Below are 225,675 nucleotides of genomic sequence, written 5' to 3' on the forward strand. Positions count from 1 at the left end.
GATGCGCTTTGCGCATCAAAGCCGCCAGGGTCAATGCGCTGTCGCTGTGGTGACAGCACGCGTGCGCGGAAACCCGTGCGCGCAGGCCTTCCAGGCCAGCCACAGCGCGGGCACCAGCAGCACGATCAGCGACCAGGGCAGCGCGCCCGCGCCCCGGCTCTGCAGCAGCAGGCCGCCGATCAGCCCGCCGCCCGCAATGGCGATGTTCCATGCCGTCACCACCATCGACTGCGCCACGTCCGCCGCGTCGCCCGCGGCCTGCGCCGAGGCCGTCTGGAACAGCGTGGCTGCCCCGCCGAACGCCACGCCCCACACGGCCACCGCCACGAACACCACCGGCTGCGAACCCGTGAGCGCGCCCAGCAGCAGCGCGGCCACGGCAAAGGCCGCGGTGCCGGCCAGCACCAGCTCGCGCAGCCAACGGTCGATCAGCACGCCCGTCACCCAGATGCCCGCCAGCGAGGCCCCGCCGAACACCAGCAGCACCAGGTCGACCCGCGCGCCGAGCCCGGCGTGCGCGAGAAACGGCGCGATGTAGGTGTAGAGGATGTTGTGCGCCAGCACGAAGGCCAGCATCACCGCCAGCACCGGCCGCACGCCCGGCAGCAGGAAAACGCGCCGCACGCCCTGCTGGCGGCCCGCCGCCTGGCCGGGGAAGTCGGGCACCTGCCAGCGCACCCAGCCCAGCAGCAGCACCGAGAGCGCCGACATGATCAGGAACGCCGGGCGCCAGCCCACGCCGTTGCCCAGCAGCGTGCCGGCCGGAATGCCCAGCGACAGCGCCAGCGGCGCGCCCAGCATCGCCACGGCGATCGCGCGGCCCTGCATCGACGGCGCCACCATGCGCGCCGCCTGCCCGGCCAGCAGCGCCCACAGCAGCCCGGCGAACACGCCCGCGAAGAAGCGCGCGACCAGCGTCAGCGCGTAGCCGTGCGACAGCGCGGTGACCGTGTTGACGATCGCGAAGCCGCCGATGGCCAGCAGCAGCAAGGGCCGGCGGCGCCAGCTGCGCGTGAAGGCCACCAGCGGAATGGCCGCCACCAGCGAGCCGATGGCGTACACCGTCACCAGCTGGCCGACCAGTGCGGGCGTGACGCCCAGGCTCGCGCCGATCTGCGGCAGCAGGCCGGCGGGCATGGCCTCGGTCAGCACCGTGATGAAGCCGGCGGCGGCCAGCGCGAGCAGGCCCAGCAGCGGCAGCCCGGCCTCCGGGCGATGGGGTGTGTTCTTTTCATGCATGGACGGCGTCCCGCAGGTCGGCCACGAAGCGGCCCGACATGCCTTCGTAGAGCGTGTTGGTGAAGGCCACCACGCTGAGTTCGCGGGCGCGGTCGACGAACCACGCATGCCCGTAGGCGCCGCCCCATCGCCACGTGCCCACCGATTCCGGCGACGCCGCGGCCCCCGGGTCGTGCAGCACCGAGAAGCCCAGCCCGAAGCCATAACCCGGTGCGTCCGCCGGTCCCCAGGCGCCCGTGTGGTTGCGGCCCATGTCGTCCACCAGCGCTGGCGGCAGCAGCGGTGCACCACCGCCGCGCAGGGTTTCGAGCAGGCGCATGAAGTCGCCCGCGCTGCCGACCATGCCGGCGCCGCCCGAAGGAAACGCCGTGGCGTCGACGGCCCGCGCCGGGTCGAAGCGGATGCCGACGGTGCCCTCGAAAGACGCGGCGACGGTGGGCCCGCTCATGCGCCGCGGCGCCGTGCCCGGGGTGTTCACATAGGGCGTGGCCAGCCGGTCGTCGTGCGGCGCGGCGAAGAAGCCGGTGTCGTGCATGGCCAGCGGGCCCGTCACCAGGGTGCGCACCGCGTCGGGCAAGGGCGCACCGCTGGCCGCCTCGACCACGCCGCCCAGTACATCGGTGGCCAGCGAATAGAGCCACGCCGTGCCCGGCGCGTAGAGCAGGGGCACCTGCGCGATGCGCCGCAGGTTCTCGGCCAGCGTGAGGCCGCTACCGTCCATGCCGTCGGACACGCCGGCCTGCGCATGGGGGCCGTCGTCCGTGGGTTCGAAGAAGCGGTAGCCCAGGCCGGCCGTGTGCGTCAGCAGCTGCCGCAGCGTGAGGGTGGGAGCGCTGCCGTCCGGCAGGCGCGGGCGAAAGTCCGGCAGCCAGCGCGTGACCGGGTCGTCCAGGCCGAGCCGGCCCTGGGCCGCCAGCACCATCGCGGCGGTCGACACGATCGGCTTGGACACCGAGGCCAGCCTGAACAGCGCGTCCTCGCGCATCGGCCGGCCGGCCTCGCGGTCCGCCAGTCCGGCCGCGCGGCGGTGCACCAGGCGCCCGCCGTGGGCCACCAGCACCACCGCGCCGACCAGCCGCTGGTCGGCCAGTGCCTGGTCGAGCACCGCGTCGATGCGCGACGGGTCCGGGCCACGCCAGCCGGCGGCTGTCGTGGAAGAACAAGAAGGGGAAGAAGGGGGAATTTCGTTGGCGAATGACATGCCGCCAACGATAGGAAGAAGCCGACTCCGGAAAAAGGGGGATACAGTTCCGCTCAATACGGACACCGATGTCCGCAATGGAGCGCCCGCATGGACAGCCTCAGCGGCTTCACCGTCTTCATCCAGGTGGCCGAAACCCGCAGCTTCGTCACCGCCGGCCGCGCGCTCGGCGTGTCGGCGTCCGCCGTGGGCAAGCGCGTGGCGCGGCTCGAAGAGCGGCTGGGCGTGCGGCTGTTCCACCGCAGCACGCGCAGCATCACGCTCACCGCCGAGGGCACGCTGTTCCTCGCGCGCAGCCGCCGCGTGCTGGCCGAGATCGAGGCCGCGGAGCAGGAGCTGTCGCACTCGGCCGGCGCGCCGCGCGGCAAGCTGCGGGTCAGCCTGCCGCTGGTCAGCTCGCTGGTGCTGCCGGTGCTGGCCGACTTCATGCGCGACCACCCGGCCATCGAGCTCGACCTCGACTTCAGCGACCGGCTGGTCGACGTCATCGAGGAGGGCTTCGACGCCGTGGTGCGCACCGGCGAGCCGGCCGATTCGCGGCTCTCGGCGCGCCGGCTCGGCGTTTTCTCGCAGCTGCTGGTGGCCTCGCCCGACTACCTCGCGCGCCACGGCACGCCGCAGACGCTGGCCGACCTCGCCGGCCACGCCTGCCTGCATTACCGCTATCCCGCCACGGGCAAGGTCGAGGTCTGGCCGATGCGGCCCATGCCCGACGGCAGCGAGTGCCGACCGCCCGTCTCCATGATCTGCAACAACATGGAAACCCGCCTGTGCTTCGCCGAGCGCGGGCGCGGCATCGCCTGCCTGCCCGACTTCAGCGTGCGCGCCGCGCTGGCCGCGGGCCGGCTGCGCAGCGTGCTGCCGGGGCTGGTGCGGCCACACACCATCGGCCTGGGCGTGCTGTGGCCTTCGGGGCGGCATCCGTCGCCCAAGCTGCGGGCCTTCGTCGACTTCCTGGGCGCCCATCTGTTCGCGCCGCAGGACGAAGCCTGTATGGGTATCCAGTTGTTTGGCGGCGACTGACTACAATCCGCCCCCATGGCGACTCCCCCCAAGACTCCCCCCAGTTCATCGTCCGCGTCCTCCGGCTATTCCGAGGGCTCCATCCGCGTGCTCAAGGGCCTCGAGCCCGTCAAGCAGCGCCCGGGCATGTACACCCGCACCGACAACCCGCTGCACATCATCCAGGAAGTGCTCGACAACGCCGCCGACGAGGCGCTGGCGGGCTACGGCAAGAAGATCAAGGTCACGCTGCACGCCGACGGATCGGTCAGCATCGAAGACGACGGCCGCGGCATTCCGTTCGGCATGCACCCTGAAGAACATGCGCCCGTGGTCGAACTGGTGTTCACCCGGCTGCACGCCGGCGGCAAGTTCGACAAGGGCTCGGGCGGCGCCTACAGCTTCTCGGGCGGCCTGCACGGCGTGGGCGTGTCGGTGACCAACGCGCTGTCCAAGCGGCTCGAGGTCACCTCGCACCGCGAAGGCTCCATCGCCAGGCTGGCCTTCAGCGCCGGCGACGTGATCGAGCAGCTCGAAATCCGCAAGCTCGAGGCCGGCGAACGCAAGCAGGGCACCACCGTGCGTGCCTGGCCCGACGCCAAGTACTTCGAGACCGCCGCGCTGCCCATGGGCGAGCTCACGCACCTGCTGCGCAGCAAGGCCGTGCTGATGCCCGGCGTGAGCGTCACGCTGGTGAACGAGAAGACCAAGGAAAGCCAGCAGTGGCTCTACAAGGGCGGCCTGAGCGACTACCTCATGCAGACGCTCAACGGCGACCCGGTCATTCCGCTGTTCGAAGGCAGCGGCCATGCCGACAAGAACGCCGACAACTTCGCCGAAGGCGAGGGCGCCGACTGGTGCGTGGCCTTCACAGAAGACGGCCAGTCGGTGCGCGAGAGCTACGTCAACCTGATTCCCACCAGCGCCGGCGGCACGCACGAAAGCGGCCTGCGCGACGGCCTGTTCACCGCGGTGAAGGGCTTCATCGAGCTGCACTCGCTGCTGCCCAAGGGCGTGAAGCTGCTGCCGGAAGACGTGTTCGCGCGCGCCTCCTACGTGCTCAGCGCCAAGGTGCTCGACCCGCAGTTCCAGGGCCAGATCAAGGAACGCCTGAACTCGCGCGACGCCGTGCGCCTGGTGTCCAGCTTCGTGCGCCCCGCGCTGGAGCTGTGGCTCAACCAGCACGTCGACTACGGCAAGAAGCTCGCCGAACTCGCCATCAAGGCCGCGCAGACGCGCCAGCGCGCCGGCCAGAAGGTCGAGAAGCGCAAGGGCTCCGGCGTGGCCGTGCTGCCCGGCAAGCTGACCGACTGCGAGAGCAAGGACATCAGCCACAACGAGGTGTTCCTGGTCGAGGGCGACTCCGCCGGCGGCAGCGCCAAGATGGGCCGCGACAAGGAAAGCCAGGCCATCCTGCCGCTGCGCGGCAAGGTGCTCAACACCTGGGAGGTGGAGCGCGACCGGCTGTTCGCCAACACCGAAATCCACGACATCTCGGTGGCCATCGGCGTCGACCCGCACGGCCCCACCGACTCGCCCGACATGAGCGGCCTGCGCTACGGCAAGGTCTGCATCCTGAGCGACGCCGACGTGGACGGCTCGCACATCCAGGTGCTGCTGCTCACGCTGTTCTTCCGCCACTTTCCCAAACTCATCGAAACCGGCCACGTGTATGTCGCGAAGCCGCCGCTGTTCCGTGTCGACGCGCCTGCGCGCGGCAAGAAGCCGGCCTCCAAGGTCTATGCGCTGGACGAGGGCGAACTGACCGCCACGCTCGACAAATTGCGCAAGGACGGCGTGCGCGAAGGCGCCTGGAGCATCAGCCGCTTCAAGGGCCTGGGCGAAATGAGCGCGGAACAATTGTGGGAAACCACGCTCAATCCAGACACCCGGCGCCTGATGCAGGTCCAATTGGGGCGGTTCGACTTCACGTCCACCCAGGGCGAGATCACCAAGCTCATGGGCAAGGGCGAAGCGGCGGCGCGCCGCGAGCTGATGGAGCTTCGCGCCGACGACGTCGACATCGACGTCTGATTCCGACCGGAATATTCCTCACGACAGGACATGAACGGGCACAAGATCATTTGCGGTTCGCTGGCAGGGGGCTGCGCTGCAGGCGCCATCGGCATGCTCGTCGCAGAGGGCGACCCGGTGCGCGAGGTCGCGAACAGGTTCTTTGCCGGCGTCGGCGTGCTGCTGGCGCTCGTGTTCGTCTGGGCGGGCTGGTGGGACGACGCGGCCGACGACAACAAAGCCGCGGCCGGCCGGGCGGAGCGCACGGCGGCCACCGGTTGGCTGTGGTTGCGCCGGCTCGCCTGCTGGGGCGCCGCGTGCGTCGCCTGGCTGATGGCCGCGACCCTGCTCGCCGACGGCCTCCAGCCCGGGCAGGTGCCCGGCTTTCTCATGGCCGTGGCGCTCGGCGCCATGCTGATCCGGGCCGGCCTCAAGGGCTTCGGCCGCAAGCGAGGCATGGGCGACGATGCCGCGGTCCACGCCGAGCGCCGCAAGCGCTACGGCTGGTGGTTCTGAGGCCCGGGCCCGCACCGTCATGACCCGCTGGCTCCGTCCGTTCGCGCTGTGTGCGGCACTCGTGCTGTCGCAGCAGGGCGCACACGCGGCCGACATCTACGGCTACATCGACAGCAAGGGCGTGGCGCACTTCGCTTCCGAGAAGATCGACGAGCGCTACCAGATCTTCTTTCGCGGCGGCCAGAGCTTCGACACGGCGCAGGGCCTGTCGCCGCTGGGCCGGGGCGGGCGCAAGCTCGACGGCAAGGTGCCGCCGGCCTCGCAGACGCTCCTGGCCATGTTCGAGGCCTCGCCCAGCTACAAGACCGCCAAGGCGGCGCTGCGCGATGCGTCGAGCAAGCATGCGATCGACTACGAGCTGCTGCAGGCGCTGATCGCCACCGAGTCGGGCTTCGACGCGCAGGCCGTCTCGCCCAAGGGCGCCATGGGCCTGATGCAGCTCATGCCCGCCACCGCGCAGCGCTACGGCGTCGCGGCGGACAAGCGCAGCACCATCGAGAAGAAGCTGTTCGACCCGCGCATCAACATCGCCGCCGGCTCGCGCTACCTGCGCGACCTGATCGCCATGTTCCCGGGCCAGATCGAACTGGCACTCGCCGCCTACAACGCGGGCGAGGGCGCGGTGCAGCGCGCGGGCAACAAGATCCCGAACTACAAGGAAACGCAGAACTACGTGCAGACCGTGCTGCAGCTCTATGCGTACCTGAAGCCGTCGGTCGCGGCCACGGGCGGGCGCGGCAGCATGGGCGGCATGAGCGGAGCCGGTGGCGCGGCCCGCGGCGGCAAGGCGCCCGGGCGCATCCGCATGGAGCTGACGGTGCCGCAGGGCGGCGCCATCGGCCGCGGCAACATGCCCTCGGACGCCCCGCGCAGCCTGCCCGCCATGCCAGACGTTCCCGACATTCCCGACATTCCCGGAGCGCCCGCCGGGCCCACCGGCGCCGCCGAAGCGCCGGGCGCGCCCCTGTCCTGATGGAGGCCGCCGCCATGCACCGCCGAAGCTTCGTCCTTGCGACAGCCGCCTGCGCCATGACGGGTGCCGTCACGCGTGCCGCGCACGCGCAGCACGCGGCCACGCACGACACCCTGCCGGGCGTGCCGTCGTCGGCCGAGCCCTACGCGCGCCTGCAGGGCGGCGTGCCGCACCACATGACGCCCGAGCAGGAGTCGCAGCGCTTCACCGACAGCCCCGCGCCGGCCGGCCCGCAAGGCCGCTGGACGCCGCGCGCGGCGCTGCCGATCCCGCGCAGCGAGATGGCCTGGGCCACCGCCGCGCAAGGGCGCATGCACGTGGTCGGCGGCTACGGCGAAGGCAAGGTCAACCGCGACTACCACCACATTTACGACCCCCAGGCCGACCGCTGGCTCGACGGCGCGCCGCTGCCGCGCGGCGCCAACCACGTGGCGGTGACGGCCGAAGGCGGCCGCGTGTATGCGCTCGGCGGCTTCGTGGAGCAGAACCGGCGCTCCGACACCCACGCCTACGTCTACGACATCGCGGCCAACCGCTGGAGCGCCATCGCGCCGCTGCCGCGCCCGCGCGGCGCCGCCGCGGCGGTGATGCTCGACGGCGCGCTGCACCTGATCGGCGGCGCGTCCGAGCCCGCGGCGGAGCGCGCCAGCGTCGGCTGGCACGAGGTCTACGACCCCAAGGCCGACCGCTGGACGTCGGCCAAGCCGCTGCCCGGCGCGCGCGACCATGTGGGCTGCGTGGCGCACGGCGGCCGGATCCACGTGGTCGGCGGGCGCTTCAACACCTTCGAATACAACACCGACCTGCACCACGTCTACCTGCCCGCGCGCGACACCTGGGAGCTGCGTTCGCCGCTGCCCACCGCGCGCTCGGGCCACGGCCTCGTGGTGTACCGCGGCCGCTTCTTCGCCATGGGCGGGGAAGGCGGCACTCTCGTGGGCGGCGTGCCGCGCCAGGCCCGGGTGTTCGGCCAGATGGAAAGCTACGATCCCGTGGACGACACCTGGCAGCGCCATGCACCCATGACCACGCCGCGCCACGCCGTGGGCGCGGCCGTCATCGGCGACTGGATCTACGTCGCGGGCGGCGGCGCGGTGCTCGGCGGCGCCGTGCAGTCCGCGGTGCACGAGGCCTTCACACTGGGCTGAGCGCGAGCTTCGCGCCCAGCCTGCAGCAACTGTTTTTCTCACCAGCTCTTTCATGGACTCTCAACCTCCGCTCGACCTCCAGGGGCCCACCGATGGCGACACCACCCTGACGCTTGCCGACTACGCGCAGACCGCCTACCTCGAATACGCGCTCAGCGTGGTCAAGGGCCGCGCGCTGCCCGATGTGTCCGACGGCCAGAAGCCGGTGCAGCGCCGCATCCTGTACTCGATGTCGCGCATGGGCCTGGGCTTCGGCGGCACCAACGGCACCGTGGGCGCCAAGCCCGTGAAGAGCGCGCGCGTGGTCGGCGACGTGCTCGGCCGCTTCCACCCGCACAGCGACCAGGCCGCGTACGACGCGCTGGTGCGCATGGCGCAGGACTTCTCGCAGCGCTATCCGCTGGTTGACGGCCAGGGCAACTTCGGCAGCCGCGACGGCGACGGCGCCGCGGCCATGCGCTACACCGAGGCGCGCCTGGCGCGCATCACCAGCCTGCTGCTCGACGAGATCGACGAAGGCACGGTCGACTTCATTCCCAACTACGACGGCAGCACCGAGGAGCCGCGCCTGCTGCCCGCGCGGCTGCCCTTCACGCTGCTGAACGGCGCGAGCGGCATCGCCGTGGGCCTGGCCACCGAAATTCCGAGCCACAACCTGCGCGAGATCGCCGACGCCTGCGTGGCGCTGATCAAGTCGAACGGCAAGCTCAGCGAAGAAGAGCTGCTGGCCATCGTGCCCGGCCCCGACTATCCGGGCGGCGCGCAGATCATCAGCAACGCCACCGACATCGCCGATGCCTACCGCACCGGCCGCGGCTCGCTCAAGGTGCGCGCGCGCTGGAAGATCGAAGAGCTCGCGCGCGGCCAGTGGCAGCTGGTGGTCAACGAGCTGCCGCCGGGCGTCAGCACGCAGAAGGTGCTCGAGGAAATCGAGGAAATCACCAACCCCAAGGTCAAGGCCGGCAAGAAGGCGCTCTCCGCCGACCAGACCCAGCTGAAGGCCGCGATGCTGTCGGTGCTCGACGTGGTGCGTGACGAGTCCAGCAAGGACGCCGCCGTGCGCCTGGTGTTCGAGCCCAAGACCTCGCGCATCAGCCAGGAAGAGTTCATCACCACGCTGCTGGCGCAGACCTCGCTGGAGACTTCGTCGTCGATCAACCTGACGATGGTCGGCATCGACGGCAAGCCCACGCAGAAGTCGCTGCGCCAGATCCTGAACGAGTGGATCGCGTTCCGCGAAGTCACCGTCGAGAAGCGTTCGCGCCACCGCCTGAACAAGGTGCTCGAGCGCATCCACATCCTCGAAGGCCGGCAGCTGGTGCTGCTGAACATCGACGAGGTGATCGCGATCATCCGCGCGGCGGAAGACCCGAAGGCGGCGCTCATCGCGCGCTTCAACCTCAGCGAACGCCAGGCCGAAGACATCCTTGAAATCCGCCTGCGCCAATTGGCGCGGCTGGAGGCCATCAAGATCGAGCAGGAACTGAAGGGCCTGCGCGAAGAACAGAAGAAGCTCGAGGACATCCTCTCCAGCCCGGCCACCTTGCGCCGCCTGCTGGTCAAGGAAATCGAGAGCGACGCCAAGACCTTCGAGGACCCGCGCCGCACGCTCATCCAGGCCGAGAAGCGCGCCGTGGCCGAAGTGAAGGTGGTCGACGAGCCCGTCACGGTCATCGTGTCGCAGAAGGGCTGGGTCCGCGCGCAGAAGGGCTGGGCCAGCGAGAAGGCCGCAGCCAACGGCGCGAACGGAGAGAAGGCCGCCGCGCCCGAGTACAGCTTCAAGTCGGGCGACGCGCTCTACGGCGCCTTCGAATGCCGCAGCGTCGACACGCTGCTGGTGTTCGGCTCCGCCAAGGACAAGAGCGTGCGCGTGTACACCGTGCCCGTGGCCTCGCTGCCCGGCGCGCGCGGCGACGGCCAGCCCGTCACCACGCTCATCGAGCTGGATGCCGGCACGCACGTCACGCATTTCTTCGCCGGCCCGGTGGGCGCCAGCGTGCTGCTGGCCAACACCGGCGGCTACGGCTTCATTGCCACGGTCGAGAACATGATGTCGCGCCAGCGCGGCGGCAAGGCCTTCATCGACGTGGGCGAGGGCGAGCAGATCTGCCGGCCTTCGCTGGTGGGCGGCGCCAGCGGCGCCGAGCCGATGCCCGCGGCCACGCACGTGGCCTGCGCCTCGACGGGCGGGCGCATCCTGACCTTCGACATCGCCGAGCTCAAGAGCCTGCCCAAGGGCGGGCGCGGCCTCACGCTGATCGACCTGGAACCCAAGGACACGCTGGCCGGTGCCGCGGCCTACACGCGCAGCGTGCGCATCGAAGGCATCGGCCGCGGTGCCAAGGAGCGCGAGGAGACGCTGGAAATCCGCACGCTCAACAACGCCCGCGGCAGCCGCGCGCGCAAGGGCAAGGCGGCCGACCTGGGCTTCAAGCCGTCGAGCGTGGTGCGGGTGCTGTGATGGGCGGCATCGACGTCAGCGTCATCGGCATCTTCATCGCCGTGGTCACGGGCCTCGGCAGCTACGTGGTGGGCCGGCACTTCCGCCAGAAGCGCGCGGCCAAGAAACGCGAGAAGGACCGCGTCGCCTCGCAGGCGGGCGAGACGCGCCAGGTTCGCCGGGCGCGCGAGCGCAAGGAGCGCGGCTAGGCGGCAGTGGGCTGCAGGCAGTGGGCAGGGGGCAGGGTTGGCAGTTGGGAGCGATGGCGTCCCCGCTGCCTTGTGAATCCTGCGCGCTCTCGCTCTATTGCCGCGACAGGCCCAGCGCGTCGAGGATCTCCTTCTCGTGCTTCATCGCGTCCACCGCAAAGGCGCGATAGTCCTTCGCGCTCCTGTAGTCCGGCTCCATCTCGTAGCGGGCCAGCACGTCCTTGAACTCCTTCGTCGCCATGGCCTGCTTGAAGGCATCGTGCAGGCGCGCGGCAATCGCGGGGTCGAGGCCCCGCGGTCCCACCAGGCCCCAGGGCGAGGTCTGGACGATGTCCACGCCGCTCTCCTTGAGCGTGGGCACGCCGGGGTAGCGCGCCATGCGCCGGTCGCCCCACACCGCGATGAGGCGCAGCTTGCCGGAGTCCACGTAGGGAACGAACGCCGAGGTCTCGGCGGCCAGGTCTCGGCGGCCGAGTCGACCTGCCCGGCCACGATGGCCTGCAGCGATTCGGCGCTGCCCTTGTACGGGATGTGATTGAGCTGGATCCTGAAGTGCCGCGAGATCTGCTCCATCGTCAGGTGGTTCGTGGTGGCGATGCCCGGCGTGCCGTAGGTCAGCTTGCCGGGGTTGGCGCGGGCCTGCGCCACGTAGTCCTGCAGCGTCTTGATGGGCGAGCTCGCGGGCACCACGATGCCGAAGGCATAGCCGGTCAGGCCGATGACGTAGCTCAGGTCCTTGGACGGATGATGAGTTCCTTGGTGCGCCCCGAGATGAACAGCGCGCCGTCGCTGTCCTGGCGCGCGAGATCGCCGGTGTTGAACCAGCCCTCGCCGTCGATCGCCGCGGCCGTGAGCTCGGGGCTGCGGTAGTAGCCCTTCATCACGCCGGGGCCGCGCACCCACAACTCGCCCGTGCCGCCGGCGTTCACGTCGTGCCCGTCGGCGGCGCGCACGCGCAACTCGACCCGCCCGATCGGCGGCCCCACGGAGCAATCGCCGCGCGGCGACGCCAGCCGCGTCTGCGAGATGGTGGGGCCGGTTTCGGTCAGGCCGTAGCCGTTGTGCAGCGTCTGGCCGAAGGCGCGCTCCACCTCGGCCTTGAGGCTGGGCGTCAGCGGCGAGCCGGCCACGCTGATGAGCCGCAGGCGCGGCGCGTCGATCGCCTGGATGGCCTCCATCGCCGCGTTGTTCTTGCGCGCCCATTCCAGCAGCCGCGCGAACAGCGCCGGCACGCCGGTGAAGATGGTGACGCCGTCGTGCCGCAGCGCGCGGGCCGTGGCCTCCACGGCTGCTGCAGTTCCTTCGGCGACTGGCGCGGCGAGGTGAACGCCATCGCCTCGCCGCTGCGCGTGGGCAAGGGCATGCCGCTGATGGTGTTGAGCGCGGCCGGCCCGCGCTCGATGCCGCCGGAGGTCTTCATGCAGGAGGTGCGCCCGCAGCTGCTCGAGACGGTGCATGCGATCGAGCGGCATTTCCGCAAGACGAGCTGATGTGCTGTCCCGCCGATACGTGAGCAAAGTCGATGGAGCTTCTCGACAATCGAATCGACGGTGGCAGTTCAGCGGAGCAGGGCACTAGTTCGGCTCGTCGTCCATGCGCGGCTGTGATTCGCGCGTGAGCGTCTTGGCCAGCAATCGCAAGGTACTCGCGCAGGCTGCAGTGGCCTCGGAAAGAACGGCACCGCGCCGATAGGCCAACCCCAGGTCCATCGAGGGCACCGCGCTCGACACCACCGTTCTGCGAATGCGCCCGCCGTCGTGCGACCAAGGGCGAAACACCAGGTCCGACAGGATGGTCACGCCCACGTTCTGTGCCACGAGGCTGCGCACGGCCTCGATCGATTTGGTGCGGAACACGACCTTGGGCTTGAGCTTCATTGCGCCCCAGTAACGGCCCACGGTACTCACGTGCTCGTCCATGTCCAGCAGCACGAAAGGCAGCTCCGCGATCTCGCGCAGCGACACCGACTTCTGCGTCACCAGCGGATGGTCGAACGACGTCCACAACCGGCGCTCCGACTTCAGCAGGTTCTCGCGTCGAATGTCCGGCGCGCGCGAGAGATTCGACACCAGCACGACGGCCAGGTCGAACTCGCCGCCGCGCAGGCCATCCTCGATCTCGAGCCGGTTGCGCTCCACGGGTTCGAACTCGACCAGTGGCAATTGCCGGCGCATCGCGCCGATGATTTTCGGCAGCATGTACTCCGACACGGTGTCGGTGATGGCGATCTGCACCCGCCCCTCGACCGAAGACACGGAATTGCGCGTTTCCTCCACTGCCGCCTCGAGCGTGCGCAGCATGTGTTCGGCATGCCGTAGAAAACCCTCGCCCTGCACCGTGAGCCGCAACCCTTCGGAGTGACGTGTGAAGAGCTGCACCTTCAGCGTGGACTCGAGGTTCTTGAGCGACGTGGTCAACGAGGGCTGGCTTACATAGCAGCGCTGGGCCGCGCGAGACACCTGCCCCGTGTGCGCGGCGGCAGTGAAGTGCTGCAGTTGCTTGATGGTGATCGACATAGGTCCATCCTATATCTCTCTATTGAAAATAGAAATTATGAATTCTCGGCGGCAGTTCCTAACATCTGCGCAGCACGTCATTTCAGGCGTGTGACGAGGACGCCCACCGTTCCAGCAGCAGGAAAAATCCCATGCCATCGACATTGCAGACTTCCGCCGGCCCCGGCGCTCGCCCCCCTCGACCTGAAGAAGCCAAGGCCGACGCCGGGCTGCTGAGCCGCCTGGGACTGCGCTTCACGGCTTGGGCCGAGCGCTGGTTCCCCGACGCCTTCGTGTTCGCGGCCATCGCCGTGGTGGTGGTGGCGGGCGCCGCCATGCTCAACGGGTCCAGCCCGCAGGCGGTGGCCAGATCCTTCGGCGACGGCTTCTGGAGCCTGATCGTCTTCACGATGCAGATGGCGCTGGTGGCCATCGGTGGCTACGTGGTGGCAACCTCGCCGCCGGCAGCGCGGCTCATCCGCAAGCTGGCCGCAGTGCCCGTGTCGGGCAGGCAGGCCATCGCCTACGTGGCCGCCATCAGCATGATCCTGTCGCTCTTCAACTGGGGCATTTCGCTGATCTTCAGCGCGCTCTACGTGCGCGCGCTGGCCGGCCGCCTCGACCTGCGCATGGACTACCGGGCCGCCGGCGCCGCGGCCTATCTCGGCATGGGCGCGACATGGGCGCTCGGGCTCAGCTCGTCGGCGGCGCAGCTGCAGGCCAACGCCAGCAGCCTGCCCAAGAGCATCCTCGACATCACCGGCGTGATCCCGTTCAGCCAGACCATCTTCCTGTGGCAATCGGCCGTCATGGCGCTGGTGCTGATCGTGGCGTCGGTGGCCGTCGCGCTGTGGTCCGCGCCCGGCGCCGCGCACGCGGTCACGGCACAGGACCTGGGCGTGGACCTCGGCGAAGCGAAGCCGGCAACGGCGGAGCCCGCCGAGCGCCGACCCGGTGAATGGTTCGAGCGCAGCCCGCTGCTCACGCTGCTGCTGTGCGCGCTGGGCTTCGGCTGGCTCGCGCAGGAGTTCATGGCCAAGAGCCCGTTGATCGCGATTTCCGGCCTGAACACCTACAACCTGTTGTTCCTCATGATCGGACTGCTGCTGCACTGGCGCCCGCGCAGCTTTCTTGACGCGGTGTCACGCTCGGTGCCGTCCACGGCTGGCGTGATCATCCAGTTTCCGCTGTACGGCGCCATCGCGGCCATGCTGACCGGCGCCAAGGGCGACGGCGGCATCACGCTGTCGGACCGCATCGCACACCTGTTCGTCAGCATCTCCAACGTCGACAGCTTCGCGGTGGTGATGGGCGCGTATTCCGCGGTGCTGGGCTTCTTCATTCCCTCGGGAGGCGGGAAGTGGATCATCGAGGCGCCCTACGTCATGCAGGCGGCCAACGACCTGAAAGTGCACCTGGGCTGGGCCGTGCAGGTCTACAACGCGGCCGAGGCGCTGCCCAACCTGATCAATCCGTTCTGGATGCTGCCATTGCTGGGCGTGCTTTCGCTGAAGGCACGCGACATCGTGGGCTTCACTTTCCTTCAGTTGCTGGTGCATGCGCCGCTGGTGCTCTTCATGCTCTGGTTCTTCGGCCGAACGCTGAGCTATGTCGCACCGGCGATCCCTTGATGCGCGGCGTGGGGCAGGGGAACGATCGACAACAACGATGACCACTCCAACGGAGATCAAACAGGGCTACTGCACGCTTTGCCGCTCGCGCTGCGGCACGCTCAACGAGGTGCGCGGCGACATGCTGGTGGCGGTGCGGCCCGATGCCTCGCACCCTACCGGCCAGGCGATGTGCATGAAGGGAAAGGCCGCCCCCGAGCTGGTGCACAGTCCACATCGTCTGCGTTATCCGATGCGCCGCACGAACCCCAAGACCGACCCGAATCCAGGCTGGGTGCGCATCGGCTGGGAAGAAGCGTTGGCCGAGACCGCGCAGCGCCTGAACGCCATCAAGGCCGAGAGCGGGGCCGAGTCGGTCGTGTTCGCCGTCACCACGCCGAGCGGCACGCCGCTGACCGACAGCATCGACTGGATCGAGCGCTTCGTGCGTCTTTTCGGCAGCCCGAACATCTGCTACGCGACGGAGGTCTGCAACTGGCACAAGGATTTCGCGCACGCCTTCACCTTCGGCTGCGGCATGCCTGCGGCCGACTACGCGCAGGCCGAGCTGATCGTGCTGTGGGGCCACAACCCCGCGAACACCTGGCTGGCGCAGGCCAACGCCATCGGCCGGGGGCGCGCGAACGGCGCGAAGATGGTGGTGATCGATCCGCGCCCCACGGCACTCGCGCGGCAGGCCGATGCATGGCTGCCCGTGCGGCCCGGCACCGACGCGGCACTGGCGTTGGGGCTGGTTCACTTGCTGATTGCAGACGCGCGCTTCGACGAAGGCTTCGTGCGCGAGTGGACCAATGCGCCGCTGCTGGTGCGGGGCGACAACGGACGCTTCCTGCGTGAGCAGGACCTGTGGCCCGATGCCGAAGACAACCGATTCGTGGCGTGGAACGACGCGCTGAACTGCGCGGTGCCTTATGACACCGGGCAGATGGCCAAAGCCCAGGGCGCGGCTCACTTCCGTCTGCGCGGCGCGGTCAAGGTCGACGCGTGCACACAGCGCCTGTCATGCTCCCCGGCGTTCGAGCTTCTGGCCCAGGGCTGCGCTGCCTACACACCGACGGATGTCGAGCGCATCACCGGCGTTCCCGAGGCCTCGCTGCGCGTCGTCGCCGACCTCTTCGGCAGCTGCCGCCGCGTGGCCTATCACGCCTGGACCGGCATCGGACAGCACACCAATGCGACGCAAGCCGAGCGTGCGGTCGCCACGCTGTATGCGCTGTGCGGCAGCTTCGACCGCATCGGCGCGAACCGTGTTCGCGTCGGCCCGCGTGTCAATGCCGTCAACGCGCTCTCGCTGCTGCCCGATGCGCAGCGCGCCAAGGCGCTCGGCCTGCAGGAGCGCCCCATCGGCCCACCCGCGCACGGCTGGGTGACAGCGCGCGACACCTATAGGGCGATTCTCGAAGGAGAGCCCTACAAGGTGCGCGCGATGATGGCCTTCGGCACCAACTTGCCCGTGTCGCAGGCCGACACCGCGCTCGCGCATCGGGCGCTGTCGCAGCTCGAATTCCACGTGCACTGCGACCTGTTCGAAACACCCGCAGCCAGATATGCCGACATCCTGCTGCCGGTCAACACGCCATGGGAGCGTGAAGGCCTGCGCATCGGCTTCGAAATCGACGACCGCGCGGCCAGCTGGGTGCAGTTGCGCCAGCGCATGGTCGCGCCGCGCGGTGAATCGCGTTCCGACAACGAGATACTGTTCGAGCTGGCCGGCCGGCTCGGCATGGGCGACGACTTCTTTCGCGGCAGCCTCGACGCCGGCTGGAACCACATGCTCGCGCCGCTCGGCCTTACGGTCGACCAGTTGCGCTCCCGGCCCGAGGGCATCGCTTGCCCCATCGACGCGGGGGAGCAAAAGTACGCCCGCGCCACCGTCGACGGCGTGCGCGGCTTCGACACCCCGACACGCCGCGTCGAGCTCTATTCCGAAACCCTGCTGCACCACGGCCAGCCGCCCATCGCCAGCTTCGTCGAACCCGCAGACACGCCGCGCGATGCGCAGGCCACGCGGCAAGGCCGCTTCCCCTATGTGCTGAGCTCGGCCAAGAACGGCTTCTACTGCCACAGCCAGCACCGCAGCCTGCCGTCGCTGCGCAAGCGCGCGCCCGAGCCGGTGGCCGAGCTGAGCCCCGCGCTGGCGCTGGCCAAGGGCATCGCGGACGGCGACTGGATGCGCATCCGCACACGCGTGGGCCAAGCCCGTTTTGTCGCGCGCATCACGCCGCAACTGGCGCACGACGTCATCGTGGCCGAGTTCGGCTGGTGGCAGGGCTGCACCGAACTCGACCGCGGTGGCTTGCCGGTCGAAGGTGCATTGAGCAGCAACTTCAACACCCTGATCTCCGCCGACAGTTGCGACCCGGTGAGCGGCTCGGTGCCGCACCGCTCCTTTCTTTGCGACATCGAACGCGACCCCGCCACCGAGACACGGCAGCGCAAGTGGCAGGGCTTTCGTTCGTTCCGCGTCAGCGAACTGCGGCCCGAGGCGCAGGGCGTGTTGGGCATTCACTTCGAGCCGGTCGACGACGGCGAGTTGCCCGACTACCGTCCCGGCCAGCACGTTGAGGTGCAGCTGCATCTGCATGACGGCACGCAGATCACGCGCGCCTATTCGCTCACGGGCGCGGCCGAGATGCACGGCCGGCGTGGCTACAGCGTGGCCGTGCGCCATCAGCGTGGCCGCTCGGCCGATGGCATGCCGTTCGAAGGGCGTGTGTCCAGCCACCTGCACCGTGCGCTGAAGGTCGGCGACATCATCGGCCTGCGCGCGCCGTCGGGCGGCTTCGTGCTGCCGCGCCAATCGCCGCAGCCGTTGGTCTTCTTCGCGGGCGGCATCGGCATCACGCCCTTCATCAGCCTGCTCGAATCGCTGCCCGATGGCGCGACCGATCCGGCTGTCTGGCTCTACTACGCCAACCTGAACAGCGAGACCCACGCGTTCAGGAAGCGCATCGCGCAGCACCTCGCGCGGCTGCCGCAACTGCGGGTCATCGATCATTACAACGCACCGCTGCCGACGGATCGCCAAGGCATCGACTACCAGTCGGACCGCTATATCGACGCGAGCGTGGTGGACGACGCGCTGATCGCCCGGCGCGCCCGCTTCTACATGTGCGGACCGCCCGCCATGATGGACGCCGTGACCGCCGGGCTGGAGGCGAGAGGTGTTCCGCGCTTCGACATCTTCAGCGAGGTGTTCCGCTCGCCTGCCGCTGTGCCCACCGATGGCGACCAGCACTTTGCTGTCGGCTTCGCGCGCTCGGGCCGCGACCCCGTGACGTGGACACCCGCGCAAGGCACCTTGCTGACGTTCGCCGAATCGCTCGGCCTGCAGATGGCCAGCGGCTGTCGTGTGGGGCAATGCGAGAGTTGCGCCGTGCGCCTGCTGGCGGGCAAGGTCCGCCACCTGCACGGCAGCGAGCCTGAAGACCCGGCCATGTGCCTGACCTGCCAGGCCGTGCCGCTGGAAGACGTCGTGCTCGATGCATGACGGCTCTTGCGCACTTCATTCATTTCACTTTCTCGATCCGCACGCACATGAAATTCATCGACACCGAAAGCACCCGCCGGGCGCTGCCCTTCGACCGCCTGATTCCGGCATTGCGCGAGATGTTCGTCGAGGGCTGCGAAGTGCCCTTGCGGCACACGCATTCGCTCCAGGCTGCGACGGACGGCCCACCCCAGACCGTGCTGATCATGCCGGCGTGGCAGCACGATCGCTACCTGGGCATCAAGACCGTCGCCATCTTCCCGGGAAATTCGGAACGGGGCCTGCCGGGCCTCTTCTCGACCTATGTGTTGTACGACGCGCGCACGGGTGAGCCGCTGGCGCAGATCGACGGCAACGAGATCACGTCACGCCGCACGGCGGCCGCATCGGCGCTGGCCGCGTCCTACCTCGCGCCGCCGGATGCGCGCAGCCTGCTGGTCGTCGGCTGCGGCCGTGTCGGCAGCCTCGTTCCCGAGGCTTTGCGCGTCGTGCGTCCCATCGAACGCGTGATGGTGTGGGACCGTGACGAATCGGCGGCGTCGGTGCTCGCCGCGCGCTTGCGCGCACAGGACATCGACGCGACCGTCGCATCCGACCTTGGCAGAGCGGCCGGCAACGCCGACATCGTGAGCTGCGCCACGCTTGCCACTCAGCCGGTGATCCAGGGTGCGTGGTTGCGCGCGAGCAACCATCTGGACCTGATTGGCAGCTTCACGCCGCAGATGCGCGAAGCCGACGACGCCTGCTTTGTGGGCGCGCGCCTGTTCGTCGATACGCCGGAGGCGCTGCAAAAAAGCGGTGACCTGCTTGGGCCGATGTCGCGTGGCGTCTTGGCTGCCGGCGATGTGGCCGGAACGCTGTCCGAACTGACGGGCGGCAAGGTGCAGGGGCGAACCGAAGCCCATGGACGGACTGTCTTCAAGGCGGTCGGTACCGCGCTCGAGGATCTTGCCGCCGCGATGCTGGTATTCAGGAGTTGTTCCTAGGCAGAGACGCTCCCGTGGGTCGTACCGGCTTGGGCACAGGCCGTGCCCGTCGACGTTGCTCGCACATCACTGAGACAGGACACTTGCCCCCCGGCCTGGCTACTTCAGCCCCACCCACCATCGCGTGTTGGTGCGCGCCTGCCCCACGGTCACCACCTCGCCGATCACCGGCGTCGCCAGCTCGATCTTCTTCGCCTCGGTGAGGTCCGCGATGCGGTCCAGCGGGTCGTGCCAGGTGTGGAAGGCGAGGTCGAAGGTGCTGTTGTGCACCGAGAAGAACACCTTGCCGCGCAGGTCCTCGAAGGCCTGCACGCTCTGCTCGGGCGTCATGTGCACGGCGGGCCACATGGCGTCGTAGGCGCCGTTTTCCATCAGCGCGATGTCGAAGCCGCCGAAGCGATCGCCGATCTGCTTGAAGCCGGGGAAGTAGCCCGAGTCGCCGCTGTAGAAGATGCGCTGGTCGCCGCTTTGCACCACCCACGAGGCCCACAGCGTGCGGTCGCGGTCGCCCAGCGTGCGGCCCGAGAAGTGCTGCGCGGGCGTGGCGGTGAGCTTCACGCCGTCGTGCTCGCCGCCTTGCCACCAGTCGAGCTCGGTCACGCGTTCGGCCGGCACGCCCATGACCACCAGCCGCGTGCGCACGCCCAGCGGCACGAAGTAGCGCTTCACGGTCTTCGAGAGGTACTCGATGGTGGCCACGTCGAGGTGGTCGTAGTGGTCGTGCGAGAGGATCACGCCCTCGATGGGCGGCAGCTGCTCGAGCGTCATGGGCGGCTGGTGGAAGCGCTTGGGCCCGGCCCATTGCACCGGCGACACGCGCTCGCTGAACACCGGGTCGATCAGCCAGTACTTGCCGCGCAGCTTGAGCAGGTGCGACGAATGGCCCAGGCGCGCCACGTGGTTGGTGTTGGCGTCGAGCGCGTCGAGCGTGGCCCTGTCGAGCGGTTTCACCGGAATGGGGTCGACCGGCACGCTGTCGACTTTGCTGCCGACGATGAAGCGCGACCAAATGCGCCAGGCGCTGGCCTGCGCGGGCAGGTCGGGGTTGGCCATGTTGTGGAAGCCGCCGTCCTTGAATTGGGGCGAGCTGTCGTAGCGGGCTTCGCCACCGGCGGCGCCGCAACCGGCGACGAAGGCGCAGCCGGCTGCTGCCAATGCGGTACTGCGGCGCAGGAGTTGCGGCAGGTAGGAGCCCTGCGAGCCTGATTCATCAGCCATGGGAGAGCCTTCTTGCTTGTGTTTGTCGAATGGCTGGAGATTAGCCATGGCGGGTGTTTCAATGGTTTCAGCCGTAGAAACATTCGGGGCGCAGGGGCATATCTCTCTTGATGCTCTTGGCCGTGGGGTGCGTGCGAAGAGCACCCGGTCGGCGTGGGCGCACCCCGCACCACGCGAGGCGTTCGAACCCGGTCCTACGCCATGCGCTGTATGGCAGGCAGCAACAAACCGATTCACACTGAAAAGCTTCATCGGCTTTTCGAAGAGACGGGCACGTTCATGAGCAGCAATCGCTATCCCATCATCTACGTGCGCGGCTACGCCATGACCGAGGCCGAACGCGACGACACCGCGGCCGACCCGTTCTGCGGCTTCAACCTGGGCTCCACGGTGTACCGCGCCACGGTGAAGAAGGAAGCGCCCGCGCAGAAGTTCGTCTTCGAGTCGCCCGTGGTGCGCCTGCTGGCCGACTACCAGTACCAGAGCGTCTACCAGAACGGCCTGGACATCCTCGACCCCGACTGGAAACCCTCGCCCGACGAAACCGGCAAGGACGTGGACGGCCTGCCGTCGGCCTCGATCATCATCTACCGCTACTACGACGCGGGCTCCGAGCTGCTCGGCGACGGCCAGTCGAAGGACGTGAAGGTGTACGCGCAGGGCCTGAGCCAGCTGATCCTGCGCGTGCGCGAGCTGGTGGTGCAGCGCGAAGGGCCGGGCTATTCGGCCGGCGACTTCCGCTGCTACCTTGTCGCGCATTCGATGGGCGGGCTGGTGGTGCGCGCCTTCCTGCAGAACACCTCGCTCGGCGACGCGGCGGCGCGCCAGTGCGTCGACAAGGTGTTCACCTATGCCACGCCGCACAACGGCATCGACATGGGCGGCATCAACGTGCCGCCCTGGCTCACGGCGGCCGAGATGAACACCTTCAACCGCGAGAAGATGTCGGAGTTCCTGGACACCGCGCCGGTCAACGGCCGCATGGACTACCTGCCGGCCAGCGCGTTCCCGGCCGAGCGCGTGTTCTGCATGGTCGGCTCCAACCGCGGCGACTACGAAAGCGCCAAGGGCCTGGCGCGCATGTTCGCGGGCCACGGCAGCGACGGGCTGGTGCGCATCGAGAACGCCTCGCTCTGGACCAGCGACGCCGCGGGCAAGACACAGCCGGTGGCCACCGCCTACACCTACCGCTCGCACTCGGGCTTCTTCGGCATCGTCAATTCCGAGGAGGCGTACCAGAACCTGGTGCGCTTCCTGTTCGGCGACGTGCGGGTGGACCTGTGGTTCGACGTCGACGGCGTCACCTTGCCGCCCGACCTGCCCGCCGGCGCCGACGTCGATGCGCTCTACCAGGTCGAGCTGCTGGCCGCGCCGCGCGGCAAGCGCTGGTACCTGAGCCGGCGCGTGGCGGAAGAAGACTCGCCCGCCTGCCGCACGCACAAGGAGCTGACCAACCCTGCCACGGCGGACCGGCGCGCCATCTACCTGTCGACCGTGTTCCTGGCGAACAGGGCGCGCGTGAAGCAGGACCGCCCCACGCTGGCCTACGCCATGACGCTGGGCGTGCGCGTGCCCGACTACCAGGTCAACAACAAGTTCTGGCTCGACGGCCACTACGAGGGCAGCTCGCTGTTCCGCGACACGCTGGTCATCGAGATCGCGCCGCCCGCGGCGGACGACCCGGCGCAGGACTGGAACGTCAAGTACGGCTGGCAGACCGACACGGCGGGGCAAGCCTCGCTGCCCATCAGCCCCAAGCAGCTGGCCGGGGGCAAGCTGCAGTTCGTGGTGCCGTTGTCGAGCCTGGGCGCCGCGCCGTCGGCGCCGGGCATCAGCGGCAAGGTCAGGCTGGAGGTCAGCGCCTGGGAGTAGGGCCTGGGAGTAGGGCCTGGAGTAGCGCCGAGAGGAGGACCTGGGGACAGCGCCAAGGGGAGGGTTCCGGTAAGCCCGGGGTCAGGCCGGAGCGGTCACAATCGCGCCGACCATGCATTACCTCCTCTTCATCGGCGCCCTGTTGTTCTTCGCCTTCATGACGCCGGTCAAGCTGGCGGTGGCCGTCGGCGCGCTGGTGCTGTTCGTGACCGTGGTGGTCAAGGTGTCGGCCCAGGTCGTGGCGGGTGTGTCGCCGACGCTGGGCGAATCGTTCCGCTCGGTGTTCTATGCCTCGCTGCTGGTGGCGCTGGCGCTGCTGGCGTTCCTGAGCTTCACCGGCGGCGTGGCGGTGCACCACGTCGAGGGCTGGCCCGCGGTGGCCGTGCTGGCGGGGCTGTTCGTGGCCTACACGCTGGGCTTCCAGCTGGGCATCGGCACCTCGTTCGGCGCCAGCGCGATGGTGGCGCTGATCTCGACGCTGCTGTCGGGCGCCATCCTCTGGTCTGTCAGGAACCTGGCGTTCTGACGCCGTCCCTTTCATCTTCTCTCCTCCTCATTCCCTCGCACTCGCCCATGAAAACTGCCGTCCTCGTGATCGATGTCCAGCGTGGCCTTTGCGACGATCCGCCGCGCCCCCACGAGTCCGAGGCCGTGATGCAGCGCATCAACGCGCTCACCGAACGTGCCCGCGCGGCCGGCGTGCCGGTGGCCTTCATCCAGCACGAGAACGCGGTCGACCTCGAGTTCGACTCCGAGCGCTGGCAACTGGCCGGCGCGCTGCGGACCGACGCGCGCGACGCGAAGATCCGCAAGACCACGCCCGACTCGTTCCTGCGCACGCCGCTGGACGCGTGGCTGTCGGAGCATGGCGTGCGGCGGGTGGTGGTCTGCGGCTACTCGTCGGAGTTCTGCGTGGACACCACCACGCGCCGCGCCGCCGCGCTGGGCTACGAGGTGGTGCTGGCGGCCGACGCGCACACCTCGCACGACAAGGCGCATGCCACGGGCGCGCAGATCCGCGCGCACCACAACGCCACGCTGTCGGACATCACGAGCTTCGGCGTGCCGATTCGCGCGGTGCCCGCCGCCGACATCGCGCTGGCGGGCTGAGCGCCCCCGGCTTCTAGCTGGCGATGCCGGCCGCGTGTTGGCGCCAGAAGGCCGCATCGCCGCAGGTGCCCGCACCGGCGGCCGCGTTGTCGGCCATGTGCTCGGCGCGGCCGGTGCCCGGAATCGCGCAGGTCACGCCGGGGTGGGCCAGCACGAACTTCAGCAGCACCTGCGCCCAGCTTGTGCAGCCGATCTCGCCGGCCCACGCGGGCAGCGGCTTGTCGCGCAGGCGGCGCAGCAGGCCGCCGCCGCCGAAAGGCATGTTCACGATCACCGCCACGCCGCGCTCGGCCGCCAGCGGCAGCAGGCGCTGCTCGGCCTCGCGGGCGTCAGCCGAATAGTTGATCTGCAGGAAGTCGAGCTTCTCGGCGCGCAGCACGGCCTCGACATCGGCGTAGGCCGAGGCGGTGTAGTGCGTGATGCCGATGTAGCGCACGCGGCCCTGGTCCTTCCAGCCGCGCAGCGTGGCGAGGTGGGTGCGCCAGTCGAGCAGGTTGTGCACCTGCATCAGGTCCATGCGCCGGGTGCGCAGCCGCGTGAACGACTGCTCCATCTGCGCGATGCCGGCCTCGCGGCCCGAGGTCCAGACCTTGGTGGCGAGGAAGGCCCTGTTCTCCGGTAATGGTTGCGGCGGTTGCTGCGGGTGATGGGTCGCGGCCAGCAGCTCGCCGGTGGTCTCCTCGGAGCGGCCGTACATGGGCGAGCTGTCGATCAGCGTGCCGCCGGCGGCGAACAGGGCGTCGAGCACGCCGGGCAGGCGCCGGTATTCGTCGGTGCCGGGGCGCTGGTCGAAGCCGATCCAGGTGCCGCAGCCGATGACGGGCAGGGCTTCCTGCGTGGAAGGGATGGGGCGCGTGTTCATCTTCGTCGTCGTCATCTTCGGCCTCGGCTGGGTCGGCTGCTGCTGCGCGAACGAAGGAAGCACGGCGCCCGCCGGCAGCGCCGCGAGGAGCCGCAGGAACCGGGCGCGGGTGAGGTGCGCGGAGAGCAGGCCGTGTGTCATGGAACGGCTGCCACCTTAGCACCGCGGGGCCGCAAACGCCGCACCGGGCGTTCGGCCCGTGGGGTCAGTTGCCGCTGGCCGTGGTGGCCGTGGTGGCCGCAGCGGCCGCGGTGGTCGCAGGCTTGTTCATGTACGCCAGCGTGCTGCCCACCAGCGCCCGCACGCCCACCTTCAGGGCCGACTCGTCGATGACGAACTCCGACGAGTGGTTGGGCGCGCCGTGCCTGTCGCCGAAGGGCGAGGCGTTCAGGTGCCAGAACACGATGGGAATGTTCTTGCCGAACGAGCCGAAGTCTTCCGAGCCCATGCTGGGCTGCGACTCGCGCGCCTTGCCCGCGCCGGCCGCGGTTTCCAGTGCCTGCGCCACGGCCTGCGTGGCGGCGGGGTCGCTCACCAGCACTTCGTAGCCGGTGTCGATGGTCACCTCGGCGGTGAGGCCGTGGCTCTCGGCGATTTTCTGCGCCTTCAGGCGGATGTTGTCGTGCGCCACCTTCTGGTTCTTGGCCGACAGCGAGCGCACGGTGCCGGCAATCTCTGCCGTGTCGGGCAGGATGTTCACGCGGTTGCCGCTTTGCAGCAGGCCCACGGTCACCACGGTGGGGCCGTCGAGCGGATCGATCTGGTGGCTCACGATGTTCTGCAGCGCCAGCACGATCTCGGCCGCCGCGATGGTGGGTTCCTTGGCGGTCCATGGCGACGAGCCGTGGCCGCCCTTGCCCTTGAGCGAGATCTTGAAGGCGTCGCCGCTGGCCATGAAGCCGCCGCGGCGGTAGCTGATGGTGCCCGAGGGGCCGCGCGCATTGATGTGCTGGCCCATCACCACGTCGACCTTCGGGTTGTCGAGCACGCCGGCCTTCACCATGGCCGGTGCGCCGCTGAGCACGGGGCCGGGGCCTTGCTCTTCGGCCGGCTGGAACAGGAACACCACCGTGCCGGGCAGCTCCGCGCGCATCTTCGAGAAGGCCTGCGCGGCGCCCAGCAGCATGGCAACGTGCGTGTCGTGGCCGCAGGCGTGCGACACCGGCACCTCGCCGTTGAGCCAGGGCGCCTTGTCGGTCGACCTGAAGGGCAGGTCGTTGCGTTCGAGCACGGGCAGGGCGTCCATGTCGGCGCGCAGGGCCACCACCGGGCCGGGCTTGCCGCCGCGCAGCACGGCCTTGATGCCGGTCTTGGCCACGCCGGGCTGCACCTCGATGCCGGGCATCTTCGCGAGCGCGGCGGCAATGTAGGCGGCGGTCTGCACCTCCTGGTAGGAGAGCTCGGGGTGCTGGTGGATGTGGCGGCGCCACTCGATGACCTGCGCCTCGGACGCATCCGCCAGGGCCAGCGCGCGCGTGGCAAGGGCGGCATTGTTGTCTTGCGTTGTCTGTGCCGAAGCACCGGCGTGCAGGAAGCTGCCGGACAACATCAGCAGGGCGAGGCGGGTGCGGATTTTCATGAGGGCGTCGTGTGAATGTGCGAGGAGGTGTGCAAGGAAGTGTGCGCAGGAGTTGCCGAACTTAGCGAAAGAAGGCACAAAGGAAAAGACACGAAAAAGTCGAGAGCGATAAGAATGCCTGATCACCCCGTCGTTGCCCCTTCATGAACCTGCGCCACCTGAAGATCTTCGAGGCCGTGGCCTCGGCCGGCAGCATTCGCGCCGCCGCGCGCGGCGCAAAGCTCACGCAGCCCGCCATGACCTACGCCATTCGCGAGCTGGAACACAGCGTGGGCGCGCAGCTGCTGGTGCGCAGCGCCAAGGGCGTGGTGCTCACGCCCATCGGCGAGGCGTTGCTGCGGCGCGCACGGCTGCTGGCCAACGAGGTGCGCCGCGCCGAGGAAGAAATCGCCCAGCTGCGCGACGGCGCGGGCGGCTCGCTGCGCGTGGCCTTCAGCTCGTTCGCGGTCGAGCGGCTGCTGCCCAACGCGCTGCTCGACTTCCGCGCGAGGTGGCCCGGCGTGGCGCTCGAATTGCAGGAGCTCAGCGGCACCGACGTGAACGGCCTGTGGAACCGCAGCGACTTCGACTTCGCCATCCTCGGCGAACTGGAGCCCGTGCCCGATGACGGCTTGCAGCGGGAACTGCTGCTCGACTTTCCGCTGGCCGTGGTCGCCAAGGCGGGGCATCCGCTGGCGCGCGTGCGCTCGATGGCGCGGCTGCGCGAGGCGATGTGGGTCGTGCCGACCTACGGGGCGGAACTGCTGCGCGGGCACTTCGCCGAGGCCGGCGAGCCGCCGCCGCGCGACATCGTGGTGTGCCATTCGTGGCAGCTGGGCATGACGCTGGTGAAGCGGGCCAACGCGCTGACGCTGGCCTCGTCGTCGCTGTTCACGCGGGCGGCGGCGTCCAGGGGGCTGGTGGCGCTGCGGCTGGCCGACAAGCTGCCGCACGTGCGCGTGTCGCTGCTGATGCGCGACCGCGAGGCGCTCACGCCCGCGGCGCAGGCCTTCGCGCAGGCGCTGCTGGCCGTGGCGCGCACGGTGCAGGCCTGATCAGCGCAGGTAGCGCCCGTCCGCCTTGAGCATCGACAGTTCGGAGAAGGTCAGCCCGCGGTGCTCGCCGGGCCGGTAGGCTACCGCGATGCCGCCGAGGTCGAGCGTCTTGAACGACTCCAGGCCCTTCTGCAGCGAGTCGGCCGTGGGGTTGGCGCCCGCGCGCTTCAGCCCTTCGACCATCACCTTGGCCGTGACGTAGCCCTCGAGGCTGGCGTAGCTGAACTCGGTGGCGCCGATCTTCTTCATGGCGGCCTGGTACTCGGCAATCACCGGCATGGCGCTGTTCCACGGGTAGGGCACCACCTGCGAGATGACCACGCCGGCGGCGTCCTTCTTGATGTCCTGGAACAGCTTCTGCCCGTTGAGGAAGGAGAACGAATAGAAGGCCGTCTCGCCGCCGGCCGCACGGTAGGCCGTGATGAACTTGGCCGCCACGTCGTTGGTGGCCGACAGCACCACCGCCTTGGGCTTGAGCTTGGCCAGCTCGGCGGCGCGTTCGCCTGCGTCGGAGCCGTCGTTCTTGATGGCCACGCTGCCGACCATCTTGTCGCCGCGCTCGGCAATGAACTTCTGCGTGCTCTCCATCGCCGAGCGCGCGCCCGGGTTGTCGTTGTGCGCGAAGGCGATGCGCGACAGGCCGATCGTGAAGAGGTGGTTCACGATGCGGCTGTATTCCTCGTCGAAGCTGATGCGCACCGGAAAACCGTAGTCCGTGAACTTCACCACCGGGCCTGCACCGGTGTACGGGCCGACCACGGGAATCTTCAGTTCGTTGGCCGCCTTCAGCGCGCCCACCGACGACGAGGTGCCGATGGGCATCAGGATGCCGACCGCGCCTTCGCCCACGAAGGTCTTCACGTTCTCCGCGCCCTTGGCGGGGTCGTAGGCATCGTCGAGCTGGCGCAGCTCGACCGGCCGCCCGTTGATGCCGCCGCTGGCGTTCAGCGCCGTGAACATGGCGCGGATGCCGACCAGCGGCTCGGTCGACAGCGAGGCCAGCGGCCCGGTCTTCACGTAGGTCTGGCCGATGACGATGGGCCGGGCCTGCGCTTGCGCCTGCGCGGGGAGCGAAGGGCCCAGTGCCAGGGTGAAAGCGGACACGACGGAAAAGGCGGCGGCGATCAGGCGAATCATTTTGTGTAAAAAAGTCACAAAGTGTTAACTGGCCGATCTTAAGGCGGTGGTCCTTGCGGGTAAATCGATCTTTGTCTCTGGTGCTGCCAACGGGAAGCGGCGAGGGTGGAGAGGGCGGGGGCGCGGCACGCACCTTAGATGAAAGTCATTCTCATTTGCTGATTAGAATGGCGCCCCCATGCCCGCCTCACATTCCGCGCACGACCCGCTGCACCCCGCGCAGCAGTTCTTCTCCGGCCACCATGCCTGGCTCACGGGCCGCCTGCAGGCACGCCTGGGCAACATGGCCGATGCGCAGGACCTGGCCTCCGAGACCTTCGTGCGCGTGCTGGGCCAGCGCGACCTCGAGGCGGTCAAGGAGCCGCGGGCCTTCCTGACCACCATCGCCAAGCGCCTGCTGTTCACGCTCTGGCGCCGCCGCGAGCTGGAGCGCGCCTACCTCGACACACTGGCCCTGCGGCCCGACGAGCTGGCGCCTTCGCCCGAGGAGCGCGCCGTGCTGCTGGAGACGCTGGAGCACATCGCCAGCGCGCTCGAAGGCCTGCCGCTCAAGGCGCGCCAGGCCTTCCTGCTGTCCCAGCTCGATGGGCTGGGCTACCACGCGATCGCGGCCGAGCTCGGCATTTCGCACAGCACGGTGCGCCGCCACATGGCCGATGCCTTCGGCCGCATCGCACTGGCCATGGCGCGCCAGCAGGCCGGCATCGGCGGGCCTCTGCAGGGCGCACCCCACGCACTGCTCGCATCCCCCGTGCAAGCCGCGCAGCCATGACCGCCATGGAACTGGACACCGCCACCCAGGCGGCGGTGGGCTGGCTGGTGGTGCTGCATTCGGGCAGCATCGGCGGCGCCGAGCGCCGCGACTTCGACGCCTGGCTCGCCGCCAGCCCGGCGCACAGCGCGGCGTGGCAGCGGCTGGCGGGCACGCTGGACGCCACGCTGGCGCCCGCGCGCCAGGCGGGCACGGCGCAAGAGGGGCGCCCGGGAGGCCTTCCGGGTTCTGGCGCTCCGTTGGGCGCTCTGCTGGGCGAGGTGCTGGCGCGGCAGGCGTCGCGCGAACGCCAGCGCCGCCGCCTGTTGCGCGGCGCGCTCGGCATTGGCGGGGTCTCAGCGGGGGCGGCGCTGCTGGCCGAGCGCCACCTGCCGCTGTCCCAGCTGAGTGCCGACCTGCGCACCGGCACCGGCGAGCGGCGCGACTTCACGTTGGCCGACGGCAGCCGGCTCACGCTGGATGCGCGCTCGGCCGCCGACGTCGACTTTCGCGCCGGGCACCGCACCGTCACGCTGCGCCAGGGCGCCCTCGTGGCGCAGGCCGCGCCCATGCGGAGCACGGGCAACGCGAGCGGCGTGCCCTTCATCGTGCGCACCGCGCACGGCACGCTGCGCGCGCTGGGCACCCGCTTCGTGGTGCGCCAGGGCGAGGCGCGCAGCCATGTCGGCATGCTGGAGCACAGCGTCGAGATCCGCACGGCGCAGGGGCAGACGCAGACGCTGCCCGAAGGCTTCAGCGCCAGCTTCGGCCCGGAAGGCATCGTGCGGTCCGACGAATCGCCCGCGGCCACCGCGGCCTGGCAGCACGGCATGCTGGAGGCGCATGACCAGACGCTGGGCGAGGTGGTGCAGGCACTGCGGGCCTACCGCGCGGGCTTCATCCGCGTGAGCCCCGAAGCCGCGGCGCTGCGTGTGTACGGCTCCTATGCGCTGGACGACACGCACCGTGCGCTGACCGCGCTGGGCGAGACGCTGCCCATCAGCGTGCGCACCTTCCAGGGCCACTGGCTGGTGGTCATCGAGCGCCTGTAGGGCGGCGCAGCGAGAGACGCGGCAGCGGCCGCGCGCAACGAAGCCGAAAAAAGTTGAACACTTTTCTCAGCTCGAACGACAAGTCTCGGGACCCCTTCGACATTCCGCCTTTTCCCGAGGACTTCATGCCCGCACTTTTCCCTTCGCGCCCCTGCCTGATGGCGCTGGCCGTGGCCGCCCTGGCGTGCCACCTGCATGCCCACGCCCAGGCGCCGGCACCCGTGGCCGCCGCCGACGGCACGGCCCACGTGTACGACCTGCCTGCCCAGCCGCTGGGCAGTGCGCTCGCGCGCATCGCGGGCACCAGCAACCAGCAGATCAGCATCGACGCCAACCTGGTGCGCGGGTTGAGCGCGCCGGCCGTGCGCGGCAGCCTGACGGCGGCGCAGGCCACGCGCGCCGCGCTCGCGGGCAGCGGGCTGGAGCTGGTGCGCACGGACAGCGGCAACTGGTCGGTGCGCCGCGCCGCCGAGGCGCGCCCGGCATCCGAACCCGCACCTGCCGCCGCCGTTCCCCTGGCGGAAGTGCTGGTGACGGCCCAGGCCGAGCCCAGCGCCGTGTCCGAAGGCACGGGCTCCTATGCGGCCCATGCCACCACCCTGGGCAAGCAGGAGCAGCGCCTGCGCGACATTGCGCAGTCGATGTCGGTGCTGACCCGCCAGCAACTGGACGACCGCAACATCACCAGCCTGAACGACGCCATGCGCACCGTCACCGGCATCTCGGTGGAGACTTCGAGCACCGGCGGCAACCATGGCAACTTCTATTCGCGCGGCTACGCGATGGACACGGTGCAGATCGACGGCGTGTCCACGCCCGCGAGCACCGGCAACGACCTGTCGACCGGCTTCGGCCTGGCGGTCTACGACCGCGTCGAGGTGCTGCGCGGACCCGCCGGCCTGTTCCAGGGCGCGGGCGATCCGGGCGGCACCATCAACCTGGTGCGCAAGCGCGCGCAGAAGGACTTTGCGGCGCGCTACGAACTCTCGGCCGGCTCGTGGGACCAGTACGAGGCGCAGGTCGACGTCACCGGGCCGCTCAGCGAATCGGGCAGGGTGCGCGGGCGCATCGTGGCGGCCTACCAGGACAAGCACTCCTTCGTCGACTACGTGAACTCGCGCAAGCCGCTGCTGTACGCCACGGTGGATGTCGACGTCGGCCCCGACACCACGCTCACGGGCGGCATCACCTACCAGCAGTACAAGGGGCGCCCGGCCTTCGGCCTGCCGGCGTACACCGACGGTACCTTCCTGGATGTGCGGCGCTCGACCAACCTCGACCCCGCCTGGAACCACATCACAGAGGAGGTGAAGGAGTACTTCGGCGAGGTCGACCACCGCCTGGCCAACGGCGGGCGCGCCAAGCTGAGCCTGGTGTACCGCGAGCAGGACGAGCCGGCGCGCAAGTTCGGCTGGTCGGACTGCTCGGTCGATCCGCTCACGGGCGACAGCTGCCTGGTCAGCTGGGCCTACCGCAGCCACTGGAAGACCTACGGCGCCGACGCGTTCGTCACCACGCCCTTCGAGGCCTTCGGTCGCACGCACCAGCTCACCGTGGGCGGCGACTACCGCAACATCCGCAAGGTGTTCCAGTACGGCGGTGGCGACGGCGCGTACATCAACGCCTACCAGCCCGACAACAACGTGCCCGAGCCCGGCTACACCTTCGCCAACGGCAACGACAGCCGCACCATCCAGTACGGCGCCTATGCCCGCGCCAACCTGAAGGCGAGCGACCGCCTAGCGGTGGTGCTCGGCGGGCGCCTGAGCTGGTGGGAGAACACGGCGCACAACCGCAACGCCTACTTCAACCAGTTCACCGACACCCGCTCGAAGGTGGACCACAAGTTCACGCCGTTCGCGGGCCTGGTGTACGAGCTGACGGACGCCGTGTCGGCCTATGCCAGCTACTCGAGCATCTTCTCGCCGCAGACCGCGACCGACGTGGCCGGCCAAACGCTGCGCCCGCGCACCGGCAAGCAGGCCGAGGTGGGCCTGAAGGCCGAGCTGTTCGACAAGCAGGCCAACGCCCACGTGGCGCTGTTCCGCATGGAGGACGTGAACCGCGCCATGACCGACCCCGACAACCTGCTGTTCTCCATCGCGGCCGGCAAGATGCGCACCGAGGGCCTGGAGGCGGAGATCACCGGGCGCATCAGGCCCGGCTGGGACCTGAGCGCGGGCTATGCCTACACGCGCACGAAGACGCTGGAAGGCACCGACGAGCAGAAGCAGCAGCTCTACACCTACATCGCGCCGCGCTACACGCTGAACCTGTGGACCCGGTACCGCTTTGCCGCCGGTTCGCCGCTGGAAGGCTTCAGCGTGGGCGGGGGCCTGCGCAGCGTGAGCAGCACCTACCGGCTGACGGGCGACGTGAAGTTCGAGCAGAAGCCCTACACCGTGGCCGCGCTGCAGGTGGGCTACCGCTTCAACCCGAAGCTGGAGGCCACGCTGACCGTGAACAACCTGTTCGACAAGGTCTACTACCAGCGGGTCTGGGCGGCCTTCGGCTCGAACTTCTACGGCGAACCCCGCAGCGTGATGCTGACCCTGCGCGGAAAGTTCTGAGGGTCTCACCGGCCCGGCGCCCGTCGCCGGGCCGATTCGAAGGCGTTGGGGGGCTTGGGTTGCGCTGCTGAAAATACTGTATAAAAATACAGTTAACAGTTGCACCATGGGCCTCCCTTTCCTCGACTCCTTTTCCGCTGCCGCGGGCCGCGGCGTCTGGCATGCCGACGAGCTCGGCCTGGCCGACGCGCAGGTCGTCGCCACCGGCCACGCCGCGCTCGACGCGCAGCTGCCGGGCGGCGGCTGGCCGGTGGGCGCCATGACCGAGCTGCTGCAGGCTGCGCCCGAAGCCCATGTCTGGCGGCTTTTGCTGCCCGGGCTGGCGCAGGCGGTGCAGGCGCGCGGCGGGCCGGTGGTGCTGGTCGGCGCGCCTTACGAGCCTTGCGGCGCGTCGCTGGCGGCGCAGGGGCTGCCGGTGGATTCGCTGATGTGGGTCAAGAGCGAGGCGCCGGCCGCGCGCCTGTGGGCCTGCGAGCAGGCGCTGCGCTGCGCGGACGTGGCCGCCGTCGTGGCCTGGCTGCCGCAGGCGAGGGTGGCCGAGCTGCGGCGGCTGCAGCTGGCGGCCGCGCAGCACGAGCTGATGCTGTTCGTGTGCCGGCCCGCCTCGGTGTCGCTGTCGGCGTCGCCCGCGCGCTTGCGCCTGCGCGCCGAGCGCTGCGAGGCCGACGCGTCGCAGATCGAGCTGCACATCCTCAAGCGCCGCGGGCCGCCGCTGGCCGCGCCGGTGATGCTGCCGGCGCGCAACGAGCGCATGGCCGCGCTGCTGGCCGCCGCCCGGCTGCGCCGCAAGCTGCGCCTGCAGCAGCAGGGCACGGTGCTCGAAAGCGAGACCACGCACGCTGCCAAGGTGGTGCGCATCGATGCGTGGAAAGGAGGGAGCCAGGATGCACTGGATCGCTTTGCGGTGGTTGCTTGACGCCGACACGCCCACGACGGAAGACAGCCTGACCTTGCCCACGCCGGAAGCGCTGGGCTGGTGGGCGCTGCACTACACGCCCCACGTCGCCTGGCAGGACGAGGCGCTGATGCTCGAGGTCTCGGCCTGCGAGCGCCTGTGGGGCGGGCGGCTGCAGCTTATGCGCCAGCTGCTGGCCGACAACCCCGCGAGCGACGTGCGCATGGTGGGCGCGCAAGGCGCCACCAGCCTGATCGCGCTGGCGCGGCTGCGCCTGTTCGTGCGCCAGGAGCAGCGCCCGAAGGACCTGCCCGCCGGCCTGCCGCTGGACACGCTGAGCGCCGCGCGCACGCACCTCGATCTGCTCGCGCGGCTGGGCTGCCGCACCTGGGGCGACGTGGCGGCGCTGCCGCGCGGCGGCCTCACGCGGCGCTTTGGCGCGGAATTGCGCGCGGCGCTCGACGCCGCCTGGGGCCTGCGCCCCGAAAGCCACGCCTGGCTCACGCTGCCCGACGTGTTCGAGCAGAAGCTCGAACTGCCCGCGCTGGCCGAGACCGGGCCCGAGCTCATGTGGTCGGCCAACCGGCTGCTGTCGGCCCTGCAGATCTGGCTGCGCGGGCGGCAGCGCGGCGCGCGCGCGCTCGAGTTGCAATGGACGCTCGACCTCAAGCGCTTCAACGGCGTGAACCTGCCGCCGCACCAGCAGGTCACCGTGCGCACGGCCGAGCCCACGCAGGACATGGCGCACCTGCGCCGCCTGCTGTCCGAAAAGCTCGCCCTCGCCACGCTGGCCGCGCCCGCCAGCTGGCTGAAGCTGCGCACGCTCGAAACCGACCCGTGGGCCGGCGCCAGCACCAGCTTCCTGCCCGAAGACAACCGCAAAGGCGACAAGCTGCACGAGATGGTCGAGCGGCTCAGCGTGCGGCTCGGCGCGCAGCAGGTGCTGGTGCCGTCGGCGCAGGCCGACCACCGGCCGGAGCGCAAGCAGGCGTGGCGGCCCGCGCTGCACAAGGAGACGGTGCCCGACAAGGCCCGCAAGGAGGCGCAGGCTGTGGCCTCGCAACCCGACGCCATCTACCCGCCGTGGCTGCTGCCCGAGCCGCTGCTGCTCGAGATGGACGGCGAGCGCCCCTGCCACCGCGGCCCGCTGAGCAGGCTGATCGGGCCGCAGCGCGTCGAGGCCGGCTGGTGGGGCGACAAGGAAGAGGGCGGCCAGCCCGCCATGCGCGACTACTACGTGGCCGAAAGCCCCGAGGCCGGGCTGGTGTGGATCTTTCGCGAGCGGCCTTCGGCGCGCTTTTCTTCGGGCGAGGTGCGCTGGTACCTGCAGGGGTTCTATGCCTGAGCTCAGCGACAAGCAGGAACGCAAGCGCCAGCTCGCCAAGGTGCATGCGTTGCCGTTGCCGATGCGCAAGAAGCTCGCGCGCATGTTGCCGGACTATGCGGAGCTGCACTGCCTCACCAACTTCAGTTTCCAGCGCGGCGCGTCGACGCCGGAAGAAATGGTCGAGCGTGCCTACCAGCTCGGCTACGAGGCGCTGGCCATCACCGACGAATGCTCGGTGGCGGGCATCGTGCGGGCGCATGTGGCCCTGCGCGACCTGCCCGCGAAGATGGACGAATACGAGCGCGAGCACCCCGAGGAGCCGAAGATTCCTCGGAACCCCGACTTCCGCCTGCTGTTCGGCAGCGAATTCCATTTCGAGCGCTTCAAGCTCGTGGTGATCGCGAACGACACCGAAGGCTGGGGCAACCTGTGCGAGTTCATCACCGCCGCGCGCACCACCGAGCTGCCCAAGGGCGAATACCGCGTGAGCTGGGAGGGCAGCGGCGTGGCCTCGCTGCAGCGTTGCCAGGTGCTTTTCGTGCCGAACCGCAACCCGGGCGGCGCGGTGGACACGGCCACGCTGCACGAAGACCTGGCCGCCGCCAAGGCGCTGTATGCGGACAACCTGTGGCTCGCGGTGGAGCTGTTCAACGAGCTCGACGACGACCTCTGGTTCGTCACATTGATGCAGGCCGGCGAGCAGGCCGGCGTTGCGCTGGTGGCGGGCGGCGACGTGCGCATGCACGCGCGCTCGTGCAAGCCGCTGCACGACGTGCTCACGGCCGTTCGCGAAGGCAAGACGGTGGCCGACTGCGGCTTCGCGCTGCAGTCGAATGCCGAGCGGCACCTGCGCCCGCGCATGCGGCTGGCCGAGCTGTACCTGGCCGACATGCTGATCAACACGCTGGTCGTGGCCGAGCGGTGCAGGTTCGACCCCGGGGTGATCCGCGAGAACTACAAGTACCCGCTCGAGACCGTGGGCAATCACGAGACGCCGGCGCAGACACTGGCGCGCAAGACGTGGGAAGGCGCGCAGGGCCGATACCCGCAGGGTGTTCCCGGCAAGGTGCGCGAGCAAGTCCAGAAAGAACTCAACCTGATCGTCGAACTCGAATACGAGATGTTCTTCCTCACGGTGGAGAACATCGTCGCCTTCGCCAAGTCGCAAGATATTCTTTGCCAGGGGCGCGGCTCGTCGGCCAATTCGGCGGTCTGCTATTGCCTGGGCATCACCGCCATCGACCCCGAGAAGGGCACGCTGCTGTTCGAGCGCTTCCTGAGCCGTTACCGCAAGGAGCCGCCCGACATCGACGTCGACTTCGAGCACCAGCGGCGCGAAGTGGTCATCCAGTACATCTACGAAAGATACGGCCGCGAGCGCGCGGCCATCGCGGCCGTCGTCATCTGCTACCGCTCGCGCAGCGCGTTGCGCGACGTGGGCAAGGCCATTGGCATCGACGAGCGGCTGATCGACGAATTCGCGAAAGACCATTACTGGTTCGACGACACCTTGCTCGGCGAGCAGCTGAACGCCGCGTGCGAGCGCGCCGGCGTGCAGGAAGACGAACTCAAGCTCGTGCAGTGGATCGAGATGACGCAGCGGCTCAAGGGCTTCCCGCGCCACCTGAGCCAGCACGTGGGCGGCTTCGTGCTCACGCACACCAGGCTCACGCGGCTGGTGCCGGTCGAGAAGGCGTCGATGAAAGACCGCTCCGTCATCCAATGGGAGAAGGACGACCTCGAGGCCATGGGCATGCTCAAGGTCGACGTGCTCGCGCTCGGCATGCTCAGCGCGATCCGCCGCGGGCTCGACCACATGAACCGCTGGCGGGGCTCGATGGTGCGGATGCACCAGGTGCCCAGCAACGACCCGAAGGTGTTCGACATGATCTGCGACGCCGACACCGTCGGCGTGTTCCAGATCGAGAGCCGGGCGCAGATGTCGATGCTGCCGCGCCTGAAGCCGCGCACGTACGAGGACCTGGTGATCGAGGTGGCGATCGTGCGGCCGGGGCCGATCCAGGGCGGCATGGTGCATCCGTACCTCAAGCAGCGCGAGCGGGTGCGCAAGAAGCTGCCGATCCACTACGAGAAAGAAGAGCTGCGCCCCGCGCTGGAGCGCACGCTGGGCATTCCGATCTTCCAGGAGCAGGTGATGCAGATCGCGATGATCGCGGCCAGGTTCTCGGCCGACGAGGCCGATCAGCTGCGCCGCGCCATGGCTGCGTGGAAGCGCAAGGGCGGCCTCGAGAAGTTCCAAAAGAAGCTCGTCGATGGCATGACCGACAACGGCTACAAGGCCAGCTTCGCCGAAGCCATCTTCAAGCAGATCCTCGGCTTCGGCGACTACGGCTTCCCCGAGAGCCATGCCGCGAGCTTCGCGCTGCTGGTCACGGTGAGCAGCTGGCTCAAGAACTACGAGCCCGCCTGCTTTCTCGCGGCGCTGCTCGATTCCCAGCCGATGGGCTTCTACAGCCCTTCGCAGCTGGTGCAGGACGCGCGCCGCCACGGCGTGGAGGTGCGCCCTGTCGATGTCATGTGCAGCGAGATCGACACCACGCTCGAAGCCCGCGCCTCCGATGCGCCGCGCATGCCCGGCGGCACCGATGCCCGCTATGCCGAGCGCCTGGGCAACGGGAACCAGCCCGCGGTGCGGCTCGGGTTCAACCGCATCCAGAGCCTCAGCGCGGCCGGCGCCAAGCGCTTGCTGGCCGCCCGCGCGCAAGCCCCGTTCACCAGCACCGAAGACCTGGCCCTGCGCGCCGAACTCGACGGCAAGGACATGGCGGCACTGGCCGCGGCCGATGCGCTGATGTCGCTGTCGGGCCACCGGCGCCAGCAGATGTGGGACGCCACCGCCCAGCGCCGCGCGCCCGGGCTGCTCAAGGGGGTGCCGATCAACGAGCAGGCGCTGCTGCTGCCGGCCGCGCCCGAGGGCGAGGAGATCGTGGGCGACTACGCGGCGCTGCGCCTCACGCTGCGCCGCCATCCGCTCGCGCTGCTGCGCCCGCGCCTGGCGCGCATGCACCTGCTGAGCGCGGCCGAGCTGCGGGAAGCGAAGACGGGTCAGACTGTGCGCGCCTGCGGCATCGTCAAAGGACGACAACGGCCGCAGACCGCCAACGGCACCATCTTCGTGACGCTGGAAGATGAAACCGGCAACGTCAACGTGATCGTGTGGAACCATGTCATCGACGCCTGGCGCGAGCCGTTGCTCAAGTCGCACCTGCTGGCGGTGCAAGGCACATGGCAGCGCGACGACGACAGCGGCGGCAAGGTGCAGCACCTGGTCGCCACCGGCTTCAAGGACCTGACGCCACTCATGGGCCGGCTTGCGCAGAGCAACACGAGCCGGGACTTTCATTGATGCAACCGATCGTTCCATGCCTCGCGCCCAGAACGACTTTTCGCTAACCTGCCTGAGCCATGACCGAACTTGTCCTCGATCCCATCCAGACCGCCGATCCCCTTGTCGCCATGCCCATCGGGCCGCCGCCGCCCGCGCCCGATGTGCCCATGCCCCCGCCCCATATGCCGCCGAACATGCCGTCGCCCGAGGGCGACCCGCCGCCTGTGCTGCCGCCCGTGACCGACCCCGGCTTTCCGCCGCCGGTGGTCGAGCCGCCGCCGCTGCAGCACGCGGCCCCCGAGGTGCCGTTCGGCAAGCTGCATGCACGGCGCCTGCGCGAGATCTACCGCTCCGCCGGCTGGCCTTGTTGCGACAGCATCGAGGTCGAGCTGCTCGCGGGCGGGTTCCTCGAGCGCGTGCGTACCGCGCACGGCCACGAGACGCTGCGCGTGACCGACGCCGGCATTGCGCGCATTGCGACCACGCTCACCATCAACCGCGCCGCGCTGTCGCCGCACGAGGCGCTGGTGGAGCGCGTGGCGCGCGAGATGACGCGCGGCGGCCGCGTCGCATGGCGCGGCCTCGGCCTGCGCGCGCGCCTGCCGCCGCTGGAAGAGGGCGGCAAGCCGCGCTGGTGCGTGGCGCGTCCCGACGTGTTCTCGATCCGCAATACCAGCGTGGAGGCCTATGCCCACCCCATCGTGCACGAGGTGAAGGTGAGCCGCGCCGACCTGCTGGGCGACCTGCGCAAGCCCGACAAGCGCGCGGCCTACCTCGACCTGGGCGGCGAGTGCTGGTACGTGCTGGGCAACGACGCCAAGGGCCGCTGCATCGCCACGCCCGAAGAGGTGCCGGCGGAGTGCGGGGTGATGGTGCTGGAGGGCGATCGGCTCGTGGTGGCGCGCGCGGCGGTGCACCGCGCGTTCGAGCGCATTCCGTTCGCCGTGTGGCTCGCGCTGGCCAAGGCGCAGCCCATCGCCGGTTTCGAGGACGACGCGCAGGACATGCTGATCTGATCCGACGCGCCAACGTCAGCGCTTGATCGCGCCGGTTGGTTGCGTTGCGGGGTCAGGTGACCGCGTCGTAGCTCTGGTGCGCGATGGCGACGACGTCGTCCGGCTCGAACTGGCTCTTCATCTGGCGCAAGGCTTCTTCGCGGTCTTGCGGGCTGGCCTTGGCGTCGAACATCTGGTCGCAGATCTCGAGGATGTCTTTGGCGATGCGTTCGTAGCGGTAGTAGGCGAGCGCCACCGCGTCGATCTCCGCCGGGCCGTAGCCTTCGTGGAACCATGCCGCTTCTTCCGGGCGGTTCCACGTGTGGCCGACGCCGCCGCCGATGAACATCAGGTCGCGCTCCTTCGGCGCGAGGATGGGCGTGTCCCAGTCGACGATGCACAGCCGGTCGCCGTCGCCCACGAGCACATTGCCCGCGTGCAGGTCGGCGTGGCACGGCACCAGCTGCGGCGGCCGCTCCAGCAGGATGGACGCGAGCTGCTCGCTGCGGTAGACGACCGTGTCGATCTCTTCCGCGCGGTCTTCCCAGAAGGCGAAGAAGCGCATGACAATGTCGTCGCCGGTCACGCCGTTGATGAAGCGCCGCTGGTAGCGCCGGACGCCTTCGCGCCAGCGGTGCGAATAGTGTTCCCTGGGCAGGCTTGCCGTCAGCGCTTCGGGCAGCTGCGTGCGATGGATGGCGCCCACGGCCTTGCCGAGCGCAACCCACTGGGGCCGGGTCAATGCGCGCTCGAAGCCGTCGGGGCCGTCGAAGAAGGGGTAGAGCGCCCAGTCGAAACCGTCGCCTTGCACGCTCAGTTGATGGTTCTTTGTCGGCAAGGGCGCCAGCACGGACTCGATGCCCCGGTCGTGATGGAGAAAGGCCGGGACCGCAACCGCGGATTGCTTGGCGCTGCTTTTGCGCAGCTTGAGGAAGTACGTGGCGCCGTCGCTCGCATGGATGCGGAAGGCGGCGGAATCGACGTCTGCGCCAAGGGGCAGGAATTCGATGCGTGCGCCTTCCAGTCCGTAGGCCTGGGACAGGCGTTGCTGGATGGATTCGTGGGCGATATCGGGTGGGGTGAGCATGCGGTCGAACCCTGCGCTGGGCCGGGCAATGAAGGACCCCCGACGATATCGCCTGTCGTCACCCGGCCCTGTAAGACGTCAGCACCTCATGCCATGCGGGCGGCGAGGGATGCGTGCGAACCAGCGTGAAATTTGTCGAAGTCCAGCGAATGGGCGCCAGGTGCTGCGGGCGTGCCGCCTGGGCGGTCTTGCGCGCGATGGTGATGTGCGGCGTCCATTTCTTGCGGTCTGTTTCAAAGCCCACGCGTCGCAGGGCGCCAGCGATGTCGCTGCGCAGCGTGCGCAGCTTTTCATGCTCGGCGGGCAGGACGACGGAGATGTCGTTCCTCCACGTGCATGAACTGTCCAGCACCAGGTCCAGAGGTTCCATCCGGACCTTGGAGAGCGCGGTGCGCAGGTGCATCGTGTCATCGGCCGACAGGTCAGGCAGGCTGTGCAAGGTCAGGTGCAGGTGCGCGCCTGGGGGAAAGCGGCGCCCGGCCGGCCAGAGCCAATCTTCGCGATGCTTTTCGATGGCACGCCGCGTGTCGCCATCCGGAAACAGGGCGATGAGCAGGTGCGGCCGATCCTGCGGCGGTGTGCAGTCCCATTCGTCCCCGGTTGAGCCGGGCCGGCCATTGTCGAAGGTGAAATCGTCCATGCTGTTCTCCTGGTGAGGGTGAAGCTGAAGGCGGTTCAGGCGCCGGACGGCCACCAGTGCTCGGTGGTCGTCCGGATGACGCGCGCCGCCTGTACGCGAACGTCGTTCCTTTCGTCGTTTCTTTCATCGTTGTCGACGAGGTTCCGGGGGCCCTTCTCGCGGGCCACCTTGAAGGGCCAGGACGAGAGGCGCCCCGTGCGGGTGCGGGTCTGCAGCTGCTGCAGACTGGAGAAAAAAAGCGCCTGCGCCGGGGCGGACGCAGGCGGGTTGGCGGTGGTCATGGTGTCGCCTCGGTGGTGTTCTTGGAGACGGCCAATTTTAGAGAAATACTGTATGCATGTACAGTATTTTCGAACTGTCAAACCTTGGTTCACAAGCCCGCGGACCGGGCCCGTTGCCGGCCTTTTTCAGGGCTGCACGGGCTTGCCGAGCAGCGCGTCCAGGTCGATGGCCGCGGCCATCGCCTTGTAGCCCGCATCGCCCGGATGCAGGTGGTCGCCCGAGTCCATCGCGGCCTTCAGGCGCGAGGGGTGCGCGGGGTCGCGCAGCAGGGCGTCGAAGTCGACCACGGCGTCGAACGCGCCGCTCTCGCGGATCCAGCGGTTCACGGCCTGGCGCACCTGGTCCTTCGCGGGCGAGTAGTGGCCTTCGAGCGGCGTGCCTTCCAGTGCGCGCTCGGTCGGCGCGATGGTGCCGGCCATGATGCGCACGTTGTGGGCGTGGGCCATCTCGATCAGCTGGCGCAATCCCTGGATCAGCTGTTCGGCGCGCACCGCGGGCTCGGCCGGCGCGAACGGGCCGCCGGGCCAGCCGATGTCGTTGGTGCCCAGCAGCACGACCATGGCGCGCACGCCCGGCTGCGCGAACACGTCGCGGCCCGCGCGCTCGAGGCCGGCGCGGCCCATGCCGTCCGTCAGCAGCCGGCCGCCGGAGATGCCGGCGTTCAGCACGGCCACATGTCGCCCGGCGAGCCGCTCGGCCAGGGCGTCGGGCCAGCGGGTGTTGGCGCCGGGCGTCGAGCCGTTGCCGTCGGTCAATGAATCGCCGAAGGCGACGACCGTGGCGGGCGGCGCCGGCGTTTCGACGATCAGCCCGCTGACGTAGACACGGGTGCTCCATGGCGTGGCGGCCGCGGGCATGCGTGGCGAGGCCGTGAGGTCGCCGTCGGCCACGTAGGCCACCTGGCGCGCGTCGAAGTGAAAGCCCGCGGGCTGGTTGGGCTGCGGCAGGTAGAGCGACACGGCGATTTCGCCGAGCGCGGGCAGGGCGATGTCCACCGGGTCGCTGACCAGCCGCGCGCCGGGCGGCAGCGTGACCTCGGCCTGTCCGCCGAAGCGCAACGGCCGGTCGCTGCCTGCGACAACGGCCGAGCCTTCGGCGTGGCGTGCCACGCGGGCCGCGCCGATGCGCAACGGCGCGGAGCCGCCCTCGTTGCTGATCACCACGCGCAGCCGCGTGCCGCCGATGCTCAGGCGCGCCACCTGGCGGATCGTCTGCCGGTTGAACTGGAAAGGCACGCCCGAGGGCAGCACGAAGTCGCCACCCCAGAGCGGTTGCGTGCTGGCCATCCAGCTGGGGCTCCAGTAGGTGGTGGCAGGGGCGGATTGGGCCTGGGGCGCGGCGGCGGTGCCGGCCAGGGTGAGCGCGAGGGCGCCGTGGCGCAGGAGCGATGCGAATGTCGATGCGGTCATGGGAAGGTCCTTCGAAACGGGTGACGGGTGAAATCAGGCCTCGACTTTCTTGCATTCGCATTCGAGTGGGTAGAAGGCAGAATGGCATCCAGCCCATTCCATATTCGAATACACCCGCGAACCCCCCGATGGACACCTTGCGCGCCCTTGAAGCCTTCGTGCACAGCGTGGAGCTGGGCAGCCTGTCGGGCGCCGCCCGCGCGCTCGACACCACGCAGCCCACCGTCAGCAAGCTGGTCGCGGGGCTGGAGCGCTCGCTCGGGGTGCGGCTGCTGCGGCGCACCGCGGCCGGCCTGAGCCTCACGGAGGAGGGCCAGCGCTTTCACGAGCGCGCGCGGCGCGTGCTCGAGGACTACGGCGACGCCGTGTCCGATGCGCGCGAAGGCATCCAGCAGCCGCGCGGCCTGCTGCGCATGAGCGCGCCGGTCACGCTGGGCCAGCGGCACCTCAATGCCATGGCGCTGGAGTTCCTGGCGCTGTACCCCGACATCGAGCTCGAACTGGTGCTGGACGACCGCTTCGTCGATCCGCTGGAAGAACGCATCGACGTCTCGCTGCGCGTGGGCGGCCCGCTGCCGCCCGACCTGGTCGCGCGCCGCCTGGGCACATGGCCGCGCGTGCTCGTCGCGTCGCCGGCCTACGTGGCCGCGCGCGGCAAGCCGCGCAAGCCGCAGGACCTGCTGGCGCACGACTACCTGCGCTATGCGCCGGGCGACGACGGCGTGCTGCTGCAGGGCCCTGAAGGCACGGAGGTCACGGTGCCGGTGCGCAGCCGCTACCGCGTGAACAACGCGGTGGCCATGCTCGACGGCGTGCTCGGCGGCGCGGGCATTTCATTGCAGCCCACGTGGATGGTGGCCGGCCTGCTGGCGCAGGGCCGCCTGGTGCGCGTGCTGCCGCGCCACACCGGGCCGGCGCAGGAGGCGCACCTGCTGTACGCCCCGCGCCGGCAGTTGCCGCTGCGGGTGCGCGTGCTGGTGGACTTCCTGGCGGACCGGGTGGCGAAACTGCCGGGGGCCGTGCGCAAGTAGTGGCGGGCCACTGGGCAACTCGGCTGCTGGGCGGCCGGGCCGCTCAGGTGTTGCGCAACTCGCGTGTACCGACCGGCGTGTCGGGGCCGGTGCGCAAGCTGCGCTCGATGAACTCACGCGCAATGGCTTGCGCATTGGCCGGCGCGGGCGCGTTGAAGGACATGCGGTACTTCAGCAGCCGCCCGCCGCGTGCCGTGAGGTAGGTGTACGAGTCGTAGGCTTTGCCGTCGCGGGCGTTCACCAGCCGAAAGGAGATCGAGCGGAACGTCAGCCCTTCGATGCGCACGTCGCGCGTGGGACCCGTCCTGGCGCTGGCGTAGAGGCCTTGCGCGGTGGCGCGCTGCACCTCGGCGATGGTGCTCTTGAACTGCTCGTCGAACTGCGGATCGTCCACGCCGGGGCGCCAGTCGGTGCGCTTCATGTCGTAGATGTAGACATCGATCCAGCCGACGCTGCTCTCGAAGCGATGGCTGCGCCCGAGCCCGGCATTCATCGCCTCGTAGGAGCGGGTGTTGATGTAGCGCCACTGGACGCCCGTGGGCCTGGGTGCTGCTGGCGGCTCCTCGGCTGCGGCGCTGTCGGGCGCTCCAGGCGAAGTGGCCGGCGAAGTGCCCGGCGAGGTGCCAGGTGCCGTCGCGCATGCGCAAAGCAGGGTGGAGAGAAGCAGGGCGGACAGCAGTTTCATGGCCGGCTCCGTGGGGCGAAAAGGGGTGACGCGCAACAGATCATGCGCCACGCGACCGCCTATACTCGCGGCTGTCGCTTTTCGCAGCTGCGTTCGGCGGCCACGAGATGCGGGTGTAGTTCAATGGCAGAACGGCAGCTTCCCAAGCTTCATACGAGGGTTCGATTCCCTTCACCCGCTCCAGCAAAGCCCCGCGCCCGAGAGCGCCGCGGCATCCGGCGGCGAGGCAGTGGCCTCTCGCCTTCACCCGTGCGAATCGTCCTCCGGAAGCACGTACATCCCGACGCGCGACGCGCGCCCCGGTTTCTTCTTCGACAAGTCCAGCCAGGCCAGCCCGACCTCGATCTTCACATCGGGCAGTGCCGCGTCTTCCGGCCCGTCGTCGACCACGACGGCGAAGCCTCGCTCGCGCAACCGTTCGATCACGGACAGGTCCAGCCCCGCACCGTTGTAGATGTTGCGGCTTGCCAGCCGGTGTGCATGAAAGAACGCTTCATAGCCGATGCCCGGAAGCGTCTTGGCCACCTCGTTCCATCTCAGAATCAGCCGTGCGCCTTCAGGCCACGGCTGGACCGCGAGCGTCTTCAACGCTGCCACGACCCGCTCCATCTCGCTTGCGCCGGACATCTCCGCCTCATGTAGTTTCGCGGGATGGTATCTCGCCGCCGAGCGGCTACGGCACAAATTCACTGTGCGTTCACGATTGCAAATCGATTGTTAATACTTGTGAATTAATTCCTGGGAGAGTGTGGTTTCGGCGCCTATGCTCATTGGCATGCGAGCGCCTTCCTCCCTCCTCGAACTTCCCGACGGCTGGTCCGCGGATTTCGAAATCATGAGGACGGTCCACGGCTCCTACGCGGGCATCGCCAAGCTGAGCCTGCAGGGCGTACAGAAATGCGCGCTCGTGATCACGCAGCAACTGACCTGGGACGGCGCCTTCGAGCGCGCCTGCGTTCGCGCCGCCCATTTCGTCAAGGAATGGGTCGCCAGCCCGCGCGATTGACAGCCTGCGCCCGGGTGACGCGGCGCGCGCCGTGACATCTGGGAACGTTCTTCACAGAAGCGATGTGCGCGGGCACGCGGCGCGGGCCGTTGTCTTCCCATCGGGATCTTTCCCGCACTTCTGGAGACGACGTGAGCTTTCATCGAAACATTCTCAAGATCGCCGCACTGGGCGTGGCCGCCGCGGGCGCGCTGTTCGCGGCCACTTCTGCCAATGCCGCGACGAGCTGGTCCATCGGCGTGAACCTTCCGGGCGTCGTGGTGAGCGAGCCCGCGCCGGTGTACTACGAGCCGGCCCCCGTGTATTCGCCGCCGGCGCCGGTCTACTACCAGCCGCCGCCGGTGCGCTATCGCCCGCCCGCCGTCTACGAGCCGGCACCCGTCTACTACGAGCCCGGCCCGCGCTGGGGCCATGAAGAGCGTCGCGAATGGCGCCGCCGCGAGTGGGAGCGCCGCGAGCACTATCGCCGCTACCACGAAGACCGCGACTGAGCGCTGACCCGTTTTTCGGAGCCCTCGCAAAATAATTTCGTGCACTGCCTCTTTCGTGGGCACCGTGTTGCAGGCCACGCCAGGCAACGGTTTGGCGCGCTTCGCACACGGTTTTCCACAACGTTGTCCCCATCGGAAAGGGACAACGCGTCATTGCCATGTGGTAGGCGGATCAAAGGAGGTAGCCCGAAGGTAGGCGCCTGCCGATAGACGCCGCGGGCCGAGCGGGAGGAACATGCAGGCGTGCGCGCAGTCGCGCAAAAAAGGAGCGTGAAATGACGTTCGACTTCCTGTTTCGCCCGACCCACACCGCCTATCTCCGGCGTGCCGCGGCACTGCTGGAAGAGGCGCAGATGGCGCGCATCGAGCACCAGGCCGCAGCGGAGCATCACAGCGCGCTGGCGCGGATGTATGCCGAGCGTGTCAGGCGCCTGGAGAACGAGCTCTACCGCCAGCCGCGCAACCCCGAGACGCACGCTCCGGCGGATGCCGCCACCGACGACCGGCCGCAGCTGTATTCGCTGGACGCGAACCGCAAGCCGGGCCTGACCTCGGCAACCTAGAACGGCGCGGGCAAAAAAATACCCGCCGAAGCGGGTGTCGAGGAGCCCTCGCGGGCGCTCTAAGAAAACAGAGAGCTCTTCTTTTGTACGGCCCTGTTGCGTGACAGCGTCGGTATCGTCGGTGGGTATCCGGGGAGCGCCTGTCAGTCAGAGACAGTCAGCCGCCGTAGGACACTCATCGAAACGTGAACTAATTGGCAATTTCCAAAGGCTCGCCTGAAGGGGTTCCGGTGCGGCGCCCACACGCAATCCGGAAGTGTCGGTCCCGTCCGACACGCTCTTGTCGCTTGAAGCCCTAGATTTTGCGGACTCGCTCTACGTGCGAGTTCTCTGTGTGTGACAGCACTCAAGAGGTTCACAACCCAGCCCTGTGCTGGGTTTTTTTTGTTCTTTTCCAGCCCTGTGCTGGGTTTTTTTGTTCTTTTCCAGCCCTGTGAGCCGGGTTTTTTTGATGTTTGTCTATCTGAAAAGCTCGAACTGAAACGCCGTCGTGTGCGGGTTGCTCAGCAGCGGGCCGGCCATTTCGCTCGCGTGGTCCCAGGCGTCGCGCCATGCACGCGCCAGGGTGATCTGCGCGTCGGTGAGCGCGTCCGACCCCGACTCGAGCTGGCTCGCCCACGCCCGGTAGCACTTCACCACGCGGGTGGGGGCGCCGATGCGTTGTTCGAGCAGTCGCAGGAAGGTGAAGCGGACTTCCATCAGGTCGCGAATGGAGAGGTTGTTGCCTTCCAGTCGCACTGTGTAGGGTTGCTCGCGGGGTGCTGTGTTTTCGAACATCGGGCTCGCATGCAAAAAGTTGCGAGCCAACTTGCCAGAGCGCAATACCGCTCTTCCGAAGGTCTCAGGCCTCGCCTCTAGAAAGGTGTGAGCGGCGGATGGTAGCGAGGCGTGTGTTGCAGAAACCGGGACGGCGGTTCCGGTTTGTTGCTTTAGCCGTGTGCATTTGCGCGGCCTTCGCAGACGCGGTAGGCAATATCCGGGCGAAGCGCTCAGCGCAGGAACACGTGCTGCATGAACTGGCGAATCGGGTATTGGATCACCGTCTGCAGCTTCGCCGGCAGCTCCAGCGGCCGCATCAGCATCTTCAGCGTGGTGCCCGCGCTGAGGTTGGTGCGGATGGTGCTGTTCATGCGCGCGCTCAACTCCTGCACGTAGGCCGTGTCGCTGGCCCGCGCCGGCGATCGGGTCTGCACCACGTGGCGGATCGCGCAGTCGGCGTCCTCGCTCTTGAGCTCGAGCGTGCGCTGCCCGATGGTGCGGAACACGCGCAGGCGGCTGAGTTTTTCTTCCGTCCGGTAGCGCCGGTAGAAGCGGTAGAAGTGCTTGTAGTGATTGACCTCGTCGGTCGCGATGCGGGTGGCGAGGTCGCGCAGCACCGGCTCGTCGGTGCCGCGCGCCATGGCGCGGTAGTAGGTGGCGGTGCCGGTCTCGACCACGCAGCGCGCGGTCATTTCAAGGGCGCGCGTCGGGGCCAGCAGCTCGACCTTGCAGTAGGTCGCGTATTCCTCGAGAAAGCCCCGGTAGGCGGTCTCCCAGTCGAACTCGGGCCACACGTGTTCCACGTAGGCGCGAAGCGCCTTGCCGTGCTGCAGTTCCTCGAGTTCCCAATGGTTGGAGAGCCAGTCGGTGACTTCGTCGTCGCCCTTGAAGAAGTCGACCAGGTTCTGCGTGTAGAGGTCGGAGCCGCTTTCGATGAAGGAGGCGCACGTCACCAGGTAGAAAAGGTTTTCGTCGGGGCGGACCTCGTCTAGCGCGATGCGCGCAAAGTCCAGGTCTTCGATCTTCCAGTGCTGTTCCGCCTCTTGGCTTGCCATGCAAACTCCTTGATCTTTTGTGTCCGTACAAGTACGGATGGCGCAGACCGTGTTTGGTTCTCGTTTTTTGCGCCAGGACACATATTAGCCGTGGCGCCCCGATCACGCAGTTTCCCGCAGGGCGGCGCGGGCGCCATAGGCAAACCTATAATTGTTTGTTCAAGCAAATCAAGCAGTTAGGCCGGTTCGCCGCAGTGGGTTCGACACGAGGTCGCCATCGCCGCGCCGCCTCGACAGAAGACGAATCCAAAGATGAGCCAGCCCACATTCACGGTCGCGGACATCCGCAAGACCTTTCTCGATTTCTTCGCGTCCAATGGCCACACGGTGGTGCCCTCGAGTTCGCTGGTGCCGGGCAACGACCCGACGCTGATGTTCACCAACTCGGGCATGGTCCAGTTCAAGGACGTGTTCCTCGGTGAAGACAAGCGCAACTACGTGCGCGCCGCCTCGGTGCAGGCCTGCTTGCGCGCCGGCGGCAAGCACAACGACCTCGAGAACGTGGGCTACACCGCGCGCCACCACACCTTCTTCGAGATGCTGGGCAACTGGAGCTTCGGCGACTACTTCAAGCGCGAGTCGCTGAAGTGGGCCTTCGAGCTGCTGACCGAGGTCTACAAGCTGCCGGCCGAGAAGCTCTGGGCCACCGTCTACATCGAGGACGACGAGGCCTACGACATCTGGACCAAGGAAATCGGCCTGCCGCCCGAGCGCGTCGTGCGCATCGGCGACAACAAGGGCGGGCGCTACATGTCCGACAACTTCTGGATGATGGCCGACACCGGCCCGTGCGGCCCGTGCTCCGAGATCTTCTTCGACCACGGCCCCGAGATCCCCGGCGGCCCGCCCGGTTCGCCCGACGAAGACGGCGACCGCTACATCGAGATCTGGAACAACGTGTTCATGCAGTTCGACATGCAGCCCGACGGCTCGGTCAAGAAACTGCCCGCACCCTGCGTCGATACCGGCATGGGCCTGGAGCGCCTGGCCGCGATCCTGCAGCACGTGCACAGCAACTACGAGATCGACATCTTCGACGCGCTCATCAAGGCCGCGGCCCGCGAGACCGGCGAGAAGGACCTGTCGAACAACTCGCTGCGCGTGATCGCCGATCACATCCGCGCCACCTCGTTCCTGGTGGCCGACGGCGTGATCCCGTCGAATGAAGGCCGCGGCTACGTGCAGCGCCGCATCATCCGCCGCGCCATTCGCCACGGCTACAAGCTGGGCCAGAAGAAGCCGTTCTTCCACAAGCTGGTGCCCGACCTCGTGAAGCTCATGGGCGACGCGTACCCCAAGCTGGTGGCCGACGAGAAGCGCATCACCGACACGCTGAAGGCCGAGGAAGAACGCTTCTTCGAAACGCTGGCCAACGGCATGGAAATCCTCGACGCGGCACTGGCCGGCGGCGTGAAGACCTTGCCGGGCGACGTCGCCTTCAAGCTGCACGACACCTACGGCTTCCCGCTGGACCTGTCGGCCGACGTCTGCCGCGAGCGCGATGTGCAGGTCGACGAGGCCGGCTTCAACGAAGCCATGCAGCGGCAGAAGGAAGCGGGCCGCAAGGCCGGCAAGTTCAAGATGGACCGCAACGTCGAATACGCCGGCGCGGGCAACACCTTCACCGGCTACGAACACCTCGAGGAAGCCGCCAAGGTCGTGGCGCTGTACTTCGACGGCGTGGCCGTCGACGAACTGAAGGAAGGCCAGCCCGGCATCGTCGTGCTCGACACCACGCCTTTCTATTCGGAAAGCGGCGGCCAGGTCGGCGACCAGGGCGTGCTCGTTGCCGAAGGCGTGCAGTTCGGCGTGGAAGACACGCAGAAGATCAAGGCCGACGTGTTCGGCCACCACGGCACGCAGACGCAGGGCACGCTGAAGGTGGGCGACGCGGTCAAGGCCGCGGTCGACATCGCGCGCCGCAACGCCACCATGCGCAACCACTCGGTCACCCACCTGATGCACAAGGCCCTGCGCGAAGTGCTGGGCGACCACGTGCAGCAGAAGGGCTCGCTGGTCGATGCCGACAAGACCCGCTTCGACTTCGCGCACAACGCACCCGTCACGCGCGAGCAGATCCTGGAGATCGAGAAGCGCGTGAACGCCGAAGTGCTGGCCAACGCACCCACCCAGGCCCGCGTGATGGACATGGAGTCGGCCCAGAAGACCGGCGCCATGATGCTGTTCGGCGAGAAGTACGGCGAGACCGTGCGCGTGCTCGACATCGGCTCCAGCCGCGAGCTGTGCGGCGGCACCCACGTGGGCCGCACCGGCGACATCGGCCTCTTCAAGATCGTCAGCGAAGGCGGCGTGGCCGCGGGCGTGCGCCGCATCGAGGCCGTCACCGGCGCCAATGCGCTCGCCTACCTGCAGGACCTCGAGTCGACCGTGCAGAGCGTGGCCGCCACGCTCAAGTCGCCGGCCGCCGAGCTGCAGGGCCGGCTCACGCAGGTGCTCGAACAGGTGAGGGCGCTCGAGCGCGAAGTGGGTGCGCTCAAGGGCAAGCTCGCATCGTCCAAGGGCGACGAACTGCTGGCGCAGGCCGTGGACATCAAGGGCCTCAAGGTGCTGGCCGCCAAGCTCGACGGCGCCGACGCCAAGACGCTGCGCGACACCATGGACAAGCTGAAGGACAAGCTCAAGACCGCCGTCATCGTGCTGGCCGCCGCGGATGGCGACAAGGTGCAGATCGCGGCCGGCGTCACCGCCGACAGCGTGGGCAAGGTCAAGGCCGGCGAGCTGGTCAACTTCGTGGCCCAGCAGGTCGGCGGCAAGGGCGGCGGCAAGGCCGACATGGCCATGGCCGGCGGCACCGATGCGGCAGGCCTTGCGGCCGCGCTGCAGTCGGTGCAGGCCTGGGTCGCCGAACGCGCCTGACGCGTCCCACGCGTCTGACGAACCCCGCCGGCCCCAAAGGACACACGCACTTCATGCCAGAAGACATTCCCGGTGAAGTGCTCGTGATGGGGGCCGGCACCATCGGGTGCTTCATCGGCGGCCGCCTCGCGGCGGCCGGTGTGCCCGTGACCTTCGTCGGCCGTCCGCGCGTGCTCGAGAAGCTCGCCGTGAACGGCCTCACGCTCACCGACATCGACGGCGCGAAGCACAAGCTCCCCGCCGAGTCGTTGCAGCTGAGCGAACAGGTGCCCTCGGGCGCACGGCCCGCGCTGGTGCTGCTGTGCGTGAAGAGCGGCGCCACCGCCGAGGCGGCCGGCGAGCTGGCGTTTTCGCTGCCCGCGGGCACCACCGTGGTCTCGCTGCAGAACGGCATTTCCAATTGCGCCGCGGCCTCGCAGACCGGGCCGTCGCTCAATGTGCGCGCCGGCATGGTGCCGTACAACGTGGCAGAGATCGGCCCCGGCGCCTTCCACCGCGGCACGCCCGGCCGGCTGGCCGCCGAAGACGACGAGACGCTGCGCCCGTGGCTGCCCGTGTTCGAGCGCGCCGGCGTGCCGCTCGACCTGCATGCCGACCTGCTGCCCGTGCAGTGGGGCAAGCTCATGCTCAACCTCAACAACCCCGTCAACGCGCTCTCGGGCCTGCCGCTGCGCGAAGAGCTGATGCTGCGCGGCTACCGCCGCTGCTTCGCCTCGCTGATCGACGAGGCGCTGAGCATCCTCAACGTGGCGGGCATCGCTCCGGCGCAGGTCGCGGCCGTGCCGGCGCGCCGGCTGCCGGGCCTGCTGCGCTTGCCCGACTGGCTGTTTCGCATCGTCGCGGCGCGCATGCTGCGCGTCGACGCCAAGGCGCGCTCCAGCATGGCCGACGACCTGGCCCTGGGCCGCCGCACCGAGATCGACGCGCTCAGCGGCGAGGTGGTGCGCCTCGCGCAGGAGCACGGCCTGAGCGCGCCGCGCAACGCGCGCATGGTCGCGCTGCTCGAAGCATGGCCGCAGAACCCCAGGCGCTGGACGGCACGCCAATTGCAGGACGCGCTGGGCCTCTAGGCTTCTGGTGATCCGGCGTCCGGCGTCCGGCCCTGTACCCTCGGCCCCATCGCGCTGGATGGCGGCTTCGAAAGGGTTGTTCTCATGCAGGTCCTGATTCTCGGCAGCGGTGTCATCGGCACCTCGGTGGCGTACTACCTGGCGCGCGCCGGGCACGAGGTGACGGTGCTGGAGCGCCAGCCGGCGCCCGCGCTCGAAACCAGCTTCGGCAATGCGGGCGAGGTGTCGCCGGGCTACTCGGCGCCGTGGGCCGGGCCGGGCGTGCCGGTCAAGGCCATCAAGTGGATGCTGATGCGGCACAGCCCACTGGTCATCAAGCCCATGCTCGACCCCGCCATGTGGCTCTGGGGCCTCGCGATGCTGCGCAACTGCACGCAGGCGCGCTACGAGATCAACAAGGGCCGCATGGTGCGGCTGGCCGAATACAGCCGCGACTGCCTGAAGGCGCTGCGTGCCGACACCGGCATTGCCTACGACGAGCGCATGCAGGGCACGCTGCAGCTCTTTCGCACGCAGCAGCAGCTCGACGGCACCTCGAAAGACGTCGAGGTGCTCCAGGCCTCCGGCGTGCCGTACCAGCTGCTCGACCGCGAAGGCTGCGTGCAGTACGAGCCCGCGCTCGCGGCGGTCAAGCAGAAGTTCGTCGGCGGCCTGCGCCTGCCGGGCGACGAGACCGGTGACTGTTTCAAGTTCACGCAGGCGCTGGCCAGGCTGGCGCAGGCCGAGGGCGTGCGCTTCAGGTTCGGCGTGAACATCCAGGCCATCGAACACGACGCGGGCAAGGGCGTGACGGCCGTGCGCACCGACGCCGGCAACTTCACGGCCGACCGCTACGTGGTCGCGCTCGGCAGCTACTCGCCCGCGCTGGTCAAGCCGCTGGGCATCGCGCTGCCGGTGTACCCGGTCAAGGGCTTCTCGATCACCGTGCCCATCACCGATGCCGGCGGCGCGCCTGAATCGACCGTGATGGACGAGACCTTCAAGGTGGCCGTCACGCGGCTCGGCGACCGCATCCGCGTGGGCGGCACCGCGCAGCTGTCGGGCTTCGACCTGCGGCTCGACGCCAGCCGCCGCGACACGCTGGAGCACGTGGTGACCGACCTGTTCCCGCGCGGCGGCAACGTGCGCGACGCCTCCTTCTGGACCGGCCTGCGCCCCATGACGCCCGACGGCACGCCGGTGATCGGCGCCACCCGCATTCCCAACCTGATGCTGAGCACCGGCCACGGCACGCTGGGCTGGACCATGGCCGCCGGCACCGGCCGCGTGATGGCCGACCTGATCGCGGGCAGGGCGCCCGGGATCGACATGGACGGCCTCACTGTCGCGCGCTACGGCGGCTGAGCCCCCCACGCGCCCGAGCTCCCAGGCTCACGACCCCCGGAACAGGGCGGCACCGACAGGTGCCGCCCTGTTTTCGTTGCGTTACTTCTTCGTTCCCGGTAGCTAGGGTTTCTACTTAGTCACGAAGTTGTCTTCGTCGGTATTCTTCGTGGCGTTCCATTAATAAATCGTTGTTTCATTAGAGAAGCAGTCAAGCGCAAGCCACCGACCCCACGGACACGATGCAACACACACGCCGCCACGCCACTGCCGCCATCGCCGCTGCCATTTCCCTGGCCGCCGCTTGCGCCTCCGGACTCGCCTGGGCAGACAGCTACCCGAGCAAGCCGATCACGTTGGTCGTTGCCTATCCGGCCGGTGGCGACACCGACGCGCTGGCGCGGCTGTTCGCCGAAAAGCTGGCGACGCGCGTCGGCCAGCCCGTGGTGGTCGACAACCGCCCCGGCGCCAGCGGCATCATCGGCAGCGCCTTTGTCTCCAAGGCCGCGCCCGACGGCTACACGCTGCTGCTCGCGCCCAGCACCTTCTCGATCGCGCAGCTGGTGCTCAAGACCAACGGCTCGTCGAGCTACGACGTGCTCAACGGCTTCACGCCCATCGTGCAGACCGGCAGCCAGCCGCTGTTCCTGGTGGCCAGCGGCGGCAGCGGCTTCGCCAGCCTGAAGGACGCCGTGGCGGCCGCCAAGGGCGGCAAGTCGCTGAGCTACGCGAGTCCGGGCAGCGGCTCGCCGATGCACATCCTCGGCGAGATGTTCGCCCGTGCCTCGGGCACCAGCCTGGCGCACGTGCCGTACAAGGGCGTCGCGCCGGCCGTCAACGACGTGCTGGGCGGCCATGTGCCCGTCACCTTCATCACGCTCGGTCCCGTGGCGCCGTACTTCGCCAACGGCAAGATGCGCCCGCTGGCCGTGGCCTCGGCCCAGCGCTCGCCACTCGCGCCCAATGTGCCGACGCTGGCCGAGCAGGGCTACAAGGACGTCGAGGTGACCGCCTGGAACGGCCTCTGGGGCCCGCGCAACCTGCCGCCCGAGACCGTGAAGACGCTCAACGGCCACTTCAACGAAATCCTCAAGATGCCCGACATCGTCGCGCGCATGGCGGTGCTCGGCACCACGCCCGTGGGCGGCGACGCCGGCGTGCTCGGCAAGACCAACGCCGCCGACTACGCGCGCTTCGGCGCCGTCATCAAGGAGCTCGGCATCCAGGCCGACTGACCCGAACCGCACTGCACCGCACCGCACCACGCCGCACCCCCGCATCCCGCACATCCGCCATGACCGACCTCAAAGCCATTCCCGACCCGTCGAGCCTGCAGGCGCTGCTGGCCGAACTGCCCGCCAACCTGCTGGCCGGCCGCCGCGTCCTCGTGACCGGCGGTGCGCGCGGCCTGGGGCTGGCCTTCGCGCAGTGCATCGCGGCGGCGGGCGCCAGCGTGGTGCTGGCCGACATCCTCGGCGAGCTGGCCGACACCGAGGCCCGCGCATTGCGCGACCAGGGCCACACGGCCCACGCGCTGCCCGTCGACCTGTCGAACCCCGACGCCATCGTGGCCTGCGCCGGCGAAGCCATCCGCCTGCTCGGCGGCCTCGACGGGCTGGTCAACAACGCCGCCATCACCAACTCGGGCGGGCGCGACGCGCACCAGCTCGAGGTCGACATGTGGGACCGCGTGATGAACGTCAACGTGCGCGGCAGCTGGCTCATGGGCCGCGCTTGCCGCGGCGCGCTGGCCGAGAGCGGCCGCGGCGCCGTGGTCAACCTCGCGTCCGACACCGCGCTGTGGGGCGCGCCCAACCTGCTGGCCTATGCGTCGAGCAAGGGCGCCGTCATTTCCCTGACGCGCTCGCTGGCGCGCGAATGGGGCGGCGACAACATCACCGTCAACGCCGTGGCGCCGGGCCTCACGCTGGTCGAGGCCACCGAGTACGTGCCGATGGCGCGCCACCAGAAATACCTCGAAGGCCGCGCCATCCCGCGCGAGCAGCAGGCCGCCGACGTGTGCGGCGCCACCCTGTTCCTGCTGTCCGGCCTCGCGCGCTTCGTGACGGGCCAGCTGCTGGCCGTCAACGGCGGCTTCGCGATGCACTGACCCTGCCGACAACCACTTTCCGACCAAGGAGTTTCCCGATGAGCGATCTGTCCGAACAGCAAAAGATCACCGATGCGCCCGCCACCACGCTGGCGCAGCCCGAAGGTTCGAGCCTCGCGGAGTGGATGAACACCCGCATCGCGCGCTACGAAACCCGCAAGTACGACTGGGACGCGCTGAAGTTCCAGTCCGACTTCGACCCCAAGTTCCGCCGCGCGCAGATGCGCTACGTGGGCACCGGCGGCACCGGCGTCGCGAAGGACGTCAACACGGTTGCCGCCGAGCACTTCACCTTCTCCACCATGGTGATTCCCGCCGGCCATGAAGGCCCGCCGCACCTGCACACCGACGTGGAAGAAGTGTTCTTCCTGATCCGCGGCAAGCTCAAGGTGGTGATCGAGAAGGACGGCGAGCGCTTCGAGACCATCATGACCGACCGCGACCTGATCTCGGTGCCGCCCGGCGTGTACCGCGAAGAGATCAACATCGGCGACGAAGACGCGCTGATGTGCGTGATGCTCGGCGCGAAGAAGCCGGTGACGCCGACGTACCCGGCCGATCACCCGCTGGCCAGGATCAAGCGCTGAGCGGCCACGCCATGAGCACCCTCGACACCCAGGCACCGACGCTGTCGGCCTCCGAGCTGGCACGGCTCGACGCCCGCTTTCCGGCCCGCAATGTGGCCGTGGGCGGTGGTGCCGTGGTGTCGGTGCGCGAATGCGGCCAGGGCCCGGTGGTCGTGTGCCTGCACGGCATCGGCTCGGGCGCGGCGTCGTGGCTCGACACCGCCGCGCTGCTGGCGTCGCAGGCTCGCCTGATCGCATGGGACGCGCCGGGCTACGGCGAATCGACGCCGCTCGACAGTGCAGCGCCTTCCGCAGCTGACTATGCGAAGCGCCTGGGCGCCTTGCTCGACGCGCTCGGCATCGACTCGTGCGTGCTCGTCGGCCACTCGCTCGGCGCGATCACGGCCGCATCGGCCGCATCGGCCACATCAGCCGCGCGCACCGACAAGCGCATCCGCCGCCTCGTGCTCGTGAGCCCGGCCGTCGGCTACGGCGCGCCCGAGCGTGCCGAGGCCCGCGCCAAGGTCCGCACCGAACGCCTGGCCACGCTCGACGAACTCGGCATCGCCGGCATGGCCGCGAAGCGCGCGGGCCGGCTGGTGTCCGACAAGGCCAGCGACCATGCCCGCCAGTGGGTGCGCTGGAACATGGCGCGCCTGAACGACCACGGCTACCGCCAGGCCGTCGAGCTGCTGTGCAACGCCGACCTGCTGGCCGACCTGCCACCGCCCATGCCGGTGCGCGTGGCCTGCGGCGCGCTCGACGTGGTCACGCCGCCGGCGGCGTGCGCGGAGGTCGCGCGCCGGTGCGGCGTGCCGCTCGAATTGTTGGACGATGCGGGGCACGCCGGCTATGTGGAGCAACCGCAGGCCGTCGCCACGCTGCTGCGCGAATCGCTCGCCGGCTGACCTCGCAAACGAATACAGAGATCCAAGGAAACAACAGGCATGGCCACCAACGACAACGAAGTGATGGAAGAGGGCGCCGACCGCTACAACGTGCCCGCGCTGGAGCGCGGCCTGCGCGTGCTGTGCGAGTTCAGCCGCGAGAACCGCACGCTCTCCGCGCCCGAGCTGGCGCGCCGCTTCGACCTGCCGCGCTCCACCGTGTTTCGCCTGCTCACCACGCTGGAGAACATGGGCTTCCTGGAGCGCACCGAGGGCGGGCGCGACTACCGCCTGGGCATGGCCGTGCTGCGCCTGGGCTTCGAGTACCTCGCGTCGCTGGAGCTCACGCAGCTCGGCACGCCGCTGCTCAACCGCCTGTGCGAAGAGCTGCGCACGCCCTGCAACCTGGTGGTGCGCGACGGCCGCTCCATCGTCTACGTGGCCAAGGTGGCACCGCCCACGCCTTTCGCCAGCTCGGTCAGCGTGGGCACGCGCCTGCCGGCCCACGCCACGGTGCTGGGCCGCATCCTGCTCGAGGACCTCACGCTGCCGCAGCTGCGCGCGCTCTACCCCGAGGACAAGCTAGAGACCTTCTCGCCGAGCACGCCCAAGACCGTGAACGAGCTCTTCGACATGGTGCAGGCCGACCGCCAGCGCGGCTATGTGCTGGGCGAGGGCTTCTTCGAATCGAACATCTCCAGCATCGCCGCGCCGGTGCGCGACCACAGCGGCCACATCGTGGCGGCGCTGGGCGCCACCGTCACCGCCGGCCACATCGAGGAGAGCCGCATGGACGAGATGGTGCAGCGCGTGCGCGGCACCGCCGACGAGATCTCGGGCCTGCTGAACTACTCGCCCGCGCGCACCGCCAAGGTGGTGCCGCTGCGCAGCGCCTGACATCGACGACACACGACACCGACGACACCCACCACACCGATGACTCCGACGACACCGGCAACCGACATGACCAGGCGCACCCCCACCACCTTCTTCGCCGCGGACGCCCTCGCGGGCCGCGTGGCCGTGGTCACCGGCGGCTCGTCGGGCATCGGCCTGGCCACCGTCGAGCTGCTGCTGGGTTGCGGCGCCTCGGTGGCGCTGTGCGGGCGCAACGCCGAGCGGCTCGACGCGGCCGTGGCCGGCCTGCGCAAGCATCAGCCCAACGCCAGGCTCTTCGCGCAGCCCTGCGACGTGCTCGACGCCGGCTCGGTGCGCGCCTTCGCCGCCGCCAGCGAAGCGGCGCTCGGCCCGGCCTCGATGCTCATCAACAACGCCGGGCAGGGCCGTGTCTCCACCTTCGCCGATACCGACGACGCGGCCTGGACCGAAGAGCTCAACCTGAAGTTCTTCTCGGTGATCAACCCCACGCGCGCCTTCCTGCCGCAACTGGCGGCGCAGCGCACGGCGCTGGGCGACGCGTCCATCGTCTGCGCCAACTCGCTGCTGGCACGCCAGCCCGAGCCGCACATGGTCGCCACCTCGGCCGCGCGCGCCGGCTTGCTGAACCTGGTGCGCTCCATGGCCACCGAGTTCGCGCCGCAGGGCGTGCGCGTCAACGGCATCCTGATCGGGCTGGTCGAGTCGGGCCAGTGGCGCCGCCGCTTCGAGGCGCGCGAGGACAAGTCGCTCGACTGGGCCGCCTGGAGCGGCCAGCTCGCGAAGAACAAACACATTCCGCTGGCGCGCCTGGGGCTTCCGAGCGAAGCCGCGCGCGCCGTCCTTTTTCTTGCTTCACCGCTCGCGTCCTATACGACGGGCTCCCACATCGACATTTCCGGAGGCCTCTCGCGCCATGCATAACCCCACCCACACCGTCACCGTCGGCGCCGTCGTCGCCGCCTTCCTCGAGCAGTGCGGCGTCAAGGCAGCCTTCGGCGTGATCTCGATCCACAACATGCCCATCCTCGATGCCTTCGCGCAGCGCGGCACGGTGCGCTTCATCTCGGCGCGGGGCGAGGCCGGCGCGGGCAACATGGCCGACGCCTACGCACGCTCCACCGCCAGCCTGGGCGTGTGCATCACCAGCACCGGCCCGGCCGCCGGCAACATCGCGGGCAGCATGGTCGAGGCCCTGACGGCCGGCGCGCCGCTGCTGCACATCACCGGGCAGATCGAGACGCCGTACCTCGACAAGGGCATGTCGTACATCCACGAGGCGCCCGACCAGCTCACCATGCTCAAGGCCGTGTCGAAGGCCGCGCTGCGCGTGCGCAGCGTCGAGACGGTGCTCGGCACGCTCAAGCGCGCGGTACAACTTGCCCTCACGGCGCCGACCGGCCCGGTCAGCGTGGAGATTCCGATCGACATCCAGTCGGCGCTGACGACGATGCCGGCCGACCTGTCGCCGCTGCCCATCGAACGCCCCGTGCCGTCGGCCGCCGCGCTCGACGCGCTGGCCGCGCGCCTGGCCGCTGCCCGGCGCCCGATGCTGTGGGTCGGCGGCGGTGCCCGCCATGCGCGCGGCGCCATCCAGCGCCTGCAGAAGCTCGGCTTCGGTGTCGTCACCACCACGCAGGGCCGCGGCACGGTGCCCGAGGACGACGCGGGCTCGCTCGGCGCCTACAACATCCAGAAGCCGGTCGAGGCCCTGTACCAGACCTGCGACGCGATGCTCGTGGTCGGCTCGCGCCTGCGCGGCAACGAAACGCTCAAGTACGAACTGAAGCTGCCCCGCACGCTGTACCGCATCGATGCCGACGCCGCCGCCGAAGGCCGCTGCTACGCCTCAGAAGTCTTCGTCTGCGGCGATTCCGCGCTGGCCCTCGACGGCCTGGCCGACCGCCTCGAAGCCGCGAAGTACAAGGCCGACCCGCAACTGCTGGTCGATCTGCGCGCCGCGCACGACCAGGCGGTCGCGGGGCTGCGTGACGGCCTCGGCCCGTATGCCGAACTCGTGCGCCAGCTCCAGTCGGTGGCCGGACGCAACTTCAACTGGGTGCGCGACGTCACTGTCTCCAACAGCACCTGGGGCAACCGCGAGCTGCGCGTGTTCGAGCCGAGCGCCGGCGTGCACGCCACCGGCGGCGGCATCGGCCAGGGCATGCCCATGGCCATCGGCGCGGCCATCGGCGCGGCGGTGACCGGCTCGGGCCGCAAGACCTTCTGCCTGGCTGGCGACGGTGGCTTCATCCTGAACCTGGGCGAGCTGGCCTGCATGGTGCAGGAGAAGGCGCCCATGGTGATCGTGCTCATGAACGACAAGAGCTACGGCGTCATCAAGAACATCCAGGACGCGCAGTACGGCGGCCGCCAGTGCTATGCCGAGCTGCACACGCCCGACTACGACCTGCTGTGCAAGTCGCTCGCGCTGCCGCACGCCCGCGTGCAGGACCTGGCCGACCTGCCGCGGCGCCTGGGCGAAGCGCTGGCGGCCGAAGGCCCGTTCCTGCTGGAGATCGACATGCTGTCGATCGGCAGCTTCAAGACCACCTTTGCCGGCCCGCCGACCAACACGGTCACGCAGATTCCGGCGCTCGGCACGGCGAAGTAAGTGAGCGAAGCCCGTTCCATGACCGCACTCACGCGCATCGCACTCGTCGGCTGCGGAGCCATCGGCACCTCGGTGCTCGAACTGCTCCGCGGCGATGCCGCCCTGAAGGTGGTGGCCGTCGTCGTGCCCGCCGAAGCCATCGCCGCCGCGCAGCAGGCCGTGCGGGAGGCCGCACCCGACGCGCACGTGGGCAGCGCCGTGCCCGCCGACGGCATCGACCTCGTGGTGGAGACCGCGGGCCATGCCGCCATCGAGCAGCACGTGCTGCCCGCGCTGGCACGCGGCACGCCCTGCGTGGTCGCCTCGGTCGGCGCGCTGTCGGCCGCCGGCTTCGCGGAGAAGCTCGAGGCCGCCGCCGTGGCCGGCCGCACGCAGGTGCAGCTGATTCCAGGCGCCATCGGTGCCATCGACGCACTCGCCGCGGCCCGCATCGGCGGCCTCGACAGCGTGCGCTACACCGGCCGCAAGCCGCCGCAGGCCTGGAAGGGCACGCCGGCCGAGCAGGGCCGCGACCTCGACGCGCTGTCGAAGGAAACCGTGATCTTCGAAGGCAGCGCGCGCGAGGCGGCCTTGCTGTACCCGAAGAACGCCAACGTCGCGGCCACCGTGTCGCTCGCGGGCCTGGGGCTCGACAAGACCCTGGTGCGCCTCATTGCCGACCCCGCCACCGCCGAGAACGTGCACACCGTCGAAGCCGAGGGCGCCTTCGGCAGCTTCGAGCTGACGATGCGCAACAAGCCGCTCGCGGCCAACCCCAAGACCTCCGCGCTGACCGTGTACAGCGCCGTGCGTGCGCTGCGCAACCGCGTGGCCGCGCTCGCCATCTGAGCGTTCGAACCTGAGCTTTCGAGTCACCCCATGATGATTTCTTCCGAACTCCTTCCGATCTGCATTGCCGGCGAATGGCGCCTGGGCGGCGGCGACGTCTACGAAAGCCTGTACCCCGCCACGGGCGAGCCCATCGCGCGCCTGAAGGCCGCGAGCCTCGCCGACGTGGAAGAGGCCATCACCCGCGCCGACCACGCCTTCCGCACCAGCGGCTGGGCCCAGCGCCTGCCGCACGAGCGCGCCGCCGTGCTGCACCGCGTGGCGCAGCTGATCCGCGAAGAGGGCGAGCCGCTCGCGCAGAAGCAGCGCCTGGACAACGGCAAGCCCATCACCGAAACGCGCAACCTCGTGGCCAGCGCCGCGGCCACCTTCCAGTTCTTTGCCGCCGCGCTCGAGACGCTCGAGGAAACCATCACGCCGTCGCGCGGCGCGTTCGTCACGATGAGCGTGCACGAGCCCATGGGCGTGGTCGCGGCCATCACGCCGTGGAACTCGCCCATTGCCAGCGAGGCGCAGAAGCTGGCGCCCGCGCTGGCCGCGGGCAACGCGGTGGTCGTGAAGCCCGCCGAAGTCACGCCGCTGATGGCGCTGGAACTGGCCCGCATCTGCGAGCTGGCCGGCGTGCCCAAGGGCATCGTGAGCGTGCTGCCGGGCAAGGGCTCGGTCATCGGCGACGCCATCACCAAGCACCCGCTGGTCAAGCGCGTGTCGTTCACCGGCGGCACCACCACCGGCAGGCACATCGCGCACATCGCGGCCGACAAGATGATGCCGGTGTCGCTGGAGCTGGGCGGCAAGTCGCCCACCATGGTGCTGGACGACGCCGACCTCGACCATGCGGTGAACGGCGTGCTGTACGGCATCTTCAGTTCGTCGGGCGAGTCGTGCATTGCGGGCTCGCGCCTGTTCGTGGCGCGCGGCATCTACGACGAGTTCCTCACGCGGCTGGCCGAAGGCGCCAACGCACTGCGCGTGGGCGACCCGGCTTCGGAGCGCACGCAGATGGGCCCGCTCATCACGGCGAAGCACCGCGAAGGCATCGAGCGCTACGTGGACCTCGGCGTGTCCGAAGGCGGCAGGATTCGCACGGGCGGCGTGCGCCCGCACGGCGCGGGCTACGACAACGGCTATTTCTACAAGCCGACCATCATCGAAGGCCTGACCAACAGCGCGCGCACCAGCCAGGAAGAAATCTTCGGCCCGGTGCTGGTCGCGATGCCCTTCGACAACGAGGAAGAACTCATCGCGCAGGCCAACGACAGCGTCTATGCATTGGCCGCCGGTGTGTGGAGCCGAGACTTCAAGCGCGCCTGGAAGCTGGGCCGCGCGGTGCAGGCCGGCACGGTCTGGGTCAACACCTACAAGCAGTTCTCCGTGTCCACGCCGTTCGGCGGCTGGCGCGACAGCGGCCTGGGCCGCGAGAAGGGCCGCGAAGGCATCTTCCAGTACATGGAGCAGAAGAGCATGTACTGGGGCACCAACGAACAACCGCTCCCGTGGGCGAACTGAAGAGGAGCGCACCATGAGCGTACTTGGCATCGACCAGATCACCTACGGCGCGGACGACCTGCCCGCCTGCCGCCAGTTCTTCGAGGACTGGGGCCTCGCGTTGAAGTCGCAGGCCGCCGACGAACTCGTCTTCGAATGCCTCAACGGCTGCAAGGTGGTCGTTGCGGCGTTGGACAAGCCGGGCCTGCCGCCCGCGATGGAAGAGGGCCCGACGCTGCGCGAAGTGGTGTGGGGCGTGGAGAGCGAGGCCGACCTCGAACGCTACGCCGCGGCCATCGCGCAAGACCCGGCCTTCTTCGACGCCACCGTCGACGGCGCGCGCCGCATCGGCTGCACCGACCCCAACGGCCTGGCCGTGCGCCTGCAGGTGAGCCGCAAGCACGCGGTGCAGGTCGACTGCGGCGCCATGAACACCTGGAACGCCAAGCCGCGCGTGAACCAGGCCGCGCCCATCTACGAGCGCGCCACGCCCATCGAGGTGGGCCACGTGGTGTTCTTCGTGAACGACGTGAAGACCACCAGCGCGTTCTACGCGCAGCGCTTCGGCTTCGTCGCGTCCGACAGCTACCCCAACCGGGGCGCCTTCATGCGCTGCGCGGCCGAGGGCGGCCACCACGACCTGTTCCTGCTGCAGATTCCTTCGGGCAAGCGCGGGCTCAACCACGTGGCCTTCACCGTGCGCGACATCCACGAGGTGTTCGGCGGCGGGCTGCACTTCTCGCGGCGCGGCTGGGAAACCCAATTGGGCCCGGGCCGCCACCCGGTGTCGTCCGCGTACTTCTGGTACTTCAAGAACCCGGCCGGCGGCCTCATCGAGTACTACGCCGACGAAGACCAGCTCACCGCCGACTGGCAGCCGCGCGAGTTCGAGCCCGGCCCCACGGTGTTCGCCGAATGGGCGGTCGACGGCGGCCTCGACGGCCACACGCGCCGCCAGAAGAACGCCGAAGGCCCGAAAGGTGCTTTCCTGACCGAGAAGAAATGAAGTTCACGACGACCACCACCATGCAAAGACGTTTCTCTTTTTCCGTTCTGTTCGCCGCCCTCACGGCCTTCACCCTGGCCGCGCCGGTGCACGCGCAGCAGATCGATGCGCAGAAGCAGCTCGCCAGCGAGCGCTTCACCATCATCTCGCCGTTCCCGCCCGGCGGCCCGGTCGACACGCTGGCCCGCGTGCTGTCCGAAGGCCTGACCAAGCGCTACGGCCAGGCGGCCGTGGTCGACAACCAGGTGGGCGCGGCCGGCAACATCGGCATGGACAAGGTCAAGCGCGCCAAGGGCGACGGCCACACGCTGCTGGTGATTCCCGCGGGCAACGTCACCATCAACCCGACGCTGATGCCCAACTTCCCGTTCGACATGGCGAAGGACTTCGTGCCCATCACCATGCTGGCCAAGGCGCCCAACGTGCTGGTGGCCTCGCCGGCCTCGGGCATCAAGAACGCCAAGGAACTTGTGGCGCAGGCCAAGGCCAAGCCCAACACGCTGTCGTACGCCTCGCCGGGCGTGGGCAGCGGCCTGCACCTGGCGGGCGAGCTGTTCAAGCAGCAGGCCGGCATCGACATGCTGCACGTGCCCTACAAGGGCACGGCGCCCGCGCTCAACGACGTGCTGGGCGGCTCGGTGCCGCTGATGTTCAGCAACCTGCCCGCGACGCTGCCGTTCCTGAAGCAAGGCAAGCTGGTGGCCATCGGCGTGACCGAAGCCAAGCGCAGCGCCGCCGCACCCGACATTCCGACGCTGGCGGAGCAGGGCATCCAGGGCGTGACCGTCACCTCGTGGTACGGCCTGATGGCGCCCAGGGGCACGCCGCCCGCGGTGGTCGAGCAACTGGCCAAGGACGCGGCCGAGATGCTCTCGCAGCCCGACGTGCGCGAGCGCCTGAAGGTGCAGGGCATGGCCGACGCCGCCATGAAGCCGGCCGAGTTCGCCGCCTACATCCGCGATGAAACGGCCGTGTGGGCCAGGATCATCAAGGCCCGCAACATCGTGGCCGAGTAAGCCGGCCCAACGCGCAAGGAAAGCCTCTCCATGAAGACAAGCGAATCCACCATCGGCATCGTGGGCGCCGGCATCGGCGGCCTGGTGGCAGCCATTGCGCTGCGCCGCGCCGGCCACGACGTGATCGTGTTCGAACAGGCGAAGCAGTTCGCCCGCGTCGGCGCCGACATCAACCTCACGCCCAACGCGGTGCGCGCCCTCGACGGCCTCGGCGTAGGCGAGGCCGCCCGCGTGACCGCGGCGCGCCCGTCGCACCGCATCAGCCGCACCTACGACACCGGCGAGGAAACCTCGCGCCTGGAAATGGCCGATTCGGCCGAGCAGCGCTACGGTGCGCCGCAGCTCACCATCCACCGCGCCGACCTGCTGGCCGCACTGGCCGAGATGTTCCCGGCGGAGCAGGTGGCGCTGGGCAAGCGCGCCGAGACCATCGCGCCCGACGAAAAGGGCGTGACCATCGCCTTCACCGACGGCACCAGCGCCCGCGTGGGCGCGCTCATCGGCGCCGACGGCATTCATTCGTGCGTGCGCACGGCCATGTTCGGCGCCGAGAGCCCGCGCTTCACCGGCATCGTGGCCTACCGTGCCGTGGTGCCCGCCGAGCGCGTGGCCGGCGTGCCCAACCTGGGCGCCTTCACCAAGTGGTGGGGCCCGAACCCGCAGAGCCAGATCGTCACCTTCCCGCTGAACCGCGGCAAGGACATCTTCATTTTCGCCACCACGCCGCAGGACACCTGGCACCTGGAGTCGTGGACCGCGCCGGGCAGCGTGGACGAACTGCGCGAGCAGTACGTGGCCTACCACCCCGAGGCGCGCGCCTTGCTCGACGCCTGCGACACGGTGCTGAAGACCGCGCTGTACGAGCGCGACCCGATGCCCGCCTGGGCACAAGGCCGCATGGCGCTGCTGGGCGACGCCGCGCACCCGATGCTGCCCTTCATGGCGCAGGGCGCGGGCATGGCCATCGAAGACGCGGTGGTGCTGTCGCGCCATCTCGACGGCGTGGCCATGGCCGATGTGCCGGCCGCGCTGAAGGACTTCGAGCGGGCACGCATCGAGCGCGCCAGCCAGGTGCAGCTCGGCTCGCGCGGCAACAACTGGCTGCGCGAAGGCGGCAACGCCGACTGGGTCTACGCCTACGACGCCTGGGCCGCGCCGCTGGGCGCACCGGCCTTGGCCGCCGAAGCGGCTGCCTGATCCCTTTCACCTCACCCCACGGAGGCACACGATGCAACAAGACCGCTACCTGCAACCGCACCAGGCGCGCCAGCGCCCCGCGACCACCTACGAAGACCTGCTGGGCGACGTGATCGAGCGCGCCTTTGGCGACGGCATCCACGACCTGCCGGGCCTGGTGCAGCGCCTGAACGACAGCGGCCTGGCCACCCCCGGCGGCCAGCCGTGGACCGAGGCGCTGTACCGCAAGGAAATGGCCACGCTGGCCGGCTGAGAGGAACCCCCATGACCATCGCCATTCACCCCGCCGCGGCCGACCCGGTCGACCATCTGCTCGAGATCGGCCTGAAGGACCTCTGGTACCCGATCTGCCCCTCGCACTTCATCAAGGAGAACCCCATCTCCCTGCGCCGCCTCGGCCGCAAGCTCGCGCTGTGGCGCGACGGCGAAGGCGTGCTGCATGCGCTGGAAGACCGTTGCCCGCACCGCGGCGCGCCGCTGTCGCAGGGCGTGGTGCTCGGCGACCGGCTCTCGTGCCCGTACCACGGCGTGGAAGTGCGCCACGACGGCGTGGTCACGCGCGTGCCCGGCAGCCCCGGCTGCAAGCTCGAGGGCTCGCAGGCCACGCGGCACTTTCATGTGCAGGAGCGCGCGGGCGCCGTGTTCCTCTACAACTCGAAGGAATCGGTCGACGTGCCGCCGCCGCTTGTGCTGCCCGAGCAGCTCACAGACGACGCCGAGTACGCGTCCTTCCTCTGCTACACCGAGTGGAAGGGCGACTACCGCTACGTGCTGGACAACGTGATGGACCCGATGCACGGCACCTACCTGCACAAGCAGTCGCACTCGATGGCCGAGGGCGACTCCAGCGCCAAGTTCGGCATTCGCCAGACCGACATCGGCTTCGTGTTCGAGAAGGAAGGCCAGCGCAACGTCAACTTCGACTGGACCGAGTGGGCCGACACCGGCATGCACTGGATGCGCCTGGAAATCCCGTACCCCAAGACGGGCGGCCCCGGCGGCAACTTCATCATCATCGGCGCCTTCTCGCCCATGGTGAAGGGCATGACGGCCACCTTCTTCTGGCGCGTGCGCAAGCTGCCCAAGGACTGGCAGCGCGACACCTGGCGCTTCCTGTACAGGAACCGCCTCGAGGCGCGCCACTGGCATGTGCTGGAGCAGGACCGCGTGATGCTCGAGGAGATGGAGGCCGACGCCAACCAGCACGAGAACCTGTACCAGCACGACCTGGGCATCGTTCGGCTGCGCCGCCACATGCGCAACCTGGCGGTGGCGCAGCTGGCTGAAGAGAGCAAGACGGCCGAGGCCGCCACGGCCTGAGCGGGAGCGAGCGCAGCCATGTCTTCCCCCACGCTGAACGCCCTCGTGCACACCATGCGCTACGAGGCCGACGGCATCGTGAGCGTCGAGTTCCGACCGGCCACGCCGGCCGTGGACTTCCCCGCCTTCGAGGCCGGCTCCCACATCGACCTGCACCTGCCCAACGGCCTGGTGCGCAGCTACTCGCTGTGCAACCCTTCGAGCGAGCGCCAGCGCTACGTGGTGGGCGTGCTCAACGACCGCAAGAGCCGCGGCGGCTCGCGCTACGTGCACCAGCAGCTGCGCGTGGGCATGACGCTGCCCATCTCGGCGCCGCGCAACAACTTCAAGCTGGAAGAGGGCGCCGCGCGCTCGGTGCTGGTGGCCGGCGGCATCGGCGTGACGCCCATCTGGTGCATGCTGCAGCGGCTGGTGGCGCTGGGCAAGCCGGTCGAAATCCTCTATTGCGCACGCACGCGCAAAGAGGCGGCCTTCTGCGAAGCCATCGACGCGCTGGCCAAGGAAAAGTCGGTGCAGCTCACCTGGCACTTCAACGAAGAGAAGGGCGCGCCGCCCGACCTGGCCGGCCTGCTCGCGGGCAAGGGCGCCGACAGCCACTACTACTGCTGCGGCCCCACGCCGATGCTCGACGCCTTCGAGAAGAGCTGCGAGCAGCTCGGCTATGCCAACGCGCACATCGAGCGCTTTGCCGCGGTGCACGTGGAGGCGCCGAGCGCCACGCAGAGCTGCGTGGTCGAGTGCGCCAAGAGCGGCAAGAGCGTCGAGGTGCCCGCGGGCAAGTCGATCCTCGACAGCCTGATCGACGCCGGCCTCAACCCCGACCACAGCTGCAAGGAAGGCGTGTGCGGTGCCTGCGAGACCTCTGTGCTCGAAGGCGAGATCGACCACCATGACGGCATCCTCACCAAGATCGAGCGTGCGTCCAACAAGACCATGATGATCTGCGTCTCGCGCTGCAAGGGCGCGCGGCTGGTGCTCGACATCTGAACCCAAGGCCTCCGGCCAGAAGAAGAACCCCCCGAGACATTCCATGAAAAAGTACTTGCTCACGCTGGTTTCGATCAGCGCGGCTGGCGGAGCGCTGGCCCAATCTTCCCTCACGCTGTTCGGCGTGGTCGACGCCGCCGTCACCTACACCAAGGGCAGCGGCGACGGTTCGGCCCACAAGACGCAGCTGACCAACAGCGGCAACATGTTCAGCCGCCTGGGCTTTCGCGGCACCGAGGACCTGGGCGGCGGCTACTCCGCCAACTTCTGGCTCGAGATGGGCCTGCAGAACGACAACGCCACCGGCTTTCCCTCGAACTCGAACAACCAGGCCAGCGGCAACGGCACCGCGGGCGTGCTGAGCTTCAACCGCCGCTCCACCGTGAGCCTGGCGGGCGCCTTCGGCGAAGTGCGGCTGGGCCGCGACTACGTGCCGGCCTTCTGGAACACGGCCATCTTCGACCCCTTCGGCACGGGCAGCGGCATCGGCGCCAACCAGATCTATTTCTCGGGCCTGGGCGGGCTGGTCGCGCCCACCGGCACGCGCGCCTCGAACAGCATCGGCTACCTGCTGCCGGCCAGCCTCGGCGGCTTCTACGGGCAGGTGATGTACGCCATGGGCGAGAACGACTCCAACTCGGTGCTGCCCAACACGCTGGTGCCGAACCGGCACGACGGCGACCACACCGGCGCGCGCTTCGGCTACCAGAGCGGCGGGCTCAACATCGCGCTGGCCACCGGCCGCACGCGCTACGCGAGCGGCGACCTGCGCGTGACCAACCTGGGCGCGGCCTACACCTTCGACGCATCGCTCATGAACCTCAAGCTCACGAGCGAGCTGTACAAGGAGTCGAAGGGCAGCACCGACGCCAAGGGCGCGCTCATCGGCTTCCAGCTGCCCGTCGGACCCGGCGAGATCAAGGCCTCGTATGCGCGCTACCGGGTCGAGCCGGCCGGCGCGCTGCTCAAGCCCACGTCGTCGAAGCTGGCCATCGGCTACGTGCACAACCTCTCCAGGCGCACCGCGCTGTACGCCACCATCGCGCGCATCACCAACAGCAACGGCGCGTCGGCGAGCCTGTCGGGCGCGATCACCGCGGCGAACCACGCCTCCAGCGGCGCCGAGTTCGGCATGCGCCACGCGTTCTAGGACGCCCGGCGCCCATCACCCCACACCCGCAGGACACGCCATGCAGAGCAGCAAGAACTTTCGTTGGTACGGCGTCATCACGCTGTTCGTGATCGTCGCGATCTCCTACGTGGACCGCATCAACATCGCGGTGCTCATCACCGACAAGGCGTTCCTGGCGCACGTGGGCCTCGCGGCGGACGACCGCGTGGGCCAGGGCTTCCTGGCCACGGCCTTCATGCTGGGCTACGGCGTGTCGGCCTTCGTGCTCACGCCGTTCTGCTCGGCGCTGTTCGGCGTGCGGCGCAGCCTGGTGTACGGGCTCGTCCTGTGGGGCGTGGTGACCTGGGCCTCGCCCATGTTCCACAGCTACGGCATGCTGCTGGCCTCGCGCATCCTGCTGGGCGTGTCCGAAGGGCCGCTGTTCTCGCTGGCCTCGGCCTACATCAAGGCGCATTTCCGCAGCGACGAGAACGGCAAGCCCAACGCCTTCGTGAACATGGGCACCGGGCTGGGCCTGGCGGTGGGCTATCCGCTGGTGGGCTACCTGCTCACGCAGTTCGCCTGGGACACCTCGTTCCACGTGCTCGGCGTCATGAACATCGCGCTGGGCATTCCGTTGGTGCTGGCCTTCGTGCGCATGCCGCCCACGCAGGCCGACGGCGTGAAGCCCTCGTCGTTCGGCGAAGCGATGGCGCGCGTGGGCGGCATCGTGCGCGGCGCGCTGCACACGCGGCACCTGTTCCTCATCACGCTGCTGACCTCGGCCGCGCTGGCCTACCTCTGGGGCAGCAGCAACTGGCTGCCGACCTACCTGCGCGAGGCGCGCGGCTTCTCGCTGCGCGAGATGGGCTGGCTGGCCTCGCTGCCGCAGTACGCCACGGTGCTCGCGGTGTTCGTGGGCGGCGTGCTGATCGACAAGGTCGGGCGCGAGCGCGTGCCTTTCATCTTCATGGGCGCGAGCGTGGGCGTGGCGCTGTCGGTGCTGATGGCCATCAACGCACGCGACCCGTACGCGGCGGCGTGCTGCCTGGTGGCGGCCAACTTCTTCTGGGGGCTGCAGAGCCCGGCCATCCCGAGCACGGTGCAGTACTGCTCGCGGCCCGAGCACACGGCCAGCGCGTTCGGCGTGACCAACGGCGCGGGAAGCCTGGTGGCGGGCTTCATGCCGGCGCTGATGGGCGGCGTGATCGCGGCGGTGTCGCATGGCTCCGGCGCTGCGGGTGCTGCAGGTGGCGCAGTGACTTCGGCCGCTTCCGCATCGGGTTTCTTCGCGGGCTTCGCGTTGCTCATCGGCACGCAGGTGGTGGTGTTCTTCTGCGGTCTCATGCTGTGGTTGCGCGACCGCTCGCGCGGTGCCGCCGCGGTCTCTGGTTCACAGCTTTCATAGCCATCCGAAGGGCTTGTACCTTCGTACTGCACGGGGACTGTGGCCGCCCGGTCACAGTGCGTGCAGCCGATTTTCATCACCTGCGTGAGCAGGTGTTTCGGCGGCAGAACCATCTTCGTAAGGCATGGCATGCGCTGCATCGCATGACGCCATTCGGGCTATGGCACGCGAACATTTTGAGAGAGAAAAGTTCCGCGATTCGTTGAGCTGACGCAATCGTTCAGCTAAAACTGGCGCACTTCAATGGACGAGGGAATGCGCGTGAAACCAACGACAAGAGCCGCAGAAATTCTTGCCATGGCCGCGATGAAACACATCGGGCCCCGCACCGTTTCCACCACTGCCCGCATGCCGCCGCGGCAACGCCGTGCGCCCCTGCGCGGGCGCTGAGCCAGCACCCCCGCTCCCCGCTCTCCGCTTGTTCGAGACCCCGCATGACGACGGGCATGGCGCCGCTCGCGCCGCGCATCCTGGGACCGCCTGAATTGCAGCGGTGACACCCGGGCGACCGTGTCGTCCTGACGAACCGATGGGTTCGCCGGGAGGGCGCTGTGCTGCCTGCTTCCTGTCGGTTGTTCTTCACCCCACGCGCGCGTCACGCGCATCGCCGACTATCCGCCGGCGCATGCGGTACGGCGCATGTTCTTACCAAGAGTACCCAGAGGCGATCATGAAAAAATTCAGTGCACCCGTGGCCTTCAATCATCTTGCCATCACCGCGGTGACCCTTGCCGTGCTGACGGCTTGCGGCGGCGGTGGAGACAGCGGCGGCGGCGCGTCGCTCGGCGGCGGTGGCGTCGCGCTCGGCGCGCCGTCGGACACGGTGGCCTTCGCGCCGTCGTCGGACGTCACCAAGAAGTCGCCCGACGACGGCGTGCCCTCGGCGGCCGGCTCGGCAGTGGCCGCGGTCGACCGCTCGGCCAGGCCGATGGAGCTGCCCGACACCGTCTGGCCCAGCAACTACAAGCTGTGGTTCCGCCCCGATGCGGCGCTCAAGACCTTCACGGGCCGCGGCGACGTGGAGATCGAAGTGCTCAAGCCGGTCGACGCCATCGTGGTGGCCGCGCACAACCTGAACTTCGCCAAGGGCCGCACCACGCTGCGCAAGGTGTCGAACCCCGGCGAGGCGATCGCTCTCATTCCCACGCCGCAGACGCTGGGCGACTTCGTGCAGCTGCGGCTGAGCGACGGCCAGATCGCCAAGGGCAAGTACCTGCTGCACATGGAGTGGGACGGCAAGATCCAGTTCTCCGACGCGGAGTACTGCCCGCCGGCCGAAGTGGCGCGCAACCCGTTCTGCTCGGCCGCCACCGGCATCTTCAAGGTGGGCCTGTCCACGCCCGAAGGCGTGAGCAGCGACGCCATCGTGACGCAGGGCGAAACCAACTACGCGCGGCAATGGTTTCCGGGCTGGGACGAGCCGGCGTTTCGCCACACCTTCGAGATCTCGGCCGAGGTGCCGGGCGACTGGAAGACCGTGTCCAACGGCGCGCAGACCGAGGCGGTGAAGCTGCCCGACGGCTACCAGCGCGTGGCGTTCGAGAAGACGCCGTCGATGCCGATGTACCTCACCTTCTTCGGCGGCGGCAAGTTCGACGTGCTGGCCGACACCTTCAAGAACCCGCTGGACGGCAGCGACATGCCGCTGCGCTGGTTCACGCCGCCGGGGCGCTCCGACTGGGCCAAGTTCGCGATGGAGTGGACCAAGGTGTCGATGGACTACTACTACAAGTACACCGGCATCCCGCTGCCGTTCAAGAAGTTCGACACCGTGGCGGCCAACGACAGCTACGACAACAAGCCCAACACCGGCTTCGGCGGCATGGAGAACTGGGGCTCGATCTTCGAGTTCGCCGACGCGGTGCTCACCAAGCCGGGCGACACGCCCACGCTGTACTCGGTGACGGTGGTCACGCACGAGGTGGCGCACCAGTGGTTCGGCGACCTGGTCACGCTCGACTGGTGGGACAACGTGTGGCTCAACGAGTCGTTCGCGCGCTGGTTCGAACGGCGCACCACGATCAAGTTCCACCCCGAGTACTACAGCTTCTCCGACTACGTGCTCGACAAGCACAACGTGATCGTGGCCGACCTGAAGAGCACGGCCGTGCCGGTGCAGCGCAACCTCAACGACGCGGGCGCGTTCGGCTTCATCAGCCCGTCGATCTTCGTCTACAACAAGGGCAGCCACGTGCTGGAGACCATCCAGAACTACATCGGCGAGGAGGCGATGCAGAAGGGCCTGCAGATCTACCTGAAGGACTACGCGTTCGGCAACGTCACGCCGTCGCGCCTGTGGAGCTCGCTGGAGAAGGCCAGCGGCGGCAAGAAGGTCAGCGACATCGGCGACAGCCTGATCCGCCAGACCGGCATTGCGCTGCTCACGGTGGACGCGCAATGCGCCGGCGACCGCACCTACGTGAACATCACCCAAGAGTCGTTCCCCAACCAGAACCAGTTCCCGGCCTCGACGTGGACCCTTCCGGTCACGCTGGCCTACGGCGACGCGCTGGCGCAGCGCACCACCTTCGTGATGTCGAACAACAGCACGCAGGTGGAGCTGCCGGGCTGCACCGCGGTGCTGGCCGGGCCGACCGGGCAGGACTACTACGTGACCAACTACAGCGCGCCGTCATGGAGCGCGCTGCTGGCCAACGCGACCAGCCTGGCGGGCAACAAGCCGCTGCTGCTGAACATCGAGCGCGACGCGTTCCGGCTGCTGGGCGTGGGCCGCATCACGCAGGCGCAGTACGACCAGATCAAGGGCGTGGTGAACCTGCCGGCGCCGCTGCTGGCCAAGACGCAGGTGAGCGAGCAGAAGATGGCCGCGGTGGCCACCGGCGCCGAGAAGGACGCGTACCCGCATGCGCTGCGCTTCCAGGGCAGCATGAAGCTGCGCGACAACGAGAAGCGTTGAGTCTCGAATGAGCGGGCGCGCGCCGCTGCGTCAGGGGCGGTGCGCGCCTCGTCCTTCCACGATCACCGGATTCATCACCATGAAAACTTCCATCCAATGGCTGGCGGCGACGGCCCTTGCCGCCGCGCTCGCCGCCGCGCTCGCCGGCTGCGGCGCGCGCGGCGAGCCCGAGGCCGACCTGGTCGGCGTCTACGCCGTGAAGCAGAACGGCGCGCTCAAGGAGCTCATCAAGATCGAGCGGCAGGGCGGCCGCTACGTGATGCGCGACAAGGTGCGCACCGCCGACTGGAGCGAACCCAAGATGCAGATGCAGCCCGTGACGCGCGAGCGCTGGAGCCGCATCACCACCGACAAGGAGAACACCGCGTTCGTCGGCGTGGCGAGCGAGCAGCTCGGCATCTTCAAGGTGCCGGCGGGCTGGCGCAAGAACGGCTTCCAGACCTCGACCGGCTACTTCCTGTTCTATTCGCAGGGGCCGGTGGAGGCGTACAAGCTCTGAGCTCCCGCTGGCGCTTCAGGCCGCGGGCGCCACGCCCGCGCCCTCGATGCGGTGGCGCTTCAGCGCGTCGGCCACGAAGCCGCTGGCCTTCATCTCCTCGACGAACGCCGCCAGCAGCGCCTGCGCTTCGGCGCCGCGGCTGGCCGGCGTGCCCATGGCCTGCTGGATCACCATGAAGCGCCCCGGCAGCACGCGCACGCCGGGCGCGCGCCGCGCTTCGCCCTCGAGCATCTGGCGGATGCCCGCCGCCACCTCGACCTCGCCCGAGCGCAGGGCCGCCAGCGCCGGGCCGGCGCCCTGCAGCCGGACGATCTCGGCGGCCTTGATCTCGCGCGTGAGGAACAGGTCGTAGGCGCTGCCCGAGCCGACCGAGATGCGGTGGCCCTGCGCGTCGATCTGTGCGTTGTCCGTGAGCGCCGACGACTCGGGCACCAGGTAGCTGCCCTCGATCAGCACGTAGGGCGCCGTGAACAGCAGGCCCTCGCTGCGCGCCGGGTCGATGGCGAAGAAGCCGATGTCGGCCTTCTCGTTCTTCACGGCATCGACCGAGGCGGCCGCCTTCTCGAACTGCACCAGCACGAGGCCCACGCCGAGCCGCCGTGCGAACTCGCGGGCCAGGTCGATCGACACGCCCACCGGTTCGCCGGTGGCGGCGTCCTTGTTGGCGAGGATCGGGTTGCCGAGGTTGATCGAGGCGCGCAGCGTGCCGGAGGGGGCGAGGGCGGCGACGAGGGCAGGGGAGACGGGAGTCGAAGGCTGTGTCATGGCGTTCATTCGTCGGTGTTCGTCGGTGTTCGTCGTTGAAAGGCGGGGGAAGACCGGAATTGGGAGGAGGCCGGAGCCCCGGGAGGGCAGGCCGGCGCCAGTTTAAGTCGCCGGCTTGCCGTAATTCCTACCGGATGTAGGGAATCGCGCCCACCGGCCGCGCGCGCTGCCGTCGCGTAGGCTTGGATCATCCGCAGACCGTATCCGACCGACCCGACCGACCCGACCACTCGCAGCCGTGCCGCTTTCCACTTTCCTCGTCGAAGACAACACCCTCATCCGTCACCACCTGATCGCCGCCATGGAGGACGAAGCCGACATTCGCCTCATCGGCACCGCCACCACCGAGGCCGAGGCCGTCGCCTGGCTCGAGGAGAACCCCGCCGCCTGGGACCTGCTGGTCGTCGACCTGTTCCTGCAGGAAGGCTCGGGCCTGGGCATCGTGAAGCGCTGCGGCAAGTCCCGCCCGGGCCAGCGCGTGGTGGTGCTGACCAACTACGCCACCGGCGAGATCGCCGACTGGGCGCGCGAACTGGGCGCCGACGCCGTGTTCGACAAGGCGGCCGACCTCGAGGCCTTCTTCGCGCTGTGCGCCGGCCTCGACGCGCAGGCGCGCGAGCGCGGCGGCGAACCGCTGGCGGCGATCGAACCATGAGCGCCGTGGCCGCTCCTTCCATTGCCGACGTGCTGCGTGCGTTGCGCACCGCGACCCACGCGCTGCACGAAGCGCTCGACAGCCAATTGCCGATCGCCCGCGAGGATGCTTCGTTGGCCGACTACGCCGCGCACCTGCGCGCGCTGCGGCCGTGGCTGGAGTCGGTGCGGCAGGCGCTGGCCGGCGCCGGTGACCCGGGCCTGGACCGCGTGGCGCGCCGCACCGAGCGGCGGCTGGCCGCGCTCATGCTCGACCTGGAAGACGCCAGCGTTGCGTCGGCTGCACCGAGCTTTGCGCCACTCGACGCCCATTGCCTGGTGGACGGCGCGCGCGACCCCGCTTTCGCCTGGGGCCTGGCCTATGTACTCGAAGGCTCGCAGCTCGGCGGCGCGGCCATGCACAAGCGCCTGGGCCCGCGCCTGGCGCCGCATCCGATGCGCTATTTCCAGCCGGTCGATGCGCCCGAAGGCCTGGCCGCGCAATGGAAGGACTTCGTCGCCCAGCTGGCCGCGGCGCTGCGTGACCCGGCCGCGGTGGACGCGGCCCGGCGCGGCGCGGTGGCCGGCTTCGAAACCCTGATGCCGCGCTTCGGCGTGCGCGCCTGAGGCCCACCATGCCCACCATGGCTGGCCCGATCGTTTCGCCCCACCTTCCGATGAACCCGCGCGGGCACCGCCGCGCAGATTGACCGTGTCCATGCCCACCGTGTCCACCGCGCCCACCGCTTCCGTCGCCCCCGTCGCCCCCGTCGCCGCATTCCGGCCCATCGAGCCGCCGCAGGTCGACCTGTCCTCCTGCGACCTCGAGCCGATCCGCGTGCCCGGTTCGATCCAGCCGCACGGCCGCCTGCTGGTGCTGCAGCCCGATTCGCTCGCCCTCGTGGCCTGGAGCGAGAACTGGCCTGCCGCGCAGCTCGCCGCCGCGCAGGACATGCTCGGCCAGCTGCGGCTGCCCGCGCTGCAGCCGGGCGCCTCGCCGGTGTCGCTGGGTGCGGTGCAGGTGGGCGCCGAGGTGTTCGACGCCGCCGCGCACCGCAACGAGCGCCACCTGATCGTCGAGTTCGAGACCGCCTCGCCGCCCGCCGGCAACGAGGCGCCCATCTATTCGCTGGGCCGCGTCTTCCTGCCGCACCTGCAGCAGGCCGACACCGTGGCCCGCCTCGCCGCACTGGCCGCGCGCGAGATGAAGCGCCTGACCGGGTTCGGGCGTTGCCTGGTCTACCGCTTCGACGAGGCCGGCCACGGCGAGGTGCTGGCCGAGGAGGTCGAGCCGGGCTACGACAGCTACACCGGCCATCACTTTCCGGCGTCCGACATTCCGCAGCAGGCGCGCGCGCTGTACCTGGTGAACCACTTCCGGCTGATTGCCGACGCCAACTACCGGCCGGTGCGCCTGCTGGCCAACGACGCGTCGCTCACGGCTGCGGACATCGACCTGTCGCAGGCGCAGCTGCGCAGCGTCTCGCCGATCCACCTGGAGTACATGCGCAACATGGGCACGCTGGCGTCCATGTCGGTGTCGATCGTGATCGACGGCAGGCTGTGGGGCCTCATCTCGTGCCACGACCATGCGCCGCGCTTCCTCGACCCCGGCACGCGGCTGGCCTGCGAGCACCTGGGCCAGCTGCTGTCGCTGCAGCTGCAGTCGAAGGAGAGCAACGGCCAGGTCGCCGAGCGGCTCGAGCTGCGCCAGCTCACGCTGCAGATCGTCTCGCACCTGGCCGAGAGCGACGCCACCCTGCAGCACCTGGTCTCCGAGGCCTCGCTGATGCTGCGCGTGATGCGCGCCACCGGCGCCGCCGTGGTGCTCGACGACGAGGTCTGGTGCGTGGGCGACGTGCCCGAGCGCGCGCAGGTGCAGGAGCTCGCGGGCTGGATCGCGGGGCTGGGCGTGGAGGTGTACGACAGCGACGCGCTGGCCGCGCACTTCACGCCCGCCGAGGCCTTCGCCGGCACGGCGGCCGGCGTGCTGGCCATTTCCATTTCGCAGGTGCACCGGCACCTGATCCTGTGGTTCCGCCCCGAGCTCGTGCGCACCGTGCGCTGGGCGGGCGACCCGCACAAGCCCATGAGTGCCGACGGCGGGCGCATGCACCCGCGCCTGAGCTTCGAGAGCTGGGTCGAGCACATCCGCGGGCGCTGCACGCCGTGGTCGGCGGCCGAGGTCGGCGCCGCGGGCGAGCTGCGGCAGGCGCTCATCGGCGTGGTGCTGCGCCGGGCCGAAGAGCTGGCTGCCGTGGCCACCGAGCTGGGCCGCGTCAACAAGGAGCTGGAGGCGTTCTCGTACACCGTGTCGCACGACCTGCGCGCGCCGATGCGCCACATTGCGGGCTATGTCGACCTGGTGGCGCAGACCGAGGGCAAGCAGCTCAGCGAGCGCGCCCACCGCTACCTTGCGCACGTGAAGGACGCCGCGGCCTTCGCGGGCCAGATGGTCGATGCGCTGCTCGACTTCTCGCGCATGGGCCGCGCCGCGCTCAAGCAGCGCCCGGTCGACACCGCCTCGCTGGTCGACGGCCTGGTGCGCGAGCTCACGCGGCTGGAGCCGCAGCGCGCCATCGAGTGGGAGATCGACGCGTCGCTGCCCACGCTGTACGCCGACCCGCTGCTGCTGCAGGTGGCGGTGCGCAACCTGCTGGCCAACGCCGTGAAGTACTCGCGCACGCGCACCCCGGCGCGCATCTCGGTGCGCGCGGTGCACGACGAAGCGCTCGGCGACGGGCTCGAGGTGCATGACAACGGCGTGGGCTTCCAGATGAAGTACGCCGACAAGCTGTTCGGCGTGTTCCAGCGCCTGCACCAGGCGGAAGATTTCGAGGGCACGGGCATCGGCCTGGCCAATGTGAAGCGGATCGTGGAGCGCCATGGCGGCACGGTACGGGCCAACGGAGCGGTGGATGCCGGCGCGAGCTTCGGCTTCATCCTCCCGCGGTGGGACCCTGAGAAGACAGCGGCGGCGAGCGCGCCGGCTGCAAACGGAGAAGGACATGCTTAAACCGATCCTGCTGGTCGAAGACGACAAGCGCGACCTGGAACTCACCCTGATTGCGCTGGAGCGCAGCCAGCTCGCCAACGACGTGGTGGTGCTGCGCGACGGCGCGCAGGCACTCGAATACCTGCACCGCGAGGGCGATCACGCCGGGCGCGCCGAGGGCAACCCGGCCGTGATCCTGCTCGACCTGAAGCTGCCCAAGGTCACCGGCCTTGAGGTGCTGAAGGACGTGCGCGGCGACCCGGTGCTGCGCAGCATCCCGGTGGTGATGCTCACCTCGTCGCAGGAAGAGTCGGACGTGCTGCGCAGCTACGAGCTCGGCGTCAACGCGTACGTGGTCAAGCCCGTGGCGTTCGACCGCTTCGTCTCGGCCATTGCCGAGCTGGGCGTGTTCTGGGCGGTGCTCAACGAACCGCCGCCGGGCTCCCTGAAGACGGCGCGCAGACATGAATAACCCGGGCGCGGCGGTCGTCGCGGTGGTCGAGGCGGCCGCCGAGACCGCCGAGGCCGTAGCCAACGCGCCGCCGCTGAACGTTCTGATCCTCGAGGACTCGCGCTTCGACGTGGAGCTGCTGACCGAAGAACTGGCGCGCGCCTTTCCGCAGGCCCGCACGCGGGTGGTGCGCGACGAGCCGGGCTTTGCCGGCGCGCTGGCCGAGCAGAGCTACGCGCTGATCCTGTCCGACTACGAGCTGCCCGGCTTCTCGGGCGCGCACGCGCTCGAGCTGGCGCGCGGCACGGTGCCCGAGACGCCTTTCATCTTCGTGTCCGGCGTGATCGGCGAGGACAACGCGGTCGAGCTGCTGAAAAGCGGCGCCACCGACTACGTGAGCAAGGGCCGCCTCGAGCGGCTGCCGGTGGTGGTGGCACGCGCGCTCAACGAGGCCGCCGACCGCCGCGCCAAGCGCCTGGCCGAGCAGCGTCTGCACGCGGCGAACAAGGCCATCCTGCAGGCCGAGACGCGCCGCCTCGCGCTCATGGAGCTGGGCGACCGCATCCGCGACATGGACGAGCCGGGTGACATCGCCTATGCGGCCTCCGAGATGCTGGGGCAGCAGCTGGGCGTGGACCGCGCCGGCTACGGCCTGGTGGACACGGCGGCCGAGACCATTGCCATCGAGCGCGACTGGACCGGGCCGGGCGTCTCGAGCCTGGCGGGCATGCTGCACTTTCGCGACTACGGCTCCTACATCGAGGACCTGCGCCGCGGCGTGACCGTGGCCTTTGCCGATGCGCGGCTCGACCCGCGCACGCGCGACAACGCCGACGCGCTCGACGCCATCACGGCGCGCGCCGTGGTCAACATGCCGCTCACCGAGCGCGGCGGGCTGGTCGGGCTGCTCTACCTGAACCACGGCGAGGCGCGGCCCTGGCCGCGCGACGAGATCGACTTCGTGCGCGAGGTGGGCGACCGCGTGCGCTCGGCCATCGCGCGGCGCGAGGCGCAGACCGAGCTGGTGGCCTTCGCCGAATCGCTGGAGCAACAGGTGCGCGCGCGCACGCAGGAGCGCGACCGCACCTGGGCGCTGAGCCAGGACCTGCTGGGCGTGGCCATGCCCGACGGCCACTTCCTCAGCGTGAACCCCGCGTGGGAAACCGTGCTGGGCTGGAGCGCCGACGAGATCTGCGCGATACCGTTTCGCGAGCTGCTGCATCCCGACGACCGCCGCGGCACCGAGGCCGAACTGGTCCGGCTCTCGGGCGGCGCGCGCACCACCGGCTTCGAGAACCGCTACCGCACCAAGGCCGGCGAGTACCGCTGGCTCTCTTGGACGGCGGTGCCCGACAACGGGCTGCTCTATGCGGCCGCGCGCGACATCACCGAACAGAAGGAGCGCGCCGCCGAACTCGACGCCGCGCGCGAGCAGCTGCGCCAGAGCCAGAAGCTCGAAGCCGTGGGCCAGCTCACGGGCGGCCTGGCGCACGACTTCAACAACCTGCTGGCCGCCATCAGCGGCAGCCTCGAGCTCATGCGCCGGCGCGGCCTGGAAGGCAAGCCGGCCGACATGGAGCGCTATGTGGGCGTGGCGCAGGGCGCGGTCAAGCGCGCCGCGGCGCTCACGCACCGGCTGCTGGCCTTCTCGCGGCGCCAGACGCTGGAGCCCAAGCCGATCAACGCCAACCGGCTCGTCACCGACATGGAAGAGCTGCTGCGCCGCACGCTGGGGCCGCACGTCGCACTGGAGACGGTGGCAGCCGTGGGCCTGTGGAACGTGCATGCCGACCCCGGCCAGCTGGAGAACGCACTGCTCAACCTGTGCATCAACGCGCGCGACGCCATGCCCGAGGGCGGCAAGCTGGTCGTGGAGACCGCCAACCGCTGGATCGACGCGCGCACCGCGCGTGAGCGCGACCTGCCGATGGGGCAGTACGTGTCGCTCACCGTCAGCGACAACGGCGTGGGCATGCCGCCGGAAGTGGTGGCGCGCGCCTTCGATCCGTTCTTCACCACCAAGCCGATCGGCATGGGCACCGGCCTGGGCCTGTCGATGATCTACGGCTTCGCCAAGCAGTCCGGCGGGCAGGTGCGCATCTATTCGGAGGTGGGCAGGGGCACCTCGGTGAGCATCTACCTGCCGCGCCACGACATGCAGGAAGAAGCCGCCAGCGCGCCGGCCGAGGCCCCGATGGCGCCGCGCGCCGACCAGGGCGACACGGTGCTGGTGGTCGACGACGAGCCCGCGCTGCGCATGATCATCGTGGAGGTGATGCAGGGGCTGGGCTACGCCACGCTGGAGGCCGGCGACGGCGCCGAGGCGCTGCGCATCCTGCAGTCGCCGCGCCAGCGCATCGACTTGCTGGTGAGCGACGTGGGCCTGCCCGGCGGCATGAACGGCCGCCAGGTGGCCGACGCCGCGCGCACCGCCCGGCCCGAGCTCAAGGTGCTGTTCATCACCGGCTATGCCGAGAACGCGGTGCTCAGCCACGGCCACCTCGACCCCGGCATGCACGTGATGACCAAGCCCTTCGAGATGGACGTGCTGGCGCGCCGCGTGAAGCAGCTCATCGAGAGCCGGTAGCCGCCGTCTTCAGGCCTCAGGCTGGCGGCGTCAGCGGCAGCCGCACCGTCACCAGCAACCCCGGCCCCAGGCCGGTGTCGCCCAGCACGATGCTGCCGCCGTGCGCCTCCACCACCGCGCGCACGATCGCCAGCCCGAGGCCGCTGCCGGTCTGCGTCTGGTCGGGGTCGCGAAAGAAGCGGTCGAACACGCGCTCGCGCAGCGCCGGCATGATGCCCGGGCCCTGGTCGGCCACGGTGACCACGGCCATGCCGTCGTCGCGCCGCACGCCCACGCTCACCACCGAGCCCACGGGGCTGTACTTGGTGGCGTTGTCGATCAGGTTGTCGATCATCGACAGCAGGCTGTCGCGGTCGGCCGCGATCGCTACCGGCTCGTCGGACACCAGTTCGAGCTCGACCTCGCGCACGTGCGCCAGCGCCGACAGCGCGGCCAGCCGCTCCTGCAGCAGGTCGTCCAGCCGCAGCGGATGCGCCGCGGCGGCATGCGCGTTGCTGCGCATCAGGCGCAGCAGCTGGCCCACCAGCCGCTCGGCGCGCGCGTTGCTGCTGAGCACCCGCGCGAACAGCTCGTGCTGGCGCTCGGTGGGAATGCGCTCGGTCAGCAGCGACTGCAGCGCCTCCACGTTCACGCGCATCGCGGCGATGGGCGTGCGCAACTCGTGCGCCGCGTCGGCAATGAAGCTCTGCTCGCGCGCGATGCTCGCGCGCAGCCGCTCCATCAGCGCGTTGAAGTTGTGCACCAGCGGCAGCAGCTCGTCGTGGCGCGGCTGCTCCGACACCGGCGCCAGGTCGTGCGGGCCGCGCGACGCGATCTCGCGCGCCACCCTGCGCCAGGGCCGCAGCGCCAGCCGGATCGACAGCCACGCCGGAAACAGCAGGAAGGGCACGCTGATCACCAGCGGCAGGATGTAGTAGCCGCGCGTCTGGAAGGTCAGCCACAGCTGCATGCCGCCGGGCGTGACCAGCGTCACGTGCGTCTTGCCCGAGGGCGACTCGATGGTGCGCGCGCGCCAGGTCTTGCCGTCGGCCTGCACTGTCTCGCCGATGTCGGGGCGCGTGTTGGCGATGCCGGGCGGCACGCCGTCGGAGTGGTAGATGCGCTTGCCGTTCTGCCACACGATCACGCTCGGCGACAGGGTGGCGTCGTTGCCGTTGCCCAGTGCGTTGCGCAGCGCGAGGTCCATGGCGCGCAGGCTTTCCTGCTGCCTGGCCGGCTGGTCGGTGAGGTTGCGCGCCACCACCAGCATGCTGCGCTGCGAGGCGTCGAGCGTGGAGAGGTCGTCGGTCATGGCCGAGCCCAGCAGCAGCACCACGGCGATGCTCCACAGCAGCGTCATCACCGCGATCTGCGCGAACATGAGCCGGCGCATCAGCGAGGGCCGCCGCACGCGCTGCCAGGCGTTGTGCAGCAGCCGCCGCAACCCGCGGGGGGACCGGGTGGGTTGCACCGCCGGTGTCGCGGGCCCCGGCGGTGCGGCTTCGGCGGTCATGCGCTCTCCTGGGGTTGTTGCGCCGCGAGGTAGATCACATAGCCGATGCCGCGCACGGTGCGGATGTAGCCGTCGCCGATCTTGCGGCGCAGGTTGGAGATGTGCACGTCGAGCACGTTGCTGGTGTTGCTCTGCGGCTGGTCCGGCCCGATCGACAGGGCGGTCTGCTCTAGCGTGCGGCGCGCCACCACGCGGTCGGCGCGCTTCACCAGCAGGCTCAGCAGCTTGAACTCGCTGCGCGACAGCGACACCGGCTCGCCGTTCACGCGCACGCGCTGCGTGGGTTCATGCAGCCAGAGGCCGCGCAGCTCGAAGGTGGCGCCGTCGCCGCCGTAGCTGCGCCGCGCGAGGGCGCGCACGCGCGAAATGAGCTCCGCCAGCACGAAGGGCTTGACCATGTAGTCGTCGGCGCCGTTGTCCAGGCCCTGCAGCCGGTCGTTCAGGCCGTCGCGCGCGCTCAGGATCAGCACCGGCAGGCGCGCGCCGCTGCGGCGCAGGCGCTCGAGCACGGCCAGGCCGTCGCCGTCGGGCAGGCCGAGGTCGAGCAGCAGCAGGTCGCAGCCTTGCGTCTCGAGAATGCGCAGCGCCTCCTCGACGCGGCGCACCCACACCACGTCCAGCCCCTGGGACTGCAGGGCGACGCGGATGCCGGTGGCCAGGTCGAAATCGTCTTCGGCCAGGAGGATCTTCATGGGCGGGAATCTAACCGCTGAAGCTGAAGGAATTCCTAAGAAAAGGCGCTCGGTGCGGCATCGCAAGCTGCGAAATTTTCAGCAGACCTTCATGTAGGCGGCTCACCATGCCGGGTGTTTTCCAGAGACCACGCAATGCCGCCGCACATGCCGCACACGCCGCACCAACCCACGCCCCCCCGATGAGCCCCTTCGAAGCACGCCTGTTCGCCGGGCATTTCCGCTCGCCGCAAGCCCATTCCTCGCTGCTCGACTCCTACGCCCGCGTGCTCGCGCGCTGGCCGGTGCCGTACGACAGCCGCTACGTGGAAACGCGCTACGGCCGCGCGCACGTGCTGGCGTGCGGGCCGGCCTACGCGCCGCCGGTGGTGCTGCTGCACGCGGGCGGCGCGAACGCGACGGCCTGGATCCACGTGATCGAACGGCTGGCCGGCGCGCTGCAGGTGTACGCGGTCGACATCATCGGCGACGCCGGCCGCACCGAGGGGCGCCGGCCCGCCTCCGAAGACGCGTACTGCAACTGGCTGGACGACGTGCTCATCGGCCTCGGCCGGCCGAAGGTGGGGCTGTGCGGTGTCTCGTTCGGCGGCTGGCTCGCCGCGGCCTACCTGCGCCAGAGTTCGCGCCGCGCGTCGAAGCTCGCGCTGCTGTCGCCGGCCAACCTCGAGTCTCCGGGCGCGGGCTACTTGCTGCGCGCGGGGCTGGCGGCCCTGTTCCCGAACGAGCGCACCGTGCGCGGCCTGCACGCCGTGCTGTCGTCGCCCGTGGTGGCTCCGCCGCCGGCCTGGGTGCTCGACGACCTGCTGGTGCGCGCGCGCAGCCAGCGCGGCCACCCCCGCCCGCCGGGGCGCATGAGCGACGACGACCTGCGCGTGCTGCCCCGCGACACGCTCATGCTGCTGGGCGGCGACGAGACGCTCTACGACCCGATGCACGCCTGGGCCCGCGTGCAGGCGCAGGCGCCGCACGTGCGCGCCGAGCTGGTGACCGACGCGGGCCACACGCTCGACAGCGACCAGCCGTTCAAGGTCGGCAATGCGCTCGTCGAGTTCTTCCGGCGCGACGGGTGGACGCTGTAGCGGCGGCGCCCGATTCCTGATTTTTGATTTCTGAACCGCGGCCGTTCAGCGCGCCGTCAGCGGCTCCAGCCCGGTCTTCGCGATGGTCGGCGCCGCGGCGGGCGAGTTCAGGTAGCGGATCAGCTGGCGCGCCGCGTCGGGCTGCTTCGAGCCGGTGGCGATGCCGGCCGAGAACACCGTCACGCGCTGCACTTCGGCGGGCAGCGGCCCGATGTAGTCGACGCCCGCGATCGGCAGCAGCTCGCTCACCTGCTGCAGGCCGAGCGCCGCGTCGCCGCGCGCCACCACCGTGCCGACGCGCTCGCTCAGGATGCGCTTGCTCCTGGGCAGCACGCGGTCCTCGATGCCGAGCTTCTTGAGCAGCTCGGTCTCGTAGTAGGTGCCGCTGGCGCTGGCCGAGTAGGCGATCGACGGCGCGGCCAGCAGCGTGCGCCTGAGCGCATCGACCGTGCCGATGTCGGGCCTGGGCGCGCCCTTGCGCACCGCGAAGCCGATGGCCGAGCGCACCAGGTCGACCTGGCTGCCCGACACCACCTTGCCCTGCGCAACGAGCGCGTCGAGCGCCGGGCGCGCCAGGATCACCACGTCGGCCGGCTCGTTGCGCGCGAGGCGGCTGGGAATCGAGTCGTCGGCGTTGCCCATCGAGGCGCCGTAGGCCGTCTTCACCGTGCGCCCGCTGCTGCGTTCGAATTCGGGGCGCAGGTCGTTGTAGGCGGCGGTGAAGCCGCCGGAGGTCATGACGTGGATGTCGCCGGCGGCGGCCCCGGCGGTGCCTGCGGTGCGCGCCGTGTTCGGGGTGCCGAGGCCACCGCAGCCGGCAAGCGCCAGCGCGGCGATCAGCGGCAGGGCGGCGCGGCGGGTCAGCGCGAGAAAGGGCTTCATGGGCTTGTCTCCTGGAGAAAAGGCCATCGTAGAAGCCGGGGCTGTCATTCGGCCCTCAGGAAATTCCGGGTTATCACGGAGCGCGGCCGGCCCTGCGAACCCGCGCCGGTGCAAGGTAAAGACGGCCGGCTTTACCGCCGGTTTACCGCTGCGCAACGCGCCGGACAGCCCAGGCTCCTGAAATGCGCGATGGCCTCTGGCAGGCCAACAATCCAACACCCCCAAGGCTCCAAGGATTCAGGATGATGAAACGCCCCCTGCAGAGGTTCGCGCTTGCCGCGGCCCTGATCGCCGTGAGCGGACACGGCTTCGCGCAATTCGGTGGCGGCGGAGGTGGCGGCATGGGCGGTGGCGGCGGCCGGCGCGGTGCGCGGCCCGACAGCTCGGCAAGCCCGCGCACGGGCGACGGCCTGTCCACGCCGGCGACAGCCGCGGCCAAGGTGCGCGACAAGCTCTACGACCTGCGCCTGCAGCTGATGATCACGCCCGAGCAGTCCGCGTCGTGGGACCGCTTCTCCGACGCGGTGTGGGACATGGCGGGGCGTGCCGGCATGGCAGCCGCCGCATCGGCCGACGACCAGACCGCCGTGCAGTTCGCGCAGCAACGCGCCGCGCAGGCGCAGGACCGTGCCCGGCGCGCGCAGGCGGTGAGCGACGCACTCTCGACGCTCTATGAGGCCCTGTCGCCCGACCAGCGGCACGTGGCCGACCAGAACCTGCCCGCCGTGATTCCCTGAGCGGCTCGCCGGCCTCGCCTGGCTTGCGGCGCTTCGGCTCAGGCCGCGAGGTCGAAGCAGCAGCCCGCGTAGTACGGCTTGTCGCCGCCGTCGACGAAGGGCACCTCGATCGGCTTGCCCTCGTTGCGCCACACGTCGCGCTTCTTGTAGCCGGCGCGCGCAAGCTCGGCCAGCAGGTCGTCGTGGTGCTGGATGCGGTAGGGGCACACGGCCACGCCGATGCTGTTGAGCGTGAAGATGGTGCGCTCGGGGTGCACGGCGGTGGTGTTCATGATGATGCGCTTGGGCTTCACATGCAGCGCCGACAAGATCTCTTCCATGCGGGTGGGCAGGTACTGCAGGCTGCCCGAGGCGTACAGCACGTCGCAGCCGCTGGCGTCGCGGTAGTCGGTGGTGAAGTCGAGCTGCGCGGTGGCCTCGCGCTTCACGGCCATGGCGCGCCCGCTCTCGACCACGCCGGGCACGTCGCACACGGTCCATTGCAGGTCGTCGGGGTAGCTCAGCACGCGCCGGAACGCGTAGTACTTGATGCCCACGTGGCCGCCCAGGTCGAACACGCGCGTCAAGCCCGCGTCGATGGAGCGGCCCAGCCAGAAGAGGCTCGGGTAGTCGTAGAAATAGATCTGCGGACTGTAGAGCTCGCCCGCGTCGGCGTTGGCATAACCCACGGCCTTGCTGGGCGGCGCACCGGCCTCTGCCGCGGCGAAGCTCTCGAACGAACCCATGAAGAGGTTCTCGTCGGTGTTGTTCAGGAACTTGCGCTTGTAGGCGCTTTCACGGGGCGGAAACTGCAGCAGGCTTGAGAGCATCTCTATCTCCGGTGGCGTGGTTCATTCTGAACGCAACCAAAGTATTCAAGACGTAAAACCATGTGCGGTTGGGGCGGTTACCCCCTAGGGGTTACATACCGCTGGCCAGCGCGGCCGCAGCCGCCCGCGTCTCCACGCCCAGCTTCTCGAAGATGTGCTCCAGGTGCTTGTTCACCGTGCGCGGGCTGGTGCCCAGGATCTCGCCGATGTCGCGGTTGGTCTTGCCCTTGGCGAGCCAGGAGAGCACCTCGGTCTCGCGCGGCGTGAGGGCCGCGTCGGCCAGCCGGGCCGCGGGGCCGTCGCGCTGGATTGCGAACAGCAGCATGGTCTCGCCGAGCGCCGCCGCGCCCAGGTTGCGCACCGACAGGCGCATGCCCGTGGCCGTGCCGATGGCGATCGACGCACCCGCCGCCAGCGCGGGTTCGATCGATGCGGGCAGCAGGCCGGGCGCCACCGGGTCCTCGAGCGCGTGCAGCCACAGCGCGGCCTGCGGCGAGCGCCACGCGATGCGCCCGCGCGTGTCGACGAACACCACGCCCATGCCCGCCACGTCGACCGCGTCGCGTGCCATGCGCGTGATGCGGGCGTTGCGCGCATGCGTGTGCAGCCGCGCCAGCACCTCCTGCGCGCGGATGGGCTTCACCACGTAGTCGACGCCGCCGCACTCGAAGCCCTCGACCACGTGCGTGGTTTCCGACAGCCCCGTCATGAACAGCACCGGGATGTGCGCGAGCGCGGGGTTGGCCTTGATGCGCCTGCAGGTCTCGAAGCCCGAGAGCCCGGGCATCAGGCCGTCGAGCAATATCGCGTCGGGCACCACCAGCTCGAGCCGCTGCAGCGCGGCCTCGCCGTCGGCCGCCACCAGCACGGTGTAGCCGCTGGACTCGAGCGTGTCGCACAGCATGCCGAGGCTGCTGGGCGCGTCGTCGACCACCAGCACCACGGGCCGTTCGGACGCCGCGCGCGCGGACTCAGGGGGAGGCGAGGGGAGTGTCTGCATCTTCTGCCAGTGCGTTGCGGAGGGTGTCGAGGTCGAAGCGCGTGACCATGCCGCGCAGCCAGGTGCAGGTGGCCGCCGCCGAGGGCGAGGCGGCGGCCAGCCGGTCGAGCGCGGTGTGCAGGCCGCGCACGTGGCCCATCTGCACTAGCCGCATGAGTTCGGCGCGGTCGTCTTCCGACAGGGCCAGCTGCGCCGGGCGCCGCGGCGCGGCGGTGGTGTTGCCGCCGTCGGTGGCGGGGCCCATGGCATCGGCCGCCGACAGCCACTCCAGCCCCAGGTGCCGCTCCAGCGTGGCGAGCAGCTCCGACTCGATCACCGGCTTGCCCACGAAGGCCTGGCACCCGGCGGCGCGCAGGCGCTCGGCCTGGTTCTCGAACATGTTGGCCGAGACGATGATGATCGGAATCTGCTCGAAGCCCGAGGCGCGCACCGACGTGGCGGTCTGCCAGCCGTCCATGTCGTCCATCGTCAGGTCCAGCAGGATGGCCGAGGGCAGCTCCTCGCGCAGGCTGTCGAGGCACTCGGTGCCGCTCGCGGCCTCGCGCACCTCGAAGCCCAGCGGCATCAGCATGCCCGCCAGCATCTGGCGCTGCACCGGCTGGTCGTCGACCACCAGCAGCGTGCGGCGCGCGCCGACGTAGCCCGACACCGGCTGCCGCGCCGCGCCGGCCCGGGCCTGCGGGCCGGGGTCGGCCACCTCGCGCAGGTACACGCGCACGCTGAAGGTGCTGCCCGCGGGCGTGGTGTGGGCCAGCACCAGCTCGCCGCCCATCATCGAGGTCAGCAGCGCGGTGATGGTCAGGCCCAGCCCGGTGCCGGGCTCGCCGCGCCGGCGGCCCGCGGCGCCGCGTTCGAAGGGCTCGAAGATGCGCAGGTGGTCCTGCGGCGCCACGCCGATGCCGGTGTCGACCACGTCGAAGCGCAGCACCTCGCGCCGCGCATCCACATGCAGCGTGACGGTGCCGCTGTCGGTGAAGCGCACGGCGTTGGTCAGCAGGTTGATGAGAATCTGGCGCAGCCACTTGGCGTCGGCATGCACCCACGGCGGCAGCTGGCCCGCATGGGTGAAGACGAAGGCCAGGCCCTTGTTCTCCGCCTGCGGCCGCACCATGTGCACCAGTTGGTCGAGAAAGGCCGGCAGCGCGAGCGGCGCGGGCTCCAGCTGCAGCCGGCCGGCCTCGATGCGCGCCAGGTCGAGCAGCCCGTCGATCAGCCCCAGCATGTGCTCGCCGCTGCGGTGGATGGTCTGCACCGCCTCGCGCGGCGGCGCGGCGGCGTCGCCCTTGAGCAGGATCTGCGAGTAACCCAGGATGCTGTTGAGCGGCGTGCGCAGCTCGTGCGTCATGCCGGCCACGTAGCGGGTCTTGGCCTGGTTGGCGGCCTCGGCGGCCTCCTTGGCGGCCTGCAGCGCGGCGTCGGTGCGGCGGTGCGCCTCGATCTCCAGCGCCAGCAGGTTGTTGTGGCGGTTCGATTCCTCCTGCGCCATCTGCCGGCTCTCGCTGCCCAGCACCACCCACCACGCGGCCACCGCGGCCACCACCGAGAGCAGCGCGAACACCTTGAGGAAGGCCATGGCGATGACCCGGTCGCTGGTGCCCGCCAGGGCCTCCTGTGCATAGACCACGCCGACCACCGTGGCCAGCAGCGCAATGAGCGAGGCCGCCACCAGCAGGTAGTGCGCCACCCGGAAGTTCAGCCGCGCCGACAGCGCCGGCGGCAGCAGCGCCTGCAGCCAGCCGCTCATCTGCTCGGCCGCGCGCGAGTCGGTCTTGCAGCGGTCGTGGCAGCGCGACTCGAGCGTGCAGCACAGCGAGCAGATCGGCGCGCTGTAGGCCGGGCAGTGCGCCATGTCTTCCGACTCGAAGCTGTTGTCGCACACCGAGCACTTCACGCTCTGGCCCGGCGCCCAGGGCGCGGTGTCGGTGCGCGCGAGGTAGTAGCGCCCGCGCGTGCGCCACGCCAGCAGCGGCGACACCGCCATGGCCGTCACCAGCGCGATGAAGGGCGAGAAGGCCTTGGCCCACTGCCCCAGCGCGCCCGAGTAGGCCAGCATGGCCAGCGCCGCCGCCACCAGCATGGCCACCAGCCCCACCGGGTTGATGTCGTACAGGTGCGCGCGCTTGAACTCGATGGCGCGCGGGCTCCAGCCCAGCGGCTTGTTGATGACCAGGTCGGCCACCAGCGCGCCCACCCAGGCAATGGCGATGTTGCTGTACACGCCCAGCACGTGCTCCAGCGCCGCGAACACGCCGAGCGCCATCAGCAATATCGCGATGACCACGTTGAACACCAGCCACACCACGCGCCCCGGGTGGCTGTGCGTGAGCCGCGCGAAGAAGTTCGACCAGGCCAGCGAGCCCGCGTAGGCGTTGGTGAGGTTGATCTTCATCTGCGACACCACCACGAACAGCACCGTGATGCCCAGCACCCAGGCCGGGTCGCGCAGCACGTACGAGAAACCCGTGAGGTACATCTGCGTGGGCTCGATCGCATGGTTGCCCGGAATCTCGTGCTGCAGCGCCAGGAACGCGAGAAACGCGCCGCCCATCATCTTCAGCATGCCGGGCACGATCCAGCCCGGGCCCGCCACCAGCACCGCGGTCCACCAGCGGCGGCGGTTGGCCGCGGTCTTCTCGGGCAGGAAGCGCAGGTAGTCGACCTGCTCGCCGATCTGCACCACCAGCGAGAACGCCACCGTGGCCGCCGCGCCGAACATCAGCGGGTCGAAGCCGCTGCTGTCCGAGGTGCGGCCCACCAGGCCGGTGAAGTCGGCGTACAGCTCGGGCTTCTTCACCAGCACCGCGATGAAGGGGCAGACGAACAGCACGATCCAGATCGGCTGCGTCCACAGCTGCAGGCCCGAGATCAGCGTGATGCCGCGCGCCACCAGCGGAATGATGACGATCGACGACACCATGTACAGGAGCCACAGCGGCCAGTCGAGGTACATCTGCAGCGCCAGCGCGAGGATGGCCGCCTCCAGCGCGAAGAAGATGAAGGTGAAGCTCGCGTAGACCAGCGAGGTGAGCGTGGAGCCCAGGTAGCCGAAGCCCGCGCCGCGCGTGAGCAGATCCATGTCCACGCCGTGGCGCGCGGCGTAGTACGAGATCGGCAGGCCGGTGAGGAAGGTGATGAGCCCCACCACCAGGATGGCCCACAGCGCGTTCGAGAAGCCGTAGCTCAGCGCAATGGCGCCGCCGATGGCCTCCAGCGCCAGGAACGAGGTGGCGCCGAAGGCCGCGTTGGCCACGCGGAACTCCGACCACTTGCGAAAGCTGCGCGGCGTGTAGCGCAGCGCGTAGTCCTCCAGCGTCTCGTTCGCGACCCAGGCGTTGTAGTCGCGGCGGATGCGAAAGATCTTCTGTCCGGAGACGGAGGTCATGGTGGGTTCTCGCGGCGGTGGCATGAGGCAGGTACAGCAAGAAGCGCTCCCTGCGCCTTTGCTCGTCCTGTGGGGGCCGTTGTCTTGCCCGCGAGTCTGCGGGCAGGGCGCGTGCACGGCGCTACGTTGAATGACGTATTCGCGCGGATGCAGGTGATTTCTAAAGTACCAGCCATGGTGCTCGGGGCACCGTCCGATGCACTTCGATGGTGCGCGGCCCACCCATGTTCATTCCCCTGTTCTTCAACCTGCTGGAGTTTCCTGATGTCGCGTGATTCCGATCTTTCTCTCGATGCCTTGGCATTGCGCCGCCGGCGTTTGCTGCAAGGCGCCGCCGCGCTGCCCGTGATGGGCCTGAGCGGGCTGAGCTTCGGCCAGGGGCAGTTCCCCACGGCCAAGGTCAACACCACCAGGCTCGCGGTGACCGACACCGAGGTGACCGTGGGCCAGCTGCATTCGTCCACCGGCACCATGGCCATCTCGGAGACCGGCTCCATCCAGGCCGAGCAGCTCGCCATCGACCAGATCAACGCCATGGGCGGCATCCTGGGCCGCAAGATCAAGGTCATCAAGGAAGACGGCGCCTCCGACTGGCCCACGTTCGCGGAGAAGTCGAAGAAGCTGCTCGTGAACGACCATTGCGCCGCCGTGTTCGGCTGCTGGACCAGCGCCTCGCGCAAGGCCGTGCTGCCGGTGTTCGAGAAAGAGAACGGCCTGCTGTACTACCCCACCTTCTATGAAGGCCTGGAGCAGAGCAAGAACGTGATCTACACCGGCCAGGAAGCCACGCAGCAGATCATCTGGGGCCTGGACTGGGGCGCGAAGGAGAAGAAGGCCAAGACCTTCTTCCTGGTGGGCTCCGACTACATCTGGCCGCGCACCTCGATGAAGATCGCGCGCAAGCACATCGAGAACTTCCAGAAGGGCTCCGTGAAGGGCGAGGAGTACTACCCGCTGGGCCACACCAACTTCAACTCGCTGATCAACAAGATCAAGGTGGCCAAGCCCGACTGCATCTTCGCGGCCGTGGTGGGCGGCTCGAACGTGGCCTTCTACAAGCAGCTCAAGGCCGCGGGCATCACCGGCGACAAGCAGTTCCTGCTGACTTTGGCCGTGACCGAAGACGAAATGACGGGCGTGGGCGGCGAGAACTTCGCGGGCTTCTACTCGTCGATGAAGTACTTCCAGTCGCTGGACAACCCGAACAACAAGAAGTTCGTGGAAGCCTTCAAGGCCAAGTACGGCAAGGACGCCGTGATCGGCGACGTCACGCAGGCCGGCTACCTCGGCCCGTGGCTGTGGAAGGCGGCCGTGGAGAAGGCGGGCAGCTTCGATGTCGACAAGGTCGTGGCGGGCTCGCCCGGCATCGAGCTGAAGACGGCGCCCGAAGGCTACGTGAAGCTCGACGCGAACCACCACCTGTGGAGCAAGGCACGCATCGGGCAGGGGCAGGCGGACGGCACGTTCAAGGTGGTGGCGGAATCGGCCGAATTGATCAAGCCGGATCCGTTCCCCAAGGGCTACCAGTAAGCCGTCGTCTTTCTCCCCCGGCTTTGCTCCCTCCCCTCCCGGGGGAGGGCCGGGGTGGGGGCAAGCGGCCTTTGATGAAGCCTTGCGCTTGCGAGGGCCGCCAAGCCCCCATCCCGACCTTCCCCAAGGGGGAAGGGGCCAATACCAAACCCAACTCCGGACTTCCCGCCATGACTCTGTCGGACATGATGAACATCGGCCTCATGCAGGGCTTCGCGGGGCTGAGCCTCTTCGCGGTGCTGCTGCTGATGGGGCTGGGCCTGGCGATCATCTTCGGCCAGATGGGCGTGATCAACATGGCGCATGGCGAGTTCATGACCATCGGCGCCTACTCGATCTACCTGGCCGCGCGCGTCACCGAAAGCCTGGCACCGGCGTTCATGCCGTACTACTTTCCGATCGCCATCGGGCTGGCCTTCGTGTTCGCCTTCATCACCGGATGGATCGTGGAGTGGGTGCTGATTCGCCACCTCTACAAGCGTCCGCTCGACACGCTGCTCGCCACCTGGGGCGTGAGCCTGGGCCTGCAGCAGATCTTTCGCACCTTCATCGGCCCGAAGGAAGTGAGCCCCACGCTGCCCGAGTGGCTCATGGGCTCGTGGACGCCGCACGAGGGCCTCGACATTCCGATCAACGGCCTCTTTGTGCTCGCGCTCACCGCGCTGGTCACTTGCGGCGTGCTGCTGGCGCTGCACAAGAGCCGCTGGGGCCTGCGGGTGCGCGCCACCGTGGCCAACCGCACCATGGCCAACGCCACCGGCATCGACACCAAGAAGACCGACCGCCTGACGTTTGCCATCGGCTGCGGCATTGCCGGCGTGGCGGGCGCGGCCTTCACCACCATCGGCTCGACCGGGCCGACCTCGGGCTCGCTCTACATCGTCGACGCCTTCCTGGTCGTCACCTTCGGCGGCGCGGCCAGCCTGCTGGGCACCGTGGTCTCGGCCTTCGGCATTGCGCAGACGCAGTCGATCTCCGAGTTCTTCATGACCGGCTCGACGGCCAAGGTGCTGACGCTGTCGCTGATCGTGCTCATCTTGATGATGCGCCCGCAGGGTCTCTTCGCCGTCAAGGTGCGCCGCTGATGAACCCGATTTTCTTTTGGAGAACGTTCCGATGAATTTCATCAAGGCCTCGATCCAGCGCTACCAGCTCGGCAGCCTCCTGCTGCTGGTGCTGCTGCTCGCGGTGGTGTTGCCGCTGTCGCTCGACATCTTCCGCCTCAACCTCGTGGGCAAGTACCTCACCTACGCCTTCGTGGCCGTGGGCCTCGTCATGGTGTGGGGCTACGGCGGCGTGCTGAGCCTGGGGCAGGGCGTGTTCTTCGGCATCGGCGGCTACGCGATGGCGATGTTCCTCAAGCTCGAAGCCTCCGACCCGGTCACCACGAAGATCCAGTCCACGCCCGGCATTCCTGACTTCATGGACTGGAACCAGATCACCGAGCTGCCCGCGCTGTGGCTGCCGTTCAAGAGCCTGCCGCTGAGCCTGGCGCTGGTGGTGCTCGCACCGATGGCGCTGGCCTGGCTCGTGAGCTTCGCGATGTTCAAGCGCCGCGTGGGCGGCGTGTACTTCGCGATCATCACGCAGGCGGTGGCGCTCATCTGCACGGTGCTCATCATCGGCCAGCAGGGCTACACCGGCGGCGTCAACGGCATGACCGACCTGAAGACCATGCTGGGCTGGGACACGCGCACCGACAGTGCCAAGTACATCCTGTACTACGTGTGCGTCGGCCTGCTGGTGCTGAGCATCCTGCTGTGCCGCTGGGTGCAGACCAGCAAGCTGGGCACGCTGCTGCTGGCCATGCGCGACAAGGAAGACCGCGTGCGCTTCTCGGGCTACGACGTGTCGAACTTCAAGGTCTTCACCTTCTGCCTGGCGGCGGGGCTCTCGGGCATCGGCGGCGCGATGTTCGCGCTGCAGGTGGGCTTCATGTCGCCGAGCTTCGTGGGCATCGTGCCGTCCATCGAGATGGTGATCTTCTGCGCCGTCGGCGGACGCATGAGCCTGGTGGGCGCGGTGTACGGCGCGCTGCTGGTCAATGCGGGCAAGACGCTGTTCTCGGAAAGCTTTCCGGACCTTTGGCTGTTCCTGATGGCGGGCCTTTTCATCGGCGTGACCATGGCCTTCCCGATGGGGCTGGCGGGCGTGTGGGAAGAAAAGATCCGGCCGTGGTGGAAGTCGCGCCGGCAGGCGTTGCGCGAAGCAGCGGTCAAGCCGCCCGTGACACCGGCGCCCATGGCTCCCGCCGCCACACCCTCCGAACCGACGCTCCCCGAAGGCGTCGGCAGCCAGCGCGCCTGAACCTGGAGCACCCTCATGAGCAACACCGACTTCGCGCTCGCCGTGGAAGACCTCACCGTGTCCTTCGACGGCTTCAAGGCCATCGACGACCTCACGCTGTACATCGACAAGAACGAGCTGCGCGTGATCATCGGCCCCAACGGGGCAGGCAAGACCACGCTGCTCGACCTGATCTGCGGCAAGACGCGCGCGAGCGCAGGCAGCATCAAGTTCAAGAACACCGAACTCACGAAGATGGCCGAGCACAAGCGCGTGCGGCTGGGCATTGGGCGCAAGTTCCAGACACCGTCGATCTACGAGAACCTCTCGGTGTTCCAGAACCTGGAGGTGTCGTTTCCCAAGGGCCGCTCGGTGTTCGGCGCGCTGGCGTTCAAGTGCGACGACGAGGTCAAGGCCAAGGTACAAGCCATTGCGCAGGAGATCGGACTGGCCGACCGCCTCGACACCGAGGCCGGCCTGCTGAGCCACGGCCAGAAGCAGTGGCTGGAGATCGGCATGCTGCTGATGCAGGAGCCCGAGCTGCTGATGCTCGACGAGCCCATTGCCGGCATGAGCGCGCGCGAACGCGAGCTCACGGCCGAGCTGCTCAAGCGCATCTGCCAGAACCGCGCGGTGATCGTCATCGAGCACGACATGGCCTTCGTGAAGCAGATCGCGCACAAGGTCACCGTGATGCACCAGGGAAAGATCCTCGCCGAGGGGCCGATGGAGAAGGTGCAGGCGGATCCGAAGGTCATCGACGTCTATCTGGGGCACTAGATGGAGTTCAGTCGTTCAGGGCTCGCTCACGCCGACGGGGTACCTTGCTCCGCGAATGTCCCCCGGAGCTGCGCCCCTCCTCCTTTATTTCGCTGCGCGAGGCACTCCATCGACCTGATCGTTTTGGGAGCCGGGGTTGATCGGCGAGCACTCAGAGCGTGTCCTCGTGAACAGGGCATCGGGTGCTCCCCGCAGCGAAATAAAGGAGGAGGGCGAAGCCCGGGGGACATTCGCGCAGGGGAGTACCCGGTGGCCTGTGCACGCGTCCCGTGCAAAACAACAAACGTACAGGAGCGCTTGAAATGAGCAACGTCATGCTGAAGGTCGAAGACCTGCACGTCGCCTACGGGCAGAGCGAGGCCCTGCATGGCCTGTCGTTCGAAGGCCATGCCAACGAAACCATCGCCATCATGGGCCGCAACGGCATGGGCAAGACCACGCTGTTCAAGAGCCTCATGGGCATTCTTCCGCTGAAGAGCGGGCGCATCGAGGTGGCGGGCCAGGACGTGTCGCGCGACGAAAGTTTCAGGCGCGTGGCCAAGGGCATCGCCTACGTGCCGCAGGGCCGAATGATCTTCCCCACGCTCACGGTCGAAGAGAACATCCAGACCGGCCTGGAGAACTCGAAGACGCGCCGCATCCCCGAGGAAATCTACGCGCTCTTCCCCGTGCTGTGGGACATGAAGAACCGCAAGGGCGGCAACCTCTCCGGCGGCCAGCAGCAGCAGCTCGCCATTGCGCGCGCCCTCGTCACCGACCCCAAGGTGCTGCTGCTCGACGAGCCCACCGAGGGCATCCAGCCTTCGATCATCAAGGACATCGCCAAGGCGCTCAACGAGATCCGCAAGCTGCGCGGCATCACCATCGTGGTGTCCGAGCAGGTGCTGAGCTTCGCGATGGACGTGGCCGACCGGCTCTTCGTGATCGAGGGCGGGCGCCTGGTGCACGAGACCGCGCGCGACAAGACCGATGTGGAGCACATCAAGGCCTATCTCTCCGTTTGACCCACCGATTCACCACAACCCCAGGAGCCACTGCACATGACGGACACGCTGATCAAGGTCGACCTGACCCAATCGCCCACCGAGAACGAGAACATCCACAACCGCTGGCACCCGGACATTCCGATGGCCTGCTGGGTCAACCCGGGTGACGACTTCATCCTGGAGACCTTCGACTGGACCGGCGGCTTCATCAAGAACAACGACAGCGCCGACGACGTGCGCGACATCGACCTGAGCACCGTGCACTACCTCTCGGGCCCCGTGGGCGTGAAAGGCGCGGAGCCCGGCGACCTGCTGGTGGTCGACCTGCTGGACATCGGCGCCAAGCAGGACAGCCTGTGGGGCTTCAACGGTTTCTTCTCGAAGAACAACGGCGGCGGCTTTCTCACCGACCACTTTCCCGAGGCGCAAAAGTCCATCTGGGACTTCAAGGGCATGTTCACCAGCTCGCGCCACATTCCGGGCGTGAACTTCGCGGGCCTCATTCATCCCGGCCTCATCGGCTGCCTGCCCGACAAGCCCATGCTCGACATGTGGAACGAGCGCGAAGGCAAGCTCATTGCCACCGACCCCGATCGCGTGCCCGGCCTGGCCAACCCGCCGTTCGCCGGCACCGCCCACATGGGCAAGATGACCGGCGAGGCGAGGGCCAAGGCCGCCGCCGAAGGCGCGCGCACCGTGCCGCCGCGCGAGCATGGCGGCAACTGCGACATCAAGGACCTGTCGCGCGGCTCCAAGGTGTTCTTCCCCGTGTACGTGGACGGCGCGGGCCTGAGCGTGGGCGACCTGCACTTCAGCCAGGGCGACGGCGAAATCACCTTCTGCGGCGCCATCGAGATGGCCGGCTGGGTGCACATGAAGGTCACGCTCATCAAGGGCGGCATGGCCAAGTACGGCATCAGGAACCCGATCTTCAAGCCCAGCCCCATCACGCCGCAGTACAACGACTACCTGATCTTCGAAGGCATCTCGGTCGATGAGAGCGGCAAGCAGCACTACCTCGACGTGAACGTGGCCTACCGCCAGGCCTGCCTGAACGCCATCGAGTACCTGAAGAAGTTCGGCTACTCGGGCGCGCAGGCTTATTCGATTTTGGGCACGGCGCCGGTGCAGGGCCACATCAGCGGCGTGGTGGACGTGCCCAACTCGTGCGCCACGCTGTGGCTGCCCACGGGCATCTTCGACTTCGACATCAACCCGAACGCCTCCGGGCCCGTGAAGTTCATCGACGGCAGCATCGACATGCCGCTGTCGCACGACCTGCGCTGAACGAAGGCCCGCCATGCCGACCTACGACTACGCCTGCGGGCAGTGCGGCGGCTTCGAGGCGCTGCGGCCCTCGGGGCAGCGCGACGAGCCTGCTGCCTGCCCTGACTGCGGATGCGCTTCGCCGCGCGTGCTGTCGGCCGCGCCGCGGCTGGCGTTGATGGCCTCTGGCACGCGCCGCGCGATGGAGACCAACGAGCGCGCGCGGCACGAGCCGGGCAGTTCGCGCGACTACGCGCGCTTCAAGCACCCCGCGGGGTGTGGCTGCTGCGGCTCTTCTTCGTCATCGAAGCGCGGCGCCACGGTGACCGCGTCCAGCGGCGCGAAGTCGGCGCCTTCACGGCGACCGTGGATGATCAGCCACTGATTTCGTGTCATTTCTGATCGACTTGTGTGCAGTCGTTTCAGATGTCTTGGTGCGGGCACCTTTTGCCCCAGCTGTTTCCATGCGGGACGCTGGGGCAACCCCTATTGACCATCGGCTTTTCAAGGCCGGCATTGTTTCAATAGCGTGAACGCCGCGGTTCCTTTTACCGGCGTTTTTGGGGTCGCTTCAGTCGCAAACTTCTCCTCACCAACCAAACACCTGAAGGAGATTGAAATGAATGCCTCGAAGATCCTCGCCGCTGCTGCTCTCTCGCTCCTGGCTGCTGCCGGAGCCCATGCAGAAACCTACGACGGCGTGCACGTCGTGAACTCTTCGGTCTCCCGCGCCGAAGTCGCACCGCAAGCCGCTGCCGCCGCACGCGCCGGCAACGAGTACAGCGATGCCTCCAGCGCTGGCGCCCAAGCCTTCACGTCGACCGCCAACCGCGCGACCGTGCAAGCCGAAGCCGTCGCCAAGGCCCACGACCCGCTCGCCAGCCTCGACCGCCGCGCTTTCTACCGCGACGAAGTGCCGCAAGCCTACAAGAAGCCCAGCGTGTCGTTCACGCGCCAGGCTGGCCTGTAAGCCGTTGCGTGCACATGAATGAAGAAGGGCCCTTGCGGGCCCTTTCTTCGTTGATGCCTGCATCTCGCTGACATGGCTTCTCGCTGACATGGCTCCTCGTTGATGCGAGCTTGCCGCTACGCGAGCTTTTCGTTTTCCTTGAGCACGCCCGCGCTGCGCAGGGCGGCGTCCAGCCACCTGGCCGCGGTGTCGCCCTTCTTGATGGCGTCGATGCGTGCGGTTTCGTCCTCGACCTTTTGCTTCGCTGCCTGCAGCAGCGTCTGGACCTTCTCGCGCTCGATGACGACCACGCCATCGGCATCGCCGACGACAAGGTCGCCGGGCCGGACGGCCACGCCGCCGACGGACACCGGATGCCCGATGCGCCCCGAGGCCAGCTTCGTCGGGCCGTTCGGGTTGGTGCCGACCGAAAACACCGGAAAGTCCATCGCGTCGATTTCCACGCTGTCGCGCACCGCGCCGTCGATCACCACGCCGGCAATGCCGACCTGACGGCAGGCGTTCATCATGATCGTGCCCATGAGGGCGGCGCTCTGGTCGCCCTTGCCGTCGATCACCAGCACGTCGCCGGGCTTGGCGAGTGCGATGGCGGCGTGGATCATCAGGTTGTCGCCCGGTCGCACTTCCACCGTGAGCGCTGTGCCCGCCAGCGTCATGCGGTGGCGCAGGGCCTGGATGCGGCCGTGCAGGGCGCCCCGGCGCCCGTTGACGTCCGCAAGAATGGCCGGCTGGAATGCGGCGGCCTGGCGGACCAGATCGGCGGGAACGCGCTCGAAGTCGCGAACGATGTCGGGAAGCTGGTTCATCGGGTGTTCCTTTCTCATTCGGCCTTGACGTCGGCGTCCTTCACCACGCGGCCCCACTTGCGCTTGTCGGCCGCCAGGAACGCACGGAACTGCTCGGGCGTGCTCCCCACGGGCTCGAGGCCATCGGCGGCGAGCCGCTTGGCGATCTCGGGCATCGCCAGCACCTTCGCCACTTCGCGCTGGATGCGCGCGACCACCGCGGGCGGGGTGTTCCTGGCGGCGCAGATGCCGGCCCAGGTCACGGGGTCGAAGTCCGGCACGCCGGCTTCGGTCACGGTCGGAATGTCCGGAAACGCCGCCAGCCGGCGTGGGCTGGCCACCGCCAGGGCGCGCAGCTTGCCCGCGCGGGCGTACTGCATCGAGCTCACGGGCTGGTCGAAGATCATCGAGACCTGGCCCGCGATGAGGTCCGTCATCGCCTGGCCGGTGCCCTTGTAGGCCACGTGCACGATGTCGATGCCCGCGCGGCTCTTGAGCATCTCCCCGGCCAGGTGGCCGCCGGTGCCCGTGCCCGAGGAGGCGAAGTTGATTTCGCCGGGCTTCTGCTTGGCGTAAGCCACCAGTTCGCCGACGCTCTTCACCGGCAGCGTGGCATTGACCAGCAGCATGTAGGGCGCATTGACGATCTGCGTGACGGGCGCGATGTCCTTCTCGGGGTCGAAGGGCATGCTCTTGAGAATGTGCGGCTGGATCGACAGGGTGCCCGTGGTGCACATCAGCAGCGTGTGCCCGTCCGCGGGCGCGCCGAGCATGGTCGATGCCGCGATGTTGCCGCCGGCGCCGGGGCGGTTCTCGACCAGCACCTGCTGCCCCAGCCCTTCGGCCAGCTTCGGCGCGATCAGGCGTGCCACCACGTCGTTGGAGCCACCGGGCGAAAAGCCCACGAGGATCTTCACGGGTTTCGTCGGAAAGGCATCGGCTGCCGCTGCGTGCGTGGCACCGAGAAAGGTGGCGCCCGCGGTGATCGCAGTGATCGCGGCGTTGGCGGCAATGTCGGGCAGCAGCTTCAGAAGAGGGCGGGGTTTCATTGCGGTTCCTGGTTGATGGCTTGGCCCGAGAGTTCGGCGCGCGCGCGGGCAATGCGGCGGCAGCCGTCCAGCAACTGCTCGTTGCTGGCGGCGAAAGAAATGCGGAAGTGCGTCGGCACGCCATACGCGCTGCCTTGAAGCGCCGCGAGGTCCTGTGAATCCAGCAGGTGCATCACCCAGTCGTCGCTGGTCTCGATGACCGTGCCCTTGTGCGTGCGAAGACCGAACAGCGCGCTGCACGACGCGAAGACGTAGAAGGCGCCGTCGGGCACGTCGCAACGGATGCCGTCGATGGCATTGAGCGCCGCGACCACCGTGTCGCGCCGGGCCTGGTATTCGCGCCGGTTCGCGGCAATGGTGTCCTGCGGCCCCGTGAGCGCCGCGATGGCTGCGGCCTGGGCCACCGAATTGGGGCCGGAGGTGCTTTGCGACTGCAGCTTGACCATCGCCTTGATCAGCGCCGCGGGCCCCGCGCCGTAGCCGATGCGCCAGCCCGTCATTGCGTAGGCCTTGGACACGCCGTTCACCGTCAGCGTGCGGTCCTTGAGGTCGGGCGCCACCTGGGCCATGGTCGCGAACGCGATGTCGCCGTAGATCAGGTGCTCGTAAATGTCGTCGGTCAGCACCCAGACCTGGGGGTGGCGCCGCAGCACCTCGGCCAGTGCTTCGAGCTCGGCGCGCGTGTAGGTCGCACCGCTGGGGTTGTTGGGCGAGTTGAGCATCAGCCAGCGCGTCTTGCCGGTGATGGCGCGTTCCAGGTCGGCGGGCTGCAGCTTGAAGCCCGCCGTCGCCGGGCAGTCGACGAAGACCGGCACGCCGCCGGCCAGCAGGGCGATGTCCGGGTAGGACACCCAGTAGGGCGCCGGCACGATGACTTCGTCGCCCGCCGCGACCGTGCACATCAGCGCGTTGAAGATCACCTGCTTGGCGCCGGTGCCGACGATGATCTCGCCCGGCGTGTAGGCCAGGGCGTTCTCCCTCAGCAGCTTGCCGGCGATGGCCTCCTTGAGCAGCGGCGTGCCGCCCACGTCGGTGTAGCGGGTCTGGCCGGCCATCATGGCGCGGATTGCCGCGTCCTTGATGTGCATGGGGGTCTCGAAGTCGGGCTCGCCGGCGGTCAGGCCGAGGATGTCCCGGCCCATGGCGCGCAGCTCGCGCGCTCTCTGGCCGGCCATGGAACTGGGCGACGGTTTGATTCGGTTCAGGCGGGGTGCGATATGAAGCATGCCCGCAGTATCAAAGTGCCTTTGCCGCGAGACAAACGAGAAATCGGAGCGGCGCGGTATTCCTTTTTTTCCTGGCTGGGCAGGGGCGTACATTCCGCAGCCATGAACTTCACCTTCAAGCAGCTGGAGGCCTTTCTCTTCAGCGCCAAGCTCCAGAGCTTCAGCGCCGCCGCGGTGAAGCTGCACACCACGCAGTCGGCCATCTCCAAGCGGCTGGCGGAGCTGGAGGAGTCGCTGGGCGGCCCGTTGCTGCATCGCACCTCCCACGGCCTGGAGCTGGCCCAGGCCGGCCGCGAACTGCTGCCGCTCGCGGAAGAGGCCCAGCGCCTGTGGCAGCGCATCCAGCACGACATCAGCGTCGACAAGACGCTGCGCGGCACCTTCCGCGTGGGCGTGACGGAGCTGATTGCGATGACCTGGCTCACCAGCCTGATCCAGCTGCTGCAGAAGCTGCATCCCGAGGTGACGCTCGAGCCGGTGGTGGACGCGGGGCTCACGCTCTTCGAGCGGCTGGAGGCCAACAAGCTCGACCTGACCATCATGCCGGGCATCTTCTGGGGCCAGGCCTTCGAGTCGATCAAGGTGGGGCAGGTCGACCAGGCCTGGATCGGAAGCCCTCGCCTGGGCATCCCGCACCGGGCGCTGAAGCCGCACGAGTTTGCCGACTACCCGGTGATCGAGCAGCCCGCCGGCGCCTCGAAGAACAGGTTCTACGAGGCCTGGCGCGCGGAGCACGGCTTTCGCTTCGGCAAGGTGCTGCTGACCAACAGCACCACCGTCTTGCGGGAGCTGACGATCAGCGGCTTCGGCATCAGCCAGCTGGCGCTCGACTACGTGCGCCCGGATATCAAGAGCGGCCTGCTGCGTGTCGTCAAGAGCGACCCCATGCCGCCGCCGCTGGTCTACAGCGCGGTCTGTCGGCGCGACGACTTCAGCCCCGCGCTGGCGCGCATCGTCGAGCTGGCCGTGAAGACCTGCGATTTCACCCTGCGGGCCAGCCAGCACGACGTGGCGCCGCCGCGTCCGCCACGCGGGTCGGGCGCGACCCTGCGGCAGCGCGCGCTGCGCCAGGCCGCGAAAAAGCCCGCGAGGAAGAGCCGGAGGTGATTTTTCTCGCCGCGGCCTTCAAAAATATACGCATTGAGTATATATTCGCGGCCCATGAACATGCCGCAACAGGTGCTCCTCCGCGACGCGATGCGTCAACTCAACATGACGCGCGACGCCTTCGCGGAGCGCATCGGCAGCCGCCGCAGGGCGCTCGACGCCTGGCTGCTGCCCGACGAATCGAACGAATTCAGGGCCATGCCCGAGGTTGCGCGGCGCTTCGTCAGCGAGATCCTGGCCTCCGACGGGCGGCGCGGTGAATATACGCAGAGCGCACATGAAGGTGCGCTGCGCCGCTCGATGGCGGTCGACGGCTCGCACCACCTCTTGTCCGTGAGCCAGTTCAACCGGGACGCCATCGACGAGCTGTTCCAGTTGGCCGACGTCATGCAGCCCATTGCGCGCCGCCGCAAGGTCAGCCGCGTGCTCGAGGGCGCCGTGCTGGCCAACCTGTTCTTCGAGGCCAGCACGCGCACCCGCGTGAGCTTCGGCGCGGCGTTCTGCCGGCTGGGCGGCTCGGTGTGCGACACCACGGGCTTCACCTTTTCGTCGATGGCCAAGGGCGAGTCGATCTACGACACCAGCCGCGTCATCAGCGGCTACGTCGACGCGATCGTGGTGCGGCATCCCGAGCAGGGCTCGGTGGCCGAGTTCGCGCGCGCCACCAACGTGCCCGTCATCAACGGCGGCGACGGGCCGGGCGAGCACCCGAGCCAGGCGCTGCTCGACCTGTACACCATCCAGCGCGAGTTCTCGCGGCTGGGCAAGCTGGTGGACGGCGCGCACATCGCGATGGTCGGCGACCTGAAGTACGGGCGCACGGTGCATTCGCTGATCAAGCTGCTGGCGCTGTACAAGGGCATGAAGTTCACGCTGGTCTCGCCGCCCTCGCTGGCCATGCCGGCGGAAATCGTCGAGGCCGTGAGCCGCAACGGCCACGTGGTCGAGACCGCCGCCACGCCCGCGCAGGCGCTGGCCGGCGCGGACATCATCTACGCCACGCGCATCCAGAAGGAGCGCTTTGCCAACGACGAAGTGCTCGAAGGCTTCGACAACGCGTTCGAGATCAACCGCGCGCTGGTCGAGTCGTCCTGCAAGCCCGAGGTGGTGGTGATGCACCCGCTGCCGCGCGACGGCCGCCCCGGCTCGCACGACCTGAGCGTGGACCTCAACAACGACCCGCGCCTGGCCATCTTCCGCCAGACCGACAACGGCATTCCGGTGCGCATGGCGATCTTTGCCACGCTGCTGGGCGTCGACAAGCTCGTGAGCCGTTCGATGCGCGACGCCGCATGGACGCCGCCCTCGCACATCGGCCCCGACGACAGCGTGTTCCACGGGATCGACTGAGCCCCGGGGGAGCGCATGCTCAGGTGTGCGCGAGGATGTTGACGAGCTTGCCGAACGGGTCGCGCACGTAGAAGCGGCGCACGCCCCAGGGCTCGTCGACCGGGCCGTATTCGACGACGAAGCCCGCGGCCTTCATGCGCGCGAAGGCCGTGTCGACATCGTCCACCTCGATGGACAGATCGGGCACCGGCGTGCCCGAGCCGCCTTCCGACGCGACGCTGAGCTGCACCGCCATGTCTGCCTTGGCGCCGTAGGTCTGGATCCAGCCGTGGTCCATGAGCAGGTCGAGGCCGAGCACGTCCTGGTAGAAGACGGCGGCGCGCGCGGGGTCGGCGGCAGCGATGTTGGCGACGATGCGTTTGACTTTCATGGGGCGGGCCTCCCGATGGTGAAGGTGGCGCTACGGCCGTCGCGCTGCACATGGAGCAGCGCGCCTTCGACGCGGATGCCGGTCCAGCGTTCGACGTGCGCGTCGGAGCGAATGATCTCGATGCTGTCTTGCGACAGCACGCGGTAACGGTAGAGCGGCCCGGCGAGCGGCCCGTTCTTCGTGCCGATCGTGGCGGTGACCTGGCCGTTCGCGCGAAAGCAGAAGCTGTTGACGAGCGTGTCGGAGACGAGCGCGATGGGCAGGTCCATGGGCAGGGGGAGGGGGAGAGCGGTCGCGGGCATGGGTGCGTTCATCGGTCCGCTCAGGACGCCAGCCATTCCTCGGCCTTGCGGCTGCCGCAGGCAATCGCCGCATCGATGTCGTCGAAGTGCCAGGGCGGCACGGGCCTGCCGTTGGGGGTGACGAGGCCCAGGAAGGCCGCACGCGATTTCTCCGAGGTGACGGCCAGCACCGGAAACGGCGGTGCGCCCGGCTCGCCGTCCGAGTCCATGAACTGCGAGATGTCCTGGAAGACCTGCAGCAGCGTGTTGCCCCAGCGGTAGGTCATTGCGCGGAAGTCGAGCACCACGCAGTCGGCGCCGAAGGCATGGAGACCGTGCAGCGTGCGCGTGGCGATGAAGGCACCGTGGTTGTTGCCCAGGCTGCCGTCGGGGTAGTCGCCTTCGAAGGCGACGACCAGCACGGTCATGCGCTGGGTCTGCGCGCGGTCGGCCAGCAGGAATCGGCAGCGCAGCCCTTCGGGGACGGACGGCGTGACTTCGGTCAAGGTGAATCGGCTCATCGGTGCGGGGCGCTCCTGTTTCGGTGGGACCTGACGACAGCCGAATATAGGGCTTCGACAGCGCGGCGCACCCCTGCCTTGCCCCTGCGTTCTCACCGCTGCCTAAGCCGACTCTCACCCCCGCATAAGCGAACTCTCACCGCCCGGTAAGTGCCGCGTCCTAGAGTGAAAACACCTTCACTCCAGGAGACAACCATGAGAGTTCGTACAGCAACCCTGTGCATCGCCGCCGTGCCCATGCTGGCGCTGGCTTCCCTCGCGCACGCGGGCGGCCAGGCCGATCCCGACTATCCGCAGATGTCGCACTCGACCCTGTCGCGCGACGCGGTGGCCGCCGACGCCATGCGCGCCAACAACGCCATGCATTCGACCGAGGTGCTCGAGTCGCAGGTGGCCACGCCGGTGTCGGGCGCGGACCGCGCGCAGGTGCAGGCCGAGGCGGTGCGCGCCAACAACGCGATGCATCCGACCGAAGTGCTCGAGTCGCAGGTGGTGCCGCCAGTGGCGTCGGCGAACGTGCCTGCGAGCAACAGCGGGGAGTAAGCGGCGAGCGAGAGGCAAATGAGAGGCAAATGAGAGGCGCGTGAGCCGCGGCGCCCGGCGCCGCAATGCATGAAACCGCCATCGAGGGCGGGTAAGCTCGCGGCCAATGAAGCGCAACAGCACCCCCAGAGCCGAAGGCGACAAGGCTTCTGCACCCGAAGGCGGCAAGGTTTCCGCACCCCGCAACAAGGCGCCCGCCGCGGCGCTTGCCGCCCCCGCCCCCGAGGCGTCCGACGTCCCGGTCTCCGCCGTGCTCGCGCGCATCCAGACGCTGTGGTCCTCGCTGGGGCCGGTGGGCCAGCGCATCGCCGACTTCATCGTGAAGAACCCGCGCGAGGTGGTGCACATGTCGGTCAGCGAGGTGGCCGAGCGCACGGGCTCCAGCGAAGGCAGCATCGTGGGCCTGTGCAAGAACCTCGGCGCCACGGGCTTCCAGCAGATCAAGATCGCGCTGGCGCAGGAGCTGGTGCGTCCGGTGGATTTCATCCACGAAGACCTGGACCCGCAGGACAACGCGACGGCGGTGATCCGCAAGATCTTCCAGAGCAACGTGCAGACGCTGCACGACACCGAATCCACGCTCGACGCGAAGGCGATGGAGCGCGCGGTGAAGCTGTTCCGCAAGGCCGAGCGCATCGAGATCTACGGCATCGGCAGCTCGGCCACCATCGCCGAGGACGCGCACTACCGCATGCTGCGCATCGGCCTGAACGTGAAGCTGGCGGTCGACTCGCACGTGCAGGCCATCAGCGCCTCGCTGACCGACGCGAAGACGGCGGTGCTGACCATCTCGCATTCGGGCAGCTCGCACGAGACGGTGACGGCCACGCGCCTGGCCAAGGAGGCGGGCGCGTCCACGGTGTGCATCACCAACTTCGGCAAGTCGCCGATCCAGGCCTACGCCGACGTGATGCTGTTCACGATGGCGCGCGAGACCAACTTCCGCACCGAGGCGATGACCAGCCGGCTCGCGCAGCTGGCGATCATCGACGTGCTGATCGCCTGCCTGGCGCTGTCGGACTACGACACCTCGGTGCGCACGCTGCGCCAGACCTTCGACGTGCTCTCGCTCAAGCGGTACTGAGACGGCGCCTGCGCGGGTGCCTCGGCACCAGCACCAGCACCACCATCCACGGCCGCACCGGCGAACAGCCCGGCCACCGACGCCGCCACCGCGCCCGGCGCCTGGCCCACCAGCACGCAGGCCATGCCCAGCCGCCGCGCGCCCTCGGCGTCGGTGAGCGGGTTGTCGCCGACCACCACCGTGTCTTCGGCGCGCGCGCCCAGGCAGCGCAGGCCTTCCTCGAACAGCAGCGGCGCGGGCTTTCCGGTCACGCGCATCGGCTGCACGCCGCTGGCCGCCACCACGGCCGCCAGCAGCGCACCGGTCTCGGGCACCACGCGGCCGTGCGGGCCGGGGTGGGTGGCGTCGGCATTGCTCACCAGCAGCCGCGCGCCGCGCAGCAGTTCGTTCACCACGAGCGCCAGGCGCGCATGGCTGAAATGCATGTCGAGCGCGAGCAGCACGAAGTCGGCGCCGCCTGGCACCAGCTGGCAGCCCTGCGAACGCGCATAGCGCTGCAGGGCGGGGCTCGCGGCCATCAGCACGCGCGCCTCGGGGTGCTCGCGCACCAGCTGCCGCACGGCCAGCTCGCCGGCCAGCACGATGCGCTCGGCGGGCACGCGCAGGCCGAGCCGGCGCAGCCGCTGCGCGAGGCCCGGCGCGGTGTGCGTGGAGTTGTTGGAAACGATGGCGTAGCGCCCGTCGAAATGCGCCAGCAGCTCGGCCGCGCCGGCTATGGCTTGCTGCTGGCGCACCAGCGTGCCGTCGAGGTCGACGAGCAGGTGGCGGGCCCGCGCCAGGCGGGCGTCGGTGAACGCGCCGGCCTGGCTGGCCTGGCCTGTCGCGTTCCCCGGTGTCGTGTGGTTCGTGCTCATGGCGGCAAATTGTATTGAATATTGCTCAGTGAAATGTTGGTTTTGCAATGAGCTAATTTCATTTGCTTGTCATCTTTGGTTTCTAAAGTCCCGGCATCGCCTCCCTCGGGTGGCATCGCAAGCTGCCTCTCACGTTGCCTCCAAACGAAAGAACCGAACCATGAAGAACAAGCTCCTGGCCCTTGCCGCCACCGCTGCAGCCGCTGTCTCGCTGACCGCGGCACTGTCCCTTCCCGCGCACGCCCAGGCCGTGGCCGACGGCTCGCGCGAGCATCCGCTGCGCGTGCTGCTGATCCCGGCCGACGGCGGCACCGAGTCGGGCACCAAGGCCGACTACGCGCCGGTGTTCAACGCCATCACGCGCACCACCGGCCTGAACTTCGACCTGAAGGTCGGCCAGTCGTACGGCGCGGTGGTCGAGGGCATGTGCAACCAGCTGGCCGACATCGCCTTCTTCGGCCCGGTTTCCTACGTGCAGGCCCACAAGCGCGGTTGCGCGCAACTGCTGGCCGTGGGCGTGGAGAAGGGTGCCTCGGTGTACTACGCGGGCATGTTCGCCAAGGCCAATGCGCCCATCGCGGGCATCAACGACGTGAAGGGCAAGCGCGTGGCCTTCGGCGACGTGAACTCGGCCTCGAGCTTCACCTTCCAGGTCGCGATGCTGCTGGACGCGGGCATGGACCCGGCGCGCGACCTCTCGGCCATCCGCATGACCGGCAGCCACGCCAGCAGCCTGGCCGCGCTGGTTCAAGACCAGGTCGACGTGGCCTCGCTCTCGTTCGACTCGTATGAGAAGGCCGTGAAGCAGGGCGCCGTCGATCCGAAGACGGTGAAGGTCATCGCCAGGAGCATGGCCATTCCCTACCCGCCGCTGGCGCTGAACTCCAAGCTGCCCGAGCCGCTGAAGGCCAAGCTGAAGGACGCCTTCGCCACCGTGAACAAGGCGCCCGGCGTCACGCCCGAGATGATCCGCGGCTACGGCGGCGGCAAGATCGACGGCTACGACACCAAGTTCTCGGAAGACGAGTTCAACGTGGCCGCCGAGAAGCTGGGCCTGCTCACCGACGAGCTCAAGGGCCGCATCCTGGCCAAGTCCGCGCAGCGCTGAGCACGCACGCCATGCTGAATTTCGAATCGGTCGCCATGCGCTACGCCGACGGCACGCAGGCGCTGGGCGGTGTCTCGCTGCAGGTGCCGGCGGGCCAGTTCTGCGTGGTGCTGGGCTCCTCGGGCGCGGGCAAGTCAACGCTGCTGCGCATGGCCAACGGGCTGGTGAAGCCCACGCAGGGCACGGTGCAGGTCGAGGGCGTGCGCATCGCGGCCGATTCGCTGGCGCGCATCCGCCCGCGCATCGGCATGATCCACCAGCAGTTCAACCTGGTGCTGCGCTCCACGGTGGCCGAGAACGTGCTCGCGGGCGCGCTGCCGGCCATGCCGACCTGGCGCGCGCTGCTGGGCCTCTTCAGCGACGAGGCGCGGCGCAAGGCCTGCGAGCTCATCGAATCGGTGGGCCTGCAGGAGCAGCACCTGCGCCGCCGCGTGAGCGAGCTGTCGGGCGGGCAGCAGCAGCGCGTGGGCATTGCGCGCGCCTTCATGCTCGCGCCGCCGCTGGTGCTGGCCGACGAGCCCGTGGCCAGCCTCGACCCGCAGACCAGCCACGACGTGCTCTCGCTCCTGCGCAGGCAGGCGCGCGAGCGCGGCACCACGGTGCTGTGCAGCCTGCACCAGATCGAGCTGGCCTGCGAGTTCGCGGACCGCATCGTCGCGCTGCGCCACGGCGCGGTGGTGTTCGACGGCGCGCCGGGGGCCTTCGATCCGCAGGTCTTCGATGCGGTCTACGGCCGCGCGCCGGCGGCCGTGCGGCCCGGCGGCCACATCGCTGAACCCGAGGTCGTGCTGCCGTTGCACACCGGTGTGCTGGAGCTTGCGCAATGAACAGTCCCGTGAACACTTCCGCGAACATTCCCACGGGCCGTCCTGCTTCCGCGTGGGAACTGCCGCGCCCCTTCGGCACGCGCAGCCTCTGCGTGCTGCTGCTCGTGCTGGTGGTCGGCTTCTTCGCCGGCCAGCGCGTCGAGATGGGCCGCATGCTCTCGCTCACCGGTGAGGGCGTGCTTGCCGCGGTGGGCCTGCGCGAGCAGTCGCAGGTGCTGTCGGGCCTGGGCACGATCGCGCGTTCGCTGTTTCCGCCGCAGGTGTCCGAGCGCACCGAGACCGCGCGCATCGAGGGCTTCGACCGCAACCGGCTGCCTTGGTTCTCGCACGTGGAGACCGTGGAGACGCGCGAGCCCAAGCTCAACCCGAAGACGCTGCAGATGGAGGAACTGGTCGACACCCGCGAGGAGCTGGTGCAGCCGCTGGGCTACCTGTGGCACGTGGCGGTGAAGATGCTCGAGACCTTCGAGATCGCCATCTGGGCCACGCTGCTGGCCATCGTGCTGAGCGCGCCGCTGGCCTGGTGCAGCGCGCGCAACTACACGCCGAACCGCGCCGTGTACGGGCTGGCGCGCGGCGTGGTCGGGCTGTTCCGCGCGGTGCCCGAGCTGGTGAGCGCGCTGTTCCTGGTGCTGGCCTACGGCTTCGGTCCCATCGCCGGCGTGCTGGCGCTCGCGCTGCACTCGGCGGGCTTCCTCGGCAAGTTCTATGCGGAAGACATCGAGACCGCCGACGACAAGCCGCAGGAGGCGCTGCGCGCCATCGGCGCGAACAAGCTCAAGGTGATGCGCTTCGCGGTGCTGCCGCAGGTGATGCCGCAGTTCATCGCCTACACGCTGTACATCCTCGACCGCAACGTGCGCATGGCCACCGTGGTGGGCCTGGTGGGCGCGGGCGGCATTGGCCAGGAGCTCAAGGGACGCTACGACATGTACAACTACGCGCACGTCGGAACGATCCTGATCGCGATCTTCCTCACGGTGCTGGTGCTCGACCGCGTCGCGGCACACCTGCGCAGCCGCTATGCCTGAGCCCTGATCTTCCCGCGCCGGGACGCCTTGGCGCTCCTGGCGCAACCACTCCCCGATTTTCCAAAGCCGGCGCAACCCCGAGGGGGCTGCTCGGCCCTCGTTCGACTCTTTCGCCTCGTTCGACTCTTTCGCCCCACGTCTTCTCTCCTCTCCAAGGAAATTGTCATGACTCCACGTGCTTCCCGGTATGGCTTCGTCGCATCGGCCGCGGCCGGTCTCTTCCTGTGCCTGAGCCTCGCCGCCTGCGGTGGCGGCGGGGGTGGCGGCGGCGGCGTGCCGGTGCTGCCGCCCACCGGCACCACGCCTCCGCCCACGCAGCAGCCCGAGCAGCCGGCGGCCCCGGCGCTGAAGTGCGCGCCCTGAGCCGCGCGCTGCCTTCATCGCCACGCCCTCCAGTTCCTTCGTCATTCGTTTTGTCCTCGCGTTGAAAGACTCCCATGAACCCCACCAACCGTCGTGATTTCTTCCGCAAGTCGGCCGGCGCCGTCGGCGCGGCCTCGGCCCTCACCCTGCTGCCGCCCGCGATCCGCAATGCTCTCGCGGTCGAGGCCGCGGTCGACACCGGCACCATCCAGGACGTCAAGCACATCGTCATCCTGATGCAGGAGAACCGCAGCTTCGACCACTACTTCGGCACGCTGCGCGGCGTGCGCGGCTTCGGCGACCGCTTCCCGATTCCGCTGGCCAGCGGCAAGCCGGTGTTCTTCCAGCCCAACGCCACCGCCGGCGGCCCGGACATCCAGCCCTTTCGCCGCGACTCCACGATCGCCAACGCGCTGATCGGCTCGGGCACGCCGCACAACTTCCCCGACATGCAAGGCGCATGGAACCAGGGAAAGATGGACCGCTGGATCCAGTTCAAGAACCAGGCGACGATGGGCTACTACCTGCGCGAGGACATTCCGTTCCAGTTCGCGCTGGCCGATGCCTTCACGGTCTGCGACGGCTACCACTGCTCGATCCTCACCGGCACCGACCCGAACCGCATCGTGTTCTGGTCGGGCTCCAACTTCAATCCGGAGCTGCGCAAGAAGGGCATCAACAGCACCGACACCGACTCCGAACCCGTCAACTCGCGCTGCTGGCCCAGCCCGTCGAACTGGGTCGCGGGCCGGGCGCAGCAGGCCGACGGCTCGGGCCAGACCGACCCGAGCACGAGCGCCTACAACTACAAGTACGTCAACAACGCCTTCAAGTGGGACACGCTGCCCGACGTGCTGCAGAAGGCCGGCATCAGCTGGCACATCTACCAGAACATGAACAACAACTGGACGGGCGCCATGAACGGCTGCCTGGCCTTCCAGAGCTTCCGCACCGCGCAGCCGGGCTCGCCCATCTATGAGCACGGCCTGACGGGCGGCCCGGCCACGGCCGACGGCGCCGTCAATTTCCTCGCGCAGCTCAAGCAGGACGTGATGAACGACACGCTGCCGCAGGTCTCGTGGGTGCTGCCCACGCAGGCCCTGGCCGAGCACCCGGGCAGCAGCGAAGGCGTGGCCGGCGCCGCCGACTTCATCTCCGACGTGCTGGGCGCGCTCACGTCCAACCCCGCGGTGTGGAGCAAGACCGCGCTCTTCGTGACCTTCGACGAGAACGACGGCTTCTTCGACCACCTGGCGATGCCCTCGGTGCCCTCGTACGACGCCAGCGGCAACCTGATGGGCAAGTCGACCGTGCCGCTGGACGGCGAGTATTTCGACGCCTCGGTGGGCAGCTACCTGAACGCCGCCGACACCACCAGCGGCAAGATCCGCCCCTGGGGCCTGAGCTCGCGCGTGCCGATGTACGTGGTGTCGCCGTGGAGCAAGGGCGGCTGGGTCAATTCGCAGGTGTTCGACCACACCTCGATGGGCATGTTCCTGGAGAAGCGCTTCGGCGTCACGGTGGACGCCGTCAGCCCGTGGCATCGTGCCGTGTGCGGCGACCTCACCTCGTGCTTCGACTTCGTGAGCCCGAACGACCCGGTGTTTCCCAAGCTGCCCGACATGAGCAACTTCGCGGCGATCAACGCGGCGCAGCGGCTGCTGCCCACGGCGCCCGTGACCACCGCGCCCGCCACGCCGCAGCCGCTGTACCAGGAGACCGGCTCGCGCTTTGCGCGCGCGCTGCCCTACGAGCTGCACACCAGCGCACGCGTCGAGCCGCGCGGCCTGCTGCAGCTGATCTTCGCGAACACCGGCACGCAGGGCGCCGTGTTCCACGTGTACGACACGCTGCACCTGGACCGCATTCCGCGCCGCTACACGGTGGAGGCCGGCAAGCAACTGTCGGACTACTGGAACGCCGGCGCCACCGACAGCGGCAAGTACGAGCTGTGGGTCTACAGCAGCAACGGCTTCGTGCGCTGCTTCAAGGGCGACGCGCTCGCCGCCGACACCGCGGCCTTCAAGCCCGAGGCGCAGGTCTGCTACGAGCCGGCCACCGGGCAGGTCTACCTGAAGGTGCACAACACCGGCACGGCGGCGGGCACGGTCACGGTGAAGTCCAACGCCTACCGCGGCGACGGCCCCTGGCCGCTCGACGTGGCGGCGGGCGACACCGGCACGCTGCACTGGAACCTGGACGACAGCGGCCACTGGTACGACTTCACCATGACCGGCGCCAGCACCGAGCGCCGCTTCTCGGGCCGCGTGGAAACGGGCAAGCCCGGCGTGAGCGACCCGGCGATGGCGCTGCACCTGAAGGCCTGAGCGCAGTCCATGTCACGCGCACGGACACCATGAAGCACCACAAGCGCGCCGCGCGCGGCGCAGCCCTGCTCGGGCTGGCCGCCGCGCTCGGCGCGGGCACGGGCCTGGTCCAGGCCCAGACCACCACCTGGGACCCGGCGAAGTCGAACCTCGGCATCGGCACGGGCACCGGCAACACCGGCGTCACCGGCACCAACAACCAGGCGCTCGGTACCGGCACCGGCAACAACGTCAGCACCAATTTCAACCTTGCCATCGGCGATGGGGCGGGCGTGGGCGTGAGCGGCGGCAACGCCAACCAGGCCATCGGCTTCCAGGCCGGCGACAACGTCAAGGGCGGCTGGAACCAGGCGATCGGCCGCAGCGCGGGCGACAACGTCACCGGCGATCACAACAACGCCATGGGTTTTCATGCCGGCAGCGGCGTGACGGGCTCCGACAACAACGCCATGGGCACCAACGCCGGCATGAACGTGGTCGGCAGCAGCAACGTGAGCCTGGGCAACGGCGCGGGCAACAACGTCGGCACCAACTGGAACCTGGCCATCGGCGAGGGCGCGGGCACCAACGTGTCGGGCAAGAACGCCAACCAGGCGATCGGCTACTACGCGGGCACCAACGTGGTCGGCGGCTGGAACCAGACCATGGGCCGCAGCGCCGGCGAGAACGTCACCGGCGACTACAACAACTCGACCGGCTACGCCGCCGGCCAGTTCGTCACCGGCAACCGCAACGACGCGACCGGCAGCAACGCGGGCCAGCACGTCACCGGCTCCGACAACGAGGCCTACGGCACCAACGCCGGCGGCAACGTGACGGGCAATGCCAACCAGGCCTACGGCAACGGCGCCGGCGCCAACGTGAGCGGCAGCAACAACATCGCCTCCGGCCAGGGCGCGGGCACGGGCGTGACCGGTTCGGGCAACCAGGCCACGGGCCTGATGGCCGGCGCGCAGGTCTCGGGCAACAACAACGTCGCGCTGGGGCAGGCGGCCGGCGGCGGCGTGCAGGGCAGCCAGAACCTGTCGTTCGGCAACGCGTCGGGGCAGGCCGTGACGGGCAACGGCAACCTGGGGCAGGGCAACGGCGCCGGCCAGCACGTGAACGGCGACGGCAACATCGCCATCGGCAACGACGCGGGCGTGTACGTGAACGCGAGCCAGAGCATCTCGCTGGGCACCGCGGCGCGCGCGAGCGCCGACAACGCGGTGGCGCTCGGCAGCAACGCCACGGCCGCGCACGCCAACAGCGTCGCGCTGGGCGCGGGCAGCACGACCACGCGCGGCGCGCAGGCCGCGTACACGGCGGTCGGGCTGGCGGGCGTGCAGTCGTCGGTGGGCGAGGTGGCGCTGGGCAACCGGCAGCTCACGGGCGTGGCGCCCGGCAGCGCGGCCACCGACGCCACCAACGTCGGCCAGGTGCAGGGCATGGTGAAGGACGGCGTGGCCTCGGCCAATGCCTACACCGACACCGTGGCCGCGCAGGGCCTGCCGCTGGGCAAGGCCTACACCGACATCACGGCCGGCCGGCTGCAGGGCCAGATCGACGACAACGCACGCCGCGCCTACGCCGGCATCGCGGGCGTTGCCGCCATGGAAGCCGCGCCGATGGTGCCGGGCAAGCTCAGCTATGCCGTGGGCCTGGGCAACTACCGCAGCGAAAGCGCGCTGGGCGGCTCGCTGCGCCACACCTCGCAGGACGGCCGCTACAGCGTGACGCTGGGCATGGGCGCGACCAGCTCGGGCGTGGTGACGCGGGTGGCGCTGACGGGCGTGTTCGACTGAAGCTGTGGCATGTGTGCCGGACGCGCTGGACGGGTCGGCATCTTCACTCGCGCGTCAGCACGAAGTGCCTGCGGATGCCGCCCACGGCCGAGGGCGCGACCCACAGGTCGAACTCGCCGGGCTCCACCACCGGCTTCATGTCGCGGCCGATGAACTGCAGGTCTTCGGCCGTGAGCGTGAACTCGACCTGTTCCGATGCGCCCGGCGCGATGCTCAGCTTGCGAAAGCCCTTGAGCTCGCGCACCGGCCGCGTCACGCTCGCCGCGCGCTCGGCAATGTAGAGCTGCACCACTTCCTCGGCGTCGCGCTGGCCGGTGTTGGTGACGGTGGCGCGCACGCGCAGCGTGCCGGCCAGCGGCATGCGCTCGCTGCTGAGCTCGACGTTGTCGTAGCGCACCGGCGAATAGCCCAGGCCGAAGCCGAAGGGGTAGAGCGCTTCGTTCGTCGCGTCGATGAAGCGCGCCTTGAAGGCCGTCTCGGGCGCGTTGGCCGGCGTGGGCCGGCCGGTGCGCTTGTGGCCGTAGTAGTAGGGCACCTGGCCTGCGGTCTGCGGAAAGCTCACGGGCAGGCGGCCCGAAGGGTTGAAGTCGCCGAACAGCACGTCGGCGATGGCGTGGCCGGTCTGCACGCCGAGGAACCAGGTGACGAGGATGGCGCGCGCATCGCGCACCGCGCCCTTCAGCGCCATGGCGCGGCCGTTGCTAAGCAGCACCACCACCGGCTTGCCGGTGGCGGCCACGGCCTCGGCCAGGTCCTGCTGGGCCTGCGGAATGCCGATGTCGCTGCGCGAGCGCGCCTCGCCCGACATCTTCTGGCTCTCGCCGATGGCCAGCAGCACCACGTCGGCGTCTTTGGCGGCGGCCACCGCGGCGTCGATGCCGCCGGGCAGCGCGCTCTCGATGCCCGAGCCGCGCACCACGTTCACCGACGAGCCCGGGCCGAGCGCGGCGCGCAGGCCCTGGTCGATGCCCACCGGCGCCGACTGGCCCGGGAACAGGCTCCAGGCGCCCATCAGGTCGATGGTGCCCTCGGCGAACGGGCCGACCAGCGCGATCTTCGTGCCGGCCTTGGGCAGCGGCAGCAGCATGCGGTCGTTCTTCAGCATCACGATGGAGCGGCGCGCGTCCTCGCGGGCCAGCGCGATGAACTCGGGGTTCTCCACGCGCTGCGCGGCGGGCGGGCCGTCAAGCCCGCGCATCGGGTCGTCGAACAGGCCGAGCCGCTGCTTCACGTAGAGCACGCGTCGCACCGCTTCGTCCAGCCGCGCCATCGGCACCTCGCCCGAGGCCACGAGGTCGGGCAGGTAGCGCATGTACATGCCGCTCTGCATGCTCACGTCGGTGCCGGCCATGAAGGCCTGCTTGGCGGCCTCGCGCGGGTTGGCGGCATAGCCGTGCTCCACCAGTTCTTCGTCGGCGGTGTAGTCGGACACCACGAAGCCCTTGAACTTCCACTCGTCGCGCAGCACGCCGGTGAGCAGTGCGGGGTTGGCGGTGGAGGGCACGCCGCCGATCTCGTTGAAGGCGCTCATGACCGACAGCGCACCCGCGTCCAGCGCGGCGCGAAACGGCGGCAGGTAGACCTCGCGCAGGGTGCGCTCGGAGATGTCGCTCACGTTGTAGTCCAGCCCGCCTTCGGCCGCGCCGTAGGCCGCGAAGTGCTTGGGCGTGGCCAGCATGGCGTCGGCGCGCGAGAGGTCGGGGCCCTGGAAGCCGCGCACGCGCGCGGCGGCGAACTGCCTGGCCAGGTACACGTCTTCGCCCACGCCTTCGAGCCCGCGGCCCCAGCGCGCGTCGCGCGCGATGTCGACCATGGGCGCGAAGGTCCAGCGAAAGCCGTCGGCCGTGGCCTCGACCGCCGCCGCGCGCGTGGTGCGCTCGGCCAGCGCGGGCTCCCAGCTCGAGGCCTCGGCCAGCGGCATCGGGAACATGGTGCGAAAGCCGTGGATCACGTCGGCGCCGAAGATCAGCGGAATGCCCAGGCGCGACTCGTTCACCGCGATCTGCTGCAGCCGGCGCTTGCCTTCGAGGCCGGCGTTGTTGAAAAGGCCCGTGAGGCGCCCGGCGCGCACGTCGGCGGTTTCCTGCTGCGCGTTGCGCCAGCCGGCCTGCGGGTTGTTGGGCGTCTCGATGTCGGCGGGGCCGTACAGGCTGAGCTGGCCGGCTTTCTCCTGCACCGTCATGCGGGCGATCAGGGCCTCGATGCGGTCTTCGGGCGTCTGCGCGGCCGCGGGCGGCAGGAGGGAGGCGAGGAGGAGGAAGGCGGCGCAGGCGGGAGCGAAAAAGGACGCCAGGGAGCGCGGGGTTCGAACATGCATGGCCGCCTATTCTCCAGATATGGCAAACGCCCCGGTTCGGCGGGTTACCGCGCGTGCCGTAGGCGTTCGCCGATAGCTTGCCACGTGCAGCCCGCGGAGCTGTTTCGCCGCTCGTTATTGCGCGGTCGCGGCCCCGGGCGCCGGCCGCCGCAGCAGCGCCCAGCCGAAGAGCGGCGCGGTGACGTACATCACCACCGAGTAGATCGCCGCCGGCAGCGCCAGCGGAAAGCTGCCCAGCACGCTCACCGCGATGAAGATGGCGAGCGTGGAGTTGTGGATGCCGATCTCGTAGCTGATGGCGGTGGCCAGCGGCTTGTCGAGGCCGGCGGCGCGGCTCAGGTAGTAGCCCGCGAACAGGCTCACGAGGTTGAACAGCACCACGGCCGGGCCGATCTGGGCGAAGGCGGCGGTGAGCGTGCTGAACTCGTTGGCGATGGCCAGCACCGTGACCACCGCGAGCACCACGCCGCTGAAGATCTTGGTCGGCTTTTCCATGCGCGCCGCGAAGGCGGGCCGGCGCGAGGCCACGAACATGCCGAGCGCCACCGGCACCAGCACGATGGCGATCACCTCCACCAGCTTGCGCGTCTGCAGCGGCACCACCTGGCCGCCTTCCGCGAAATGGCCGATGGCCCAGTTGGCGATGAGCGGCAGCGTGACGATCGACAGCAGCGTGTTCACGGCCGTGAGCGAGATGTTCATGGCCACGTTGCCGCCGAACAGGTGCGAGAACAGGTTGGCAGAAATGCCGCCGGGCGAGGCCGCCAGCAGCATGAGCCCGACGGCGAACACCGGCGGCAGGCCGAAGCCCACGACGATCGCGTAGCACGCGAGCGGCAGCCCGGCGACCTGCAGCACGAGCGCCAGCGTGACCGCCTTCGGGTGCTTGAAGAGCCGCCTGAAGTCGGCGGGCGAGAGCGAAAGCCCCAGCCCGAACATGACGAGCGCGAGCGCGCCGAACAGGAAGCGCGTGACGATGACGGTGGCGTCCATGGGGGTGTGTCTCCTCGGGGAATCTTGTGCTTGTTCTCGGTTGAAAAAACGGCCGCCAGCACCTGTCGCGCAGGCACTGGCAGCCGTGGAAAACGGGCGACCCCGGAGGGTCTCCGGTGTCTTACTGCTTGTAGCTGTCGTCGACGCGGTCGAGCTTGCGGATCAGCGAAGGCCACACGAACATGCCGCCGAGGCCGCCGCTCTGCACCTTCATCGCCTGGCCTACGCCGTCGATGATCTTCGGGTTCACGTGGGTGAGCTCGCCGCCGCCCGATTGCGCCGCGATCTGGATCTGGCAGGTGTTCTCGAAGGTGTACATCGACAGGAAGGCGTCGGCAATGGTCTTGCCGCAGGTCAGCAAGCCGTGGTTGCGCAGCATGAGGAAGTTGGCATGGCCCATGTCGGCCTGCAGGCGGGGCTTCTCGTCGTCGCGGAAGGCCACGCCTTCGTAGTCGTGGTAGGCCAGCGAGGCCAGCACGAAGGTCGACTGCTGGCTGATGGGCAGCACGCCGTTCTTCTGCGCGCTGACCGCGATGCCGGCCTTGGTGTGGGTGTGCAGCACGCACTGGATGTCTTCGCGCGCGGCATGCACCGCGCTGTGGATCACGAAGCCCGCCGGGTTCACCGGGTAGGGCGAGTCGATGACCTTGTTGCACTGCTGATCGACCTTCACCAGGCTGGACGCGGTGATCTCGTCGAACATCAGGCCGTAGGGGTTGATCAGGAAGTGGTGCTCGGGGCCGGGCACGCGCGCGCTGATGTGCGTGAAGACCAGGTCGCTCCAGCCGTACAGCGCCACCAGGCGGTAGCAGGCGGCGAGGTCGACGCGAAGCTGCCATTCCTCGGCGGAGACGAGCTTCTGGATTTCGGGTTGGGAGAAGGCGTTCATGGGGGTGTCCTTTTTGTGGGATGTGTCAGGCGGCGGCGGGCTCGGTGAGCGCGGCCTTGTAGATGCTCTGCCTGGGCTGGGCCATCACGCGGCGCAGCATCGGTTCGAATTCGCCGATGGGCAGGGTCTCGGCCTTGGGGTCGAAGGCGGGGTTGTCGTACAGCGCGCAGAACTCGGCCGTGTGCGCGTAGTGCGGGTGGTCCTTGAAGTTGTCGCGCATGTCGCGGTCCAGCCCGATGTGGTGAAAGAAGTAGTGGCCCTGGAAGATGCCGTGGTGCTGCACCATCCAGTGGTTGGCCTCGCTCACGAAGGGCTTGAGGATGGCCGCGGCGATGTCGGGGTGGTTGAAGCTGCCGAGCGTGTCGCCGATGTCGTGCAGCAGGGCGCACACCACGTATTCGTCGTCGCGGCCGTCGCGCAGGGCGCGCGTGGCGGTCTGCAGCGAGTGGGTGTAGCGGTCGACCGGAAAGCCGCCGTAGTCGCCTTCGAGGATCTGCAGGTGCTTGATCACGCGCGCGGGCAGGCCGCCCGTGAACTGCATGAACTCGCCGCCGATCAGTTGCCAGTCTTCGCGCGTGCTTTCCTGCATGCTCTTGAAACTTGCCCGTGCATTCATCGTGAGGGTCTCCGTCTTTTCTTGCGGGGTGTCGTGTGGTGTGGGCCACTGTATGCCTGCGCTTGACGCTGAACTGTCAAGAATTTGACAATGCAGGCCTCTGGTAAACCCCCGCATGGCCACCTCTCCCAAACCCCGGATCTCACGCCTGTCGGCCGCCCACCGCGCCGCGCTGGAGCGCAACCCGTGGTTCACGAGCATTCCGCGCGTCCAGCGCGAGGCGCTGCTGGGCGCGGCCGAACTGCTGCACGTGCGCCGCGGCGCCATGGTGTTCCGCCAGGGCGACCCCATCCATGCGGCCGGCGGCGGCTTCTACGCGCTGGTGGCCGGCAGCATCAAGATCTCGTCGCTGCGCCAGGACGGGCGCGAGGCCATCCTCGCGGTGCTGGAGCCGGGCAACTGGTTCGGCGAGATCACGCTGATCGACGGCTCGCCGCGCACGCACGACGCCACCGCGCTCGAGGCGCTCGACCTGCTGGTGGTGCCGCCCGAGGCCTTCGTGCAACTGATGCGCGACGGCGTGTTCGCCAACGCCATCGCCGCCATGCTGGCCGCCCGCGTGCGCATGCTCTACGGCCTGGCCGAGGACGCCACGCTGCGCAGCCTGCGCGCGCGCGTGGCGCACCGGCTGCTGGTGCTGGCACGCGGCGACGCCACGCAGTCGGTGCAGCTGCGGCACGACCTGAAGCTGCCGCAGGAGGCGCTGGCGATGATGCTGGGCATCACGCGCCAGACGCTGTCGAAGGAGCTCAACGCGCTGGCGGGCGAGGGCGTGATCGCGCTGGGCTACGGGCGCATCGAGCTGCTGTCGCTCGACGCGCTGCAGGCGCTGGTGAGCACGGGCTGAGCCGGCGCCCCTGCCTGGCCCCGCGCGGGCCTCAGCGCAGCACGCGCCCGTCGGCCGAGATGCTGATCAGGTCGATGCTGCGCACGTTGTCGCGCAAGCCGGGGCGCAGGTTGATGCGAAAGCCGCCCACGTCGTAGTCGGTCATGCCGGTCATCACGCGCTGCAGGCTTGCGGTGGTGAAGCCGCGGCCCGCGCGGCGCACCGCCTCGCCGGCCGCCTTGGCGGCGATGAAGCCCTCGAGTCCTTCGTACGACGCGGCCTGGTCGGAGTTGTCGATGGCCGCCAGGTACTCCTTGACGATCGGGATGGCCGACGGCCGCGGCGACGGCACCACCTGCGAGATGACGATGCCGCCGATGTCCTTGCCCAGCGTGGCGTAGAGCGGGTCGATGCCGACGATCGAGAAGGCCATGAAGTTGCCCGCGTAGCCGCTCTTGCGCAGCTTGCGGATGGCGTTGGCCGTGGTGCCCGACAGCGACACCAGCACGATGGCCTGCGGCGACTTCGACTGCACGGTCTTCAAGGCGGCGTCGAGCTTGTCGCCGCTGGGCGGCACCAGCGCGGTGGCCACCATGGGAGGCAGCTTCAGCTCGGTGATGGCCTGCTCGACCGCCGCGAGGCCGGCGCGGCCCATGGCGTCGTCGTCGCCGACCAGCGCCACGCGCGTCTGCCCCACGGTGGCGCACTGGCGCACGATCTTGAGGGCCTCGTCGATCATGCCGGGGCGCACATGGAACACGTTCGGGTGGTCGGCGGCGCGCAGCGTGTCGGAGGCGGCGAAGGGGGCGAACAGCAGGCTGCCCTGCTGCGTGGCGACGCTGGCGCCGGCCTCGCTGCTGGCGGTGCCGACAAAGCCGAACAGCATGTCGGCCTTGTTCGTGGTGAGCAGGGTGCGCGCGTTGGCGGTGGCGCGGGCCGCGTCGTAGCCGTCGTCGAGCTGCAGCAGCTTCAGCTGGAGGCCCGTGGCGGCGTTGCGTTCGTTGAAGTCGGTCACCGCGAGGCGGCTGCCGGCGGCGAAGGCGCTGCCGATTTCACCGGCGCCGCCCGTGAGCGGCACCGATTGCCCCAGCAGCACGACCCGCGCCGCACCGCCACCGCCGCCGCCACCTCCGCTGGCCGCGCGTGCCGCCTGCGCCATGGCGGAACCCGCCACGCTGCCCAATCCGCTCCCCAGGAGCAGTGCACCCCCGGCCTTCCCGAGCCATTCCCTGCGCGATGTGTTCATAGGACACTTTCTTAAACAGTAGTAAAAAAGTGTAGCAATTTCGAGGCCAAGGGGGAAGACGGCGGGTGCTCCAGAATTGCCCTGATGAAATCAGCTGTCCGATGGTGTGGGGTGGGGGTGTCGCTGGCACTGGCGGGGTGCATGGCGACGGGGCCGAGGCATGTCGAATCGGCGCAGCCGCGAGCGCAGCCGCAGCCGCAAGCGCCTGTGCCCGCGGTGCAGGAGATCGCGGTGACCGCGCCGCCGCAGTCACCACCGCAGTCGGCGGTGGAGGTGTCGGCGCCGCGCGCGGTCGCTCCGGCGCCCGTGACGCAGGCGGTCCTCCGCAAGCGGATGGAGCCGAACTACCCCAAGGAAATGCTCGAGCAGGACCAGCCGGGCGAGGTGGTGCTGAGCTTCGCCATCGGCGAGACGGGCGTGCCCGAAGACGTGCGCATCGAGCGGTCCACGCACCCGGCCTTTTCGAAGGCGGTGATGGCGGTGGTGCCGTACTGGCGTTTCGACCCGGCGCGCGCGGCGGACGGCCGCGTGGTGCGCACCCGGGTGCGGGTGCCGCTCAAGTTCAGGACGGACTGACGGACCTGGCGGCGGGAGTGCCGCTCAGGCCTTGCGTTCGAACACCAGGTCCCACACGCCGTGGCCCAGCTTGATGCCGCGGTTCTCGAACTTGGTGAGCGGGCGGTACGCGGGCTTGGGCGCGTAGGCCTCGGCCGTGTTGCGCAGCAGCGGCTCGCCGGAGAGCACCTCCAGCATCTGCTCGGCATAGGGCTGCCAGTCGGTGGCGCAGTGGATGTAGCCGCCGGGGCGCAGGTGCTGCGCCAGCTTGGTCACGAACTCGGGCTGGATCAGCCGGCGCTTGTTGTGGCGCTTCTTGTGCCACGGGTCGGGGAAGAACACGTGCACGCCGTCCAGCGTGCCGGGCTGCAGCATGTGGTCGAGCACGTCGACCGCGTCGTGCGCGCAGATGCGGATGTTCGACAGCGACTGCTCGCCGATGCGCTTGAGCAGCGCGCCCACGCCGGGCTCGTGCACTTCGCAGCAGAAGAAGTTGGTCTCGGGCAGCACGGTCGCGATGTGCGCCGTGGCTTCGCCCATGCCGAAGCCGATTTCCAGCACGGTGGGGCCGGCGCGGCCGCCGAAGGCCTCGCTCAGGTCGATCGGCTCGGGCTTGTAGGGCACGAGGTACAGCGGGCCCAGTTCGGAAAAGGCGCGTGCCTGCCCGTCGGTGGTGCGGCCGCCGCGTTTGACGAAGCTCTTGAGGCGGCGGTGCAGCGGATGCGGCTTGCCCGCGTCCTCGCTGTCTTCGGAAGCGGGCGCATCGTCGCTGGGCGGGAGGTCGTGGGGCACGGTGTCGGGAAAATTCATTACGGCCGCGAATTGTAGAGAGCGCGCCACTGCGGCACCCAACCGGCCAGGGCGTCCGCGCAATGGCGGGCCGTGGCGGGCCCCAGGCCGAGCATGTGCGCGGCAGCGCCGAGGGCGGCCAGCGCGGCTTCCGGCGTGCCGGTGGCTATCGCCGTGGCGCCGTTCTGCTTCGACAGCTTGTCGCCGTCGGCGCCGCGCACCAGCGGCGTGTGCAGGTAGCTCGGCGTGGCCAAGCCCAGCGCGCGCTGCAGCAGGACCTGGCGCGCGGTGTTGTCGGCCAGGTCTTCGCCGCGGACCACGTCGCTCACGCCCTGTTCGGCGTCGTCGACCACCACCGCGAGCTGGTAGGCCCACGGGCCGTCGGCGCGGCGCAGCACGAAGTCGCCGACCTCCGCGGCCACGTCCTGGCATTGCGGTCCCAGGCGGCGGTCGCTCCAGTGCAGCGGGCTGCCCGCCGCGAACTTCGCGGTGGCAAAGCGCCAGGCGCGCGCGGGCTTGCCGTGCAGGCCGCTGCGGCAGGTGCCGGGGTACACGCGCTCGCCGTGCCGCTCGGGCGTGCGGCCCAGCCGCGCCAGCGCCTCGCTGATGTCCTTGCGCGAGCAGCCGCAGGGGTAGGCGAGACCGAGGGCCTGCAGCCGCGCCAGCGCGGCGTCGTAGCGCGCCGTGCGCTGCGTCTGCCACACCGGCGGCTCGTCGGGCAGCAGGGCGCAGGCGGCCAGCTGCCGCAGGATGTGCTCGCCCATGCCGGGCAGGCAACGTTCGGTGTCGGCGTCCTCGATGCGGATCAGCCAGCGCGCTTGCGGGCCGCGTGCGCGCACGTCGAGCCAGCTGGCGAGCGCGGCCACCAGCGAGCCCGCATGCAGCGGCCCGGTGGGCGAGGGCGCGAAGCGGCCGGTCTCCCCCATCCGCGGATCAGATGACCTGCAGCGCGAGCGACAGGCCCGAGAGGAACGCGTCTTCCACGCGGTGGCCGGTGCACCAGTCGCCGGCCACGCCGATGCGCGCCTTGGCGTCCCACAGGTGCGTGGTGCCCACGGGCACCTGCGTTTGCGCTTCGTTCCAGCGCAGCGCCTGTGCGTGCGCGGGCGTGGCGTAGATGCCGGTGATCTCGGAGAACGCGCGCAGCAGCTTGGCCTCGATGCGCGCGGGCGTGTCGCGCAGGTGTTCCTGCGACCAGGTGGCGCTGGCCTGCAGCGTCCAGCGCTCGATGCGTTCGCGCCCGGGCTTGGACGATTCGCGCGCCAGCCAGGCCACGCGGTGGTGGTTGCTGCGCGCCGCGTTCCACTGCGGGCCCAGGTGCGACATGGTGGGCTGGTTGGCCTGGGGGAAGGCGATCATCAGCGTCCAGCAGGGCGCGATGGTCACGCGTTCGATCTTGCGGCTGAGCGTGGCCGAGAGCTTGCCGTCGCCCAGCAGCGCGCGGGCGCCCGCGGGCGGCACGGCGAGCAGCACGGCGTCGAAGCCGGAGTACACGTGCGTCGAGTCTTCGGCGCCCGCGGTGCGCAGCTGCCAGCGCTTCGGGTCGAGCGCATCGGGTTCGATCTGCGTCACCTGCGTGTCGGTGACGAGGCTGTTGCCCAGCGGCAGCGCCCAGTGCGCCACCAGCGCGTCCATGCCGGGCTGGGCCACCCAGTGGGGCTCGAGCGAGGGCAGTGCCGCTTCGGCCACGCGGCCGTGGGCGTCGAGCACGCGCACGAGGTTGGCGCTCCAGCGCTTGCACACGCCGGGCGTGGCCTCGAGCGCCAGCGCGAAGCGCGCATCGCGCACGGTGAAGTACTGCGCGCCGCTGTCGAAGCGCCCGAACGTGGTGTCGACGCTGGCCATGCGGCCGCCGGCCGTGGCCCGGCTTTCGAACACCGTGACCTTGTGGCCGGCTTGCACCAGCGTTCTCGCACAGGCCACCCCGGCGATGCCGGCGCCGACGACGGCGTAATGGCGCGGGGTGGCTGGGGTTCGGTGGCGGTCGGCCGGCTTGGCCGGCTTCTTTGCAGTTGCGCGAGTGGTCATGACGAACGCTTTCTTCTGGAGGGAATGCGGTTGGATGTGTCTGCACTCTACATCGGTCCGGCAGCCGCTTCGCCTGAGGGCACACCCTTAGCGCCGCCGCGCGGATCCTCGGCAATACTCATCAACCGCTCGTGGGGAGACGGCCCTCACCGTCCCCGATGCCGTTGGAGCAGCGCACGCCGCGTGCCCTCGTGCTCGAACTGCGCCAGCCACCATTCGAGCGCGCGCCCCGGCTTGCCCGCGCTGCGCACGCGCCATGCGCAATGCAGCGCGCCGCGCGGCGGCTTGCGCTCGGTCTCCAGCTCCACCAGGTGGCCGGCCTCGATGTACGGCCGCGCCATCGGCTCGGGCAGAAAGCCCCCGCCCAGCCCGTGCAGTTGCGCCGCCACCTTGGCCTGCATGCTCGGCACCGTGAGCACGTCCTGCCCACCCATGAGGTTCACGGTCATGGGCGTGCCGTGGCGGGCCGAGTCCGCCGCGGCCACCGCGCGGTGCTGGCGCATCACGACGTCGCTCAACGGTTGGGCCACGCGTGCCAGCGGATGGTGCGGCGCCACCGCATAGACGAAGGGCAACTCGCCCAGCAGCCGGCTGCGGATGCCGGTGGCGGTGAAGGTCAGGCTGTCCGCGTCGAGCACCGCGCCAATGGCCAGGTCGGCCTCGCCGCTGGTCAGCGCCTCGATGGTGCCGAACAGCGTCTCGTCGCGCAGCTTGAGGCGCGTGGGCGGCTCCAGCGCGAAGAAGGCCGTGGCCAGGTCGAGCAGCGGGTCGCGCGCGATCACGCTGTCGACCGCGATGGTCAGCATCGGCTCCCAGCCGGTGGCCACGCGCTTCACGCGGTTGGCCACCGCGTCGATCTCGGTGAGCAGGCGGTCGGCCTCGCGCAGCAGTTCGGCGCCGGCCTCGGTCACCTTGGCCTGGCGCGCGCTGCGGTCGAACAGCAGCACGTCGAGCGCGTCCTCGATCTGGCGCACCCGGTAGCTCAGCGCGCTGGGCACCAGGTCGAGCGCGCGGGCGGCGGCGGCAAAGCTGCCGGTGGCGGCCACGGTCTGGAGCATGGCGAGGGCGTCGGGGGTCAGCACGTCGCGGGGACTGGGCATGGCGGCTCCATTGATCAAAATATTTGAATGGTGCCATCAAACCGCGGCGTCTTTTCAAAGGGGGTGCGGACCTAAAGTTCCCTACATCCGCTGCGCATCCGGCGCGGCATACGAAGAAGGCCCGGACCACCCCCCAGGGGCTGGGCAGGCCACAAGAAGGAGTTCGACGATGTTGCAAGTTCGTAAATCCCAGGAACGCGGTTATGCAGACCATGGCTGGCTGCGCTCGTTCCACAGCTTTTCGTTCGCCGGTTACTACGACCCGGCCCACATGGGCTTCGGCAACCTGCGGGTGATCAACGAAGACCGCGTGGCGGCGGGCGCCGGCTTCGGCACCCACGGCCACAAGGACATGGAGATCATCAGCTACGTGCTCTCGGGCGAGCTGGCGCACAAGGACAGCATGGGCAACGTGGAAAGCATTCCGCCGGGCGACGTGCAGCGCATGAGCGCGGGCCGCGGCGTGATGCACAGCGAGTTCAACCACAAGGCCGACGAGACCACGCACTTCCTGCAGATCTGGATCCTGCCGAAGGAGCGCGGCATTGCGCCGGGCTACGAGCAAAAGCAGTTCTCCGACGCCGAGAAGCGCGGCAAGCTGCGCCTGGTGGCCTCGCCCGACGGCAGCGACGGCTCGGTGACGGTGAATGCCGACGCCCGCCTGTACGCCGGCCTGCTCGACGGTGAAGAGAAAGCCAGCCTGGCGCTCGACCCGGCCCGCAAGAGCTATGTGCACCTGGTGCGCGGCGAGCTCGAGGTGAACGGCCAGAAGCTCGTGGGCGGCGACGCCGCGATGCTCGAAGGCGAATCGCAGCTGGCGCTGGCCGGCGGCAAGGACGCCGAAGTGCTGGTGTTCGACCTGGCCGCCTGATGTTCCCCGGCCGGGCGCTCGCCGCCCGGCTTTTCCTGTTCCCCTTTCAATTTCAACAACCGAGGAGTTTTTCAACCATGGCAACCACAACCAACCACCCCCTTGCTGCAGCCCAGGACACGCTGGCGCTGATCGGCCGCATCCTGATCGCCACGCTGTTCATCCCCGCCGGCTTCGGCAAGCTGATGGGCTTCGCGGGCACCGTCGGCTACATCACCAAGGTGGCGGGCCTGCCGCTGCCCGAGGTCGCGGCAGCGATCGCGATCATCGTGGAACTGGGCCTGGGCATTGCGCTGCTGGTCGGCTTCAAGGCGCGCTGGACGGCGCTGATCATGGCGGTCTTCACCGTGGCGACGGCGCTGTTCTTCCACAAGTTCTGGGCCGACGCGACGCAGAACATCCAGTTCTTCAAGAACATGGCCATCGCCGGCGGCCTGCTGTCGTTTGCCGCCTTCGGTCCCGGCCGCTTCAGCATCGACAGGAACTGAGCGCTTTCTTCTTTCCGTTTCCCGGGGCACGATCACGCCGAATGGCGTGCTCTGCCCCGGAATGCCTCCCGCATTCCGCTTTCCGCTTTCGGGCTCGCCCTCGACGCTCTCATTCAATCCCTGGAGAAAAACCCAATGGCCAACATCGTCGTCGTCTTCCATTCCGGCTACGGCCACACCCAGCGCGTGGCGCAAGCCGTGGCCGACAGCGCCGGCGCGCAGCTGCTGGCCATCGATGCCGACGGCAACCTGGCCGAAGGCGGCTGGGAGCTGCTGGCCGCGGCCGACATGATCGTCTTCGGCTCGCCCACCTACATGGGCGGCGTGAGCTGGCAGTTCAAGAAGTTCGCCGATGCGTCCTCCAAGGTCTGGTACACGCAAGGCTGGAAGGACAAGCTTTTCGCCGGCTTCACCAACAGCGCCACCATGAACGGCGACAAGGTCACCACCATGACCTACCTGTGGACGCTGGCCATGCAGCACAGCGGCCTGTGGGTCAGCATGGGCATCCTGCCGACCAACAACAAGGCCGCCACGCGCGACTCGATGAACTACGTGGGCGGCTACGGCGGCCTGCTGACGCAGTCGCCGTCGGACGCGAGCTCGGCCGAGATCCCCAAGGGCGACCTCGACACCGCGCGCGCGTTCGGCGAGCGTCTTGCCGCGGTGGCAACATCGCGCGCCTGATTCGAGAAATTCAACAAGCGACATCCCCCACGGAGAACACGATGACCGACACCACCCCCGAACCCCAACTGCTCCAACCGCACGACAAGGACCTGGGCGGTGGCTTCAAGGTGCGGCGCCTGCTGCCGGCGGCGCAGCGCCGCTCGGTCGGCCCGTTCGTGTTCTTCGACCATTTCGGCCCGGCCACCGAACAGCCCGGTAGCGAGCACGATGTGCGGCCGCACCCGCACATCGGGCTCTCGACCGTCACCTACCTGTTCAAGGGCGCGATGATGCATCGCGACAGCATCGGCAGCGTGCAGGAAATCCAGCCCGGCGCCATCAACTGGATGACCGCCGGGCGCGGCATCGTGCACTCCGAGCGCAAGCCCGAGCGCCTGAAGGCCGACACCTACGAGAACCACGGCCTGCAACTGTGGGCCGCGCTGCCGCAGGCGCATGAAGAAACCGAACCCAGCTTCGAGCACACGCCGGCCGGGGCTATTCCCGAACTGGCGGAGCAGGGCGTGGCCGTGCGCGTGCTGGTGGGCGAGGCCTTCGGCGCGCGTTCGCCGGTGAAGACGCTCTCGCAGACTCTGTACCTCGACATCGCCTTGCCCGCGGGCGCGCGCTTCACCTTGCCCGCGCTGGCGCCGGAGATGGCCGTCTACGCGGTCGATGCCGACATCGCCGTGAACGGCGAGCCGGTGGCGGTGCACACCATGGCCGTGCTGCCCGACGGGCAGGGCGCCGTGCTCACCGCCAGCAGCGACGCGCGCCTGATGGTGATCGGCGGCGAGCCGCTGGACGGCCCGCGCTACATCACCTGGAATTTCGTCTCCAGCCGGCGCGAGCGCATCCTCGAGGCCGGCGCCGACTGGGCCGCCCAGCGCATGGGCCACGTGCCCGGCGAGACCGAGTTCATTCCGCTGCCGGGCAAGCCCTTCGGCGTGCGCGAGCCCGACACGGGCACCACACCCGTCTGAGCCGGGTGCCGCAGGCCTGGTACGACTTCCACCTGAAGGACCGGCTCGCGCAGCTGCTGAAGGCCGGCGCTACGTGGGCCTGACGCCGGCGGAGGTGTTCACCGACGCCGACGGCGAGCGCATGCTGGCGTTCGCGCAGAAGCTCAGGTAGGCCTGCGCGCAGGAAGAAAAAAAGGGCCCGATGCATCGGGCCCTTTTTGTTGTCCGCATGGCGCTCGCGGCGCCAGCGAAATTCCGTCTTACTCGTTGCCCATGGCCACGGTCTCGGATGGGCCTGCACCCGCCGGCGCCTTCGGCAACTCGACGACCGCATTGCGACCGCCACGGGCGCGCCAGGCCGAGAAGCCCACGCCGGCCAGCAGCAGCACGCACAGGCCGATGAAGGTGCCGCTGATCGGGCGCGTCACGAACACCGTCATGTCGCCACGCGAGAGCAGCAGGGCGCGGCGGAAGTTCTCTTCCACCATCGGCCCGAGCACGAAGCCCAGCAGAATGGGTGCCACCGAGAATTCGAGCGACATCAGCAGGGCGCCGACGATGCCGAACACCAGCACTTCCCAGATCTGGAACAGGCTGTTCTGCGTGCTGTACACGCCGGTCGCAATGAAGAACATCGCGGCCGGGAACAGGTACTTGTAGGGCACCTTCAACAGCTTCACCCACACGCCGATCAGCGGCACGTTCAGCACCACCAGGATCACGTTGCCGATCCAGAACGAGGCGATCAGGCCCCAGAAGATGTCCGGATGCTCGGTGATGAGCTGCGGGCCGGGCTGGATGCCCTGGATCAGCAGCGCACCCAGGATCAGCGCCATCACCGCGTCGCCGGGAATGCCCAGGCTCATCGTCGGGATGAAGTCGACCTGCGTCTTCGAGTGGGCCGAGGCCTCGGGGCCCGCCACGCCTTCGATCATGCCGGTGCCGAACTTGTTCGGCGTCTTCGACACCTTGCGCTCCAGCGCGTAGGCAATGAAGGTGGTGATGGTCGGGCCCGTGCCGGGCATGGCGCCGAACACCGTGCCGACGATGGTGCCGCGGATCATCGCGGGGAAGGCGCGCTTGAGCTCTTCCTTGCTCGGGCGCATGTCGCTCAGCTTGAGCGTGCCGGTGTCGCCGATGCTCTTCATGCGGTTCACGTTGAGCAGGAAGTCGGCCACGCCGAACAGGCCCATCGAGATGGCCACCAGCTCCAGGCCGTCGCTGAGTTCAGGCAGGCCGAACGCGAAGCGGAAGCTGCCGCTGTTCACGTCGGTGCCGACCACGCCGCACAGCAGGCCGAAGAGGGTCATGGCCACGCCCTTGAGCGGCGAGCCGCGCGACATGGTGGAACCGGCCAGCAGGCCCAGCAGCATGATCGAGAAGATCTCGGTCGGGCCGAACTTGAACGCGATCTGCACCAGCAACGGCGAAGCGAAGATCATCACGATGATGCCGACCGAGGCCGCGAAGAACGAGGCGATCATCGTGATCCCGAGCGCCACGCCCCCCTTGCCCTGCTTGGTCATCGGGTACCCGTCCAGACAGGTCACCGCATGCGGCGGGTGCGACGGCATGTTCATCAGGATGGCGCCGATGGCACCGCCGTACTGCGAGCCGTAGAAGATGCCGGCCAGCATCAGGATGGCGGGCACCGGGTGCATCACGTAGGTGAGCGGCAGCAGGATCGAGATGGCCTGCAGCGCGCCCATGCCCGGCAGCACGCCGATCAGGTTGCCCACCAGCACGCCAAAGAAGGACCACATCAGGTTCGAGCCCTGGAAGGCCACGCCGAAGCCGAACCACAGGTCGTGTAGCGATTGACCAATCATGATTTCAGCCTCCCCACTGGAACAGGGGGAGCTGCAGCTTGAGCGCCCACCAGAAAATGACCACGGCGATGAAGCACATCGCCAGCGACAGCAGCAGCGCTTCGGTCAGCGTGTTGTCGCGGTCGCCGAGCGCCGAGATGAACACGATCGCGAAAGTCGCCGGCAGCAGGCCGCCGTACTCGCCGAACAGCAGGAACGCGAGGATGCCCAGGATGATGCAGATGCCGCCGCGGATGTCCGGCATGCCGCCCGGATGGCCGTGCGACGCGGCTTCTTCGCTCGCGCCTTCGGCAACCTTGTCGCCGCGCGCCGAGACTGCAATGAGCAACCCGGTGAGTGCCAGCAACGCGCCGAGCGCGACCGGGAAGAAGCCCGGCCCCATGTGCGCGAGCTCGCCCACGCGGTAGCCGATGCCGGCATAGACGGCGGCCAGGCCGATGACGATCAGCAGTGCGCCGCCGTAGTAGTCTTTCTTGAATTTCGATACGGGCCGAAGCGCGTGCGAGGCCGGATTTTCACCGTGCGGGTGCTGCATAAGTCTCCTTCGTTGGGAAGGAGCGCAGTCTAGGAATCGAGGCTTTCAATCGCCTTTCGGAGTAGTCGCAAAGGGCTCGCCGGACCTCAAAATACGTGTAATCACGTACCGTCGTATCCGGTGAAACCCTTGGAAAAATGGACCTCGGCAGGCCCTTCGCGCTGGCGCCGCGCGCGCGTCAGGCCGCGCTCAACGGCAGCCTGAGGATGGCGCGCAGGCCACCGCCGTTTGCGCGCTCCGGCATGTCGGCATGGCCGAGCTCGATGTCGCCGCCGTTGCGCCGCGCATAGCTGCGCGCGATGGTCAGGCCGAGGCCGGCGCCCTGTGTCGCGGCCTGCGCCGAGCCAGCAGCCGATGCGGGGTCGCGGTGGAAGCGCTCGAACACGCTCTCGCGCCGCTCGGGCGCAATGCCGGGGCCGTTGTCGCACACCTCGGCCAGCGCATGCGACGCGTCGCGCCGCACCGCCACCGTGATGTTGCCGCCGCGCGGCGTGTACTTGATGGCGTTGTGCACGAGGTTGGCGAGCACCTCGTGCAGCTCGGCGGCGTTGGCCTTCACGGGCACCACCGGCGGGTCGTCCTCGTCGCCGGCGTCGACCCAGCCCAGGTCCTGGTCGTGCTCGCGCGCCAGCGGCAGGTACTGCAGCACCACGCCGCGCGCGATGGCGTTCAGGTCGACCACCGCATGCTCGGCCGGCGCGACCTCGTCTTCGGTGGTGGCATGGGCCAGCGCCAGCAGCTGTTCGCTGAGCCGCCGCGTGCGCGACAGCTGCGCCACGATGGCGTGCAGCGACTCGCGCATGCGCGCAGGGTCGGTCTCGCGCACCGCGTAGCCGGCCTGGATCGACAGGATGCTCAGCGGCGTGCGCAGCTGGTGCGAGGCGTCGGCCAGGAACTGCGAGTGCTCGGCCAGCATGCGCCGGTGGCTCGCGATGTGGTGGTTCACCGCGTCGACCAGCGGCGTCACTTCCTGCGGCACGCCGCTCGCGTCGAGCGGCTTCAGGTCGTCGGGCGAACGCTCGCGCAGCGAACGGCGCAGGCGCTCCAGCGGGCGCAGCGTCCAGGCCACGCCCAGCCACACCAGCAGCGCCATCACCAGCACCATGCGCGTGTCGCGCAACAGCTCCTGGCGCAGCGACTCGGCCTGCGCCTCGGTGCGCGGGCCGGTGCCCTCGGCCGCCTGGACGAGCACGCTGTAGGCCACGCCGGGGTGCACCGTGTCGTACACGGTCTGGCGCAGCGCGGCCACGCGCACGGGGTGCTGCTCGTGCACCGCGTCGTAGAACACCGGCGTGCCGTCGGGCGGGCGCTGCGCCGGGCGCGGCAGCCCGGGCACGCCCATGAGCGTGGTCTCGGGCGAGTGCACGTCGAGCGTCTCGCCCTTGGGAATGCGCTGCACGCCGACGTGCAGGTACTTGTAGCGCAGGTGCGTCGACTCGAACATCGCCTGGATCGAGAAGGGCTCCTGCACGCGCACGCTGCCGTCGCTGGCCACCACGATGCCGTTGGCCAGCGCCTGCACGGGCTCCAGCAGGCTCTGGTCGTAGGCGACCACGAGCGAATCGGTCAGCGCCTGGTAGTCGTTCCAGCTGTCCAGGGCCAGCAGCGCGACGATGCCGGGCAGCAGCAGCGCGAGCAGGCGCGCGCGGATGCCGAAGCGCTGCGGCGCCTCGTGCGCCTCAGTCGGAGAGGGCGCTGTCGGAGCCGGCGGCGGGGCCTGAGGATCCATCGGCAATGCTTTCGAGCATGTAGCCCAGGCCGCGCACGGTGACGATGCGCACGTCGCTGTCCGCCAGCTTGCGCCGCAGCCGGTGCAGCACCACCTCGATGGCGTCGGGCCCCGCGGTGCTGTCGTTGGTGAACACCTTGGCGAACAGCTGCGACTTGCCCACCGGCGAGCCGCTGCGCATCAGCAAGGCGGTGAGCGCGGCCTGCTCGCGCGGCGTGAGCGACAGCAGCGTGCCGCGCAGCGTGAAGGCATGGCTTTCGCTGTCGTAGGAGAGCGAGGCGCACTGCAGGCGCGGGTGTTGCTTGCCGCGGCTGCGGCGCACCAGCGCGGCCAGGCGCGCCTCGAGCTCGACCAGCTCGAAGGGCTTGGTCAGGAAGTCGTCGGCGCCCAGGTTCAGGCCGCGCACGCGGTCCTGCAGCGCGCCCTGCGCCGTGAGGATCAGCACCGGCGTGCGGTCGTCGGCGTTGCGCATGTCGGCCAGCACGCTCAGGCCGTGCTTGTCGGGCAGGCGCAGGTCGAGCACCACGGCGTCGTACTCGGTGCCGGCCATGAAGGCCTCGGCCGTGCGCGCGTCGGGTGCGTGGTCGGCCACGAAGCCGCTCTGGGTCAACGCCCGGATCAGCCACGAGGCCATGTCCAGTTCGTCTTCCACCAGGAGGATGCGCATGGGGGGTGGCCGGTCAGTTCGTTGAGGGGGCGGCTACTTTTTCAGGCCGAGGTTCAGGTCGATGTCTTCCGACGCGCGCGCGCTGGCATCGGCCGCGCGGGCGCTCAGGTCGGGTGCCAGCGCGCGCCGGCCGTCGAACACGAAGCAGTCGCCGTGGTAGTGCGCGCCGCCGACCTCCTCGAAGTACTTGAGGATGCCGCCCTCGAGTTGCAGTACGTGCTCGATGCCTTCCTCGCGCATCAGGATGGCGGCCTTCTCGCAGCGGATGCCGCCGGTGCAGAAGCTCACCACCGTCTTGCCCGCGAAATCGGCGCGGTGCTCCTTGAGCGCGGGCGGGAACTCGGTGAACTTGGTGATGCGCCAGTCGATCGCGCCGTCGAAGCTGCCTTCGTCGACCTCGAAGCCGTTGCGCGTGTCGAGCAGGGCGATTTCGCGGCCTTCGTCGTCGTGGCCCTGGTCGAGCCAGCGCTTGAGCGTGGGCGCGTCCACGCCCGGGGCCCGGCCCGCGGAGGGCTGGATGGCGGGGTGGTCCATGCGGATGATCTCGCGCTTGAGCTTGACCAGCATGCGCCGGAACGGCTGCGCCGCGGACCAGCTTTCCTTGGCTTCCAGGTCGGCAAAGCGCGCATCGGCACGCAAATGGGCCAGAAAAGCGCGTATGCCGTCGGCCGGGCCGGCCAGGAACAGGTTGATACCCTCGGGCGCCAGCAGGATGGTGCCCATGAGGTCCAGGTCCTGCGCGCGGGCGCGCAGGTCTTCGCGCAGCTCGGGGCTGTCGTCGATGGCCACGAACTTGTAGGCCGCGATATTCAAAATCTCTTGCACGGGGGGCGATTGTAGGGATCGTCAACCCACATCGTGGAGTGCCGCTTTCTACAATGGCCGGATGTTTGTCCACCTGCGCCTGCACACCGAATTTTCCGTCGTCGACGGCACCAACCGCATCGATGAAGTCGTCAAGGCCGCGGCCGCCGACAACCAGCCCGCGCTGGCCATCACCGACCTGAACAACCTGTTCGGGGCCGTCAAGTTCTACAAGCAGGGGCGCGGCAAGGGCGTGAAGCCCGTCATCGGCGCCGAAGTGTTCGTCGACGGCCTGGGCAAGGAGCCCGGCGCGCTCACCCGCATCGTGCTGCTGGTGCAGAGCACGGAGGGCTACCTGAACCTGTCCGAGCTGCTGGCGCGCGCCTGGACGCAGAACGTGGGCCGCGGCCAGTCGCAGGCGGCCTGCAAGCTCGAATGGATCGAGGAACTCTCGGGCGGGCTGATCGCCCTGTCGGGCGCGCAGGCCGGGCCGCTGGGCCAGCCGCTGCTGCAGGGGCAGGGCGAGCGCGCCGCCGAGCTGGCGCTGAAGCTGGCCGGCATCTTCACGCACCGCTTCTACATCGAGCTGCAGCGCGCCGGCCGCCCGGAAGACGAGCCGCACGTGATCGCCGCCGTGAAGCTCGCGGCGCGCCTGAAGCTGCCGGTGGTCGCCACGCACCCGGTGCAGTTCGCGGCCCGCGAAGACTACGAGGCGCACGAGGCGCGCGTGTGCATTTCCGAAGGCGAGATCCTGGGCAACCCGCGCCGCGTGCGCAAGTTCACCGACGAGCAGTATTTCAAGTCGACCGCCGAGATGCAGGCGCTGTTCGCCGACGTGCCGAGCGCGCTGGCCAACACGGTGGAAATCGCCAAGCGCTGCAACCTCACGCTGGTGCTGGGCAAGCCGCAGCTGCCCGACTTCCCCACGCCCTTCGTCGCCGACGGCGTGCGCATGCCGATCGACGACTTCTTCCGCCAGGAATCCTTCGAGGGCCTGGAGGTGCGCCTGAAGCACCTGTTCCCCGACGAAGCCAAGCGCGACGCCGAGCGGGCGCGCTACGTGGAACGCCTGGAGTTCGAGATCAACACGATCCTGAACATGGGCTTCCCCGGCTACTTCCTGATCGTGGGCGACTTCATCAAGTGGGCCAAGGAAAACGGCTGCCCGGTGGGCCCGGGCCGGGGCTCGGGTGCCGGCTCCCTGGTGGCCTACGCGCTGAAGATCACCGACCTCGATCCGCTCGAATACAAGCTGCTGTTCGAACGTTTCCTGAACCCCGAACGCGTCTCGATGCCCGACTTCGACATCGACTTCTGCCAGGGCAACCGCGACCGCGTGATCGACTACGTGAAGGACAAGTACGGCCGCAATGCCGTCAGCCAGATCGCCACCTTCGGCACCATGGCCGCGCGCGCGGCCATCCGCGACGTGGGCCGCGTGCTGGACATGAGCTACATGTTCTGCGACGGCATCAGCAAGCTGATCCCGAACAAGCCCGGCATGTCGGTCACGCTGCAGTACCCGCCCGAGAAGAAGATCGAGGGCGACAAGAACAACTACGCCATCGAGATGGAGCCGCAGCTCGCGGAGCGCATCGAGAAGGAAGAAGAAGTGCGCATGCTGGTCGAGCTCGCGCAGAAGCTCGAAGGCATGACCCGCAACATCGGCATGCACGCCGGCGGCGTGCTCATTGCGCCCGGCAAGCTCACCGACTTCTGCCCGCTCTACCAGCAGCCCGGCAGCGAGTCGGCGGTGAGCCAGTACGACAAGGACGACGTGGAGGCCATCGGCCTCGTGAAGTTCGACTTCTTGGGTCTCGCCACGCTCACCATCCTGGAGATTGCGCGCGAGTTCATCATGAAGCGCCACAAGGGCCAGGAGAACTTCGCGTTCGAGAACATTCCGCTGAAGGACGCCGCCACCTACCGGCTGTTCTCCGACGGCAAGACCGAGGCCGTGTTCCAGTTCGAATCGCGCGGCATGCAGGGCATGCTGAAGGACGCGCGCCCCACGCGCCTGGAAGACCTGATTGCGCTGAACGCGCTGTACCGCCCGGGCCCGATGGACCTGATTCCCAGCTTCGTGGCGCGCAAGCACGGCCGCGAAGACGTGGAGTATCCGCACCCGGCTGTGGCCGAGATGCTGTCGGAAACCTACGGGATCATGGTCTACCAGGAACAGGTGATGCAGACCGCGCAGATCCTGGGCGGCTACTCGCTGGGCGGCGCCGACTTGCTGCGCCGCGCCATGGGCAAGAAGAAGCTCGAGGAGATGGCCGAGCACCGCGAGAAATTCCGCGCGGGCGCGCTCGCCACGCACGGCATTCCCCAGGACAAGGCCGACGAAATCTTCGACTTGATGGAGAAGTTCGCGGGCTACGGCTTCAACAAGTCGCACGCGGCCGCCTACTCGCTGCTGGCGTACCACACGGGCTGGCTCAAGGTCCACTACACGGCCGAGTTCTTCTGCGCCAACATGACCGTGGAAATGGACGACACGGACAAGCTCAAGCTGTTGTTCGAGGACGCCCAGAAGAACTTCGGCATCACCTTCGAGCCGCCGGACGTGAACCGCGGCAACTACCGCTTCGAGCCGGTCACCGACAAGGTGATCCGCTACGGCCTGGGCGCCGTGAAGGGCACGGGCCAGCTCGCGGTCGAGGCCGTGGTGCGCGCGCGCGAAGAGGGCGGCCCGTTCAAGAGCCTGTTCGACTTCTGCGTGCGCATCGACCGCCAGCGCATCAACAAGCGCACGGTCGAGGCGCTGATCAAGGCCGGCGCGTTCGACGCGATCCAGCAGAACCGCGCCTCGCTGATCGCCTCGGTCGACCGCGCCTTCGAATTCGCCAGCGCCACGGCGGCCAATGCGTCGCAGGTCGACATCTTCGGCGACGCCGAGCACGGCTCGGCCACCGCCGAGCCCGACATGGTCGACGCCACGCCCTGGGGCGTGAAGGAGCGACTGACGCTGGAGAAAACGGCGGTCGGCTTCTACCTGTCGGGCCACCTGTTCGACGAGGTGTCGCACGAGGTGCGCCGCTTCTGCAAGCGCGAGATCGGCGACCTGCTCGACAGCCGCGACCAGCAGGTCATTGCCGGCATCGTGAGCGACTTCCGCGTGATCAACGGCCAGCGCGGCCGGCTGGCGATCTTCAAGCTCGACGACAAGTCGGAATCGATCGACGCGACGGCCGACGAGGCGCTCATCAACGCCAACCGCAACACGCTGAAGGACGACGAACTCGTCATCGTCAGCGGCCGGCTGCAGCCCGCGCGCGGCGGCTTCGAGGCGCGCTTCCAGGTGCAGCAGGTGTGGGACCTGGCCACGGCGCGCTGCCGCTTCGGCAAGTTCCTGCGCGTGGCGGTGAACGGCAAGGCGCCGGACATCGCGCGGCTCTTGAGAGACTTTCCGCCGCGCACCGAGCAGACCGAGGTGGGCGACCTCATCCAGGGGCTGCCCGTGCGCCTGTCGATGGCGCGCGCGGGCGCGCAGGTCGAGCTGCAACTGGGCGAGCGCGCCAAGTTCTTCCCGACCGACGCGGCGCTCGCCAGCTGGACCGCGCAGGCGGAAGCGGGCAAGGCGCTGATCGTCTACGACTGATCGGCGCCCGGCGCTTCTCGCCTTGCGTGAAGCGCCTCAGCGTGCTGCGCTGGCGCTTCCGGTTTTCGCCAACGCCTGCTCGATCTGCTCGAGCACGGCCTCGGGTGCGTGCAGCCAGTCCTTGGCCAGCACCTGCTGCACCTGCCATCCGAACGCGCCGAGGATGCGCGGGCGCGAGACATAGCGCTCCAGCACGTTGCGGTTCTCGTAGTGCGTGGCGGTGTCCACCAGGATGCCCAGCGTGTAGTTCGCGCTGCCGGCCGTGCGCACGGCCAGGTCGCAGCGAAAGCGCGACTGGCCCACCTGCTCGTCCACCGCGTGCCCGCGCGCGCGCAGCGCCTCGGCGATCTGCGCCGTGACATCGTCCGCGCGCGCATGCCGCGCCTCGTTGCCGGCACCGCGCGTGAGCGGGTTCATGCCTTCGAGCACGCGCCGCGCCGTTTCCGCGTCGCCGCGCGACTGGCACTCCGCATAGCGCAGGAAGTTCTTCAGCGCCGCCGCGCCTTCGTTGTGGTCGTTGGTGATGGCCTCGTGGCGAATGGTCGAGATCACCGCCATGTGGTGCCGCGCGCGGCTGAAGATCACGTTGAGCCGCTTCTCGCCGCCGCGCTGGTTGATGGGGCCGAAGTTCATCAGCATGCGGCCCTCGGGGTTGGGGCCGTAGCAGATGCTCAGCAGGATGATGTCGCGCTCGTCGCCCTGCACGTTCTCCAGGTTCTTGATGAACAGGCCGCAGAACTGGTCGTCTTCTTCCCGCACGTACTCGGCCTCGAGCCGCGCCGCGAAGTCGGCATCGACCGCGCCCAGCGCATTGAGCTCGTCCTCGATCTCGCCTTGCTGCGCTTCCGAGAACGCCACGATGCCCAGGCTGCGCCCGGTCTCGCGGCGCAGCAGCTCGCGCACCAGCTGCGCGATGTGACGCGCCTCGCCGTCGTTGATGCGGTTCTCGTACACCGCGTCGCTCACGCGGTGGAAGCTGATGGCGCGCGAGAGCAGCGCGTCGACGTGCGCCTTCACCGATTCCTCGGACGGGCTGCGCGACTGCACCAGGATCTCGCCGCGCTCGGGCGCGGGCAGGCTGCGGTCCGGAATGGTGTACAGGTTGCCCGCATAGAAGGCTGCGTTCGAGAAGCCGATGAGCGACTCGTAGCGGCTGCGGTAGTGCCAGGCCAGCAAGGTGGCCGGCAGGTTGCGCGCGCCCTGGTTGAGCAGGCTGTCGGCGTCGAGCACCACGGCGATGCGGTCGCCTTCGCCATCACCGCCATCGTCTTCGTCCGCGACCGACACGGTGTCGTCCTCGGGGTCGCGGCTGGACGAGAAGAAGCTGGTCGGCGGCAGCTGCATCTCGTCGCCCACCACGATGATCTGCGGCGCGCGGTACAGCGCGGGCACCGCTTCTTCCACCGGGATCTGGCTGGCCTCGTCGAAGATCACCACGTCGAACAGGTCGGCCGCCAGCGGCAGCGTGTCGGACACCGACAGCGGGCTCATGAGCCAGATGGGCTTCATGTCGCGCACCACGCGGCCGGTGTCGCCACTGGCCAGCTCGCGGATCGCCTTGTAGCGCATGGTCTTGCCGAACTCGTGCTCCAGCTCGCGGCGGCCCGCGTTGTAGCTCTTCTTGAAGAGCTTGCCGTCGGCGTCGAGCTGGCTCGCGGGCAGGGCGCTCTTTTGCACGTGGTCGCGAAAACGCTGGCGCACCGCGGCGGCCAGCGTGCGCGCATTGCGTTCGAGCAGCTGGCGCTCGGCGTCGCCCAGGCGCTGCGCATGGCGCGCGAGCGTGGCGCCGTCGAAGCGCGGCAGCCAGCGCTCGGCGCGGTACACGCGCTCCAGGCCTTCGCGCGCGATGGCGAACTCGATGGCGTCGGGCGGCAGCGGCAAGGTGCGCAGCGCGGCGGCCACGGCCGGGTCGGCATCGGCCAGTTCCTGCAGCGGCTGGAGCACGGAGGGCAACGCGTCGGCCTGCTCGCGCAGCGTGCGGGCCAGTGGCTCCAGCGCGTCCAGCGGCTGGGTGGACGCGTCGACGACCAGTTCGCGCCACAGCGCATCCAGCGTGTCGGTACGCGTGCCGGCAGCGGCGAGCTTCTCGACGCTGCGCGCGGCACCGCTGAGCGCATCGGCGCGCAGATGGGCCTGGAACTCGGCGCGCAGGCTGGTGCTGCCTTCGAGGCTGCGCATGCTCTGCAGCTGTTGCGCGAAGGCTTCGGCATCGGTGCAGCCGTAGTCGGCCTCCATCTGCTTCGCCTGCTTCTGCAGCGCGGCGCGTGCGGCGTGTTCGGCCAGCAGTTCTTCGAGGATCTGGCTGGGCTGCGGCCGCACGGCATGCCCGGCGAAGTTGTAGCGGCGCTTGAGCTCGCCCGACAGCCGCCACCACGACGGCTGCAGCCAGCGCAGCAGCGAGCCCTGCTGGGCGCGCGCTTGCGCGAGGCCGGCTTCGGTGTCGCCGGGCGCGAGTTTGTCGCGCCAGTGGCTGGTGCGTTGTGTCGCGTCGTCCAGTGCCTGCTGCAGCGTGCGGCGCTCGGCCAATGTCGAGCCGAGTGCGAGGCTGCTGGGGTGCGCGGCGTCGAGCAACGCCAGTTGCCCGCGCGCGGCCAGCGCGGCGACGCGGCGCGCGTCGGCCACCACGGCCAGTGCGTCGCGCCACAGCGCCTTGCCGTCGGCCAGCCGCGGCCATGCGTCGGTGAGCGCATCGCGGCAGGCGCCGCTCAGCTCGGCGGCGCGCTCGCTGAGTTCGACCAGCCGTGCCAGCGGTTTCTCCTGCCTCAGCAGCGACGGCGCGAGCTGCGCGAACACATGCTGCGCCAGGCTGGGCGCGCCCAGGCTTTCGGTCACCGCCAGGTGCAGGCGCGACACCAGTTCCGCATGCCTGCGCCATGCCGCGAAGGGGGGCAGCGCTTCGGCCTGCAATGGCGTGAGCGCGGGGTCGTGCGTCTTGAGCGCGATGAGCCGCGACACCAGTTCGCGCAGCGTCACCGCGATGTGCTCGGGCACGTCGCGCATGGCGGCGTCGAAGCGTTCGAGCGCGCGCAGGTCGAGGTCCATGGCGTCGAGCACCCGGGTGCGCTCGGCGGACTCCTGCGACAGCGCCTCGGGCGCTTCGAGCCATTGCTCGTAGGTCTTGCGCAGGTTCTGCACGAAGGCCTTCTTGTCGCCCTGCGAGTCGTGGATCATGCAGCAGAGCTCGTCCAGCCCCTGCTGGCGCAGTCGGTGGAACACCACGTCGATGGCGGCGCGCTTCTCGCACACGAACAGCACGCGCTGGCCGCGGCCCACGTAGTCGGCAATCAGGTTGGTGATGGTCTGCGACTTGCCCGTGCCCGGCGGCCCCTGGATGATGTAGCTGGTGCCGGTGCGCGCGAGCGCCACCGCGGCGGTCTGCGTGGCGTCGGCCTGCACCACCGGCCATTGCTGCGCGAGCGTAAGCACGGGCGGCGTCTCGGCATCGACCTGGCGCGGCTGCAGCGAGAACACGCGGTCGAAGGCTTCACTGGCGAGGTCCGATTCGGCCAGGCCCGAGTAGTCGCGCACCAGCGACATCTTGCGGTGGTTGAAGTTGCCCAGCGTCACGGCCGTGAGGTCGATGTCCCACTGGTACGGGTTGCCGCTGCTCTCGCGCAGCTCGAGCGTCTTGCGCTCGGTTTCGGCCGCGGCATTGGCGGCCATCTGCGGTGCGCGCGGCACGGGGCGGGCGCCGACGGCGTCGCGCAGGGGCAGCGGCACCGGTCGCACGCGCGAATGAAAGAGCTGCAGCCCGAGCGGGCGAAAGTCGTCTTGTGCGTAGCTGAAGTCCTGCGACGCCACCGGCAGCGCCGAGGGCGTGCGCACGCGCGTGCGGCGCTTGAACTGCTCGAGCCGCTGGCGCGCGCGCTGATGGATCACCGCGATCTCGGGCTGGCGCACCAGCCGCAGCTGCACGCCGGGTTCGCTCTGCGCGATCTGGGCCGACAGCTGCGCATGGAACTGCTCGAGGGTCGTCTCGCGCAGGTCCACCGTCTCGGGCAGCACGATGCCGTAGAGCTGGCGCAGGTGGTGGCGCAGCGTGGGGTTCACCTGCGCCTCGCTGGCGCTGGCTTCGAGCAGGTACTGGTCGCGCACGCCCTTCTTGCGCGTGAGCTCCACCGGCAGCATCAGCAGCGGCGAGGCGATGCGCTCGGCCCGCTCGGCATCGCCTTCCTTCAGGTTGTGCCAGCGCAGGAAGGCGATGACCAGCGACAGCTGCGAAAAGCCGTACTCGGAGCGGTCGCGCCGCGCCTCCTGCAGGATGCGGTCGAGCGCGCCCGGCAGGTAGGGCTGGTCTTCGAAGCGCAGCCAGCGCGCCAGCGGCACCGGGTCGCAGCTGGCGATGTCGGTGGCGAAGCGGCCGTCCCACACGCAGAGCTGGTCGACGCGGATGCTGTTCATGTCGACCACCAGCGGCACGCTGGCGATGGTGAGGTTCACATGCGCCTGCGTCGGCTTGAAGTACAGCAGGCGGTTGCGCCGCGACAGGTCGAACAGGCGGTCGCGCAGGTGCAGCTGGATCGCCTGGCGGCGCTGGCCCGCGCCGTCCCGGGCCGGCGCGATGCGCTCCAGGCCCAGGTCCAGCGGCTGGTCGCGGTAGGTCTCCAGGCGGCGGATGACCGAAGGCAGGTCGCGCGCACGTTCGTGCCGGTTCAGCGCGGTCATCTCGAAGATCACGGCGGCCACCACCGGGTGCAGCCGGCGGTTCAGCTCGAACAGGTTGCCGCGGTGGGCGGCGAAGCGGGTCAGTTCCTCGCCGGCGCTGAAGTCCAGCCCGCACGACAGGCTGGCCAGCACCTGGCCCAGGCACAGGATGTCGCTCAGCGCGTCGTGGTGGGCGAAGCGCAGCTCCCACGCGGTGTAGCCGGGCAGGTAGACGGGGCGCGCGGGCACGGCGTCGGGCGCGGCATCGGCCATCACCTCGAGGTTCTCGAGCGAGACGCCGGCATCGGCATCGACCGTGACGCGCTGTTCGCCCACCACGCGCAGCACCGAGGCGGCGGGCTGCTCCAGCGGCGCGATGGCCTCGAGGTTGCGGCGCGGCTCGGCGCCTTCCGGCTGCGCGAGCGTGAGCGCCGGCACACCGGGCGCGTCGGTCGTGCGATAGGCGAAGGCGCTGCCGAGCGCGGCGACCTTGCCTTGCTCGTGCAGCGCCGAGACTTCGCGCAGCAGCGGCAGCACGAGGTGGAGCACGTCGTCGGTCTGCAGGCCGCCGTGGGCTTCGGCGGTGTCGAGCAGCTGGAGCAGCGGTGCGGTGAGTGGCGCGGTGAGCGGTGAGGTGATCGGTGCGGTGGCGTTCGGTGAATTCATGCGGCGGCGGCCTGTGGGCGTTGGGTGGCGGCCTTGTCGAGCAGGGCTTCGGCTTCGCGCTTCACGCGCGTGAGGCTGCGCTTGGGAAAGCGCAGGTCTTTCACCACGCGCTGTTCGAACGGCTCGGCGCAGCCCAGCGCGTCGGCCAGGCCCAGCGCGGCCGCGAGGGTGACGTCATCGAGCTCCGGGTCGGCGGCGACGAAGTCGACCAGCACGCTGGCCAGGTAGCCGTGCAGGCCGGCGGGCACCGCCTCGGGCGGCGGCATGGCGGACGGCGGCGGCACGAAGTCGGGGAAGAAGCGGCGCGCATGCGCCAGCAGCGGCTCCGACTGCAGGAAGGGCCGCTGCAGCAGCTGCGCGATGGCGCCGCGCGTGAGCGCGCTCACGCGCTGCTGGCCGAGCATGTCGAGCGTGGCGAGGTCGAGCGGGCCTTCGAGCGCGGCGGCGAGCCATTCGTCGGCGTCGGGCTGGCGCTCGGTCCACAGGCGCAGCGCGCGGGCGCGCACGAACACCTCGGGATGGCTGACGCCGCGTGTCTGCATGGCCGGGTCCGCGCAGATCTCCTCGGCCTGCGCCAGGTAGCTCGCCACGTTGACCTGCGCGAGGCCGGTCTCGATCTTGATGAGCGCGCTCACCGCGGGCTCGAGCGCACCGCCGCAGGCCACGCAGCCGCCGCGGTCGGCAAAGGCCTCGGTGTAGAGCGCATGGCGCCGCGCGGCCTGCAGGTGGCTCGCGTCGGCGCGCGGGTCGCCCGAGGTGGCGTGCAGCAGCCGGTCGACCACGTGGTGCTTGCCGCCGTCGCGTTCCCACAGCAGGTAGTGCGCGAGTTCATGGCCGATCACGGCCTGCAGCTCGAGCCCTTGCAGCCGTTCGAGCAACGGGCCCGACAGCACGATGTGCGCCTCGCCCGGCACGACGTAGATGGCCGCGTTCATCGCGCTGCCGCTGCCCGCCGGTGCCTGGTAGAGCGTGAGGGGTGCCGTCACGCCCAGGCGCTGCGCCGCGAGGCTGGCGTTGGCGTGCAGTTCGGGGTGCGCGCCGGCGTCGAGCCGGTACGAGCTGCGCAGCAGTTCGGTGCGCACGGCGGTTGCGTGTTCTTCGCGCGCCTCGGCGGACGCGGCCCAGCGCCAGGCGTCGGCTTCGTGCGCCTGCAGGTGCGCGGCCAGGGCCTGCTGGTAAGGCAGCGGAGCGAGGTCTTCGAGGCGAACGGCAGGAGGGGTGTCGACCATGTCAGGAGCGCCGGTAACAGAGTTGCCGACGATCCTAAACGAGGGGCCCGGCCTCGCGGCCGGTCCTTTTCCTGCGCCTCTTGCCTACCAGCTGTAGCCGGCGGTGAAGTACACGCTGCGGCGTTCGCCGTAGTAGCAGCCGGTGGACGACAGGCAGGTGGCCACGTAGGTCTTGTCGGCCACGTTGGCCACGTTGAGCGCGAGCCGCACGCCCTTCAGCGCGGGCGACTGGCGGCCCAGGTCCCAGCGCACGGCGGCGTCGAACAGCGTCACGCCCGGAATGCGGAACAGGTTCGCGTTGTCGCCGTAGGTGGCGCTGGTGTGGCGCACGCCGCCGCCCACGGTGAGGCCGGCCAGCGCCTCGTTCTGGAACGCGTACTCCAGCCAGAAGGCGGCCTGGCGCTGCGGCACGTAGGCGAAGCGGTTGCCCTGGATGCTCACGCCCGAGGCGTTGGGGTTGGCGCGCGTCACGCGGCTGTCGGTGTAGGCGTAGGAGGCGATGGCGTCCAGGCCCTTGAGCACCTCGCCGCGTGCCTCGAGTTCGAGGCCGCGCACGCGCACCTCACCCGTTTGCTCGCTGAACGCGCGGCTCAGCGGGTCGGGCGTGAGCACGTTCTGCTGCGTCAGCTCGTAGGCGGCCGCGGTGATCAGTGCCTTGGTGCCCACGGGCTGGTACTTCACGCCCACTTCGGTCTGCTTGCCGGTGGTCGGCTGGAACACGTTGCCCTGGCGGTCGGTGCCGGCCGCGGGCTGGAACGAGGTGGAATAGCTCACGTACGGCACCACGCCGTTGTCGAAGCTGTACATCAGCGCCGCGCGGCCGGTGAACTTGCCGTCGCGCTGGTCGGCCGTGGCAAGGCGCAGCGGCGCCATGGTGAGCGTGCGGGTGTCGGTGATGGCGCGGTCCTGGCGGCCGGCGAGCACCAGGCTCCAGCGGTTCCAGTGCATCTGGTCCTGCAGGTAGAAGCCGGTCTGGCGGCGCTGCTGGTCGATGTGCGTGGCGACCGACGGCACCTGGCCGCTGTCACGGCCGTACACCGGCAGGTAGGCGTTGAACGGCGTCGTGATGATGCGCAGGTTGGTCTCGTCGAAAGACGACTTCTCGTCGGAGTAGTCGACGCCCACCAGCGTGGTGTGGCGCACCGGACCGGTGTGGAAGTCGGCCTGCACCTGGGTGTCGACGGTCAGCAGCCTGGCCGTTTCGGGGAAGGCCCACGCATAGCGCAGCAGCGACGACGGGTTGCAGGCCGCCAGGCAGACGGCCTGCACGCGCTGCGTGTACGCGTCGACCTTGCCGTAGCGCAGGTTCTGGCGCAGCGTGAAGGTGTCGTCGAGCTTGTGCTCGGCCTCGTAGCCGACGAAATGCTGGCGGTTGTTGAAGCGGTCGTAGCCGGGCTCGCCGACGAAGGCGCGCGTGGGCAGCGCGGCATAGCGGCTGGTGTCCAGCGTGCCGGCCGAGGGCAGCGCGGGCGCGCCGCCGCCGCCGGGCGAGTCGAGCGTCTGCCAGTGGGCCAGCAGCGTGATGCGGGTGGCGTCGGAGGGGCGAAAGGTGAGCGAGGGGGCGAAGTAGCTCTTCTTCTCGGACACGTAGTCGTACGAGGTGTCGGCCTCGCGGTGCAGGCCGACCAGGCGGTAGCTCCACACGCCGTCGTCGTCGATCGCGCCGCCGAAGTCGAAGGCCGTCTGCCGGCGGTTGTGGCTGCCGAGTTGCACCTCGACCTGGCGCACGGTCTCCAGCGTGGGGCGCTTGCTCACCATGTTCACCAGCCCGCCGGGCGTCGACTGGCCGTACAGCACCGACGACGGCCCCTTGACCACTTCGACGCGCTCCAGGCCCCAGGGCTCGACGCGCGGCTGCGAGTAGCCGCGCGCGCCGAAGGGCAGGCGCAGGTTGTCGAGGTAGCGCGCCGGCGGCGTGAAGCCGCGCAGCGTGAGCCAGTCCAGCCGCAGGTCGGTGTTGCCGTACTGCGCGACGATGCCGGGCGTGTAGCGCAGGCTCTCGACCAGCGTGGTGGCGCCCTGCGAGTCCATCTGGCCGCGCGTGACCACCGAGACGGACTGCGGCGTTTCCAGCAGCGGCGTGTCGGTCTTGGTGCCGCCGGTGCTGCGCTGCGCGACGAAGCCCTTGCCCGGGCCCTTGCCGCTTTCTTCCTCGGCGCTGGCGATGACGGTCACCGGGGCCAGCGAGGCGGTGCGCTGGCCCGTGACGCGCACTTCGGACAGGGTGTCGGAGGTCTGGCTGCGTTGCAGGGCGTACACGTTGCCGGCGCCGCGCACGGCCTGCAGCCCGGTGCCGGCCAGCGCGACGGCAAAGCCCTCGTCGACCGTGAAGCGGCCGCGCACGCCGGAGCCGGCGAGGCCGGTGGTCAGGGTGGCGTCGCTCGACAGCAGGATGCCGGCCTGGCTCGCGAACTGGCTCAGCACGGTGCCCAGCGGGCCGGCGGGAATGGCGTAGTCGCGCGCGGCGGCGGGCTGTGTTTGTGCCATCGCGGGCAGGGCCTGCACCGCGGCCACCACGGGCAGCACGGCCATGGCGCCGCGCAGGGCGCGCGCGAGCTGGCGCGAATGGCGCGGATGGGAGGGACGGCGGTCGGAGCGGTTCGGCGGGAGCACAGGCATGGCGGCTTTCGGGCAAAGAAGAGGGTTGGTACTAGTCATGCCAACCGGCTCCGCCAATAGGGAACCTGCACGCCGGAAATTTTTTCGAATCAGCGTTTCGCCGTGCCCTGCGCGGCTTCGACCACGGTCCACCACGGCATCGGCCGGCGCACGCGCACCGGCAGCGTGGCCTGCAGCGCCGAGAGAACGCGCTCGGTGTCGGCCAGCGGGTAGGCGCCCACGATGCGCAGGCTGGCCACCTCGGGCGCGCAGCCCAGGTAGCCGGGGCGGTAGCGGGCCAGCTCGGCGATGAAGTCGCCCAGGCGCATGCCGTCGGCCACGAGCATGCCGCGCGTCCAGTCGTCGCCGTAGCCGGCCACGGGTTCGGGCGGTTCGACGCGGTCGGCGAAGAGGCGGGTTTGCTGCCCGGCCACCAGCGTGCGCGAGTCGCCGCCGCCGCTGGGCTGCGAGGCCACCGCGCCTTCGAGCACCGCGAGGCGCACGGCGCCGTCGCCTTCGTGGCGCACGGCGAAGCGGGTGCCCAGTGCGGTGAGGCGGCCCTGCGGCACTTCAACCACGAGCGGGCGGGCGGGTGAGGCTTCGTCGTGGCCGCTGGTGATGAGCACCTCGCCCTTGTAGAGCACGATGCGGCGCAGCGTGGCCGAGAACCCGACGTCGACCGCGGTGGCGGTGTTGAGCCACAGGCGGCTGCCGTCGGCCAGCACCACCTCGCGCCGCTCGCCGGTGTCGGTGCGGTGCGCCGCGACCCAGCCGCGCCACGGCACCTGCCGCGAGGCCATCCAGCCCGCGAGGCCGGCCACCGGCACCAGCGCCAGCGCGCGCAGCACCGAGCGCCGGCGGTTGGACGACGCGGCGCCGCGTTGTTCGAGCACGCGGCGCGCGGACAGGCCGGGCAGGCCCGGCATGGCGGCCAGGCCCGTGAACTCGCCCGAGATGGTTTCCACGCGCTGCCAGGCGGCGCGCTGCTGCGGCCCCGTGGCCAGCCACGACTGCCAGCGCGAACGGTCGGCGTCGCTCACGGCGCCGGCGTGCAGCACGGCGAACCACTCGGCGGCCTGCTGCAGGTCTTCGAAGGCGGGCGCCGTGGCGGTTTCGGTAGGCATCGGGCGCAGGCTCCTCAGGAACTCGTCAGCAGCAGGCATTGCAGCATGGCCTGCGCCATGTATTTCTTCACCATGCGCTCGGACACCTTCAGCTGCGCCGCGATCTCGGCGTAGGCGAGGCCGTCGAGCTGCGACAGCAGGAACGCGGTGCGCGCCTTGGGATTGAGCCGGTCGAGCATGGCGTCGATGCGGCACAGCGTCTGCAGCGCGAGCAGGCGTTCTTCGGGGGAGGGCGCGAGCGGCTCGGGCAGCACCGCCAATGCGTCGAGCCAGGCGCGCTCGATGTCCTGGCGGCGCCAGTGGTTCACGACCACGCCGTGCGCCAGCGTGCGCAGGAAGGCGCGGGGTTCGTTGAGCCGTTGCGCATCGCGCGACACCATCAGGCGCACGAATGTGTCGTGGGCCAGGTCGGCGGCGCACGACGCGCCGCCCAGCCGGCGGCGGAACCACCCTAGCAGCCAGCCGTGGTGTTCGCGGTAGATCGCATCGATGGATGCCGGCTCGGACGGCAGCGGTAGGGCGGACACGGGGCGAAGGCGCAGGGCAAGAAGATGAGAATAGTTCGCATTCTATCGTCACGTATCAGTTCGACGTACGCCTGCAGCCGTGGCTGCCGTGAAAGCCGTGCTCAGTGAGCCATCGGCGCAACAGCCAGGTCGGGCACCACGTTCAGGATGCGCAGCGTCTGCTGCACCACCTGGCTGAACACCGGCGCGGCCACCAGCCCGCCGAAGTACTTGCCCGCGCTGGGCTCGTCCACCATCACCGCGACGATGACGCGCGGCTTGTCGATGGGCGACATGCCCGTGTACCAGGCGCGGTACTTGTTGCTCGCGTAGCCCTTGCCGACCTGCTTGTGCGCCGTGCCGGTCTTGCCGCCGACCGAGTAGCCCACCGTCTGCGCGAGCGGCGCGGTGCCGCCGGGAGCGGCGGCCAGGTGCATCATCTGGCGCACTTCGCTGGCTACCAGCGGCGAGAACACCTGCACGCCGGCCGGCTCCTCGCCGGTGTTCTTCAGCAGGCTCACCGGGATCACCTCGCCGTCGTGCGCGAAGGCGGTGTAGGCATGCACGATCTGGAACAGCGAGGCCGACAGGCCGTAGCCGTACGACATGGTGGCCTGCTCGATCGGGCGCCACGACTTCCACGGCCGCAGCCGCCCGGTCACCGCGCCGGGGAAGAGCGTCTGCGGCTTCTGGCCCAGCCCGACGGCGGTGAACGAGTCCCACATTTCCTGCGCCGACATGCGCTGCGAGATCTTGGTGGCGCCCACGTTGCTCGACTTCTGGATCACGCCCTGCACCGTCAGCACGCCGAAGTTCTCGTCGTCGTGGATGGTCGCGCCGGCCACCGTGATGCGCCCCGGGTTGGTGTCGATGATGGTGTTGGGCGTGACGCGGCCCAGTTGCAGCGCGGTGGCGATGGTGATCGGCTTCATGGTCGAGCCGGGCTCGAACACGTCGGTCATGGCGCGGTTGCGCAGCTGCTCGCCGGTGAGGTTGTGGCGGTTGTTGGGGTCGTAGCTCGGGTAGTTGGCCATGGCCAGCAGCTCGCCCGTGTGCGCGTCGACCACCACCACGCTGCCCGCGCGCGCCTTGTTGGCGATGACGGCGTCGCGGATCTTCTCGTAGGCCACGAACTGCACGCGGTCGTCGATGCTCAGCTGCACGTCGTGGCCCTCGGTCGGCGGCACCTGGTCCTCGGTGTCCTCGACGATGTGGCCCAGCCGGTCCTTAATGACGTGGCGCGAGCCCGACTTGCCGGCCAGCTGCTGGTTGAACGCCAGCTCGATGCCTTCCTGGCCGACGTCTTCCACGTTGGTGAAGCCGGCCACATGGGCCGCGGCCTCGCCCTCGGGGTACTGGCGGCGGTAGTCGCGCCGCAGGTAGATGCCCTTGATGTTGAGCGCGGCCACCTGCCTGGCCACCGGCTCGTCGACCTGGCGCTTGAGCCACACGAAGCTCTTGTCCTCGTCTTCCAGCTTCTTGTCGAAATCCTTCTGCGCCATGCCGAGCAGCTTCGCGGCCTGCCTGAGCTTCAGCTGCGTGGCCGGGTCGTCGCGTTCGATGTCCTCGGGAATCGCCCAGATGCTGGGCGCGGGCATGTCGGACGCCAGGATCAGCCCGTTGCGGTCCAGGATGCGCCCGCGGTTGGCGGGCAGCTCCAGCGTGCGCTGGTAGCGCACCTCGCCCTGGTGCTGGAAGAAGTCGTTGTTGAAGATCTGGACGTAGGCGGCGCGGCTGGCCAGCAGCACGAACCCGAAGGCGATGCTGGCCACGATGAACTTGCTGCGCCACACGGGCGTGGGGCTGGCGAGCAGCGGACTGCTGCCATAGCGGATGCGGCCATTGGGATTCATCTTGTGCGGGCATGACGCCCGGCTGTTGTTGTCCGCGTGTAGACAGCAAGGCCGGTGCCGAGTTCCGGGCGGTTGCGAGGAACCACCCGGAATCGGTGCACAAATCAGCGCTGGAGGCTCAGCGCTTGGGCCGCAGCGAGACGATCAGCGACGGGAAGATGCGCCCGTCGGTGTCGCGCGGCAGCTTGTCGGTCTTGCGCAGGCCGCGTTCGGCGGCGTCGTCCCAGCCCGGCAGGCCGCTGGACTTGCTGAGCTTCACGTTGACGATGGTGCCGTCGGGCGCCAGGCTCACTTCGAACTCCGCCGCCGGGTTGCCGTTCACGGTGTCGGCATCGGGGAAGGTGATGTTCGGACGCACGGCCGCGGCAATGCGACCGGCATAGCCGCTGGACGGACCCGACGAGCGCATGGCCGTGCCCTTGGCGTCGTCGCTGCCGCTGGCGCCGGCCAGGCCCTGCATGCGCTTGAGCGCGGCGGCACGGTCGGCGGCAGCCTGCTTCGTGGCGGCCTCGGCTTTCTTCGCCTCGGCTTGCTTGGCGTCGGCGGCCTTCTTGGCTTCGGCTTCCTGCTGCTGCTTCTTCTGGTCGGCCAGCTTCTTCTGCTGTTCCTGCTTTTTCTCGGCCTCGTCCTCGGCGCGCTGCTTGGCTTCGAGCTCTTTCTTCTTCTGCTGCTGCTTTTCGAGCTCGCGCTCTTTCTGTTCCTTCTGCTCCTTGAGCTTCTTCTCGCGCTCCAGGGCAATGTCGGGGGCCTTCGGCGCGGGGGCCGGCTCGGGCGCCTTGGCAACGGGTGGCGGTGGCGGCGCGGGCGGCACAGGCGTCGGGGCCGGTGCGGGCGGGGGAGGTGGTGGCGGCGGCGGCGTGGGAACCGGCGCGGGCGCCTGCGGTGCCTGCAGGCGGGGTGCCGCCTGCTGCACCGTGGACGACCACAACTCGGCGTCGACCGCGCCTTCGTCGGGATCGCTTTTCCAGCGCACGCCCCAGGTGAGCGCGGCAATCAGCAACCCGTGCGCAATGAGGGCCAGCACGACGGCACGCGGCGTGCCGCGCTGGGGCGGTGGCGCGAACTCGGGGCGATCCAGTGCGAGCGACATGCCTTATTTGCCGCCCGTGGTCGTGACCGACAGGCCCACGCGCTCCACGCCGCTGCGCTTGAGCTGGTTCATCGCCTTCACGACGGTCTCGTACTTCACCGACTTGTCGGCGCTGATGACCACCGGGCGCTGGTCGTCGCCGCCCTGGGCCTGCTTGGCCGCGGCACCGATCTGCGTCATGGGGATCGACGTGCCGCCGGTGCCGGTGGACGGGTCTTTCTTGATCTGCACTTCGTCATCGCTCTTGATGACGATCTCGATGGGCTTGTCGGGCTGCTTGTTGGCGCGGTCCACCGTGGGCAGGTTGATCACGCTCGGCGTGATGAGCGGGGCGGTGACCATGAAGATGATCAGCAGCACCAGCATCACGTCGATGAACGGGACCATGTTGATCTCGTTGATCGTCCGGCGGCCGCGGCCCCGGGAAGAAACGGCGGGCATCTGTGAAGCCTCCGCTCAGCGGTTGGCCGGAGCCACCGACGTTGCAGCGCCGCCGGCGTTCGGGTTGGCCGAGAGGTTGCGCTGCAGGATGTTGGAGAACTCCTCGATGTAGGTCTCCAGGGCAATGGCGATCTTGTCGATCTCGCGGGCGAAGCGGTTGTAGCCGACCACCGCCGGAATGGCGGCGAACAGGCCGATGGCCGTGGCCACCAGCGCCTCGGCGATGCCGGGGGCCACGGTGGCCAGCGTCACCTGAGTGAGGGCGGCCAGGCCGGTGAAGGCATGCATGATCCCCCAGACCGTGCCGAACAGGCCGACGTACGGGGAGACCGAGCCCACGGTGGCCAGGAACGAGAGGTTCTGCTCGGCCGCGTCCAGCTCGCGCTGGAAGCTCGCGCGCATGGCGCGGCGGGCGCCGTCGAGCAGCGTGGGCGCGTCGGTGACGTGGCGCTCGCGCAGCTTCTGATATTCGCGCATGCCCGAGGCGAAGATGCGCTCCATGGGGCCGGCGAACTTGGCGTTCTGCGCGGCCGAGGCGAACAGTTCGTTCAGGCTGGTGCCCGACCAGAACTCGCGCTCGAAGTCGTCGTTCAGCGCGCGCATGCGCCGCAGCGCGAAGTACTTGCGAATGATGGCTGCCCAGCTGGCGATCGAGACGATCACGAGCAGCAGCACGACCAGTTGCACCACGAAGCTCGCGTGGAGCAGGAGATTGATGATGGAAAGATCTTGGTTCATGGCTTGATAGGTTGAGTCATGGAGCCGCTGTAGCGCTCGAGGGTTCCCGTGACTTGTTTCGGTATGCGTGCGGGACGCAACGTGGCGGCGTCCACCCAGCCGATGCGGATCGTGCCTTCGCACAGCAAGACAGGTGCCGAGGCCCCTGTACGCTCTTGCTCTGTTTTTGATAGCACTCGTTGACCGATTATCAACGACGCAGTGCCCATTTGTTGAAGATCGGCGGTAACCAGCAGTTCGTCGTCGAGCCGCGAGGGCCGATGGTATTTGAGCTTCGTTTCGCTCACCACGAACTGGCCGCCCGTTTCCTCGCGCAGCTTGCGCTGCTCGACGCCCAGGGAGCGCAGCCATTCGGTGCGGCCGCGCTCCATGAACTTCAGGTAGTTGGCGTAGAACACGATGCCGCCGGCGTCGGTGTCTTCCCAGTAGACGCGGATCGGGAACGCGTAGCTCATTGCGCCCTGGTGCCCGCCATCGCGGCCATCGCACGCAGGCGTTCGATGGCTTCCTGCAGGTGCGCCATCGAACTGGCGGTGGAGAAGCGCACGAACTTCGCGGTCTCGGCCGTGCCGAAATCGCGGCCCGGCGTGACGGCCACGTGGGCGCGCTTCATGGTCTCGAAGGCGAAGTCCCAGCTGCCCGAGATGCCGAGCTTCTCGGCGAACGAGGTGCAGTCGGCCCAGGCATAGAAGGCGCCGTCGGGCATCACCGGCACCCTGAGGCCGAGCGCGTCGAGCTGCGGAATGAACCAGTCGCGGCGCGCCTTGAACTCGGCGCGGCGGCGTTCGTACTCGGCGATGCTCTCTTCCTCGAAGCAGGCCAGCGCCGCGTACTGCGACACGGTGCTCGCGCAGATGAAGAGGTTCTGCGCGAGGCGCTCGACCACCGGCACCAGCGCCTCGGGCACCACCAGCCAGCCCAGGCGCCAGCCGGTCATGTTGAAGTACTTGCTGAAGCTGTTGATGCTGATGACGTTGTCGTCGATGGCCAGCGCCGTCTGCGCGAAGGCATCGTCGTACGACAGGCCCAGGTAGATCTCGTCGATCAGCGTGATGCCGCCGCGCTTGGACACCACCTCGTGGATGCGGCGCAGCTCGTCTGGCGCGATCGAGGTGCCGGTCGGGTTCGAGGGCGAGGCCAGCAGCACGCCGCGCGTCTTGTCGCTCCAGGCGGCCTCGACCTTGTCGGCCGTGAGCTGGAAGCGTTCCTCGGCCGTGGTCGGCACCAGCACCGCCTTGCCGTCCGCCGCGCTCACGAAGTGGCGGTTGCACGGATAGCTCGGGTCGGGCATGAGGATTTCGTCGCCCGACTCGATCAGCGCGAGGCAGGCCAGCTGCAGCGCGGCCGAGGCGCCGGCCGTGACGACGATGCGGCGGGCCGGCACGTCGACGTTGAAGCGCTGGCGGTACCAGCCGCTGATGCGTTCGCGCAGGTGGTCAAGCCCGGTGGCCTGCGTGTACTGCGTGGCGCCGGCGCGCACGGCGCGGGCGGCGGCTTCCTGCACCAGCGGCGGGGCGGTGAAGTCGGGCTCGCCGATGTTCAGGAAGATCATCGGCCGGTCGGTGTGGGCCACCTCGCGCGCCAGGGCGCCCGCGGCCTTCGCCACCTCCATCACATAGAAGGGCTCGATGCGCTGTGCGCGCGTCGAGATCCTCATGCCTTGGCCTTGCCGGAAGCGCGATCGGCCTCCACCTCGAGCGGGCGCAATTGCGGCGCCAAACCGTTGAGCACCGCGTTCACGTACTTGTGGCCGTCGGTGCCGCCGAATTCCTTGGCCAGCTCGATGCACTCGTTGAGCACCACGCGCCACGGCACGTCCAGGCAGTTCTGGAACTCGTACACGCCGATCCACATCACCGCGTGCTCGATGGGCGAGATCTCTTCGAACTTGCGGTCGAGCAGCGGGCGGATCAGCGCGTCGAGCTGCTCCGCGCCTTCGATCGCGCCGTGCAGCAGCGCGTCGTAGTGCAGCGCGTCCGCCTTGTGGAAGCCGGCGAGGTCGCGCGTGAAGTGGTCGATGTCGGTTGGGTCGTTGCGGCCCACCAGGTGCTGGTAGAGCGCCTGCAGCGCGAACTCGCGCGCGCGGCTGCGGTTCGACTTGGCCGAAGCCTTGCGCGCACCGGTGCTGGTGAGCCCGACGCGCGACTGGCGCGGCTTGCCGGCTGCGGACTTGGTGGGCTTGGAGGTGTCTTCGGTCATGAAAGGGTGGCCAGCAGTTGCGCCATCTCGACAGCCACGCGGGCCGCGTCGCGGCCCTTGTCGGTCTGACGGGCAACGGCTTGCTCGAGGTTTTCGGTGGTGATGATCGCGTTGGCGATGGGCAGCTTGTAGTCCAGCGCGATGCGGCTCACGCTCGCGCCCGATTCGTTGGCCACCAGTTCGAAGTGGTAGGTCTCGCCGCGGATGATGCAGCCCAGCGCCACCAGCGCGTGGTAGCCGCCGCGCTCGGCGAGCGCCTGCAGCGCCACCGGCACTTCGAGCGCGCCGGGCACCTTCAGGTGATGGATGTCGTTGGCGGCCACGCCCAGGGCTTCGAGCTCTGCGAGGCAGGCGTTGGCGAGCGCGTCGGTGATGTCGGCGTTGAAGCGCGCCTGCACGATGCCGATGCGCAGGCCTTTCCCGTGGATCGGCGTCGTTTCGCCCTTGTTTGCACCTTGCATGGTCGTTCAGTCTTTCGTGAGGTAGCCGGCGATCTCGAGGCCGTAGCCCGCTGCCATGCTCGGCATGCGACGCGGCGTGCCCAGCAGGTTCATCTTGTGCACGCCGCATTCGCGCAGGATTTGCGCGCCGATGCCGTAGCTGCGCAGGTCCATGCGGCCGCGCTCGGGGGCTTGCGCGGGGCGCGCGGTGCCGTCGAACTGCGCGAGCAGCTCGCCGGCGGTTTCGCCGCAGTTCAGCAGCACGGCCACGCCCTTGCCCTCGTTCGCGATGTGCGAGAGGCTGGCGTCCAGGCTCCACGAGTGCAGCGAGCGGTTGATCTCGAGCGCGTCGAGCACCGACAGCGGCTCGTGCACGCGCACCGACACCGTGTCTTCGGGCGCCCAGGTGCCGCGCACCAGCGCAAGGTGCACGCCGCGGCTGGGCTTGTCGAGGAAGGCGTGGGCGGTGAAGGTGCCCCAGTTGGTCTGGATCTCGCGGCAGCCGACCTTCTCGACCAGCGATTCGACGCGGCTGCGGTGCTCGATGAGCGCGGCGATGGTGCCGATCTTCAGGTCGTGCTCGGCCGCGAAGATCTGCAGGTCGGGCAGGCGGGCCATGGTGCCGTCTTCGTTCATCACCTCGCAGATCACCGAGGCGGGCGAGCAGCCGGCCATGGCCGCCAGGTCGCAACCGGCTTCGGTGTGGCCGGCGCGCATGAGCACGCCGCCGTCCACCGCCTGCAGCGGGAAGATGTGGCCGGGCTGCACCAGGTCGGCGGCCACGGCGTCGGGCGCCACGGCGGCCTGCACCGTGCGTGCGCGGTCGGCGGCCGAGATGCCGGTGGTCACGCCTTCGGCGGCTTCGATCGACACGGTGAACGCGGTCGAGTGCTTGGCGCCGTTGCGCTGGACCATCGGCGGCAGCTGCAGCCGTTCGCACATCTCGCGCGACAGCGTCAGGCAGATCAGGCCACGGGCATGGCGCGCCATGAAGTTGATGGCTTCGGGCGTGATGTGGTCGGCGGCGATGACGATGTCGCCTTCGTTCTCACGGTCTTCCTCGTCGACCAGGATCACCATGCGGCCGGCGGCGAGCTCGGCCACGATCTCCTCGACCGGGGAGATCGGGGCGGGGGCGCGCGCGGCGCGGGAGGCGCCGATCGGCGTGACGGAGGCGTTCATTCGGCTGTGTCCTTGGAATACGTGGAAGAGGGGGGCACCAGCACGCCCGCCTGAAGCATGCGCTCCACGTAGCGCGCCACGGTATCGATTTCGAGATTGACCTGCGCGCCGGCCTTCAGGGTGCCGAGCGAGGTGTTTTCGACGGTGTGCGGGATCAGGTTGATGCTGATCTCGGCGCCGTCGGCAATGTCTTTCACCGTGTTGACGGTGAGGCTCACGCCGTTGATGGTGATCGAGCCCTTGTAGGCCAGGAAGCGGGCCAGCGCCTGGGGCGCGACCACGCGCAGTTCCCAGCTTTCGCCGACCGGCTCGAAGAAGCTCACGGCGCCGATGCCGTCCACGTGGCCCGACACGATGTGCCCGCCCAGGCGGTCGCTCGCGCGCAGGGCCTTCTCGAGGTTGATGCGGCCGCCTTCGTCGGTCAGGCCGGCCGTCTTGTCGAGGGACTCGGCGGAAATGTCGATGGTGAACTGCTGTCGCTCGGGGACGAGGGTGGTGACGGTCATGCAGGCGCCGTTGAGCGCGATGCTGTCGCCAAGCCCGACGTCGTCGAGGTAACCCGAAGGCGCCTCGATGCTGAGTCTTTTGCCGTAGGAGGATGAGGTGCCGAGGTCGTGGATGGCGGCGATGCGCCCCACGCCGGTGATGATTCCGGTGAACATCCGCGCATTTTCGCAGACATCGCGAGCCCTCCGGCTTTTCATGGGCGCTTTGCGCCATGTAATTCGCCGCCCCGAGGGGAAGGCGCGGCGCGCCATGGACCGGCCCGGCGACGGCCGCCGTCGTTCGGGCCCTAGAAGGCGTCCTTTCCGGCGACCCGGGCCAGCACCCGCAGGTCGGGGCCCAGCATGTCCACGGACTTGAATTCCAGGGGCAGCGCGCCCGCCAGCGAGGTCAGCGGGCCGCCCGCGTGGAGGTGGCTGGCAATGTCGAGCCCCTTGCCGATCAGTTTGGGCGCCAGGTACACCAGCAGCTCGTCGACGCAGTCTTCGCGCAGCATCGAGCCGTTGAGCTTGTGGCCCGATTCGACGTGCAGCTCGTTGACCCCGCGCGCCGCCAGGTCCCGCAGCAGGGCGGGCAGGTCGACCTTGCCGTCGGCGTTGGGCAGGCAGGTGACGGTGGCGCCACGCGCTTCGAGCGCCGCGGCTTTTTCCTCGTCGCGGCTGGCCGCGTAGATCCAGACCGGGCGGCCTGCTATGAATATGTGAGCATCGGGCGGCGTCTGCAGCCGGCTGTCGACCACCACCAGGTGCGGCTGGCGTGGCGTCTCGACCAGGCGCACGTCCAGGCGCGGGTTGTCTTCGATCACCGTGCCCACGCCCGTGAGCACCGCGCTGGCCCGCGCCCGCCAGGCGTGGCCGTCGGTGCGGGCGGCTTCGGCGGTGATCCACTGGCTCACGCCGTTCTCGAGGCCGGTCTTGCCGTCGAGCGAGGCCGCCACCTTCATGCGCACCCAGGGCTGCTTGCGGACCATGCGGCTGAAGAAGCCGATGTTGAGTTCGCGCGATTCGGCCGCGCCGGGGCCCACCTCGACCTGCACGCCGGCCGCGCGCAGCCGGTCGAAGCCCTGTCCGGCGACCAGCGGGTTCGGGTCGGCCAGCGAGGCGACGACGCGGCGCACGCCGGCCGCGATCAGCGCGTCGCAGCAGGGGCCGGTGCGCCCATGGTGAGAGCAGGGTTCGAGCGTGACGTACGCCGTCGCGCCCTCGACCGAATTTCCTTGCGCCGCCGCGTCGCGCAGCGCCATCACCTCGGCATGCGGCCCGCCGGCCTTCTGCGTGTGGCCCTGGCCCAGCACGTGGCCTTCGGCATCGCACAGCACGCAGCCCACGCGCGGGTTCGGATCGGTCAGCAGCAGCGCCGACGTGGCCAGCCGCAGCGCGGTGGCGATGTGCAGGGCGTCTTGTTCTTGAGAGGGCATGTCGGGTTCGGCGGAAGAAGTTGGCAGCGGTGTCGCTGGATCATACGAGCGGCATTCGGGCGCGGATGAACGGTGCGCGTGCCTCCACCGGGGCCGGCTTACGCTCGGCTTTCGATGGCGCGAACAAAGAGGCAACCCGAGTTGCACACGCGCAGGGAGGACATCGGCCTATGGCTTCAATGAAGCATTTCAGCGCGGGCTTTTCGCTCGTGGAGGTACTCGTTTCCGTCGTGGTGCTGAGCGTGGGCTTGCTCGGCGCCGTGAGCCTGCTGCTGGCCTCGGCCCGCACGAGCAACGAGGCCGCCACGTTCACGGCGGCAGTCAACCTCGTTCGCGACCTGTCGGAAAAGGCGCGCATGAACAAGGGCATCGCGGCGCGCAACGACCCGGCGAATGCCTACCTGGTCGAGCGATGGACCGAAGGCGCGTCGCCGGGTAGCGCAGGCCCGTCGTGCGGCGCCTCGAACGCAGCCTGCGACGCGGCGCAGCTCGCGGCGTGGGACATGCGCGAATGGAAGCAGCGCATCGCCGCGGCCTTGCCCGATGCGCGCGTCAGCGTGTGTTTCGACGAAACGCCCTGGAGCGAGGCGGAGGGCGCCTACACCTGGGCCTGCAGCCAGACCGGCCACAGCGTGGTCGTGAAGCTCGGATGGATGCCGCGCGGCAACGAGGGTGCCGGCAAGCCGAACCCGCCGCCGCGCCTGGTGATGCAACTGGTGCCAGGACATTCCCATGACGGCCGGCCCGGTTCCTGAGCGGGCAGGGTGGCCGCGCCAGCGTGGCATGACGCTGGTCGAACTGCTCATCGCGATGGCGCTCGCGCTGCTCGTGGTGCTCTTCGCCACCGCCGGGTTTGTCGGCAGCAAGCAGCTCTTCACGGCCGACGCCGAGGCGCAGGCCGTGGAAGACACGCTGCGGTTCGCCGGCTTCGTCGTCAAGGGCATCGTGCGGCAGGCCGGCTATGCCGATTACACGCCGGACCACACCGGCGCCGATGGGGAGGTCGCGTTGCCGGGTGCTGGCGCGCCGTCCGGCGACCCCTCCGAACTGCACATCGTCGGGGCGCGCAACACGCGTGTCGGCGCGACGGACGAGAGCCACGGCACGAACAACAGCCGCGGCGTGAACGGCAGCGACTCGCTGCTCGTGCGCTTCTTCGGCCGCAGCCGCGCCGGCGGCGATGCCACCGAGCCCGACGGCACCATGGTCGACTGCATGGGCTTCCCGCAGGCCGGCCCCATGCCCGGCACGCAGGCGTCGGCCGACCGCGCATGGAGCTTCTTCTACATCGCCAAGGCCGCAGACGGCGAGCCGGAGCTGTATTGCAAGTACCGCAGCGAGAAAGACGGCAGCTTCAAGGCCGAGCCGCTGGCGCGCGGCATCGAGGTGTTCAACGTCGTGTTCGGCCACGACGGCGATGGCGACGGCGTGCCCGAGCGCTGGCTCGACGCGGCGCAACTGGAGGCCGGCGCACCGTCGGCCGACAAGGTCGCGGCCGAATGGCGCAAGGTGGTCGGGCTGCGCATCGGCATGGTGGCGCGCAGCGACCGGCCCGGCGCGTGGCCCCGCCTGTCGGACGAAGCCCTCTATCCGCTGGGCTCCACATTCCCCGGCGCCGGCTTCAAGCCGCCGGCCGATGGCCGGCTGCGGCGCGTGGCCACCTTCACCGTGATGTTGCGCAATGCCGTGGCGGGCCCTGTGCCATGAGCCGCTCCGTGCACCGCCCGCCGCGCGGGTTCTCGCTGATCGTCGTGCTGCTGATGCTGCTCGTCGTGACGGTGCTGGCGCTCGGCGCGGCGCAGACCTCGCTCGTGAGCGAGCGCAGCGCGCGCAACGACCGCGACACCGAGGTGGCGTTCCAGGCCGCCGAGGCGGCGTTGCTCGACGCCGAAAGCGACGTGCTCGGACCGAACGACAGCGCGCGGCAGCGCCTGTGCCTGTTCAGCAGCCGGGACATCTCGGCCTTTGCCGCAGGGTGCGCCGGCGGTGGCGATCGCCAGGGGCTTTGCGCGCCGGGCGAGCCGGGTGCCGAGCCGGCCTGGATGACCGCGGACTTCTCGGCCGATGCCGGCAAGTCGGTCGCCTACGGCGCCTTCACCGGGCAGGTCTACCTCAGCGGCGACGCGGCAACCGGTTCGCGCGCCGGCGCGCTTCCAGCCCGGGCGCCGCGCTACATCGTGGAAGCCCTGCGCAGCCATGGCAACTGGCAGCCTGACCTGTTGCAGAACGCGAGCGCCGACGGCGCGCACTACCTCTTTCGCGTGACCGCCATCGGCTACGGCATGCGCGAGGAAACGCAGGTGGTCCTGCAGACCACCTTGTCCAAACCGGCGCCCAGTCCGGGTTGCCTTTCATGAGGAGCGAAGCGATGCGCTGCAATCGAACCCGGTGCCTGGCGATCGTGGCGATCGCGATGACTTTGGCCGTCTGCCAGGTCGTCATCGCCCATGCGGCGACGCCACCCGATGCAGTGCTGCCGGACGAGCCGCTGGCCTCGGTCGCATCTCGCGTCGATCCCAATGTGGTTTTCAACCTGGCGCTCGACGAGTCGCATGCCGGCGCGGCGCATCGCGCCGAGTTCGACGCCGCGGTGAGCCATGCCGGACTCTGGGACCCGATGGGCTGCTACAGCTACGCGAGCGCAGACGGGTATTTCAAGCGCGAGTCCGCCGCTAAGAAGAGCGCCGGCGGCGAAATCGTCTGCAGCCGCCAGTGGAGCGGCAACCTGCTGAACTGGGTTGCAAGCTCGGGCATCGACGGCGTGCGCATGGCGTTGACCGGCGGCGATCGCGTGATCGACGAGCCCGATCGAACCGTGCTGCGGCGCGCGGAGCTGCCGGCGCACTTCTATCGAAGCGTTCACTTTCCCGACAAGGTCCTGAAGGGCCGGCTCGACCTGTTCACGCCCTTGCCGGTGAGCGATGTTCTTCACTTCAACAACTGCGGCGAAAAGATCTTCGTCGGCCCCTCGGCCAAAGGCTCGTGCGCCGAGCCGGGCACCGACGCGACGCATGGCACCTACCTGGCGCGCGTGGCCGTCTGCGCGCCGGGCGAGGCCGCGGCGCGCGGGTCGCTGTGCTTCAAGTACCCGAGCGGCCATCGCAAGCCGGTCGGCGCGGTGCAGCTGAATGCGGAGCGGCTGCGCTTCTCCGTCTTCGGCCGTCTTCCGGGCGATGCGCTGCTCGCGCCGATGAAGCATGCCGGTCCCCTGAAGACCGACGCGGCCTTCGACAAGGTCGGCAACGCGCAGGCCGAGTGGGACCCGCAGACCGGCGTCTTCAAGACCGGGGCGTCCGGGCAGAAAGGCGTCATCGACGCCATACACCGCATCGGCCGGGGCGGTGTCTACGGCGCGCCCGATGCCGTCGGCGAGCTGTACGAGGCGTCGCTGCGCTACCTGCAAGGCGTCAGGCCTGGGCGGGGTGTCTTGGACTCGGCGGACCTGGCGCTGGCGGACCCGGTGGCGGTCGGGTGCCAGAAGAACCATGTCGTCACGGTCGGGGACGTGCAAGCGCGCACCGACCGAATCGGCGACGACAGCGGGACCCGTGCCGTGGACGCGTTCGAGAAAGAGTCGTCGTCGCGCCCGGCGCGCGTGTCGGGCATGGCGGGGCTCGCCTACGGAGCCAACACCGGCAAGATCCGCAGCGACCACCCCGACGTGCGCGTGCGGACCTTCGCCATCGACATGGGGCCGCGCGGCATCGGGCGCCACCTCGCGGCGAAATACGGTGGCTTCGTCGACATCAACGGCGACGGCAATCCCTTCAAGACCTCCTGCGGCATCGGGCGGCCGGACGTGAAAAGCAATGCCGAGTGGGCGGAAGGCATCGACGCCGACGGCCAACCGCAGCCAAGGACGTACGTTCTCGCCGGTGAGCCCCGGCAGATGGCGGCGGCGGTGCGAAGGGTGCTGCGGCAGGTGGTCGCACCTGCGGACGACGAAGCGGTCAACGGCGCGGTCTCGTCGGTCGGCATCGCGAAGGCGGGCGCCAGCCAGTATGTGTCCCGGTCGACCGGGCAGCGTGGCGCGGGCTCGTTGCTGTCGCATGCGTTGAGCTATGACGAGGCCACCGGCAGCGTGCGCCGTGCCGATCGGCCCGACTGGGACGCTGGCACCTTGCTGACCGGCAGCGCCATGGCCGAGCCGGCCGTGGCCGCGCGCGATCCGTCGAAGCGCAGGATCTTCACGCTGTCTTCCGCCGGTGCAGGCATTCCATTCGAGTGGAGCGCGCTCGACGACGTTCTCAGGGGGCATCTGGGCGCAACCCCGCACGCGGAATCCGCCGCATCGGACGCGCTGGGCGCCGATCGGCTGGCCTACCTGCGAGGCGACCGGCGCAAGGAGGAATCCGTCGCCGGCGGCGTGTTCCGTGTGCGCGATTCGGTCATGGGGCGCGTGGCCCATTCGATGCCGTTCGTCACCGAGGAGCGGCAGGGCCGTGCGCCCACGGTGTACGTCGGCGCCAACGACGGCATGCTCCACGCGTTCTCGGCACGCACCGGTGAAGAGCTCTTCGCCTATGTGCCGCGTGCTTTGTTCTCGAAGCTGGCGGGCTACACCTCGCCGGACCATGCATACGGCAGCCTTGCCGACGGATCCGCAACGGTTGTTGACGTTCAGCCGGCGGGCGGCGCGCAGCGCAGCGTCTTGGTCTCAGGCACGGGGGGCGGTGCCACCGGTGTCTTCGCGCTCGACGTGACCGACCCCGCGGCCTTTTCCAAGGAGCAGGTGATGTGGGAGTTCACCGGCGCGGACGACGCCGACATGGGCCACCAGACACAGGCGCCACGCATCCTGAAATTCCGCACGGTCGCCGCGACGCGCTCGGAGGCGGCCAGGTACCGGTGGTTTGCCGTGGTGCCCTCGGGCTTCAACAACGCCAATCCGGAGAAGCGGGCCGCATTGTTTCTGCTCTCGCTCGACAAGCCTTCGAATGCGCCGTGGCAGCGCGATGTGAACTACCACAAGATCGTGCTGCCGCTTCCGGCGGACAACACCGTCGTCAATGCACTCGGCGTGCCGGGCGACTATGCGGGCGCTGGCGGTGCCACCCGCTTCCTGTACGCGGGCGACACGCAAGGCAACCTCTGGAAGTTCGATTTCACCGCCGGCGCGCCCTGGCGGGAAAGCAACGCCTTGCCGTTCAAGGCAAAGCCCCTGATGGTCGCCTCGAGCGAACGCGACCGGCGCCAGCCGATCACCGTGCGGCCGGAGGTCGGCATCGGACCCCACGGCGGCGCGGTCGTGCTGTTCGGCACCGGCAAGTTCATGAGCCCCGAAGATCTTGGGCGCGCGAACCATGGCGTCCAGACGGTCTACGGCGTGTATGACAGCGGTGCGCCGATTCCGGCGCATGCCGCGCGCGCGCAACTCCAGTCGCGGCGGGCCGCCGCCGTCGATGGGTCTTCGCTGCTCGCGATCACCGGCGATGCATTCGGGCTTGGTGCTTTCGACGGCAAGACGTCCGGCCGCCGCGGCTGGTACCTCGACCTGCCGGCGTCGCGCGACAAGGGCGAGCGCGTCATCGCCGACCCGGCACTGCATGGGGGGCTCCTGTTCTTCAACACGCTCATTCCGCCCGCGAGCGCATGCGGCGAGGGAGGCGGGCGGAGCTGCGCGCTGAACGCCATGACCGGGCTGTCGAAAGGCGGCACCTGCGTGCCGTCGGAGGCGGGCATGCCGGGCGCGCCGCAGGTGGTGCAACTGGGCGACAGCGGCTACAGCGCGACCGATTCGCTCGGCCGCCGGCTGGAAACGCGTCGGTTGGCCGTCATCAATCGGGGAGGCGGGGGAGGTGGGGGAGGCAAGGGCGCGCTGTCGACCGCGCAGCCTGCCGGGGGCGGAAAAGTCACGCAGCGCGCGGGGCGCATGAACTGGCGGCAGGTCGTGGACTACCGGGGAGCGAAACCATGAGAACCGGCAGCAGGCGAGCGTGCGGCTTCACCTTGATCGAAGTGATGATGGTCGTGTCGATCGTCGCCATCCTGGCGGCCATTTCCTATCCGTCGTACCTGGAAATGGTGCGCAAGGGCTGGCGCAGCGAAGCCCGCACTGCGCTGATGCAGCAGATGCAGCACCAGGAGCGGCACTACACGCAGGTCGGCCGCTATCGGCGCTACGCCGGGGATTCGGGGGAGGGCGGGGCCGAAGGAAAGTACGCGATCGCCAGCGGCAACTGCGAAGGGCGCAGCAACATCGACAGCTGCATCCGGCTCACGGCGAGCCCGAAGCCGGGCTTTGCCGATCCACAGGGCGGTGCGCTCTGGATCGACAGCACGGGCGGGCGGGGCTGCGATGGCGCCCAGCGCGTGAGGTGCTGGCAATGAAGACGCGAGAAGGTGCGCGCGTCGAAGGCTTCACACTGCTGGAGCTGATGGTGGTCGTGGCCATCGTGGCGGTGCTGGCCACCGTCGGCACGCCGGCCTTCAGGGACCTGCTGATCAACCAGCGGCTCTCTGCCGCCGCGCAGGCCTTCAACGCTGCCTTGAGTCTCGCGCGCATGGAGGCCATCCGGCGCTCGCAAAGCGTCAGCGTCACTGCGCTCGTGGGCCGCAGCTGGCTCGGTGGGTGGGCCGTGGTCGCCGCGCAGGCTGAATCGGAGAGCTCCGAGAAATCGGACAAATCGGACAAATCGGAGAACAGGGAAACATTGCGCCGTTTCGAGGCGCTGCCGGACGGCATCAGCGTCGACGCGTCGCTCGGCGACGGGTTCGCGCAAGGCGTGCGCTACGACAGCAACGGTTTCTCGCGCCGGGCCACGAGCGCCGGCTTCGGGGCGGGATGCCTCACGCTGAAGGCCGAAACGGGCCGCAGGGCATCGATCGTGATATCGGCATCGGGGCGGGCCAGGGTCTGCAACCCGGACCAGCGCGGCGACTGCGGCACGGGAGCGTGCGGCAGCGGCGGCAGGAAAAACCAGGACGGCTGAGCCGTCAGATGTCGCGCAGCAACTGCCTGAACTCGTCCACGTCCTCGAAGCTGCGGTACACCGAGGCAAAGCGCACGTAGGCGACCTTGTCGAGCTTCTTGAGTTCGCGCATCACGAGTTCGCCGACCTTGGTCGACTCTATTTCGCGCAGCCCGCTGGCCAGCAGCTTCTGCTCGATGCGCAGCAGGGCGTTGTCGATCTGCTCGATGCTCACCGGGCGCTTGCGCAGCGCCAGCATCATCGAGGCGCGCACCTTCGTCGAGTCGAAGTCGGCGCGGCTGCCGTCCTTCTTCACGACCACGGGAAAGTTGACGTCGGGCCGCTCGTAGGTGGTGAAGCGCTTGTCGCAGGCACCGCACTGGCGGCGCCTGCGAACGAAGTCGGCGTCTTCCGAAACGCGGGTCTCCACGACCTGCGTTTCAAGATGACCGCAAAAAGGGCACTTCATGCGGCCAGCTTTTCCGGGCGATCAGCGGTAGACAGGGAAGCGGCTCGTCAGGGCGTGGACCTTGGCGCGCACCGCGTCGATGTTCGCCGCGTCGCGCGGGTTCTCGAGCACGTCGGCGATCAGGTTCGCGGTGATGCGGGCCTCTTCGTCCTTGAAGCCGCGCGTGGTCATGGCAGGGGTGCCGATGCGCACGCCGCTGGTGACCATCGGCTTTTCGGGGTCGTTGGGGATCGCGTTCTTGTTGATCGTCATGTGGGCGCTGCCCAGCACGGCTTCGGCTTCCTTGCCGGTGATGCCCTTCGAACGCAGGTCGACCAGCATCACGTGGCTTTCGGTGCGTCCGCTCACGATGCGCAGGCCGCGCTGGGTGAGCGTGTCGGCCACGATCTGGGCGTTCTTGACCACCTGTTGCTGGTAGGTCTTGAACTCGGGTGCCATGGCTTCCTTGAACGCGACGGCCTTGGCGGCGATCACGTGCATCAGCGGGCCGCCTTGCAGGCCGGGGAAGATGGCGCTGTTGATCGCCTTCTCGTGCTGCGACTTCATCAGGATGATGCCGCCGCGCGGGCCGCGCAGGCTCTTGTGGGTGGTCGAGGTGACCACGTCGGCGAAGGGCACGGGGTTGGGGTACACGCCTGCGGCCACGAGGCCGGCGTAGTGGGCGATGTCGACCATGAAGATCGCGCCGACGTCCTTGGCCACCTTGGCGAAGCGCTCGAAGTCGATGCGCAGCGAGTAGGCCGAGGCGCCCGCGATGATCAGCTTGGGCATGTGTTCATGCGCCTTGCGTTCCATGGCGTCGTAGTCGATGGCTTCGTTGGCGTCCAGGCCGTAGCTCACGACGTTGAACCACTTGCCGCTCATGTTCAGCGGCATGCCGTGGGTCAGGTGGCCGCCTTCGGCCAGGCTCATGCCCATGATGGTGTCGCCGGGCTTGAGGAACGCCAGCATCACGGCTTCGTTCGCCGAGGCGCCGCAATGCGGCTGCACGTTGGCGGCGTCGGCACCGAAGATCTGCTTGATGCGGTCGATGGCCAGTTGCTCGGCCACGTCGACGTGCTCGCAGCCGCCGTAGTAGCGCTTGCCCGGGTAGCCTTCGGCGTACTTGTTGGTGAGCTGCGAGCCCTGGGCGGCCATAACGGCCGGCGAGGCGTAGTTCTCGCTGGCGATCAGCTCGATGTGGTGTTCCTGGCGTGCGTTTTCGGCTTGAATCGCAGCCCAGATTTCGGGATCGGTCTGTTCGACCAGGTTGTTGCGTTGGTACATGGCAGTCCTTTGAAGACGAGGTCCTTGTTCTTCAACCAAACAAGGGCTGCCCAGGCGAACGGCTGAACGCCTGTTGTGGTCAGGCGGCACGCTTCCCAGTGGTATTCCACGTCAGCGCGGGGCACCGTTAGCGGGTGCTGCGCCTATCGCCAGTCGCGTACATGCGGAGTGTAGCTCACACCCGCCAGGAGCGTCCTCGCCCCGGGCGTTCAGGAGACGGAAGAAAGCAGGGCGACCTTGGCCGGCTCGCTGCCTTCTTCAGGCTTGGCCGGGGCCACCACGGGCAGCGGCTGGGCGCGCACGCCCGGCGGCGTGACCGTCGTGGACGGTGCGCGGCCGTTGGCCACTTGCTGCAGGCGCTCGTGCTCGGCCATCACCTTGCCAGCGTAGCCGCCGTCGTCCTCGAGGTTGGCCGCGCCGACGTAGTAGCGAAGGCCGCCTTCGAGCGAGCCGGCGCGGGCGATGCATTCCTGCAGCACCTTGACGCCCACGCGCATGTTGGTCACCGGGTCGAAGGCGGTGAGCGTGCCGCCCGCGCTTTCGTATTTGTCGCCGTGCACGCGGGTCATGACCTGCATCAGGCCCTGCGCGCCGACATGGCTCTGGGCGAACGGATTGAAACTGGATTCCACGGCCATGATGGCGAGGATCAGCGTCGGATCGATCTTCGTGCGCTTGCCGATGCCATAGGCCTCGGCCACCAGCACGCTCAGCGGCTCGGCGGCCACGCGGTACTTCTTGCTCAGCCAGTACGCCACGGCGGCCTGCTGCTTGGGCAGGTCGGCGGGGCTCGCGGCCGTGGTGCGCTCGATGGCGGTCGGCTCCAGATCGGTGGCTTCAGGCGCAGGCTTGCGCGACTGCAGCCAGCCCATCAGTTGCTCCTCGCCGGTCTTGCGCAGGTCCGGGCGGGCCACGAGGGCGAGTGCCGCGAACACGATGGCCAGGCCGACCAGTGCAAACCCGTTGTGGGTGATTTCAAAAAAGCCGTCTGCCACGTCGGACACGAAGGTCCTTAGCCCTCGGGCTGTGGCATCGAACGCCTTGTTCATCGCTCTTCCTTTCTGTGCGGCACCCGGCTCGCAGCGCCATGAAGGCGATGGGATGAAGGCAGCGGCGCTTGGATTGGTACGAATCAGGCTCCGCGCATGGAGTGAAGGGGGTTGGGAGCGCGGTGACCTGATCAAGCCGGTTGGGATTCGGCAGCGGATTCAGGGAGGCTCTGCCGCGTCGGGCGGTCAGAGCAGGGCGGATTCTAGCGTGGGTTAATACTCGGTCAAGCATAATGAATTGATTCTTTATGCTAATGAATGCTTAAAAACGTGACGGTTTCGAGGCGTTTCTGCTTACGGGAAATCCCTTTGTAAAACGCGTTTGCAATCCGAGGGTGCGCCGCCTAATCTGAACGGGCCTGAGGTTTCAGGCGTTTTTCCGAGGTCCGGCAGTCCGAGGTGCAAGTCAAGGGCTCAGCGTCCGAGGATCCACGGTGGCAATCTCTTGCTGCCAGCACGGTGGGAACCATCGACTTCCTGTCGCGCGAATCGATGGCATGGGTCTTATGCCCGCCATCAAGCCCGGCAACCCGACAGTCCGTCGTGTTGCCGGGCTTTCTTGCTTCTGGGCCCGATGAGATTTCCGGGGCCTTGGGAGCGGGTGGGATTGCGCACCTCTTTGCGGCACACTCCCGCGATGGACTTCGCTTCGATCAAACAAAACAAATGGGTGCGGCGTGGGATCGTCGCGTTGCTGGTTCTGCTGGCGTTCTGGGTCATCGCCTGGCTGGCGGTGCCCCCGATCGCCAAGAGCCAGCTCCAGAAGATCGCCAGTGAAAAACTGGGCCGGCAAGTCACCGTCGGCAAGATCGATTTCAAGCCCTGGACGCTCGAGCTCACGCTGAACGACCTGCGCATCGCCACCGCCGACGGCAGCAAGCCGCAGGTGGCCATCGGCCGGATCTACGCCGACGCCGAACTGCAGTCGATCTTTCGCCTCGCTCCGGTGATCGACGCGGTCACGATCGACGCGCCGGCCATCCTGCTCACGCACCTGGCGGACGGCAAATACGACATCGACGACATCCTGGCCAAGCTCTCGGCCGGCCCGCCGCCCGACCCGAACGCCAAGCCCGCGCGCTTTGCCATCTACAACATCGCGATCAACGGTGGCTCGGTCGAGTTCGACGACCAGACCGTCAAGCGCAAGCACGAGTTGCGCGACTTCGTGCTGAAGGTGCCGTTCCTGAGCAACCTCGACTCCAAGCGCGACATCAACACCGAGCCCAAGCTCGCGTTCGTGCTCAACGGCAGCCAGTTCGACTCGGCCGCCTTCACCACGCCTTTCGCCGAAAGCCGCAAGACCGACGCGCACGTGCAGTTCAAGGGGCTCGACCTGGTGCCGTACCTCGGCTACATCCCGGGCAGCGTGCCGGTGCGCGTGCAGGCCGGCAGCCTGGACGCCGACCTGAAGATCGGCTTCGAGCACGGCGCCACCGACGGCCTGAAGATCACGGGCACGGTCGAGGCGCACGGCACCAAGGTGGCCGACGCGCGCGGCCGCGACCTGCTGGCCTTCGAGTCGCTCAAGGTCGCGGTGGCCGATGTGCGCCCGCTTGAATCGGTGTTCCATTTGAGCGAAGTGGCGCTGGTCAATCCGCAACTGGCGGTGGCGCGCGATGCCGCCGGCCAGCTCAACCTGCTGGCGACCGATCCGGCCACGGGCGCGACCGAAAAGGCGGCGCCGCTGCCGGCGGCCGCCGCCAGCGCGCCGGCCGGCAAGCCGGCCGAAAAACCGGTGCTGAAGGTGCAGGTCGACAAGGTCGCGCTGAGCGGCGGGCGCATCGGCTGGCGTGACGAAACCGTCAGCCCGGCCGCGGCGGTCGCCCTGACCGAACTCGGCATCGACGTCACGGCCGTCACCTGGCCGATGGACAAGCCGGCCCAGTTCAGCGGCAGCACGGCCCTGGCCGGCGCGTCGCTCAAGTTCAAGGGCAGCGCCACCGACAAGGTGGCCGACGTGCAGACCGAGGTCGACGGCCTGCCGCTGTCGCTGGCCGCGCCGTACCTGGCGCAGAGCCTGGAGCCCACGCTGGACGGCAAGCTCAGCGGCCAGATCGACATCGCCTGGGCGCAGCCCGAGCTGAAGTTCAAGGCGCGCCGCCTGGCCGCCGACGGGCTCGCGCTGACCCAGGCCAAGACGGCGCTTGCCAGCGTCGGGCGCTTCGAGCTGGTCGATGCCAAGGTCGACATGACCCGGCACACGCTGAACATCGCCTCGTTCACCGCGACCAACCCCAAGGTGCGCGTGGAGCGCGACAACGAGAAGCGCTGGATGTTCGAGCGCTGGCTCAAGACGCCGGCCGGCGGCGGCACCAAGGAGGCCGATGCCAAGGTCGCCGCGCCCAAGCCCGCCGCCGCCGAAACGCCGCAGCCCGGCGCCAACACCAAGCCGTGGGCGCTGACCATCGGCACGCTGGCCGTCGACAACGGGGCACTCTCGTATGCGGACAAGGCCGGTGCCACGCCGGTGACCGTCGAAGTCACCGCCTTCAAGCTGCACGCCCAGAAGCTCGCGCCCGAGACCAACACCACGTCGCCGCTCGAAGTGTCCGGGCGCATCGGCTCCGGGCGTTCCGACCCGGGCCGCTTCGACTACAAGGGCAACATCGTGCTCAAGCCGCTAGCGGCCGAGGGCCGGCTCGAAGTGGCGTCGTTCCCGGCGCACGCCTTCAAGGCGTACTACGCCGATGCGCTCAACGTCGACATCCGCCGCGCCTTCGCGAGCTACCGCGGCACGGTGCGCTACGCGACCTCGCCGGCGGGCATGAGCATCAAGCTGGCCGGCGACACCGCGCTCGACGACTTCCGCGCCAACAGCGTCTCGCTGACCCAGTCGCCCGGCTTCGACCGCAACACCAACCAGCTGCTGAGCTGGAAGACGCTGAGCCTGCGCGGCCTGCAGGTCAGCATGGCGCCGAATGCGCCGCCGAACGTGGACGTGCGCGAAACCACGCTGACCGACTTCTTCGCCCGCGTGATCGTCGACCCCACGGGCCGCCTCAACCTGCTGAGCCTCACCAAGAAGGGCGAGGCGGAAGCCAACGCCGCCGCGGCGGCAACGGCAGCCGCCGGCGAAGCCAGCACCCGCAAGGGCCCGGGCGGCACCACCACCACGACCCGCGGCGCGCCCGCCCGCACGACGGGCGGCGCGCCCGTGTCGGCCGAGGCCATGGTCGGCGGCACGCCCGAGCCGGCCAGGCCAGCGGCCGCGCCCGCAGCCACGGCGCAGGCGAGCGCGGACACCGGGCCCGCGCCGGTCATCAACTTCGGCCCGATGAGCCTGGTCAACGGCAAGATCGACTTCACCGACCTGTTCGTCAAGCCGAACTACTCGGCCGACCTCAGCGAGCTGACCGGCAAGCTGAGTTCCTTCTCGTCGAACCCGCCGAAGGGCGAGGGCGGCCGGCCGGCGCTGGCCGACCTCGAGCTGCGCGGCAAGGCGCAGCAGACCGCCGCGCTGGAAATCACCGGCAAGCTCAACCCGCTGGCCAAGCCGCTCGAGCTCGACATCACCGCCAAGATGCGCGACCTCGACCTGGCGCCGCTGTCGCCGTACGCGGTGCGCTATGCCGGCCACGGCATCGAGCGCGGCAAGATGAGCATGGACGTCAACTACAAGGTGGCGCCCGACGGGCAGCTCACGGCCACCAACAAGCTGGTGCTCAACCAGCTGCAATTCGGCGAAGAGGTGGCCGGTGCGCCCGCCAGCCTGCCGGTGAAGCTGGCCGTGGCGCTGCTGGCCGACCGCAACGGCGTGATCGACGTCGACCTGCCGCTCAGCGGCTCGCTCAACGACCCGCAGTTCAGCGTCGGCCCGCTGATCTGGAAGGCCGTGGTCAACCTGATCGTGAAGGCCGTGACCGCGCCGTTCAGCCTGCTGACCGGCGGGCTCGGCGGCGGCAGCGGCGAGTCGAGCGCCATCACCTTCGAGCCGGGCGGCTCCGAGCTGAGCGCCAGCGCCAAGGAAAGCCTGGACAAGGTCGCCAAGGCGCTCACGGACCGGCCCACGCTGCAGATGACGGTGATCGGCACCTCCAACCTCGAGAAGGAGCGCGACGCCTACCAGCGCCAGCGCGTGCGCCAGCTGACCTATGCCGAAAAGCGCCGCGTGGCGGTGCGTGGCGGCCAGACCGGCACCGATGTGCCCCCGGTCACCGACGCCGAATACCCCGACCTGCTGACCGCCGTCTACAAGCGCGCCGACATCACCAAGCCGCGCAACATGGTCGGCCTGGCGAAAGACCTGCCGCTCAAGGACATGGAGAACCTGCTGTTCGCCAGCGTGCCGGTCGACGAGGAATCGATGCGCCAGCTGGCGGTCGAGCGCGGCGCCGCGGTGCGCGACTACCTGCTCGCCAAGAAACTGCCGAGCGAGCGCCTGTTCCTGGGCGCGGTTCGCACCAATGCCAGCGGCGCCGACTGGAAGCCGGGCGCGGAGCTGAGCCTCACGATGAAATAAGGCCGGCCTTTCGCGGCGCAGCCGACCCCCGCAGCCCGGCAATCCCCGTATGGAACTTTCGGGGGGCTTGGTTTTTTTCTTCAGCTTGCTATATATGTAGTTCATCCATTTCCCCAGCTTGCGTTTCCCGCATCCGCCGCCCGCATCCGCCACCGTTTAGGGCCGGATTTCAGCGGTCGGCCGCAAGTGGGTGAAAATGTCGATGTGCGCCGGCCTTTGCCGGCGCCTTCGCTTTCTCTACCAAGACAACGATTTCGCGCAGTGACCTCTACTTCTTCCAAGCCACACGACCTTCAGGCCCTCGACACGCTCACCGGCGGCGCCTTCACCGCGCCGACCTCCGGGGAGCGCGCCGCGCGCATCCGCGACTGGCTCGCGGGCAACCCCGCGTCCGAACAGATGCAGGAGGTCTTCAAGGAGCTGAGCGGTCGCGACAAGGGCGCCGCGCGCCTGCTGCGCGAAAAGCTCGACGAACTCAAGCGCGCCAAGGGCCAGGAGGCCATTGCCGCCGAATGGGCGCAAAAGGCCGAGGCGCTGCTGGGCCAGTCCAAGCTCAACATCGCCGATGCACTGGCCTGGCAGCGCGACGCCGCCAAGGCCGGCGCGCCGCTCTCGCGCGAACCGCTGGCCGGCCTGAAGGCCAGGCTGGCCGAGCGCGTGAAGGGCATCGAAGACCTGCAGCACCGCGCGCAGGTGCACCGCGAAGCCGCCGTCCTGCTGGCACAGCGCTTTGAAGTGCTGTCCACCAAGGGCTGGCAGGACGCCCAGGCCGCCGAGGAATCGCTGCGCGCCGATGTCACCCATTGGCAGCAGCAGGCCGCCGAGATCACCGCCGACGCCAACTGGACCAGCCTCGACGCCAAGTTCGCGCCGCAGCTCGATGCCTCGAAGTCGCAACTGCTGGTGGTGTCCGACTCGTTCCACAGCGCGCTGGCCCAGGCCGTGGCTGCCGCGGCCGACGCCGCAGCGCCGCTGCCGCCCGTGCCCGTGTGGGCCGACGAGCTGCGCGCCGCGCGCGGTGAGGTCGTGGCGCCCAAGGCCGCCGCACCCGCACGTCCCGCCGCGCCCAAGGTCGACCCGTCCGTGCGCGCCGCCGCGCAGGACGCCGTGCAGGCCGCGCTCGCCAAGCTCGAGCAGGAAACCGCCGAAGGCCACGGCAAGGCCAGCGCCGGCGCCGCCGCCGCGCTGCGCGCCGTGCTCAAGGAACACGGCAAGATGGTCGACGCCCCGCTCGAAGCCCGCGTGCATGCCGCGCTGGTGGCGGCCGGCGAACTCGAAGGCTGGCAGCGCTGGAGCGCCGACAAGGTCCGTGAAGACCTCGTCGCCAAGGCCGAAGGCCTGCTCAAGCGCCCCGAAGGCCAGGCCCTCGGTGGCCGCAAGATGCAGGAAACCCTGCGCGCCCTGCGCGACCAGTGGAAGCAGGCCGACCAGGGTGGCGTGCCGAACCACGCGCTCTGGAAGCGTTTCGACGAAGCCTGCAACGAAGCCCACAAGGTGGTCGAGGCCTGGCTGGAGAAGGTCCGCGCCGATGCCGCCGAGCACCGCGCCCACCGCGTCGCGCTGATCGAAGAGGTCAAGGCCTGGGCTGCAGAGCACGCCGGCGCCACCGACCTGAAGGCGCACAACCGCGCGCTGCACCAGTTCGCCGACCGCTGGCGCGATGCCGGCCATGTGGGCGAGAAGGTGTTCGCCGAGCTGCAGCCGCATTGGAACGAAGCCTTCGGCGCCGCCCGCGCACCGTTCGAGACGGCGCAGAAGGCCAGCGTCGAACGCCGCCAGGCCATGATTGCCGAAGCCGCCGAGCTCGGCGCCCAGCCCATGCTGCGCATCGACGCCGTCAAGGCGCTGCAGCAACGCTGGCAGGCCGAGGCACAGGGCGTGCCGCTCGATCGCCGCCACGAACAGAAGCTGTGGGACGCGTTCCGCGCGCCCATCGACGAAGCCTTCAACCGCAAGACCGCCGAGCGCGAAAAGGCATCGGCCGCCATGAGCGAGCACGACCGCTACGTGCTCGACGCCTCCAAGGCGCTCGACGCGGCCAACGCCACCGGCGACGCGCAGAAGATCCGTGCCGCCGTGGCTCGCCTGGAAGGCGCGCTGCGCGGTGAAGCACCGCCGCCCGCCCCGGCCCCGGCACCGAAGGCCGAACAGGCCGCCGCCTCGAGCGACGGCCCCTCCGTCGGCGCGACCGAGATCGAGGCGCCCGGCCAGGCTGCCGCCGAGTTCGGCGAAAGCGCCGAGCAGGCACCGAGCCCGAGCGACGCGGAAGCATCGCCCGGCACGCACACCGCCGCCGCAACCGAGGCACCCGCCGACCTGGTGGCGCCCGCCGATGGCGCCGACGCGTCGGCCCGCTCCGATGGCGAGGCGCACGACGCCGGTGAAGCCGCCGCGGTCGAAGCCCCGTTGGCCGCACCGAAGCCCGCGCCCAAGCCCGTGGTGGCGATGCGCGGCGACGACCGCCCGAGCAGCAAGAAGGGCGAACCGGCACCCGCCGCCCGCGGTGCTGGTGGCCGTTTCGGCGACCGCCGCGATGGCGGCCGTCCCGGCGCCGGCGGCCCGGGTCGCCCTGGAGACCGCAATGACCGTGGCGCGCCCCGCGGCGACGCACGCGGCGATCGCAGCGGCCCTGGCGGTCCCGGCGGCCCTGGCGGCCGGTTTGGCGACCGCCCCCCGCGTTTCGAAGACCGCGGTCCGCGTCTCGGCGATGCCGCTTTCCGCGCGCAGCGCGAAGCGCTCGAACGCGCCGACATGCAGCTGCGCAAGCTCGCGGCGCAGGCCCACGGCGAAGCGCTGACCCAGGTGCTGGGCGCCTGGGAACAGCGCGACGCCAGCCGCCTGCCGAGCGTGCAGGAGCTGGGCCGCGCGGTCTCGCCCGCGGTGCGCACCGGTTGGTCGCAAGCCATCGGCACCTCGCCGTCGGCCGCTGCCGGCGATGCCGCCGAAGCGCTGCTGCGCCTCGAAATGGCCGCCGAAGTGCCCACGCCCGCCGAGCAACTCGACGCGCGCCGCGCACTGCAGCTCAAGCTGCTGACCAAGCGCGGCGACCCGGCCCCGGCGCAGACCTGGGGCCAGGACGCAGGCAAGGTGCTGGCCGCGGCGCACGACGCTGCGAGCGCACGCCGCCTGCAGAACGCGCTGAAGGCGCTGCTGCGCAAGTAAGCACGCCGGCGGGCCGATCGCCCGATCGGCCACGAAAAAGGCGCCCCGCGGGGCGCCTTTTTTTGTGCGAATGGCGACGTGCGTCACGCACGTCAGTGCCGAAGGCTCAGACCTTCTCGCCGATCACCGGCGTCTGTGCCGCCGTGGCCTCTTCGGCAATGAAGCCATTGCGGATCCGGCGCCGCAGGAACAGCCCGCCGATGCCCAGCAGCAGGGCGACGAGGCCGACGATCAGCGTGCCCTTGTCCGTGGCGCTCGAGGCCGCGGCCTGGTCCTTGACCTCCATGATCTTCTGCACCTCGGCCAGGGACACCACCGGCTGGCCCTTGAGCTTGACTTCGTAGACCAGGTTGTTGTCCGAAGGATCGACGCGCACCTCAACGGCTTCGTCGATCAGCGGCTCGAGCTTCTTGCGGCCGACTGCGTAGTCGACGCGCCATTTCTCGGTGCTGCCGTCGGCCACCTTGGCGTCGAGCACGAAGTAGTGGCGCGTGGTGCTGCCACCGCGGCGGCGCTTGGTGGTCTCGGTGATCTCGCTGCCGCTGACGATCGTGCCGCTCTTGGCCACCAGGTCTTCGACGGCGGTGCCATGCGTGTCGGCGCTGGCCTTGAACTGCGCGTAGCCAGCCCACCCCAGGATGCCGATGCCCACCACCAATGCCAGCCACGCCTTGCCCGTGAGCTGATAGATCCAATCCCTCATTTTGTTTGCCTTTTTAACGTGTTGATAACCCGTCGATGGTAAAGGCTGTTCAGCTATCTAATTAATAGCGAACAAATGAATACTGGCGTGCGATCAGGCCTGTTTAGGAAGAAAGAATTCATCGAAGATGGCCAGCACTTCGGGGAAGTCGCGCGAGAAGTTCGGGCGGTTCACAAAGTAGGCCTCGCAGGCCACCGCGAAGAACTCGCTGATCGAGGTGGCGCCGTAGTCGTCGAGCCATGGCGGCTCGGCGCCGAAGCGCTCCGCCATGATCGTCTTTTCGCGAAAGCCGTCGTAGGCGGGTTGCAGCACGGCCATCCAGGCCGCGCGGGCCTCGCGGGTGCCGCGGCTGCCTGCAAAGCCGGCCGGCAGCGGCGGGCAGCCGTTGGCGTCCCCGCTGCGCATGTCGATCTTGTGGGCGAACTCGTGGATCACCACGTTGTAACCGCGCTCGCTGGTGACGCTGCTGGCCAGCACGTCGTCCCAGCTCAGCATGACGGGGCCGCGGTCCATGGCTTCGCCGGCCACGACCTCGCCGTATTCGTGCACCACCTGGGCTTCGTCGACCACCTTGCGCCGCGCCACCACCTCGGAGCGGTGCACCACGATGCCGACGAAATCGTCGTACCAGTTCAGGCCGCCCCTCAGATGCAGCACGGGCAGCACGGCCTGCGCCGCGATGGCCAGCGCCACTTCGTTGGTGATGGTGAAGCCCTTGGCGCCGTGGAATTCCTTGTCGCGCAGGAACTCGGCGGTGAGGATGCGCAGGCGTTGCCGGTCGGGCTCGGGCAGGGCGCCGAGGAAGGCGTAGCGCTTGAGTGCCGCCTGCCAGGCGGCTTCGGGGATTGGGGGCAGGGCGCGCAACCGGCGCAGCCACTTGAACATCGGTGACGGCGGCGCGGCTAGCGCAGGTCGACGCGTTGCGCGCCGGCGGTGGAAAGGCACAGCAGCTGTGCGCGCGGCGGGTGCGCCGCGGCGTCCCAGTCGCTCAGCACGATGCGCTGCAGGCCTTGGCCCAGGTCGTGGTTGGCGGGGCGGTGCGTGTGGCCGTGCACCAGCGTGCGGGCATTGGCCTGCCGCAGCCAGTGGCGCGCGGCGTCGTTGTCGACGTCGGCCCAGATCGTCGACGGGTTGCGCTTGCGGTCTTCGCTCTGCACGCGCATGGAGCGCGCGAGCGCGCGGCGCTCCTCGAGCGGGCGGGCGAGGAAGGCGGCCTGCCATTCGGGCGTGCGCACCTGGGCGCGGAACTTGAGGTACTCGGTGTCCTCGAGGCAGAGGATGTCGCCGTGGCTCAGCAGCCAGCGTTGGCCGTGCAGCACCAGCACCGTGGGGTCGTCGAGCAGCGTCAGGCCGCATTGCGCCGCGAATGCGGGGCCGACCAGGAAGTCGCGGTTGCCATGCATGAAGAACACCGGCAGCCGTTGCGCGGTGCGGCGCAGCAGCTCGGCGCACTGCGCTTCGAAACCGGCTGCATCTGCAGAGCTTGCAGAAGCAGCCGAGTCGTCGCCCACCCACACCTCGAACAGGTCGCCGAGGATGATCAACGCGTCGGCCGGCGTGGTCTGCAGGTAGCCCTGCCAGGCCTCGAAGGTGGCGGGCTCGCCGGCCTGCAGGTGCAGGTCGGAAATCAGGTCGACGGTGCGCCACGCGGGCGGCGCCACCAGTTCCTTGAACGCCGTCATTGCGGCCGCCGCCGGGTCACGCCGAAGCGGAACGCGCGGGCCGCGCCTGTCTCATGGAGAGCGGCGAAGCACACGAAGCGGCAAGCCGGGCGGCTCACGCTCACTCGGCGATGACGACGGCCTTTTCGATCACGACGTCGTCGAGCGGCACGTCGTCATGGAAGCCCTTGCGGCCCGTCTTCACGGCCTTGATCTTGTCGACCACGTCGGTGCCGTTGATCACCTTGCCGAACACGGCATAGCCCCAGCCTTGTGCCGAGGGTGCGGTGTGGTTCAGGAAGCCGTTGTCCGACACGTTGATGAAGAACTGCGCGGTGGCCGAGTGCGGCGCGCTGGTGCGGGCCATGGCAACGGTGTAGTTGTTGTTCTTCAGGCCGTTGTTGGCTTCGTTCTCGATCTCGGCGCCGGTGGGCTTTTGCTGCATGCCGGGCTCGAAGCCGCCGCCTTGCACCATGAAGCCGGGGATCACGCGGTGGAACACCGTGTTGTCGTAGTGGCCCTTCTTCACGTACGAGATGAAGTTCTCGGCCGACTTCGGTGCCTTCTCGGCGTCGAGTTCGAGCGTGATCACGCCGTAGTTCTTGATGTGCAGTTCGACTTGGGGGTTGCTCATGGCGGGACTCCTTCTTGGGAAATGAATTACTTCGCCAGCAGCGTGGCGGACTTGATGGTGACGGCCTCGAGCGGCACGTTCTGCATGCCGGCCTTGTTGCCGGTGGCGACCGCGCGGATCTTGTCGACCACGTCGGTGCCGGCAACGACCTTGCCGAACACGGTGTAGCCGTAGCCGTCGGGGTTGGGCGCGTTGAGCGAGTCGTTGTTCTTCACGTTGATGAAGAACTGCGACGTTGCGGAATTCGGGTTGCCGGTGCGCGCCATGGCGACCGTGTACTTGTCGTTCTTCAGGCCGTTGCTGGCTTCGAGCGGAATGGCCGCGCGCGTGGGCTTTTGCTGCATGTCGGCCGTGAAGCCGCCGCCCTGGATCATGAAGCCGTCGATGACGCGGTGGAACACCGTGCCGTCGTAGTGCTTGTCCTTGACGTACTGCAGGAAGTTCTCGACCGACTTGGGCGCCTTGGCGGCATCGAGCTCGACCACGATGTCGCCGGCCGAAGTGGCCAGCTTGACGCGCGGGGCGGCCGTTTGTGCGTAGCCAGTGGCGGCGAACGTGAGTGCGGCGGCCAGCACAAGGGCGCTGCGGCGGCTGAAACGGGAGAGGGCGTGGATCGTCAAGAGAGGCTCCGTGTGCGAAAGAGGAGAGGACAGGGGGCGCGGGCCGTGCAAGAGTGCGAGAGGCGCCACGTCGGCGCCCTTGCCGGGCGGGCCGTCACTTGCTGGTGCGGCCGACCGGCTTGCGCACCACCGGCGGCGCGGCGGGCAGCGTGGCGGCTTCGGCTTCGGCCTTGGGCGTGAAGATCTGGCGGATCAGCAACAGCTTGGGCGCGACGCTCGAGTTGGTGCTGGCGAACTGCTGGGCGCGAACGTATTCCTGGGCCGCGAGGCGGGCATACACGTCGCCGAGGTTCTCGTGCGCGGTGGCGTAGTTCGGGTTGAGCTTGATGGCCTGTTCGAGCGCGGCGCGGGCCTGGTCGAACTTGCTTTGCGATGCATACAGCGCGGCCAGGTTGTTGTAGGGCTCGGACAGCTCGGGGAAGTCTTGCGTGAGCTGCGTGAAGGCGGTGATGGCCTCGGCCTGCTTGTTCTGCTCGGTGAGGATCACGCCGCGCAGGAAGCGCATCTGCGGGTCGCGCGGCTTGCCGGCGATATAGGTGTCGGCCTTGGCCAGCGCCTCGTTCGACTTGCCCTGCCGCAGCAGCAGGTTGACGTCGTCGTAGTCGTTGGCATGCGCTGCGGAGGCCCAGAGGCTGAACAGCAGAGCGAAGGCAATGGAGAGTCTGGAGAACGCGGCGTGCTTCATGAAGCCTCGGCAGAAAAGGGGGGAATGCGGGCTTGGGGAACACCCGGACGCCGCTCGGCGGCAGACGTTTATACTAGGTCGGATTGTAGCCGAGGGGCCATGTCGAACCCCTCGCGACCACAGCCCCCGTCACCCCTGAAAAACACCGTCTTTCGCCCGTGCTTTACGTGCGCGAACTGACGCTTTCCGAATCTCATGAGTCTGCGCATCTACAACACGCTGTCGCGTGAATTGGAGGAATTCTCCCCATTGCACCCCGGACAGGTGCGCATGTACGTTTGCGGCATGACGGTCTACGACTACTGCCACCTCGGCCACGCGCGCTCGATGATCGCCTTCGACGTGGTGCAGCGCTGGCTCAAGGTGAGCGGCTTCGACGTGACCTACGTGCGCAACATCACCGACATCGACGACAAGATCATCCGCCGCGCCGTGGAGAACGGCGAGAGCATCCGCGCGCTGACCGACCGCATGATCGACGCGCTGCACGAAGACGCCGACGCGCTCGGCATCGAGCGCCCCACGCACGAGCCGCGCGCCACCGACTACATCCCGCAGATGCTGTCGATGATCGGCACGCTCGAGCAGAAGGGCCTGGCCTACCGCAGCGACAACGGCGACGTGAACTACGCCGTGCGCAAGTTTCCCGGCTACGGCAAGCTCAGCGGCAAGTCCATCGACGAGCTGCATGCGGGCGAGCGCGTGGCCGTGCTCGACGGCAAGGACGACCCGCTCGACCCGGTGCTCTGGAAGAGCGCCAAGGCCAGCGAACCCGACGAGGTGAAGTGGGCCAGCGAGTTCGGCCCGGGCCGCCCGGGCTGGCACATCGAGTGCTCGGCCATGGCCTGCGAGCTGCTCGGCGAAACGCTGGACATCCACGGCGGCGGCGAAGACCTGCAGTTCCCGCACCACGAGAACGAAATTGCGCAGAGCGAAGGCGCCACCGGCAAGCCGCTGTCCAACTACTGGATGCACAACGGCTTCATCGTGACCGACAACGAGAAGATGTCCAAGAGCCTGGGCAACTTCTTCCTGATCCGCGACGTGCTCAAGAAGTACGACGCCGAGACCATCCGCTTCTTCGTGCTGCGCGCGCACTACCGCCGCCCGCTGAACTACAGCGACGTGCACCTGGACGATGCGCGCGCCTCGCTCAAGCGGCTGTACACCGCGCTCGACCTGGTGGCGCCGGCCGACGTGAAAGTCGACTGGAGCGACCCCTATGCCGCGCGCTTCAAGGCCGCGATGGACGAGGACTTCGCCACGCCCGAAGCCGTGGCCGTGCTCTTCGACCTGGCGGGTGAAGTGAACCGCACGCAATCGGCCGCGCAGGCCGGCTTGCTGAAGGCGCTGGGCGGCTGCGTGCAGATCCTGCAGGACGACCCCAAGGCCTTCCTGCGGGCCGGCACCACGCTCGACGAAGCCACCATCCAGGCGCAGATCGACGCGCGCGCCGCCGCCAAGGCCGCGAAGGATTTCGCCGAAGCCGACCGCATTCGCAAGGTGCTCCTGGAGCAGGGCATCGTGCTCAAGGACTCGCCCACGGGCACGACCTGGGCGGCCGCGCAGTGAACGGAACGACGAACCCCATGCCCGCCACCACGAAGACCAGCGTTCAGATCTACACGCCGGACTATTGGGAAGAGGCATGCAAGCACCTCGCCAAGAAAGACCGCGTCATGAAGCGGCTGATTCCGAAGTTCGGAGACGCCTGCCTGGAGTCGCGCGGTGATGCGTTCACCACGCTGGCGCGCAGCGTGGTCGGCCAGCAGATCTCGGTGAAGGCCGCGCAGTCGGTGTGGGACAAGTTTGCTGCGCTGCCGCGCAAGCTCACGCCGGCCAACGTGCTCAAGCTCAAGGTCGACGACATGCGCGGCGCCGGACTGTCGGCGCGCAAGATCGAGTACCTCGTCGACCTCGCGCTGCATTTCGATTCGGGCATGGTCCACGTCAATTCGTGGAAGGACATGTCGGACGAACTCATCATCGAAGAGCTCGTGGCCATTCGCGGCATCGGCCGCTGGACGGCCGAGATGTTCCTCATCTTTCACCTGATGCGTCCGAACGTGCTCCCCGTCGATGACGTGGGGCTGCTCAACGGCATCAGCGTCAACTATTTTTCGGGCGATCCGGTCAGCCGCAGCGATGCCCGCGACGTCGCCGTGGCCTGGGCCCCGTATTGCAGCGTGGCGACTTGGTATATTTGGCGATCGCTGGATCCCGTTCCAGTCGCGTATTGAATAACAGGAGAAGACGTTGGCGAAACGAACCTTCCTCGACTTCGAGCAGCCCATTGCTGAACTCGAAACAAAGATCGAAGAATTGCGCTATGTGCAGACCGAATCCGCGGTCGACATCTCTGAAGAAATCGATCAGCTCGGCAAAAAGAGCCAGCAACTCACCAAGGACATCTACAGCGACCTGACGCCCTGGCAGATCACCAAGATCGCCCGGCATCCGGAGCGCCCCTACACGCTCGACTACGTCAACGAAATCTTCACCGATTTCGTCGAACTGCACGGCGACCGCCACTTCTCGGACGACCTGTCGATCGTGGGCGGACTCGCGCGCTTCAACGGCGTGCCCTGCATGGTGCTCGGCCACCAGAAGGGCCGCGACACGAAGGAGCGCACCGCGCGCAACTTCGGCATGAGCAAGCCCGAGGGTTACCGCAAGGCGCTGCGTCTCATGAAGACGGCCGAGAAGTTCAAGCTGCCGGTGTTCACCTTCGTGGACACGCCCGGCGCGTACCCCGGCATCGACGCCGAGGAGCGCGGCCAGTCGGAAGCCATCGGCCGCAACATCTTCGAGATGGCGCAGCTCGAGGTGCCGATCATCGTCACCATCATCGGCGAGGGTGGTTCCGGCGGCGCGCTGGCCATCTCGGTCGGCGACCAGCTGGTGATGCTGCAGTACTCGATCTATTCGGTCATCAGCCCCGAAGGCTGCGCTTCCATCCTGTGGAAGACCAGCGAGAAGGCACAGGAAGCCGCCGATGCACTGGGCATCACGGCGCACCGCCTGAAGGCGCTGGGCCTGGTCGACAAGATCGTGAACGAGCCCGTGGGCGGCGCGCACCGCGACCATCGCCAGATGGCCGCGTTCCTGAAGCGCGCGCTCAACGATGCCTTCCGCCAGGTCAGCGACCTGAAGCCGAAGGAACTGCTGGACCGCCGCTACGAGCGCCTGCAGAGCTACGGCCGTTTCAACGACACCAAGGCCGACAGCGGCCGGTAACGGCAGATAGCGCGGGTTGCCATGAACTCCGCTTTCGAACGCGCCATGGCCGCGTTCGAGCCGGTGCATTGGCCGCTGGCGGTGGGGTTCAGCGGTGGGGCGGATTCGACCGCCTTGCTGGCCGCCTGCGCCTCACGCTGGCCGGGGCAGGTGGTCGCCTTTCACGTGCACCACGGGCTGCAGTCCGCGGCCGACGATTTCGAACTTCATTGCCTCACGGTGTGCGAACGCCTTGGGGTGCCGCTCGTCGTTCATCGGGTCGATGCGCGTCACGCGCCGGGCGACAGTCCGGAAGACGCGGCCCGCCGTGCCCGCTACGAGGCTTTTGCCGCGATGGCGCGCATGGAGGGGGCGAGCGCGGCTGTCAAATCCATAGCGCTGGGTCACCACGCCGACGATCAGGTCGAGACGCTGCTGCTGGCGCTTTCACGTGGGGCAGGGCTGCCGGGTCTGGCGGCCATGCCCGCGCACATGCGGCGCAACGGCCTGGACATCCATCGGCCGCTGCTGGCGGTCCCGGGGGCCGAGATTCGTGAATGGCTTGCCGGCCGACACTTGCCCTGGATCGAAGACCCGACCAACGGCGACGAGCGCTACACCCGCAACCGGATTCGCGCGGTGCTTCTGCCCGCGCTGGCGCAGGCTTTTCCGCAATTCCGCGCGACCTTCGCGCGCAGCATCGGCCACGCGGCGCAGGCGCAGCAACTGCTCGGCGAACTGGCGGCACAAGACCTGGAGACGGTCGGCACTCCGCCGCGCATCGCCACGCTGCAGACGCTTTCGCGCGCCCGGCAAGCCAATGCGCTGCGCCATTGGCTGATGCATTCGCACGGCTGCGCGCCCAGTGCGGCGCAGCTCGATCAGCTGCTCGAGCAGGTCCGCGCATGCACCACGCGCGGGCACCGGATCCACCTCAAGGTGGGGGCAGGTTTCGCCGAGCGGCAGGGCGATTTCCTGCATTGGTACAATGCCCCGCCCTCGCCGAAGACTTCGCTCTGACCGCTTGCAGGGCGCCGCCTTTCAAGCGGCCCTTTCCTTATCTCTGATTTCATCCATGGCATTGATCGTTCACAAATACGGCGGTACGTCGATGGGCTCGACCGAGCGCATCAAGAATGTCGCCAAGCGCGTCGCGAAGTGGGCGCGCGCAGGCCACCAGATGATCGTGGTTCCGAGCGCCATGAGCGGCGAGACCAATCGCCTGCTCGGCCTGGCCAAGGAGCTGGCGCCCAGCAAACCTGGCGTGGCCCACAGCCGCGAACTCGACATGCTGGCTTCGACCGGCGAGCAGGCCTCTTCGGCACTGCTGGCCATCGCGCTGCAGGCCGAGGGCGTCGAGTCGGTCAGCTACGCCGGCTGGCAGGTGTCGGTTCGCACCGACAACTCGTACACCAAGGCGCGCATCGAGAGCATCGATGACGCCCGCGTCATGGCCGACCTGAACGCCGGCAAGGTGGTGGTCATCACCGGCTTCCAGGGCGTGGACGACGACGGCAACATCACCACGCTGGGCCGCGGCGGCAGCGACACCTCGGCCGTGGCCATTGCCGCGGCCATGAAGGCGAACGAATGCCTGATCTACACCGACGTGGACGGCGTGTACACGACCGACCCGCGCGTGGAGCCCGATGCGCGCCGCCTCACCACCGTGAGCTTCGAAGAGATGCTCGAAATGGCGAGCCTGGGCTCCAAGGTGCTGCAAATCCGCTCGGTGGAATTCGCCGGCAAGTACAAGGTGCCGCTGCGCGTGCTTTCGAGCTTCACGCCGTGGGACATCGACATCAATGAAGAGGCCAAGTCCGGCACGCTGATCACTTTCGAGGAAGACGAAAACATGGAACAAGCCGTCGTATCCGGCATCGCATTCAATCGCGACGAAGCCAAGATCTCGGTGCTCGGCGTCCCCGACAAGCCCGGCATCGCGTATCACATCCTCGGTGCCGTGGCAGACGCCAACATCGAAGTCGACGTGATCATCCAGAACCTCAGCAAGGACGGCAAGACCGACTTCAGCTTCACCGTGCATCGCAACGAATACGCGAAGACGATCGACCTGCTGCAGTCGAAGGTCATGCCTTCGCTGGGCGCCACCGAGATCGTGGGCGACACCAAGATCTGCAAGGTCAGCATCGTGGGCATCGGCATGCGCAGCCACGTGGGCGTCGCGAGCAAGATGTTCCGCGTGTTGAGCGAAGAGGGCATCAACATCCAGATGATCTCGACCAGCGAAATCAAGACCTCGGTTGTGATCGACGAAAAATATATGGAATTGGCAGTGCGCGCACTGCATAAAGCCTTCGATCTCGACCAACCGACCGCCTAAGTAATGGCATAATCGTGGCTTCTTTCAGGAACTGTGACCGAGTGGCCGAAGGTGCTCCCCTGCTAAGGGAGTATGGGGTGTAGAGCCTCATCGAGGGTTCGAATCCCTCCGGTTCCGCCAGATAGCAAACAAAAACGGCCCCTCACGGGGCCGTTTTTCATTTGTGCTTCCACACGCGTGACGCGACAGCACACGACGTGGCAGGCGTCTCTCTTTCTCCCTGCTCTCACTACTCGCGCTACGCCGCCTTGGCCTCCCGCTGCAGCGGCAGCCACAGCACGAACCGCGTGCCCGTCGGCTTCGATTCCCAATTCACCGTCCCTCGGATCGCCTGTGCACGCCGGCGCTGGTTCTGCAGTCCGCGCCCGGAGGCCGACGGATCGCTCGTCACACGCTGCACGTCGAAACCCTGGCCGTTGTCCTCGATCGTCACCTGCACGCCCGCACCGGCCATCGACGTGGCCACGCGGATCTCGGTGGCGCGTGTGTGGCGCAGGATGTTCGAGATGCTCTCCTGCACGATGCGCAGGATGTGCAGCGCGCTCGACGGATCGAGCCACTCCAGCGCCGGCAGTTCCTGCACCTCCCAGCGCAGCGACACGCCCGTGCCTTCGAGCCGCGGCTCGAGCCGGTAGCGCAGCGTGGCGAGCAGCAGCAGCACGTCGGCCTCGATCGGCTCGAGCGAGTCCAGCGTGAGCTTCAGGTCGTCGAGGCAGCTCTTGAGAATCTGCGACACCTTGTCGTCGCTCATGCCGCCGCCTTCCACCGAGCGGATGGCGCTGATCAGCGACGAGCCGAGCCCGTCGTGCATGTCCTGCATCAGGCGTTGACGTTCGGCGCTGATGGTCTGCAGGCGTTCGATCTCGCGCAGCCGCTGGTGGCTGTGCTCGAGCTCGGCTTCGCGCTTGAGCAGCCGCTGCGCGAGGTTTTCGTTCAATTGCTCGACCGCGCCGATGGCGTGCACGTAGCGGCGGTACATCAGCGCGCCGAAGACGCTGAAGGTGACGGCGTTGGTGTACGCCCCCAGGTACCAGCCCTCGGGGCTGATGAAGTTGTTCTGCAGCAGCCAGTCGGTGATGCCCAGCAGCACGCAGATACCGATGCCCACCGCCACCAGCCGTCCTTCGTTGGAGCAGCGCCATGCACTGACGCCGCCCACCAGGCACACCAGCGTGCCCATCAGCGCCGCGACCGCGTAGATCAGCGGCGTGACCTGCGGGGTGTTCTGCACGATCGCCAGCACGGGCATCGTGACGACGCCGATGACGCTGGTTGCCGCGACCACGCCCCAGGTCAGCCACTTGAGCTCACGCCCGTGCAGCTGCCGCAGGAAGAAGTGCACCACCATCACCAGCCAGAAGAGCGCGTTGACGGTCAGCCACGCGAACCAGTCGTTGGCGACCGGTTGGCTCACGTAGAAATGCAGCCCCCGCATGAAGGAGCTGGCCGCGAGGTTGAAGAACAGCAGGTAGCCGGTTTCGTCGCGCCGCCTGAACCACACGAAGAGTGCGAACACGCCCACGGCCATGAAGGCCGCGCTGAGCATGGCGGGCAGTTCCTGCTGCAGCCACTGGCGCGCGCCATAGCGGCCTCGCAGCGATTCGACGGGGCCGATCCACAACGAGGACAGCGCAACCTGCGCGCTCTGCGTGTGTTCGAGCCGCAGCAGGATCTCGTGCGGTGGCGCGCCGCCCGCGGTGCCATGGTCCAGCTCCACCCACAGCGGCGTGCGCGTGCTGTTCCACAGCGGCCCCTGCTGCTGTGCGCGGTGAACCAGCTGGCCGTTGATGTAGACCGCGATGGTGCCGTCGGTCTTGATGCGCGCGCCGTACAGCGCCAACGGGCCGGCGGCGGCCGGCAGGTCGCGCGTGGAGAGCCTGATCCAGGAAGTGCGTGTCGTCCTGGTGGCGGCGCCGGAGCCGGCTTGCCGCAGCAGGGCGATCGGCGGTGCGAAGGGCAGGGCGATCGGCTGCCAGCGGCCCGGCAGGGCGTCGCTGTCCTGGCGCACGGGCGGCACGGAGAAGCCCGAGGCGTCGTCGACCTGCCAGTCGGCGCGCGTCAGGTGCAGCAGCGTCTCGGGCTGCTGCAGGTGGGCCATGCTGGCGAAGAAGATGCCGATGACGCAGAGCAGCGCGATCGACAGCAGGAGCACCACTTTGGCGAAGAAGGGTGCCGGGCGGCTGCGCGAGGAAGGGGTGGAGGGATGCATCCGAAGGGAGTGCACGGAACGGTGCAGCCCAATTTTCGCACTTTGTTACCAATCTGCGCGAATGCACTGCGGGCCTCGGGCCTCCAGAAGACGCCGAACGCGGCTCAGCGCGGTGCGTCAGGCTGCGACAGCACCCACCGCGCCAGCACCTGCGCGTCGGCCTCGGAGACCTGCGTCTGGCGCGGCATGATGATCCGGCCCCAGGTGCCGACGCTGCCGTCGCGGATCTTTCCGGCCAGGCGCGCCGGTGCCTCGGCATCGTTGCGGTAGCGCTGCGCGATCTGCGCGAATCCGGGGCCGACCTGCTTGTGGACCAGCCCGTGGCACGCCATGCAGGCGTTCTTGCGCGCCAGGTCGGCGGGCGGGGTTTGCGCGTGGGCCGCAAACGTCTGCGCGGACATCCACACGACCACGGCGATGAAAGGCGAGGCAGAAGAGCGCTTTGGTTTTATTCTGGGAATCATCGACATGGGGTCTCGGCTGGCGAAGGGATCGTAGCCGCTGGTTCTCCGGCCGGGAGCGGGCCTGCGCCGTCGTGCGTCCGCGACAACTCGATTCAAGAGTAACTATATGTATGGTTAAATCCCGGCAACTATCGCGAAGAAGACGAGGGATTGCATGAAGCTGCTGCTGAGCATTGCGTTTGCCGCTGTGGCGTTGGTGGGTTGCGCCAGCGCGCCGCCGCCGACGCCGACCGAACCTGGCACGGGCCGGGGCACCTCCTATGTGCCCATGGTGGCCATGGAAGGCGTCGACAAGGTCCGCTATGACAACGACGTGGCCGACTGCCGCACGGCAGCCAACCGCATCACGGCGCGCACCGAGTCCGGCGACGCCATGTGGGGCGCGTTGGGCCTCGGCCTGATCACGGTGCACGGCCAGGGCATCGTCGCCGCAGCTTCCTACACCGGCATCACGGCCGCCATCATCGACTGGAACGGCCGGCCCGACGCCGATCTGATCGCCGAGCACCAGCAGATCGCCATCGTCCATTGCATGGCCAAGCGCGGCTATCGCAACCTCGACACGAACGTGCGCGACACGTTCTACGGCAACACCTTCGACCCCGGCATCGTGCTGAAGCCGCGCCGCACCGGCGTGGACACGTACAACGTCGAGAACCTCGCCAAGGCCGGCCGCTGCAACCTGCAGCCGCGCGCCGAACTTACGGCGAAGGGCCCCGGCTACGAGACCTACAACGTGCCGTGCGACAACGGCGGTACGTGGGCGGTGCGCTGCGAATTCGGCAAGTGCCGCGTGCTCGCGCAGGCCTTGATCCGACGCTCCTGAGTTTCCTCGAGCGCCTCGAGTCGTCTCAGACGGGTTCAGGTGGCTTCAGGTGGCTTCAGGCGGCAGCCATGCGAGCGACCGGTGCGTCGTTCGCTCGAGCGGCAATGACAGGTCGGCAAACTTCGCTTCGATCCTGTCCCGCGCGCGCCCATCGACGCGCATTCCCAAGGACATCGGCAACTGGCGGCAACGCGCAAGCGCTTGCGCCACGTTGATCTGCAGCAGCGCCGCGCTGGCCCGCGCCGCCTCGCCGATGCGCTCGGGTGGACATTCGGCAAGGCGCAGGTCGTACTCGGCGTAGAGCTCGCGCGAAATGCCGGCCTGTGGTTCGTTTCCAGCGCATTCGCCGCTGGCAAACTGGCCCAGGTCGAGAAACGCATCCTGCTCGTGATAGTGCTTCAACGCCGCCGCGAATTCCTCGAGCGTTGAAAGCGGCCGCTGCGTCTTCTGCACCGACAGCACATCGGCGAAAGTGGCGGCTTCCAGGTAATGGCGCAGCCCGTGTTCAGCGGCGTAGGCCGGCATCTCGCCCCCGCGTTCGTCCTCGACGGGATCTTCTTCCTCGTCCGCGTTGCAGGACAGGAAGAAGCGGTTGTCGATCAGCTCGCCGCTGTCGCGGGCATAGACCCACGAAAAGCGCTCGTACAGATCGGTGTCGTTGAAGCATGCAGCGAGCGCCTCGATGGCTTCGCGCAGGTTCATCAAGCGAGACATCTCAGGCGCCTCCTTCGCGCGAAGAAGGCGCCCGGCCGGCGATCAGCGCCAGGCGTAATGCCCGCGCACGAGGCGGCCGTGCTCGCGGTGCGCCGGCACCCACACCTTGTGCGGGCGATGGTGCGGCCGGTCGTAGCCGGGGCCGTGGCGCGGTCCCGGCTGGGCCATGGTGGCCGTGGAAGCGAAAGCGAGCGTGGTGGCTGCAAGAACGAAGAGAAGTTGTTTTTTCATGTTGGAGTCCTTCTGGTTGGTGCACCCGAATCGGTACGCAGCCCAGCTTAGTGGGGCGTCCGAAGCCGCTTCGTAGGCGAAGTCGCACTTTACAAAAGGGACACGCAAGGCCCGCTGCCAAGGCCTGGGCGCTCACTTGACGATCATTCCCTTGAGTGCCGGATCGGGCGGCGGCGCCTTCAGCTTCATCTGCCGCATCGTCTTCACCAGCAGCTGCGCAATCATCACGTTGCGGTGCCGCTTGCTGTTGGCCGGAATCACGTGCCACGGCGCGTGGTCGCTCGACGTGTGGCTCAGCGCTGTCTGGTAGGCCTGCTGGTAGGCGCTCCACTTGGTGCGCACCTCGAGGTCGTCCATGCTGAACTTCCATTGCTTGCCCGGCGTGTCGATGCGCGCCTGCAGGCGCTCGCGCTGCTCGTCCTTGTCGATGTGCAGCATGCACTTGACGACGACCGTGCCGGTCTCCGTGAGCATCCGCTCGAAGTCGTTGATCTGCGCATAGCGGCGTTTGGCTTCCGCCTTGTCGATCCAGCCTTCGACCACGGGCACCAGCACGTCTTCGTAGTGGCTGCGGTTCCACACCATGATCTCGCCGGTGCGCGGCACCACCGCATGGCAGCGCCACAGGTAGTCGCGCGCGCGCTCGTCCACGGTGGGCGCCTTGAAGGCCGACACGCGCACGCCCAGCGGCGAGGTGCGCGAGAACACCCAGCGCACGGTGCCGTCCTTGCCGCTGGTGTCCATGCCCTGCAGCACCAGCAGCAGCTTGCGCTTGCCTTCGGCGTGCAGCAGGTCCTGCAGTTCGTCGAGCTCGACCGCCAGTGCGTCGACCTCCGCGCGCTGCGAGGCTTCATCGCCTTCGCAGAAGGGCGTGTCGTCGGGGTCGATGTGCGAGAGCTTGAACTTGTCGCCGACGCGGTATTTCTTGAAGCTGGCCATGAAGCAGGGACTCCGTGAAAAAAACGAAGCCGACAGCGTAAGCGATCAGCTACCGGTGGTCAGCGCTCGTCGTCGTCCGGGCTGAGCGAAGCGCTCCAGCGGTTGTCCCAGTCGGCATGCTGGCGCACCGCGCCGTCGAGCTCGCGCCGGTCGCGCTTGGTCGGGCGCCCCTGCTCGATGGACAGGGCCGGCTCGCTGCCCGTGCGGCGCAGTTCGCGAAAGGCCGCCTGCGCCGCGATGCTCTCGGGCGTCTCCTCGTAGAGCTGCTGTGCCACCGGCGCCGGCCCACGCAGGCCGCTGATGCCGCGCACCGTCACGGTCCGCGTCAGCGGGCCCATGCGCAGGGCCACGGTATCGCCGGGTTTCACCTCGCGCGAGGCCTTGGCGACGTCGCCGTTCACCTGCACGCGGTTCTTGCCGATTTCCTCCGCGGCCAGCGAGCGCGTCTTGAAGAAGCGGGCGGCCCAGAGCCATTTGTCGATGCGCAGGCGTTCCATAGAAGGTGGAAAGTGGAGATGCGGAATTGTGCCGCGACCGCAGCTAGGCTGTCGACGGTTCCAACGGCCACAGCGGCAGGCGCACCACAGCGTCCAGCCCGCCTGCCGCGCGGTTGTCCAGGCTGATGCGCCCCTGCAGCGCCAGCACGATCTCGCGGCAGATCGCCAGCCCCAGCCCCGAGCCGCTCGACGTGCTGCCGGCGGAAAACGGCGCGAACAGGCGCTGGCGCAGTTCGTCCGAAATGCCCGGGCCGCTGTCGCGCACCGTCAGCACCGCCTCGTCGCCATCCGCTTGCACCGCCACCGACAGCGCGGCGCCCACCGGGCTCAGCTTGATCGCGTTGTGCAGCAGGTTGCGCGTGAGCTCCTGCAGCATCCACTGGTGGGCCCGCACCCGCACCGGCCGGTCGATGGCGAGCTCGAAGTCGAGCGCCTTGTCGGCCACCAGCGGCGACAGGTCGAGCGCCATCTGGCGCACCACCTCGCCGAAATCGAGCGTCACCGACTCCGGCTGCTGGCGCAGCTGCTCCACCTTGGCGAGCGACAGCATCTGGTTGGCCAGCGCGGTGGCGCGCTCCACCGTCTGGCTGATTTCGCCCAAGGCCTGCTCGGGCGCCACGTCGCCGCGGCGCGCCGACTGCACCTGCGCCTTCAGCACCGCCAGCGGCGTGCGCAGCTGGTGGGCGCTGTCGCGCACAAAGCGCTTCTGGTGGTCGAGCAGCCCCTGCAGCCGGCCCATGACCTGCGTGGTGGCGTCGATCAGCGGGCGCAGTTCGCGCGGCGCGTCGGGCGCGTCGATGGGCGAGAGGTCGTCGGCCGGCCGCCTCTCGATGGCCTCGCCGAGTTCGCGCACCGGGCGCGTGGCGCGCTGCACCACGAACAGCGTGGCCAGCGCGATCACGCCCATCAGCAGGAGCTGGCGCCACAGCGTGTCGACCAGCAGCTTGCGCGCCAGCGTCTCGCGGATCTCCAGCGTCTCGGCCACCTGCACCACCGCCATGCCGCGCCCGCGTGCGCTGGCCACCGGCTGCAGCAGCACCGCCACGCGCACCGGCTGGTTGCGGAACTGCGCGTCGTAGAAATCCACCAGCGCGGCGTACGCGCTGCGGTCGGGAATGCGCCCGCGCCAGAAGGGCAGCTCGGCAAAGCCCGAGATCATCTCGCCGTCGAGCGCCGACACCCGGTAGAACAGCCGGCTGCGGTTGTCGGCCTCGAAGGCCTCGAGCGCGGAGTAGGGCACGATGGCGCGCAACTGCGCCAGCTCGTCGTAGCCCTCCACGTCGAGCTGCTCGCCGATGGTCTTGGCCGACGCGAGCAGCGTGCGGTCGTAGGCCGTGGTGGCCGCCGCCAGGCTCTGGCGGTACACGCTCACGCTGTTGATCACGATGAACAGCGCGATCGGCGCGAGGATGCCGAGCAGCAGCCGCGCGCGCAGCGATGAAACGCGGGTCATGTCTCGGGGCGCAGCAGGTAGCCCAGGCCGCGCATGGTCATCAGCACGGCGCCCGTGCCCACCAGCTTCTTGCGCAGGCGGTACACCACCACCTCGATGGCCTCGTACTGCACGTCGGCCTCGCCCGGGAACACCAGCTCGAACAGGCGCTCCTTGGTCACGGCGTGGCCGGGCTTCATCATCAGCGCCTTCAGCAGCGCCAGCTCGCGCGGCGTGAGCTCGAGCAGTTCGGCGCGGTGGTAGATGGCGCCGTTGTCGGGCTCGAAGCGCAGGCCACCGACCTCCTGCGGGTTCAGGCCCGCGTCCTGCCCGGCGACGCCGTGGCTGCGCCGGCGCAGCGCGCGGATGCGGGCCTCCAGTTCGTCGAGGTCGAAGGGCTTGGGCAGGTAGTCGTCGGCCCCGGCGTTCAGTCCCATGATGCGGTCGCCCACGGTGCCGCGCGCCGTCAGCAGCAGCACCGGCGTGCGCAGCCCTTCGGCGCGCGCCTGTGCCAGCACCTGCAGGCCGTCGAGGTTGGGCAGGCTCAGGTCGAGCGCCACCACGTCGGGCTCGATGGCGCGCCATTGCGCCACGGCCTCGGCCCCGTCGCCGCAGATGCGCACGTCGATGCGGCGCCGCCCGAGGGTGCGCTGCAGGGTGATTTGCATCGAGGGGTCGTCTTCGACCAGCAGCAGCTTCATAGGAGGACGGCGGGTGTGTTCTTCAGTGTTTTCCCCAGTCCGGCGGACAGCCAACTGACAGCGGGGCGGCGCATGATAGCGCTCAGGTTCAAGTCAGGTTCCTTTCAAGTTCCTTCCAGTTTTCAGGAGACAACAATGCGTCGCGATACCTTTCTGAAGTCCTTGGCCGCGCTGGCCGCCGCCGGTGCCCTGCCACTGTCGGCCCGGGCCGCTGCCAACGTCAAGATGATGATCCCCGCCAACCCGGGCGGCGGCTGGGACACCACGGGCCGCGCGCTGGGCAAGGCGCTGAACGACGCCAAGGTGGCCGACACCGTCACCTACGACAACAAGGGCGGCGCCGCCGGCGCGCTGGGCCTGGCCCAGTTCGTGAACGGTTCCAAGGGCGACGCCAACGCATTGATGGTCATGGGCTCGGTCATGCTGGGCGGCATCATCACCGGCAAGCCGCCGGTCAAGCTCGAGCAGGCCACGCCCATCGCGCGCCTGACCACCGAATACAACGTGTTCGTGCTGCCCTCGAACTCACCGTTCAAGACCATGGCCGACGTCGTGGCCCAGCTCAAGAAAGACCCGGGCAGCGTCAAGTGGGGCGGCGGTTCGCGCGGCTCCACCGAGCACATTGCCGCGGCCATGATCGCGCAGAAGGTCGGTGCCGACCCGTCCAAGATCAACTACGTGGCCTTCCGCGGAGGCGGTGAAGCCACCGCCGCCATCCTGGGTGGCAACGTCACCATCGGCGGCAGCGGCTACAGCGAGTTCGCCGAATACATCGCCGCCGGCAAGATGAAGGCCATCGCCGTCACCTCGGCCAAGCGCCTTCCGGGCATCGACGTGCCCACGCTGAAGGAGCAGGGCATCGACGTGGAAATCGGCAACTGGCGCGGCGTGTACGGCGCGCCCGGCATCTCGGTCGAACAGCGCAAGGCGCTGACCGACATGGTGCTGGCCGCCATGAAGAGCGCTTCGTGGGCCGAGTCGCTCAAGAAGAACGAATGGACGCCGGCCGTGCTGTCGGGCGACGCGTTCGCGAAGTTCGTCGACGACGACTTCGCCAGCCTGCGCGCCATCATGACCAAGTCCGGCATGGTCTGACCCCCGGCGCGCACCCCTGGCCCGCCCCACGGCGCGCTGTCCTCGCAAGAGACGACAGCGTGCCGTTTTCAAATCCAGCTCCACATTCCTCCCGGGAGAAAAAATGACAACTCCAGACTCCTCGGTCCCGCTCTCCGGCGAGGCCCGGCCTGCGGCCGCATGGCCGCAAACCCTGGTCGGCGCCGGCGTCCTGCTGACCGGCCTGGCGCTGGCTTTCGGCGCCATCGGCATTTCTTCCGAAGCCGGCTACGGCGGCGTCGGCCCCAACTTCCTGCCGTGGCTGGTGTCGGTGGTGCTGGTGCTGTGCGGCGCGTGGATCCTCTGGGAAGCACGCACCGGCGGCTTTCGCGAGCTCGATGCGCCCACGGGTGCCGCGCAGGCCTACTGGCCCGGCTTCGTCTGGGTGTCGGCGGGGCTGCTGCTCAACGCGGCGCTAATCACCACGCTCGGCTTCATCCTGAGCTGCACGCTGTGCTACGTGCTGGCCGTGCAGGGGCTGCGCCGCGCGAGCGGGCAGGCCGGTGTGAACTTGCCGCGCACCTGGGCCATCGACTTCATCGCGGGCGCGCTGATCTCCGCTCCGGTGTTCTGGATGTTCACGCAATTCCTGGCCATCAACCTGCCTGGCCTCACCAACACCGGGTGGTTCTGACATGGAAATCTTCAACGCACTGATGGCGGGCTTCGCCACCGCGATCACCCCGATCAATCTGCTCTGGTGCCTGGTCGGCTGCGCGCTCGGCACCGCCGTGGGCGTGCTGCCCGGCATCGGCCCGGCCGTGGCGGTCGCCATGCTGCTGCCCATCACCGGCAAGGTCGACATCACGGCCTCGATGATCTTCTTCTCGGGCATCTACTACGGCGCCATGTACGGCGGCTCGACCACCTCCATTCTGCTGAACACGCCCGGCGAAACCGCCAGCATGGTGACGGCGATGGAGGGCAACAAGATGGCCAAGAGCGGCCGCGCGGGCGCCGCGCTCGCCACGGCCGCCATCGGCTCCTTCGTGGCCGGCACCATCGCCACCGTCATCGTCACGCTGTTCGCGCCCTTCGTGGCCGAGTTCGCGGTCAAGCTCGGCCCGCCCGAGTACTTCCTGCTGATGCTGCTGGCCTTCACCACCGTGAGCGCGGTGCTGGGCAAGAGCACGCTGCGCGGCATGACGGCGCTGTTCGTCGGCCTCGCGGCCGGTTGCGTCGGCCTCGACCAGATCTCGGGCCAGGGCCGCTACACCGGCGGTGTGCCTGAACTGCTCGACGGCATCGAGATCGTGCTGGTGGCGGTCGGACTGTTCGCCGTGGCCGAGGTGCTGTACGCGGTGCTCTACGAAGGCAAGGTCACCGAAGGCCAGAACAAGCTCAGCCGCGTGCACATGACCAAGCGCGACTGGAAGCGCTCCATTCCAGCGTGGCTGCGCGGCACCGCCATCGGCACGCCCTTCGGCTGCATTCCGGCGGGCGGCACTGAGATCCCGACCTTCCTGAGCTATGCGATGGAAAAGAAGCTGGTCAAGAACCCCGAAGACAAGGCCGAGTTCGGCACCAAGGGCGCCATCGAAGGCGTGGCCGGCCCCGAGGCCGCCAACAACGCCACGGTGACGGCCGCGCTGATCCCGCTGCTCACGCTGGGCATTCCCACGTCGAACACCACCGCCATCCTCCTGGGCGCGTTCCAGAACTACGGCATCCAGCCGGGCCCGCAGCTCTTCACCACCTCGGCCGCGCTGGTGTGGGCGCTGATCGCCTCGCTGTACATCGGCAATGTGATGCTGCTGGTGCTCAACCTGCCGATGGTCGGCCTGTGGGTCAAGCTGCTGAAGATCCCGAAGCCCCAGCTCTACGCCGGCATCCTGATCTTCGCGACGGTGGGTGCCTACGGCATGCGCCAGAGCGCGTTCGACCTGTTCCTGCTGTACGCCATCGGCCTGCTGGGCGTGGTGATGCGCCGTTTCGACTTCCCGACCGCGCCCGTGGTGGTCGGCATGATCCTCGGGCCGCTGGCCGAAGCGCAACTGCGCAATGCCATGTCGATCGGCGAGGGCAGTGCGGTGGTGTTCTTCCAGCGCCCGATGTCGATCACGCTGGTGGTCATCGTGGTGGCCGTGCTGGTGCTGCCGCGGCTGGCCAAGCGCATGAGCGAACGCAAGCTGAAGCGGCTGGCGCAGCTCGACGCCTGAGTCGCCCCAAGTCTTCTCAGATCCTCGAAGGCGCCGCCTCGCACGTTTCGTGCGGCGCGGCGCCTTCTGGTTTTCGGGCCCGCAAACCGGGTGGCGCCGGCCAGGCGGCGATGCGCCGGCGCGTCAGCGCATCAGTGCTGCGGCGTCTCGGCGAGGTCGTCGTCGATGTGCGGGTCCGCCGGCTGCCCGCGCAGCTTGCGCACGGTGCGCCGGATCCAGTGCTCGATGTCGTCGATGTAGGTGAACACGGCCGGCACCACCAGCAGGCTCAGCACGGTGGAGGTGATGAGCCCGCCGATCACCGCCATCGCCATCGGCGAGCGGAAGCTGGAGTCGGCCGCGCCGAAGCCGACCGCGATCGGCAGCATGCCCGCGCCCATGGCCAGGGTGGTCATGATGATCGGCCGCGCGCGCTTGTGGCAGGCGTCGCGCAGCGCGTCCCAGCGGCTCATGCCGTGGTCGCGGCGCGCCACGATGGCGTACTCCACCAGCAGGATCGAGTTCTTCGTGGCAATGCCCATCAGCATGATCAAGCCGATCAGCGACGGCATCGACAGCGCCTTCTGCCCGATCAGCAGTCCCACGAACGCACCGCCCAGCGCCAGCGGCAACGCGCACAGGATCGTCACCGGGTGCAGGAAGTCCTTGAACAGCAGCACCAGCACGATGTAGATGCACAGGACGCCGGTGAGCATGGCCAGGCCGAAGCTCGCGAACAGCTCGGTCATGACTTCGGCGTCGCCCACTTCGGCGATGCGCACGCCGGGCGGCAGCTTCTGGATCGAAGGCAGTTTCTCGACCGCGGCTTTCGCGTCGCCCAGGCCCACGCCCGACAGCTCGATCTCGAAGTTCACGTTGCGCGAGCGGTCGTAGCGGTCGATCACGGCCGGGCCGCCTTCCATGGTGAGCGAGGCCACCTGGTTCAGCATCACGGGCCCGCGCGCGCCCGGCACCGACAGGCGCCCGAGCAGGTCGATGTCCTGGCGCGCCGAGTCTTCCAGCTTCACCACTATCGGCACCTGCCGCTGTGCGAGGTTGAGCTTGGCCAGCGACTGGTCGTAGTCGCCCAGCGTGGCCACCCGCAGCGTCTCGGCAATGGCCGAACTGGTGACGCCCAGGTCGGCGGCGCGCGCGAAGTCGGGCCGCACGGCGATCTCGGGGCGGATCAGGCTGGCGGTGGACGTGATGTTGCCCAGGCCGTGGATGGTGCGCAGGTCCTTCTCGACCGCGCTCGCGGCCGAAGCCAGCGCCACCGGGTCTTCGCCCGTGAGCGCCAGGATGTACTTCTCGCCCGAGCCGCCCAGGCCCACCGTGCTGCGCACGCCGGGCAGCGTCTCGAGCGCGGCGCGGATCTGGTTCTCGATCACCTGCTTGCGCGGCCGGTCGCCGCGCGGGTCGAGCTTGATCGTGAGCGTGGCCTTGCGCGTCTCGGGCGTGCCGAAGCTGGCGAACGGGTCGCCGCCCGCGCTGCCGCCCGCGACCGTGGTGTAGACGCTCTTCACGTGGGCGACCTGCATCACGCGGCGGCGCGTTTCTTCGGATGCCGCCGTGGTCTGCGCCAGCGTGGCGCCGGGCGCGAGCGACAGGTACACCTGCGTCTGCGAGTTGTCGTCCGGCGGAATGAAGCCGGTCTTCAGCAGCGGGATCATCGCCAGCGAACCGAAGAAGAAGAGGGTGGCCAGCACCATCGTCTTGAAGCGGTTGTGCGTGCTCCATTCCACCGCGCGCATGTACCAGCGCAGCCAGCCGGGTTCCTTCTCCGCGCCGACGATGGGCTTGAGGATGTACGCCGCCATCATCGGCGTGAGCACCCGCGCGACCACCAGCGAGGCGAACACCGCGAGCGAGGCCGTCCAGCCGAATTGCTTGAAGAACTTGCCGGCCACGCCGCTCATGAAGGCCGTGGGCAGGAACACCGCAATGAGGGTGAAGGTGGTGGCGATCACGGCCAGCCCGATCTCGTCGGCCGCCTCCATGGCCGCCTGGTAGGGCGTCTTGCCCATGCGCAGGTGGCGCACGATGTTCTCGACCTCCACGATGGCGTCGTCCACCAATATGCCCACCACCAGCGACAGCGCCAGCAGCGAGATCACGTTCACCGAGAAGCCCAGCAGGTGCATGCCGATGAAGGCCGGAATCACCGACATCGGCAGCGCCACGGCCGACACGAAGGTGGCGCGCCAGTCGCGCAGGAACAGCCACACCACGATCACCGCCAGGATGGCGCCCTCATACAGCAGGTGCAGCGAGCCGTTGTATTCCTCTTCCACCGGGTCGACGAAGTTGAAGGCCTCGGTCAGCTCGATGTCGGGACGCTGCACGCGCAGGTCGGCGAGCGCCTTCTGCACCGCGTGGCCCACTTCCACTTCGCTGGCGCCGCGGCTGCGCGCCACTTCGAAGCCCACCACCGGCTTGCCGTTGAGCAGCGCGGCCGCGCGCGGCTCGGCAATGGTGTCGCTGATGCGCGCCACCTGGTCCAGGCGCACGCGCCGGCCGTCGGTGAGCGCGATCTGCATGTCGGCGAGCTGGTCGGCCGACTGCACCGTGGCCATGGTGCGCACCGGCTGCTCGCTGCCGCCCAGGTCGAAGCGTCCGCCCGCGCTCTCCGTCTGCACCTGGCGCAGCTGGCGCGAGATGTCGCCGGCCGAGGCGCCCAGCGCCTGCAGCTTGGCCGGGTCGAGGTCGATGTGCACCTGGCGCGTGACGCCGCCCACGCGGTTCACCGCGCCCACGCCGGGCAGCGCGAGCAGCTTCTTGGTGATGTCGTTGTCGACGTACCAGCTCAGCGCCTCGTTGTCCATGTGGGACGAGGCGATGGTGAAGGCCAGCACCGGCTGGCCCGCCAGGTCGAGCTTGGTGACCACCGGGTCGCGCACGTCGGCCGGCAGGTCGGCGCGCACGCGCTGCACCGCGGAGCGCACGTCGTCCACGGCTTCCTGCACGGGCTTCTCGAGGCGGAATTCCACGATGAGGGTGGCCGCGCCGTCCTGCACCTTGGTGGTGATGTGCTTCAGGCCCTGCACGGTGGCGATGGAGTTCTCGAGCTTGCGCGCGACGTCGTTCTCCAGCTGCGAAGGCGAGGCACCGGGCAGCGACGCCGAGACCGTGACGGTCGGCAGGTCGATGTCCGGAAAGTTCTGCACCTTCATCGCGTTGAACGACAGCAGCCCACCGAAGGTGAGCAGCACGAACAGCATCACCGCCGGAATCGGGTTGCGTATGGACCAGGCGGAAACGTTCATGGCGTGTCCTTTGAAATTACTTGGCCGCGGCGGCGGAAGCCGCAGGCTGGGCCGATTGCGCCGCAGGCTGCGCCGAAGTGGGCGCCGCCGCCGGTGCGGGCGCGGACACGGGCGCGTCCACCACGCGCACCAGGTCGCCGTCGTTCAGGAAGCCCGCGCCTTGCACCACCACGCGCGCGCCCTCGGGCAGCGCGCTGGTGATCTCGATGCGGTCGTTCAGCCGGCGCCCGATCTGCACTTTCAGCTGCGCCACCTTGTTGTCGGGCTTGAGCAGGAAGACGTTGTTGAAGCCGTCGCGCGGCACGATGGCGATCTGCGGCACCGTGGGCGCCGAGCTGCGGCCGAGTTCGAAGTCGCCGCGCGCGAACATGCCGGCCTTGATGCCGGTGTTCTGCTGCACGTTGGGCAGGTCGACATACACCAGCGCCGCGCGCGTCTGCGGGTCGACCGTGGGCGCGATGCTGCGCACCTTGCCGCGCACCTGCGCGCCGCTGGCGCTCACCACGAAGGCCGTGGTGCCCACCGCGATGCGGCCCAGCTCGGCCGAGGTCACTTCGGCGCGCCACTCGAGGCGGCCCTGGCGGATCAGGCGGAACAGCTCGGTGCCGGCCGCGACCACGCTGCCCACCGTGGCGGTGCGCGCGGAGATCACGCCGTCGTCGGGTGCCAGCACCTGCGTGTTGCGCCCGCGCACTTCCTGCGCGGCCAGCACGGCCTCGGCCGCCTCGACGCGCGCCTTGGCCGTCTGCTCGGTGGTCTGGTACTGGTTGATCTGCTGCTGGCTCAGCGCGCCGGTGGCCTGCAGCGTGCGGGCGCGCGCGGCGTTGCCGGCGGCGTCGGCCGCGGTGGCGCGGGCTTCGGCCAGCGAGGCGCGCGACTGCGCGATGTCGGCGCGCACCGTCTCGGGCGAGAACACGGCCAGCACCTGGCCCTTCTTGACCACGTCGCCCACGTTCACGCGCACCTCGGCGAGCTTGAGCCCGTTCGATTCGGAGCCGACCACGGCCTCCTGCCAGGCGGCGACGTTGCCGTTGGCCGCGAGGGTCAACGTGAGCTCGGTGGCTTCGGGCCTGGTGACGGTGACGGTCAGCGCGGGCTTGGGCGTGTTCGCGCCGTCCTTGCCGGCCTTGGCCGCGGCAGCGGAGGGTTCGCCCGCCTTGTCCGGGGACTTGCGCGTCAGGAAGAACACCGCCGCAAGGACGACGACCAGCGCGACCAGCGCGATGACGAGGGTGGAACGCTTCATTGATTTCATGGCGACGTCGCGACCTTGGCGGCCGGGGTGGTGGTCATTGGGGACGATTCGGTGATCTCGGGGGAGGCGGTGGCGGAGCGGTTCCAGCCGCCGCCCATCGAGCGGTACAGCGCCACCCAGGCTTCGGCGCGCTCGCGCTGCAGCGAGACGCGCGCGGTCTGCGCGGTGAACAGCGTGCGGCGGGAGTCCTCCAACTCGAACAGGCTGGCCAGGCCGCTGCTGTAGCGGGCCTGCGTGGCGTCGAAGGAGGCCTGGTAGTTCTTCACCGCGCTGTCGGCGTCGGTGGTGCGGGCGTCGGTGGCGTCGAGGTTGACGAGGGCTTCTTCCACCTCGCGCACCGCCTGGCGCACATTGGCGCGGTACAGCGACACGGCCTCGGCGTAGCGGGCCTTGGCCGCGTCGGTGTTGGCCTTGCGCGCGCCGCCGTCGAGCAGCGGCACGGTGAGCGACACCGGTCCCACGGTCCAGGTTTCGAGCGACTGGCGAAAGCCGCTCACGCGCAACTGCGAACGGCCGATGGAGCCCGACACCGTGAGCTTGGGATAGCGCTCGGCCTCGGCCGAGCCCACGTCGGCGCTGGCCGAGGCCACGCCGAGTTCGGCCGCGTACACGTCGGGCCGCTGCGCGATGGCGTCGGCCGGCACGCTGGCGATGCTGCCCACCAGGGGCAGCGCGCGCTGCGCGGGCGCGGCGGCGAGCTTCTGCTCGAGCGTGGCCTCGTCGATGCCGCTGAGCGCCACCAGCGCCTTGCGCTGCACGGCGCACTGGGCGCGCTGCTGCGTGAGGCGGCCCGACGCGTCCGAGGCGCTGGCGCGTGCCAGCGCGGCGTCGGCCGGCGCGGTGAAACCGGCCTTGGCCGACAGGTCGGTCAGGCGCGCGGTTTCCGAGCGCGAGCGCGCGTCCGACTCGGCCACGCGCAACTGCTGCCGGCAGGCGCGCTCGGCAAAGTAGGCATTGGCCGTTTCGGCGGCCACCGCCACGCGCGCGTCGTGCCACTTGGCGTTGGCGCTGCTCTGCTTGGCCTCGGCGGCGTCGCGGTCGGCGCGCAGGCGGCCGAACAGGTCGACCTCCCACTTCGACTGCAGGCCGGCCTGCAGCGTGGTGACGGGTGTGCTGGCCGAGAGTGAGCTGCTGCTGCCCGTGCTGCCTGTTCCGCTGCTGCCGGTGGTGGAGCCACCCGAAGAAAAGCCCGAGGTGCCCCGGCTGGCCGACGCGGTGCCGTCCAGGCTCGGCAGCAGCGCCGCGCCGGCCTGCACGCGCGTGGAGCGCGCCTCGGCCACGCGCGCCGCGGCGCTCGCCACGTTGGGGCTGGCGGCCTCGGCCGCGGCAATCAGCTCGACCAGCAACGGGTCGTCGAGCTGGCGCCACCAGTCGGCCAGCGACGCGAGCGAGCCACCGTGCGGCAGCGGTGCGTTCCATTGGGCGGGCAAGGGTGCTTCCACCTGCGCGGGCGGGCGCATCAGCGTGCAACCCGTCAGGCCCAGTCCCAGGCCCAGCGGCAGGAAGAGGGTGGCGATCAGTTTCGGTCGGAGTCTTCTCATTTCTTCTGCTTTCTCTCGGTGCGGCGGCGCGCCGCCTCGGCCTCGACCAGCGCCAGCGCGTAGCCCGTGAGCCGGTCGGCCCAGGTGTCGATGGCGCGCGGCGTGCGCAGCAGCGACGGGCGCAAGGCCTCGATGAAATCCTGGCTCACGTAGAGCTGCATCGACAGCCCGGTGATCGCGAAGGTCAGGCGGTGGATGTCGTCGTCGGCGCGGTCCACCTCCAGGTGGCGGCACAGCAGCTCGGCAATGGCGCGGTGCGGGCCCTTGATTTCGCGGTCGAGCTCCTCGGCCCAGCGGCTGGTGGGGTCCAGCATCTCGCGCATGTGCAGCTGGATGCATTGCCGCACGATCTCGCCCTGCTTGAGCGGGTCGATCATCGACACCATGCAGATGCGCAGCGTTTCCTCGAGCGACTGGCCCGGCACCTTGCAGGCGGCCACCAGGTCGCTGGCGTCGCCGCCCATCGGCTCGCAGAAGGTGGCGGCGTACAGCCCCTCCTTGTCGCCGAAGTAGTAGCTGATGGCCGAGATGTTCACCTCGGCCTCGCGCGCGATCTCGCGGGTCGAGGTCTTGGCGAAACCTTTTTGTGCAAACAGCCGCAGCGCGGTGTGGAGCAATCGGTGGCGTGCCTCGGCGCCGTCGGCGCGCGGTGCGCGGCGCGGGGCCTGGGGGCCTGGAGTGAGGGAATCGCTCGCGGTCATGCGCGGCATTAGACCACGCTCAAAATCAAACGATTGATTTACTTAAGGCTTCCTGAAGGCTTTTGTCTTCGGCCGCCGGGGCGCTACTTGCTGCGCAGAACAATCTCTTTCATCCGTTGCAGCCGCGGCGCAACAACGGGCACGGTGAGCATGGTGCTGGCCACCGCCATCAGCAGCAGCGCGGTGAAGGCCTCGCTGGTGATGAGCGCCTTGTCCAGCAGCACGTTGGCAAAGATGATCATGATCAGCGCCTTGGTCTGCAGCAGCCACCCGATCAGCAGGCCTTCGCCCGGCTGCCACCGCAGCAGGCGCCCGGCCACCAGCGTGCCGATGAGCTTGCCGCCCACCGACGCCACCAGCAGCACGCCGGCCGCCACGAACACCGCGGCACCGCCCATCTGCCAGTCGGTGCGCAGGCCGGTGCTCAGGAAGAACACCGGCATCGCGACCAGCAGCACGTTGTGGCGCAGCCCGTCCATCTCCTTCTGGTCGAACCAGTGCGAGTCCATCACGGCCCCAGCGATGAACGCGCCCACCATGTAGTGCAGCCCCGACCAGTCGGCCCCCAGCCCGCAGGCCGCGAGCCACACCAGGCCCAGGTACCAGCGGTCGCGCGGCGCAACGCGCAGCATCAGCCAGCGGAAGGCGGCGCTTGCGACAGCGAACACCGCGAGAAAGGCGAGCTGTTTTCCGACACGCTCCCAGTCCATCAGGATCAGTGCGAGCACGCCCCAGATCGCGATGTCGTCCAGGCTCGCATAACGCAGGATGCGCTGGCCGATCGGCTGGCGCAGGATCTGCAGCTTCTCCATGAACAGGATCAGGATCGGCAGCGCCGTCACCGCGCACGCCATGCCGATGCCCAGCACGAACTGCCAGGTCTGCGCCTTCGCGCCCATCCAGCCGGGGAACATCAGCATGCCCAGCGCCGCCGCGCTGCCGAACAGCAGCGGCACGCCGAGCGCGAGGCCGGCGGTGATGCCGCTTTCGCGACGGTGCGCCCAGGCCTTGCGCAGGTCGAGCTCGATGCCGGCGATCCACACGAACAGCATCACCGCCCACTGCGCGATGCCGTTGAGCGACTGGACCACCGGCGCATTGAAGACGAACTTGTAGTACGCCGGGAATACCGCGCCCAGCACGCCCGGCCCGAGCACGATGCCGGTGACGATCTGCACCACCACCAGCGGCGCGAAATACTCGGTGCGCCCGAGCCGCCACACCAGGTAGGGCGCGGTGAAGATGATCAGCATGGCGATCAGGAAGATCTCGGACGTGCTCATGAGGGCAGGCCGTGCGGGCCGAGAGGGTGGGGGTGCCGCAGTTTGTCATGCACGGGCCGCGATGCGGAGCCATGCCATGGAAGGAAGCCGCGCTACGATTCCGCCATGCCCGTCGCCCCCACCGCACCGCCCGCCTTGCCCCTCGATGCCGACGGCATCCTCGCGCTGGCCGCGCGCTCCATGTTCCATCTGTTCTCCAGCGTCAGCCAGGGCATGTTCCTGGTCGACCGGGGCGGGCGCATCGTGTGGGTGAACGAGGGCTACCGCCGCTTCCTGCCGGCGCTGGGCTTCTCGTCCATCGACCAGTTCATGGGGCACATGGTCGAAGACGTGATCCCCAACACCCAGATGCGCCGCGTGCTGGAAACCGGCGAGCCGATTTTGGTCGACCTGCTCACCAACAAGGCGGGCACCTTCGTGGTCAGCCGGATCCCTCTGCGCGAGGAGCGGGAGGGCAGCGCGGGCGAGGTGATCGGCGCCATCGGCATCGTGCTGTTCGACCAGCCCGAGACCACGCTGCAGCCGCTCATCAGCAAGTTCGCGCTGCTGCAGCGCGACCTCGACGACGCGCGCCGCGAACTCGCGAGCCAGCGCAACAACCCGCTCTACCAGCACGCGCCCGACGGGCAGCGCCGCTCCAAGTACACCTTCGCGAGCTTCATCGGCAGCAGCCCCGCCGCGGTGGAGGTGAAGCGCCACGCGCGCCGCGCGGCGCAGTCGGCGAGCCCGGTGCTGCTGCTGGGCGAGACCGGCACCGGCAAGGAGCTGCTGGCGCATGCGATCCACGCGTCGTCGGCGCGGGCCAAGGGGCAGTTCGTCAGCGTCAACATCGCGGCCGTGCCCGACACCCTGCTCGAAGCCGAGTTCTTCGGCTTCGCACCCGGCGCCTTCACGGGCGCCGACCGCAAGGGCCGAGAAGGCAAGTTCAAGCTGGCCGACGGCGGCAGCCTCTTTCTCGACGAGATCGGCGACATGCCGCTGGGCCTGCAGGCCAAGCTGCTGCGCGCGCTGCAGGAGGGCGAGATCGAGCCGCTGGGCTCCAACAAGCTCGTGCCCTTCGACGCGCGCGTGATCGCCGCCACCTCGCGCGACCTGCCCGAGCTGGTGCGCCGCGGCCAGTTCCGCGAAGACCTGTACTACCGCCTCAACGTGCTGCCGCTGCGCGTGCCGCCGCTGCGCGAGCGGCGTGCCGACATTCCCGCGCTGGTCGAAGCGCTGGGCGAGGACATGGCCCTGCGCAGCGGCGAGGCGCCGCCCGAACTCACGCCCGACGCGCTCGCGCTGCTCGCCGGCCAGCACTGGCGCGGCAACATCCGCGAACTGCGCAACGTGCTCGAGCAGGTGACCATGCGCAGCGACTCGCAACGCATCGACGCCGTGCAGCTCGAACGCATCCTGCGCGAAGCGGGGCTGGAGCAGATCGAGCTGCCGGCCATGCTGCAAAACGCACACGACGCCGACGAAGAAGCCGCGCTGCTGCGGCCGCTGGCGCAGCAGGTGGCCGAGCTGGAACGCAAGGCGATCGCGGCGGCGCTGGCGTCGACCGGCGGGAACAAGCTGGCGACGGCGCGGCTGCTCGGTATTTCGCGGGCGACCTTGTATGAGCGGATGACGAGCCAGGAACCGTGAGCCTGTTCGCAGGCCGACGAACGAGACCCGATTTCAAATAATCAGCGAGGACATTTCAATGAAGGGTTTGTTGACAAGACTGAGAGGGCTGGGCGCATCGGCCAAGCCCGCGCAGCCGCCGGGCGAGCGTGTTGACGATCAAGGCGGCGAAGGCGTGCTGATCAATGCCTATTGCACGCGTGCCGATGTGCCGGCACTGGACTTTGCGCACACCCTCCTTGCGCGCCGCGACCTGTCGGATGCGGAGCTCGCAACGCACCTCTCGGGATTCGTGGGCTACGTGCTGAGCCGGGGCAACGGCGAAATGTCGCGCAACCGCTACCACGTGATGCGGCACATCCAGCGGGTGCGGCAACACCTGAGCCTGTCGATCGACGAGTCGCAACTCGACGCCTTCTCGGCATGGGCCGAGCGCGCGAACGCCATCGTGTTCCTGCCCGACGGCGGCATTCGCGACCCCCACGGACGGGTCCTGCTGTCCGCCGCAGGAGAGGAGCCCGACAGGGAGGCTGCGCTTCCTTATCCGCCCGAGGCCTGGCAGCGAAAGGCGCGGACCGAGGCGCTGCTGGCAGCGCGCGGCATGCCGGTCCCGCAACACCTGCCGCCCCTGATCTCGGAGCCTGAATTGCGGCTGCGCGCGCCGGAGGACCTGACGGGCAGGGCCTTTGCGCTGCTGGCTGTGTCGGCCCGGGCCGAGTCGGTCGCCAACAACGAGCCGCTCGCGGTGGGCGAATTGCTGGAACGTCTGCCGTCCGCACAGGCAAGCCTCACGCCGAAGGAGCAGGCTTTTCTTTCCGACGGCGCGCCGGCGGAGTCGACGGTCGTGCAGTTCGGCTGGCGTTTCGAGTGCCTGTTCGTGCTCGAGTGGGCCATGGGCCTGGTCGACGCGCTGCCCTTTCCCGAGGCGATCTGCGACGTGCCGCTCGCGACGCGCACCATGCTGGAAGCGCGCGATGTGACCGGGGCGATGCGTGCCGCGCAGATACGAGCAGAGGTGCGAACGGAGAGCGAGATCCTGGACGCACTCGACCTGCACTACCGTCTGCACTGGCTGATACGCCAGGCGCGCATGAAGGAAGCTGCGCTGCCGCAAGGGCTCGACGCCGGGGTGGTTGCGGAACGGCACCATGCGCTGAACTGGCTGGTCCGGTTCGAGGACCACGAATGGGACGACGTCGACACGCCCACGTGACAATCCCGCCTGTGCCTGCATTTGCCATCACGCCATTCATGAAGACTTCGATTCGCTCCTTCGTCCTCGTTGCGCTCTGCGCCACCGTCGGGTTTTCCAGCCTCGCCAGCGCCGCCCCCCAATGCTCCGGCGAAGCCGTCTCCCGCGCCAAGAAGCTGCTGACCTTCCACTTCGGCGAGGACGACCGCATCCGCGTCAGCCCCGACGTGAAGGAGCTGCCGCCCATTCGCAACCCCGCCAACAAGAAGCAGCAGTTCAAGGTGCTGGAGGTCTGGGGCAGCGTCTACAAGGGCGACTACCGCATGCGGCTCATCTACTACGTGTCGGGCAACGACTGCACGCTGATGGGCCAGGAAATCCTCGAGTACGCCAACCTGTGAGCGTCAAGGCCCTGCGCTCCACCTTCGGCCCCAACTGCCATTGGTGCGGCCTGCCGATGGACTTTGCCGAGCCCTGTGGCCGGCCCGAGTCCGCCACCATCGAGCATCTGGTCGATTCCACGTTCGGCGGCGTGCGCTCGGCCAAGCACCGGCGACTGGCGCACGCCGCCTGCAACCACGCGCGCAACGAGTTCCGCCTGCAGGCCGAACGGCAGTTCAGGCAGTGGATCGCCGAACGCCAAGCCTCCGCGAAAACCCTGACTGATAACCAGACAACTGACTGAAATTCAGACACTGCAAGTGTTCTGAATTCAGCCGATTGGCGCTTCTTCCAAATGAAGAAGCGTTTGTTATCAATAGGTTACCGAGTGGCACGAAGTGTGCAATATTCAGTCACCTTTATCAGGAGACAAAGAATGAACCGTCGCCACCTCGTCGCCCTGGCCGCGCTCGCCACCTGCGCAGCCGCCGCTCCCGCCTGGGCCCAGTCCAACGAAATCCGCATCGCCCACATCTACAGCAAGACCGGCGCGCTGGAGGCCTACGGCAAGCAGACCCAGACCGGTTTCATGATGGGCCTGGACTACGCCACCGGCGGCACGATGGCGATCAACGGCAAGAAGCTCGTGGTCATCGAGAAAGACGACCAGGGCAAGCCCGACCTGGGCAAGTCGCTGCTGGCTGCTGCCTACTCCGACGACAAGGCCGCGCTGGCCGTCGGCCCGACCGCCTCGGGCGTGGCGCTGGCCATGCTGCCGGTGGCCGAGGAATACAAGAAGATCCTGCTGGTCGAGCCCGCCGTGGCCGACTCGATCACCGGCGACAAGTGGAACAAGTACATCTTCCGCACCGGCCGCAACTCGAGCCAGGACGCGATCTCCAACGCGGTGGCGGTCGACAAGGCCGGCGTCACGGTGGCCACGCTGGCTCAGGACAACGCCTTCGGCCGCGACGGCGTGAAGGCCTTCGGCACCGCGCTCAAGAAGGCCAAGCTGGTGCACGAGGAATACCTGCCGCCCGCCACCACCGACTTCACCGCCGGCGCGCAGCGCCTGATCGACAAGCTGAAGGACCAGCCGGGCCGCAAGATCATCTGGATCGTGTGGGCCGGCGCGGGCAACCCGTTCAAGATCGTCGACCTCGACCTGAAGCGCTACGGCATCGAGATCGCCACCGGCGGCAACATCCTGCCGGCCATGGCCGCCTACAAGGCGCTGCCGGGCATGGAAGGCGCGGCCTACTACTACTTCGGCATCCCGAAGAACCCGGTGAACGACGCGATGGTGTCGGCGCACTACAAGCAGTTCAAGACGCCGCCGGACTTCTTCACGGCCGGCGGTTTCTCGGCCGCGATGGCGGTGGTGACGGCGCTGAAGAAGACCAACGGCGACACCAGCACCAACAAGCTCATCAGCACCATGGAAGGCATGAGCTTCGACACGCCCAAGGGCAAGATGACCTTCCGCAAGGAAGACCACCAGGCGATGCAGTCGATGTACCACTTCAAGATCAAGGTCGACCCGGCGTTCGCCTGGGGCGTGCCGGAGCTGGTGCACGAGATCAAGCCCGAAGAGATGGACATCCCCATCAAGAACAAGCGCTGATCACGGCGCCGATCGTCACCTGAACCTCGCGGCGCACGGAAGGCGCCGCTCCCTTTTCGCCCCGGATGGCCGCCGGGCGAAGCGCCCGCGTTCGCGCGCGGCGCGTTTCCACGGCCGATTCGTCAGTCTGCAAGCAAGCGTTCGATACCCAAAACACAAGGAGACAGCGATGCCAGCGATGAGATTGAACTGGAAGGGAATTGCCGCGGCCGCGGCCGCGGCAATGGCGGTGGCGGCGCATGCCGCGACGGCGGCGGTGCCGCTGCCGGCGCTCGGCGCCAACCCGGCGGAGGTGAGCGTGTCGGGCCTGTCGGCCGGCGGTTTCATGTCGGTGCAACTGCACGTGGCCTATTCGGCCACCTTCAAGCGCGGCGCCGGCGTGGTGGCGGGCGGGCCGTTCTACTGCGCCGAAGGCTCGGTGCTCAACGCCACGGGGCGCTGCATGACGCACAGCACCAGCATCCCGGTGGCCTCGCTCGTGAGCACCACCAACAGCTGGGCCGCCAGCGGCGCGATCGACCCGGTCTCCAACCTGAGCGGCTCCAAGGTGTACCTGTTCTCGGGCACGTCCGACAACACCGTCAAGCAGGCCGTCATGGACGACCTGAAGACCTATTACCAGAGCTTCGTGCCGGCCGCGAACACGGTCTACAAGAACACCATCGGCGCGGGCCATGCGATGGTCACCGACGACTACGGCGGCGCCTGCAGCACCACCGCCGCGCCGTACATCAACAACTGCGGCTTCGACCTGGCGGGCGAGATCCTCACGCAGCTCTACGGGCCGCTGAACCCGCGCAACAACGGCACGCTGGGCGGCACCTTCACCGAGTTCAACCAGTCGGAGTTCATCTCCGGCCACGGCATGGCCGCCACGGGCTGGATCTACGTGCCGCAGGCCTGCACCACCACCTCGTGCCGCGTGCACCTGGTGCTGCACGGCTGCAAGCAGAACTACACCGACGTGAGCGACCAGTACGTGCGCAAGACGGGCTACAACCGCTGGGCCGACACCAACAACATCGTGCTGATCTACCCGCAGACCAGCACCGCGGCCACCAATAGCTGCTGGGACTGGTGGGGCTACGACAACGCCAACTACTCGAAGAAGTCGGGCCCGCAGATGGCCGCCATGAAGGCCATGATCGACCGCGTCACCGGCTCGGCCGGCGGCAGCGGGCTGCCCGCGCCCACCGGCGTGGGCACCTCGGGTGCCACCGCCAGCAGCATGGTGATCGGTTGGGCCGGCGTGAGCGGCGCCAGCGGCTACAACGTGTACCGCGGCGGCAGCAAGGTGAATGCCTCGCCCGTGGCCGCCACCAGCTACACCGACACCGGCCTGGCCGCATCGACCACCTACAGCTGGACCGTGGCCGCGCTGAACGCGAGCAACGTGGAAGGCGCGATGTCGGGCGCGGCCACCGGTGCCACCACCGCGGGCAGCGGCGGCGGAGGCACCTGCTACACCGCGAGCAACTACACGCACACGATGGCCGGACGCGCGTATGCGCTCTACGGCCTGACCTATGCCTACGGCTCGGGCCAGTCCATGGGCCTGTGGAACATCTACGTGACGACCACGCTGAAGCAGACCGGCCCCAACTACTACGTGATCGGCAGCTGTTGAGGCCGAGCGCTTTTCTTTACGACTTCTGATTTGCAATGACCAACGATGCTTGAGACCCGAGACCTGACCATCCGCTTCGGCGGGCACGTGGCCGTCAACAACGTGAGCTGCGCGTTTGCGCCGGGCACGCTGACGGCCATCGTCGGCCCCAACGGGGCGGGCAAGACCACCTACTTCAACCTGATCTCGGGGCAGCTCAAGGCGAGCGCCGGCACGGTGTCGCTCGACGGGCAATCGCTCGCGGGCCTGTCGCCGTCCGCGCGCACGCACGCCGGGCTGGGGCGGGCCTTCCAGCTCACCAACCTGTTCCCGAACCTCACGGTGCTGGAGAACGTGCGCCTGGCGGTGCAGGCCACGCGCGAGGGTGCGCACCGGCGCGGGCTCAACCTGTGGAGCATCTGGAGCGACCACAAGGCGCTGACCGAGCGCGCCGACCAGATCCTGGCCGAGGTGGCACTCAAGTCGCGCGAGCACGCCACCGTGGCCAGCCTGCCGCACGGCGACCAGCGGAAGCTGGAAGTGGCGCTGCTGATGGCGCTGGAGCCCAAGGTGTTCATGTTCGACGAACCCACGGCCGGCATGAACGCGGCCGAGGCGCCGGTCATCCTCGACCTGATCCGCAAGCTCAAGCAGGACAAGACCAAGACCATCCTGCTGGTGGAACACAAGATGGACGTGGTGCGCGAACTGGCGGACCGGATCATCGTGCTGCACAACGGCACGCTGGTGGCCGACGGCGAGCCGGCCGAGGTGATTGCATCTCCGGTGGTGCAGGAGGCCTACCTGGGCATTGCGAAGGAGGCCACTGCATGAGCGGCCTGACGTATTTCTCCATTCCCCGCTGGGGGAGGGCAGGGGTGGGGGCTCGCGGCCTTCACGCCGCAGCAGCCTTGCAAGCGCCGCTTGCCCCCATCCCAGCCTTCCCCCGGAAGGGGAAGGAGCAAGACAGATGAACCGCAACGATCACTTGATGGCCCCGATGCATTTCTCCCTCCCCTCCCGGGGGAGGGCAGGGGTGGGGGCTCGCGGCCTTCACGCCGCAGCAGCCTTGCAAGCGCCGCTTGCCCCCATCCCAGCCTTCCCCCGGAAGGGGAAGGAGCAAGACAGATGAACCGCAACGATCACTTGATGGTCCCGATGCATTTCTCCCTCCCCTCCCGGGGGAGGGCAGGGGTGGGGGCTCGCGGCCTTCACGTCGCAGCAGCCTTGCAAGCGCCGCTTGCCCCCATCCCAGCCTTCCCCCGGAAGGGGAAGGAGCAACACCTATGAGCACGAACAACCTCCTGAGCCTCGAAGGCGTGCACACGCACATCGGGGCGTACCACATCCTGCACGGCGTGGACCTTGCCATTCCGAAGGGCCAGCTCACCATGCTGCTGGGCCGCAACGGCGCGGGCAAGACGACCACGCTGCGAACCATCATGGGCCTGTGGCATGCGTCGCAGGGCAGGGTGCGCTTCGGCGAGCAGGACATCACCGCGCAGCACACGCCGCAGATCGCCGGCCTGGGCATCGCCTACGTGCCCGAGAACATGGGCATCTTCTCCGACCTCACGGTGAAGGAGAACATGCTGCTGGCCGCGCGCGGCGCGAAGAACGCGCAGCAGATCGACGAGACGCGCCTGAAGTGGATCTTCAAGCTCTTCCCCGCGGTCGAGAAGTTCTGGAACCACCCGGCGGGCAAGCTCTCGGGCGGGCAGAAGCAGATGCTGGCCGTGTCGCGCGCCATCGTGGAGCCGCGCGAGCTGCTCATCATCGACGAGCCCAGCAAGGGCCTGGCGCCCGTGATGATCAACAACATGATCGATGCGTTCGCCGAGCTCAAGCGCAGCGGCGTGACCATCCTGCTGGTGGAGCAGAACATCAACTTCGCCCAACGCCTGGGCGACACCGTCGCGGTGATGGACAACGGCCGCGTGGTGCACGCGGGCTCGATGGCGGAGTTTTCCGCCGATGCGCAATTGCAGCAATCGCTGCTTGGACTGGCTCTATGAAGTATTCGACGTATGACTCCCTCCCCCTCCGGGGGAGGGGCGGGGTGGGGGCTCGCGGCCCTCGATGCAGCGCGGCCCTGCAAGCGCCGCCAGCCCCCATCCCAGCCTTCCCCCAAAAGGGGAAGGCGCAAGAAGGGGCACGCACATGACCAAGATCGACTTCGACTGGAAGCCCCTGCTTCTCGCCCCCGTGCTCGCGCTCGTCGCGCTGCCGCTCACGGGCTCCTTCTCCACCTGGCTCACGCTCACCGTCGCGGGGCTGGCGATGGGCATGATCATCTTCATCATCGCCTCGGGCCTCACGCTGGTGTTCGGCCTGATGGACGTGCTGAACTTCGGCCACGGCGTGTTCATCGCGCTCGGTGCCTTCGTGGCCAGCAGCGTGCTCGGCCTGATGGGCGACTGGACCGGCTCGGGCGAGCTGTGGCGCAACCTGGTGGCGGTGTTCCCGGCCATGCTGGTCGCGATGCTCGTGGCCGGCGCGGTGGGCCTCGCGTTCGAGCGCTTCATCGTGCGGCCGGTGTACGGCCAGCACCTGAAGCAGATCCTCATCACGATGGGCGGCATGATCATCGGCGAGGAACTCATCAAGGTGATCTGGGGCCCGGCGCAGATTCCGCTGCCGCTGCCCGAGGCCTTGCGCGGCTCATTGCTGGTGGGCGACGCTGCCATCAGCAAGTACCGCCTGCTCGCGGTGGCCGTGGGCGTGGTGGTGTTCGGCGCGCTTGCCTGGACGCTGGGCCGCACCAAGATCGGCCTGCTGATTCGCGCCGGCGTTCAGGACCGCGAGATGGTCGAGTCGCTCGGCTACCGCATCGGCCGTCTGTTCGTGGGCGTGTTCGTGGTGGGCAGCGCGCTGGCCGGCCTGGGCGGCGTGATGTGGGGGCTGTTTCAGCAGAACCTGGTGCCGCAGATGGGCGCGCAGGTCAACGTGCTGATCTTCATCGTGATCATCATCGGCGGGCTGGGTTCGACGGGCGGGGCGCTCATCGGCGCGCTGCTGGTGGGCCTTATGACCAACTACATCGGCTTCCTGCTGCCGACCGTGACGCAGTTCGCGAGCATCCTGCTGATGGTGGCGGTGCTGCTGTGGCGCCCGCAGGGCGTGTACCCGGTGGCGAACCGTTGAAGAGGAAGACGCCATGTTCCTGAAACGACTTCTCTCCAACGACATGCCGCGCAGCCGCCTCCTGGCGCTGCTGCTGGTGGTGCTGTTCCTTGCGCTGGCCTTCGCGCCGTTCATCTTCCCGGGCGTGAAGGCGCTCAGCGTGGCGGCCAAGATCCTGGTGTTCGTGGTGCTGGTGGCCAGCTTCGACCTGCTGCTGGGCTACACCGGCATCGTGAGCTTCGCGCACACGATGTTCTTCGGCATCGGCGCCTACGGCATCGCCATCTCGGCCTCGCGGCTCGGGCCCAACTGGGGCGCGGTGCTGGTGGGGCTGGGCGCCTCGCTGCTGGTCTCGCTGGTGCTCTCGTTCGCCATCGGGCTGTTCTCGCTGCGGGTGCGCGCGATCTTCTTCGCGATGATCACGCTGGCCGTGGCCTCTGCGTTCCAGACGTTGGCCTCGCAGCTGTCGGACTTCACCGGCGGCGAAGACGGCCTGACCTTCAAGATGCCCGAGCTGATCTCGCCGAGCTTCGAGTTCTCCGAAGACCCGTTCCTGGGCGTGTCGCTCGACGGCCGGCTGCTGTGCTACTACCTGCTGTTCGTGGCGGCCGTGGTGCTGGTGTTGGCGCTGCTGCGCATCGTGAACTCGCCGTTCGGGCGCGTGCTGCAGGCCATTCGCGAGAACGAGTTCCGCGCCGAGGCCATCGGCTACCGCGTGGTGGTGTACCGCACCACCGCCGCGGTGCTGTCGGCGCTCTTCGCCACGCTGGCCGGCGCCATGCTGGCCATCTGGCTGCGCTACAACGGCCCCGACACCTCGCTGAGCTTCGAGATCATGATCGACGTGCTGTTGATCGTGGTGATCGGCGGCATGGGCACGATCTACGGCGCGGCCATCGGCGCGGTGCTGTTCGTGGTGGCGCAAAGCTACCTGCAGGACCTGCTGCGCGTGGGCAGCGAGGCCGCGAGCGGCTTGCCCTGGCTGGCCGCGCTGCTGTCGCCCGACCGCTGGCTGCTGTGGCTGGGCGTGCTGTTCGTGCTGTCCGTCTATTACTTCCCGACCGGCATCGTCGGCAAACTGCGAGCAAGGGCAGCGCGATGAGCGAGCACCACATTCCACTGTCCCGCTACGCGCAGCTCGCGGGCCGCGAAATCCACTGGCTCGAATGGGGCGCGGCCAATCCCCCTGACGCGCCTGACGCGCCTGACGCCCCCGTCGTCATCGCCTGGCACGGCCTCGCGCGCACCGGCCGCGACATGGACGAGCTGGCGCAGCACTTCGCCGCACGCGGCTTCCGCGTGATCTGCCCCGACACCCTCGGCCGCGGCCTGAGCCAGTGGAGCCCGCTGCCTGACGAGGAGTACACGCTGCGCTTCTATGCGCGCATGGCCGATGCGCTGTGCGACGAACTGGCGCTGGAACGCGTGCACTGGGTCGGCACGTCGATGGGCGGTGCCGTCGGCACGGTCTGCGCCTCGGGCCTGTTCGAGCCGCGCATGAAGGCGCGCATTGCGAGCCTGGTGCTCAACGACAACGCGCCCGAGCTGGCCCAGCCCGCCATCGAGCGCATCCGCGCCTACGCCGGCCAGCCGCCCGCGTTCGACACGGTGGCCGAGCTGGAGGCCTTCTTCCGCACGGTCTACAAGCCCTACGGCTGGCTCAGCGACGCGCAATGGCGCCGCCTGACAGAGAGCTCCACGCGCCGCCTGGCCGACGGCCGCGTCACGCCGCACTACGACCCGGCCATGGTCCGCCAGTTCAGCGCGCACGACAACGACTACCTGATCTGGCCGCACTACGACGCCATCGAGGTGCCCGTGCTGTGCCTGCGCGGCGCGGAGTCCGACCTGGTGCTGCCCGACGTGGTCGCGCAGATGCGCCTGCGCGGGCCCGGCGCGGCCGGCAGGCTGGAGGTGATCGAAGTGCCTGCCTGCGGTCACGCGCCCGCGCTGAACGTGCCCGAACAACTGGAGCCGATCGAAGGGTTTATCCGGGCGGCCGGCCGATGAAGCCGCGGCGGCGTGACAATCGCCGCCGCTCTCAACCACAAGGCCTCGAAAACCATGGCGCTCTCGATGTACGACCTGTCCGTGCCCGTCTTCACCCGCGGACTCGGCCAACTCACCCACCTGCTCGACAAGAGCCTGGCGCACGCCAAGGCCAACGGCATCGACCCGGCCACCCTGGTCGAGGCGCGCCTTGCGCCCGACATGCTCACGCTGGCCGGCCAGATCCAGCGCGCGAGCGACGCGTCGAAGCTGGGCACCGCGCGCATCGCGGGCATTGCCGCGCCGAGCTTCCCCGACGAGGAAAAGACCTGGGACGACCTGCTGGCGCGCATTGCGAAGACGCAGGACTTCCTCGCGACGGTGGACCGCGCGCTGATCGACGGCCAGGAAGAGCGCGCCGTGACCATCAAGGCGCGCGAAGGCGAGGCGCACTTCACCGCGCAGCGCTACCTGCTGCAGTTCGCGCTGCCCAACTTCTTCTTCCACGTGACCACGGCCTACGACGTGCTGCGCCACAGCGGCATTCCGATCGGCAAGATGGATTACCTCGGCAAGTTCTGACGGCCTGAATGTGCCGAGGCCCGGCGGCCTTCACGCCGCCGGGACAAACTTCAAATTGCCGTGACACATGCGCACGCACCGCGTGCGCCGCGAACAATCGCGCCAGGCTGCCGTCGGCCTGACACGAACGAGGTTTGCGATCATGAAGCACATGCTGTCCAGAAGGGCGTTCTCGGGGCTCGCCGCGGGGGCCTCCGCATTTGTTGCGGCCGCGGGTGGCGGCTGGCCGGTGGCCAGCGCCTTCGCTGCGTCGCCGGGCCTGCGCGACTACGGCAAGGCGCCCGAGTTCGCGGGCATCGACAAGTGGCTCAACTCGCAGCCGCTCACCCTGCAGGGCCTGGCCGGCAAAGTGGTGCTGGTCGACTTCTGGACCTACTCGTGCATCAACTGCATCCGCACGCTGCCGCACGTGGTGCGCTGGTACGAGAAGTACAAGGACCAGGGCTTCACGGTGGTGGGCGTGCATTCGCCCGAGTTCGCCTACGAGAAGCTCACGCGCAACGTGCAGGACGCGATCGAGCGCTTCAACATCCGCTACCCGGTGGCGCAGGACAACGCCTTCTCCACCTGGAAGGCCTACGACAACCAGTACTGGCCCGCGTTCTACCTGGTCGACAGCAAGGGGCAGGTGATGCGGCAGCACTTCGGCGAAGGGGAGTACGCCGAGATGGAAGCCGCGATCGAGGAGCTGCTGGCGCGCAAGTCGGCGGTGTGAGCGCCGCCGCGCGGGCGTGTCAAGGCTTGCGCGCAACCAGCGAATACATCAGCGGGATGCGCGGCATGCCTTCGGGCGGCGCCATGCGCCGACCGCCGATGTCGCGCATGCCCTCGAAGGGCTTCCAGCCGTTGGCGTACGGATATTCGTCGAGGCGCTCGATCACGAGACCGGCTTGCGACAGCGCGGTCGTCACCTGGCCCACGCCCCATGAGAACTCGAAACTCGGGTGTGGGTTGCTGAAGTTCTCGACGCCGCGCTCGCAGCCCTCGGGCACGAGGCCGTCGCCGGACTGCGCCACGTAGTCGCCCACGCCTTCTTCCGGCACGGGCGCGTCGTTGAAGTAGTCGAAGTGAAACTTCCACGACGGGTCGAACACCATCGCGAACGGATGGAAGTCGATGAAGACGAAGCGCCCGCCCGGCTTGAGCTGTTGCGACACGCCATGTGCCCATGCCGAAAGATCGGACAGCCAGCAGAGCGTGCCGTACGAGCAGAAGACGATGTCGTGCCGCTCACCGCGCGCCTGCGCATCGCGGAAGTGGTCGTAGACATCCGAGCGCACAAAGCGCGCGGAAATGTCCGACTGCGCCGCGAGCTGCGTCGCGAAGGCAATGGCTTCGTCGGAAATGTCCACGCCCGTGACCGCCGCGCCCAGACGCGCGATGCTCAGGCTGTCCTGCCCGGCGTTGCATTGCAAATGCAGCACCGACAGGCCCTTCACGTCGCCAAGCAGCGCGGTTTCTTCGGGGAACAGCGTTGATCCGCCGTTGCGGAAGAACGCGGCCTGGTCGCCCTTGTGGCTGTTGTGCGCGACGGTGGCCGCATTCCACGACAGCCGGTTGGCTTCGTGCAGTTCTTTTTTCATGGCGAGGTTGTTTGCGTGGGCCAGCCCGCCAGGTTGCGTTCGGCAATGCCCGCGAGCGCGGTGATCCATGCCGGGCTGTCGTTGAGGCAGGGGATGTAGCTGAAGGCCTGGCCGCCGGCGTGCATGAAAGCCTCGCGGCCTTCCATCGCAATTTCTTCGAGCGTCTCGAGGCAGTCGGCCGGGAAGCCGGGGCACACCACGTCGACGCGTTTCACGCCCGAGGCGCCGAGCTCGCGCAGCGTGGGCTCGGTGTAGGGCTCGAGCCATTTGGCGCGGCCGAAGCGCGACTGGAAGGTCACGCGGTGCTGCGCTGCCGACAGGCCCAACCGCGCCGCGAGCAGGCGCGCGGTTTCGAGGCACTGCGCCTGGTACGGATCGCCCAGCGCGATGTTGCGCGCGGGAATGCCGTGGAAGCTCATCAGCAGCACCTCGCCGCGGCCTTCGGTCTTCCAGTGCTTCTCGATGCCCTGGGCCAGCGCGTCGATGTACGCCGGGTCGTCGTGGTAGTCGTTGACGAAGCGGAACTCCGGCAGCCGGCGCTGCTTGCGGCTCCAGTCGTTCACCGCGTCGATCACGCTGGCGGTGGTGGTGGCCGAGTACTGCGGGTAGGCCTGCAGCACCAGCACGCGCGTGGCGCCTTCGGCCTGCAGTGCGTCGAGGCGAGAGGCGATCGACGGGTTGGCGTAGCGCATCGCGTCGCGCACGGTGACGCGGTGGCCGCGCTCGCCGAGCCAGCCGGCCAGCAGCGTGGCCTGCTTCTGCGTGAACACTTTCAGCGGCGAGCCTTCGGCCGTCCAGATGCTCGCGTACTTCGCGGCCGACTTGGCCGGGCGCGTGCGCAGGATGATGCCGTGCAGGATCAGCGCCCAGATCGCCTTGGGAATCTCGACCACGCGCGGGTCGCCCAGGAAGTCGGCGAGGTAGGGGCGCACCGCGGCGGCGGTGGGGGCATCGGGCGAGCCGAGGTTGCACCACAGCACGGCGGCGGGTGTGCGCCGGGTGGTCTGAGGGGTACTCGGCACAGCGTTCTCGGGGGTGGAGGGCATGCGATATTCTCGGGCATGACTTCCGCTTCCCCGGCGCCCGCAGACTTCGCGCCCCTCGACCTGAAACGCATCTCGGCGATCTCGCTGGACCTCGATGACACCCTCTGGCCGATCTGGCCGACCATCGAACGCGCCGAAGGCGTGCTGCAGGCCTGGCTCCTGCGCGAGGCGCCCAAGACGGCCTCGCTGCTGCTGACCCCGGGCATCCTGCGCGAGCTGCGCGAAGCGACCGCCAAGGAACGCTCCGACCTCGCGCACGACCTGAGCGCGCTGCGCCGCGAATCGATTCGCACCGCGCTCAGGCGCGCGGGCGAAGACCCGGCGCTGGCCGACCCGGCCTTCGACGCTTTCTTCGAGGAACGCCAGCGCGTCACGCTGTACGACGACGCGCTGCCCGCGCTCAAGTGGCTCAGCGAACGCTACCCGCTGGTGGCGGTGTCCAACGGCAATGCCGACATCCACCGCACCGGCGTCGGCCGCTGGTTTCGCACCGCGTTCAACGCACGCGCGTTCGGCAGCGGCAAGCCGCAGGCGCCGATCTTCCGCGCGGCGGCCGCCTCGGTCGGCCTGCTGCCGAAGGACGTGCTGCACGTGGGCGACGACGCCGAGCTCGACGTGGTCGGCGCGCTCAACGCCGGCATGCAGGCGGCGTGGCTGGTGCGCGACGAGCGGCCGTGGGTGCACGGCGCGCGGCCGCAGCTGATCGTGCCCAACCTGCACGCGCTGTGCGTGGCGCTGGGCGCCTGAGCTTCAGTCGACGCTCACTTGAAGACCGGCCGGAAGAAGCTGCGTTCGTAGCTGACGATGCAGCGGGTTTCTTCCGCATAGCGGAAAGCGGCCTGGCACTCGGCGTCCTGCATCGAGTCGATGCGGTACTGCTCGTAGGCGGCCAGGCTGGGGAAGGTGAACATCGCCAGCGCCACGTTGTTGCTGCCTTCCGACGGCAGGAAGTAGCCGTGGTGCTGCCCGCCGAACTTCTCGACCAGCGGGATCCAGAGCTTGCCGTAGTGCTCGAATTCCTTGAGCTTGTAGGCGTCGACGATGTAGCGCAGGTAGCAGGTGACCATGGGGTGTTCGGGCTTGCTTTTGGGGTTTATCGGCACGGGATCTGCGGCGATCCGCGGGGCTGACTATAGTTTCAGCCCGACCCCCGGCTTCAACCGCAGCGGCCCGCGCCGCGCAGGACACCCCAAGTGCATTTCTCCAACTGGCTCATCTTCTGCGGCGTGACCTTGCTGGTCGCGTTCACCCCCGGTCCCGCGGTGCTGCTCGCCGTGTCGAACTCGATGGCCGTGGGCCCGCGCCGCGCAATGATCAGTTCGCTGGGCAACGCGATGGGCCTGTTCATGGTGTCCGCCGCCGCAATGGCCGGCCTGGGCGTGGTGCTCTCCACCTCGGCCCATGCCTTCATGGTGCTCAAGGTGGCCGGCGCGGCCTACCTGATCTACCTGGGCATCAAGCAATGGCGCAGCCAGGGCAGCGTGTTCGCCGACCTGCAGGGCTCGCCGACGGGCGCGGCGCCGCGCTCGAGCTGGCGGCTGTTCGGGCATGGCCTGACGGTGGCGCTGACCAACCCCAAGGGCATTCTTTTCTTCTCGGCGCTGTTCCCGCAGTTCCTCACGCAGGACGCGCCCATCCTCACGCAGTTCGCGGTGCTGACGACCACCTTCGCCATGGCCTCGGTGCTGTCGCACGCGTTCTACGTGCTGCTGGCGCGGCTGCTGCGCAAGCAACTGTCGGACCCGCGGCGCACGCGGCTGTTCAACAAGGTGTCGGGCGGCGCGTTCGTGCTGCTGGGGCTGAGCCTGCTGCGTCTGCGCAACAAGACGGCCTGAACGGACTGAAAAGCCTGACCGGCCTGAAGTTCTGGCGCTTCAGTCGAGCGCGAACTGTTCGCGCAGCGCTGCGCAGAAAGACTCGGTGCCGCTCAGGGAGAGCGTGACGGTGTCGAAGCGCGGGTTGTCCTCGCGCGTTTCCTGCAGGTCGAAATCCCAGGTCGCGCCTTCGTCGAGCGCGCCGCGCGCATGCGGGAACGTGGCTTCGGCCCAGGCCAGCACTTGCGCGATCTCGGCCTGCACCTCGGGTGTCTTGTCGGGCGGGGTCGAGGCCATCGCGTCGAAGGTGCCGTGGCCTTCGGTGTCTTCGCTGTAGTCGAAGTCGAGGTAGCGCAGTTCGGTCGTCATGGGGTCAATGCCTTGGCAATGCGTTGGGGGACTCCCTGGCTGCGGCTAACGGGCAGCGCGCTGATACGCTGGGCGACTTCATTGGTGAACAGCTTGCTGCGCAGGATCGACGCGACACGTACAGTTTGTTTGGCAATACGCCGACGATGGAGTTTGGCTTGAAACCTGGCGGAGGCACTGGGCTCAAGGTTTCGGCGTCAACTGTTGATGCGTGGAGCGACGATGTACAGGCGGGTATCAGTGCTGCGGCAAGTCGACTCAACGCTGCTGAGCAAATCGCTTTCAACAATTCGTCTACCAACGCAGTAGACAACCTTGAGATTGCACGAGGGCGAGAAGACGGGACGGTCATAAGCGACGCGGGTTACAGCCTGGGTGCTATCGACGACAGGCCACTTCTCTTGGCCGATGTTGGCGCGGGCCGAGGTCGGGGGAGCGATGTACTGCGTACAGATCGCCCGCAGAGGTACGGAAGGCCAGCCCCATACGGGTTCGACGAGCCAGGTGCGTTCGTTGATGCGACTCGACAGGCCGTCGCGAACCCACCGCCGGGAACGTCTAACTATGCCACCGACGAACTTCGAACGAAGTATTCCTCCGTGTTTGCTGAGATGAGAAAAGCAGGGATCGGCACGACGGTGTTTGGGACGGCGTCTGCGGACGGCTTTATCAATAACAGTTACGACATTACCAGCTATCCCGAGGAATCTCTCAACAATACTTCCTCGATTACTTATCACAAGTATGGCCTGCTGACTTATTTGGGCCCAGTGGACATTGAGCGTGGAATTACCAAAGACTGGGTTGTCAAAAATGTACTGGAGGATCGATACAGTTACCCGAGAGAGGGCATCGTTCCTGGTCCTGCGAATTTCGATGGCAAGAGCCAAGTCTACGCTGTCGCGCCTTTAAGAGCCACTGCCGAAAATCTTGCTGATCCACGAGCCTATACTTATCCCATTGGAGTGATTGAGCAGGCGCGAGTGCCGGATGGCGTCTTGAACATCACGACGGATGACCATCAGGTTTATCCTGGAACAATTCGTCGAACAGTGGTTGAGGTTGATGGAGGTCTTTTTATCTATACCAGCGGCGCTGGAGAAAACAGAATGAACAACACAGGTTCGGGAACCTATCCGGGTTTGGGTCAGGGAGCTAGGGAAGCAACGGTTGCCAGGGATGCGGCCCAGTACGGCTTTGCGTTCGGGAACGACAAGTTCGGCACCATGGCTTTCAAGGCGTTGGATCAGCAAGCTGTGCAGTATGTGAACAGCGTCAGAAATACAAAACGGTGATGGCATCAGCACGATTTTTATCAACCATGCTGCTGTCGATGGCGGCTTTTTTTGTATCAGTTATGACATACGCTCAAGGGGATGGACTTGCCGTTGCGGAAAGATTGGTTCGCGCTATGCGGACAGACAAGTCTGCAATAAAAGGCACGCTCGTTGCGTATCTGAAGAAGCCGGATGCAGCAGGCACGGTCGAATTAACAGATGGGCAACGGCGAGACTTCCTTCGCTGCCTGGAAGAGACGGATACGCCGTTAATTGTTCACGCATTGGCCAATGTACTTGTGCGACAGTTATCCTTGGCCGAAATGGAAGAGGCGCTTGTGTTCTACAACAGTTCCGCTGGGAGGCAACAGGTGGAACGAGAGCAGGGCGAAGTCCAAAGGATGCTTGGCTACGAACTTGCTAAGGTAAGCCCTGCAATGTCCGGGCGGGGAAAAGTAAGCCTAGACCGATTCAGAAGAACGTCAGCCTATGCCAAGCTGCAAGAGTTTCCGGCGCAGGTCAACGCGACGCGTGAGACCAGAATGGAAATCTACCAGGACAGTCAATTGGCTGCGGCTGCTTGTTCTCGAACTGTCGGTTTGGCGCGATAGCCGCAGGCGTCGGTACCAGCAGGTGTCGTGTGCCGTACGAAGGGAGCGTCTGGGTGTCGTGCGTGCGCTACGTGATATTGGTGTCTCTAAAGAAGGGCGCAG

The 225,675-nt window shown here is 68.8% G+C and carries 201 protein-coding genes, 2 tRNA genes, 1 pseudogene and 1 riboswitch; of the genes and pseudogenes, 116 read left to right on the top strand and 88 right to left on the bottom strand.

The features are described 5' to 3' along the window. Window positions 1–30: 30 nt before the first annotated feature. Both BM004_RS19205 and BM004_RS19210 read right to left on the bottom strand, forming a co-directional pair. Window positions 31–1,239, bottom strand: a complete 1,209-nt coding sequence (locus tag BM004_RS19205) for an MFS transporter (RefSeq protein ID WP_093215838.1) — start codon at window positions 1,237–1,239, stop codon at window positions 31–33. Further along, a complete protein-coding gene (locus BM004_RS19210) occupies window positions 1,232–2,440 on the bottom strand; it encodes a serine hydrolase domain-containing protein (protein WP_093215841.1) in 1,209 nt (402 codons plus the stop codon). The genes BM004_RS19205 and BM004_RS19210 overlap by 8 nt, the downstream gene beginning before the upstream one ends. 90 nt (window positions 2,441–2,530) lie before the next feature. On the opposite strand from BM004_RS19210, the gene BM004_RS19215 reads away from it, so the two are divergent. The 7 genes from BM004_RS19215 to BM004_RS19245 are packed head-to-tail and all read left to right on the top strand — an operon-like array spanning window position 2,531 to window position 10,741. Further along, complete coding sequence (locus BM004_RS19215) at window positions 2,531–3,463, top strand: LysR family transcriptional regulator (protein WP_093129627.1); 933 nt, start codon at window positions 2,531–2,533, stop codon at window positions 3,461–3,463. A gap of 15 nt (window positions 3,464–3,478) precedes the next feature. Then, the gene (locus BM004_RS19220) at window positions 3,479–5,476 is read left to right on the top strand and encodes a DNA topoisomerase IV subunit B (protein ID WP_093215843.1); all 1,998 of its coding nucleotides are present in this window, start codon (window positions 3,479–3,481) and stop codon (window positions 5,474–5,476) included. Between the two features lie 30 nt (window positions 5,477–5,506). Next, window positions 5,507–5,971 (top strand): hypothetical protein, encoded by a 465-nt coding sequence (locus BM004_RS19225; RefSeq protein WP_093215846.1) that lies wholly within the window; start codon window positions 5,507–5,509, stop codon window positions 5,969–5,971. 19 nt (window positions 5,972–5,990) lie between these two features. Beyond that, window positions 5,991–6,944: a lytic transglycosylase domain-containing protein gene (locus tag BM004_RS19230; protein WP_093129630.1), complete on the top strand. Its 954-nt coding sequence runs from the start codon at window positions 5,991–5,993 to the stop codon at window positions 6,942–6,944. A gap of 14 nt (window positions 6,945–6,958) precedes the next feature. Continuing rightward, window positions 6,959–8,092 carry a Kelch repeat-containing protein gene (locus tag BM004_RS19235; protein WP_093129935.1) on the top strand — a complete coding sequence of 378 codons (1,134 nt, stop codon included), beginning with the start codon at window positions 6,959–6,961 and terminating at the stop codon, window positions 8,090–8,092. Window positions 8,093–8,144: 52 nt separating this feature from the next. Further along, window positions 8,145–10,553 carry a DNA topoisomerase IV subunit A gene (gene parC / locus BM004_RS19240; RefSeq protein ID WP_093215848.1) on the top strand — a complete coding sequence of 803 codons (2,409 nt, stop codon included), beginning with the start codon at window positions 8,145–8,147 and terminating at the stop codon, window positions 10,551–10,553. Continuing rightward, the gene (locus tag BM004_RS19245; protein ID WP_093215851.1) at window positions 10,553–10,741 is read left to right on the top strand and encodes a hypothetical protein; all 189 of its coding nucleotides are present in this window, start codon (window positions 10,553–10,555) and stop codon (window positions 10,739–10,741) included. Before parC ends, BM004_RS19245 begins: the two co-directional genes overlap by 1 nt. 94 nt (window positions 10,742–10,835) lie before the next feature. On the opposite strand, the gene BM004_RS42015 is transcribed toward BM004_RS19245, so the two are convergent. The 3 genes and pseudogenes from BM004_RS42015 to BM004_RS19255 form a co-directional block, all read right to left on the bottom strand. After that, window positions 10,836–11,168: a tripartite tricarboxylate transporter substrate-binding protein gene (locus tag BM004_RS42015; RefSeq protein WP_256219956.1), complete on the bottom strand. Its 333-nt coding sequence runs from the start codon at window positions 11,166–11,168 to the stop codon at window positions 10,836–10,838. A 92-nt stretch (window positions 11,169–11,260) separates the two neighbouring features. Continuing rightward, a pseudogene (locus tag BM004_RS42485) lies at window positions 11,261–11,431 on the bottom strand (tripartite tricarboxylate transporter substrate-binding protein); the annotation flags it as partial. 38 nt (window positions 11,432–11,469) lie between these two features. Continuing rightward, window positions 11,470–12,027: a class I adenylate-forming enzyme family protein gene (locus BM004_RS19255; protein ID WP_256219957.1), complete on the bottom strand. Its 558-nt coding sequence runs from the start codon at window positions 12,025–12,027 to the stop codon at window positions 11,470–11,472. A 36-nt stretch (window positions 12,028–12,063) separates the two neighbouring features. Between BM004_RS19255 and BM004_RS42020 the strand changes: the two genes are divergently transcribed. After that, complete coding sequence (locus tag BM004_RS42020; protein WP_256219958.1) at window positions 12,064–12,231, top strand: IclR family transcriptional regulator; 168 nt, start codon at window positions 12,064–12,066, stop codon at window positions 12,229–12,231. 84 nt (window positions 12,232–12,315) lie between these two features. On the opposite strand, the gene BM004_RS19260 is transcribed toward BM004_RS42020, so the two are convergent. After that, window positions 12,316–13,257, bottom strand: coding sequence for a LysR family transcriptional regulator (locus BM004_RS19260; RefSeq protein WP_093215856.1), 942 nt, complete (start codon window positions 13,255–13,257; stop codon window positions 12,316–12,318). A gap of 131 nt (window positions 13,258–13,388) precedes the next feature. On the opposite strand from BM004_RS19260, the gene BM004_RS19265 reads away from it, so the two are divergent. The 3 genes from BM004_RS19265 to BM004_RS19275 are packed head-to-tail and all read left to right on the top strand — an operon-like array spanning window position 13,389 to window position 19,343. Next, window positions 13,389–14,867: a short-chain fatty acid transporter gene (locus BM004_RS19265; protein ID WP_256219959.1), complete on the top strand. Its 1,479-nt coding sequence runs from the start codon at window positions 13,389–13,391 to the stop codon at window positions 14,865–14,867. Window positions 14,868–14,904: 37 nt separating this feature from the next. After that, window positions 14,905–18,357 (top strand): molybdopterin-dependent oxidoreductase, encoded by a 3,453-nt coding sequence (locus BM004_RS19270; protein ID WP_093215858.1) that lies wholly within the window; start codon window positions 14,905–14,907, stop codon window positions 18,355–18,357. Window positions 18,358–18,404: 47 nt separating this feature from the next. Beyond that, window positions 18,405–19,343, top strand: a complete 939-nt coding sequence (locus tag BM004_RS19275) for a bifunctional Delta(1)-pyrroline-2-carboxylate/Delta(1)-piperideine-2-carboxylate reductase (protein ID WP_093215861.1) — start codon at window positions 18,405–18,407, stop codon at window positions 19,341–19,343. 99 nt (window positions 19,344–19,442) lie between these two features. Here BM004_RS19275 and BM004_RS19280 read toward each other — a convergent pair whose 3' ends face one another. After that, on the bottom strand, window positions 19,443–20,561 hold the full coding sequence (locus BM004_RS19280; RefSeq protein WP_093215863.1) for an MBL fold metallo-hydrolase: 1,119 nt from the start codon (window positions 20,559–20,561) through the stop codon (window positions 19,443–19,445). Window positions 20,562–20,840: 279 nt separating this feature from the next. On the opposite strand from BM004_RS19280, the gene BM004_RS19285 reads away from it, so the two are divergent. From BM004_RS19285 to BM004_RS19295, 3 genes are all read left to right on the top strand, one after another. Next, window positions 20,841–22,433, top strand: a complete 1,593-nt coding sequence (locus BM004_RS19285) for an esterase/lipase family protein (RefSeq protein ID WP_093215865.1) — start codon at window positions 20,841–20,843, stop codon at window positions 22,431–22,433. 112 nt (window positions 22,434–22,545) lie between these two features. Beyond that, on the top strand, window positions 22,546–22,959 hold the full coding sequence (locus BM004_RS19290; RefSeq protein ID WP_093215866.1) for a hypothetical protein: 414 nt from the start codon (window positions 22,546–22,548) through the stop codon (window positions 22,957–22,959). 47 nt (window positions 22,960–23,006) lie between these two features. Further along, entirely contained in the window at window positions 23,007–23,543 is a 537-nt protein-coding gene (locus BM004_RS19295) for a cysteine hydrolase family protein (RefSeq protein ID WP_093129638.1), read from the top strand. A 13-nt stretch (window positions 23,544–23,556) separates the two neighbouring features. Here the strand turns inward: BM004_RS19295 and BM004_RS19300 are convergent, their stop codons facing one another. Both BM004_RS19300 and BM004_RS19305 read right to left on the bottom strand, forming a co-directional pair. Further along, the gene (locus BM004_RS19300; RefSeq protein WP_093215868.1) at window positions 23,557–24,546 is read right to left on the bottom strand and encodes an aldo/keto reductase; all 990 of its coding nucleotides are present in this window, start codon (window positions 24,544–24,546) and stop codon (window positions 23,557–23,559) included. A 64-nt stretch (window positions 24,547–24,610) separates the two neighbouring features. Then, window positions 24,611–25,984 (bottom strand): M20 metallopeptidase family protein, encoded by a 1,374-nt coding sequence (locus BM004_RS19305; protein WP_093215871.1) that lies wholly within the window; start codon window positions 25,982–25,984, stop codon window positions 24,611–24,613. 143 nt (window positions 25,985–26,127) lie between these two features. On the opposite strand from BM004_RS19305, the gene BM004_RS19310 reads away from it, so the two are divergent. Beyond that, entirely contained in the window at window positions 26,128–27,018 is an 891-nt protein-coding gene (locus BM004_RS19310; protein WP_093215874.1) for a LysR family transcriptional regulator, read from the top strand. Here BM004_RS19310 and BM004_RS19315 read toward each other — a convergent pair whose 3' ends face one another. Next, a complete protein-coding gene (locus BM004_RS19315; protein WP_093215876.1) occupies window positions 27,019–28,155 on the bottom strand; it encodes an ABC transporter substrate-binding protein in 1,137 nt (378 codons plus the stop codon). It abuts the gene before it with no gap. A 178-nt stretch (window positions 28,156–28,333) separates the two neighbouring features. On the opposite strand from BM004_RS19315, the gene BM004_RS19320 reads away from it, so the two are divergent. The 7 genes from BM004_RS19320 (at window position 28,334) to BM004_RS19350 (ending at window position 39,115) form a co-directional block, all read left to right on the top strand. Continuing rightward, window positions 28,334–28,927 carry a sigma-70 family RNA polymerase sigma factor gene (locus BM004_RS19320; protein ID WP_093215879.1) on the top strand — a complete coding sequence of 198 codons (594 nt, stop codon included), beginning with the start codon at window positions 28,334–28,336 and terminating at the stop codon, window positions 28,925–28,927. Further along, window positions 28,924–29,958, top strand: coding sequence for a FecR family protein (locus tag BM004_RS19325; RefSeq protein WP_093215882.1), 1,035 nt, complete (start codon window positions 28,924–28,926; stop codon window positions 29,956–29,958). Before BM004_RS19320 ends, BM004_RS19325 begins: the two co-directional genes overlap by 4 nt. Window positions 29,959–30,083: 125 nt before the next feature. Then, entirely contained in the window at window positions 30,084–32,528 is a 2,445-nt protein-coding gene (locus BM004_RS19330) for a TonB-dependent siderophore receptor (protein ID WP_093215884.1), read from the top strand. A gap of 106 nt (window positions 32,529–32,634) precedes the next feature. Next, window positions 32,635–33,444 carry a translesion DNA synthesis-associated protein ImuA gene (gene imuA / locus BM004_RS19335; RefSeq protein ID WP_093215887.1) on the top strand — a complete coding sequence of 270 codons (810 nt, stop codon included), beginning with the start codon at window positions 32,635–32,637 and terminating at the stop codon, window positions 33,442–33,444. Continuing rightward, window positions 33,413–34,768: a Y-family DNA polymerase gene (locus BM004_RS19340; protein WP_093215889.1), complete on the top strand. Its 1,356-nt coding sequence runs from the start codon at window positions 33,413–33,415 to the stop codon at window positions 34,766–34,768. The genes imuA and BM004_RS19340 overlap by 32 nt, the downstream gene beginning before the upstream one ends. Then, a complete protein-coding gene (locus BM004_RS19345; protein WP_093215892.1) occupies window positions 34,761–38,117 on the top strand; it encodes an error-prone DNA polymerase in 3,357 nt (1,118 codons plus the stop codon). Before BM004_RS19340 ends, BM004_RS19345 begins: the two co-directional genes overlap by 8 nt. 59 nt (window positions 38,118–38,176) lie before the next feature. Beyond that, entirely contained in the window at window positions 38,177–39,115 is a 939-nt protein-coding gene (locus BM004_RS19350) for a hypothetical protein (protein ID WP_093215894.1), read from the top strand. Window positions 39,116–39,167: 52 nt separating this feature from the next. Here the strand turns inward: BM004_RS19350 and BM004_RS19355 are convergent, their stop codons facing one another. The 4 genes from BM004_RS19355 to BM004_RS19370 all read right to left on the bottom strand — a co-directional run bounded on the left by BM004_RS19355 (window position 39,168) and on the right by BM004_RS19370 (window position 42,512). Then, window positions 39,168–40,181, bottom strand: coding sequence for a phosphotransferase enzyme family protein (locus tag BM004_RS19355; RefSeq protein ID WP_093215897.1), 1,014 nt, complete (start codon window positions 40,179–40,181; stop codon window positions 39,168–39,170). A 58-nt stretch (window positions 40,182–40,239) separates the two neighbouring features. Further along, window positions 40,240–40,821: a 2'-5' RNA ligase family protein gene (locus tag BM004_RS19360; RefSeq protein WP_093215899.1), complete on the bottom strand. Its 582-nt coding sequence runs from the start codon at window positions 40,819–40,821 to the stop codon at window positions 40,240–40,242. Between the two features lie 35 nt (window positions 40,822–40,856). Then, a complete protein-coding gene (locus tag BM004_RS19365; protein WP_093215902.1) occupies window positions 40,857–41,102 on the bottom strand; it encodes a hypothetical protein in 246 nt (81 codons plus the stop codon). A gap of 126 nt (window positions 41,103–41,228) precedes the next feature. After that, window positions 41,229–42,512 carry an SGNH/GDSL hydrolase family protein gene (locus BM004_RS19370; protein ID WP_093215904.1) on the bottom strand — a complete coding sequence of 428 codons (1,284 nt, stop codon included), beginning with the start codon at window positions 42,510–42,512 and terminating at the stop codon, window positions 41,229–41,231. A 128-nt stretch (window positions 42,513–42,640) separates the two neighbouring features. On the opposite strand from BM004_RS19370, the gene BM004_RS19375 reads away from it, so the two are divergent. Continuing rightward, the gene (locus BM004_RS19375) at window positions 42,641–43,543 is read left to right on the top strand and encodes a LysR family transcriptional regulator (protein ID WP_093215906.1); all 903 of its coding nucleotides are present in this window, start codon (window positions 42,641–42,643) and stop codon (window positions 43,541–43,543) included. Between the two features lie 43 nt (window positions 43,544–43,586). Here BM004_RS19375 and BM004_RS19380 read toward each other — a convergent pair whose 3' ends face one another. Continuing rightward, complete coding sequence (locus BM004_RS19380) at window positions 43,587–44,228, bottom strand: hypothetical protein (protein WP_093215908.1); 642 nt, start codon at window positions 44,226–44,228, stop codon at window positions 43,587–43,589. A 109-nt stretch (window positions 44,229–44,337) separates the two neighbouring features. Here BM004_RS19380 and BM004_RS19385 point away from each other — a divergent pair. Continuing rightward, window positions 44,338–44,411 (top strand) — tRNA-Gly (locus BM004_RS19385). Between the two features lie 60 nt (window positions 44,412–44,471). On the opposite strand, the gene BM004_RS19390 is transcribed toward BM004_RS19385, so the two are convergent. After that, window positions 44,472–44,855, bottom strand: a complete 384-nt coding sequence (locus tag BM004_RS19390) for a hypothetical protein (RefSeq protein WP_093129654.1) — start codon at window positions 44,853–44,855, stop codon at window positions 44,472–44,474. A 208-nt stretch (window positions 44,856–45,063) separates the two neighbouring features. Here BM004_RS19390 and BM004_RS19395 point away from each other — a divergent pair, with 208 nt between their 5' ends. The 3 genes from BM004_RS19395 to BM004_RS19405 all read left to right on the top strand — a co-directional run bounded on the left by BM004_RS19395 (window position 45,064) and on the right by BM004_RS19405 (window position 46,288). After that, entirely contained in the window at window positions 45,064–45,234 is a 171-nt protein-coding gene (locus BM004_RS19395) for a hypothetical protein (RefSeq protein ID WP_256219960.1), read from the top strand. A 131-nt stretch (window positions 45,235–45,365) separates the two neighbouring features. Then, the gene (locus tag BM004_RS19400; RefSeq protein WP_093129656.1) at window positions 45,366–45,725 is read left to right on the top strand and encodes a hypothetical protein; all 360 of its coding nucleotides are present in this window, start codon (window positions 45,366–45,368) and stop codon (window positions 45,723–45,725) included. 275 nt (window positions 45,726–46,000) lie between these two features. Further along, complete coding sequence (locus BM004_RS19405) at window positions 46,001–46,288, top strand: hypothetical protein (protein WP_093129657.1); 288 nt, start codon at window positions 46,001–46,003, stop codon at window positions 46,286–46,288. A gap of 459 nt (window positions 46,289–46,747) precedes the next feature. Here the strand turns inward: BM004_RS19405 and BM004_RS19410 are convergent, their stop codons facing one another. Together BM004_RS19410 and BM004_RS19415 are read right to left on the bottom strand one after the other, a co-directional pair. Then, entirely contained in the window at window positions 46,748–47,065 is a 318-nt protein-coding gene (locus BM004_RS19410) for a hypothetical protein (protein WP_093129658.1), read from the bottom strand. Window positions 47,066–47,277: 212 nt separating this feature from the next. Beyond that, the gene (locus BM004_RS19415; protein WP_093215911.1) at window positions 47,278–48,102 is read right to left on the bottom strand and encodes a ferritin-like domain-containing protein; all 825 of its coding nucleotides are present in this window, start codon (window positions 48,100–48,102) and stop codon (window positions 47,278–47,280) included. 252 nt (window positions 48,103–48,354) lie between these two features. Here BM004_RS19415 and alaS point away from each other — a divergent pair, with 252 nt between their 5' ends. From alaS to BM004_RS19525, 22 genes are all read left to right on the top strand, one after another. After that, complete coding sequence (gene alaS, locus BM004_RS19420; RefSeq protein WP_093215913.1) at window positions 48,355–50,979, top strand: alanine--tRNA ligase; 2,625 nt, start codon at window positions 48,355–48,357, stop codon at window positions 50,977–50,979. A 53-nt stretch (window positions 50,980–51,032) separates the two neighbouring features. Next, the gene (locus BM004_RS19425) at window positions 51,033–52,049 is read left to right on the top strand and encodes a 2-dehydropantoate 2-reductase (RefSeq protein WP_093215916.1); all 1,017 of its coding nucleotides are present in this window, start codon (window positions 51,033–51,035) and stop codon (window positions 52,047–52,049) included. Window positions 52,050–52,133: 84 nt separating this feature from the next. Continuing rightward, window positions 52,134–53,393: a D-amino acid dehydrogenase gene (locus tag BM004_RS19430; protein ID WP_093215918.1), complete on the top strand. Its 1,260-nt coding sequence runs from the start codon at window positions 52,134–52,136 to the stop codon at window positions 53,391–53,393. Between the two features lie 221 nt (window positions 53,394–53,614). Continuing rightward, window positions 53,615–54,607, top strand: coding sequence for a Bug family tripartite tricarboxylate transporter substrate binding protein (locus BM004_RS19435; protein ID WP_093129663.1), 993 nt, complete (start codon window positions 53,615–53,617; stop codon window positions 54,605–54,607). A gap of 59 nt (window positions 54,608–54,666) precedes the next feature. After that, window positions 54,667–55,482 carry an SDR family oxidoreductase gene (locus tag BM004_RS19440; protein WP_093215921.1) on the top strand — a complete coding sequence of 272 codons (816 nt, stop codon included), beginning with the start codon at window positions 54,667–54,669 and terminating at the stop codon, window positions 55,480–55,482. A gap of 38 nt (window positions 55,483–55,520) precedes the next feature. Next, window positions 55,521–56,069, top strand: coding sequence for a cupin domain-containing protein (locus BM004_RS19445; RefSeq protein ID WP_093129665.1), 549 nt, complete (start codon window positions 55,521–55,523; stop codon window positions 56,067–56,069). 11 nt (window positions 56,070–56,080) lie between these two features. Further along, entirely contained in the window at window positions 56,081–56,956 is an 876-nt protein-coding gene (locus BM004_RS19450) for an alpha/beta fold hydrolase (RefSeq protein ID WP_093215923.1), read from the top strand. A 39-nt stretch (window positions 56,957–56,995) separates the two neighbouring features. Beyond that, complete coding sequence (locus BM004_RS19455) at window positions 56,996–57,832, top strand: IclR family transcriptional regulator (protein WP_093129667.1); 837 nt, start codon at window positions 56,996–56,998, stop codon at window positions 57,830–57,832. Window positions 57,833–57,898: 66 nt separating this feature from the next. Then, window positions 57,899–58,735, top strand: coding sequence for an SDR family oxidoreductase (locus BM004_RS19460; protein ID WP_093215926.1), 837 nt, complete (start codon window positions 57,899–57,901; stop codon window positions 58,733–58,735). Next, entirely contained in the window at window positions 58,728–60,425 is a 1,698-nt protein-coding gene (locus tag BM004_RS19465; RefSeq protein WP_093215928.1) for a thiamine pyrophosphate-binding protein, read from the top strand. The genes BM004_RS19460 and BM004_RS19465 overlap by 8 nt, the downstream gene beginning before the upstream one ends. Window positions 60,426–60,443: 18 nt before the next feature. Beyond that, on the top strand, window positions 60,444–61,253 hold the full coding sequence (locus BM004_RS19470; protein ID WP_093216331.1) for an aspartate dehydrogenase: 810 nt from the start codon (window positions 60,444–60,446) through the stop codon (window positions 61,251–61,253). 33 nt (window positions 61,254–61,286) lie between these two features. Then, entirely contained in the window at window positions 61,287–62,762 is a 1,476-nt protein-coding gene (locus tag BM004_RS19475) for an aldehyde dehydrogenase (RefSeq protein WP_093216334.1), read from the top strand. A 13-nt stretch (window positions 62,763–62,775) separates the two neighbouring features. Beyond that, on the top strand, window positions 62,776–63,747 hold the full coding sequence (locus BM004_RS19480) for a VOC family protein (RefSeq protein WP_093215931.1): 972 nt from the start codon (window positions 62,776–62,778) through the stop codon (window positions 63,745–63,747). A gap of 20 nt (window positions 63,748–63,767) precedes the next feature. Beyond that, the gene (locus BM004_RS19485) at window positions 63,768–64,763 is read left to right on the top strand and encodes a Bug family tripartite tricarboxylate transporter substrate binding protein (protein WP_093216336.1); all 996 of its coding nucleotides are present in this window, start codon (window positions 63,768–63,770) and stop codon (window positions 64,761–64,763) included. A gap of 30 nt (window positions 64,764–64,793) precedes the next feature. After that, entirely contained in the window at window positions 64,794–65,960 is a 1,167-nt protein-coding gene (locus tag BM004_RS19490) for an FAD-dependent monooxygenase (protein WP_093215933.1), read from the top strand. Between the two features lie 31 nt (window positions 65,961–65,991). After that, on the top strand, window positions 65,992–66,213 hold the full coding sequence (locus BM004_RS19495) for a recombinase-like helix-turn-helix domain-containing protein (RefSeq protein WP_093129672.1): 222 nt from the start codon (window positions 65,992–65,994) through the stop codon (window positions 66,211–66,213). 11 nt (window positions 66,214–66,224) lie between these two features. Next, complete coding sequence (locus BM004_RS19500; RefSeq protein WP_093129673.1) at window positions 66,225–67,280, top strand: aromatic ring-hydroxylating oxygenase subunit alpha; 1,056 nt, start codon at window positions 66,225–66,227, stop codon at window positions 67,278–67,280. 18 nt (window positions 67,281–67,298) lie between these two features. After that, entirely contained in the window at window positions 67,299–68,267 is a 969-nt protein-coding gene (locus BM004_RS19505) for a PDR/VanB family oxidoreductase (RefSeq protein ID WP_093215936.1), read from the top strand. A 43-nt stretch (window positions 68,268–68,310) separates the two neighbouring features. Continuing rightward, window positions 68,311–69,417 (top strand): porin, encoded by a 1,107-nt coding sequence (locus BM004_RS19510; protein ID WP_093215938.1) that lies wholly within the window; start codon window positions 68,311–68,313, stop codon window positions 69,415–69,417. Window positions 69,418–69,457: 40 nt separating this feature from the next. After that, window positions 69,458–70,786, top strand: coding sequence for an MFS transporter (locus BM004_RS19515; RefSeq protein WP_093215940.1), 1,329 nt, complete (start codon window positions 69,458–69,460; stop codon window positions 70,784–70,786). A gap of 670 nt (window positions 70,787–71,456) precedes the next feature. Next, window positions 71,457–73,703, top strand: coding sequence for a M1 family metallopeptidase (locus BM004_RS19520; RefSeq protein WP_093215942.1), 2,247 nt, complete (start codon window positions 71,457–71,459; stop codon window positions 73,701–73,703). Between the two features lie 79 nt (window positions 73,704–73,782). Continuing rightward, window positions 73,783–74,202 (top strand): hypothetical protein, encoded by a 420-nt coding sequence (locus BM004_RS19525; protein ID WP_093215944.1) that lies wholly within the window; start codon window positions 73,783–73,785, stop codon window positions 74,200–74,202. A 15-nt stretch (window positions 74,203–74,217) separates the two neighbouring features. Here the strand turns inward: BM004_RS19525 and BM004_RS19530 are convergent, their stop codons facing one another. Continuing rightward, window positions 74,218–74,967, bottom strand: coding sequence for a transporter substrate-binding domain-containing protein (locus BM004_RS19530; RefSeq protein WP_093216339.1), 750 nt, complete (start codon window positions 74,965–74,967; stop codon window positions 74,218–74,220). Window positions 74,968–75,205: 238 nt separating this feature from the next. On the opposite strand from BM004_RS19530, the gene BM004_RS19535 reads away from it, so the two are divergent. From BM004_RS19535 to BM004_RS19555, 5 genes are all read left to right on the top strand, one after another. Then, on the top strand, window positions 75,206–75,622 hold the full coding sequence (locus tag BM004_RS19535; protein WP_093215946.1) for a response regulator: 417 nt from the start codon (window positions 75,206–75,208) through the stop codon (window positions 75,620–75,622). Continuing rightward, a complete protein-coding gene (locus BM004_RS19540; RefSeq protein WP_093215948.1) occupies window positions 75,619–76,227 on the top strand; it encodes a biliverdin-producing heme oxygenase in 609 nt (202 codons plus the stop codon). Before BM004_RS19535 ends, BM004_RS19540 begins: the two co-directional genes overlap by 4 nt. A gap of 91 nt (window positions 76,228–76,318) precedes the next feature. After that, the gene (locus BM004_RS19545; RefSeq protein WP_093216343.1) at window positions 76,319–78,616 is read left to right on the top strand and encodes an ATP-binding protein; all 2,298 of its coding nucleotides are present in this window, start codon (window positions 76,319–76,321) and stop codon (window positions 78,614–78,616) included. Then, window positions 78,609–79,067: a response regulator gene (locus tag BM004_RS19550; RefSeq protein ID WP_093215951.1), complete on the top strand. Its 459-nt coding sequence runs from the start codon at window positions 78,609–78,611 to the stop codon at window positions 79,065–79,067. Before BM004_RS19545 ends, BM004_RS19550 begins: the two co-directional genes overlap by 8 nt. After that, window positions 79,060–81,633, top strand: coding sequence for a response regulator (locus BM004_RS19555; protein ID WP_177206539.1), 2,574 nt, complete (start codon window positions 79,060–79,062; stop codon window positions 81,631–81,633). Before BM004_RS19550 ends, BM004_RS19555 begins: the two co-directional genes overlap by 8 nt. A gap of 16 nt (window positions 81,634–81,649) precedes the next feature. On the opposite strand, the gene BM004_RS19560 is transcribed toward BM004_RS19555, so the two are convergent. Both BM004_RS19560 and BM004_RS19565 read right to left on the bottom strand, forming a co-directional pair. After that, on the bottom strand, window positions 81,650–83,125 hold the full coding sequence (locus BM004_RS19560) for a sensor histidine kinase (protein WP_093215956.1): 1,476 nt from the start codon (window positions 83,123–83,125) through the stop codon (window positions 81,650–81,652). Next, window positions 83,122–83,817 (bottom strand): response regulator, encoded by a 696-nt coding sequence (locus BM004_RS19565; RefSeq protein WP_093129684.1) that lies wholly within the window; start codon window positions 83,815–83,817, stop codon window positions 83,122–83,124. The genes BM004_RS19560 and BM004_RS19565 overlap by 4 nt, the downstream gene beginning before the upstream one ends. Window positions 83,818–83,999: 182 nt before the next feature. Between BM004_RS19565 and BM004_RS19570 the strand changes: the two genes are divergently transcribed. Beyond that, window positions 84,000–84,896, top strand: coding sequence for an alpha/beta fold hydrolase (locus BM004_RS19570; RefSeq protein ID WP_177206540.1), 897 nt, complete (start codon window positions 84,000–84,002; stop codon window positions 84,894–84,896). Window positions 84,897–84,941: 45 nt separating this feature from the next. Here BM004_RS19570 and BM004_RS19575 read toward each other — a convergent pair whose 3' ends face one another. Next, window positions 84,942–85,778 (bottom strand): substrate-binding domain-containing protein, encoded by an 837-nt coding sequence (locus BM004_RS19575; protein ID WP_093215961.1) that lies wholly within the window; start codon window positions 85,776–85,778, stop codon window positions 84,942–84,944. A 245-nt stretch (window positions 85,779–86,023) separates the two neighbouring features. Here BM004_RS19575 and BM004_RS19580 point away from each other — a divergent pair, with 245 nt between their 5' ends. Continuing rightward, complete coding sequence (locus BM004_RS19580) at window positions 86,024–86,515, top strand: Spy/CpxP family protein refolding chaperone (RefSeq protein ID WP_177206541.1); 492 nt, start codon at window positions 86,024–86,026, stop codon at window positions 86,513–86,515. 38 nt (window positions 86,516–86,553) lie between these two features. Here BM004_RS19580 and BM004_RS19585 read toward each other — a convergent pair whose 3' ends face one another. The 3 genes from BM004_RS19585 to BM004_RS19595 form a co-directional block, all read right to left on the bottom strand. Beyond that, a complete protein-coding gene (locus tag BM004_RS19585; RefSeq protein WP_093129688.1) occupies window positions 86,554–87,324 on the bottom strand; it encodes a TIGR04325 family methyltransferase in 771 nt (256 codons plus the stop codon). A gap of 91 nt (window positions 87,325–87,415) precedes the next feature. Next, on the bottom strand, window positions 87,416–88,324 hold the full coding sequence (locus BM004_RS19590; protein WP_093129689.1) for a response regulator transcription factor: 909 nt from the start codon (window positions 88,322–88,324) through the stop codon (window positions 87,416–87,418). Next, complete coding sequence (locus BM004_RS19595; protein ID WP_256219961.1) at window positions 88,296–91,706, bottom strand: hybrid sensor histidine kinase/response regulator; 3,411 nt, start codon at window positions 91,704–91,706, stop codon at window positions 88,296–88,298. Before BM004_RS19595 ends, BM004_RS19590 begins: the two co-directional genes overlap by 29 nt. Window positions 91,707–91,970: 264 nt before the next feature. Here BM004_RS19595 and urtA point away from each other — a divergent pair, with 264 nt between their 5' ends. The 8 genes from urtA to BM004_RS19635 all read left to right on the top strand — a co-directional run bounded on the left by urtA (window position 91,971) and on the right by BM004_RS19635 (window position 99,524). Further along, window positions 91,971–93,236 carry an urea ABC transporter substrate-binding protein gene (gene urtA / locus BM004_RS19600; protein ID WP_093129691.1) on the top strand — a complete coding sequence of 422 codons (1,266 nt, stop codon included), beginning with the start codon at window positions 91,971–91,973 and terminating at the stop codon, window positions 93,234–93,236. A 170-nt stretch (window positions 93,237–93,406) separates the two neighbouring features. Further along, a complete protein-coding gene (gene urtB / locus BM004_RS19605; RefSeq protein WP_093129692.1) occupies window positions 93,407–94,321 on the top strand; it encodes an urea ABC transporter permease subunit UrtB in 915 nt (304 codons plus the stop codon). A 31-nt stretch (window positions 94,322–94,352) separates the two neighbouring features. Then, window positions 94,353–95,543: an urea ABC transporter permease subunit UrtC gene (gene urtC, locus BM004_RS19610; protein WP_093129693.1), complete on the top strand. Its 1,191-nt coding sequence runs from the start codon at window positions 94,353–94,355 to the stop codon at window positions 95,541–95,543. A gap of 15 nt (window positions 95,544–95,558) precedes the next feature. After that, a complete protein-coding gene (gene urtD / locus BM004_RS19615) occupies window positions 95,559–96,302 on the top strand; it encodes an urea ABC transporter ATP-binding protein UrtD (protein WP_093129694.1) in 744 nt (247 codons plus the stop codon). Window positions 96,303–96,616: 314 nt separating this feature from the next. After that, entirely contained in the window at window positions 96,617–97,306 is a 690-nt protein-coding gene (urtE, locus tag BM004_RS19620; protein WP_093216345.1) for an urea ABC transporter ATP-binding subunit UrtE, read from the top strand. A gap of 36 nt (window positions 97,307–97,342) precedes the next feature. Further along, window positions 97,343–98,575 (top strand): formamidase, encoded by a 1,233-nt coding sequence (gene fmdA / locus BM004_RS19625; protein WP_093215969.1) that lies wholly within the window; start codon window positions 97,343–97,345, stop codon window positions 98,573–98,575. A gap of 13 nt (window positions 98,576–98,588) precedes the next feature. Next, on the top strand, window positions 98,589–98,939 hold the full coding sequence (locus BM004_RS19630; RefSeq protein WP_093215971.1) for an FmdB family zinc ribbon protein: 351 nt from the start codon (window positions 98,589–98,591) through the stop codon (window positions 98,937–98,939). 234 nt (window positions 98,940–99,173) lie between these two features. Next, complete coding sequence (locus BM004_RS19635; RefSeq protein WP_093129697.1) at window positions 99,174–99,524, top strand: alpha/beta hydrolase; 351 nt, start codon at window positions 99,174–99,176, stop codon at window positions 99,522–99,524. 116 nt (window positions 99,525–99,640) lie between these two features. On the opposite strand, the gene BM004_RS19640 is transcribed toward BM004_RS19635, so the two are convergent. The 3 genes from BM004_RS19640 to BM004_RS19650 are packed head-to-tail and all read right to left on the bottom strand — an operon-like array spanning window position 99,641 to window position 102,584. Continuing rightward, window positions 99,641–100,330, bottom strand: coding sequence for an RraA family protein (locus BM004_RS19640; protein WP_093215974.1), 690 nt, complete (start codon window positions 100,328–100,330; stop codon window positions 99,641–99,643). Window positions 100,331–100,344: 14 nt separating this feature from the next. Beyond that, window positions 100,345–101,358, bottom strand: a complete 1,014-nt coding sequence (locus tag BM004_RS19645) for a Bug family tripartite tricarboxylate transporter substrate binding protein (protein WP_177206542.1) — start codon at window positions 101,356–101,358, stop codon at window positions 100,345–100,347. Beyond that, window positions 101,355–102,584, bottom strand: coding sequence for a pyridoxal phosphate-dependent aminotransferase (locus BM004_RS19650; RefSeq protein WP_093129700.1), 1,230 nt, complete (start codon window positions 102,582–102,584; stop codon window positions 101,355–101,357). Before BM004_RS19650 ends, BM004_RS19645 begins: the two co-directional genes overlap by 4 nt. A 102-nt stretch (window positions 102,585–102,686) precedes the next feature. On the opposite strand from BM004_RS19650, the gene BM004_RS19655 reads away from it, so the two are divergent. After that, window positions 102,687–103,691, top strand: coding sequence for a LysR family transcriptional regulator (locus BM004_RS19655; protein WP_093129701.1), 1,005 nt, complete (start codon window positions 102,687–102,689; stop codon window positions 103,689–103,691). A gap of 54 nt (window positions 103,692–103,745) precedes the next feature. Beyond that, window positions 103,746–105,041 carry an aspartate carbamoyltransferase gene (locus tag BM004_RS19660; protein ID WP_093129702.1) on the top strand — a complete coding sequence of 432 codons (1,296 nt, stop codon included), beginning with the start codon at window positions 103,746–103,748 and terminating at the stop codon, window positions 105,039–105,041. 19 nt (window positions 105,042–105,060) lie between these two features. On the opposite strand, the gene BM004_RS19665 is transcribed toward BM004_RS19660, so the two are convergent. The 3 genes from BM004_RS19665 to BM004_RS19675 are packed head-to-tail and all read right to left on the bottom strand — an operon-like array spanning window position 105,061 to window position 106,213. After that, entirely contained in the window at window positions 105,061–105,411 is a 351-nt protein-coding gene (locus BM004_RS19665; protein ID WP_093129703.1) for a VOC family protein, read from the bottom strand. After that, window positions 105,408–105,680 carry a hypothetical protein gene (locus tag BM004_RS19670; RefSeq protein ID WP_093129704.1) on the bottom strand — a complete coding sequence of 91 codons (273 nt, stop codon included), beginning with the start codon at window positions 105,678–105,680 and terminating at the stop codon, window positions 105,408–105,410. The genes BM004_RS19665 and BM004_RS19670 overlap by 4 nt, the downstream gene beginning before the upstream one ends. 53 nt (window positions 105,681–105,733) lie before the next feature. Next, window positions 105,734–106,213, bottom strand: a complete 480-nt coding sequence (locus BM004_RS19675) for a hypothetical protein (protein WP_143072453.1) — start codon at window positions 106,211–106,213, stop codon at window positions 105,734–105,736. A gap of 195 nt (window positions 106,214–106,408) precedes the next feature. Here BM004_RS19675 and BM004_RS19680 point away from each other — a divergent pair, with 195 nt between their 5' ends. After that, entirely contained in the window at window positions 106,409–106,756 is a 348-nt protein-coding gene (locus BM004_RS19680; protein ID WP_093215979.1) for a hypothetical protein, read from the top strand. Between the two features lie 106 nt (window positions 106,757–106,862). Then, entirely contained in the window at window positions 106,863–107,840 is a 978-nt protein-coding gene (locus BM004_RS19685) for a MurR/RpiR family transcriptional regulator (RefSeq protein WP_256219962.1), read from the top strand. On the opposite strand, the gene BM004_RS19690 is transcribed toward BM004_RS19685, so the two are convergent. Next, a complete protein-coding gene (locus BM004_RS19690; RefSeq protein WP_093215982.1) occupies window positions 107,777–108,694 on the bottom strand; it encodes an HAD-IIA family hydrolase in 918 nt (305 codons plus the stop codon). The two genes, BM004_RS19685 and BM004_RS19690, sit on opposite strands and share 64 nt — an antisense overlap. A gap of 160 nt (window positions 108,695–108,854) precedes the next feature. Here BM004_RS19690 and BM004_RS19695 point away from each other — a divergent pair, with 160 nt between their 5' ends. The 6 genes from BM004_RS19695 (at window position 108,855) to BM004_RS19720 (ending at window position 116,134) form a co-directional block, all read left to right on the top strand. Continuing rightward, window positions 108,855–109,802, top strand: a complete 948-nt coding sequence (locus BM004_RS19695) for a phosphate/phosphite/phosphonate ABC transporter substrate-binding protein (protein WP_093129708.1) — start codon at window positions 108,855–108,857, stop codon at window positions 109,800–109,802. 11 nt (window positions 109,803–109,813) lie between these two features. After that, window positions 109,814–110,629: a phosphonate ABC transporter ATP-binding protein gene (gene phnC, locus BM004_RS19700; RefSeq protein ID WP_093129709.1), complete on the top strand. Its 816-nt coding sequence runs from the start codon at window positions 109,814–109,816 to the stop codon at window positions 110,627–110,629. An 8-nt stretch (window positions 110,630–110,637) separates the two neighbouring features. Further along, on the top strand, window positions 110,638–111,660 hold the full coding sequence (gene phnE / locus BM004_RS19705; protein WP_256219963.1) for a phosphonate ABC transporter, permease protein PhnE: 1,023 nt from the start codon (window positions 110,638–110,640) through the stop codon (window positions 111,658–111,660). Window positions 111,661–111,825: 165 nt separating this feature from the next. Continuing rightward, window positions 111,826–112,023, top strand: coding sequence for a hypothetical protein (locus BM004_RS19710; RefSeq protein ID WP_093215987.1), 198 nt, complete (start codon window positions 111,826–111,828; stop codon window positions 112,021–112,023). Between the two features lie 74 nt (window positions 112,024–112,097). Beyond that, on the top strand, window positions 112,098–114,350 hold the full coding sequence (locus BM004_RS19715; protein WP_093215989.1) for a phosphocholine-specific phospholipase C: 2,253 nt from the start codon (window positions 112,098–112,100) through the stop codon (window positions 114,348–114,350). A gap of 29 nt (window positions 114,351–114,379) precedes the next feature. Continuing rightward, a complete protein-coding gene (locus BM004_RS19720) occupies window positions 114,380–116,134 on the top strand; it encodes a YadA family autotransporter adhesin (protein WP_093215992.1) in 1,755 nt (584 codons plus the stop codon). Window positions 116,135–116,177: 43 nt separating this feature from the next. Here BM004_RS19720 and BM004_RS19725 read toward each other — a convergent pair whose 3' ends face one another. The 4 genes from BM004_RS19725 to BM004_RS19740 all read right to left on the bottom strand — a co-directional run bounded on the left by BM004_RS19725 (window position 116,178) and on the right by BM004_RS19740 (window position 120,949). Continuing rightward, window positions 116,178–118,451, bottom strand: coding sequence for a glycoside hydrolase family 3 N-terminal domain-containing protein (locus BM004_RS19725; protein WP_093215994.1), 2,274 nt, complete (start codon window positions 118,449–118,451; stop codon window positions 116,178–116,180). 114 nt (window positions 118,452–118,565) lie between these two features. Continuing rightward, window positions 118,566–119,444 carry a bile acid:sodium symporter family protein gene (locus BM004_RS19730; RefSeq protein ID WP_093215997.1) on the bottom strand — a complete coding sequence of 293 codons (879 nt, stop codon included), beginning with the start codon at window positions 119,442–119,444 and terminating at the stop codon, window positions 118,566–118,568. Between the two features lie 121 nt (window positions 119,445–119,565). Continuing rightward, on the bottom strand, window positions 119,566–120,333 hold the full coding sequence (locus BM004_RS19735) for a class II aldolase/adducin family protein (RefSeq protein ID WP_093215999.1): 768 nt from the start codon (window positions 120,331–120,333) through the stop codon (window positions 119,566–119,568). 25 nt (window positions 120,334–120,358) lie between these two features. Further along, the gene (locus tag BM004_RS19740) at window positions 120,359–120,949 is read right to left on the bottom strand and encodes an HD domain-containing protein (protein ID WP_093129717.1); all 591 of its coding nucleotides are present in this window, start codon (window positions 120,947–120,949) and stop codon (window positions 120,359–120,361) included. Between the two features lie 115 nt (window positions 120,950–121,064). Between BM004_RS19740 and BM004_RS19745 the strand changes: the two genes are divergently transcribed. Beyond that, on the top strand, window positions 121,065–121,796 hold the full coding sequence (locus BM004_RS19745; protein ID WP_093216002.1) for a Crp/Fnr family transcriptional regulator: 732 nt from the start codon (window positions 121,065–121,067) through the stop codon (window positions 121,794–121,796). A gap of 31 nt (window positions 121,797–121,827) precedes the next feature. Here BM004_RS19745 and BM004_RS19750 read toward each other — a convergent pair whose 3' ends face one another. Beyond that, window positions 121,828–123,021 (bottom strand): ABC transporter substrate-binding protein, encoded by a 1,194-nt coding sequence (locus tag BM004_RS19750; protein WP_093216004.1) that lies wholly within the window; start codon window positions 123,019–123,021, stop codon window positions 121,828–121,830. Between the two features lie 84 nt (window positions 123,022–123,105). Here BM004_RS19750 and BM004_RS19755 point away from each other — a divergent pair, with 84 nt between their 5' ends. Then, window positions 123,106–123,597: a TonB family protein gene (locus BM004_RS19755; RefSeq protein WP_093216007.1), complete on the top strand. Its 492-nt coding sequence runs from the start codon at window positions 123,106–123,108 to the stop codon at window positions 123,595–123,597. 24 nt (window positions 123,598–123,621) lie between these two features. Here BM004_RS19755 and trmB read toward each other — a convergent pair whose 3' ends face one another. From trmB to BM004_RS19775, 4 genes are all read right to left on the bottom strand, one after another. After that, window positions 123,622–124,386: a tRNA (guanosine(46)-N7)-methyltransferase TrmB gene (gene trmB / locus BM004_RS19760; RefSeq protein WP_093216009.1), complete on the bottom strand. Its 765-nt coding sequence runs from the start codon at window positions 124,384–124,386 to the stop codon at window positions 123,622–123,624. Next, window positions 124,386–125,291 (bottom strand): tRNA glutamyl-Q(34) synthetase GluQRS, encoded by a 906-nt coding sequence (gene gluQRS, locus BM004_RS19765; RefSeq protein ID WP_093216012.1) that lies wholly within the window; start codon window positions 125,289–125,291, stop codon window positions 124,386–124,388. The genes trmB and gluQRS overlap by 1 nt, the downstream gene beginning before the upstream one ends. 7 nt (window positions 125,292–125,298) lie before the next feature. Further along, window positions 125,299–126,393, bottom strand: a complete 1,095-nt coding sequence (locus BM004_RS19770) for an NAD(P)/FAD-dependent oxidoreductase (protein ID WP_093129723.1) — start codon at window positions 126,391–126,393, stop codon at window positions 125,299–125,301. A 146-nt stretch (window positions 126,394–126,539) separates the two neighbouring features. Beyond that, entirely contained in the window at window positions 126,540–127,493 is a 954-nt protein-coding gene (locus tag BM004_RS19775) for a LysR substrate-binding domain-containing protein (protein ID WP_093216015.1), read from the bottom strand. Window positions 127,494–127,662: 169 nt separating this feature from the next. On the opposite strand from BM004_RS19775, the gene BM004_RS19780 reads away from it, so the two are divergent. The 4 genes from BM004_RS19780 to BM004_RS19795 all read left to right on the top strand — a co-directional run bounded on the left by BM004_RS19780 (window position 127,663) and on the right by BM004_RS19795 (window position 130,504). Next, window positions 127,663–128,364: a pirin family protein gene (locus BM004_RS19780; protein WP_093129725.1), complete on the top strand. Its 702-nt coding sequence runs from the start codon at window positions 127,663–127,665 to the stop codon at window positions 128,362–128,364. Between the two features lie 77 nt (window positions 128,365–128,441). Then, window positions 128,442–128,852 carry a DoxX family protein gene (locus tag BM004_RS19785; RefSeq protein WP_093129726.1) on the top strand — a complete coding sequence of 137 codons (411 nt, stop codon included), beginning with the start codon at window positions 128,442–128,444 and terminating at the stop codon, window positions 128,850–128,852. A 135-nt stretch (window positions 128,853–128,987) separates the two neighbouring features. Continuing rightward, window positions 128,988–129,539, top strand: coding sequence for a flavodoxin family protein (locus BM004_RS19790; RefSeq protein ID WP_093216017.1), 552 nt, complete (start codon window positions 128,988–128,990; stop codon window positions 129,537–129,539). Between the two features lie 41 nt (window positions 129,540–129,580). Next, window positions 129,581–130,504, top strand: a complete 924-nt coding sequence (locus tag BM004_RS19795; protein ID WP_093129728.1) for a pirin family protein — start codon at window positions 129,581–129,583, stop codon at window positions 130,502–130,504. A gap of 239 nt (window positions 130,505–130,743) precedes the next feature. On the opposite strand, the gene BM004_RS19800 is transcribed toward BM004_RS19795, so the two are convergent. From BM004_RS19800 to BM004_RS19820, 5 genes are all read right to left on the bottom strand, one after another. Continuing rightward, complete coding sequence (locus BM004_RS19800; RefSeq protein ID WP_093129729.1) at window positions 130,744–132,312, bottom strand: tripartite tricarboxylate transporter permease; 1,569 nt, start codon at window positions 132,310–132,312, stop codon at window positions 130,744–130,746. Window positions 132,313–132,316: 4 nt separating this feature from the next. Beyond that, entirely contained in the window at window positions 132,317–132,847 is a 531-nt protein-coding gene (locus tag BM004_RS19805; RefSeq protein WP_177206543.1) for a tripartite tricarboxylate transporter TctB family protein, read from the bottom strand. Window positions 132,848–133,025: 178 nt separating this feature from the next. Then, a complete protein-coding gene (locus BM004_RS19810) occupies window positions 133,026–134,576 on the bottom strand; it encodes a sensor histidine kinase (protein ID WP_093216020.1) in 1,551 nt (516 codons plus the stop codon). After that, entirely contained in the window at window positions 134,527–135,243 is a 717-nt protein-coding gene (locus tag BM004_RS19815; protein ID WP_093216023.1) for a response regulator, read from the bottom strand. Before BM004_RS19815 ends, BM004_RS19810 begins: the two co-directional genes overlap by 50 nt. Before the next feature lie 33 nt (window positions 135,244–135,276). Then, window positions 135,277–136,068 (bottom strand): sulfurtransferase, encoded by a 792-nt coding sequence (locus tag BM004_RS19820; protein WP_093216026.1) that lies wholly within the window; start codon window positions 136,066–136,068, stop codon window positions 135,277–135,279. Window positions 136,069–136,129: 61 nt separating this feature from the next. Here BM004_RS19820 and dnaE point away from each other — a divergent pair, with 61 nt between their 5' ends. Further along, window positions 136,130–139,648: a DNA polymerase III subunit alpha gene (gene dnaE, locus BM004_RS19825; protein ID WP_093216028.1), complete on the top strand. Its 3,519-nt coding sequence runs from the start codon at window positions 136,130–136,132 to the stop codon at window positions 139,646–139,648. A gap of 36 nt (window positions 139,649–139,684) precedes the next feature. Here dnaE and BM004_RS19830 read toward each other — a convergent pair whose 3' ends face one another. From BM004_RS19830 to ribD, 16 genes are all read right to left on the bottom strand, one after another. Next, complete coding sequence (locus BM004_RS19830) at window positions 139,685–144,958, bottom strand: AAA domain-containing protein (RefSeq protein WP_093216031.1); 5,274 nt, start codon at window positions 144,956–144,958, stop codon at window positions 139,685–139,687. Further along, window positions 144,955–146,187, bottom strand: a complete 1,233-nt coding sequence (locus BM004_RS19835) for a SprT-like domain-containing protein (protein WP_093216033.1) — start codon at window positions 146,185–146,187, stop codon at window positions 144,955–144,957. Before BM004_RS19835 ends, BM004_RS19830 begins: the two co-directional genes overlap by 4 nt. An 84-nt stretch (window positions 146,188–146,271) precedes the next feature. Further along, window positions 146,272–148,806: a TonB-dependent siderophore receptor gene (locus tag BM004_RS19840; protein WP_218152706.1), complete on the bottom strand. Its 2,535-nt coding sequence runs from the start codon at window positions 148,804–148,806 to the stop codon at window positions 146,272–146,274. 89 nt (window positions 148,807–148,895) lie between these two features. Continuing rightward, window positions 148,896–149,909 (bottom strand): FecR domain-containing protein, encoded by a 1,014-nt coding sequence (locus BM004_RS19845; RefSeq protein WP_093216036.1) that lies wholly within the window; start codon window positions 149,907–149,909, stop codon window positions 148,896–148,898. A 14-nt stretch (window positions 149,910–149,923) separates the two neighbouring features. Continuing rightward, a complete protein-coding gene (locus BM004_RS19850; RefSeq protein WP_177206544.1) occupies window positions 149,924–150,436 on the bottom strand; it encodes a sigma-70 family RNA polymerase sigma factor in 513 nt (170 codons plus the stop codon). A gap of 101 nt (window positions 150,437–150,537) precedes the next feature. Beyond that, window positions 150,538–152,268 (bottom strand): peptidoglycan D,D-transpeptidase FtsI family protein, encoded by a 1,731-nt coding sequence (locus BM004_RS19855; protein WP_093129737.1) that lies wholly within the window; start codon window positions 152,266–152,268, stop codon window positions 150,538–150,540. A 118-nt stretch (window positions 152,269–152,386) separates the two neighbouring features. Continuing rightward, on the bottom strand, window positions 152,387–153,358 hold the full coding sequence (gene tolA / locus BM004_RS19860; RefSeq protein ID WP_093216038.1) for a cell envelope integrity protein TolA: 972 nt from the start codon (window positions 153,356–153,358) through the stop codon (window positions 152,387–152,389). Window positions 153,359–153,361: 3 nt separating this feature from the next. Then, entirely contained in the window at window positions 153,362–153,799 is a 438-nt protein-coding gene (locus tag BM004_RS19865; RefSeq protein ID WP_093129739.1) for an ExbD/TolR family protein, read from the bottom strand. 15 nt (window positions 153,800–153,814) lie between these two features. Continuing rightward, window positions 153,815–154,537, bottom strand: a complete 723-nt coding sequence (tolQ, locus tag BM004_RS19870; RefSeq protein ID WP_093129740.1) for a protein TolQ — start codon at window positions 154,535–154,537, stop codon at window positions 153,815–153,817. After that, the gene (ybgC, locus tag BM004_RS19875; protein ID WP_093129741.1) at window positions 154,534–154,992 is read right to left on the bottom strand and encodes a tol-pal system-associated acyl-CoA thioesterase; all 459 of its coding nucleotides are present in this window, start codon (window positions 154,990–154,992) and stop codon (window positions 154,534–154,536) included. Before ybgC ends, tolQ begins: the two co-directional genes overlap by 4 nt. Next, entirely contained in the window at window positions 154,989–156,194 is a 1,206-nt protein-coding gene (locus BM004_RS19880; RefSeq protein WP_093216041.1) for a pyridoxal phosphate-dependent aminotransferase, read from the bottom strand. The genes ybgC and BM004_RS19880 overlap by 4 nt, the downstream gene beginning before the upstream one ends. After that, complete coding sequence (gene nusB / locus BM004_RS19885) at window positions 156,191–156,736, bottom strand: transcription antitermination factor NusB (RefSeq protein ID WP_093129743.1); 546 nt, start codon at window positions 156,734–156,736, stop codon at window positions 156,191–156,193. Before nusB ends, BM004_RS19880 begins: the two co-directional genes overlap by 4 nt. After that, a complete protein-coding gene (gene ribH / locus BM004_RS19890; RefSeq protein ID WP_093129744.1) occupies window positions 156,733–157,197 on the bottom strand; it encodes a 6,7-dimethyl-8-ribityllumazine synthase in 465 nt (154 codons plus the stop codon). Before ribH ends, nusB begins: the two co-directional genes overlap by 4 nt. A gap of 6 nt (window positions 157,198–157,203) precedes the next feature. Continuing rightward, complete coding sequence (gene ribBA, locus BM004_RS19895) at window positions 157,204–158,358, bottom strand: bifunctional 3,4-dihydroxy-2-butanone-4-phosphate synthase/GTP cyclohydrolase II (protein WP_093129745.1); 1,155 nt, start codon at window positions 158,356–158,358, stop codon at window positions 157,204–157,206. Beyond that, a complete protein-coding gene (locus BM004_RS19900; protein ID WP_093216043.1) occupies window positions 158,355–159,020 on the bottom strand; it encodes a riboflavin synthase in 666 nt (221 codons plus the stop codon). The genes ribBA and BM004_RS19900 overlap by 4 nt, the downstream gene beginning before the upstream one ends. Window positions 159,021–159,151: 131 nt before the next feature. Further along, window positions 159,152–160,279, bottom strand: a complete 1,128-nt coding sequence (ribD, locus tag BM004_RS19905; protein WP_093216046.1) for a bifunctional diaminohydroxyphosphoribosylaminopyrimidine deaminase/5-amino-6-(5-phosphoribosylamino)uracil reductase RibD — start codon at window positions 160,277–160,279, stop codon at window positions 159,152–159,154. A 170-nt stretch (window positions 160,280–160,449) separates the two neighbouring features. Between ribD and pilV the strand changes: the two genes are divergently transcribed. Genes pilV through BM004_RS19935 form a run of 6 tightly spaced genes read left to right on the top strand, consistent with a single transcriptional unit; the run spans window position 160,450 to window position 167,211 of the window. Beyond that, window positions 160,450–161,034: a type IV pilus modification protein PilV gene (gene pilV / locus BM004_RS19910; protein ID WP_177206545.1), complete on the top strand. Its 585-nt coding sequence runs from the start codon at window positions 160,450–160,452 to the stop codon at window positions 161,032–161,034. After that, window positions 161,012–161,986 carry a PilW family protein gene (locus tag BM004_RS19915; RefSeq protein ID WP_093216353.1) on the top strand — a complete coding sequence of 325 codons (975 nt, stop codon included), beginning with the start codon at window positions 161,012–161,014 and terminating at the stop codon, window positions 161,984–161,986. Before pilV ends, BM004_RS19915 begins: the two co-directional genes overlap by 23 nt. Beyond that, on the top strand, window positions 161,983–162,636 hold the full coding sequence (locus tag BM004_RS19920) for a pilus assembly PilX family protein (RefSeq protein ID WP_093129749.1): 654 nt from the start codon (window positions 161,983–161,985) through the stop codon (window positions 162,634–162,636). The genes BM004_RS19915 and BM004_RS19920 overlap by 4 nt, the downstream gene beginning before the upstream one ends. Before the next feature lie 11 nt (window positions 162,637–162,647). After that, the gene (locus BM004_RS19925; protein WP_177206546.1) at window positions 162,648–166,196 is read left to right on the top strand and encodes a pilus assembly protein; all 3,549 of its coding nucleotides are present in this window, start codon (window positions 162,648–162,650) and stop codon (window positions 166,194–166,196) included. Beyond that, window positions 166,193–166,609 carry a type IV pilin protein gene (locus BM004_RS41470; RefSeq protein ID WP_093216356.1) on the top strand — a complete coding sequence of 139 codons (417 nt, stop codon included), beginning with the start codon at window positions 166,193–166,195 and terminating at the stop codon, window positions 166,607–166,609. Before BM004_RS19925 ends, BM004_RS41470 begins: the two co-directional genes overlap by 4 nt. Then, complete coding sequence (locus tag BM004_RS19935; protein WP_093216357.1) at window positions 166,606–167,211, top strand: GspH/FimT family pseudopilin; 606 nt, start codon at window positions 166,606–166,608, stop codon at window positions 167,209–167,211. The genes BM004_RS41470 and BM004_RS19935 overlap by 4 nt, the downstream gene beginning before the upstream one ends. 4 nt (window positions 167,212–167,215) lie before the next feature. Here the strand turns inward: BM004_RS19935 and nrdR are convergent, their stop codons facing one another. From nrdR to BM004_RS19950, 3 genes are all read right to left on the bottom strand, one after another. Next, a complete protein-coding gene (gene nrdR, locus BM004_RS19940; RefSeq protein WP_057594475.1) occupies window positions 167,216–167,659 on the bottom strand; it encodes a transcriptional regulator NrdR in 444 nt (147 codons plus the stop codon). A gap of 21 nt (window positions 167,660–167,680) precedes the next feature. After that, the gene (gene glyA, locus BM004_RS19945; RefSeq protein WP_093129751.1) at window positions 167,681–168,925 is read right to left on the bottom strand and encodes a serine hydroxymethyltransferase; all 1,245 of its coding nucleotides are present in this window, start codon (window positions 168,923–168,925) and stop codon (window positions 167,681–167,683) included. A gap of 41 nt (window positions 168,926–168,966) precedes the next feature. After that, window positions 168,967–169,092: riboswitch (ZMP/ZTP riboswitch) on the bottom strand. Window positions 169,093–169,134: 42 nt separating this feature from the next. Next, the gene (locus tag BM004_RS19950) at window positions 169,135–169,974 is read right to left on the bottom strand and encodes a lytic transglycosylase domain-containing protein (RefSeq protein WP_093129752.1); all 840 of its coding nucleotides are present in this window, start codon (window positions 169,972–169,974) and stop codon (window positions 169,135–169,137) included. A gap of 637 nt (window positions 169,975–170,611) precedes the next feature. Here BM004_RS19950 and BM004_RS19955 point away from each other — a divergent pair. After that, window positions 170,612–174,436: a DUF748 domain-containing protein gene (locus tag BM004_RS19955; protein WP_093216053.1), complete on the top strand. Its 3,825-nt coding sequence runs from the start codon at window positions 170,612–170,614 to the stop codon at window positions 174,434–174,436. Window positions 174,437–174,697: 261 nt separating this feature from the next. Next, complete coding sequence (locus tag BM004_RS19960; RefSeq protein WP_093216055.1) at window positions 174,698–177,598, top strand: DUF349 domain-containing protein; 2,901 nt, start codon at window positions 174,698–174,700, stop codon at window positions 177,596–177,598. Between the two features lie 106 nt (window positions 177,599–177,704). On the opposite strand, the gene BM004_RS19965 is transcribed toward BM004_RS19960, so the two are convergent. The 6 genes from BM004_RS19965 to BM004_RS19990 form a co-directional block, all read right to left on the bottom strand. Next, a complete protein-coding gene (locus BM004_RS19965; RefSeq protein ID WP_093216058.1) occupies window positions 177,705–178,301 on the bottom strand; it encodes an LPXTG cell wall anchor domain-containing protein in 597 nt (198 codons plus the stop codon). Window positions 178,302–178,394: 93 nt separating this feature from the next. After that, on the bottom strand, window positions 178,395–179,186 hold the full coding sequence (locus BM004_RS19970) for a M90 family metallopeptidase (protein WP_093216060.1): 792 nt from the start codon (window positions 179,184–179,186) through the stop codon (window positions 178,395–178,397). Between the two features lie 17 nt (window positions 179,187–179,203). After that, the gene (locus BM004_RS19975) at window positions 179,204–179,983 is read right to left on the bottom strand and encodes a UDP-2,3-diacylglucosamine diphosphatase (RefSeq protein WP_093216063.1); all 780 of its coding nucleotides are present in this window, start codon (window positions 179,981–179,983) and stop codon (window positions 179,204–179,206) included. Window positions 179,984–180,083: 100 nt separating this feature from the next. Continuing rightward, window positions 180,084–180,596: a peptidylprolyl isomerase gene (locus BM004_RS19980; RefSeq protein ID WP_093129758.1), complete on the bottom strand. Its 513-nt coding sequence runs from the start codon at window positions 180,594–180,596 to the stop codon at window positions 180,084–180,086. A gap of 26 nt (window positions 180,597–180,622) precedes the next feature. Next, window positions 180,623–181,216: a peptidylprolyl isomerase gene (locus tag BM004_RS19985; protein ID WP_093129759.1), complete on the bottom strand. Its 594-nt coding sequence runs from the start codon at window positions 181,214–181,216 to the stop codon at window positions 180,623–180,625. 94 nt (window positions 181,217–181,310) lie between these two features. Next, window positions 181,311–181,901: a tetratricopeptide repeat protein gene (locus BM004_RS19990; protein ID WP_093129760.1), complete on the bottom strand. Its 591-nt coding sequence runs from the start codon at window positions 181,899–181,901 to the stop codon at window positions 181,311–181,313. Between the two features lie 195 nt (window positions 181,902–182,096). On the opposite strand from BM004_RS19990, the gene cysS reads away from it, so the two are divergent. From cysS to BM004_RS20020, 6 genes are all read left to right on the top strand, one after another. Beyond that, entirely contained in the window at window positions 182,097–183,473 is a 1,377-nt protein-coding gene (cysS, locus tag BM004_RS19995; RefSeq protein ID WP_093216065.1) for a cysteine--tRNA ligase, read from the top strand. A 17-nt stretch (window positions 183,474–183,490) separates the two neighbouring features. Beyond that, window positions 183,491–184,141 (top strand): DNA-3-methyladenine glycosylase family protein, encoded by a 651-nt coding sequence (locus BM004_RS20000; protein ID WP_093129762.1) that lies wholly within the window; start codon window positions 183,491–183,493, stop codon window positions 184,139–184,141. 16 nt (window positions 184,142–184,157) lie between these two features. Then, window positions 184,158–185,138 carry an acetyl-CoA carboxylase carboxyltransferase subunit alpha gene (locus BM004_RS20005; protein ID WP_093129763.1) on the top strand — a complete coding sequence of 327 codons (981 nt, stop codon included), beginning with the start codon at window positions 184,158–184,160 and terminating at the stop codon, window positions 185,136–185,138. Window positions 185,139–185,159: 21 nt separating this feature from the next. After that, window positions 185,160–186,137, top strand: a complete 978-nt coding sequence (tilS, locus tag BM004_RS20010; RefSeq protein WP_093216068.1) for a tRNA lysidine(34) synthetase TilS — start codon at window positions 185,160–185,162, stop codon at window positions 186,135–186,137. A 55-nt stretch (window positions 186,138–186,192) separates the two neighbouring features. Beyond that, window positions 186,193–187,461: an aspartate kinase gene (locus tag BM004_RS20015; RefSeq protein WP_093216070.1), complete on the top strand. Its 1,269-nt coding sequence runs from the start codon at window positions 186,193–186,195 to the stop codon at window positions 187,459–187,461. Between the two features lie 27 nt (window positions 187,462–187,488). Then, window positions 187,489–187,581, top strand: a tRNA-Ser gene (locus tag BM004_RS20020). A gap of 118 nt (window positions 187,582–187,699) precedes the next feature. On the opposite strand, the gene BM004_RS20025 is transcribed toward BM004_RS20020, so the two are convergent. Together BM004_RS20025 and BM004_RS20030 are read right to left on the bottom strand one after the other, a co-directional pair. Then, on the bottom strand, window positions 187,700–189,670 hold the full coding sequence (locus BM004_RS20025) for a sensor histidine kinase (protein WP_093216073.1): 1,971 nt from the start codon (window positions 189,668–189,670) through the stop codon (window positions 187,700–187,702). 104 nt (window positions 189,671–189,774) lie between these two features. Next, entirely contained in the window at window positions 189,775–190,140 is a 366-nt protein-coding gene (locus BM004_RS20030; protein ID WP_256219964.1) for a c-type cytochrome, read from the bottom strand. A 148-nt stretch (window positions 190,141–190,288) separates the two neighbouring features. Between BM004_RS20030 and BM004_RS20035 the strand changes: the two genes are divergently transcribed. Beyond that, complete coding sequence (locus BM004_RS20035) at window positions 190,289–190,960, top strand: hypothetical protein (RefSeq protein WP_093216078.1); 672 nt, start codon at window positions 190,289–190,291, stop codon at window positions 190,958–190,960. A gap of 45 nt (window positions 190,961–191,005) precedes the next feature. On the opposite strand, the gene BM004_RS20040 is transcribed toward BM004_RS20035, so the two are convergent. The 6 genes from BM004_RS20040 to BM004_RS20060 form a co-directional block, all read right to left on the bottom strand. Continuing rightward, on the bottom strand, window positions 191,006–191,662 hold the full coding sequence (locus BM004_RS20040; protein WP_093216081.1) for a DUF7716 domain-containing protein: 657 nt from the start codon (window positions 191,660–191,662) through the stop codon (window positions 191,006–191,008). A gap of 54 nt (window positions 191,663–191,716) precedes the next feature. Next, complete coding sequence (locus BM004_RS40690; RefSeq protein ID WP_093129769.1) at window positions 191,717–191,905, bottom strand: hypothetical protein; 189 nt, start codon at window positions 191,903–191,905, stop codon at window positions 191,717–191,719. 132 nt (window positions 191,906–192,037) lie between these two features. Continuing rightward, a complete protein-coding gene (locus tag BM004_RS20045) occupies window positions 192,038–192,844 on the bottom strand; it encodes a PPK2 family polyphosphate kinase (protein WP_093216083.1) in 807 nt (268 codons plus the stop codon). Window positions 192,845–192,903: 59 nt separating this feature from the next. Further along, window positions 192,904–193,341, bottom strand: a complete 438-nt coding sequence (locus BM004_RS20050) for an RNA-binding S4 domain-containing protein (RefSeq protein WP_093129771.1) — start codon at window positions 193,339–193,341, stop codon at window positions 192,904–192,906. A 43-nt stretch (window positions 193,342–193,384) separates the two neighbouring features. Then, window positions 193,385–194,794 carry a sensor histidine kinase gene (locus BM004_RS20055; protein WP_093216087.1) on the bottom strand — a complete coding sequence of 470 codons (1,410 nt, stop codon included), beginning with the start codon at window positions 194,792–194,794 and terminating at the stop codon, window positions 193,385–193,387. Further along, window positions 194,791–195,474, bottom strand: coding sequence for a response regulator transcription factor (locus BM004_RS20060; RefSeq protein ID WP_093216090.1), 684 nt, complete (start codon window positions 195,472–195,474; stop codon window positions 194,791–194,793). The genes BM004_RS20055 and BM004_RS20060 overlap by 4 nt, the downstream gene beginning before the upstream one ends. A gap of 135 nt (window positions 195,475–195,609) precedes the next feature. On the opposite strand from BM004_RS20060, the gene BM004_RS20065 reads away from it, so the two are divergent. From BM004_RS20065 to BM004_RS20075, 3 genes are all read left to right on the top strand, one after another. Beyond that, a complete protein-coding gene (locus BM004_RS20065) occupies window positions 195,610–196,569 on the top strand; it encodes a tripartite tricarboxylate transporter substrate binding protein (protein ID WP_093216092.1) in 960 nt (319 codons plus the stop codon). A gap of 103 nt (window positions 196,570–196,672) precedes the next feature. Further along, the gene (locus tag BM004_RS20070) at window positions 196,673–197,221 is read left to right on the top strand and encodes a tripartite tricarboxylate transporter TctB family protein (RefSeq protein ID WP_093216095.1); all 549 of its coding nucleotides are present in this window, start codon (window positions 196,673–196,675) and stop codon (window positions 197,219–197,221) included. Window position 197,222: 1 nt separating this feature from the next. Next, complete coding sequence (locus BM004_RS20075) at window positions 197,223–198,746, top strand: tripartite tricarboxylate transporter permease (RefSeq protein ID WP_093129776.1); 1,524 nt, start codon at window positions 197,223–197,225, stop codon at window positions 198,744–198,746. Between the two features lie 131 nt (window positions 198,747–198,877). On the opposite strand, the gene BM004_RS20080 is transcribed toward BM004_RS20075, so the two are convergent. From BM004_RS20080 to BM004_RS20100, 5 genes are all read right to left on the bottom strand, one after another. After that, window positions 198,878–201,988, bottom strand: a complete 3,111-nt coding sequence (locus tag BM004_RS20080) for an efflux RND transporter permease subunit (protein WP_093129777.1) — start codon at window positions 201,986–201,988, stop codon at window positions 198,878–198,880. A 16-nt stretch (window positions 201,989–202,004) separates the two neighbouring features. Further along, the gene (locus BM004_RS20085) at window positions 202,005–203,243 is read right to left on the bottom strand and encodes an efflux RND transporter periplasmic adaptor subunit (RefSeq protein ID WP_093216097.1); all 1,239 of its coding nucleotides are present in this window, start codon (window positions 203,241–203,243) and stop codon (window positions 202,005–202,007) included. Further along, window positions 203,240–204,784: an efflux transporter outer membrane subunit gene (locus BM004_RS20090; RefSeq protein WP_093216100.1), complete on the bottom strand. Its 1,545-nt coding sequence runs from the start codon at window positions 204,782–204,784 to the stop codon at window positions 203,240–203,242. Before BM004_RS20090 ends, BM004_RS20085 begins: the two co-directional genes overlap by 4 nt. Further along, entirely contained in the window at window positions 204,781–205,485 is a 705-nt protein-coding gene (locus tag BM004_RS20095; RefSeq protein ID WP_093216360.1) for a TetR/AcrR family transcriptional regulator, read from the bottom strand. Before BM004_RS20095 ends, BM004_RS20090 begins: the two co-directional genes overlap by 4 nt. A gap of 83 nt (window positions 205,486–205,568) precedes the next feature. Next, on the bottom strand, window positions 205,569–206,768 hold the full coding sequence (locus tag BM004_RS20100) for a cation:proton antiporter (protein WP_093216102.1): 1,200 nt from the start codon (window positions 206,766–206,768) through the stop codon (window positions 205,569–205,571). A gap of 105 nt (window positions 206,769–206,873) precedes the next feature. Between BM004_RS20100 and BM004_RS20105 the strand changes: the two genes are divergently transcribed. The 13 genes from BM004_RS20105 (at window position 206,874) to BM004_RS20165 (ending at window position 219,588) form a co-directional block, all read left to right on the top strand. Further along, window positions 206,874–208,397 (top strand): sigma-54 interaction domain-containing protein, encoded by a 1,524-nt coding sequence (locus BM004_RS20105; RefSeq protein WP_093216105.1) that lies wholly within the window; start codon window positions 206,874–206,876, stop codon window positions 208,395–208,397. A gap of 58 nt (window positions 208,398–208,455) precedes the next feature. Continuing rightward, window positions 208,456–209,589, top strand: a complete 1,134-nt coding sequence (locus tag BM004_RS20110) for a DUF4272 domain-containing protein (RefSeq protein ID WP_093216107.1) — start codon at window positions 208,456–208,458, stop codon at window positions 209,587–209,589. Between the two features lie 38 nt (window positions 209,590–209,627). Further along, window positions 209,628–209,969, top strand: coding sequence for a hypothetical protein (locus BM004_RS20115; protein ID WP_093216110.1), 342 nt, complete (start codon window positions 209,628–209,630; stop codon window positions 209,967–209,969). Next, the gene (locus BM004_RS20120) at window positions 209,966–210,253 is read left to right on the top strand and encodes a hypothetical protein (RefSeq protein ID WP_093216113.1); all 288 of its coding nucleotides are present in this window, start codon (window positions 209,966–209,968) and stop codon (window positions 210,251–210,253) included. Before BM004_RS20115 ends, BM004_RS20120 begins: the two co-directional genes overlap by 4 nt. Before the next feature lie 132 nt (window positions 210,254–210,385). Then, a complete protein-coding gene (locus BM004_RS20125; RefSeq protein WP_093129785.1) occupies window positions 210,386–211,573 on the top strand; it encodes a substrate-binding domain-containing protein in 1,188 nt (395 codons plus the stop codon). 169 nt (window positions 211,574–211,742) lie between these two features. After that, window positions 211,743–213,200 carry an extracellular catalytic domain type 2 short-chain-length polyhydroxyalkanoate depolymerase gene (locus BM004_RS20130; protein WP_093216115.1) on the top strand — a complete coding sequence of 486 codons (1,458 nt, stop codon included), beginning with the start codon at window positions 211,743–211,745 and terminating at the stop codon, window positions 213,198–213,200. 45 nt (window positions 213,201–213,245) lie between these two features. Further along, window positions 213,246–214,013 (top strand): ABC transporter ATP-binding protein, encoded by a 768-nt coding sequence (locus BM004_RS20135; protein ID WP_093216118.1) that lies wholly within the window; start codon window positions 213,246–213,248, stop codon window positions 214,011–214,013. A 452-nt stretch (window positions 214,014–214,465) separates the two neighbouring features. Next, the gene (locus BM004_RS20140; protein WP_093216120.1) at window positions 214,466–215,194 is read left to right on the top strand and encodes an ABC transporter ATP-binding protein; all 729 of its coding nucleotides are present in this window, start codon (window positions 214,466–214,468) and stop codon (window positions 215,192–215,194) included. A gap of 145 nt (window positions 215,195–215,339) precedes the next feature. Further along, a complete protein-coding gene (locus BM004_RS20145) occupies window positions 215,340–216,323 on the top strand; it encodes a branched-chain amino acid ABC transporter permease (protein ID WP_093216123.1) in 984 nt (327 codons plus the stop codon). Window positions 216,324–216,336: 13 nt separating this feature from the next. Then, on the top strand, window positions 216,337–217,404 hold the full coding sequence (locus BM004_RS20150; protein ID WP_093216125.1) for a branched-chain amino acid ABC transporter permease: 1,068 nt from the start codon (window positions 216,337–216,339) through the stop codon (window positions 217,402–217,404). After that, window positions 217,401–218,312: an alpha/beta fold hydrolase gene (locus tag BM004_RS20155; protein WP_093216128.1), complete on the top strand. Its 912-nt coding sequence runs from the start codon at window positions 217,401–217,403 to the stop codon at window positions 218,310–218,312. Before BM004_RS20150 ends, BM004_RS20155 begins: the two co-directional genes overlap by 4 nt. 54 nt (window positions 218,313–218,366) lie before the next feature. Continuing rightward, on the top strand, window positions 218,367–218,873 hold the full coding sequence (locus BM004_RS20160; RefSeq protein ID WP_093216362.1) for a DUF1993 domain-containing protein: 507 nt from the start codon (window positions 218,367–218,369) through the stop codon (window positions 218,871–218,873). A gap of 142 nt (window positions 218,874–219,015) precedes the next feature. Then, a complete protein-coding gene (locus BM004_RS20165; RefSeq protein ID WP_093216365.1) occupies window positions 219,016–219,588 on the top strand; it encodes a thioredoxin family protein in 573 nt (190 codons plus the stop codon). A 19-nt stretch (window positions 219,589–219,607) separates the two neighbouring features. Here BM004_RS20165 and BM004_RS20170 read toward each other — a convergent pair whose 3' ends face one another. Next, on the bottom strand, window positions 219,608–220,456 hold the full coding sequence (locus tag BM004_RS20170) for a class I SAM-dependent methyltransferase (protein WP_093216130.1): 849 nt from the start codon (window positions 220,454–220,456) through the stop codon (window positions 219,608–219,610). Further along, window positions 220,453–221,502, bottom strand: a complete 1,050-nt coding sequence (hemH, locus tag BM004_RS20175; protein WP_093129794.1) for a ferrochelatase — start codon at window positions 221,500–221,502, stop codon at window positions 220,453–220,455. Before hemH ends, BM004_RS20170 begins: the two co-directional genes overlap by 4 nt. Window positions 221,503–221,517: 15 nt before the next feature. Between hemH and BM004_RS20180 the strand changes: the two genes are divergently transcribed. Then, entirely contained in the window at window positions 221,518–222,249 is a 732-nt protein-coding gene (locus BM004_RS20180; RefSeq protein WP_093129795.1) for an HAD family hydrolase, read from the top strand. Window positions 222,250–222,263: 14 nt separating this feature from the next. Here the strand turns inward: BM004_RS20180 and BM004_RS20185 are convergent, their stop codons facing one another. Beyond that, the gene (locus BM004_RS20185; protein WP_093216133.1) at window positions 222,264–222,569 is read right to left on the bottom strand and encodes an NIPSNAP family protein; all 306 of its coding nucleotides are present in this window, start codon (window positions 222,567–222,569) and stop codon (window positions 222,264–222,266) included. A gap of 126 nt (window positions 222,570–222,695) precedes the next feature. Here BM004_RS20185 and BM004_RS20190 point away from each other — a divergent pair, with 126 nt between their 5' ends. Next, window positions 222,696–223,337, top strand: a complete 642-nt coding sequence (locus BM004_RS20190; RefSeq protein WP_093216136.1) for a LysE family translocator — start codon at window positions 222,696–222,698, stop codon at window positions 223,335–223,337. A 39-nt stretch (window positions 223,338–223,376) separates the two neighbouring features. Here the strand turns inward: BM004_RS20190 and BM004_RS20195 are convergent, their stop codons facing one another. Continuing rightward, on the bottom strand, window positions 223,377–223,685 hold the full coding sequence (locus BM004_RS20195; protein WP_093129798.1) for a hypothetical protein: 309 nt from the start codon (window positions 223,683–223,685) through the stop codon (window positions 223,377–223,379). 23 nt (window positions 223,686–223,708) lie between these two features. Here BM004_RS20195 and BM004_RS40695 point away from each other — a divergent pair, with 23 nt between their 5' ends. Together BM004_RS40695 and BM004_RS40700 are read left to right on the top strand one after the other, a co-directional pair. Continuing rightward, window positions 223,709–224,980, top strand: a complete 1,272-nt coding sequence (locus tag BM004_RS40695; RefSeq protein ID WP_143072456.1) for a hypothetical protein — start codon at window positions 223,709–223,711, stop codon at window positions 224,978–224,980. Window positions 224,981–225,006: 26 nt separating this feature from the next. Continuing rightward, the gene (locus BM004_RS40700) at window positions 225,007–225,573 is read left to right on the top strand and encodes a hypothetical protein (RefSeq protein WP_143072457.1); all 567 of its coding nucleotides are present in this window, start codon (window positions 225,007–225,009) and stop codon (window positions 225,571–225,573) included. Window positions 225,574–225,675 lie beyond the last annotated feature (102 nt).

This window comes from Variovorax sp. OK212 (assembly GCF_900112425.1).
Taxonomy (GTDB): Bacteria; Pseudomonadota; Gammaproteobacteria; order Burkholderiales; family Burkholderiaceae_C; genus Variovorax.

What these genes read in the sequence shown, in the direction of transcription:
- BM004_RS19205 (WP_093215838.1), bottom strand. Translation starts at nt 1,239, where the DNA reads ATGCATGAAAAGAACACACCCCATCGCCCGGAGGCCGGGCTGCCGCTG.
- BM004_RS19210 (WP_093215841.1), bottom strand. Translation starts at nt 2,440, where the DNA reads ATGTCATTCGCCAACGAAATTCCCCCTTCTTCCCCTTCTTGTTCTTCC.
- BM004_RS19215 (WP_093129627.1), top strand. Translation starts at nt 2,531, where the DNA reads ATGGACAGCCTCAGCGGCTTCACCGTCTTCATCCAGGTGGCCGAAACC.
- BM004_RS19220 (WP_093215843.1), top strand. Translation starts at nt 3,479, where the DNA reads ATGGCGACTCCCCCCAAGACTCCCCCCAGTTCATCGTCCGCGTCCTCC.
- BM004_RS19225 (WP_093215846.1), top strand. Translation starts at nt 5,507, where the DNA reads ATGAACGGGCACAAGATCATTTGCGGTTCGCTGGCAGGGGGCTGCGCT.
- BM004_RS19230 (WP_093129630.1), top strand. Translation starts at nt 5,991, where the DNA reads ATGACCCGCTGGCTCCGTCCGTTCGCGCTGTGTGCGGCACTCGTGCTG.
- BM004_RS19235 (WP_093129935.1), top strand. Translation starts at nt 6,959, where the DNA reads ATGCACCGCCGAAGCTTCGTCCTTGCGACAGCCGCCTGCGCCATGACG.
- parC (WP_093215848.1), top strand. Translation starts at nt 8,145, where the DNA reads ATGGACTCTCAACCTCCGCTCGACCTCCAGGGGCCCACCGATGGCGAC.
- BM004_RS19245 (WP_093215851.1), top strand. Translation starts at nt 10,553, where the DNA reads ATGGGCGGCATCGACGTCAGCGTCATCGGCATCTTCATCGCCGTGGTC.
- BM004_RS19260 (WP_093215856.1), bottom strand. Translation starts at nt 13,257, where the DNA reads ATGTCGATCACCATCAAGCAACTGCAGCACTTCACTGCCGCCGCGCAC.
- BM004_RS19265 (WP_256219959.1), top strand. Translation starts at nt 13,389, where the DNA reads ATGCCATCGACATTGCAGACTTCCGCCGGCCCCGGCGCTCGCCCCCCT.
- BM004_RS19270 (WP_093215858.1), top strand. Translation starts at nt 14,905, where the DNA reads ATGACCACTCCAACGGAGATCAAACAGGGCTACTGCACGCTTTGCCGC.
- BM004_RS19275 (WP_093215861.1), top strand. Translation starts at nt 18,405, where the DNA reads ATGAAATTCATCGACACCGAAAGCACCCGCCGGGCGCTGCCCTTCGAC.
- BM004_RS19280 (WP_093215863.1), bottom strand. Translation starts at nt 20,561, where the DNA reads ATGGCTGATGAATCAGGCTCGCAGGGCTCCTACCTGCCGCAACTCCTG.
- BM004_RS19285 (WP_093215865.1), top strand. Translation starts at nt 20,841, where the DNA reads ATGAGCAGCAATCGCTATCCCATCATCTACGTGCGCGGCTACGCCATG.
- BM004_RS19290 (WP_093215866.1), top strand. Translation starts at nt 22,546, where the DNA reads ATGCATTACCTCCTCTTCATCGGCGCCCTGTTGTTCTTCGCCTTCATG.
- BM004_RS19295 (WP_093129638.1), top strand. Translation starts at nt 23,007, where the DNA reads ATGAAAACTGCCGTCCTCGTGATCGATGTCCAGCGTGGCCTTTGCGAC.
- BM004_RS19300 (WP_093215868.1), bottom strand. Translation starts at nt 24,546, where the DNA reads ATGACACACGGCCTGCTCTCCGCGCACCTCACCCGCGCCCGGTTCCTG.
- BM004_RS19305 (WP_093215871.1), bottom strand. Translation starts at nt 25,984, where the DNA reads ATGAAAATCCGCACCCGCCTCGCCCTGCTGATGTTGTCCGGCAGCTTC.
- BM004_RS19310 (WP_093215874.1), top strand. Translation starts at nt 26,128, where the DNA reads ATGAACCTGCGCCACCTGAAGATCTTCGAGGCCGTGGCCTCGGCCGGC.
- BM004_RS19315 (WP_093215876.1), bottom strand. Translation starts at nt 28,155, where the DNA reads ATGATTCGCCTGATCGCCGCCGCCTTTTCCGTCGTGTCCGCTTTCACC.
- BM004_RS19320 (WP_093215879.1), top strand. Translation starts at nt 28,334, where the DNA reads ATGCCCGCCTCACATTCCGCGCACGACCCGCTGCACCCCGCGCAGCAG.
- BM004_RS19325 (WP_093215882.1), top strand. Translation starts at nt 28,924, where the DNA reads ATGACCGCCATGGAACTGGACACCGCCACCCAGGCGGCGGTGGGCTGG.
- BM004_RS19330 (WP_093215884.1), top strand. Translation starts at nt 30,084, where the DNA reads ATGCCCGCACTTTTCCCTTCGCGCCCCTGCCTGATGGCGCTGGCCGTG.
- imuA (WP_093215887.1), top strand. Translation starts at nt 32,635, where the DNA reads ATGGGCCTCCCTTTCCTCGACTCCTTTTCCGCTGCCGCGGGCCGCGGC.
- BM004_RS19340 (WP_093215889.1), top strand. Translation starts at nt 33,413, where the DNA reads ATGCACTGGATCGCTTTGCGGTGGTTGCTTGACGCCGACACGCCCACG.
- BM004_RS19345 (WP_093215892.1), top strand. Translation starts at nt 34,761, where the DNA reads ATGCCTGAGCTCAGCGACAAGCAGGAACGCAAGCGCCAGCTCGCCAAG.
- BM004_RS19350 (WP_093215894.1), top strand. Translation starts at nt 38,177, where the DNA reads ATGACCGAACTTGTCCTCGATCCCATCCAGACCGCCGATCCCCTTGTC.
- BM004_RS19355 (WP_093215897.1), bottom strand. Translation starts at nt 40,181, where the DNA reads ATGCTCACCCCACCCGATATCGCCCACGAATCCATCCAGCAACGCCTG.
- BM004_RS19360 (WP_093215899.1), bottom strand. Translation starts at nt 40,821, where the DNA reads ATGGACGATTTCACCTTCGACAATGGCCGGCCCGGCTCAACCGGGGAC.
- BM004_RS19365 (WP_093215902.1), bottom strand. Translation starts at nt 41,102, where the DNA reads ATGACCACCGCCAACCCGCCTGCGTCCGCCCCGGCGCAGGCGCTTTTT.
- BM004_RS19370 (WP_093215904.1), bottom strand. Translation starts at nt 42,512, where the DNA reads ATGACCGCATCGACATTCGCATCGCTCCTGCGCCACGGCGCCCTCGCG.
- BM004_RS19375 (WP_093215906.1), top strand. Translation starts at nt 42,641, where the DNA reads ATGGACACCTTGCGCGCCCTTGAAGCCTTCGTGCACAGCGTGGAGCTG.
- BM004_RS19380 (WP_093215908.1), bottom strand. Translation starts at nt 44,228, where the DNA reads ATGAAACTGCTGTCCGCCCTGCTTCTCTCCACCCTGCTTTGCGCATGC.
- BM004_RS19390 (WP_093129654.1), bottom strand. Translation starts at nt 44,855, where the DNA reads ATGTCCGGCGCAAGCGAGATGGAGCGGGTCGTGGCAGCGTTGAAGACG.
- BM004_RS19395 (WP_256219960.1), top strand. Translation starts at nt 45,064, where the DNA reads ATGAGGACGGTCCACGGCTCCTACGCGGGCATCGCCAAGCTGAGCCTG.
- BM004_RS19405 (WP_093129657.1), top strand. Translation starts at nt 46,001, where the DNA reads ATGACGTTCGACTTCCTGTTTCGCCCGACCCACACCGCCTATCTCCGG.
- BM004_RS19410 (WP_093129658.1), bottom strand. Translation starts at nt 47,065, where the DNA reads ATGTTCGAAAACACAGCACCCCGCGAGCAACCCTACACAGTGCGACTG.
- BM004_RS19415 (WP_093215911.1), bottom strand. Translation starts at nt 48,102, where the DNA reads ATGGCAAGCCAAGAGGCGGAACAGCACTGGAAGATCGAAGACCTGGAC.
- alaS (WP_093215913.1), top strand. Translation starts at nt 48,355, where the DNA reads ATGAGCCAGCCCACATTCACGGTCGCGGACATCCGCAAGACCTTTCTC.
- BM004_RS19425 (WP_093215916.1), top strand. Translation starts at nt 51,033, where the DNA reads ATGCCAGAAGACATTCCCGGTGAAGTGCTCGTGATGGGGGCCGGCACC.
- BM004_RS19430 (WP_093215918.1), top strand. Translation starts at nt 52,134, where the DNA reads ATGCAGGTCCTGATTCTCGGCAGCGGTGTCATCGGCACCTCGGTGGCG.
- BM004_RS19435 (WP_093129663.1), top strand. Translation starts at nt 53,615, where the DNA reads ATGCAACACACACGCCGCCACGCCACTGCCGCCATCGCCGCTGCCATT.
- BM004_RS19440 (WP_093215921.1), top strand. Translation starts at nt 54,667, where the DNA reads ATGACCGACCTCAAAGCCATTCCCGACCCGTCGAGCCTGCAGGCGCTG.
- BM004_RS19445 (WP_093129665.1), top strand. Translation starts at nt 55,521, where the DNA reads ATGAGCGATCTGTCCGAACAGCAAAAGATCACCGATGCGCCCGCCACC.
- BM004_RS19450 (WP_093215923.1), top strand. Translation starts at nt 56,081, where the DNA reads ATGAGCACCCTCGACACCCAGGCACCGACGCTGTCGGCCTCCGAGCTG.
- BM004_RS19455 (WP_093129667.1), top strand. Translation starts at nt 56,996, where the DNA reads ATGGCCACCAACGACAACGAAGTGATGGAAGAGGGCGCCGACCGCTAC.
- BM004_RS19460 (WP_093215926.1), top strand. Translation starts at nt 57,899, where the DNA reads ATGACCAGGCGCACCCCCACCACCTTCTTCGCCGCGGACGCCCTCGCG.
- BM004_RS19465 (WP_093215928.1), top strand. Translation starts at nt 58,728, where the DNA reads ATGCATAACCCCACCCACACCGTCACCGTCGGCGCCGTCGTCGCCGCC.
- BM004_RS19470 (WP_093216331.1), top strand. Translation starts at nt 60,444, where the DNA reads ATGACCGCACTCACGCGCATCGCACTCGTCGGCTGCGGAGCCATCGGC.
- BM004_RS19475 (WP_093216334.1), top strand. Translation starts at nt 61,287, where the DNA reads ATGATTTCTTCCGAACTCCTTCCGATCTGCATTGCCGGCGAATGGCGC.
- BM004_RS19480 (WP_093215931.1), top strand. Translation starts at nt 62,776, where the DNA reads ATGAGCGTACTTGGCATCGACCAGATCACCTACGGCGCGGACGACCTG.
- BM004_RS19485 (WP_093216336.1), top strand. Translation starts at nt 63,768, where the DNA reads ATGCAAAGACGTTTCTCTTTTTCCGTTCTGTTCGCCGCCCTCACGGCC.
- BM004_RS19490 (WP_093215933.1), top strand. Translation starts at nt 64,794, where the DNA reads ATGAAGACAAGCGAATCCACCATCGGCATCGTGGGCGCCGGCATCGGC.
- BM004_RS19495 (WP_093129672.1), top strand. Translation starts at nt 65,992, where the DNA reads ATGCAACAAGACCGCTACCTGCAACCGCACCAGGCGCGCCAGCGCCCC.
- BM004_RS19500 (WP_093129673.1), top strand. Translation starts at nt 66,225, where the DNA reads ATGACCATCGCCATTCACCCCGCCGCGGCCGACCCGGTCGACCATCTG.
- BM004_RS19505 (WP_093215936.1), top strand. Translation starts at nt 67,299, where the DNA reads ATGTCTTCCCCCACGCTGAACGCCCTCGTGCACACCATGCGCTACGAG.
- BM004_RS19510 (WP_093215938.1), top strand. Translation starts at nt 68,311, where the DNA reads ATGAAAAAGTACTTGCTCACGCTGGTTTCGATCAGCGCGGCTGGCGGA.
- BM004_RS19515 (WP_093215940.1), top strand. Translation starts at nt 69,458, where the DNA reads ATGCAGAGCAGCAAGAACTTTCGTTGGTACGGCGTCATCACGCTGTTC.
- BM004_RS19520 (WP_093215942.1), top strand. Translation starts at nt 71,457, where the DNA reads ATGAAAAAATTCAGTGCACCCGTGGCCTTCAATCATCTTGCCATCACC.
- BM004_RS19525 (WP_093215944.1), top strand. Translation starts at nt 73,783, where the DNA reads ATGAAAACTTCCATCCAATGGCTGGCGGCGACGGCCCTTGCCGCCGCG.
- BM004_RS19530 (WP_093216339.1), bottom strand. Translation starts at nt 74,967, where the DNA reads ATGACACAGCCTTCGACTCCCGTCTCCCCTGCCCTCGTCGCCGCCCTC.
- BM004_RS19540 (WP_093215948.1), top strand. Translation starts at nt 75,619, where the DNA reads ATGAGCGCCGTGGCCGCTCCTTCCATTGCCGACGTGCTGCGTGCGTTG.
- BM004_RS19545 (WP_093216343.1), top strand. Translation starts at nt 76,319, where the DNA reads ATGCCCACCGTGTCCACCGCGCCCACCGCTTCCGTCGCCCCCGTCGCC.
- BM004_RS19550 (WP_093215951.1), top strand. Translation starts at nt 78,609, where the DNA reads ATGCTTAAACCGATCCTGCTGGTCGAAGACGACAAGCGCGACCTGGAA.
- BM004_RS19555 (WP_177206539.1), top strand. Translation starts at nt 79,060, where the DNA reads ATGAATAACCCGGGCGCGGCGGTCGTCGCGGTGGTCGAGGCGGCCGCC.
- BM004_RS19560 (WP_093215956.1), bottom strand. Translation starts at nt 83,125, where the DNA reads ATGACCGCCGAAGCCGCACCGCCGGGGCCCGCGACACCGGCGGTGCAA.
- BM004_RS19565 (WP_093129684.1), bottom strand. Translation starts at nt 83,817, where the DNA reads ATGAAGATCCTCCTGGCCGAAGACGATTTCGACCTGGCCACCGGCATC.
- BM004_RS19570 (WP_177206540.1), top strand. Translation starts at nt 84,000, where the DNA reads ATGAGCCCCTTCGAAGCACGCCTGTTCGCCGGGCATTTCCGCTCGCCG.
- BM004_RS19575 (WP_093215961.1), bottom strand. Translation starts at nt 85,778, where the DNA reads ATGAAGCCCTTTCTCGCGCTGACCCGCCGCGCCGCCCTGCCGCTGATC.
- BM004_RS19580 (WP_177206541.1), top strand. Translation starts at nt 86,024, where the DNA reads ATGAAACGCCCCCTGCAGAGGTTCGCGCTTGCCGCGGCCCTGATCGCC.
- BM004_RS19585 (WP_093129688.1), bottom strand. Translation starts at nt 87,324, where the DNA reads ATGCTCTCAAGCCTGCTGCAGTTTCCGCCCCGTGAAAGCGCCTACAAG.
- BM004_RS19590 (WP_093129689.1), bottom strand. Translation starts at nt 88,324, where the DNA reads ATGCAGACACTCCCCTCGCCTCCCCCTGAGTCCGCGCGCGCGGCGTCC.
- BM004_RS19595 (WP_256219961.1), bottom strand. Translation starts at nt 91,706, where the DNA reads ATGACCTCCGTCTCCGGACAGAAGATCTTTCGCATCCGCCGCGACTAC.
- urtA (WP_093129691.1), top strand. Translation starts at nt 91,971, where the DNA reads ATGTCGCGTGATTCCGATCTTTCTCTCGATGCCTTGGCATTGCGCCGC.
- urtB (WP_093129692.1), top strand. Translation starts at nt 93,407, where the DNA reads ATGACTCTGTCGGACATGATGAACATCGGCCTCATGCAGGGCTTCGCG.
- urtC (WP_093129693.1), top strand. Translation starts at nt 94,353, where the DNA reads ATGAATTTCATCAAGGCCTCGATCCAGCGCTACCAGCTCGGCAGCCTC.
- urtD (WP_093129694.1), top strand. Translation starts at nt 95,559, where the DNA reads ATGAGCAACACCGACTTCGCGCTCGCCGTGGAAGACCTCACCGTGTCC.
- urtE (WP_093216345.1), top strand. Translation starts at nt 96,617, where the DNA reads ATGCTGAAGGTCGAAGACCTGCACGTCGCCTACGGGCAGAGCGAGGCC.
- fmdA (WP_093215969.1), top strand. Translation starts at nt 97,343, where the DNA reads ATGACGGACACGCTGATCAAGGTCGACCTGACCCAATCGCCCACCGAG.
- BM004_RS19630 (WP_093215971.1), top strand. Translation starts at nt 98,589, where the DNA reads ATGCCGACCTACGACTACGCCTGCGGGCAGTGCGGCGGCTTCGAGGCG.
- BM004_RS19635 (WP_093129697.1), top strand. Translation starts at nt 99,174, where the DNA reads ATGAATGCCTCGAAGATCCTCGCCGCTGCTGCTCTCTCGCTCCTGGCT.
- BM004_RS19640 (WP_093215974.1), bottom strand. Translation starts at nt 100,330, where the DNA reads ATGAACCAGCTTCCCGACATCGTTCGCGACTTCGAGCGCGTTCCCGCC.
- BM004_RS19645 (WP_177206542.1), bottom strand. Translation starts at nt 101,358, where the DNA reads ATGAAACCCCGCCCTCTTCTGAAGCTGCTGCCCGACATTGCCGCCAAC.
- BM004_RS19650 (WP_093129700.1), bottom strand. Translation starts at nt 102,584, where the DNA reads ATGCTTCATATCGCACCCCGCCTGAACCGAATCAAACCGTCGCCCAGT.
- BM004_RS19655 (WP_093129701.1), top strand. Translation starts at nt 102,687, where the DNA reads ATGAACTTCACCTTCAAGCAGCTGGAGGCCTTTCTCTTCAGCGCCAAG.
- BM004_RS19660 (WP_093129702.1), top strand. Translation starts at nt 103,746, where the DNA reads ATGAACATGCCGCAACAGGTGCTCCTCCGCGACGCGATGCGTCAACTC.
- BM004_RS19665 (WP_093129703.1), bottom strand. Translation starts at nt 105,411, where the DNA reads ATGAAAGTCAAACGCATCGTCGCCAACATCGCTGCCGCCGACCCCGCG.
- BM004_RS19670 (WP_093129704.1), bottom strand. Translation starts at nt 105,680, where the DNA reads ATGGACCTGCCCATCGCGCTCGTCTCCGACACGCTCGTCAACAGCTTC.
- BM004_RS19675 (WP_143072453.1), bottom strand. Translation starts at nt 106,213, where the DNA reads ATGAGCCGATTCACCTTGACCGAAGTCACGCCGTCCGTCCCCGAAGGG.
- BM004_RS19680 (WP_093215979.1), top strand. Translation starts at nt 106,409, where the DNA reads ATGAGAGTTCGTACAGCAACCCTGTGCATCGCCGCCGTGCCCATGCTG.
- BM004_RS19685 (WP_256219962.1), top strand. Translation starts at nt 106,863, where the DNA reads ATGAAGCGCAACAGCACCCCCAGAGCCGAAGGCGACAAGGCTTCTGCA.
- BM004_RS19690 (WP_093215982.1), bottom strand. Translation starts at nt 108,694, where the DNA reads ATGAGCACGAACCACACGACACCGGGGAACGCGACAGGCCAGGCCAGC.
- BM004_RS19695 (WP_093129708.1), top strand. Translation starts at nt 108,855, where the DNA reads ATGAAGAACAAGCTCCTGGCCCTTGCCGCCACCGCTGCAGCCGCTGTC.
- phnC (WP_093129709.1), top strand. Translation starts at nt 109,814, where the DNA reads ATGCTGAATTTCGAATCGGTCGCCATGCGCTACGCCGACGGCACGCAG.
- BM004_RS19710 (WP_093215987.1), top strand. Translation starts at nt 111,826, where the DNA reads ATGACTCCACGTGCTTCCCGGTATGGCTTCGTCGCATCGGCCGCGGCC.
- BM004_RS19715 (WP_093215989.1), top strand. Translation starts at nt 112,098, where the DNA reads ATGAACCCCACCAACCGTCGTGATTTCTTCCGCAAGTCGGCCGGCGCC.
- BM004_RS19720 (WP_093215992.1), top strand. Translation starts at nt 114,380, where the DNA reads ATGAAGCACCACAAGCGCGCCGCGCGCGGCGCAGCCCTGCTCGGGCTG.
- BM004_RS19725 (WP_093215994.1), bottom strand. Translation starts at nt 118,451, where the DNA reads ATGCATGTTCGAACCCCGCGCTCCCTGGCGTCCTTTTTCGCTCCCGCC.
- BM004_RS19730 (WP_093215997.1), bottom strand. Translation starts at nt 119,444, where the DNA reads ATGGACGCCACCGTCATCGTCACGCGCTTCCTGTTCGGCGCGCTCGCG.
- BM004_RS19735 (WP_093215999.1), bottom strand. Translation starts at nt 120,333, where the DNA reads ATGAACGCCTTCTCCCAACCCGAAATCCAGAAGCTCGTCTCCGCCGAG.
- BM004_RS19740 (WP_093129717.1), bottom strand. Translation starts at nt 120,949, where the DNA reads ATGAATGCACGGGCAAGTTTCAAGAGCATGCAGGAAAGCACGCGCGAA.
- BM004_RS19745 (WP_093216002.1), top strand. Translation starts at nt 121,065, where the DNA reads ATGGCCACCTCTCCCAAACCCCGGATCTCACGCCTGTCGGCCGCCCAC.
- BM004_RS19750 (WP_093216004.1), bottom strand. Translation starts at nt 123,021, where the DNA reads ATGAACACATCGCGCAGGGAATGGCTCGGGAAGGCCGGGGGTGCACTG.
- BM004_RS19755 (WP_093216007.1), top strand. Translation starts at nt 123,106, where the DNA reads ATGAAATCAGCTGTCCGATGGTGTGGGGTGGGGGTGTCGCTGGCACTG.
- trmB (WP_093216009.1), bottom strand. Translation starts at nt 124,386, where the DNA reads ATGAATTTTCCCGACACCGTGCCCCACGACCTCCCGCCCAGCGACGAT.
- gluQRS (WP_093216012.1), bottom strand. Translation starts at nt 125,291, where the DNA reads ATGGGGGAGACCGGCCGCTTCGCGCCCTCGCCCACCGGGCCGCTGCAT.
- BM004_RS19770 (WP_093129723.1), bottom strand. Translation starts at nt 126,393, where the DNA reads ATGACCACTCGCGCAACTGCAAAGAAGCCGGCCAAGCCGGCCGACCGC.
- BM004_RS19775 (WP_093216015.1), bottom strand. Translation starts at nt 127,493, where the DNA reads ATGCCCAGTCCCCGCGACGTGCTGACCCCCGACGCCCTCGCCATGCTC.
- BM004_RS19780 (WP_093129725.1), top strand. Translation starts at nt 127,663, where the DNA reads ATGTTGCAAGTTCGTAAATCCCAGGAACGCGGTTATGCAGACCATGGC.
- BM004_RS19785 (WP_093129726.1), top strand. Translation starts at nt 128,442, where the DNA reads ATGGCAACCACAACCAACCACCCCCTTGCTGCAGCCCAGGACACGCTG.
- BM004_RS19790 (WP_093216017.1), top strand. Translation starts at nt 128,988, where the DNA reads ATGGCCAACATCGTCGTCGTCTTCCATTCCGGCTACGGCCACACCCAG.
- BM004_RS19795 (WP_093129728.1), top strand. Translation starts at nt 129,581, where the DNA reads ATGACCGACACCACCCCCGAACCCCAACTGCTCCAACCGCACGACAAG.
- BM004_RS19800 (WP_093129729.1), bottom strand. Translation starts at nt 132,312, where the DNA reads ATGATTGGTCAATCGCTACACGACCTGTGGTTCGGCTTCGGCGTGGCC.
- BM004_RS19805 (WP_177206543.1), bottom strand. Translation starts at nt 132,847, where the DNA reads ATGCAGCACCCGCACGGTGAAAATCCGGCCTCGCACGCGCTTCGGCCC.
- BM004_RS19810 (WP_093216020.1), bottom strand. Translation starts at nt 134,576, where the DNA reads ATGGATCCTCAGGCCCCGCCGCCGGCTCCGACAGCGCCCTCTCCGACT.
- BM004_RS19815 (WP_093216023.1), bottom strand. Translation starts at nt 135,243, where the DNA reads ATGCGCATCCTCCTGGTGGAAGACGAACTGGACATGGCCTCGTGGCTG.
- dnaE (WP_093216028.1), top strand. Translation starts at nt 136,130, where the DNA reads ATGTTTGTCCACCTGCGCCTGCACACCGAATTTTCCGTCGTCGACGGC.
- BM004_RS19830 (WP_093216031.1), bottom strand. Translation starts at nt 144,958, where the DNA reads ATGAATTCACCGAACGCCACCGCACCGATCACCTCACCGCTCACCGCG.
- BM004_RS19835 (WP_093216033.1), bottom strand. Translation starts at nt 146,187, where the DNA reads ATGGTCGACACCCCTCCTGCCGTTCGCCTCGAAGACCTCGCTCCGCTG.
- BM004_RS19840 (WP_218152706.1), bottom strand. Translation starts at nt 148,806, where the DNA reads ATGCCTGTGCTCCCGCCGAACCGCTCCGACCGCCGTCCCTCCCATCCG.
- BM004_RS19845 (WP_093216036.1), bottom strand. Translation starts at nt 149,909, where the DNA reads ATGCCTACCGAAACCGCCACGGCGCCCGCCTTCGAAGACCTGCAGCAG.
- BM004_RS19855 (WP_093129737.1), bottom strand. Translation starts at nt 152,268, where the DNA reads ATGAATCCCAATGGCCGCATCCGCTATGGCAGCAGTCCGCTGCTCGCC.
- tolA (WP_093216038.1), bottom strand. Translation starts at nt 153,358, where the DNA reads ATGTCGCTCGCACTGGATCGCCCCGAGTTCGCGCCACCGCCCCAGCGC.
- BM004_RS19865 (WP_093129739.1), bottom strand. Translation starts at nt 153,799, where the DNA reads ATGCCCGCCGTTTCTTCCCGGGGCCGCGGCCGCCGGACGATCAACGAG.
- tolQ (WP_093129740.1), bottom strand. Translation starts at nt 154,537, where the DNA reads ATGAACCAAGATCTTTCCATCATCAATCTCCTGCTCCACGCGAGCTTC.
- ybgC (WP_093129741.1), bottom strand. Translation starts at nt 154,992, where the DNA reads ATGAGCTACGCGTTCCCGATCCGCGTCTACTGGGAAGACACCGACGCC.
- BM004_RS19880 (WP_093216041.1), bottom strand. Translation starts at nt 156,194, where the DNA reads ATGAGGATCTCGACGCGCGCACAGCGCATCGAGCCCTTCTATGTGATG.
- nusB (WP_093129743.1), bottom strand. Translation starts at nt 156,736, where the DNA reads ATGACCGAAGACACCTCCAAGCCCACCAAGTCCGCAGCCGGCAAGCCG.
- ribH (WP_093129744.1), bottom strand. Translation starts at nt 157,197, where the DNA reads ATGCAAGGTGCAAACAAGGGCGAAACGACGCCGATCCACGGGAAAGGC.
- ribBA (WP_093129745.1), bottom strand. Translation starts at nt 158,358, where the DNA reads ATGAACGCCTCCGTCACGCCGATCGGCGCCTCCCGCGCCGCGCGCGCC.
- BM004_RS19900 (WP_093216043.1), bottom strand. Translation starts at nt 159,020, where the DNA reads ATGTTCACCGGAATCATCACCGGCGTGGGGCGCATCGCCGCCATCCAC.
- ribD (WP_093216046.1), bottom strand. Translation starts at nt 160,279, where the DNA reads ATGCCCTCTCAAGAACAAGACGCCCTGCACATCGCCACCGCGCTGCGG.
- pilV (WP_177206545.1), top strand. Translation starts at nt 160,450, where the DNA reads ATGGCTTCAATGAAGCATTTCAGCGCGGGCTTTTCGCTCGTGGAGGTA.
- BM004_RS19915 (WP_093216353.1), top strand. Translation starts at nt 161,012, where the DNA reads ATGACGGCCGGCCCGGTTCCTGAGCGGGCAGGGTGGCCGCGCCAGCGT.
- BM004_RS19920 (WP_093129749.1), top strand. Translation starts at nt 161,983, where the DNA reads ATGAGCCGCTCCGTGCACCGCCCGCCGCGCGGGTTCTCGCTGATCGTC.
- BM004_RS19925 (WP_177206546.1), top strand. Translation starts at nt 162,648, where the DNA reads ATGCGCTGCAATCGAACCCGGTGCCTGGCGATCGTGGCGATCGCGATG.
- BM004_RS41470 (WP_093216356.1), top strand. Translation starts at nt 166,193, where the DNA reads ATGAGAACCGGCAGCAGGCGAGCGTGCGGCTTCACCTTGATCGAAGTG.
- BM004_RS19935 (WP_093216357.1), top strand. Translation starts at nt 166,606, where the DNA reads ATGAAGACGCGAGAAGGTGCGCGCGTCGAAGGCTTCACACTGCTGGAG.
- nrdR (WP_057594475.1), bottom strand. Translation starts at nt 167,659, where the DNA reads ATGAAGTGCCCTTTTTGCGGTCATCTTGAAACGCAGGTCGTGGAGACC.
- glyA (WP_093129751.1), bottom strand. Translation starts at nt 168,925, where the DNA reads ATGTACCAACGCAACAACCTGGTCGAACAGACCGATCCCGAAATCTGG.
- BM004_RS19950 (WP_093129752.1), bottom strand. Translation starts at nt 169,974, where the DNA reads ATGAACAAGGCGTTCGATGCCACAGCCCGAGGGCTAAGGACCTTCGTG.
- BM004_RS19955 (WP_093216053.1), top strand. Translation starts at nt 170,612, where the DNA reads ATGGACTTCGCTTCGATCAAACAAAACAAATGGGTGCGGCGTGGGATC.
- BM004_RS19965 (WP_093216058.1), bottom strand. Translation starts at nt 178,301, where the DNA reads ATGAGGGATTGGATCTATCAGCTCACGGGCAAGGCGTGGCTGGCATTG.
- BM004_RS19970 (WP_093216060.1), bottom strand. Translation starts at nt 179,186, where the DNA reads ATGTTCAAGTGGCTGCGCCGGTTGCGCGCCCTGCCCCCAATCCCCGAA.
- BM004_RS19975 (WP_093216063.1), bottom strand. Translation starts at nt 179,983, where the DNA reads ATGACGGCGTTCAAGGAACTGGTGGCGCCGCCCGCGTGGCGCACCGTC.
- BM004_RS19980 (WP_093129758.1), bottom strand. Translation starts at nt 180,596, where the DNA reads ATGAGCAACCCCCAAGTCGAACTGCACATCAAGAACTACGGCGTGATC.
- BM004_RS19990 (WP_093129760.1), bottom strand. Translation starts at nt 181,901, where the DNA reads ATGAAGCACGCCGCGTTCTCCAGACTCTCCATTGCCTTCGCTCTGCTG.
- cysS (WP_093216065.1), top strand. Translation starts at nt 182,097, where the DNA reads ATGAGTCTGCGCATCTACAACACGCTGTCGCGTGAATTGGAGGAATTC.
- BM004_RS20000 (WP_093129762.1), top strand. Translation starts at nt 183,491, where the DNA reads ATGCCCGCCACCACGAAGACCAGCGTTCAGATCTACACGCCGGACTAT.
- tilS (WP_093216068.1), top strand. Translation starts at nt 185,160, where the DNA reads ATGAACTCCGCTTTCGAACGCGCCATGGCCGCGTTCGAGCCGGTGCAT.
- BM004_RS20015 (WP_093216070.1), top strand. Translation starts at nt 186,193, where the DNA reads ATGGCATTGATCGTTCACAAATACGGCGGTACGTCGATGGGCTCGACC.
- BM004_RS20025 (WP_093216073.1), bottom strand. Translation starts at nt 189,670, where the DNA reads ATGCATCCCTCCACCCCTTCCTCGCGCAGCCGCCCGGCACCCTTCTTC.
- BM004_RS20030 (WP_256219964.1), bottom strand. Translation starts at nt 190,140, where the DNA reads ATGTCGATGATTCCCAGAATAAAACCAAAGCGCTCTTCTGCCTCGCCT.
- BM004_RS20035 (WP_093216078.1), top strand. Translation starts at nt 190,289, where the DNA reads ATGAAGCTGCTGCTGAGCATTGCGTTTGCCGCTGTGGCGTTGGTGGGT.
- BM004_RS20040 (WP_093216081.1), bottom strand. Translation starts at nt 191,662, where the DNA reads ATGAACCTGCGCGAAGCCATCGAGGCGCTCGCTGCATGCTTCAACGAC.
- BM004_RS40690 (WP_093129769.1), bottom strand. Translation starts at nt 191,905, where the DNA reads ATGAAAAAACAACTTCTCTTCGTTCTTGCAGCCACCACGCTCGCTTTC.
- BM004_RS20045 (WP_093216083.1), bottom strand. Translation starts at nt 192,844, where the DNA reads ATGGCCAGCTTCAAGAAATACCGCGTCGGCGACAAGTTCAAGCTCTCG.
- BM004_RS20050 (WP_093129771.1), bottom strand. Translation starts at nt 193,341, where the DNA reads ATGGAACGCCTGCGCATCGACAAATGGCTCTGGGCCGCCCGCTTCTTC.
- BM004_RS20055 (WP_093216087.1), bottom strand. Translation starts at nt 194,794, where the DNA reads ATGACCCGCGTTTCATCGCTGCGCGCGCGGCTGCTGCTCGGCATCCTC.
- BM004_RS20060 (WP_093216090.1), bottom strand. Translation starts at nt 195,474, where the DNA reads ATGAAGCTGCTGCTGGTCGAAGACGACCCCTCGATGCAAATCACCCTG.
- BM004_RS20065 (WP_093216092.1), top strand. Translation starts at nt 195,610, where the DNA reads ATGCGTCGCGATACCTTTCTGAAGTCCTTGGCCGCGCTGGCCGCCGCC.
- BM004_RS20070 (WP_093216095.1), top strand. Translation starts at nt 196,673, where the DNA reads ATGACAACTCCAGACTCCTCGGTCCCGCTCTCCGGCGAGGCCCGGCCT.
- BM004_RS20075 (WP_093129776.1), top strand. Translation starts at nt 197,223, where the DNA reads ATGGAAATCTTCAACGCACTGATGGCGGGCTTCGCCACCGCGATCACC.
- BM004_RS20080 (WP_093129777.1), bottom strand. Translation starts at nt 201,988, where the DNA reads ATGAACGTTTCCGCCTGGTCCATACGCAACCCGATTCCGGCGGTGATG.
- BM004_RS20085 (WP_093216097.1), bottom strand. Translation starts at nt 203,243, where the DNA reads ATGAAATCAATGAAGCGTTCCACCCTCGTCATCGCGCTGGTCGCGCTG.
- BM004_RS20090 (WP_093216100.1), bottom strand. Translation starts at nt 204,784, where the DNA reads ATGAGAAGACTCCGACCGAAACTGATCGCCACCCTCTTCCTGCCGCTG.
- BM004_RS20095 (WP_093216360.1), bottom strand. Translation starts at nt 205,485, where the DNA reads ATGACCGCGAGCGATTCCCTCACTCCAGGCCCCCAGGCCCCGCGCCGC.
- BM004_RS20100 (WP_093216102.1), bottom strand. Translation starts at nt 206,768, where the DNA reads ATGAGCACGTCCGAGATCTTCCTGATCGCCATGCTGATCATCTTCACC.
- BM004_RS20105 (WP_093216105.1), top strand. Translation starts at nt 206,874, where the DNA reads ATGCCCGTCGCCCCCACCGCACCGCCCGCCTTGCCCCTCGATGCCGAC.
- BM004_RS20110 (WP_093216107.1), top strand. Translation starts at nt 208,456, where the DNA reads ATGAAGGGTTTGTTGACAAGACTGAGAGGGCTGGGCGCATCGGCCAAG.
- BM004_RS20115 (WP_093216110.1), top strand. Translation starts at nt 209,628, where the DNA reads ATGAAGACTTCGATTCGCTCCTTCGTCCTCGTTGCGCTCTGCGCCACC.
- BM004_RS20125 (WP_093129785.1), top strand. Translation starts at nt 210,386, where the DNA reads ATGAACCGTCGCCACCTCGTCGCCCTGGCCGCGCTCGCCACCTGCGCA.
- BM004_RS20130 (WP_093216115.1), top strand. Translation starts at nt 211,743, where the DNA reads ATGCCAGCGATGAGATTGAACTGGAAGGGAATTGCCGCGGCCGCGGCC.
- BM004_RS20135 (WP_093216118.1), top strand. Translation starts at nt 213,246, where the DNA reads ATGCTTGAGACCCGAGACCTGACCATCCGCTTCGGCGGGCACGTGGCC.
- BM004_RS20140 (WP_093216120.1), top strand. Translation starts at nt 214,466, where the DNA reads ATGAGCACGAACAACCTCCTGAGCCTCGAAGGCGTGCACACGCACATC.
- BM004_RS20145 (WP_093216123.1), top strand. Translation starts at nt 215,340, where the DNA reads ATGACCAAGATCGACTTCGACTGGAAGCCCCTGCTTCTCGCCCCCGTG.
- BM004_RS20150 (WP_093216125.1), top strand. Translation starts at nt 216,337, where the DNA reads ATGTTCCTGAAACGACTTCTCTCCAACGACATGCCGCGCAGCCGCCTC.
- BM004_RS20155 (WP_093216128.1), top strand. Translation starts at nt 217,401, where the DNA reads ATGAGCGAGCACCACATTCCACTGTCCCGCTACGCGCAGCTCGCGGGC.
- BM004_RS20160 (WP_093216362.1), top strand. Translation starts at nt 218,367, where the DNA reads ATGGCGCTCTCGATGTACGACCTGTCCGTGCCCGTCTTCACCCGCGGA.
- BM004_RS20165 (WP_093216365.1), top strand. Translation starts at nt 219,016, where the DNA reads ATGAAGCACATGCTGTCCAGAAGGGCGTTCTCGGGGCTCGCCGCGGGG.
- BM004_RS20170 (WP_093216130.1), bottom strand. Translation starts at nt 220,456, where the DNA reads ATGAAAAAAGAACTGCACGAAGCCAACCGGCTGTCGTGGAATGCGGCC.
- hemH (WP_093129794.1), bottom strand. Translation starts at nt 221,502, where the DNA reads ATGCCCTCCACCCCCGAGAACGCTGTGCCGAGTACCCCTCAGACCACC.
- BM004_RS20180 (WP_093129795.1), top strand. Translation starts at nt 221,518, where the DNA reads ATGACTTCCGCTTCCCCGGCGCCCGCAGACTTCGCGCCCCTCGACCTG.
- BM004_RS20185 (WP_093216133.1), bottom strand. Translation starts at nt 222,569, where the DNA reads ATGGTCACCTGCTACCTGCGCTACATCGTCGACGCCTACAAGCTCAAG.
- BM004_RS20195 (WP_093129798.1), bottom strand. Translation starts at nt 223,685, where the DNA reads ATGACGACCGAACTGCGCTACCTCGACTTCGACTACAGCGAAGACACC.
- BM004_RS40700 (WP_143072457.1), top strand. Translation starts at nt 225,007, where the DNA reads ATGCTGCTGTCGATGGCGGCTTTTTTTGTATCAGTTATGACATACGCT.